The 167,780-nt window shown below is 50.8% G+C and carries 147 protein-coding genes, 9 tRNA genes, 1 pseudogene and 3 riboswitches; of the genes and pseudogenes, 129 read left to right on the plus strand and 28 right to left on the minus strand.

Annotated features, from left to right (window positions below; translation table 11 throughout):
* The 6 genes from TCARDRAFT_RS04980 to TCARDRAFT_RS05005 all read left to right on the plus strand — a co-directional run.
* The coding region (locus TCARDRAFT_RS04980; RefSeq protein WP_007288926.1) for a beta-CASP domain protein at positions 1-851 on the plus strand (851 nt) is incomplete at its 5' end.
* A gap of 122 nt (positions 852-973) precedes the next feature.
* Positions 974-2,794, plus strand: coding sequence for a translational GTPase TypA (gene typA, locus TCARDRAFT_RS04985; protein WP_007288927.1), 1,821 nt, complete (start codon positions 974-976; stop codon positions 2,792-2,794).
* Between the two features lie 27 nt (positions 2,795-2,821).
* Positions 2,822-4,522 carry an adenosylcobalamin-dependent ribonucleoside-diphosphate reductase gene (locus TCARDRAFT_RS04990; RefSeq protein ID WP_007288928.1) on the plus strand — a complete coding sequence of 567 codons (1,701 nt, stop codon included), beginning with the start codon at positions 2,822-2,824 and terminating at the stop codon, positions 4,520-4,522.
* A 109-nt stretch (positions 4,523-4,631) separates the two neighbouring features.
* Positions 4,632-5,042 carry a cell division protein SepF gene (gene sepF, locus TCARDRAFT_RS04995; protein ID WP_007288929.1) on the plus strand — a complete coding sequence of 137 codons (411 nt, stop codon included), beginning with the start codon at positions 4,632-4,634 and terminating at the stop codon, positions 5,040-5,042.
* Positions 5,043-5,318: 276 nt separating this feature from the next.
* Positions 5,319-5,603, plus strand: coding sequence for a hypothetical protein (locus TCARDRAFT_RS05000; RefSeq protein ID WP_040683076.1), 285 nt, complete (start codon positions 5,319-5,321; stop codon positions 5,601-5,603).
* Between the two features lie 137 nt (positions 5,604-5,740).
* Positions 5,741-9,130: a DNA polymerase III subunit alpha gene (locus TCARDRAFT_RS05005; RefSeq protein ID WP_007288931.1), complete on the plus strand. Its 3,390-nt coding sequence runs from the start codon at positions 5,741-5,743 to the stop codon at positions 9,128-9,130.
* Here the strand turns inward: TCARDRAFT_RS05005 and TCARDRAFT_RS05010 are convergent.
* Positions 9,117-9,695 carry a YdcF family protein gene (locus tag TCARDRAFT_RS05010; RefSeq protein ID WP_007288930.1) on the minus strand — a complete coding sequence of 193 codons (579 nt, stop codon included), beginning with the start codon at positions 9,693-9,695 and terminating at the stop codon, positions 9,117-9,119. The two genes, TCARDRAFT_RS05005 and TCARDRAFT_RS05010, sit on opposite strands and share 14 nt — an antisense overlap.
* Before the next feature lie 299 nt (positions 9,696-9,994).
* Between TCARDRAFT_RS05010 and TCARDRAFT_RS05015 the strand changes: the two genes are divergently transcribed.
* From TCARDRAFT_RS05015 to TCARDRAFT_RS05130, 24 genes are all read left to right on the plus strand, one after another.
* Positions 9,995-11,431 (plus strand): sigma-54 interaction domain-containing protein, encoded by a 1,437-nt coding sequence (locus TCARDRAFT_RS05015; RefSeq protein ID WP_007288932.1) that lies wholly within the window; start codon positions 9,995-9,997, stop codon positions 11,429-11,431.
* 886 nt (positions 11,432-12,317) lie between these two features.
* On the plus strand, positions 12,318-13,598 hold the full coding sequence (locus TCARDRAFT_RS05020) for an MFS transporter (RefSeq protein WP_007288933.1): 1,281 nt from the start codon (positions 12,318-12,320) through the stop codon (positions 13,596-13,598).
* Positions 13,599-13,723: 125 nt separating this feature from the next.
* Complete coding sequence (locus TCARDRAFT_RS05025) at positions 13,724-15,016, plus strand: nickel pincer cofactor-dependent isomerase, group 22 (protein WP_007288934.1); 1,293 nt, start codon at positions 13,724-13,726, stop codon at positions 15,014-15,016.
* A 318-nt stretch (positions 15,017-15,334) separates the two neighbouring features.
* Positions 15,335-16,735, plus strand: coding sequence for an FAD-binding oxidoreductase (locus TCARDRAFT_RS05030; protein WP_007288935.1), 1,401 nt, complete (start codon positions 15,335-15,337; stop codon positions 16,733-16,735).
* Between the two features lie 573 nt (positions 16,736-17,308).
* Positions 17,309-18,619 carry an MFS transporter gene (locus TCARDRAFT_RS05035; protein WP_007288936.1) on the plus strand — a complete coding sequence of 437 codons (1,311 nt, stop codon included), beginning with the start codon at positions 17,309-17,311 and terminating at the stop codon, positions 18,617-18,619.
* A gap of 61 nt (positions 18,620-18,680) precedes the next feature.
* The gene (locus tag TCARDRAFT_RS05040) at positions 18,681-18,941 is read left to right on the plus strand and encodes a hypothetical protein (RefSeq protein WP_007289060.1); all 261 of its coding nucleotides are present in this window, start codon (positions 18,681-18,683) and stop codon (positions 18,939-18,941) included.
* A gap of 177 nt (positions 18,942-19,118) precedes the next feature.
* Positions 19,119-19,646 carry a hypothetical protein gene (locus TCARDRAFT_RS05045; protein WP_007288937.1) on the plus strand — a complete coding sequence of 176 codons (528 nt, stop codon included), beginning with the start codon at positions 19,119-19,121 and terminating at the stop codon, positions 19,644-19,646.
* Positions 19,647-19,663: 17 nt separating this feature from the next.
* On the plus strand, positions 19,664-23,185 hold the full coding sequence (gene nifJ / locus TCARDRAFT_RS05050) for a pyruvate:ferredoxin (flavodoxin) oxidoreductase (protein WP_007288938.1): 3,522 nt from the start codon (positions 19,664-19,666) through the stop codon (positions 23,183-23,185).
* 299 nt (positions 23,186-23,484) lie between these two features.
* A complete protein-coding gene (locus tag TCARDRAFT_RS05055) occupies positions 23,485-24,972 on the plus strand; it encodes a 4-hydroxyphenylacetate 3-hydroxylase family protein (protein ID WP_007288939.1) in 1,488 nt (495 codons plus the stop codon).
* An 8-nt stretch (positions 24,973-24,980) separates the two neighbouring features.
* On the plus strand, positions 24,981-25,277 hold the full coding sequence (locus TCARDRAFT_RS05060) for a NifU family protein (RefSeq protein ID WP_007288940.1): 297 nt from the start codon (positions 24,981-24,983) through the stop codon (positions 25,275-25,277).
* A gap of 6 nt (positions 25,278-25,283) precedes the next feature.
* Positions 25,284-25,595, plus strand: a complete 312-nt coding sequence (locus TCARDRAFT_RS05065) for a hypothetical protein (protein WP_007289061.1) — start codon at positions 25,284-25,286, stop codon at positions 25,593-25,595.
* 314 nt (positions 25,596-25,909) lie between these two features.
* A complete protein-coding gene (locus tag TCARDRAFT_RS05070; RefSeq protein ID WP_007288941.1) occupies positions 25,910-27,460 on the plus strand; it encodes an acyl CoA:acetate/3-ketoacid CoA transferase in 1,551 nt (516 codons plus the stop codon).
* Between the two features lie 70 nt (positions 27,461-27,530).
* Positions 27,531-28,709 carry an acetyl-CoA C-acetyltransferase gene (locus TCARDRAFT_RS05075; RefSeq protein ID WP_007288942.1) on the plus strand — a complete coding sequence of 393 codons (1,179 nt, stop codon included), beginning with the start codon at positions 27,531-27,533 and terminating at the stop codon, positions 28,707-28,709.
* Between the two features lie 114 nt (positions 28,710-28,823).
* A complete protein-coding gene (locus tag TCARDRAFT_RS05080; protein WP_007288943.1) occupies positions 28,824-29,963 on the plus strand; it encodes an acyl-CoA dehydrogenase in 1,140 nt (379 codons plus the stop codon).
* Positions 29,964-30,008: 45 nt separating this feature from the next.
* Positions 30,009-30,794 carry an electron transfer flavoprotein subunit beta/FixA family protein gene (locus tag TCARDRAFT_RS05085; protein ID WP_007288944.1) on the plus strand — a complete coding sequence of 262 codons (786 nt, stop codon included), beginning with the start codon at positions 30,009-30,011 and terminating at the stop codon, positions 30,792-30,794.
* A 15-nt stretch (positions 30,795-30,809) separates the two neighbouring features.
* A complete protein-coding gene (locus TCARDRAFT_RS05090) occupies positions 30,810-32,009 on the plus strand; it encodes an FAD-binding protein (RefSeq protein ID WP_007288945.1) in 1,200 nt (399 codons plus the stop codon).
* A gap of 20 nt (positions 32,010-32,029) precedes the next feature.
* Positions 32,030-32,446 carry a MaoC family dehydratase gene (locus TCARDRAFT_RS05095; protein ID WP_007288946.1) on the plus strand — a complete coding sequence of 139 codons (417 nt, stop codon included), beginning with the start codon at positions 32,030-32,032 and terminating at the stop codon, positions 32,444-32,446.
* Between the two features lie 114 nt (positions 32,447-32,560).
* On the plus strand, positions 32,561-33,418 hold the full coding sequence (locus TCARDRAFT_RS05100; protein ID WP_007288947.1) for a 3-hydroxybutyryl-CoA dehydrogenase: 858 nt from the start codon (positions 32,561-32,563) through the stop codon (positions 33,416-33,418).
* Positions 33,419-33,468: 50 nt separating this feature from the next.
* The gene (locus tag TCARDRAFT_RS05105; RefSeq protein WP_007288948.1) at positions 33,469-34,254 is read left to right on the plus strand and encodes a short-chain-enoyl-CoA hydratase; all 786 of its coding nucleotides are present in this window, start codon (positions 33,469-33,471) and stop codon (positions 34,252-34,254) included.
* Between the two features lie 264 nt (positions 34,255-34,518).
* The gene (locus TCARDRAFT_RS05110; RefSeq protein WP_007288949.1) at positions 34,519-36,621 is read left to right on the plus strand and encodes a sigma-54-dependent Fis family transcriptional regulator; all 2,103 of its coding nucleotides are present in this window, start codon (positions 34,519-34,521) and stop codon (positions 36,619-36,621) included.
* Positions 36,622-36,641: 20 nt separating this feature from the next.
* On the plus strand, positions 36,642-36,839 hold the full coding sequence (locus TCARDRAFT_RS05115; RefSeq protein ID WP_040683078.1) for a putative signal transducing protein: 198 nt from the start codon (positions 36,642-36,644) through the stop codon (positions 36,837-36,839).
* 31 nt (positions 36,840-36,870) lie between these two features.
* Positions 36,871-38,625: a pyruvate kinase gene (gene pyk, locus TCARDRAFT_RS05120; RefSeq protein ID WP_007288950.1), complete on the plus strand. Its 1,755-nt coding sequence runs from the start codon at positions 36,871-36,873 to the stop codon at positions 38,623-38,625.
* Between the two features lie 17 nt (positions 38,626-38,642).
* On the plus strand, positions 38,643-40,025 hold the full coding sequence (locus tag TCARDRAFT_RS05125; RefSeq protein WP_007288951.1) for a hypothetical protein: 1,383 nt from the start codon (positions 38,643-38,645) through the stop codon (positions 40,023-40,025).
* Between the two features lie 14 nt (positions 40,026-40,039).
* Positions 40,040-40,729 carry a class I SAM-dependent methyltransferase gene (locus tag TCARDRAFT_RS05130; RefSeq protein WP_007288952.1) on the plus strand — a complete coding sequence of 230 codons (690 nt, stop codon included), beginning with the start codon at positions 40,040-40,042 and terminating at the stop codon, positions 40,727-40,729.
* Positions 40,730-40,743: 14 nt separating this feature from the next.
* On the opposite strand, the gene TCARDRAFT_RS05135 is transcribed toward TCARDRAFT_RS05130, so the two are convergent.
* Together TCARDRAFT_RS05135 and TCARDRAFT_RS05140 are read right to left on the minus strand one after the other, a co-directional pair.
* Positions 40,744-41,886: an acyltransferase gene (locus TCARDRAFT_RS05135; RefSeq protein WP_007288953.1), complete on the minus strand. Its 1,143-nt coding sequence runs from the start codon at positions 41,884-41,886 to the stop codon at positions 40,744-40,746.
* Between the two features lies 1 nt (position 41,887).
* Positions 41,888-42,838, minus strand: coding sequence for a DMT family transporter (locus TCARDRAFT_RS05140; RefSeq protein WP_007288954.1), 951 nt, complete (start codon positions 42,836-42,838; stop codon positions 41,888-41,890).
* A 289-nt stretch (positions 42,839-43,127) separates the two neighbouring features.
* Here TCARDRAFT_RS05140 and dat point away from each other — a divergent pair, with 289 nt between their 5' ends.
* The gene (gene dat, locus TCARDRAFT_RS05145; protein ID WP_007288955.1) at positions 43,128-43,994 is read left to right on the plus strand and encodes a D-amino-acid transaminase; all 867 of its coding nucleotides are present in this window, start codon (positions 43,128-43,130) and stop codon (positions 43,992-43,994) included.
* 313 nt (positions 43,995-44,307) lie between these two features.
* Positions 44,308-45,189: a sulfite exporter TauE/SafE family protein gene (locus TCARDRAFT_RS05150; RefSeq protein ID WP_040683079.1), complete on the plus strand. Its 882-nt coding sequence runs from the start codon at positions 44,308-44,310 to the stop codon at positions 45,187-45,189.
* A 100-nt stretch (positions 45,190-45,289) separates the two neighbouring features.
* Here the strand turns inward: TCARDRAFT_RS05150 and TCARDRAFT_RS05155 are convergent, their stop codons facing one another.
* Positions 45,290-45,469, minus strand: coding sequence for a hypothetical protein (locus tag TCARDRAFT_RS05155; RefSeq protein WP_040683080.1), 180 nt, complete (start codon positions 45,467-45,469; stop codon positions 45,290-45,292).
* Between the two features lie 340 nt (positions 45,470-45,809).
* Between TCARDRAFT_RS05155 and TCARDRAFT_RS05160 the strand changes: the two genes are divergently transcribed.
* From TCARDRAFT_RS05160 to TCARDRAFT_RS05225, 13 genes are all read left to right on the plus strand, one after another.
* On the plus strand, positions 45,810-47,717 hold the full coding sequence (locus TCARDRAFT_RS05160; protein WP_007288957.1) for an ATP-binding protein: 1,908 nt from the start codon (positions 45,810-45,812) through the stop codon (positions 47,715-47,717).
* A complete protein-coding gene (locus TCARDRAFT_RS05165) occupies positions 47,626-48,327 on the plus strand; it encodes a response regulator (RefSeq protein ID WP_007288958.1) in 702 nt (233 codons plus the stop codon). Before TCARDRAFT_RS05160 ends, TCARDRAFT_RS05165 begins: the two co-directional genes overlap by 92 nt.
* Before the next feature lie 198 nt (positions 48,328-48,525).
* Complete coding sequence (locus TCARDRAFT_RS05170; protein ID WP_007288959.1) at positions 48,526-50,688, plus strand: CDC48 family AAA ATPase; 2,163 nt, start codon at positions 48,526-48,528, stop codon at positions 50,686-50,688.
* A gap of 54 nt (positions 50,689-50,742) precedes the next feature.
* Entirely contained in the window at positions 50,743-51,378 is a 636-nt protein-coding gene (locus TCARDRAFT_RS05175) for an oxalate oxidoreductase subunit delta (RefSeq protein ID WP_007288960.1), read from the plus strand.
* 47 nt (positions 51,379-51,425) lie between these two features.
* Positions 51,426-51,716, plus strand: a complete 291-nt coding sequence (locus TCARDRAFT_RS05180) for a 4Fe-4S binding protein (protein WP_007289063.1) — start codon at positions 51,426-51,428, stop codon at positions 51,714-51,716.
* 12 nt (positions 51,717-51,728) lie between these two features.
* Positions 51,729-52,976, plus strand: coding sequence for an oxalate oxidoreductase subunit alpha (locus TCARDRAFT_RS05185; protein WP_007288961.1), 1,248 nt, complete (start codon positions 51,729-51,731; stop codon positions 52,974-52,976).
* A 17-nt stretch (positions 52,977-52,993) separates the two neighbouring features.
* Positions 52,994-53,944 carry an oxalate oxidoreductase subunit beta gene (locus tag TCARDRAFT_RS05190; protein WP_007288962.1) on the plus strand — a complete coding sequence of 317 codons (951 nt, stop codon included), beginning with the start codon at positions 52,994-52,996 and terminating at the stop codon, positions 53,942-53,944.
* A gap of 109 nt (positions 53,945-54,053) precedes the next feature.
* Positions 54,054-55,643 carry an L-lactate permease gene (locus tag TCARDRAFT_RS05195; protein ID WP_007288963.1) on the plus strand — a complete coding sequence of 530 codons (1,590 nt, stop codon included), beginning with the start codon at positions 54,054-54,056 and terminating at the stop codon, positions 55,641-55,643.
* 20 nt (positions 55,644-55,663) lie between these two features.
* Positions 55,664-55,876: a hypothetical protein gene (locus TCARDRAFT_RS05200; protein ID WP_040683081.1), complete on the plus strand. Its 213-nt coding sequence runs from the start codon at positions 55,664-55,666 to the stop codon at positions 55,874-55,876.
* Between the two features lie 69 nt (positions 55,877-55,945).
* A complete protein-coding gene (locus tag TCARDRAFT_RS05205) occupies positions 55,946-56,878 on the plus strand; it encodes an NAD-dependent epimerase/dehydratase family protein (RefSeq protein ID WP_007288964.1) in 933 nt (310 codons plus the stop codon).
* Positions 56,879-56,899: 21 nt separating this feature from the next.
* Positions 56,900-57,451 carry an HPP family protein gene (locus tag TCARDRAFT_RS05210; RefSeq protein ID WP_007288965.1) on the plus strand — a complete coding sequence of 184 codons (552 nt, stop codon included), beginning with the start codon at positions 56,900-56,902 and terminating at the stop codon, positions 57,449-57,451.
* Positions 57,452-57,514: 63 nt separating this feature from the next.
* A riboswitch (TPP riboswitch) is annotated at positions 57,515-57,627 on the plus strand.
* 110 nt (positions 57,628-57,737) lie between these two features.
* Positions 57,738-58,970, plus strand: coding sequence for a putative hydroxymethylpyrimidine transporter CytX (gene cytX / locus TCARDRAFT_RS05215; protein WP_007288966.1), 1,233 nt, complete (start codon positions 57,738-57,740; stop codon positions 58,968-58,970).
* 768 nt (positions 58,971-59,738) lie between these two features.
* Positions 59,739-60,626 carry a dihydrodipicolinate synthase family protein gene (locus TCARDRAFT_RS05225; protein ID WP_007288968.1) on the plus strand — a complete coding sequence of 296 codons (888 nt, stop codon included), beginning with the start codon at positions 59,739-59,741 and terminating at the stop codon, positions 60,624-60,626.
* A gap of 51 nt (positions 60,627-60,677) precedes the next feature.
* On the opposite strand, the gene TCARDRAFT_RS05230 is transcribed toward TCARDRAFT_RS05225, so the two are convergent.
* The gene (locus TCARDRAFT_RS05230) at positions 60,678-61,022 is read right to left on the minus strand and encodes a hypothetical protein (protein ID WP_007288969.1); all 345 of its coding nucleotides are present in this window, start codon (positions 61,020-61,022) and stop codon (positions 60,678-60,680) included.
* Positions 61,023-61,147: 125 nt separating this feature from the next.
* On the opposite strand from TCARDRAFT_RS05230, the gene TCARDRAFT_RS05235 reads away from it, so the two are divergent.
* The 3 genes from TCARDRAFT_RS05235 (at position 61,148) to hcp (ending at position 63,400) form a co-directional block, all read left to right on the plus strand.
* Positions 61,148-61,471, plus strand: coding sequence for a hypothetical protein (locus TCARDRAFT_RS05235; protein WP_040683083.1), 324 nt, complete (start codon positions 61,148-61,150; stop codon positions 61,469-61,471).
* A 16-nt stretch (positions 61,472-61,487) separates the two neighbouring features.
* Positions 61,488-61,994: an ECF transporter S component gene (locus TCARDRAFT_RS05240; protein WP_007289065.1), complete on the plus strand. Its 507-nt coding sequence runs from the start codon at positions 61,488-61,490 to the stop codon at positions 61,992-61,994.
* Positions 61,995-62,101: 107 nt separating this feature from the next.
* The gene (gene hcp / locus TCARDRAFT_RS05245) at positions 62,102-63,400 is read left to right on the plus strand and encodes a hydroxylamine reductase (protein ID WP_007288970.1); all 1,299 of its coding nucleotides are present in this window, start codon (positions 62,102-62,104) and stop codon (positions 63,398-63,400) included.
* A 45-nt stretch (positions 63,401-63,445) separates the two neighbouring features.
* Here hcp and TCARDRAFT_RS05250 read toward each other — a convergent pair whose 3' ends face one another.
* Positions 63,446-63,724 (minus strand): MoaD/ThiS family protein, encoded by a 279-nt coding sequence (locus TCARDRAFT_RS05250; RefSeq protein WP_007288971.1) that lies wholly within the window; start codon positions 63,722-63,724, stop codon positions 63,446-63,448.
* 16 nt (positions 63,725-63,740) lie between these two features.
* Positions 63,741-64,829, minus strand: a complete 1,089-nt coding sequence (locus TCARDRAFT_RS05255) for an oxidoreductase (protein ID WP_007288972.1) — start codon at positions 64,827-64,829, stop codon at positions 63,741-63,743.
* Positions 64,830-64,948: 119 nt separating this feature from the next.
* On the opposite strand from TCARDRAFT_RS05255, the gene TCARDRAFT_RS15740 reads away from it, so the two are divergent.
* On the plus strand, positions 64,949-65,104 hold the full coding sequence (locus tag TCARDRAFT_RS15740) for a hypothetical protein (RefSeq protein ID WP_198003894.1): 156 nt from the start codon (positions 64,949-64,951) through the stop codon (positions 65,102-65,104).
* A 102-nt stretch (positions 65,105-65,206) separates the two neighbouring features.
* On the opposite strand, the gene TCARDRAFT_RS05260 is transcribed toward TCARDRAFT_RS15740, so the two are convergent.
* Entirely contained in the window at positions 65,207-65,920 is a 714-nt protein-coding gene (locus TCARDRAFT_RS05260; RefSeq protein WP_007288973.1) for a M48 family metallopeptidase, read from the minus strand.
* A gap of 153 nt (positions 65,921-66,073) precedes the next feature.
* Here TCARDRAFT_RS05260 and TCARDRAFT_RS05265 point away from each other — a divergent pair.
* The 23 genes from TCARDRAFT_RS05265 to TCARDRAFT_RS05375 all read left to right on the plus strand — a co-directional run bounded on the left by TCARDRAFT_RS05265 (position 66,074) and on the right by TCARDRAFT_RS05375 (position 89,178).
* Positions 66,074-66,159 (plus strand) — tRNA-Leu (locus tag TCARDRAFT_RS05265).
* Between the two features lie 124 nt (positions 66,160-66,283).
* Entirely contained in the window at positions 66,284-67,519 is a 1,236-nt protein-coding gene (locus TCARDRAFT_RS05270; protein WP_156784642.1) for an exo-beta-N-acetylmuramidase NamZ family protein, read from the plus strand.
* A 342-nt stretch (positions 67,520-67,861) separates the two neighbouring features.
* On the plus strand, positions 67,862-68,224 hold the full coding sequence (locus tag TCARDRAFT_RS05275; RefSeq protein WP_007288975.1) for a hypothetical protein: 363 nt from the start codon (positions 67,862-67,864) through the stop codon (positions 68,222-68,224).
* 350 nt (positions 68,225-68,574) lie between these two features.
* Positions 68,575-69,711 (plus strand): two-component system sensor histidine kinase NtrB, encoded by a 1,137-nt coding sequence (locus TCARDRAFT_RS05280; protein ID WP_007288976.1) that lies wholly within the window; start codon positions 68,575-68,577, stop codon positions 69,709-69,711.
* 113 nt (positions 69,712-69,824) lie between these two features.
* A complete protein-coding gene (locus tag TCARDRAFT_RS05285; RefSeq protein ID WP_007288977.1) occupies positions 69,825-71,051 on the plus strand; it encodes a L,D-transpeptidase family protein in 1,227 nt (408 codons plus the stop codon).
* A gap of 173 nt (positions 71,052-71,224) precedes the next feature.
* Positions 71,225-73,849: a DNA polymerase I gene (polA, locus tag TCARDRAFT_RS05290; protein WP_007288978.1), complete on the plus strand. Its 2,625-nt coding sequence runs from the start codon at positions 71,225-71,227 to the stop codon at positions 73,847-73,849.
* Complete coding sequence (mutM, locus tag TCARDRAFT_RS05295; RefSeq protein WP_232199099.1) at positions 73,846-74,691, plus strand: bifunctional DNA-formamidopyrimidine glycosylase/DNA-(apurinic or apyrimidinic site) lyase; 846 nt, start codon at positions 73,846-73,848, stop codon at positions 74,689-74,691. Before polA ends, mutM begins: the two co-directional genes overlap by 4 nt.
* A gap of 14 nt (positions 74,692-74,705) precedes the next feature.
* Positions 74,706-75,305: a dephospho-CoA kinase gene (coaE, locus tag TCARDRAFT_RS05300; RefSeq protein ID WP_007288980.1), complete on the plus strand. Its 600-nt coding sequence runs from the start codon at positions 74,706-74,708 to the stop codon at positions 75,303-75,305.
* A gap of 60 nt (positions 75,306-75,365) precedes the next feature.
* On the plus strand, positions 75,366-75,935 hold the full coding sequence (locus TCARDRAFT_RS05305; RefSeq protein ID WP_007288981.1) for a lytic transglycosylase domain-containing protein: 570 nt from the start codon (positions 75,366-75,368) through the stop codon (positions 75,933-75,935).
* A gap of 11 nt (positions 75,936-75,946) precedes the next feature.
* Positions 75,947-77,584: a peptide ABC transporter substrate-binding protein gene (locus tag TCARDRAFT_RS05310; protein ID WP_007288982.1), complete on the plus strand. Its 1,638-nt coding sequence runs from the start codon at positions 75,947-75,949 to the stop codon at positions 77,582-77,584.
* An 83-nt stretch (positions 77,585-77,667) separates the two neighbouring features.
* Positions 77,668-77,754 (plus strand) — tRNA-Leu (locus TCARDRAFT_RS05315).
* A gap of 23 nt (positions 77,755-77,777) precedes the next feature.
* Positions 77,778-77,863, plus strand: a tRNA-Leu gene (locus TCARDRAFT_RS05320).
* Between the two features lie 226 nt (positions 77,864-78,089).
* A complete protein-coding gene (gene dcuC, locus TCARDRAFT_RS05325) occupies positions 78,090-79,343 on the plus strand; it encodes a C4-dicarboxylate transporter DcuC (protein ID WP_007288983.1) in 1,254 nt (417 codons plus the stop codon).
* Between the two features lie 36 nt (positions 79,344-79,379).
* Positions 79,380-80,687 carry an amidohydrolase gene (locus tag TCARDRAFT_RS05330; RefSeq protein WP_007288984.1) on the plus strand — a complete coding sequence of 436 codons (1,308 nt, stop codon included), beginning with the start codon at positions 79,380-79,382 and terminating at the stop codon, positions 80,685-80,687.
* 339 nt (positions 80,688-81,026) lie between these two features.
* Positions 81,027-82,091: a glutamine-hydrolyzing carbamoyl-phosphate synthase small subunit gene (gene carA, locus TCARDRAFT_RS05335; RefSeq protein ID WP_007288985.1), complete on the plus strand. Its 1,065-nt coding sequence runs from the start codon at positions 81,027-81,029 to the stop codon at positions 82,089-82,091.
* 2 nt (positions 82,092-82,093) lie between these two features.
* Positions 82,094-85,315 (plus strand): carbamoyl-phosphate synthase large subunit, encoded by a 3,222-nt coding sequence (gene carB, locus TCARDRAFT_RS05340; protein WP_007288986.1) that lies wholly within the window; start codon positions 82,094-82,096, stop codon positions 85,313-85,315.
* A 444-nt stretch (positions 85,316-85,759) separates the two neighbouring features.
* On the plus strand, positions 85,760-86,527 hold the full coding sequence (locus tag TCARDRAFT_RS05345) for a dihydroorotate dehydrogenase electron transfer subunit (RefSeq protein WP_007288987.1): 768 nt from the start codon (positions 85,760-85,762) through the stop codon (positions 86,525-86,527).
* Positions 86,524-87,444 carry a dihydroorotate dehydrogenase gene (locus tag TCARDRAFT_RS05350; protein ID WP_007288988.1) on the plus strand — a complete coding sequence of 307 codons (921 nt, stop codon included), beginning with the start codon at positions 86,524-86,526 and terminating at the stop codon, positions 87,442-87,444. The genes TCARDRAFT_RS05345 and TCARDRAFT_RS05350 overlap by 4 nt, the downstream gene beginning before the upstream one ends.
* 13 nt (positions 87,445-87,457) lie before the next feature.
* Entirely contained in the window at positions 87,458-88,186 is a 729-nt protein-coding gene (gene pyrF / locus TCARDRAFT_RS05355; protein WP_007288989.1) for an orotidine-5'-phosphate decarboxylase, read from the plus strand.
* A 21-nt stretch (positions 88,187-88,207) separates the two neighbouring features.
* Positions 88,208-88,780 (plus strand): orotate phosphoribosyltransferase, encoded by a 573-nt coding sequence (pyrE, locus tag TCARDRAFT_RS05360; protein WP_007288990.1) that lies wholly within the window; start codon positions 88,208-88,210, stop codon positions 88,778-88,780.
* Positions 88,781-88,948: 168 nt separating this feature from the next.
* Positions 88,949-89,024, plus strand: a tRNA-Asp gene (locus tag TCARDRAFT_RS05365).
* 2 nt (positions 89,025-89,026) lie between these two features.
* A tRNA-Gly gene (locus TCARDRAFT_RS05370) sits at positions 89,027-89,101 on the plus strand.
* Between the two features lies 1 nt (position 89,102).
* Positions 89,103-89,178: transfer RNA gene (locus TCARDRAFT_RS05375), tRNA-Trp, on the plus strand.
* Positions 89,179-89,834: 656 nt separating this feature from the next.
* Here TCARDRAFT_RS05375 and TCARDRAFT_RS05380 read toward each other — a convergent pair.
* Entirely contained in the window at positions 89,835-91,073 is a 1,239-nt protein-coding gene (locus TCARDRAFT_RS05380) for an IS110 family RNA-guided transposase (RefSeq protein ID WP_007288991.1), read from the minus strand.
* Between the two features lie 409 nt (positions 91,074-91,482).
* On the opposite strand from TCARDRAFT_RS05380, the gene ilvC reads away from it, so the two are divergent.
* The 3 genes from ilvC to TCARDRAFT_RS05395 are packed head-to-tail and all read left to right on the plus strand — an operon-like array spanning position 91,483 to position 95,436.
* Complete coding sequence (gene ilvC, locus TCARDRAFT_RS05385) at positions 91,483-92,478, plus strand: ketol-acid reductoisomerase (RefSeq protein ID WP_007288992.1); 996 nt, start codon at positions 91,483-91,485, stop codon at positions 92,476-92,478.
* Positions 92,479-92,497: 19 nt separating this feature from the next.
* Positions 92,498-94,168: a biosynthetic-type acetolactate synthase large subunit gene (gene ilvB / locus TCARDRAFT_RS05390; RefSeq protein WP_007288993.1), complete on the plus strand. Its 1,671-nt coding sequence runs from the start codon at positions 92,498-92,500 to the stop codon at positions 94,166-94,168.
* A 29-nt stretch (positions 94,169-94,197) separates the two neighbouring features.
* On the plus strand, positions 94,198-95,436 hold the full coding sequence (locus TCARDRAFT_RS05395; protein WP_007288994.1) for an ATP-binding protein: 1,239 nt from the start codon (positions 94,198-94,200) through the stop codon (positions 95,434-95,436).
* 35 nt (positions 95,437-95,471) lie between these two features.
* Here the strand turns inward: TCARDRAFT_RS05395 and TCARDRAFT_RS05400 are convergent, their stop codons facing one another.
* The gene (locus TCARDRAFT_RS05400) at positions 95,472-97,283 is read right to left on the minus strand and encodes a TonB-dependent receptor plug domain-containing protein (protein WP_007288995.1); all 1,812 of its coding nucleotides are present in this window, start codon (positions 97,281-97,283) and stop codon (positions 95,472-95,474) included.
* Positions 97,284-97,434: 151 nt separating this feature from the next.
* Positions 97,435-97,616, minus strand: a riboswitch (cobalamin riboswitch).
* 356 nt (positions 97,617-97,972) lie between these two features.
* Positions 97,973-98,152, minus strand: coding sequence for a zinc ribbon domain-containing protein (locus TCARDRAFT_RS14910; protein ID WP_332248963.1), 180 nt, complete (start codon positions 98,150-98,152; stop codon positions 97,973-97,975).
* 224 nt (positions 98,153-98,376) lie between these two features.
* Between TCARDRAFT_RS14910 and TCARDRAFT_RS05405 the strand changes: the two are divergent.
* Positions 98,377-99,564, plus strand: a pseudogene (locus TCARDRAFT_RS05405) (IS4 family transposase); the annotation flags it as partial.
* 90 nt (positions 99,565-99,654) lie between these two features.
* On the opposite strand, the gene TCARDRAFT_RS05410 reads toward TCARDRAFT_RS05405, so the two are convergent.
* Positions 99,655-100,284, minus strand: a complete 630-nt coding sequence (locus tag TCARDRAFT_RS05410; RefSeq protein ID WP_007288997.1) for a hypothetical protein — start codon at positions 100,282-100,284, stop codon at positions 99,655-99,657.
* A 160-nt stretch (positions 100,285-100,444) separates the two neighbouring features.
* Here TCARDRAFT_RS05410 and TCARDRAFT_RS05415 point away from each other — a divergent pair, with 160 nt between their 5' ends.
* On the plus strand, positions 100,445-101,224 hold the full coding sequence (locus tag TCARDRAFT_RS05415) for a carbon-nitrogen family hydrolase (RefSeq protein WP_007288998.1): 780 nt from the start codon (positions 100,445-100,447) through the stop codon (positions 101,222-101,224).
* Between the two features lie 203 nt (positions 101,225-101,427).
* Here TCARDRAFT_RS05415 and TCARDRAFT_RS16180 read toward each other — a convergent pair whose 3' ends face one another.
* Entirely contained in the window at positions 101,428-101,559 is a 132-nt protein-coding gene (locus TCARDRAFT_RS16180; protein ID WP_269635008.1) for a hypothetical protein, read from the minus strand.
* 405 nt (positions 101,560-101,964) lie between these two features.
* Here TCARDRAFT_RS16180 and dcuS point away from each other — a divergent pair, with 405 nt between their 5' ends.
* The 9 genes from dcuS (at position 101,965) to TCARDRAFT_RS05460 (ending at position 113,266) form a co-directional block, all read left to right on the plus strand.
* Complete coding sequence (gene dcuS / locus TCARDRAFT_RS05420) at positions 101,965-103,599, plus strand: DcuS/MalK family sensor histidine kinase (protein ID WP_007288999.1); 1,635 nt, start codon at positions 101,965-101,967, stop codon at positions 103,597-103,599.
* Positions 103,571-104,263 (plus strand): response regulator, encoded by a 693-nt coding sequence (locus tag TCARDRAFT_RS05425; protein WP_007289000.1) that lies wholly within the window; start codon positions 103,571-103,573, stop codon positions 104,261-104,263. The genes dcuS and TCARDRAFT_RS05425 overlap by 29 nt, the downstream gene beginning before the upstream one ends.
* Positions 104,264-104,457: 194 nt before the next feature.
* Positions 104,458-105,774 carry a 2-hydroxycarboxylate transporter family protein gene (locus TCARDRAFT_RS05430; RefSeq protein ID WP_007289001.1) on the plus strand — a complete coding sequence of 439 codons (1,317 nt, stop codon included), beginning with the start codon at positions 104,458-104,460 and terminating at the stop codon, positions 105,772-105,774.
* Positions 105,775-105,920: 146 nt separating this feature from the next.
* Positions 105,921-106,214, plus strand: coding sequence for a citrate lyase acyl carrier protein (gene citD, locus TCARDRAFT_RS05435; RefSeq protein WP_007289002.1), 294 nt, complete (start codon positions 105,921-105,923; stop codon positions 106,212-106,214).
* The gene (locus TCARDRAFT_RS05440) at positions 106,214-107,089 is read left to right on the plus strand and encodes an HpcH/HpaI aldolase/citrate lyase family protein (RefSeq protein ID WP_007289003.1); all 876 of its coding nucleotides are present in this window, start codon (positions 106,214-106,216) and stop codon (positions 107,087-107,089) included. Before citD ends, TCARDRAFT_RS05440 begins: the two co-directional genes overlap by 1 nt.
* Positions 107,086-108,621, plus strand: a complete 1,536-nt coding sequence (gene citF, locus TCARDRAFT_RS05445; protein ID WP_007289004.1) for a citrate lyase subunit alpha — start codon at positions 107,086-107,088, stop codon at positions 108,619-108,621. The genes TCARDRAFT_RS05440 and citF overlap by 4 nt, the downstream gene beginning before the upstream one ends.
* Positions 108,622-109,336: 715 nt before the next feature.
* Positions 109,337-110,725, plus strand: a complete 1,389-nt coding sequence (locus TCARDRAFT_RS05450) for an FAD-binding oxidoreductase (RefSeq protein WP_007289005.1) — start codon at positions 109,337-109,339, stop codon at positions 110,723-110,725.
* Positions 110,726-110,751: 26 nt separating this feature from the next.
* A complete protein-coding gene (locus tag TCARDRAFT_RS05455) occupies positions 110,752-111,975 on the plus strand; it encodes a (Fe-S)-binding protein (RefSeq protein ID WP_007289006.1) in 1,224 nt (407 codons plus the stop codon).
* Positions 111,976-112,108: 133 nt separating this feature from the next.
* On the plus strand, positions 112,109-113,266 hold the full coding sequence (locus TCARDRAFT_RS05460; RefSeq protein WP_007289007.1) for a type III PLP-dependent enzyme: 1,158 nt from the start codon (positions 112,109-112,111) through the stop codon (positions 113,264-113,266).
* 156 nt (positions 113,267-113,422) lie between these two features.
* On the opposite strand, the gene TCARDRAFT_RS05465 is transcribed toward TCARDRAFT_RS05460, so the two are convergent.
* The 8 genes from TCARDRAFT_RS05465 to thiS form a co-directional block, all read right to left on the minus strand.
* Positions 113,423-113,499 (minus strand) — tRNA-Pro (locus TCARDRAFT_RS05465).
* Positions 113,500-113,507: 8 nt separating this feature from the next.
* Positions 113,508-113,584: transfer RNA gene (locus TCARDRAFT_RS05470), tRNA-Pro, on the minus strand.
* A 4-nt stretch (positions 113,585-113,588) separates the two neighbouring features.
* Positions 113,589-113,665: transfer RNA gene (locus TCARDRAFT_RS05475), tRNA-Val, on the minus strand.
* Positions 113,666-113,714: 49 nt separating this feature from the next.
* Positions 113,715-114,362 carry a thiamine phosphate synthase gene (thiE, locus tag TCARDRAFT_RS05480; RefSeq protein ID WP_007289008.1) on the minus strand — a complete coding sequence of 216 codons (648 nt, stop codon included), beginning with the start codon at positions 114,360-114,362 and terminating at the stop codon, positions 113,715-113,717.
* Positions 114,355-114,990 (minus strand): sulfur carrier protein ThiS adenylyltransferase ThiF, encoded by a 636-nt coding sequence (gene thiF / locus TCARDRAFT_RS05485; protein WP_007289009.1) that lies wholly within the window; start codon positions 114,988-114,990, stop codon positions 114,355-114,357. Before thiF ends, thiE begins: the two co-directional genes overlap by 8 nt.
* A gap of 32 nt (positions 114,991-115,022) precedes the next feature.
* Positions 115,023-116,126, minus strand: a complete 1,104-nt coding sequence (thiH, locus tag TCARDRAFT_RS05490; protein WP_007289010.1) for a 2-iminoacetate synthase ThiH — start codon at positions 116,124-116,126, stop codon at positions 115,023-115,025.
* A 22-nt stretch (positions 116,127-116,148) separates the two neighbouring features.
* Positions 116,149-116,919 (minus strand): thiazole synthase, encoded by a 771-nt coding sequence (locus TCARDRAFT_RS05495; RefSeq protein WP_007289011.1) that lies wholly within the window; start codon positions 116,917-116,919, stop codon positions 116,149-116,151.
* A gap of 4 nt (positions 116,920-116,923) precedes the next feature.
* The gene (thiS, locus tag TCARDRAFT_RS05500) at positions 116,924-117,124 is read right to left on the minus strand and encodes a sulfur carrier protein ThiS (RefSeq protein ID WP_007289012.1); all 201 of its coding nucleotides are present in this window, start codon (positions 117,122-117,124) and stop codon (positions 116,924-116,926) included.
* A gap of 47 nt (positions 117,125-117,171) precedes the next feature.
* Positions 117,172-117,280: riboswitch (TPP riboswitch) on the minus strand.
* Positions 117,281-117,726: 446 nt separating this feature from the next.
* Between thiS and gnd the strand changes: the two genes are divergently transcribed.
* From gnd to rsmI, 20 genes are all read left to right on the plus strand, one after another.
* On the plus strand, positions 117,727-119,145 hold the full coding sequence (gene gnd, locus TCARDRAFT_RS05505; RefSeq protein ID WP_007289013.1) for a decarboxylating NADP(+)-dependent phosphogluconate dehydrogenase: 1,419 nt from the start codon (positions 117,727-117,729) through the stop codon (positions 119,143-119,145).
* A 235-nt stretch (positions 119,146-119,380) separates the two neighbouring features.
* Positions 119,381-120,451 carry a magnesium/cobalt transporter CorA gene (gene corA, locus TCARDRAFT_RS05510; protein WP_007289014.1) on the plus strand — a complete coding sequence of 357 codons (1,071 nt, stop codon included), beginning with the start codon at positions 119,381-119,383 and terminating at the stop codon, positions 120,449-120,451.
* Between the two features lie 169 nt (positions 120,452-120,620).
* Positions 120,621-121,481 (plus strand): Flp pilus assembly protein CpaB, encoded by an 861-nt coding sequence (gene cpaB / locus TCARDRAFT_RS05515; RefSeq protein WP_007289015.1) that lies wholly within the window; start codon positions 120,621-120,623, stop codon positions 121,479-121,481.
* A 27-nt stretch (positions 121,482-121,508) separates the two neighbouring features.
* The gene (locus TCARDRAFT_RS05520; RefSeq protein WP_007289016.1) at positions 121,509-122,735 is read left to right on the plus strand and encodes a type II and III secretion system protein family protein; all 1,227 of its coding nucleotides are present in this window, start codon (positions 121,509-121,511) and stop codon (positions 122,733-122,735) included.
* A 1-nt stretch (position 122,736) separates the two neighbouring features.
* Positions 122,737-123,945, plus strand: a complete 1,209-nt coding sequence (locus TCARDRAFT_RS05525; protein ID WP_007289017.1) for a response regulator — start codon at positions 122,737-122,739, stop codon at positions 123,943-123,945.
* Positions 123,946-123,957: 12 nt separating this feature from the next.
* Positions 123,958-124,932: a type II secretion system F family protein gene (locus tag TCARDRAFT_RS05530; protein ID WP_007289018.1), complete on the plus strand. Its 975-nt coding sequence runs from the start codon at positions 123,958-123,960 to the stop codon at positions 124,930-124,932.
* 388 nt (positions 124,933-125,320) lie between these two features.
* The gene (locus TCARDRAFT_RS05535; RefSeq protein WP_007289019.1) at positions 125,321-126,454 is read left to right on the plus strand and encodes a sensor histidine kinase; all 1,134 of its coding nucleotides are present in this window, start codon (positions 125,321-125,323) and stop codon (positions 126,452-126,454) included.
* A 182-nt stretch (positions 126,455-126,636) separates the two neighbouring features.
* Positions 126,637-126,810, plus strand: coding sequence for a Flp family type IVb pilin (locus TCARDRAFT_RS05540; RefSeq protein WP_007289066.1), 174 nt, complete (start codon positions 126,637-126,639; stop codon positions 126,808-126,810).
* A gap of 220 nt (positions 126,811-127,030) precedes the next feature.
* Positions 127,031-127,435 carry a TadE/TadG family type IV pilus assembly protein gene (locus tag TCARDRAFT_RS05545; protein WP_007289020.1) on the plus strand — a complete coding sequence of 135 codons (405 nt, stop codon included), beginning with the start codon at positions 127,031-127,033 and terminating at the stop codon, positions 127,433-127,435.
* A complete protein-coding gene (locus TCARDRAFT_RS05550) occupies positions 127,428-128,351 on the plus strand; it encodes a pilus assembly protein TadG-related protein (RefSeq protein ID WP_007289021.1) in 924 nt (307 codons plus the stop codon). The genes TCARDRAFT_RS05545 and TCARDRAFT_RS05550 overlap by 8 nt, the downstream gene beginning before the upstream one ends.
* Before the next feature lie 11 nt (positions 128,352-128,362).
* Positions 128,363-129,730, plus strand: a complete 1,368-nt coding sequence (locus TCARDRAFT_RS05555) for a CpaF family protein (RefSeq protein WP_007289022.1) — start codon at positions 128,363-128,365, stop codon at positions 129,728-129,730.
* Between the two features lie 17 nt (positions 129,731-129,747).
* Positions 129,748-130,674 carry a type II secretion system F family protein gene (locus TCARDRAFT_RS05560; protein ID WP_007289023.1) on the plus strand — a complete coding sequence of 309 codons (927 nt, stop codon included), beginning with the start codon at positions 129,748-129,750 and terminating at the stop codon, positions 130,672-130,674.
* 9 nt (positions 130,675-130,683) lie between these two features.
* Positions 130,684-131,022, plus strand: a complete 339-nt coding sequence (locus TCARDRAFT_RS05565; protein ID WP_007289024.1) for a DUF192 domain-containing protein — start codon at positions 130,684-130,686, stop codon at positions 131,020-131,022.
* Positions 131,023-131,240: 218 nt separating this feature from the next.
* The gene (locus TCARDRAFT_RS05570) at positions 131,241-132,713 is read left to right on the plus strand and encodes an aminotransferase class I/II-fold pyridoxal phosphate-dependent enzyme (RefSeq protein WP_040683084.1); all 1,473 of its coding nucleotides are present in this window, start codon (positions 131,241-131,243) and stop codon (positions 132,711-132,713) included.
* The gene (gene tmk / locus TCARDRAFT_RS05575) at positions 132,714-133,346 is read left to right on the plus strand and encodes a dTMP kinase (RefSeq protein ID WP_007289026.1); all 633 of its coding nucleotides are present in this window, start codon (positions 132,714-132,716) and stop codon (positions 133,344-133,346) included.
* Positions 133,343-133,789, plus strand: coding sequence for a YaaR family protein (locus TCARDRAFT_RS05580; RefSeq protein ID WP_040683085.1), 447 nt, complete (start codon positions 133,343-133,345; stop codon positions 133,787-133,789). Before tmk ends, TCARDRAFT_RS05580 begins: the two co-directional genes overlap by 4 nt.
* 410 nt (positions 133,790-134,199) lie before the next feature.
* Positions 134,200-135,216: a DNA polymerase III subunit delta' gene (gene holB, locus TCARDRAFT_RS05585; protein ID WP_007289028.1), complete on the plus strand. Its 1,017-nt coding sequence runs from the start codon at positions 134,200-134,202 to the stop codon at positions 135,214-135,216.
* Positions 135,185-135,997: a PSP1 domain-containing protein gene (locus TCARDRAFT_RS05590; RefSeq protein WP_007289029.1), complete on the plus strand. Its 813-nt coding sequence runs from the start codon at positions 135,185-135,187 to the stop codon at positions 135,995-135,997. The genes holB and TCARDRAFT_RS05590 overlap by 32 nt, the downstream gene beginning before the upstream one ends.
* On the plus strand, positions 135,998-136,756 hold the full coding sequence (locus TCARDRAFT_RS05595; RefSeq protein WP_007289030.1) for a tRNA1(Val) (adenine(37)-N6)-methyltransferase: 759 nt from the start codon (positions 135,998-136,000) through the stop codon (positions 136,754-136,756).
* Entirely contained in the window at positions 136,749-137,600 is an 852-nt protein-coding gene (gene rsmI, locus TCARDRAFT_RS05600) for a 16S rRNA (cytidine(1402)-2'-O)-methyltransferase (protein WP_040683086.1), read from the plus strand. Before TCARDRAFT_RS05595 ends, rsmI begins: the two co-directional genes overlap by 8 nt.
* A gap of 119 nt (positions 137,601-137,719) precedes the next feature.
* On the opposite strand, the gene TCARDRAFT_RS05605 is transcribed toward rsmI, so the two are convergent.
* On the minus strand, positions 137,720-137,968 hold the full coding sequence (locus tag TCARDRAFT_RS05605) for an AbrB/MazE/SpoVT family DNA-binding domain-containing protein (RefSeq protein ID WP_007289032.1): 249 nt from the start codon (positions 137,966-137,968) through the stop codon (positions 137,720-137,722).
* A 288-nt stretch (positions 137,969-138,256) separates the two neighbouring features.
* Between TCARDRAFT_RS05605 and metG the strand changes: the two genes are divergently transcribed.
* The 13 genes from metG (at position 138,257) to TCARDRAFT_RS05670 (ending at position 150,942) form a co-directional block, all read left to right on the plus strand.
* Positions 138,257-140,179 (plus strand): methionine--tRNA ligase, encoded by a 1,923-nt coding sequence (metG, locus tag TCARDRAFT_RS05610; RefSeq protein ID WP_007289033.1) that lies wholly within the window; start codon positions 138,257-138,259, stop codon positions 140,177-140,179.
* Between the two features lies 1 nt (position 140,180).
* A complete protein-coding gene (locus TCARDRAFT_RS05615) occupies positions 140,181-140,945 on the plus strand; it encodes a TatD family hydrolase (RefSeq protein WP_007289034.1) in 765 nt (254 codons plus the stop codon).
* A gap of 368 nt (positions 140,946-141,313) precedes the next feature.
* The gene (locus TCARDRAFT_RS05620) at positions 141,314-141,670 is read left to right on the plus strand and encodes an NADH-quinone oxidoreductase subunit A (RefSeq protein WP_007289035.1); all 357 of its coding nucleotides are present in this window, start codon (positions 141,314-141,316) and stop codon (positions 141,668-141,670) included.
* Entirely contained in the window at positions 141,661-142,182 is a 522-nt protein-coding gene (locus tag TCARDRAFT_RS05625) for an NADH-quinone oxidoreductase subunit B (protein ID WP_007289036.1), read from the plus strand. Before TCARDRAFT_RS05620 ends, TCARDRAFT_RS05625 begins: the two co-directional genes overlap by 10 nt.
* Entirely contained in the window at positions 142,172-142,639 is a 468-nt protein-coding gene (locus TCARDRAFT_RS05630) for an NADH-quinone oxidoreductase subunit C (RefSeq protein WP_007289037.1), read from the plus strand. The genes TCARDRAFT_RS05625 and TCARDRAFT_RS05630 overlap by 11 nt, the downstream gene beginning before the upstream one ends.
* A 7-nt stretch (positions 142,640-142,646) precedes the next feature.
* A complete protein-coding gene (locus TCARDRAFT_RS05635) occupies positions 142,647-143,744 on the plus strand; it encodes an NADH-quinone oxidoreductase subunit D (RefSeq protein WP_007289038.1) in 1,098 nt (365 codons plus the stop codon).
* A 22-nt stretch (positions 143,745-143,766) separates the two neighbouring features.
* Complete coding sequence (gene nuoH, locus TCARDRAFT_RS05640) at positions 143,767-144,804, plus strand: NADH-quinone oxidoreductase subunit NuoH (RefSeq protein ID WP_007289039.1); 1,038 nt, start codon at positions 143,767-143,769, stop codon at positions 144,802-144,804.
* A gap of 10 nt (positions 144,805-144,814) precedes the next feature.
* A complete protein-coding gene (locus TCARDRAFT_RS05645) occupies positions 144,815-145,264 on the plus strand; it encodes a 4Fe-4S binding protein (RefSeq protein ID WP_007289040.1) in 450 nt (149 codons plus the stop codon).
* On the plus strand, positions 145,257-145,763 hold the full coding sequence (locus TCARDRAFT_RS05650; RefSeq protein WP_007289041.1) for an NADH-quinone oxidoreductase subunit J family protein: 507 nt from the start codon (positions 145,257-145,259) through the stop codon (positions 145,761-145,763). The genes TCARDRAFT_RS05645 and TCARDRAFT_RS05650 overlap by 8 nt, the downstream gene beginning before the upstream one ends.
* Complete coding sequence (gene nuoK, locus TCARDRAFT_RS05655; RefSeq protein ID WP_007289042.1) at positions 145,760-146,071, plus strand: NADH-quinone oxidoreductase subunit NuoK; 312 nt, start codon at positions 145,760-145,762, stop codon at positions 146,069-146,071. The genes TCARDRAFT_RS05650 and nuoK overlap by 4 nt, the downstream gene beginning before the upstream one ends.
* Positions 146,072-146,087: 16 nt before the next feature.
* Positions 146,088-147,998 carry an NADH-quinone oxidoreductase subunit L gene (nuoL, locus tag TCARDRAFT_RS05660; protein WP_007289043.1) on the plus strand — a complete coding sequence of 637 codons (1,911 nt, stop codon included), beginning with the start codon at positions 146,088-146,090 and terminating at the stop codon, positions 147,996-147,998.
* Positions 147,995-149,530: a complex I subunit 4 family protein gene (locus TCARDRAFT_RS05665; protein WP_007289044.1), complete on the plus strand. Its 1,536-nt coding sequence runs from the start codon at positions 147,995-147,997 to the stop codon at positions 149,528-149,530. Before nuoL ends, TCARDRAFT_RS05665 begins: the two co-directional genes overlap by 4 nt.
* Positions 149,527-150,942, plus strand: a complete 1,416-nt coding sequence (locus TCARDRAFT_RS05670) for an NADH-quinone oxidoreductase subunit N (RefSeq protein ID WP_007289045.1) — start codon at positions 149,527-149,529, stop codon at positions 150,940-150,942. The genes TCARDRAFT_RS05665 and TCARDRAFT_RS05670 overlap by 4 nt, the downstream gene beginning before the upstream one ends.
* A 322-nt stretch (positions 150,943-151,264) precedes the next feature.
* Here TCARDRAFT_RS05670 and TCARDRAFT_RS05675 read toward each other — a convergent pair whose 3' ends face one another.
* The 3 genes from TCARDRAFT_RS05675 to TCARDRAFT_RS05685 all read right to left on the minus strand — a co-directional run bounded on the left by TCARDRAFT_RS05675 (position 151,265) and on the right by TCARDRAFT_RS05685 (position 155,511).
* Positions 151,265-152,185 (minus strand): ketopantoate reductase family protein, encoded by a 921-nt coding sequence (locus TCARDRAFT_RS05675; RefSeq protein ID WP_007289046.1) that lies wholly within the window; start codon positions 152,183-152,185, stop codon positions 151,265-151,267.
* Positions 152,186-152,366: 181 nt separating this feature from the next.
* Positions 152,367-153,641, minus strand: coding sequence for an MFS transporter (locus tag TCARDRAFT_RS05680; RefSeq protein ID WP_007289047.1), 1,275 nt, complete (start codon positions 153,639-153,641; stop codon positions 152,367-152,369).
* Between the two features lie 319 nt (positions 153,642-153,960).
* Entirely contained in the window at positions 153,961-155,511 is a 1,551-nt protein-coding gene (locus TCARDRAFT_RS05685) for a gluconokinase (RefSeq protein WP_007289048.1), read from the minus strand.
* 478 nt (positions 155,512-155,989) lie between these two features.
* On the opposite strand from TCARDRAFT_RS05685, the gene TCARDRAFT_RS05690 reads away from it, so the two are divergent.
* The 4 genes from TCARDRAFT_RS05690 to rsmA all read left to right on the plus strand — a co-directional run bounded on the left by TCARDRAFT_RS05690 (position 155,990) and on the right by rsmA (position 159,509).
* Positions 155,990-156,337 (plus strand): UPF0236 family transposase-like protein, encoded by a 348-nt coding sequence (locus TCARDRAFT_RS05690; protein WP_007289067.1) that lies wholly within the window; start codon positions 155,990-155,992, stop codon positions 156,335-156,337.
* Between the two features lie 350 nt (positions 156,338-156,687).
* Positions 156,688-157,692 carry a 3D domain-containing protein gene (locus TCARDRAFT_RS05695; protein ID WP_007289049.1) on the plus strand — a complete coding sequence of 335 codons (1,005 nt, stop codon included), beginning with the start codon at positions 156,688-156,690 and terminating at the stop codon, positions 157,690-157,692.
* Positions 157,693-158,119: 427 nt separating this feature from the next.
* Complete coding sequence (gene rnmV / locus TCARDRAFT_RS05700) at positions 158,120-158,671, plus strand: ribonuclease M5 (protein WP_007289050.1); 552 nt, start codon at positions 158,120-158,122, stop codon at positions 158,669-158,671.
* Positions 158,658-159,509 carry a 16S rRNA (adenine(1518)-N(6)/adenine(1519)-N(6))-dimethyltransferase RsmA gene (rsmA, locus tag TCARDRAFT_RS05705; protein ID WP_007289051.1) on the plus strand — a complete coding sequence of 284 codons (852 nt, stop codon included), beginning with the start codon at positions 158,658-158,660 and terminating at the stop codon, positions 159,507-159,509. Before rnmV ends, rsmA begins: the two co-directional genes overlap by 14 nt.
* 44 nt (positions 159,510-159,553) lie before the next feature.
* On the opposite strand, the gene TCARDRAFT_RS05710 is transcribed toward rsmA, so the two are convergent.
* Entirely contained in the window at positions 159,554-160,348 is a 795-nt protein-coding gene (locus tag TCARDRAFT_RS05710; protein ID WP_007289052.1) for a glycosyltransferase family 2 protein, read from the minus strand.
* A gap of 198 nt (positions 160,349-160,546) precedes the next feature.
* Here TCARDRAFT_RS05710 and yabG point away from each other — a divergent pair, with 198 nt between their 5' ends.
* Both yabG and TCARDRAFT_RS05720 read left to right on the plus strand, forming a co-directional pair.
* Entirely contained in the window at positions 160,547-161,431 is an 885-nt protein-coding gene (gene yabG / locus TCARDRAFT_RS05715) for a sporulation peptidase YabG (protein WP_040683087.1), read from the plus strand.
* A gap of 547 nt (positions 161,432-161,978) precedes the next feature.
* The gene (locus TCARDRAFT_RS05720) at positions 161,979-162,707 is read left to right on the plus strand and encodes a CAP domain-containing protein (RefSeq protein ID WP_007289054.1); all 729 of its coding nucleotides are present in this window, start codon (positions 161,979-161,981) and stop codon (positions 162,705-162,707) included.
* Between the two features lie 54 nt (positions 162,708-162,761).
* Here TCARDRAFT_RS05720 and TCARDRAFT_RS05725 read toward each other — a convergent pair whose 3' ends face one another.
* Together TCARDRAFT_RS05725 and TCARDRAFT_RS05730 are read right to left on the minus strand one after the other, a co-directional pair.
* Positions 162,762-163,046, minus strand: coding sequence for a hypothetical protein (locus tag TCARDRAFT_RS05725; RefSeq protein ID WP_040683088.1), 285 nt, complete (start codon positions 163,044-163,046; stop codon positions 162,762-162,764).
* A 183-nt stretch (positions 163,047-163,229) separates the two neighbouring features.
* Positions 163,230-164,063 carry a YitT family protein gene (locus tag TCARDRAFT_RS05730; protein ID WP_007289055.1) on the minus strand — a complete coding sequence of 278 codons (834 nt, stop codon included), beginning with the start codon at positions 164,061-164,063 and terminating at the stop codon, positions 163,230-163,232.
* Between the two features lie 164 nt (positions 164,064-164,227).
* On the opposite strand from TCARDRAFT_RS05730, the gene TCARDRAFT_RS05735 reads away from it, so the two are divergent.
* From TCARDRAFT_RS05735 to TCARDRAFT_RS05750, 4 genes are all read left to right on the plus strand, one after another.
* Positions 164,228-164,914, plus strand: coding sequence for a DUF3794 domain-containing protein (locus tag TCARDRAFT_RS05735; RefSeq protein WP_007289056.1), 687 nt, complete (start codon positions 164,228-164,230; stop codon positions 164,912-164,914).
* A 35-nt stretch (positions 164,915-164,949) separates the two neighbouring features.
* The gene (locus TCARDRAFT_RS05740; protein WP_007289057.1) at positions 164,950-165,864 is read left to right on the plus strand and encodes an SPOCS domain-containing protein; all 915 of its coding nucleotides are present in this window, start codon (positions 164,950-164,952) and stop codon (positions 165,862-165,864) included.
* 219 nt (positions 165,865-166,083) lie between these two features.
* Positions 166,084-166,917 (plus strand): SDH family Clp fold serine proteinase, encoded by an 834-nt coding sequence (locus tag TCARDRAFT_RS05745; protein ID WP_007289058.1) that lies wholly within the window; start codon positions 166,084-166,086, stop codon positions 166,915-166,917.
* A gap of 541 nt (positions 166,918-167,458) precedes the next feature.
* A partial coding sequence (locus TCARDRAFT_RS05750; RefSeq protein WP_456300346.1) for an IS110 family transposase occupies positions 167,459-167,780 on the plus strand: 322 nt, incomplete at its 3' end.

Genomic DNA, 167,780 nt, shown 5'->3' on the forward strand with positions numbered 1-167,780 from the left:
GACGATTTTGTTATTATTTGCATAAGCTGCTAAAAGCCGGCAAGATACCGGATGTACCGGTCTTTATCGACAGTCCGTTGGCTATTTCGGCCACTGACATTTTTTTACACAACCCGCAGGAATACGACAGTGAAGCCTATGACCTGTATTGCCGGGAGCATGATAACCCCCTGCGGCTGCCACAACTCGTCTTTACCCGGACAGCTGAGGAATCGAAAACTATCAACAGTCTTGAGCAACCGGCCATCATTATTTCGGCCAGCGGCATGGCGGACGCGGGCCGCATTCTACACCACTTAAAACATAATTTATGGCGGCCGGAAGCCAGTGTCCTATTGGTAGGCTACCAGGCCCAGGGCAGCTTGGGGCGACGACTGTTGGACGGCGCCAAACGGGTAAAAATTCTCGGCGAAGAAATTAGTGTTAAGGCGAAAATTTATAACCTGGACGGTTTTTCAGCCCATGCTGACCAAGAGCAGCTATTGACTTGGTTATCCCACTTTGAGAACAAGCCAGCTCAGGTTTTTGTCGTTCACGGTGAGCGTGACGCAGCTGAACCGTTCGCGGCGCTTATGGCCGAAAGACTAGGCTTTGCGGCTACTATCCCGGGTTACGGGGATGCGGCAGTCATATCCGGTAGAGAATGGCATCTGGAAAAATCGCAGATTCTTGTTGTCGACCCTGCCCTGCAGCAATTTCACGACTACCTCGCCCAGCTGGAGAGCATTTATGCTGCCTATCGTCTGCGGCTGGAACGGATGGTGGCCGCCGATGCCGGCAAATTACCGGAAATTATTCGGCAGCTGGAGAAAATCAACGCTTTTGTCAAAAAAACGTTGGGTGATCTATAAGGAATATCAGCCGTTAATAATTGACAGGCAGGCTATCGCATAATATATTGATATGTATTGACACTAAGGATGCAGTTAAGAAAGGCATCCTTTTTGCTTTACCCAGAGGAGGACTAGCTAAAATGCAACGCACAGACTTGCGCAATATTGCCATTATTGCTCATGTTGACCACGGCAAGACGACGCTGGTTGACGCCATGCTAAAACAGAGCGGCATCTTTCGGGCAAACGAACAAGTAGCCGAACGTGTTCTCGACTCAAATGAACTGGAACGGGAACGGGGTATTACTATTCTTGCGAAAAACACGGCTATTACATATAAGGGAATTAAAATTAATATTGTCGATACCCCCGGTCACGCCGATTTCGGAGGAGAGGTGGAGCGTGTCCTTAACATGGTGGACGGGGTACTGCTGCTGGTAGACGCTTTTGAAGGCCCCATGCCCCAGACAAAATATGTGCTGCGCAAAGCGTTGGCGCAAAAACTTAAACCGATTGTGGTCATTAACAAAATTGACCGGCCCGATCGGCGTATTGATGACGTTCTCGATGAAGTGCTGGAGCTGTTTATTGAATTGGAAGCAAACGACGAGCAGCTTGATTTTCCTGTCGTTTACACCTCGGCCCGTTCCGGGGTGGCGAAACTTAATATGGATGATGAAGGTACGAATTTGGAGCCGTTGTTTGACCTTTTAGTCAAGACCATACCCGCTCCCGCCGGTGATATTGACGGTCCTCTGCAAATCATGGTGACAACTTTGGATTATGATGACTATGTGGGACGCATTGCCATCGGGCGGGTCATGCGTGGCCGTGTGGTTAGCGGGCAAACGGTATCGCTAATTAACGGCGATACGGAAAAGAAAGCCAAAATCAGCCGCTTATATGTGTATGAGGGGCTTAAGCGGTTGGAGGTGAAAGAGGCGGCGCTGGGGGATATTGTAGCCATTACCGGTCTGGAAGGAATAAATATCGGTGATACCATCGCCGACCCTGAATGCCCGGAAGCGCTGCCATCCATCAGTATTGACGAACCAACCTTGTCCATGATGTTCAGCGTCAATACCAGTCCTTTTGCCGGCAAGGAAGGTCAATTCGTTACTTCCCGCCATCTGCGGGACCGCTTGTTCCGCGAGGCCGAGACCAATGTCAGTTTGCGGGTAACGGAAACGGACAGTCCTGATACCTTTGAAGTAGCCGGACGGGGCGAGCTGCATCTTTCCATCCTGATTGAGACGATGCGGCGGGAAGGCTACGAGTTTCAGGTAGGTAAGCCGAAAGTTATATACAAAACCATCAACGGGCAGCTTTGCGAGCCGATGGAGTTTTTGACCATTGACGTACCGCAGGAGTATATGGGGCCGGTCATGGAAGCGCTAGGTACCCGCAGGGCGGAACTTGTCAACATGGTCGAACTGGCTGGCTATCTTCGCATGGAATTTGTCATTCCGGCCCGAGGCTTGATCGGGTTTCGATCAGAGCTTTTGACTAGCACTAAGGGCCATGGCATTATGCACCATGTTTTTCATGGCTATGCTCCGTATAAAGGCGATATTCCCGGACGGACGAGAGGGGCGTTGGTAGCTTTTGAAGACGGGGAAACGACCGCCTACGGCATATATAGTCTCCAGGACCGCGGCGTTATGTTCGTTGTTCCCGGGCAAGCCGTGTACCAGGGGATGATTGTGGGAGAAAATGCGCGGGAAATGGATATGGACGTCAATCCGTGCAAAAAGAAGCATGTAACCAATATGCGCTCCAGTTCGGCCGATGAGGCCATCCGTTTAACGCCGCCGCGGATCCTCAGTCTGGAACAGGCCTTGGAATATATCAATGACGATGAATTGGTAGAAGTAACCCCCCGGAATATTCGTTTGCGCAAAGCCATTCTCGATCGCCATGAGCGGGCGAAAGCACGGAAAAACAGCAGTTTAGGGGCCTAAAGACCAAAAAGAAAGGAGGGGGGCGACGTGCTGTCCGGCGAAGCGATGGCCGTACTTAAAGCCCGATATCTACGGGAAGGAGAAACGCCGGAAAAAATGTTTTGGCGGGTAGCCGAGTATGTCGCCGAAGCGGAAGCCTTGTATGGCGGGGATAGACAGGCGGCTTGTCAGGAATATTACGCCATAATGGCCGGACTTGAGTTTTTGCCTAACTCGCCGGCGCTTATGAACGCCGGGCGCAAGCAGGCGCAAATGGCTGCTTGTTTTGTCCTGCCGGTTGATGATTCGCTGGGCGATATCTTTGATACTTTAAAGCACGCCGCATTGATCCATCAGAGCGGCGGTGGCACCGGTTTTTCTTTTTCGCGTCTCCGCCCCAAGGGCGACCGAATTGCCGGCACAAATGGCAAGGCAAGCGGTCCGGTTTCATTTCTGCATGTGTATGATGCCGCCACCGAGGTAGTGCGGCAGGGCGCCGTACGGCGGGGAGCCAATATGGCGGTGCTGCGGGTTGACCATCCTGATATTGAGGAGTTCATTACCGCCAAACGGGATCGTACTGTGTTAAATAATTTCAACCTTTCGGTGGGTATTACGGATGCATTTATGGTAGCGGTAGCGCAGGATCGTTCCTTTGCCCTCGTGCATCCCCGCACCGGCCGTACCGTCCGCCAAGTTTCGGCGCGGCGCCTATTCGATCTGATGGCGGCAATGGCCTGGGAAAATGGTGAGCCGGGCCTGTTTTTCCTGGACACCGTTAATCGGGCTAACCCAACACCGCATTTAGGCAATTTTGAGGCGCCCAACCCTTGCTCCGAGCAGCCTCTGCTGCCTTATGAGTCTTGTGTTTTAGGTTCGGTTAACCTCGCCAAGATGGTGGCGGCCGACGGGCAGCACCTTGATTATGACCGGCTGAGCGTTGTCGTTCGTCGGGCAGTCCGGTTTTTGGATAATATTATTGACCGGAATTGGTATCCTTTGCCGGCTGTGGCGGAAGCAACGCTGCGTACCCGGAAAATTGGCTTAGGAATCATGGGGCTGGCCGACCTTTTCATCATGCTTGACATTCCTTACGGTAGTAAACAAGCGGTGCTGCTGACGGCGGATATCATGCGGTTTATTACCGCCGAAGCCCGCCGGGAGTCAGCAAGATTGGCAGCGGAGCGGGGTCCTTTTCCTGCCTATCCTGGCAGTATTTATGAGAGCAGCATAGGGCCTGTCCGCAATGCCACTGTTACTACTATTGCCCCGACGGGGACGATCAGTATCATTGCTAACTGTTCGAGCGGCATTGAGCCGTTGTTTGCCCTTGCCTTTTCCCGACATGTGCTTGGCGGGCAAGTGCTAGCAAGCATTAATCCGACCGTGCTTGCCTACCTGGATAAACGCGGCCTGTTGACAACTGACGTTGAAAAAACAATCAAGCATCAGGGAAGCGTAAGGAATACTGGACTGCCTTATCATGTCAAACAAGTGCTTGCCACCGCTCATGAAATCCGTCCCATATGGCATGTGGCCCAATTGGCCGCCGCCCAGCGATATACTGATAACGCCGTGTCAAAAACGGTTAACCTGCCGCATAAGGCCATGCCGCACGATGTGGCACGCATTTTTTCTCTGGCATATCGCAGTGGCTGCAAAGGTGTCACCGTATACCGCGATGGCAGCCGTGATCAGCAAGTGCTGGTGCAGGGAGTTGCGGCAAATTGCTCCCTTTGTCAGGAGTGAGCGGCCATTTGCATAAAAAACAAAAAATGTCGCTTGTTAGCAGGAAAAATAATAGAGGTGTCGAATTTTTACCAAAAAATGGCGATGATTTAGGATGGGGGGCGATAATATGGCTCAGGGATTAATCGAAAGATTGACCAATTTTCTTATGCCGGTAGAGGAAGTTCCGCAGGATGCACCGACTTCGGCGGCTGAACGGCGGGCTCACTTGCGCCTGCATAAGCTGGCTAATTTGAAGATTATCGCCGCTTCACCCCAGACTTTTGATGATATTCGCTTTTATGCTGATTATTTACAAGCCAATTATGCCGTAATCATTAATATGGAGAAGGTGGATGCAAAAGTTCGCCAACGTATTACTGATTTTTTAAACGGGGTCGCATATGTCACCGGCAGCAGCGCCGAGCGGGTGTCAGACGAGATAATCCTCTATGTACCGCCTTTTGTCGAAGTAGTTAAAGAACTATACGCTTATACCATTCCCACCTATGTTAAACGGCCTTTTGAAGGAAAACAGTAGCGGAGGAACGCAGCAGCTTATAGCAAGTATGACCTTAGGTAAAAGACAAGCATGCAGGACGGTGTCTTGCATGCTTTTTCTATATTACACGGCGCCATGGTAAATTCGTCGATATTAAAGTTGAGAAGGAGAGCGTGCATAAGCCCCAGTGCGTGAACAACGGCGGTAACGCGGCGTATGCATAGGCTGGTAGCTTTTTGGTAATATTTAGCGCTGGAGTGAATATCATTTACTATGGTGTTATGCAATAACAATCCTTCAGCGAGGTGTGGCGGAATGCGTGTTTTTGAAGAAAAAACCAGCAGGTTCGGCTCGTTAATCAGTTTAATTACCTTGTCCGCTCTGCTGATCCTGTTTTCGGCGGCGTTACCTGAATTTCTGGCATCAACAGCCGGCAGGTTGTTCGTTGTTGTTTGGGCGCTGACTGCGATTATAATGTTTGTGGCTCATGCCCGGCGTATCGCGCCCCAGCGGCGACCGTACATGGCCTACCTTGCTACGGGCCGGAAGGATGTGCGGACGCGGCGGCAAGAACGTTTCGCCAGGGCGATGCGAGGCTAAAATAGAGTAGCTTCCTACTTAGACCGGCGCATAGAAAAACCAAGAGTCACTGCCTGCTTCCGACCTGCTCTTCAACAGGATTCGACGCCCTTTTTCACGAATAAAATTTTTAGATTTGAATAGCGGGAGTAGGAAAAATGAGTTTTGTTCACCTGCATGTACATACAGAATATAGTCTGTTGGACGGCGCCAGTCGGATTAAGCATCTTGTTTGCCGGGCCAAAGAGCTGGGTATGCCAGCGTTAGCTATCACCGATCACGGCAATATGTACGGCGTTATTGATTTTTATAAACAAGCTCGGGCTGCAGGGATAAAGCCGATTATCGGCTGTGAAGTCTATGTTGCGCCCCGGTCCCGGTGGGAAAAAACCGCCGTCGAGGGTGAAGCATATTATCACCTTGTCCTGCTTGCCGAAACCGATCAGGGTTACCGTAATCTCATCGAACTGGTTTCACGGGCCAATAGCGAGGGATTTTACTACAAACCCCGCGTCGACAAGGAACTATTGCGTACTTATAGCACAGGGCTAATTTGTTTAAGCGGCTGTATTGCCGGAGAGATTCCCGCTCTTCTTCTTAAGGGCGATTTTGAGGGGGCCGAGGCGCTAGCTCATGAATACCGGGATATTTTTGGCCCGCGTAACTTTTTCCTGGAGCTTCAAGATCATAATCTGCCCGAGCAAAAACAGGTCAATGCCCAGCTGGCGCTTTTGGCGGATAAGCTGGGGCTAGGCCTGGTAGCCACTAATGACATTCACTATGTAGATAAAGGCGATGCTGAATGTCATGATGTTTTGCTTTGTATCCAGACCGGGAAAACAGTGGACGATTCCGGCCGAATGCGGTTTCCCAACAATGAATTTTATCTCAAAAGTCCGGCCGAAATGGCCGCGCTGTTTGGCTGGCGACCTGACGCCATTACCAATACGCTCGTCATTGCGGAGCGCTGTCAGGTTAGTATTGAATTTGGCAAGCTCCATCTGCCGGAGTTTCCCGTACCGGCCGGGCTGACGGCCGACGAATATCTGCGCCGGTTGTGCTTCGAACGGTTGCCCCGGCGCTATCCGACAGGAACGGCACAAGCAACGGAGCGGCTGGAATACGAGTTAGCGGTTATTCAAAAAATGGGTTATTCCAGCTACTTTCTAATTGTCTGGGACTTTGTCAACTTCGCCCGTAGCCGGGATATTCCGGTAGGGCCGGGGCGGGGCTCGGCGGCCGGCAGCATCGTATCCTATTTGCTGGGTATTACCAATATCGACCCTTTAAAGTATGGACTGTTATTTGAGCGGTTTTTAAACCCCGAGCGGGTAACGATGCCTGATATTGATATTGATTTTTGCTACGAGCGGCGGGGGCAAATTATTGATTATGTGGCGAAACGCTATGGCGCCGATCATGTGGCCCAAATTATTACTTTTGGTACCATGGCGGCGAGGGCTGCCGTGCGTGATGTCGGGCGGGCGCTTAATCTTCCTTACGGAGAAGTGGATCGTATTGCCAAATTGATACCGACTGAGCTGGGGACAACCTTACAGCGGGCGTTGGAAGTCAGCACTGAACTGAGGGAACTTTATGAAACCGACGACAAAGTGCGCAAACTTCTAGATCTCGCCATGGCCGTGGAAGGCCTGCCGCGCCACGCCTCCACTCATGCCGCAGGATTAGTTATTGCTAAGGAAAAGCTCACGCAGTATGTACCGCTGCAAAATTCCACCGAAGGTTTTGTCACAACCCAGTATGACAAAGACCGGGTGGAGGAAATCGGTCTATTAAAAATGGATTTGCTTGGCCTTCGCACTTTGACGGTTATTGGCGATACGCTTGAACTGGTGCGGAAAAGTCGGGGCATCCGCTTGGATATTGACGCCATCCCCCTAGATGATGCGAAAACCTGCCAACTCCTCGCTAATGGTGAGACGCTGGGCGTTTTTCAGATGGAGTCGGCCGGAATGACTAACCTGGTAAAAGAGTTAAAGCCGGAACGGTTTGACGACTTAATTCCATTGGTGGCCTTGTACCGGCCTGGTCCGCTTGGCAGCGGCATGGTGGCCGATTTTATCGCCGGCCGGCACGGGAAAAAAGAAGTTCAATACCCTCATCCGCTGCTGGAACCTATCCTTAAGGAAACGTTTGGCGTTATCCTTTATCAGGAGCAGGTTATGCAGATCGCTTCCGTTATGGCCGGCTTTACGCTTGGACAGGCTGACCTCTTGCGCCGGGCCATGGGGAAAAAGAAGCATGAGGTACTGGAAGCGCAGCGGGACAATTTTATGCGCGGCGCGGCCGAACGGGGCATTGACAGCGCTACGGCCGCTAATATCTTTGAGCTCATGGCTCATTTTGCTGATTACGGTTTTAATAAATCGCACAGCGCTGCGTATGCGCTGGTTGCTTATCAAACGGCATACCTGAAAGCCCATTACCCCCAAGAATTCATGGCCGCACTATTGACCAGTGTCATGGGGGCCAACGAGAAGGTAGGATTATATATTGAAGAATGCCGGCGGCTGGGTATTCCTGTCTTGCCACCTGACATTAACGCCAGCCGGGAAAACTTTACCGTGGATGGCCAGGCCATCCGCTTCGGGCTTGCCGGCGTAAAAAACGTTGGCGATGCGGCTATTGCCAACATTATTGCCGCCCGTGACAGCGGCGGCAAATTTACTTCTCTTGTTGACTTTTGTACTCGCGTGGACATGCGGACCGTGAACAAGCGAGTCATTGAAAGTCTAATAAAATGCGGTGCCTTTGACTCGCTGGGCTGGCGGCGGTCCCAATTGTTGGCTATTTTGGACCAGGCCGTAGAAGCAGCCGCCAGTCGGCAGCGAGACCTTGCTTCCGGTCAAATGGGGTTATTTAGCGACGAAACCGTTAATTCGGCCGATGACATTGTTCCGCCGCCGCTGGAAGAGTTGCCTAAGGAACAATTGCTGGCCATGGAAAAAGAAATGACCGGTTTTTATGTAACCGGTCATCCGCTGGATAAATATCGTGATCAATTAAACAACTATACAAAAATCGATGAGCTTATGCAGTATGCGGACGGGCAGACAGTTTGCATTGCCGGTCTCATCGCCGGCGCCAAGCGCATCACTACCAAAGGGGGCGAGATGATGTGTTTCGCTACCTTGGAGGATTTCACCAATCAGGTGGAAGTGGTTATATTCCCGCGCGTTTTCGAAAAGTACGGCAAACTGTTGTACCCGGACGCGCCGATAAGTGTGATTGGCCGGGTTGCCCATAACGAAGAAGGCGTCAAGGTGCTGGCCGAAGCTATTGCATCGCTAGCTGCCGCTCCGCGGGAGGTGCGGATTAAGATTCTGAAGCGGCAGGAAACAAGCCGCACCTTAGAGCTTTTAAAGGAAGTCTTTCGCAAACACCCTGGTTCCACAACCGTTTACCTGCATCTCGTAGACAGCCGGCGGGTTATCCGCACCGAGCGGCAATTTTGGATTGAACCGTCGCCGGCAGCGATAGAAGCTCTTGAAAACTTACTGGGCAAAGGTTCGGTTATGGTTGTTTAAAAACCAATGCCAACATCGCCGCGCCTTCGCGCACATATTGTTTCGTCGTCAGATAAGCATTGTTAGCCATGGGAGCCGGCGCGCCGCTGGCTTCCATGCCCAGATTATGGGCGATGACCAGGGCGCGGCGGATATGTGAAGCATTGGATACGATAATCGCTCGCTGCAGGCCATGTTCGCGCATGATGGCTAGTGAATTGGCGAGATTCTGTTGGGTATTGAACGACTTGTCTTCCAATAAAATGCGGTCGGCAGGTACACCATGCGCGATTAGGTAGTTACGCATGGCAGCTGCTTCGCTTATTACTTCATCGCAGCCTTGGGCACCGCTGACAATAATGAAAGGAGCGTACCCGGCCTGATAGAGCTTCGCGGCCTCATCCAGGCGCAAGCGAAGCATGGTGCTGGGCTCGTGGCCGATGAGTTTGGCGCCAAGAACAATTATGACATCGCCCGGCTCTGGTTTGGCAAGTTGGCCGACGGCAATAATGGGTACCTCTACTGCCAGGAACAATATCAGGACAAGAAAGAGCAAATACTTGCGCAATTGTTTGCTTTGGAGCATAGGTGGCCTCCACTGCTGTTTTTATATAGCACATATATTATACTACTTTTCCCTGTTGATGGTAACGCGGACGTATGAGGCGGAACACCGCAAAACACTCATCTTTCAAGCTCGAGGGGTAATCGCGCGGGTTGAAATTTTTTGCTTTAGCAGGACATTGATAATTAGTCGGAGAATTCAAAAAAGCGATGTTCGTTTTGTTGTTTTATCGAAGTTTATGCAGATGCCCGCATAACTTAATTACCAATGTTACCTTGTGGCATATTTGGTGTGCCGAGGAAAGACGGAGTGAGGCGCCGATGAAAGTTCCAAATGCTTACGACAGTTGTTACCGGGATGAAAACCTATACGCAAACTTTAACGAGCTAATAACAGAACTAGAGGCGATTATAGATTCATCATATGACGGTATTTTTATCACCGACGGGAAGGCTAACGTGCTAAGGCTTAACGCCGCCTACGAACGTATTACCGGCATCAAGGCGGCCGAAGTGGTCGGGCGGAATATGGTGGATTTGGTCCGGGAGGGGCTATATGATCAATCTGTAACATTGCTTGTCTTAGAGCAGCGCGCCCGGGTAACGATTGACCAAATTGTGAAACGGAATAATAAGCATATTCTGGTTACCGGCAATCCTGTTTTTGACAAGCGTGGCGGCATTTTCCGGGTAGTTACCAATGTCCGCGACGTTACCGACCTCAACCGGCTACAGAATCAGCTGACCAAAACCCAGGAAGAAACTTTAAAATACCAGACGGAACTTAACCATTTGCGGGCGCTTCATATCAAAGATCCTGATATTATATTCCGCAGCCGTGCGATTGCGGCGGTGGTGGAACTGGCGACCAAGGTGGCGGATGTTGATTCCACCGTTCTTATAACCGGCGAATCGGGGACAGGCAAAGAATTATTTGCTAAACTTATTCACCGGCACGGTCGGGGCGATAATCGACCGTTTATAAAAATTAACTGTGGCGCAATCCCTGAGACGTTGCTGGAATCAGAACTGTTTGGTTATGACGGCGGCGCGTTTACGGGCGCCAAGCGGGAAGGCAAGCCCGGTTTATTTGAGCTGGCTGACGGCGGAACGCTCTTTTTGGATGAAATTGGCGAAATGCCGCCGGTCCTGCAGGTCAAGCTGCTCCGCGTAATTCAGGAAAAAGCTGTCATCAGGGTAGGCGGGGTGAAGCAGAAAAGCGTCAATGTCAGGATTATTGCCGCTACCAACCGCGACCTTGCGCACATGGTTCAGCAGGGGACATTCCGGGAAGATCTTTATTATCGCCTGATGGTGGTACCGCTTCACATTCCGCCGCTGCGCGAGCGCAAAGAAGATATTCCGCTGCTTGTAAAACACTTTCTTGATAAATTTAACAAGAAATTCGGGTTTAATAAGGTCATTTTGCCTGATGTCATCGACCGACTGACGGAATATTCCTGGCCGGGTAATGTGCGCCAGCTGGAAAATATTATTGAACGTTTGGTTGTAACTACACCCGGTAATGAAATAACTGCGGACATGCTGCCGCAGCAGGTCAATGCTCGTATTCCTCTGCCCAAAACAGGGACCAAACTAAAAGAAGCGGTTGCGGCAACTGAAAAATATTTGCTAACCGAAACTTTTCGCCAATACGGCAACTGGAACAAGGTAGCGGATGTATTAGGCATTGACCGTACTACAGCCTGCCGGAAAGCGGTCAAATATGGGCTGATTAGCAAAAAACAGATTTTTTGAACTATCTTTATATTTTCAGCGCACTGTGCAAAAATGCACAGTGCGCATTTTTGCACAGGACGGATAGAACGGGGTGGCAGCTTGTTTGATAAATTATTTTGATAAATTATTTTGTGCAGTCCTGCTCAAAACCGTCTTTTCGAATTGATAGAAAAAGACCCTAAAAGCAGGACTGCTGCTATTTTTGATAATTTTAAAAATTGGCACGAGACTTGCAATTATGGACTAATAGGTTATATGACAGATTAGTTCGTGGAGGTGGTCAACGAATTTGCGACAATTTATCTTTAACAACAACATATTGATAGCCTGTTAAATTAAAAAGAAAGGATGATTATGTTTGAGTTGGTTAGAACCAATTTACAAGAGGGAATAAGGTGAACCGCAACCATATATTCCGCTAGGACCGTTTCAATTGTGGCTGCCATTTATTCACTAGAAGTTTGAAGTTGCTGATTAAGTTTTTTATTGATGTGCGCGATATGTTTGGATAGTATTCCAGTGCTTCAGGAGTATTTAGATATGCCGTTTGAAATTGCAATTACTATTGTCATCCTGAACGACTTTTACTATTTGTAGATGCCCATCTGGGCGATCCGGTCGTACCGGGCTGGATTACGCCAGCTATACCTTTGCTACTGTTGTGGTTTAAGACATTCCCGGAAGGGGGAAAGTCTCCAAAAATTTAATTGTTACTATATTTGCTAATTTGCCTTAATTTACCATTTTTGAATTGGCATAATAATAATTGCGTTAAAGAGAGTATAAACAAAAAAGTCAAAATTGCGTAGAAATTGAGGTGATGCCTGCGGCCAAGTTATGATAAGCAAGGCAATCAACAAGGCAGTAATGAATAATCGCATTGTTTAGGGGTGTATAGATTATTATGAAAATGACAAATTATCGTTGGGTGGTTGGATTATTCGGAATGTTCATAGCCTTTGTATCATATATGGACCGGGTCAATTTATCAGTAACCACTCCCATGATCATGCAAGAATTCGGTTTTAGTAAAATGGACATGGGAATGATGCAAACGGCATTCTTTCTCGCTTACGCATCTTGCCAGATTCCAGGAGGGATGCTGGCCGAATACTTTGGTCCGCGTATTGTCACTTCGCTGGCAGTAGGCTGGTGGTCGTTTTTCACCGCACTGACAGGTTTGTGTAATAGTTTCGCAACGTTTGTCGCCGCGCGCTTTGTTTTTGGTCTTGGGGAAGGTCCCATATTTCCTTCACTTAACACGGCAAACCAAAAATGGTTTCCGACTACCGAGCGAAGTAAAGCAGCTGCGATGATGTCCGCCGGTGCTTATATAGGGCCGATTTTTGGTCCGGCGATCGTTGTTGCTATTATGATGGCGTGGGGTTGGCGCGCAGTATTCTATATTTTTGGCTTGGCAGGAATACTGATTGCAGTTTGCTATTATTATCTTGTCACAGACCGTCCCAACGAAAGCCGGTTTGTTAATCGTGCAGAACTAGAGCATATTATGGAAGGTACAGAGGTAACTACTGAGAAGAAAGAGGTGGCTCCTTGGAGCACTTTTCTTACTTCTTCACAATTTTGGGCGATTGCGGGGCAATTTTTTGTCACCGATTACATCACCTACGTATTTTTGGCTTGGTTGCCAGTATACCTCATGGAAGCCCGTGGCTTTTCGTTACAGCAAATGGGGTTTGCAGCCTCTCTGCCATGGATAGCCATGACTATAGGTGTCCTTGGTACCGGTTATCTTTCTGACCGGATGCTAAAGGCAGGGATGACAAAAAATAAGGTTCGTACATTATTTGGCATATCGGGACTGGTTGTTTGTTGCGTTGCCTTAAATGCAGCAGCATATACGACCGATAAATGGATTACAGTAATGTGGTTGACTTTGGCACATGGTGGGCTAGGCCTGGTATTCGCCGCTTCATGGGCTTCCACAATTGATCTAGGGGGCAAATTTACCGGTACTGTTAGTGGTTGGATGAATTTCTGGGGTAATATTGGCGGTGTTGCGGCGCCTGTTACCGCAGCCTGGATTGCGACAAATTACGGTTGGGGTGTCGTATTAATATCTACATCGGCCTTGGCGGTAGTAGGAGCTGTGCTCTGGTTAATGGTTAAACCGGATCAGCAACTGAAAGTACCCGAAAGAGCAAGCGCTGGAGCAACTTTATAAATATCACATGAGCCCAACACAATATAGTAGTTTCTGAAGCTAGGTAGGGAGTTATCCTGCCAGAGTAATCGTCATAAGATGATTAGCCTAGCAGGCCACGGATATCATGATGTAGGGTGGTGAGTATGATGAGAGTCCTAGATAAGATGCTGGAAGGCATTACGGTGCCACGCATGTTCAAAGTAAAACAAAACTTCAATGCTGCAAAAGTTGACGATTTGGTGCAAGCATTGCATAAGGAACTAAACAAGCGAGAAATTTTGGGAAAAATCCATCCTGGAAAGCGTATCGCCATAGGAATTGGCAGTCGTGGGCTTTGCAAGATCGACCTTCTGGCAAGAGAACTGGTAAAATTCATCAAGGAACGCGGCGCAAAACCATTTATTATTCCAGCCATGGGAAGTCATGGAGGAGCAACAGCTGAAGGGCAGGCTGAAATACTTGCCAGTCTTGGAATAACTGAGGCCGCGGTAGGTTGTCCAATTGTCTCTAGCATGGACGTTGTTCAGATAGGAAATATTTCAAACGGTTTGCCGGTATATATGGACAAGCACGCAGTACAGGAAGCCGACGGAATCGTGTTCATCGCACGCATCAAGCCGCATACGGCATTTCGGAATAAATCGGAGAGCGGATTTGCGAAAATGATTGCAATTGGTTTCGGCAAACATCGCGGTGCGGCTACTTGTCATTCCTATGGTTATAGGCATATGGGAGAACATATTTTACAGATAGCCGAAGTAGCATTGAAAAATGCGCCGATTCTTTTTGCGGTAGGGACTGTGGAGAACGCATACGATGAAATCATGCATGTTACCGCGGTGCCCGCCGAAAGGTTGCTGGAGGAAGATCAACGATTGCTGCCTATCGCTATGGAAAATATTCCACGAATTCTTTTTGACAAGATAGATGTCCTTATTGTCGACAAGATTGGGAAAGAGATATCCGGTGAGGGAATGGATCCGAATGTGATCGGTCGATACGCGTCTCCATATGTTGCTAGCGCCAATTATCCAACACGGATAGGCGTTCTTGATCTGACCGAAAAAAGTCATGGCAATGCTACGGGGATTGGGACGGCGGATTATATAACCCGAAGAATATTCAACAAAATCGATTTTGAGGCAACTTATGCCAACTGCATTACGGCAGTGTTGCCAGGTGCCGCCAAGATACCTATTGTCATGAATTCAGACTACGACTTGTTCAGGGCAGCTATCCTGACAGCGGAGGTACCCGATCTGAAAAAAGTGCGGTTAGTCCGGATTGCAGATACTTTACATCTAAAGACCATTATGATTTCTGAAAACATGATAGATGAGGCCTACAAGAATCCTAATCTGACTATCTTGACGGATCCTTTAGAGTTAAAGTTTGATGCGAAAGGGAATTTGTTGGACTTGAATGGTTCATTGTAAAATGAAATGCAACAGTAGAAAAAGATAAAAAAAGACTTTCTGGGAGAAATCCGGTATATAGCGGCAAACTCAATCGCCACCAGAGTACGATTTTGCGGGAAATACGAAGAGGAGCTACAAAACAGCGACGTTCCGGCTGAACCGTACACAGTGCCTATTTTTCTGAGGTTGGGCAGGCGTTGTACGAAAAACGCCGCTTGGATTGTGTTAAAACGTTTAAAGCAGCGGCCTTTTTACAATTTGTCGAAACAAAGATTCTTAAAGAAAAGTGGTCGCACGATGCCGTAGTCGCATATATGATCGTGGAGGTGTGATGTGATGTCAAAATATAAATCAGTTAACACTGCGATTATTAACGAGTTGAAAAGCATTGTCGGAGAAAAATATGTATGGACTGATCCGGATAAATTAGAACCATATTCACATGACGAAGTTATGGAATCAAAGTATAAAAAAACTCCTGAGGTTGTTGTATTACCTAGAACCGCAGAAGAGATCTCAAAAATAGTTAAATTGGCTAATCAAGAGTTAATACCTGTTGTGCCACGTGGGGCAGGTACAGGTCTTGCTTGTGGAGCGGTGGCTTTTTATGGTGGCATTATTTTGTCAACTGAGCGTATGAATCAAATATTGGAGATAGATGAACAAAATTTGATCATGGTTACCGAGCCTGGAGTGAGAACTGTAGAAGTGCAGAAAGCTGCTAATGATAAAGGCCTCTTTTATGCTGGTGACCCTTGTAGTGGAGATAGTTCATTTATTGGTGGCAATATAGCGACAAACGCCGGTGGAAATAAAGCTGTAAAATATGGTACTACTCGACAACAGGTAGCAGGTATAGAAATTGTTACTCCTGAAGGGGATATTGTAACTCTGGGAGGTAAGTTAAAAAAAGATTCGACGGGCTATTGTTTAACTCAGTTGATTGCGGGCTCAGAAGGTACTTTAGGTATTATTACTAAAGCGTATTTAAAATTGAGTCCACTGCCTAAACACGAGATGCATTTGCTAGCGATTTTCCCAAGTGCAGAATCTGCAATAAATATTGTTCCTAAAATAATGCATTCTGGTATTATACCTACTTGCGTAGAGTTTATGGATAACAAGAGTGTACGTTGCTGTGAGGAATTTTTAGAAGAAAAATTACCACGTAGTGAGTCTGGACATTATATCATAATAACGATTGATGGGGACAATGAAACTGTATTAGAAGATCAGTGCGTTCTTATCGACGAATTATGCACAACAAATGGAGGCTATGAAGTTCTTGTTGCTGATCCTAATAAAATTTGGAAAGCAAGAAAATCATTTGCAGAAGCTGACCGTGCGCGTAGCCTCATTCTTTCCGCTGAAGACATAGTTGTTCCCCCAAGTAAAATTACTGATATTATTAAAAAGATTGATGATATCAGCAAGAAATATGATGTTAGAATTCACTGTGCAGCACACGCTGCAGATGGCAATGTGCATGCTGAAATACTAAAAGAAAATATGGATATTGAGCAATGGAATAAACTATTGCCTCTAATACAACATGAAATATATCAATATGTTTATTCATTAGGCGGGAAACTATCTGGCGAACATGGTATCGGTTATAAACGGTTAGATCTAATGGAAGAGTTTGCAAATCCAGTTGAACTAAAAATGATGAAAGCGATTAAAAGGGCGTTAGATCCTAATAATATTATGAATCCCGGCAAAATTGTAAAAGTATAAATAAGTTTATCAGCGTTGCAGCAAATTTGCTCCGAGACTATTAACGTCTAAAATATACGAAATCACCTGGCTCCCACGAAAAGAAGCTGGGTGGTACCTCTCGGAATATTTATCCGGCTATTGCTCAGATTATGTGACCGTAGTCTGATTTAACTGGGCCGCTAGGTTTGACAGTGATTTTTCCTTGGTTGAACATAAAACATTCCCTGGAGCTGAAAAGTCAAGGGTGAGCGTTCGCAAAAATGTTTAGCTTAAGCGTACCCTTGACTTTTCGGTGGAAGGGAATACAATTACAAAACCGAAAAAATCACGGCTAAATTAATTTGGCATCTGGAAGGCATCCTTCTCAAATACTTAGGCCAAGTGATAGTTTATTAGACATAATGAGTTGCTAAAATCTAAAATCTAAAATTAACAAAAACCTGTTTTGGCCATTGAAAGTGAACAAACTACTGTCAAAAAGTGTAAGCAGCAACAGTCGAGTGAGACGGTCATTTAATATTTATTTTTATGTAAAAATAATATGTATAGGTATAGTGCAATAACGAAGCAAAAAGAAAGGAGAGAAATATTATGGAATCAGTTATGTTGACAAGGAAGATCCCCAACAAGCGCTGGATGAGAATTATACCTGCTGCTGTCATTGTGTATATTTTTTCTTTCATGGATCGTACTAATTTTGGCTTTGCAATGGCAGGAGGAATGAATGAAGAGTTGGGAATTACAGCCACAATGGCTGGATTGGCGGCTGGGATATTTTTTGTTGGATATTTATTTTTGCAGTTTCCTGGTGGGCATATTGCTGAAAAAGGAGGTGCAAAGAAATTTATTGCCGTTTCAATTGTTGCATTTGGAGTATTTGCTATGGCATGTGGGTTTGCTAAGGATATATGGCAAATGATGGTTTTGCGTTTTTTACTTGGTGTTGCTGAAGGCGGTGTCTGGCCGGCTATATTGGTAATGCTTAGCCACTGGTTTCCAAATGAAGAACGTGCTCGGGCAAACGCCTTATTTACTATGTGTCTTCCGTTAGCAACAATGATTACGGGGCCAATCTCTGGCTGGATCATTGCCGCTTGGGGGTGGCGATGGGTATTTATTATCGAAGGCGCCATAACCATAGCGTTAGTTGCTATTTGGTGGCCTATGGTTTCTGACCGTCCGGAAAATGCAAAATGGCTAAGTAACGAAGAACGCGATTATCTTGTCGCTCGAATTAAGGAAGAACAACTTGCGTTTCAATCTGGCGAACCCGTTTCATATAAAAAATTGATTAGAGACATAAATTTATGGAAATTAGTAGTTGTTTATTTTTGCTATCAGGTTGGTATCTACGGATTTGCTATGTGGTTGCCAGTGATCTTAAAGTCGCTCACTAAGATGGGCATAACCTATATTGGTTTATTAACAATACTTCCTTATATTGCAGCTATGATTGGCATATATGTTTTTGGGGTACTTTCTGACAAACACATGAATAGAAAATTGTATACGGCAATTCCACTTGCTGGTTTTGCCTTGTGTTTCTATTTATCTACTCAATTTGACAACCAGGTGTGGATAGCTTACACATTCTTAATTGGCTGCGGGGTGTTTTTTGAGGCTGCTTGTGGCGTATTTTGGACGTTCCCACCCATGTTGTTTCCCAGCGAGGTAGCAGGTGGAGCACGTGGAATAATAAATGCTCTCGGGAATATGGGTGGCTTTTTCGGGCCGTTTATCGTTGGCTGGTGTGTCACTAAATTTGGTAGTACCAATATTGGAGTTTATGTTCTATCAGCATCGTTGTTAATAGGTTTTATTACAGCCTTAACTTTACCGGAAATAACTTCAACGGGAATACCAAATAATGCAAGCGTCAGCTCGAGAGACACGGGAGTGTAAAATAAAATTTGTGTAAACTCCTCTGGATAAATGCTAAATTTAAGCCAGAGGGGTAAGACCAATGGTATGTACATTCTCTAAGGAGCAACTGCGAGCTTTTATCCAAGAGAACAACCTGGTGACCGCCCAAGACGCCCAGGAAGCAGTCAAGACCTTATTCGGCCAGCTTATCCAGGAAATGCTTGAAACTGTACTCGATCATGAGCTGGGTTATAGCCGGTATAACTACCGCAACAAAAAAACAATAACTCGAGAAACGGGCATACAAAGAAAAGATCGCCTGCTTTTATTAAAGATCTCAAGGACGTTTATAAAGCGGTAAACGAAACACAAGCTTTGGCTACCATTAAAGCCCTGGAGGGCAAATGGAAAGCCCAATATGCCTTGGTGGTGAGGTTCTGGCTGAGGAACTAGGAAGAGCTTTCCACCCACTTAAGGAAATTTATGTACACCACGAACATTATGAGGCCTTTCATCATTACTATGGATGTAACGCAAGGTGCACAATTGGGGCCTAATCCTTGCTAGCTCATCATACTCTTCGGTAACCGCTATTAATTGGTTAGCAAAGCAAGGTGAATTTTTTACAACAGCGGAGATTGATATTTTAGCATTAAGTTTAAACAATCAAACTGTAGTCGAAGTGGGGGGCGGTGTAATTGGCTCTCCTTTTGAGAGAGTACAGTCGGCCCGAGGTGAGATGGAATTTATAAAAGAAAATATATGCATAGTATCGTATCCAGGTGGTCCTGGGTTGGCTTTGATTGGGATTAATGAAGAAGCGATTAAAAAATTCAAAGGGATAATAAGTAAAATTGAAAAAGAAAAACCAAAAATTGACAAAATGCTAGATTTAATTGCGGAGACGCCGGTTGCAGCTGCAATAATTATTTTAGATGGATGTGGGACAAGTGAAATGGGTGGTGGTTTATATATTAAAGAAATAAATTTAAAAAAAGTATATTATTTACCCTATGATAAGGTAAGTGGGTATTTCAATTTAGAAATATATTTACGTGGTTGTTAAGGAAAGGAGAATTAACCATGTCTACACGTAGAAAAAAAACTATGGATGGTAATACTGCGGCCGCATATGTATCTTATGCTTTTACTGATGTAGCGGCAATTTATCCAATTACGCCTTCTTCACAAATGGCAGAATTAGTTGATGAATGGTCGGCTCTTGGCCGGAAAAACATTTTTGGACAACCGGTGAGAGTAATCGAAATGCAATCCGAGGGAGGGGCAGCCGGAACACTTCATGGTTGTCTCCAGGCAGGGGCTCTTGCTACTACCTATACCGCGTCGCAGGGGCTGCTTCTTATGATTCCTAACATGTACAAAATAGCTGGCGAGTTATTGCCCGCTGTATTTCATGTAAGTGCCCGTGCATTGGCAGCTAATGCGCTAAGTATCTTTGGCGATCATCAGGATGTGATGGCCACTCGCCAGACAGGTTTCGCGCTGCTAGCATCCAGCAGTGTTCAGCAGGTCATGGATTTGGGGGCGGTAGCGCATTTAGCCGCCATTAAAGGTCGTGTACCTTTTCTTCACTTCTTCGACGGTTTCCGCACCTCCCATGAAATCCAGAAAATCGAAGTTTTGGAATATGAGGAATTAGCCAATTTGCTTGATAAAGAGGCGGTCCGGGAGTTCCGCCGGCGGGCGCTTAATCCCGACCATCCGGTGGTCCGGGGTACGACGCAAAATCCGGATATCTATTTCCAAACTCGCGAGGCGGTTAACAAATTTTACTTGGCAATTCCCGGCATTGTCGAGCACTATATGAACGAAATTAACAAACTTACTGGACGCAATTATCAACTGTTCAACTACTATGGCGTTCCCGACGCTGAACGTATTATTGTTGCTATGGGTTCAGGCTGTGATGCCATTAGGGAAACCATTGACTACTTAAATGCTCGTGACGAAAAAGTTGGACTTGTTGAAGTCCATCTTTATCGCCCCTTTTCTATCGAACATTTCCTGCGGGTTGTTCCGCCTACCGTCCGCAAAATCGCCGTTCTCGACCGGACCAAAGAACCGGGGGCAGCCGGCGAACCCCTGTATCTGGATGTCAAAAACGCCTTTTACGGCTGCGCCGAAACGCCAGTTATTGTCGGCGGACGCTATGGACTGGGCTCGAAAGACTTCACTCCGGCGCATATAGCCGCAGTTTATGAAAACCTCAAACAGGAAAAACCGCGCAACGCTTTTACTGTCAGCATTACTGACGACGTGACCTTTACCTCCCTGCCGGAATACCCGCAAACCATCAATACCACTCCGCCGGGGACCGTTTGCTGCAAATTCTGGGGAATGGGCTCGGACGGCACGGTAAGCGCCAACAAAAGCGCCATTAAAATCATCGGTGATCACACTGACCTGTACGTTCAGGCCTACTTTGCCTATGACGCAAGAAAATCAGGCGGCCTAACCATCTCTCACCTACGTTTCGGGCAGCAGCCCATTCAGTCTTCCTACCTTATCACCAATGCCGACTTCATCGCTTGCCACAACCAGGCGTACGTCAACCAGTATGATATACTGGCTGGGTTGAAACCAGGCGGCAAATTCCTGCTCAACTGTCAGTGGCAGATGCACGACCTAGAAAAGAATCTTCCCGCCGCCATGAAACGCTATCTCGCGGCAAACAATATTCAGTTTTACACTATCAACGCGATAGATATTGCCAAAGAACTGGGGCTCGGCGGACGCATAAATATGATCATGCAGGCAGCCTTTTTCAAATTGGTCGACATTATCCCCGTGGAAGATGCTATCCACTACCTCAAAGAATCCGTCATCGAAGCTTACGGTAAACAAGGACAGGCTATCATTGATATGAATTTTGCCGCTATCGAGCGAGGCGTCCGGGAACTGTGCCGAATTGAGGTGCCTGCAAGCTGGCAATACGCCGAGGATGAAGCGGACAACAGCGGCAAAAAACTACCGGAATTCATCGCAAAAGTCGTGGTACCCATGAACCGTCAGGAAGGCGACAAGCTCCCGGTCAGCACATTCAACGGCCGGGAAGACGGCACTTTCCCGCTGGGGATCACAGCCTGGGAAAAACGGGGCATAGCCATCGAAGTACCAGTATGGCAGGCTGATAAATGCATCCAGTGTAACCAATGCTCGTTTGTCTGCCCGCATGCGGTCATCCGGCCGTTGTTGATCAACAGCGATGAACTAAAAAATGCTCCATCTGGTTTTACCACTAAAGAAGCGATAGGTTATCCGGGCCTGTTCTTCCACCTGGCGATTTCTGCTTTGGACTGCACTGGTTGTGGCAATTGTGTTGATGTCTGCCCGGCGAAGGAAAAGGCGCTGATTATGAAACCCTTGGCGGATGTTCGACCGATTTCCGAAGAATGGTGGAATTACTCTTGCAGCATTTCACCCAAACCAATTCCCGCAGCTCAGAAAGTTACCGTCAAAGGCAGTCAATTTGCCCAGCCGCTGCAGGAATTCTCCGGTGCTTGCGCTGGTTGTGGTGAAACGCCTTACGCAAAGCTTATCACACAGCTTTTCGGCGACCGCATGATGATAGCCAATGCGGCCGGCTGTTCAACTGTCTGGGGTGCCTCTGCTCCCTCCATATCCTACACCACCAACCATCGCGGCTTCGGGCCGGCCTGGGGCTTTTCCCTGTTCGAAGACAACGCCGAGTATGGGTTCGGCATGCACATGGGAGTGCAGCAAGTCCGCAGAACCCTCGCGGAACAAGTAAAGGAAGCACTTGGCAAAGACATCGGCCCCAACCTGAGGGATGCCCTGGCCGACTGGCTGGCTCATATGGACGAGGGGACCGGCACGCGGGAACGGGCTGATCGCCTGATCGCGGCCTTGGAAGCGGAAAAAGGAAGTGACCCCCTCTTGAATGCTATCTACGAGCAAAAGGATTTCTTTGTTAAACGGTCGCAGTGGATATTCGGCGGCGACGGCTGGGCGTATGATATCGGCTTTGGTGGTCTCGATCACGTGTTGGCAGCCGGGGAAGACGTCAATGTTCTTGTCTTCGACACCGAGGTTTACTCCAACACTGGCGGACAATCGTCCAAGGCTACACCGGCGGCGGCGGTCGCTCAGTTCGCTGCTAGCGGGAAGAAAACGCGCAAAAAAGACCTGGGACTAATGGCGATGTCCTATGGTTATGTCTATGTGGCGCAAATTGCCATGGGCGCGGATAAAAACCAGGCCATCAAGGCTATTGTCGAAGCGGAAGCTTATCCTGGTCCGTCACTTATCATCGCTTATGCTCCTTGCGTAAATCATGGTATTAAGGGCGGAATGGGCAAAAGCCAGGCTCAGGCCAAAAGAGCGGTGGAGGCAGGCTATTGGGTGCTTTACCGCTATAACCCGCAGCTTAAAGCAGCAGGCAAAAATCCGTTTATTCTGGACTCCAAAGAACCGACTGCCAGTTTCCAGGACTTTCTCAAGAGCGAAGTCCGGTATTCAGCGCTTTTAAGGCAATTCCCCGAGGCGGCGCAGGAACTTTTCGCCAAGGCAGAGCAGGATGCCAAGGAAAGGCTGGAAATGTATAAGCGGTTGGCAGCACAATGACGGAACGCATCCTTCATCCCACGACTTTAGCCGTGGGATGAAGGCGACCCCCGTTTTGTTCCTCCACTGTTACTCCTGATTGCCCAGAATATGTACATTATGATATTAATGATATTACGTTTGTTATGGATAATGCGGCGATACGGTGTGTATAGAGATTCCTCAATGAAAAACTTCCCCACGGCAAGTAGGCGATGGATCCCAATAATATTCTGAATCCAGGCAAAATTTTTGATATAGCGTAGCCAGTTTGTTGCTTGGTTAATATAAAAGAATTGACTAGGAGAGGGGTATGTCTTATGCCATTAAAAACACCCGAACAATACGAAGAGAGCTTACGTCAACTCAAACTCAAGGTCTACCTACAAGGTGAACTGGTTAAAAGTCCGGTAGACCACCCCATTATCCGTCCATCGATGAACTCGGTTAAGATGACCTATGCCCTGGCTCAGGATCCGCAGTATGAAGATCTTATGACCGCTACGTCGCACCTGACCGGTAAGAAAATCAACCGTTTTTGCCATCTTCACCAGAGTGTTGACGATTTAATCAAAAAAGTCAAGATGCAGCGTTTGCTTGGTCAAAAAACAGCAGCCTGCTTCCAGCGCTGCGTCGGGATGGATGCCATCAACGCCGTTGACAGCGTGACCTTTGAAATGGATCAAAAACTTGGGACCAAATACCATGAACGCTTCCTTAAGTTTCTCCGTCGCATGCAGGATGAAGACTGGACAGTCGACGGGGCTATGACCGATCCCAAAGGTGATCGCAGTCTGCCGCCCCATAAGCAGGCCGACCCGGATTTGTATGTCCATGTCGCGGAAAAGCGATCCGACGGGATAGTCATTCGTGGAGCCAAGGCGCACCAGACCGGCGCGGTTAACTCGCACTGGATTTTGGTCATGCCGACCATGACTATGGGTAAAGACGATGCTGACTATGCCGTCTGCTTTGCGGCGCCGGCTGATGCTGAAGGTATTTTCTACATCTATGGTCGTCAGTCTTGTGACACCCGCAAGCTGGAAGGCGGCGACATCGACGTCGGCAACAAGCAATTTGGTGGCCATGAGGCCCTGATGGTCTTTGATAATGTGTTTATTCCCTGGGAAAATGTCTTCATGTGCGGGGAGTACGAATTCAGCGGCGCCCTGGTAGAACGGTTTGCGGGCTACCACCGGCAAAGCTACGGTGGCTGCAAGGTCGGTGTCGGGGACGTGCTGATCGGCGCGGCCGCCCTGGCGGCTGAATACAACGGCGCAGCCAAAGCCTCTCATATTAAAGATAAACTTATTGAGATGATCCATCTTAACGAAACACTTTACGCCTGCGGCATTGCCTGCTCGGCCGAAGGTTATAAGACGGCGTCGGGCACTTATCTGATCGACCTGCTGCTAGCTAACGTCTGCAAACAAAACGTCACCCGTTTCCCTTATGAGATTGCCCGTCTGGCCGAAGACATTGCCGGCGGCTTAATGGTTACGATGCCGTCGGAGCAAGACCTGCGCCATCCCGAAATTGGCAAAGTAGTGGAAAAATATCTGCGTGGCGTAGCTTCGGTGCCCACTGAGTACCGTATGCGCGTCCTGCGGCTCATTGAAAACCTTACTCTGGGCACCGCCGCTGTTGGTTACCGAACCGAGTCAATGCACGGCGCCGGTTCGCCGCAAGCCCAGCGTATCATGATTTCCCGCCAAAGCAATCTTGAACACAAGAAAGAACTAGCCAAAGCCATCGCCGGCATCCCCACCGGCTGCGCAGCCCAGAAAGAAGTGGCGGCAACCAAATAGGGTGGACTATGGCAATAGATAAGAAAATTATTCAACAAGTTCTTGACGAAAAGGTGCGTCCAAGTTTGCTTAGTCATGGCGGCGACATTAGTTTACAGGAAATTACTGATGATGGGTATATCAAAGTACGGCTGACCGGGGCATGTAGTACATGCCCCGGCGCCCAGCAGACGCTGGCAGAGGTAGTGGAAGCTGCCTTGCGCGATGCTTGTCCTGATCTGCAAGGCGTTATTCCGGTTTACGAAGTTGACGAAGAATTGCTACAAGAAGCCTTAAAATTTTTGCGCCGGAGGCCGGTAAGCTAAAGCCATATGAACAGACGGGTAAGTATCTATTTTTGCGGCGGTTGCAATCCGCGGATCGACAGAGGTCAAATTGCCAAGGAAGTAAGCCAGCTATTGGCCGGGCAGGGATTTCAAATACTGTTTAACACGCTGGATGCGGATTTCATAGTATTTTTAAGTGGTTGTACTGTCAGTTGTGCGAATAAATACCACAGCGGCGGGCGACCGGCAATAACTGTCGCCGCTGATATGGTAGATGGAATGAATGTAGATCTAGGACGGCTTAGTGACGAAATTGTTATGAAGGTGATGGATTACTTTCGGCAATTGAAGACGTAAATGAAAGTTGCGTACACCGTATTGATATTGGCCGGCTGCCTGAGGATAAGCTAATTTTTGCCGGCCTGGCCACTATGACCAGGTTTTTTGTTTATTTGCATAGACATTGTACAAATTATTAGACATTATTGCGTACAGAGAAGTGCACATTTGCGCAATTGATGACACGAAAAAATCATAATTGTAGCGCTGCTTGCGGCAGGAGTCAGACGAGCTAGCGGAGCTGCTTAAGAGAAATAGCGGGCATGTTATTGTTTGGCATGATACTTGCATGTTTATTTTAGCAAATGTTTGTGCGAAGGAGAGTGATAAACATGGCCAAAGTGATCTCAGCTCTGGAAGCAGCAAAGCTCATTAGGGATGGCGCAACTGTCGCTACCAGCGGGTTCGTGGGCAACGGCCATCCGGAAGCGATTACCGCCGCAATGGAAGAACGGTTTCTTGCCGAAAGCAAACCCTGCGGTCTAACGCTTGTTTATTGCGCAGGCCAGGGCGACGGCAAAGACCGTGGGCTTAATCACCTCGGGTACGAAGGAATGGTAAAGCGTGTAATCGGCGGCCATTGGAATTTGGCTCCGAAACTAGGGAAGTTGGCTGTGGAGAACAAGATTGAGGCCTACAACTTTCCCCAGGGGACGCTGACTCATTGGTTCCGTAACATTGCTGGACGCAAACCGGGCGTTATTACCAAAGTCGGGCTTAACACTTTCGTCGATCCGCGGGTTGAGGGCGGCAAGATCAACAGCATTACCAAAGAGGATCTTGTCGAGGTAATCGAACTGGGCGGCGAAGAATGGCTCTGGTATAAACCGTTCCCTGTCGACGTGGCCATAATTCGGGGGACTAGCGCCGACGAAAAAGGCAACATTACCATCGAACATGAAGCGGTTTCTTTGGAAATTTTGTCCATTGCTCAGGCGGCAAAAGCGTCAGGCGGTATCGTAATCGCTCAGGTCGAGCGCATTGTGGCTAATGGCAGTCTCCACCCGATGCAGGTTAAGGTGCCGGGCATTATTGTCGACTATATTGTGGTCGCGCCAGAGCCTGCTCAGCATATGCAAACTTATGCCGAAGTTTACAATCCGGCTTACTCCGGGGAAATCCGCGTACCGCTTTCCGCTATTCCGCCCATGCCGCTGGATGAGCGCAAGGTTATTGCCCGCCGTGCTGCCATGGAGCTTATTCCGAATGCGAAAGTCAATCTGGGTATTGGCGTGCCAGAAGGTGTAGCAATGGTGGCCAATGAAGAAGGCATTGGCGATACAATGACGCTGACGGTTGAGGCTGGGCCGGTCGGCGGCGTGCCGGCAGGGGGGCTGAGCTTTGGTGCGGCGATAAACGCTGAAGCCATTTTGGACCAACCTTATCAGTTTGACTTCTATGATGGCGGCGGTTTGGACCTGGCCTACCTGGGCCTGGCTGAGACAGACCAACAGGGCAACATTAACGTCAGTAAATTTAAAGGCCGGGTAGCCGGGTGTGGCGGTTTTATCAATATTACGCAAAATGCTAAGCGCGTCATCTTCTGTGGCACCTTTACCGCCGGGGGCCTTAAAGTACATGTGGAAGATGGCAAACTTCGCATTGTGAATGAAGGCAAGGCGAAAAAGTTTCTCCGCCAGGTAGAGCAAATAACCTTCAGTGGGCTCTACGCCCAAAAAGTTAAACAGCCTGTTATGTATATTACGGAGCGGGCGGTGTTTGAGCTTACGCCGGAAGGAATGATGCTCACGGAAATTGCCCCGGGGATCGACCTCGAAAAAGAAGTATTGGCCCTTATGGAGTTTAAACCCCTCATTTCGCCTAATCTGAAACTGATGGATGAACGAATTTTTAAACCGGGGTTAATGGGTCTTAAAATTTGATTGAACATTTATGGTAAAAAATGCTAAAATTAAAATAAGTTAAATAAATTACAAAAAGAGGAGTGTTGGCATGCGAGAAGTTGTAATTGCTAGTGCTGTAAGGACAGCAATTGGAAGTTTCAATGGCACACTGGCTCCATTTTCAGCTCCGGAACTGGGAAGTTTTGTAATCAAGGCTGCACTTGAACGAGCTAACGTACCAGCCAGCGCGGTTGATGAAGTAATAATGGGCAATGTGCTCCAGGCTGGGCTAGGGCAAAATCCCGCCCGCCAGGCGGCGTTGAAGGCAGGTTTACCAGTTGAGGTTCCGACTATGACTATTAATAAAGTTTGCGGCTCCGGTTTAAAGGCTGTAAATTTAGCAGCACAAGCGATTATGACTGGCGATGCCGATATCGTTGTGGCCGGCGGTATGGAAAGCATGACTAACGCCCCCTATCTTCTTGACAAGTCCCGGTGGGGCTACCGGATGGGACATGGTAAACTGATCGACTCTATGATTACCGACGGTTTGTGGTGTGCCTTCAATGACTATCATATGGGAATAACGGCCGAAAACATAGTGGAAAAATACGGTGTTACTCGGGAAGAACAAGACCAACTGGCTTTTGAATCCCAGGACAAAGCAATTAAAGCTATCGCAAGCGGCGCCTTCAAAAAGGAAATAGTTCCTGTCGTTATTAAGGATAAAAAAGGTGATAAGATCTTTGATACTGACGAATATCCCAGAGCGGGCACTACGGTCGAAAAGCTGTGTGCGTTAAAACCGGCGTTTAAAAAAGACGGTACGGTCACGGCCGGCAATGCTTCGGGCATAAACGACGGCGCTGCGGCTTTGGTGGTAATGTCGGCCGACAAAGCCAAGGAGCTTGGCATAAAGCCAATGGCTCGCATCCGTTCTTACGCTTCGGCCGGCGTTGATCCCAGTATTATGGGGATGGGCCCGGTGCCGGCGACGCGCAAAGCCCTCGCCAAAGCGGGACTGGTTATGGATGATATTGACCTGATTGAAGCTAATGAAGCCTTCGCCGCCCAGTTTTTGGCCGTTGGCAAGGAACTTGGCTTTGTTAAAGAAAAAGTTAATGTCCACGGCGGCGCCATTGCCTTGGGGCATCCGATTGGCGCCAGTGGCGCCCGCATTCTGGTAACGCTTCTTCACGCCATGGAACTAAGAAACGTCAAGACCGGTCTGGCAACACTGTGTATTGGCGGTGGTCAGGGCGTGGCGACAATCGTGGAGCGGATGTAGGATTAATGAGTGCCAATAGATTTTCTATTGGCACTCATAAAAATAACTATTGTGACTTTTTTCACGCGATAAGTAGAGCTTATAGCTCTCAAAAATAAATTAGGAGGGATTTACATGAATTTTCAACTCACCGAAGAGCACCAAATGATGCAAAAAATGGTGCGTGAATTTGCAGAGAAAGAGTTAGCACCGGGCGTCGTTGACCGGGACGAGAAGGAGTATTTCTCCCGTGAACTGTATAATGCCATGGGCGAGCTGGGACTGACGGGTATCTGCTATCCCGAAAAATATGGCGGTGCTGATAGCGATTATCTTAGCTACATTATCGCTATTGAAGAGTTGTCCAAAGTGGACGCTGGCTTGGGCATCGCTTTGTCGGCCACTGTTTCGCTGTGCGCCTGGCCAATTTACACTTACGGCACTGAAGAACAAAAACAAAAATATCTCCGGCCGCTGGTTGAAGGAACAAAAATGGGCGCATTTGGTTTAACAGAACCCAACGCCGGTACTGATGCCGCTTCCCAACAAACCACGGCGGTCTTAAATGGCGATCATTATGTCATTAATGGCAGCAAGATGTTTATTACTAACGCCGGTGAGGCAGAAATTTATGTCATTTTTGCTATGACTGATAAATCAAAGGGAGTCAAGGGCATTTCCGCCTTTATTCTGGAAAAAGGCATGCCTGGCTTCACTTTTGGCAAAAAAGAACATAAGATGGGTATTCGTTCCTCGCAGACCATGGAACTCATCTTCCAGGATGTCAAGGTTCCAAAAGAAAATCTGCTAGGAAAAGAGGGCGAAGGGTTCAAAATCGCCATGACCACTTTGGACGGCGGCCGCATTGGCGTAGCTGCGCAGGCTCTCGGCATTGCTCAGGCCGCGCTGGATTATGCGGTTAAATATGCTAAGGAAAGAGTCCAGTTTGGCAAACCTATTGCCGCCAATCAGGCCATCTCATTTATGTTGGCCGATATGGCAACCAAAGTTGACGCCGCTCGTCTGCTTACTTACCGTGCTGCCTATTTGAAACAACAGGGACTACCTTATTCCAAAGAAGCCGCCATGGCCAAGATGTATGCTTCCGATGTAGCGATGGCGGTTACTACCGATGCCGTACAAATCTTCGGCGGCTATGGCTACAGCCGCGAGTATCCTGTGGAACGGCTGATGCGCGATGCTAAGATTACCCAAATTTACGAAGGTACCAACCAAGTACAGCGTATGGTGATATCCGGCGCTCTGTTGCGTTAAAAAACGGAGCATGCGACAGAAAAGAACAAACAGGAGGACGTAGCTATGGAAATTATCGTCTGTGTCAAGCAGGTGCCTGACACTACCGAAGTAAAAATCGACCCGCAGACTAATACGCTTATCCGCCAGGGTGTGCCGAGCATCGTTAACCCCTTTGACAAGAACGCCGTTGAGGCGGCGCTGCAACTTAAAGAAAAACATGGCGGCCGCGTCACCGTTATTTCCATGGGACCTCCGCAGGCTAAGGATGCTTTGAAAGAATGTCTGGCTATGGGCGCCGATGAAGCCATTCTCATCAGCGACCGTGCTTTTGGCGGCGCCGATACTTTGGCTACCAGCTACACTTTGGCGGCAGCAATCCGCAAGATTGGTAAATTCGATCTTATTATTTGCGGCAAACAGGCTATCGACGGTGATACGGCCCAAGTTGGCCCCGAGATTGCCGAACACCTTGGCATTCCGCAGGTAACATATGTGGCTAAGATTGACGTAGATGGCAATACCGTCCGCGTAGAACGGGAGCATGAAGAAGGCTACGAGGTTATCGAAACTACCCTGCCGGTGCTTCTCACCGTTGTAAAATCGATCAACGAGCCCCGCTATCCGACCGTCAAAGGCACGATGAAGGCTAACCGCAAGGAAATTCCCGTGCTAACAGTAAATGATCTTGATGTTGATCCCGAAAGAATCGGTCTTAAGGGGTCTCCCACGCAGGTACGCCGCATTTTTACCCCACAACAACGCACCCAGGGCGTAATTATTCAAGAAGAGACCGCCCGTGCAGCCGTAAATGTTTTGCTCCAGAAATTAACTGAAGCGAAGATCATCTAACAGGGGGTAAAGAAGATGGCCATTAAAGTGATAAAAGATCAGTGCGTTAGTTGTGGCGCTTGTGTTAGTACTTGTCCGTTCGGTGCAATCATTATGGAAAGTGATAACAAGGCATTCATCACCGAGGCTTGTACCGCCTGCGGTGCTTGTATTGACGCATGTCCTGTCGGTGCAATCATCCGGGAAGAGGAAGAAAAAACGGCAGCTGCAGATAAAGACCAATACAAAGGCGTCTGGGTATTTATCGAGCAGGTAGGTGGCCAGGCAAGGGGCGTCGGCCTCGAACTCCTGGGCGAGGGACGCAAGCTCGCTGACGCGCTCGGTCAGGAATTGGCTGGCGTCATTATTGGCGACAAGGTTGAGCACCTGGCGAAAGAAGCATTTGCCTGCGGTGCCGACAAGGTCTACCTGGTGGAAGGGCCGGAGTACAAACATTATAATACTGATGCCTACACCATTGCGTTCACCGATTTAATTCAAACCTACAAACCGTCGGTGGTGCTGCTGGGTGCGACCAATGACGGCCGGGACCTTGGTCCCCGCGTTGCCTGCCGGGTCGGTACCGGCCTTACCGCCGACTGCACCGGGCTTGGTATTGACGAACAAACTGGCCTGGTTGCCTGGACCCGCCCTGCTTTCGGCGGTAATATCATGGCGACCATTTTATGTCCGGATCACCGCCCGCAAATGGGTACGGTACGGCCGAAAGTATTTAAGCGACCTGTTCCGGACTATTCGCGGACCGGCGAAATTATCCGTGTTCCCAGCAAGGTGAAACCGGAAGATATTCGGACCAAACTCATCGATATCATTCAGGTATGCACTGCTTCCTGCAACCTCGAAGAAGCAGAAATAATCGTATCCGGCGGCCGTGGCATGTGCGCTCCCGAGAACTTCCGTCTTGTCGAAGAACTGGCGGAGGTGCTTGGCGGCGCGGTCGGCGCTTCCCGTGCGGCCGTAGACGCCGGTTGGAAGCCTGCACTTCATCAGGTCGGCCAAACCGGTAAAACGGTAGGTCCCAAAATTTATTTTGCCTGTGGTATTTCCGGGGCTATCCAGCATTTAGCCGGTATGTCTTCTTCGGATGTTATAATCGCCATTAACAAAGATCCGGATGCGCCGATCTTCAAGGTGGCCGATTTTGGCATCGTCGGGGATGTCCTGGAAGTTTTGCCGATATTAACTGAGGAGTTCCGCAAAATTAAGCAAGCCTAAGAGCAAAGGAGGAGGACCTTGTGGTTCAGGACGTAAAGTTTGAGGACATAAAAATTGGCGACAAGGCCAGTATGTCCAAGACGGTTACCGAGTATGACGTTTATACCTTTGCCGGACTGACTGGCGATTTCAACCCTGTCCATGTAAATACTGAGTTTGCCAAGACGACCATGTTTAAAGAGCGAATTGCCCATGGCATGCTGTCAGCCGGCTTCATTTCCGCCGTTCTCGGCACGGCTCTGCCGGGAATGAATACCATTTATTTGGCGCAGGAACTTGTCTTTAAGGCGCCGGTGAAAATCGGTGATACCGTTACCGCGACTGTTGAGGTCCTCGAAAAGATTGAAGGCAAAAACCGCGTTATTCTTAAAACAACTGTCACCAACCAGGACGGCGTTGTCGTAGTGGACGGCAAGGCAACGGTCATGAAGAAGTAAAGAAAACCGGGCGTCGTTTTGCTGCAAGGCAAAATGGCGCCGGTTTTCGCCGTTTTAAAGTATATGTGAATTTAGTAATTTTTGATTAATTATAAATAAGGGGAGGAGTTAACAATGGAGTTCAAAAAGGTCCTTATTGTGGGAGCCGGCCAAATGGGCAGCGGCATCGCTCAGGTCATGGCCCAAGGCGGTTTGGAAGTGGTGCTGCGTGACATTAAGCCGGAGTTTGTGCAGAAAGGTATTGGCGGCATCGACAAAAACCTGAGTAAAGCGGTAGAAAAGGGTAAGATGACAGCTGAAGAAAAAGCCGCGGTCATGAACCGCATCCAGGGGATCGTTGATTTTACTGCTGAAGCTTGTAATGTCGACCTTGTAGTTGAAGCCGCAGTGGAAAACATGGAGATCAAGCGGGATATTTTCCAAACGCTGGATCGGCTATGTCCCCCGCACACCATCCTCGCGACCAATACGTCTTCTCTGCCAATAACGGCGATTGCCGCCACGACCAAGCGTCCGGACAAAGTCATTGGCATGCATTTCTTTAATCCGGCGCCGGTAATGAAATTGGTTGAGGTAATCAACGGTCTCGCTACCAGCGAAGAAACCTTTGCCGCTGTGAAAGCGCTGGCCGAACGACTTGGCAAGACACCGGTTAAGGTTTCCGATTTTCCCGGCTTTGTTGGCAACCGTATTATGATGCCGATGATTAACGAAGCCGTTTACACGCTCATGGAAGGCGTTGCCAGTGCTGAGGATATTGACAATGTAGCGAAGCTCGGCTTTAATCATCCCATGGGTCCGCTCGCCCTGTCCGATCTTATCGGCAACGACACGGTGCTATATATTATGGAAGTACTGTATCAGGGTTATGGCGACCCGAAATACCGTCCCTGTCCGCTGCTGCGCAAGATGGTGCAGGCCGGTTATCTGGGTCGCAAGACCGGCAAGGGCTTCTATGATTATAATAAATAAATACATAAATACATATTTATAAATAATATTAACTACAGGCGGTGAACAGCATGAAAGAATATCAAAACCTTCTGTATGAGTTTGATGGCGGGATCGGCATTATCACGATAAACCGGCCTAAAGCGCTTAACGCTCTTAACGGTGCGACCATGCGCGAATTGAACGAACTTCTTGATGTCATTGCTCAAGATCCTTCCGTAAAAGTTGTTATCATAACTGGTAGTGGTGAAAAGGCGTTTGTTGCCGGTGCTGACATCACGGAAATGCAATCGATGTCGGCTATCGAAGGACGCAACTGGGGTAAATTGGGACAAGCGGTTTTTGACAAGCTGGAAAATTTGCCGCAACCGGTCATTGCTGCTGTTAACGGTTTCGCCCTTGGCGGCGGCTGTGAATTAGCCATGGCCTGCGATATCCGGATTGCCTCAGACAAGGCAAAATTCGGGCAACCGGAAGTCACCCTTGGGATCACCCCTGGTTTTGCCGGTACGCAGCGTTTGCCCCGTTTGGTCGGCAAAGGGCGCGCTAAAGAACTTCTGTTCACCGGCGATATGATTGATGCGGCCGAAGCTTACCGGATTGGCCTTGTCAACAAAGTGGTTCCTCCAGAGGAACTGATGGCGGCGGCTAAGGCGATGGCCCAGAAAATTATGTCCCGGGCGCCGATGGCCGTGCAGCTTTGCAAGGCGGCCGTCAATGAAGGCATGGACATGGACCTTCAATCCGCCGTAGCTTATGAAGCGGAAGTCTTCGGTCTTTGCTTCGCTACCGCCGACCAAAAGGAAGGCATGGCAGCTTTTGTGGAAAAACGTAAGGCGAATTTCACCGGTAAATAGCTTATGACAAAAAACCTGTACCGCGCCAATGCACGGTACAGGTTTTTTTGGTGTACACAGCTTAACTTATCGTTAAATTTTGACAGACGAGGTAGCAGCAGAAAGACTATAAATTCCTGTTAATGTATGTAAGAGTATGACCAGAAGCAGCCTGCCCGACAGGGCAGGTTTTAATTTTGTCTAAAAATTTATACAAACAAAAGGTATTTCCGGCTCTTTTGCCTAACTATTATTTTACTTAAAGAACGTTTTGGGAGGGGTATAATGCGCGTTCGAGACTTGATGAGTACGCGAGTGGTGACGGTGACGCCGGGGATGACATTGCAGCAGACGGCGCGAATTTTTGATAGCGTTGGCATTGACGGCGCGCCGGTGGTTGACGCTAACGGCAAACTTATCGGCCTTGTAACTAAGTCGCATTTGATAAAGGCTTTAGCCGCCGACAATTTTTATAACCTGCGTGTGGGCGATGTGATGACGCCTGACGTCTTTACCTTGCAGGAGAATACTACTATCCAGGAGTTGCAGCAAAACAACCGGATTTTTCGCTACGGACGTTTTCCGGTAGTGGATGGAGAAAACCGGCCTATTGGATTTATAACTCGTACTGACTTAGTAAAATATTTGTCGGAAAGATCGCTTTTTCTTGCCGATGAGATGCAGGCCGTTCTAAATTCGGTCTGCAACGGTGTTATTGTCACTAATGCTGATGGAATTGTAACTCTTTTTAATCCTGCCGCCGAATATATTACCGGCCTAAGCAGCGAAGATGTCATTGGCCGTTTTGCCGATGATGTAATTCCCAACTCCGGTTTGCAGCGGGTGCTAAAAACAGGGGTAGCCGAGCTTAACCAAAAACAGCACATTGGCAATTGTGAAATTATTACCAACCGGACCCCGATTGTAAAAGACAACAAAATCAAAGGCGCCGTAGCGATCTTTCAGGATATAACTCAGCTTCAGGCAATTGCCGCCGAACTGGAATATGTAAAGAATTTAAAAAGCACGCTGGAATCGGCCATTGAGAGCATGTTTGAGGGTTTTGTAGCGGTAGACAAAAATGGCTATATTACAATGATGAATCAAGCCTATGGCGAGTTTCTCGGCGTCGATGCCAAAGAAGTTATTGGTAGGCATGTTACTGAGGTTATTGAAAATACCCGCATGCATATCGTTGCCCAGACCGGCAAGCCCGAGATTGGCGAGGTGCAGCGCATTGGCAAGCATGCTGTCGTCGTCACGCGCAAACCGATTATTCAGGATGGGGAAGTAGTCGGCGCCGTCGGCAAAATACTCTTTAAGGATGTTAAGGACTTTAAAATGTTGGCGCGTAAGCTGAATTCACTGCAGTCGGAGCTCGAATATTATAAGGAAGAATTACGCAAGGTGCACGGCGGGAAATATACCATCGAGAGCATCGTTGGCCAGAGCGAAAAGATGGAATGGCTAAAAACCATTGCCGCTAAAGCGGCCAAAGGCAACTCGACCGTTCTCATCCTCGGCGAAAGCGGTACTGGCAAGGAACTATTCGCTCATGCCATCCACAATGCCAGCGCCCGCCGACATGGCCCATTCATAAAAGTCAATTGCGCGGCTTTGCCAGAAAGTTTGCTTGAGTCAGAGCTTTTTGGCTACGATGAAGGGGCTTTTACCGGAGCGCGCAAAGGCGGTAAGCCTGGTAAAATTGAATTAGCCAATGGGGGGACCTTTTTTCTGGACGAAATTGGCGATATGACCCTGGCAATGCAGGCCAAGCTGTTAAGGGTGCTGCAGGAAAGGGAAATTGAGCGGGTGGGCGGTACGAAAACCAACAAGGTAGACGTACGTATTATCGCAGCTACCAACCGGGATTTGGAAAAAATGATTGAACGGGGGGAATTTCGGCAGGATCTGTATTATCGGCTCAATATTATTTCATTGCACATACCGCCACTGCGCGAGCGCAAGGAGGATATTCCCCTGTTGTGCACTGCTTTACTCAAAAAAATTAACGTTCAGGTTCAGCACTGGGTAGACGGTGTTTCGCCGGAAGCGATGGAACTATTGCTTGCCTACGACTGGCCGGGCAACGTGCGCGAATTGGAAAATGTGCTAGAAAGAGCTGTTAACCTAATGGAGGAAGATGAGCGGCAAATACTGCCGGAACATTTACCGCCAGCGCTAAAAAAAATCCATAAAGCTAAGGATTTGGATGATGGTTTAAAAGATTTAGCAGGAATACTTTGCGATACGGAGAAACAAGCAATCTATAAAGCCTTGGAAGCTACCGGCGGAAACAAGAGCAAGGCGGCGAAACTGCTCGGTATTCACCGCTCGGGGTTTTATCAGAAACTACATAAATACAACATTACTTTTGCGAAAAAGTAAGAAGTTTGCGGGAGGATTGTATGTGGACCGTGGTGTATATCGCTGCGAACCGTGCCCAGGCCGAAATGTTGAAAAACTTGCTTTCCAGCGAGGGTATTTTGGCAAATACCCGTCCCGCGGGAGTGTCGATGCTGGGAGACGGCCTTTACGAAGTTTTGGTGTTGGAATCGGAAGCTGATGAGGCACACGCAATACTCTGCGAACAAGCCCTGAAGTAATTGACGTAAAATTAAAGGAAGGTGTTTTGGAGTGTTCAAGAAAACAAAGATTGTTTGCACCGTGGGGCCGAGTACCGATCGCCCCGGGGTACTGGAACAAATGCTTGTTGCTGGCATGAATGTCGCCCGTTTCAATTTTTCTCATGGAACACATGCCGAACATGCCAAACGCATTGAAATGGTGCGGGCCGCTGCTGCCAAAGTTAACCGGCCGGTAGCGCTGATGCTTGACACGAAAGGGCCGGAAATGCGGCTTGGAGCATTCCCGGCAGGCAAGGTCAAACTGACTGCCGGCCAGCGCTTTATACTGACCAGCCAGGACGTGCCCGGCACGGCGGAAAGAGCATCGGTAAACCACAAACTGCTGCCGGAAGAGGTGCGGCCAGGCGATACAATCCTTATTGCCGACGGTCTCATCAGTCTGCATGTTGATGCGGTGGAAGGCACCGAAATTATTACTACTGTCCAAAACAGCGGTGAAATCGGCAGCATGAAACGGGTGGCTGCGCCGGGAGTTAACGTTCATTTGCCACCGCTGTCCGAGCAGGATGTCCGCGACATTCTCTTTGGTTTGGAGCAGAAAATGGACTTCATTGCCGCCTCTTTTGTCCAGCGGGCGGCTGATGTGTTGGCTATTCGCAAGGTTGTGGAAGAAGCTGGCGGTCAGATTGACATCATTGCGAAGATTGAAAACGCTGAAGGCGTTAAAAATATCGATGAAATTCTTAAAGTTGCAGATGGAATTATGGTGGCGCGCGGCGATCTTGGTGTCGAAATCCCCGCCGAGGAAGTGCCGTTAGTACAAAAAACGATAATCAAGAAATGCAATAAAGCAGGTAAGCCGGTCATTACCGCTACCCAAATGCTCGAGTCCATGATTGCCAATCCCCGGCCTACTCGCGCGGAGGCAAGCGATATTGCCAACGCCATTCTCGACGGCAGTGACGCAATTATGCTGAGCGGTGAAACGGCTTCGGGCCAATATCCGGTTGAAGCAGTAAACACGATGGCTAAAATTGCCGCGCGGACCGAGGCGGCACTGGGCTATACCGATATTTTAATGGGCAAAGGGCTTTTACCGCAGCGTACCACTACCGATGCCATCAGTCACGCCACCGTCCAGGTTGCTCATGAACTAAACGCAGCCGCCATTATTACGGCTACCGAATCGGGATATACTGCCCGCATGGTATCGAAATATCGTCCCCAGGCAGCCATTATTGCAGTTACTCCCCATGCACGCACGGTGCGCCGCATGTTGCTCCTGTGGGGTGTCTACCCGGTGCAGGGTCCTAAATCCCATGATACGGACGAAATGGTTCAAAACGCCGTAGCCAGTGCGCTAACTACGGGGGTGGTAAAAGACGGTGATTTGGTGGTTATCACCGCCGGTGTCCCGGTAGGAACACCCGGTACTACCAACCTGATCCGCGTGCATATTGTTGGTAATATTTTGCTGCGCGGTCAAGGCATTGGGCAGCAAGTAGTTACCGGCAAGGTGTGTGTTGCTTTATCGATTAGCGATGTGAAAAAGAAATTCCAGCCTGGTGACATACTTGTCGTTACCAGTATTGATGAAGAAACGGCGCCCTATGCTGCCAAGGCGGCGGCGATTGTGGCCGAAGAAGGCGGCTTGACGTCTCATGCCGCAGTTGTCGGGATAAGCTATGGTGTGCCTGTCATTGTCGGTGTTGATGGTGCTACAAGTAAAATGACAGACGGTGCCATTGTGACGGTCGATGCCGCCCGCGGGCTGGTTTACCAGGGAGAAATTCACGCCCGATAATTATTAGGAGGGCTATTATGCTATATTTGCTGCTGGCGGCAGTTACCTGCGTTTTTGGGGCCATCTATAGTTATAACCGCCGCAGCTTGCCGTGCCGGCTTCGTTCGCTTAAAAGCAGGCTGACAGCATTGACGAGGCAAAAGGGAGGTCGTCAGACTCGGCAGAAGTGGCTGGATGATCTCTACCGGTTGCTAAAGCAGGCGCTGTGTGGAGGAGACCAGGCTATTCTGTTCCAGACCGCGGATTTATTAAAAACCGCCTTTGGTGAGGGTATTATGCGACCGGATGAACCGGTGCGGTTGGCGGGGGCAGTGATTGGCGCACTGCGAACTAAACAGGCGGAGATTGCCGGCGTGCTTTTGGATGCTTTTCGACCGCTGCTTCGTCACCAGCCAGCAGAGATACTTCCGGAGCTGGCAGAAGGCGTTACCATGGTAGGACTATTCGCCCTCAAAGAACGACAGAATTTCATAGCGGCCAAAGCAGCTGACCTGCTATTTGCCGTTTTGGCCCGCGCGCAGCGTGGAAATAATGTGGCAGGTACTAGTCGGGCCATAAACGGAATTCAGACTTTGGGTGTTCAAACTTTACGGCGTGGCGATAAAAGCCTGTTCCTTGAATTGTGTATTCGTCTAGACGAAGAGGTAATCAATTGCCGCGGGGATAACAGCGAACTTGTAGGCATATTTGCTGTTTGGCTGCAGCGGCTAGTTACCGCTGGCGATGAAGAATTGTTTTCTTTTGTGAAGACTGCGGTGCAGCGACTTGCGGATAAGGGCCGAGTAGAGCGAGAGGTTTTGGCTGCATTCCATAGGGAAGTATTGGAAATGGCCGGTATGGTAAGTCTGAATGCGGAGCATCCACTCCTTGCCCCGCTATTTGAGTTTGCTTTCGAATTGGCTGACCGGCTTAATGTACTGCCGGCCTGGCAGACAGCCGTGCAGGAAACGGGTAAGATTGCTGCTGCCATCATTACTTCCCGCGGGCTAACCGCTGCTTTCCCCATCATGGCGGTGCTTCTTACCCTTGGCGGCCGGCTGCTGACCGCCGAACTGCGGCGTAGCAAGGCTGGTGCCAATGAAGGTGACATTGAAGATGAAGGGCGGGTTTTGTATTTGGTGGTACGGGAGTGTTTGTTGCTGCTCGAATTAGCCGCGCGTCAGGAAATGGGGCTGACTGCCGGGGAACTTACGGGACGGCTTACCATGTTCTGGGAAAAACGCTTTAGTGCGTCGCCGCCGAAGAATATCAGGAAATTTTGTCAGCTCCTTATCTTTACTTGGATGCAAACCAGGCGGCGCGTGGCTAAACGTCTGGCTCCCGAAAAATTACTTGAGGGACCGCTACTGCTTTCGGCGGAGGAGCGTTCTCGTCTGTATTTTTTACAGAGCAACTCTTAAGTCCGGAGGAAGCCATGAACTATTTTCAGGAGCTTGCAGCCAAGTATGATGCCTGGTTTCAGACGCCGCACGGCCAGTATGTATACCGTTATGAGCGGGAAATGATTTTTGACCTCGCTGAGGTGCAACAGGATATGTATGTGGCTGATGTTGGCTGCGGGACAGGAATCTATACCAACGAGTTTTGCGCAGCCGGCGCGCGGGTGGTGGGGATTGATATTTCCCCCGAAATGCTGGCGATTGCTGCGGAGAAAAATAAAACATGGGGTAATCGGGTTAGTTTTGTTACGGCTGATGCGGCGGCATTGCCTTTTCCTGATAACGCTTTTGATATGGTTGTCAGTATTACGGCGATGGAATTTTTCGAAGAACCGCGTCGTTGCCTGCACGAAATGCACCGTATTCTCCGTCCTGGCGGGCGTATGATTGTGGCGACGCTTGGGAATTGGAGCCTCTGGTCAATGCAGCGACGGCTTAAGACATTGTTTACACGGACGATTTTTAGTCATACCCGTTTTTATAGCATTCGTGACATTGCCCGTCTGCTGAATCCTATCACTATCAGTGAATGGCGCGGCGGCATTTTTATTCCACCGTTCGCACCTGCCGCTCTTATCCGCCATCCTGATAAGTTGGAACGTTGGGGCCAGAAATGGATACCCGCCCTGGGAACTTTTCTCGTCGTCAGGGTGGATAAAAAGTAATCCGGACTAAGCTTTTACTTAGTCCGGATTATATTTTTGCGTTTTTGTTGACTGCCTACTAAAAGCAGAGGCAGCAGAGGCATGTACCGTCCGGTTGATTGAATTATCATTCCTATTATAAGACTGAGTGCCACAGCTACCAGATAAAACGCGACGATAACAAGCGGTGTCATGGTAAGACCATGACCGGTTACTATATCTATCAAGTAATACATAACAAGCGGGTGAATCAAATAAACATGGTAGGAATAAGCCCCTAAAAAGCTTAAGGTGGCTGCCAGTACAGGCGGCAGCGTATTGCGGGAAAACAAGGAAAACCAGAAAAGTGTAGCGGCTAGGGTATACAGGACGCCGATCGGGCTTAACTGATGATCGGTATTTACTGCTTCTTCCGGGGTGTAGCCGACTGCGTAGAGTAAATAATAGTAATAGGCGAACATTCCAAACAGCGATACCATAAAAAACAGGTTTATTTCCCGCGCCCGCTGTTTCAGAAATTCAACTACCTGTTCATGCTTGACGGCACAGACGGCGCCGAATAGGAATATGAATATATAGTGAACAATCCAGTAACTCAAGCGATGTTGTACGGCAATATTAAGGTAGGGGTTAGCGAAATTAGCATCAAGATAGTAACTGGAATAATAATTAAACCCGATTTGCAATATAAGCGTCAGGAGCAGGGAAGGAGCAGGGCGCTTTAGCATTAGGCGAACAATTAAGCGCCATAGCGGCATCAATGTGTAAAACCATAGTAATAGTACCAGAAAGTACAATTGATATGAGGCCAAGCCAAACAATAGATATTCATAAATAAGGGGCGGTGTCCAAGGCTGGGTATCGCCGCTTACCAAAGTGTAATGCAGCATATACAGTAGTGACCAAACGATATACGGTACTAGCACCGTGCGGAGACGGCGCTGCATAAAGCCGGTATAATCAAACCGTTCTTCCAAGTTATGATGAACAAAAAGACCGAAAGCGGAAACAAAGAAAAAAATGGGAACACTGAATCTTGTAAATATTTCCATCAAGGCAAAAAGGTGAACGTTAACTTCGGGATTAGTGAGTGAATAGGCGCCGGTATGGATGCCGACGACGCCTAGCATGCTGATGCCGCGAATATATTCGATGGCTGTTACGCGTTGTTTGGACATATTACACCTGGTTTTCGGGAGTTGTTTTTAGCCTTGTGCTCGTGGCACTTGGTTTGCGGTTGGTCAGGTATACACCGGTAACGACCATGATACCGCCCGCAAAGGTAAACACCGTGGGTTTTTCGCCCAAAAGCCAAGTCCCGGCGATGATGGCGAATAACGGGTTGAGGTAAGTAAATACGACGGTGCGCACCGCCCCTAGCTTCTCCACGCCTGTGTACCAGATATAGTATGCATAGACCGAACAAAGCAAGGCCAGATACAAGGCGGCCATTACGGTAGGCCACGAAAGGTCGCCAATATGCCGGTAGAGGGGCGAGGGTGCAAAAGGGCTTGGCACAAAAGCGAACGGCAGCAGCATCAGGGTGCCGAAGATATGGATGTAGGCCATGGCGACAAAAGGCCGGTATTTTTGTAAAATTGTTTTGCCATAAACAGTAAAGCCGGCCCAGACGACCGCATTGATAAGCAAGAGTATATCGCCGGTAATAGTCGAGGAATTAAACAGGTTGATCAATTGACCATTGGTAATAATGACGCTGACACCGGTGAATGCAATAACGATACCGGCTAGCCCTAGCGGTGTGATGTTATCCCATCCGAGCATTGTGCTAAAGAGTACCGTCCAAATAGGGCTGGTAGCGACGATAAGGGCGGCATTAATGGTTGTAGTATAACGCAGGCCGGTATACTGAATGTAAAAATAAGACGTAATTGCCAAAAAGCCCAGGACAATAAAGCGCGGGATATCCTGACGCCGCAGCAGCCGGTATGTGCCGGTTTGGAGAAGTACCACGCCAAAGACAGCAGAAGCGATAAGAAAACGGAAAATAACCAAGTTTAGTGGTTCGAGCTCGTACATGCCGATTTTCGCAGCGGCAAAGGAGGTTCCCCACAGAAAGGAGACAGTGATTAACGCAGCGTACATGAAAGCATAATTAGTCTGATGCATGAAAGACTCCTTAATTTAACAAATGCTATTTTATTTATAAACTGTGAAGGGAAGAATTATTATTGATGAGCAGGGGATTATCCGGCACATTTTTCGCAAGGTTAAGGTGGCCGGTCATGCTGGGGCGGTGTTGGAGGTTTTCAATGGCTAAAAAGCGGCAGACCTTTCACCCTGTGACTTGGTAATACTTCGCTCTGCCGCAGCTTTTTCCTGCAAAGACGGGGCGGCAGGCAGGAATGCAGGAAGAAAAGTGGAAATTAGTTACCAAACGCTGTAAGGAGGTTTTGCGATGCGTCCCATTGGTTTGGTTGATGGCCGGTTGGTCGACTTAAATGAAAATGTTGTGTCGATGGAAGACCGTGGTTACCAGTTTGGCGATGGCATTTACGAAGTAACCAGGGTTTATAACGGTCGCTGCTTTGCCCTCAAGCAACACATGGACAGGGCGTACCGGTCGCTGCGTGAACTGCGGATACCGGCTACGTATACTTTTGATGAGTTGAAAAGTTTTCATGAATTACTGATTAAAGAAAGCGGAATTACCGAGGGCGCTATTTATATGCAAATTACTCGCGGGGTAGCGCCGCGAGCGCACGGATTTCCGGAAAATGTCGTGCCGCGCCTGACAATGTCCATTCGTCCCGCCGCGGCGAATACCGCTCTTAAGGAAGGAGGGGCCAAGGGCTTATTTGTCCCTGACGAGCGCTGGCTGCGCTGTGATATTAAATCTATCAACCTGCTGGGCAATATCCTGGGGAAACAACGAGCGAAAGAGGCGGGTTGTTTTGAAGGGCTTCAAGTAAGGGGCGAATATGTTACTGAAGGCACAAGTAGCAACTTTTTTGTTATTAAGGACGACGTGCTCTGGACCCACCCGGCTCATCCCGTTTCCAATCTCATTCTGAAAGGCATAACCAGGACGATTATTATCGAAGAAATTCTCCCTTCCCTTGGCTTGACTGTAGTGGAGAAGCCCTTTACGCCTGCTTTTGCCAAGAGTGCTGATGAGGCTTTTATCAGCGGTACTAACTCCGAAATAATTCCCATTATCAGCTTGGACGGCGCGCCGGTGGGCAGCGGTCAAGTTGGTCCCATCACCCGTAAAATACAAGCAGCGTACGAAGCGATTATCGACCGGGAGTGTGGTCGTAAATAACAGTTACTAAATTTTTAAGCAGTAGGGGCTAATCCTGCTGCTTTGTTATTTTAGCTGAAGTTTATCCCATTATTTACTTTTTACGGGTCAAGCCAATGAATGACAAAGTGGCTTGTACCGTCCAGCCGGTGGCAAGACTAATATTTGAATGTAATGGAAGCTGAGTTAATAACAGTCTGATAATTTTGAAATATTAATTTATTTAATATATTTACAATATTTACCAAATAAATGGGTTTATGTGTATGTAGCGAACTATTTATAAACTAAGGGCGTTTGCCGTACGGATTATTGGGGGTTAGGCGAAGTGTTTATGCTACATTTTGCAACGGCGTATGTGGATAGTTGGTGGCCCGGACTAATAATATTAGGGTTGCTGATAGGAGTTGTAACAGGGTTATTTGGGATTGGGGGAGGATTTTTACTGGTTCCAGCGCTCCGCATAATCTTTAATATTCCATATCCGGTCGCTATTGGCAGCAGTATGCTGCACATTATGCTGACAGCAACGTTTTCCGCCTATAAGCACTGGGCGCAGAAAAACATAGATCCGAAATTAGGTATTTTTATGGCAATTGGCAGTTTATTTGGGGCAGAGAGTGGTATTCGCCTGTTACAGGTCATAAGGGCCTGGGGCACAGTTGATATCGTAATATCCCTCTGCTTTTTGGTTCTGATGACATCAGTCGCGGCGTTTATGTTTTATGAAAGCACCCGAGCGGGAATAGAAGAACCAAAAACTGTTTTCGGGGAAATGCTAAAAAACTGTAAACTGCCGCCATTAGTTAGCTTCGCGCGGTCGGATATTGTCTGTATAAGTGCTTGGATACCTATCACGCTTAGCTTTTTTGTGGGTTGTCTTACCGGTTTACTGGGTATTGGCGGCGGGTTTATTAACTTTCCTTTAATGGTCTATTTAATCGGCGTGCCAACCCGCGTAGCAGTAGGGACAGGCACATTTCAAGTTCTTGTGGCAAGTGCTTATTGCGTAGCTCGGAACCTGCAAGAAGGTTTCATTGATTTTCTCCTGGTGTTTTTGATGGTACTAGGTTCTGTAGTTGGCGTAAACTTAGGGGTGAAATTATGCGTGCTCATCAACGTCCGCAACACGCGAAAATATTTTGCTTGTATCTTGTTATTGGCGATTGTGATGATCGTTTACCATTTGCTAAAAGATTACTTGCTTGCTACCTGAGGATGAAGATACAAGGTCAAGAGATTGTTCACGCAAAAAGCATTTTTGGCCATATAAAAAAGGTCAGTCTGCTCTAAAGCAGATTGACCAACAAAATCTATTAACTCAAATCAACATCTTTAGCGTACTTTTTGAAGTCGTCGATCACTGATTTTATAAACGTTTTTACGGCATGACAGCAATGCTTGATACGGTTTATCCACGGGCCTAAATATGGGAGTCCTAGTTTTTTTTCGGGAGTAATATGCTTGGAACCCTGAGGATCATCGTGGCGCGGCATTGTTGATCCCCTCCCTGTAAGGTTTTATTTCCGTGCCGGGGTATGCGTACCAGAGCTAGTATGTTCTATTTGGCGCCGTATTATTTTCGTTTTCCGAATAATATTTCATGATTAACAATTAATACAATATATGGAAATAAATTCAAGTTTAGTTATATAATAAAGTTAATAGGCATCGTCCGTCAAGGTTTTATAAAGTATTGTAAATGTAAATGGTTATTGAAAGGGGGGGAGCATTATCGTTAATCTGGCCAATATCTTAAGCGTTATCCGTAACGAGATTAACAGCGGAGCGGTCGCGGAACTGGCGCGAGCGGGAGAGCCGGCATCCTATCTGGCAATGGAACCGGCAGAACTGGAAAAGGATTTTGAGGGCCTCACCAAAGCAGTGATAGACGCGGTGCGAGACAATTCATTTTCGCACCTCAAGTCCTTCCTGAGCTGGTTGTGCAAGCTCCGCCTGGAGCAAGGCGTCAGACTATCGGACATTATGACCGTATTCGATTTATACGAGAATTCGCTGAAAGACGCGATGTCGCTTTACCTTCAGGAAGACCTGGTCACGTTGAACCGCATGCGGCGGGAAATTGACGCCTTGCTGGACAAGGCAAGGGTATATGTTTCAGAGTATTTTTTTGTGTTATATGAGGAAACTGTTTTTAAACAATTTGAGCAACTACGTGTTATCAATGAAATTTCCGCACGTCTGGTTTCATCATTGAAGTTGGATCAGGTGCTCGGCTTTATCATGACTAATGCATTGCGATTGTTTAAAGCAAGTTGTGGCAGTATTTCGCTGGTAAACAGTAGTAGCGATTTTGTCACGCAGATTTCCCACGGTTGGCTTCATGCAAGTTCGCCGAAGCTCATCGATCAATGCGCGTATTCTGTTCCGGACATTATCATTGCTTCCGCCCGCGAGAGCATGATAGAGTGCCTGCAACACGTCATTGAGGCAGAGGGTTTATGCAAACTTATCTTGCTCAAATTACGCAGCAAGAAGCGGGTCATTGGGCTTTTGGCCATTGGCCTGAGCGATGACCGGAAGTTTACTGATACTGATAAACAGGTTCTTTTTACTTTCGCCAATCATGCCGCTATCGCGGTACACAATGCCCAGCTTTATGCTGACACCGATCAGAAGCTACAAAAACGCATTTATGAGGCAACCGTCCTGCTGGAACAAAATCGGGCGTTGTTACATTCAATCCGCGAAGGAGTAATTGCCATTGATAATCGCGGTTATATTACGCTGGTCAATCGGGAGGCGCAGCGCCGGCTTAATATGACGGAGAACCCGGTAGGGCGACATATCAGCGAGGTTGTTCCGAACACCCGCCTCCTTCACGTCCTTAAAACGCGACAGGCTGAGTATGATCAGGAACATTTGCTTGGCGACAAAGCGGTCATTACTAACCGGATGCCGATTATCGCCAATGGGAAAGTAATTGGCGCCATCGCCACTTTTCGGGACAAAGAGGATGTCAAACAATTGGCAGAAGAACTGATAGGGGTTAAGAATCTGCTGGAGTCCATGCGTGCTCAGGCGCATGAATATATTAACAAATTGCATGCAATATCGGGTTTAATCCAAATGGGCCAGTACGACAAGGTAGTGGAGCTGATAACGCAATTTTACAAGAGCAAACAGGAACTTATCAGCTTTATTGTCGCCCGCATCCGTGACAAAGCCACAGCTGGCTTGCTCCTTGGGAAGGTTAGTCAGGCGCAGGAGAAAGGCGTCGTACTGCGGATTGCTCCTCGGAGCAGGTTGGTGAGGTTACCTGATCATTTTTCCAGCGCGTCAATGGTCACTGTACTGGGTAATCTTATTACGAACGCGATTGAGGCTGTTGCCGGTCAGACTGCTGAACGCCGATGTGTAGAAGTGCGAATATCGCAAGGTAGCAAATTCTTAAGGATTAGTGTTACCGACCGAGGGTGTGGCATTCCCCAAGAGAAACGGCAGCGAATTTTTGAGCGAGGATTTTCCACCAAGCAAGGCAGCCGGGGCATTGGCCTGGCACTAGTGCGAGAGGAGGTAGAGGCAAGCGGTGGTAAAATCATCGTTTACTCCAGGGTCAATGAGGGAAGTCGTTTTGTCGTAACGATTCCGATGTTTCGGGAGATTGAAGCTCGGAGGGAGAGCGAGAAAAATGGAAACATCTATAAGCGTTGTCATTTTGGAAGACGACCCAATGGTACTGGAACTGCACCGGCAATATTTGAGCAAGGTCAAAGGCTTTAACTTAACCGGGTGGGCCCGGGATGGCGAAGAAGGGGTGAATATTATCGCCAAATTGCAGCCGCATTTGGCGATCGTGGACATTTATATGCCCGGAATTAGCGGTCTGGACGTTTTAAAGCATATTCGCCGCCAAGAATGGAATACTGACGTCATCCTGGTGACGGCAGCACATGATACTGATTCCGTGCAACAAGGCATCCAGTATGGGGCTGTTGACTATGTTATTAAACCATTTACCTTTACTCGCTTTAAAAAGGCTTTGGAAACTTACCGGCGCTATTTTTGTAAATTGCGGACCAAGGAACAGCTAATTTCCCAAAAGGACATCGATATGTTGAAAAACAACATTGTTGGCCTGTCTGATAAAAGCATGCTACCCAAAGGTCTGCAGCAAACTACGCTTGATCTTATCGTTGAGTTGCTCCGTCAGAAAAATGGTTATTTTACGGTCAAAGAGATTGCCAGCGCGCTGGGGATATCGCGGGTTACGGTTAAACGGTACCTCAATTATTTGCAGGAAGGTGGCATTCTCAAGGGAATGCTATCTTACGGACCGGTAGGTCGGCCCCTGCAAAAATTCCTGGTAAACAAAGAATTAATTAATAACTGAAAAGAAAGCAAAACAAAACGGTTAGCTAACGGTTGGGATAAAACCAACCGTTTTTTGTTTGTTTTGTACACGGTTAGGTTTTATTTACTCTATTTACTATATTAACCTTATTTTGAAAAATATGGTAATAAGACTTGCCTTCTTTTATAATCAAATTGCAAGAATAAAATCAGTTTTCTAAAAAAGGGGATTGGCGTTTTGGATGCTAAAGAGGTTCTGACTTTTAGAGTAGCTGACGCCATGCCGGAAGATGTAGGCCAGGGGTATGTACGGATTGATAACGACGACATGGCAAAACTCGGCCTAATTATCGGCGATATCGTGGAAATACAAGGTCGAAAAACCACCGTCGCCAAAGTTGTTCCCTGTTACAGCCAGTTCAAAAAACAAAACCTGATTCAGATGGAAGCAATCATCCGCCAAAATGCTGGTGTGGGCATCGACGAGCGGGTTACTATCCGCAAGGTAGCGCACAAAGTGTGTAACACGTTGGTGCTTAGCCCGCTGGATACTACCATTGATTTTAGTGATGCTCAGGACATACGGCATTTGGAGCGGCTATTAAACGGGCTACCCGTGATTATTGGCGACAAGATCAAAGTGACGTTGGCGGGAGCGCGGGCGCAATATTTTACTGTTATCGGTACATCACCGCAGGGACCGGTCGTCATAAATGCTGCAACCAAGATTACTGTGACTAAGCCAGACGTTCAGGAGGATATGAGTTATTGTGCTTCCTATGAGGATGTCGGCGGCTTGGATAAAGAGCTGCAGCGTATCCGGGAAATGATTGAGTTGCCGCTGAAGTACCCGGAAGTATTCCGCCAGCTTGGCGTTGACGCCCCCAAGGGGGTACTCCTTTATGGTCCGCCCGGCACAGGTAAGACGCTGATGGCGCGGGCGGTGGCCAGTGAAAGCCGGGCGACTTTCTTGCACGTCAATGGCCCGGAGATCGTTAACAAATTTTACGGCGAAAGTGAAGCCAGGTTGCGGGAACTGTTCGAGACGGCTCAGCGGCGAGCCCCGTCCATCATATTCATCGACGAAATTGATGCTATTGCCCCTAAACGTTCCGAAGTTATTGGCGACGTGGAAAAGCGGATTGTCGCGCAACTATTGGCGCTGATGGATGGACTTAAGAGCCGGGGCGAAGTTATTGTCATTGGCGCCACCAATGTTCCCGATATGGTGGATCCGGCCCTTAGGCGTCCTGGCCGGTTTGACCGTGAATTGTCAATAAATCCGCCGGACATGACCGGACGGCTTGCTATTCTTAAGATCCACACCCGGTCTATGCGGTTAGATTCTTCAGTAGATTTGGAACGCATTGCCCAGATGACGCACGGTTTTGTCGGCGCGGACCTTGCTATTTTGTGCAAGGAGGCAGGGATGAATGCTATTCGCCGTATTCTGCCGGAGTTAGATCTACGCGCAGAAGGGCTGCCGCCAGAAATCATGGAAAAGTTGCGAGTTACTGCCAATGATTTTCTGCAAGCTTTCCGTGAAGTCGAACCTACTGCTACCCGTGAATTTTTTGCCGACCGTCCGAATATTGGCTGGCAGTATGTTGGCGGGTTGACTGATATCAAAGAAAAATTGCGTTCACTTATCGAATTGCCGCTTACTTATCCGGAACTTTTCCGCCGCACGCGTCAGCGGATGCCCAAGGGCGTATTGCTTACCGGACCGCCGGGCACGGGTAAAACCCTGATCGTGCGGGCGTTGGCCGGTTCTACCGGTGCCCACTTAATCGCCGTGGATGCTTCGACATTGCATTCCCGGTGGCTGGGGGAAGCGGAAAAAGGGTTGCGGCAGATTTTTAAACGGGCAAAACAAGTAGCTCCCTGTATCTTGTTTTTTGATGGTATTGATGCACTGGCGCCGGTGCGCTCCAGCGATGACCGGTCTGGCACTGGACGGTTGGTAAGCCAGCTTTTGCTGGAGTTGGATAACTTAATGGATAATGCCAATGTAATTGTGATTGGCGCAACCAACCGGCCAGATATGCTTGATCCGGCGCTGCTGAGAGCCGGTCGCTTCGACTATCGCATCGAACTGCCCAAACCGAATGTTAGTGAGCGGCTGGAAATATTCAAAATTCATACCGAAGGAGTTATGTTGGCAGCCGATGTGGATTTGTCCATTTTGGCCGAGCAAACCAATGGTCTGGTAGGATCGGATATTGAGGCCATTTGCAAACACGCCACCCTGGCGGCAATCAAGCGCTTTGTCGCCGCCGGACATCAACCGGGCGAGACCGGGCTGGCGGTGCAGGCGGCTGATTTCGCCGAAGCCATACATGAAGTAGCAGGTTATTCAGGGATTTCATTAAGTGGGGGTGATGGGCCAAAAGTAGCGTAGCGCATTTTGCGATTAATTAAATTAATCCAAAGTAACGAAAAAGGAGGAGAAAAAATGACACTGGCAGTTGCTATTGACCCTAAAATGCTGGAAGTCACTGTTTGGACCAGGGGTGTCACGCTTGCTAAAGAGGCCCGTGATACCGTGACATTGCTTGCCAAAGCCGGCAAACTGGAAGGTAAATATGTTCAATCGTTTGACAACTATGTTGATCTTCCTGACCGTATCAATGTTCCGGTAAAAAGCTACGCCCGGTTAAGTCCGGAACCAATTGAAACTTTCTATGAGTATGAGAATCATCGTCCTGATATTGTGGTTCTTGCTGAGGAAACATTAGTTAAAGGCAATGCAATTTTGCAAGGTGCGAAACCGGGATGTATTGTCGTCATTAATACGGCGCGGGATCCCAAATCGCTGGTTAAGTGGATCGCGCCTAAGGAAAATCTCAAAAACGTAAAGGCAGTTGCTTGCATCGATGCAAACGCTTTGGGCGCTGGTATTACCTTGACATTTGATGGTACCGAAGGTTCGGGCGATGATACCAAGATCGGTGCCGGCGTAGGTGCGGCTATTGCCGGCGCAGTGGCCAGAGCTTCGGGCTGTGTCAGCCTAGAGTCCCTGGTAGCAGTTGCTGAGAATAAAGAAGCCGTGAAGAAAGGCTATGAAAGTGTGAAAATTTATAATCTTTAAAGTTGGGCTTCGGTTTGGTTTAGCAGATATTCTAAGGAGGTGCAAATATGTCCAAGGTTTATAAACAAGTGCCGTTTGCGGCGATAGTACCTTCCCCGAAGACAGAAAATGAAAGCATGGTAACAGGAAACTGGCGTTACCTCCGTCCGGTACTGGATAAGGGGTTGTGCACGGAATGCAAAACATGCTGGATTTTCTGTCCGGATGCCTGCGTCAACTATAGCGCCGATGAGGGGATTAGCTTTAACCTGAAGTATTGCAAAGGCTGCGGTATCTGCAGCAACGTTTGCCCTGTCGGGGCGATCAGTAGAGTGCCGGAACTGGATTTTGATGAGTAAGGAGTGAAGAAGATGCCGATCAAGAAAAGAGGTACAGGTTTGACCGCAGTTGCTGATGCTTGGCAACTCGCCGATATTGATGTTACTGCGTCTTATCCGATTAGACCGTATACGGCAGTAATGGCTGAAGTGGCAAAACGTATCGCTAACGGGCAAATGAAGTGCGAAATGGTTCACGGCGAAGGCGAACATGCTCAGTTTAGCATCGCGCATGGCGCATCGATGGCAGGTGCGCGTGCTACCACTGGTTCTTCGGGCGTTGGCGTAACCTATGCTTTTGAAACATATTCCCCGATTGCGGGCGGAAGATGCCCAATTCAAGCACTCATTGCCGACCGTACGCTTGACCCCCCTGGCGACTTCGGTTCTGAGCATACCGACTGCTTAACCCTGCGGGATAATGGCTGGATCTATGGTTGGGCGCAAGACGCGCAAGAGGCATTAGACAACAGCCTTATGTATTTCCGCATCGGCGAAGATCCGGAAATCATGCTTCCGCAGATTGTTGCGATGGACGGTTACTTTGTCACTCATATCACTCAAGAGTATGAAATGCCTGACCAAGAGCAAGTTGACAAATTCTTGCCGCCATTTAAGCCCCAGTTTCGTCTTGATGTGAACAATCCGGTTATCATGGGTCCGCAGATTGAGCCGGAAATGGGACCGCCGCTTGAGTGGGATCGGGCCGTTGTTATGCAAAAAGTTAAAGAAAAAATCGTTCAAGTAACGGAAGAGTTTGCCCAGATTTTCGGTCGCAGATACGCGCCATTTGTTGAAGAATACATGACTGAAGATGCTGACATGGTGTTCCTTCTCCAGGGTGCTCATGCGGTTACTTGTCGCAGTGCCATCAAGTATCTCCGTCAAGCCGGGTATAAAGTTGGGATGTGCCGACTGCGCTGGTTCCGCCCGTTCCCCGATGATGCCCTGAAACAAATTCTGCCGAAGTTTAAAGTTGTTGGCGTAATTGATACCAATACTTCGTACGGTGCGGCTGGCGGCGGCGGAGTTCTGCTCGTGGAAACTCGGGCGTCCGTGTCCGAACTTAAGAATAAGCCGCTAATTCAAGGGTTTACCTCCGGCCTGGGCGGCGAAACCATTACTCACGAAGAATTCTTCAAGATGGCCGAAATGATGAAGATGACGCTCGAAGCTGGGGAGATTATCCAGGATTCGACTTGGGTCAACTTTAACGATTACAACCAAGGTTCAGCCGAAATTAATGCCGCTAAAAAAGAAGTGGCTCCGTCCAAAAAGTAACAAAGGAGGAACAGACAATGGCAGTAGCCGAAACTATAAAGTCAATCGCTCAGGCGCCTGCAGAGGAGTATTATCTCCCCGGACATCGGACCTGTGCAGGCTGCGGTCCGGCCCTTGCGTATCGCCTTATTGCCAAGGCGGCAGGTAAAAACACCATATTTATTGGGCCAACCGGCTGTATGTATGTTGCCAATACCAGTTATGCTTGTGGCCCTTGGGCCGTTCCTTGGACGCACGCGCAAATCACCAACGGGGGCGCCGTGGCCTCCGGGATTGAAGCAGCGTTCAAAATGATGATCAAAAAAGGTAAAATTAAGGACGAATTCCCCAATATCATCGTTATGGCCGGTGACGGTGGCGCCATTGACATTGGCCTGCAAGCGGCTTCGGCGATGATGTATCGCGGACATGATGTTCTGTTTATTATGTATGATAACGAGTCTTATGCCAATACCGGCATTCAGACTTCGCCTTCCACTCCATACGGGGCGACGACCATGTTTACTCCGGCCGGGCCGGAGATTCCTGAGGCGAAGAAATTCTTCCCCAAAGATCCGATGGCAATCTTCTGCGGCGGCGGTCATCCCGAAGTTAAGTACGGCGCTACCGCATCGGTAGCTTATCCGGTCGACCTGATGAACAAAGTCCGTAAAGGGCTTGCTTATGAGGGGCCAGCATTCCTGCATGTGCAATGCCCGTGTCCAAAAGGCTGGACCTTCCCGGCTGATAAGACCGTTGAAATCGGCAAGCTGGCTGTAGAAACCGGTATGTGGTTCATTTATGAAATCGAGAATGGCGTGAAGAAGTTTAATATTATGCCGAAGAAGCTCAAGCCGGTTGAAGAATACCTGCAAGCACAAGGACGCTTCAGTCACCTCCAGCCGGAGCATGTCGCCAAGTTGCAGGAATGGGTTAATGCCAAAGCCCAGTTCCTTGGCGCCGAAGTGACGTTGCCGCCCGTCAAGTAATAGCCACTTGAGAGCTCCTGGTTCCTGAGGTTATGAACAAAAGGAACCAGGGGCTTCCTCTTGTCTGAGCGGTTACAATCAGCAAGGCTAAATGGGAGGAGACCAATTTATGGATAAAGGTGTAGTTTTAACCTTTGCCAATTGGCTGCTAGCTTTCCTGCCCATCTTTGTACTGCTAATGACGATACTGTTATTCAAATGGGGTGCGCCTAAATCGGGGGCGATATCCTGGTTCGTAGCGGTTATTATCGGCATCTTCGCGTTTGGAGCGGATACGCGGCTGCTTGCGCTTGCAAATAGCAAAGGTCTGAGTTTATCGCTTTATGTATTGCTAATTATCTGGGGCGCCGTTTTTCTCTATAATATGGTAGAAAAGATTGGTGCAGTAAAGGTAATTGGCGATACCATGACTAAGATTACGGAAGACAGACTGCTGCAGTGTTTGTTAATGGCTTGGTGTTTTGCATCTTTCATGCAGGGCATCGCCGGTTTCGGGGTGCCGGTAGCGGTGGTTGCACCGATCATGGTGGTGATGGGGTTTTCGCCAGCGGTAGCGGCAGCAACCTGCCTGGTTGGGCACTCGTGGTCTATTTCATTTGGCTCAATGGGATCGTCCTATTATACCATTCAGCTGGTTACTAAAATTCCGGGCGAAATCATTGGTCCATGGATGGCGGTACTGTTTACCGTGCCGATTTTTGCCACCGGTTTCGCCGTGGCCCATATCTATGGTGGTTTATCTGCAGTAAAACGCGGTGCTCCAGCTATCATCGTTACTAGCGTGGTCATGGCATTTATGTGTTGGTTGATGAACCGCATCGGGGCTGCGCAATTAGCTACGCTGATACCAGCCTTGTGCGGATGTGGCACCATTGCTGCTATGGCTCGCACCGGCTTTTACCGGAGCGATTTAACGGTGGAGGAACTGGCTCACCAGAACGCACCAAAGTCGATGGGTTTTCACCTTGCCTTTGCGCCGTATTATATCCTCATCCTGCTGTCCATTTTGTCGCAAATAAAGGACATCGCAAAAATATTTGCGCCATATACCTGGGGGCTGGACTATCCGGCAATCCAGACTGCGTTCGGCTTTGTGGTGAAGGCGGAAAAAATGTATTCGCGTATCAATGTTTTGACGCACCCGGCGCCGTTATTGTTAGCGGCCGCTATTCTTGGCTATTTGGTATTTAAGTCTGCAGGAAAATGGAAACCAGGTGCGGCCATTGATGCGCTAAAAAGCACCTTTACCCAGTGTGTACCGACCAGTATTGGGATTATTACCATGGTTATGATGGCGCTGATTATGAACGATACCGGTATGACCAACTTGCTGGCTCAAGGTATGGCCAAGGCTACCGGCATATTGTTCCCCATCTTTTCGCCTTTCATTGGTGTTCTGGGGGCATTTTTGACAGGGAGCAATACTAACTCTAACGTAATGTTTGGCGCTTTGCAGGTGGAAACTGCCAAAGTTTTGGGCATTAGTACCGTGATTATGGCGGCCGTTCAGTCGGTGGGGGGATCGGTGGGGTGTTCGATTGCTCCGTCGAAGGTGCTTATCGGTACTGCTACGGTCGGACTTGACGGCCGTGAAAGCGAGGTTATGTACCGGACCATTCCATACTGTGCGGTAATAGCACTGCTTGTCGGCATTAATGCATGGCTGTTTGCCTACGTATTCTTTAGGAGCCTGCCTTAGGCGCAAAGGAGGAAAGGGGTATGACGGCAAATCCGACATCTGGCAGTGGTTCTAAGCCAGTGCCGTGGGGCAAAAAATACCGAACACCACTAATGAATACTGCTTTTTGGTTGTTCTGGATAGCGTTCCCACTTGCATACTTTGGCGGTGTCCAAAAAAACAGTTTTTTCATTACTTTATCATTGGTTCTGTTTTGTATTGCTTGTGTGATACCGTTGATTACTAAGAAATAGTGAAAGGGGATCCGTATTGCTCACGCACATACGGATCCCTGAATTTACAATTTTAGCAGGAGGGGTAACATGCGGCTATTACTGGTTGGTGGCGCGGGGGAAATCGGACGCTATCTAGCTGAGTATTACTTGCGTCTGGGGTATGAGGTGGTAATTTATGATCGTGCGGCCAACCCTCAGATGACGCGGGCAGGAATTACTTTAATTAAAGGTGAATTGGAAAATAAAGACCTTTTGCAGAATATTGTGCCTGGCTGTGATGTAGTAGTACATCTGGCGTGGAGTTTTGCTGATACTGCTGCGGTGCTTTTTCGCAGCGATCTTGGCGGACATATTAACCTCTTGGAAGTGGCCGCTACTGCCCGGGTTCGGCATTTCATTTACGCCAGTACGGCCGCTGTATATGGCAGTCCCCGTACTGAACCGGTAACTGAGGACCATCCCTGCTTGGTGCAGTTGGCGCGTAAACCGCTGTATGCTTTGGCGAAATTTACTGCCGAGCAGCTTTGTCATATTTATAGTGCCGAAAAAGGGTTGCCTGTTACCATTTTGCGCTTTTGGTGGGCTTTCGGTGAAACCATTGGCGGTAAGCATCTTCGCAATATCGTGCGGGCGGCGGCAAATAATGAACCGATCCAGCTTGTACCCGGTTCTGGTGGTTGTTTTGTCACGATGGAGGATTTGGCAGAAGCTATCATGCTGGCTGTGCGTAATGGCACCGCTAGCAGCGAGGTTTTCAATATTGGCAGTTTGTTTTTGTCGTGGTCGGAAATAGCGGCGATGATTATTGCTATTACCGGCTCTCGGTCGCCGCTAGTCGAAGTTGCCGGCAGTGAATGGTCGGGTCCGGCATTTTTGCAAGAAAGATGGGTGTTAAGTTGGGCTAAGGCAACGCATGCTCTGGGTTACCACCCCCGGCGTACCGAGGCTGCCATGCGGGATATGTTGCAGCAGGCGCTCGTTCGGTGTTGCCGTGAAGTGACGGGCACGTTTAATCCATAGTCTGTCGAGGAGGGGGGAGCAATGGCAATTATATCAGGGATTGTTTACTGCTGCCGCTATATTAAAAACGAATGGTTCTGTACAAGTGGTTTGCAGCTACCGTCATTGCATGAAGGCGTGACTATATTTTTAAGCGCCAGTATTGGTATCGGGACAATAACTTATCTGGCCATGGAATTTAGCGTACCGGTGTTGGTGGCATCTTTTGGCGCGTCGGCCTGTATTATTTTTTGTGTTCCTGCGGCGCCGTTCGCCCAACCCCGTAGCGTGATCGGCGGACACACCATTGCCGCTACGGTTGGGATTATTATGTATGTTGTATTGGGATCGACCTGGTATGCGGCAGCTTTCAGTGTCGGTGGGGCTATTGTCGCCATGCTTTATAGCCGGACGCTCCATCCGCCGGCGGCGGCTACTGCCCTTATTGCCGTGGTAACCGGACAAAGCGTTTGGTACCCGTTGTGTCCGGTCGCGTTGGGGTCAACGATCTTAGTGCTTGTGGGAAAGATGTTGAACAGGCTGATGCCGAAACTTATGGGGACAATAGTTTTTCCCCGCAAAGCTTGTGAATGATGAGGTGGCGACAAGCCAGCAGATTGAGCAATTGAGCATAGGTATTTTCAATCAGTGAGATACATATTGTGCTAGGGGGGCCGGAAAAGGCCGGCTGAGATATAGATCCGCTAAATCTATGACCCTGTAACCTGATCTGGGTAATGCCAGCGTAGGGAAAGCTCCGAAACTTGTGGTTTCGTGCAGCGCGTCCTTACGGGGGGCGCTTTTTTGGTTATTCAAATCGGCGATAACCATCTTGTCAACTGGATGCATAACAATTCTAACAGAAAGTAGGTATATTTTTATGAACGAAAGCAACACGTTGAAGTTTCGCCATTACTTGTTATTATGGTTCGGCGCTGCCGTTTCGGTGGCCGAAATTCTTGCCGGCGGGCTGCTGGTGCCGTTAGGCTTTACTACTGGCAGCACCGCTATCTTGCTGGGACATCTTATTGGGACCACGTTGTTAGTAATGGGAGGCATCATTGGCACGCGGGAACGTATTCCGGCGATTGAGTCTACTCGTATTTCCTTTGGCGCGTACGGATCGCTTCTTTTTGCCGGTTTGAATGTCTTACAGCTGATAGGCTGGACGGCTATTATGATTATTTCCGCCGCCAAGTCGGCCAACGAAATAACCAAAATGCTTTGGCAGTTTGATCAGCTCACTTTATGGTGTCTGGTCATTGGTGGCCTCATTTTTTTGTGGATTGTTCTCGGCCGGGAAGGTGGTTGGAAACTAATCAACATGGCAGCAGTATTGCTGTTATTTGGCCTGACAATTATGCTAAGTGCCATGGTCTTTAAGGATACAAATGTTTTTGCCAAGGCACCGGCGGGCGGGATGCTGTTTAGCGAAGGGGTAGAGCTAAGTGTTGTTATGCCGTTATCCTGGTTACCGCTTATTGCCGACTATACCCGCTTTGCGGACAATGCGAAAAAAGCTGCTTGGGGAAGTTGGCTCGGATATTTTTTTGGTAGCTGCTGGATGTATCTTATCGGCCTTGCTGCCGCGATCAGCACCGGTAAGGCCGATCCCGCCGACATAATGCTGGCCGCCAACCTGGGGCTTGCGGCCCTGGGAATTATTGTTTTGTCTACGGTTACTACTACTTTTATGGATGCTTATTCGGCCGGAGTGAGTTTTATCAACTTTCGACCCGGTCTTAACGAAAAACTGGTGGCGCTTGTGGTAACGGTTGTCGGCACTTTGTTGGCACTGGTAGCGGATATAGAACAATATGAAGCTTTCCTCCTGACGATCGGTTCGGTCTTTGCCCCGCTGTTCGCCATTGTGCTTACTGACTATTTCATTCTCAAAAACCGGGTGATTAATCCGCAATTACTGGTCAACTGGGGAGCATTAACCGTCTGGGCGGTAGGGGTAGCATTGTATTACTGGTTCCTTAAGCTTGACCTGGTATTGGGGGCGACTATCCCGGTAATGATTGTTACCGGTCTGCTCTATCGTGTGGCAAGTAGGTATATTGATAAATGGGTTTATTGCAAAAAAGCGCCTAATCCCTGTTGTGGATAAGTGGAAAATAGCAAGTTGGTTTACCAGGCAACCAACATAAAAGGAGTATGCCGATCAGCATCACGGTGCTGCCGACAGTGATGGCTGCTGTTAACGAACCGGTGGCACCCAGTAAATAGCCAGAAATGCTCACAAGGCCATTAACGTCATGATTTCCATTAATCGCTAGGGTGCGTGTCCGGCACGAAGCCATATGGCTCAAATGGTCTTGACTGGTTTTTGATACCATAGTAGAATAGACTTAGCCCCCCGGGGAGGGGGAGAAAGGGGTGTATCAATGACTTGGAAAATAAGCGATAAAGCGCTAAGTTTTATCAAAGAACAAGATGGCGTAGTTACTGTTAAAATGGAACAAAAAATGAGCTTTGGCTGAGGGGGTCCAAGGGTTACGACCTACCCGTCCGTGCGATTGGGGAAACCACAAGATCACGAAGCCGAAGAGTTTGTACGCGAAAATGTACGTGGCATTGAACTTTATATCCATAACTCCTTTGCTAGCATGGAAGGTTCGTGGGATCTGGAAATTGACTTAGAAGGGTTTTTGTTTGCCAAGAAGTTGGTGCTTAAAGGGCTGCCTCCCCAACGGAGTTGTTGCAGCTAATGAGGTGTTTAGAGCAGGGTGCTGTGCCTGCTCTTTTCTTTTTGCGTACTATGCTTTTGCCTACCCGGCGGTTATGTCACCAAAGGCGGAATTTTTAGGATGAATGCAGGAATATTCTGGCCAAGAGGCGTACTAATTTCATAGCAATTTTTTTAGGAGGCGATATAGTGGAATTAAAAGGCGTTTATCCGGCGATGGTAACGGCGCTCAACCCTGATGAAACAGTTGATAAGGAAGGTATGCGCAGAGTAGTCCGCTACTGTTTGGATGCTGGTGTTCACGGCGTGGTGGTTCTCGGTTCGACAGGTGAGTTTCCGGCCATGACGGAAACGATGCGGCAGGAAGCTATTGAAGTCACTCTTGACGAAGTGCGGGGACAGGTTCCTGTTTTGATTGGCTGCGGCGATACGAGCACGCAGAAGACTATCACCCAAGTTCGCGCCGCAGCACGGACAAAGGCGGATGCGGTATTGGTCGCGCTTCCTTACTATTATCCGTTGGATCAGGCAGGAGTGTACCGGCATTACAGCCTGGTGGCTGATGCTTCTGAATTGCCAGTAGTGGTTTATAATTTCCCGCAAATGACGAAAATCTCCATTGCTCCTGATACATTAGCCAAACTTGCCAGCCACCCCAATATTATTGGCGTCAAAGACAGCGCAGGCGACTTTGTTAATATGCAGCGTTATATCGAGGTCACAGCCGGTAGCGATTTTGCCGTTATGTCCGGTAATCCGGCGCTTGGTTTAGCCGCTTATATGCACGGTGCTAAGGGAGGTATTTATGCCGGTTGCAGTCTGGTGCCCAAGCTGTGTGCCGATGTTTATAAAGCCTTTGCCAGCGGTGATTTGGCGGAAGCGCTTCGCCTGCAAAAAATTGCGTCGCTTATTCCGCTCATGGGCGGGTTTGGCGCCAATGCCGCCGTTATTAAATTCGGGCTTAGCCGTCTAGGCATTTGTGGGCCTACGGTGTCGGCTCCGCTCGGCCTGGCAGGTGGTCCGGAAATTCACGACAAAATCCTGGCCTGGATGCGCAGATTGGGTCTTGAGGTATAACTTACGAAGAAGTAAGAAACCAGCGTCATATGACGTTGGTTTTAATTTTGATCACAGTTTAATACCAATGAATTGACCGGTTTGTACAGGGGCGTTTTGAATAACTTTGGGCGGTAAGATATTAAAATGCTTAAAAAATTTTTTTGCTCCGATATAAGCGCCTTTCGAAGCATAACGAATGGGGAATGAATTAAGTTGTTGCTCCGCCACCGGCATTATACCCAACGCATTCTTTTCCCGGTCATAGCCTAGCATGCAGAAATGACGGTCGGCCAACAGTTCTGCCGCTTTTTTATTAAAAACAATGCGCCCATTGGGGCGAACCTCGATTTGTGCCGCCATTTCTTTCGGCGCCCGCTCTTTTTTCGGTTGGTACAGAGTAAACGAAAATTCCATGCCTTTCACTCCTTGTTATCTTTTTCTACTAACAGTATGCACCAATTTCAAAATATATAAACATCTGTCAAAGTTTCACGGTTTTTCGGTATAATGGAGTAAAGAGAGCGAAAGAGGTGCGTTTTGTGAGTCAGATTTGGTTGTACTTATTAGTAATAATGGTTGGTGGCAGTGTAGCTAAATACTTATTTGCCAGTTGGGTTGCCTGGGTTATCATTGACTTGGTTGTCTTTGGCCTCTGCTATCTCGTTCTCAAGCGTTATCCTTATATTAATATGAAAAAGAGTCTACTCTTTTTGGGTGGCTTAACCTTAATCAATATTTTGGTGGACGTCGGTCTACTCGGTGGTATGGCTGCCAATTTGGTTCTGTTGCTGATTATTGGTTGGCTGCTATTTGGCAATAGCAGTAATCGCCCGCCCAATATTCGCCATAAATGGCACAAGTAGTGGAAGAGGTGGTGGTGTGAACTATAGACTTTTGGCGCGAACGGCTTTATTGCTGGCGCTGACAATTCTTTTTCAGTCGTTGCGCTTTTTCATTCCCATCCCCGCGGTGTTTTCTACTTTTATTATAGGAAGCCTTGTGAACGGTTGCTTACTGATAGCGGCCGAAACGGTTGGCTGGCGGTCAGCTTGTTTAATTGGTGTAATTGCCCCTGTTGTTGCCTATTTTCAGCAACTCTTGCCGCTGCCTGTTTTTATTGTCCCTGTTGCCGGCGGCAATTTCCTCCTGGTGATATGTTATAGCGCTGCCCTAAGGCTGTCGCGCTGGTTGGCCGTTGGCGGAGCAGCCATAACTAAGGCGGTATTTTTGTATTTAAGTTTTGTTTGGTTATTCACCTGGGTTTCCATTCCGCCAAAAATCGCCGCCGGTTTGCTCTTCGCCATGAGCTGGCCCCAGTTTATAACTGCGTTGGTGGGCGGGGTTCTTACTACCATCGTTGTACGGCGCTTTCGGTCGGTGAATTAGTTTGTGATGAAAATCATGGAAAATTGTGATATACATCACGGCGGGCAATAGCCGGGCGCTTTACAATAGAGACTGTAAAAGCAATATTGCGAAGGAGGAATTATAGCGTGGGTATGTTCTGTTATCAGTGTGAGCAAACGGCCGGCGGTGTTGGTTGCACCAAAGTAGGCGTTTGCGGAAAGAATGAGGATCTTGCCGGTCTCCAGGACACTCTCATCTTCGGACTTAAAGGTATTGCCGCTTATGCCCATCACGCCCGTGAACTCGGTGTGCGCGACGAACAAATTGATGCATTTATGCACGATGCACTATTCTTTACCCTTACTAATGTAAATTTCAATCTTGAACGACACATTGAAATGGTTCTAAAGTGCGGCGAAATGAACTTGCGGGTAATGGAACTCTTAGATAAAGCCCATGTTGCCCGTTACGGTTCGCCTGAACCAACCAAAGTATTTACTGGTCTGAAAAAAGGTCATGCCATCCTGATTACCGGTCATGATCTGCTTGATCTGGAAGAATTGCTCAAGCAAACCGAAGGAACTGGTATTAATGTATACACGCATGGCGAAATGCTGCCTGCCCATGCTTATCCTGAACTGAAAAAATATCCGCACCTGGTAGGCAATTACGGTACGGCATGGCAGAACCAGCGCAAAGAATTCGAAGAATTTCCGGGCGCAATTGTGGTAACGACCAACTGCGTCATGCCGCTCACCGACAAGAATACTTACGGCGACCGCATTTTCACCCGGACTATTACCGGACTGGAAGGTGCTACCCACCTGCCTACCCGTGACTTCTCCGCCGTTATCGCCAAAGCCAAGTCACTGCGGCCAGCCGAAGAAAAAGAAGGCGAGTACACACTGACTACCGGTTTCCATCACAATGCTGTACTTGGCCTGGCTGACAAGATTGTAGAAGCTGTAAAGGCTGGCAAAATCAGACGGTTCTTCCTTGTCGGCGGCTGTGATGGCGCAAAACCAGGCCGCAACTACTACACTGAACTTGTCCAAAAAATACCTAAAGACTGTGTCATTCTTACCGTGGCCTGCGGCAAGTACCGTTTCAACCATCTTGATCTGGGCGATATTGATGGCATTCCCCGTCTGCTTGACCTTGGTCAGTGTAATAATGCTTACTCGGGTATCCAAATCGCCCTGGCATTGGCGAAAGCTTTTAACTGCGGCGTAAACGACCTGCCGCTGTCGCTTATCCTGTCCTGGTATGAGCAAAAGGCAGTCGCCATCTTGCTGACTCTGCTCTACCTGGGTGTTAAGAACATCCGCATTGGCCCCAGTGCGCCTGCTTTCCTCACGCCGAATGTCCTCAAACTGCTCAACGAGAAATATGGTCTAAGCCTTATTACAACTCCTGATGAGGATCTAAAGGCTATTTTGGGCTAATAATGAAAAAATTCCCGGCAAAAAGCTTTTTGCCGGGAATTTTTTTCATGTCGACCGTATTCCTAGCAGGATACGGTAAGGACCAGGCGTGCCAGGAGGAATAAGAGCAACACGGTCGCCGGGGTTGATTACTGCGTCCAAAGGCTGAGCGCGGCCATTGATAAACAGGGCCTCTACCTGGTCTTTATTAATAGCCAATTGTTCCAGTAGTTCGTAGCCTGATAAGGGAGCGGAGAGGGGATAGTAATAGGGGAAAGGCCAGCCGCGCTCTTGAAACAGATTCATTAGCCGGGCAAAACCCCGCAATTCAATCGTGGTTTCCATAACGCTCGCCTCCCTGTTATTTTTCATACCGGCATGCCAAGCCGGCTGGATTAAAACAAGCGTTGCAGGATATGCATTTTGCTTTTGCCTGGCCGGCGCAAAGCCGGTGGATGAGATCAGGTTCTTTGATGAAAGGTCGGCTGAGAGCAACCATGTCGGCGTAGCCGTTTTGCAGCAAGCCTTCCATCGTAGCTGTTGAACGCAAACCGCCTACTAAAATCACCGGAATACGGACAGCTTCTTTTATTGCTCGGGCATCGGCGGCGAAGTATGCCTCATCCTCTTCGCTACGGATATTCGGGCGCGACATGACGCCTTTGGCCTCACGGATCCCGCCGCTGACCTCGATTGCCGCCGCTCCGAGCCGCTCGAGCAAGCGGGCCGTGTAGACAACGTCTTCGCGCGTTAAGTAGCCTGGGCCGGAAAGACCGTCGGTACAATTAAGTTTGGCAAGTATGGGGAAATCGCTGCCTACTGCTGCGCGGCAGCGAGCCATGATTTCTCGGATAATACGGGTGCGGTTTTCGATTGAACCACCCCATTCGTCTTGACGCCGATTGGTATAAGGTGACAAAAATTGCGAAAGGCAGTAACCATGAGCGATATGGAGCTGCACGCCGTCACAGCCGGCTTTTTTTGCCCGTTCGGCCGCAGCGACGAATGCGTTAATCAACGCCCAGATTTCGTCACCGGTTATTTCTCGGGGGGTAATGCCAGTACTCCCGTCAGTGACAGCAGATGGCGCTACCGGTGTTTCACCTTCCGTTAAATCGGGTGAAGTTTGCCGACCGGCGTGAGAGATTTGCACAATCAGTTTGGCGCCATGGCGGTGCGCCGCTTGAGCCAGCAAACGATAGCCGTCAATAAACCGGTCGTCATAGATACCGTTTTGGCGAATGCTTGCCCGGCCAAGCGGATGTTGTACATAGGCATGGGCGGTGATAATCATGCCGACGTCGCCGCGGGCTAGGTTTTCATAAAGTTCTACTTGGGCTTCAGAAATTCGTCCGTCTTCATGACCCAGCCAGTCCTGAGTGGCCGAGCGGACAAAGCGGTTTTTTACCGTCAGGCTTCCGATAGTAAAGGGAGTAAACAAAATGCTCATAATGACCTCCTTGATATCTTTATTTTTGTGAGTGAAAAAAAGACTTGCCGGCATGTAGCCGAGAGAGGAAGTAAGGAGCAAGAAAACGAAATTAGTGAGAAAAGAAAGAGGGGTGTGACATGAGTACGATCACCAGTGCCCGTGAACGGGCCGGACAGAATTTCAAGGAAGGGTATAACTGTGCTGAAGCGATTTTGCGGGCCTTCCGGGACATGCTGGATCTCGAGCTCAGTGATGCAGCCATCCGTATTGCATCCGGATCCTCACCCCTTTGACACCCGGGAGCACTTGCGTAACTGCCTGAAGATTACGGGCGTAACGGCAAGCTTATTAGAAGAATTCTTGCGGGAAAAAGAACTTATGCCGGGCGTAACAAACTAAAAAATTCTTGTCAAAAGGTGACCGTTGCGGCGCAGCCAGCTTTGTTCCGTCTGGTAGTCGGGGAGGTGCTTGGTAACGATTTGCCAAAATCGCTCGGAATGATTTGGGACTAAAAGGTGACAAAGTTCATGGACTACCAAATAATCAATAACCTTGGGCGGGGCCATAATCATGCGCCAATTGTACGATATCGTTCCCCGTGATGAACAACTTCCCCAGCGGGTTTTCTGATCACGGAGGGTAATGCGCGTAGGCTGGACGCCGATCCGTTTTGCCCAATGAGCAGTACGCTCGGTAAGTATGATTCGTGCTCGCTCAAGATACCATTGCTTTAAAATTTCCTGACAACTAGCCGCCTGTTCGGAGCATCCGTGAATGATAATGCGGTCGTGTTCCAAGGTTACTTTTGCAGGGGTGCCATCAGACAATGAATAAATTGGATAACTTTGGCCCAGATAGAGAATTGGTACTCCTGCTTCTACCGTACGATTGACCGGACATTCGGCGATATTCGCGAGCCGGGCCGATTGCTGCACGATCCACCTGGCCTTGGTACACAGTATTTTTTCCAGATAAGCTTGCGAACAGCAGGTCGGAGCGGTTATTTCAACAACATACGGAGAAACCATCTTTAACTGCACCGTTTTACGGCGTTTGCTATATGTTACCGTGTAAGTTATCGTTTGTCCGGTAAGAGTAATCTGCGGCATGCTTTCACCTTTTTTGAGGGAATATATATTGGAATTAGTCATTTTATGCATTGTTTCCTTCCAAACTAACCGGCTCAATTTTATCACTAATCTCTTGACAATAGGGCGTAACCGTGCTATTATACATAATGTCCATTGCACAACTGAATTCATGCCGGAGTGGCGGAACGGCAGACGCAGCTGACTCAAAATCAGCCGGGGATTTCCCCGTGGGGGTTCAAGTCCCTTCTCCGGCACCACTTATTCATAAAACTCCGAGGCTTGTACCTTGGAGTTTTTTTATTTGGGCCATGCGCAGCCACGAGGACAAGGCAGTGACGGTAAGGTATAATGATGATATAAAAACGTAAACCGGGGAGGACGATGATGCAACGCATTTCTTGGTTATCTGTATTATTGGCGATATTTGTTCTTCTAGATATGGGAAGTTATTCCAGCGCTGCGGCGGCAGCAGCCAAAGTAAGGCTTGGGGTGGAAAACATTGAGCACTACATGTATTTGTTTCAAGGAAAAAGGGTAGGGCTGATAACCAACCATACGGGTATTGATAGCAACTTTCGGAGTACGGTGGATATCCTAAACGAAAAAACCAATTTGGTCGCACTCTTTGCCCCTGAGCACGGCATTCGCGGCAACGTTCCGGCTGGAGCTGCCGTTGGTTTCTATACGGACGAGCGAACGGGGGTAACGGTGTATAGCCTTTATGGCGCCACCAAGAAACCAACACCGGAAATGCTGGCGAATGTGGACGTTCTGGTCTTTGACATTCAGGACGTAGGCGCCCGGTTCTATACATATATTTACACCATGGCCTATGCCATGCAGGCTTGCAGCGAGTTGGGCAAGACTTTCGTGGTTTTGGATCGCCCTAATCCGGTAGGAGGAGTGCAAGTGGAGGGAAAGGTGTTGGAACCTGAATTTCAGTCTTTTATCGGCTTATATCCCATACCGATACGCCACGGTATGACGGTAGGGGAATTGGCGCAGCTGTTTAACAGTGAGTTTGGCATCAATTGCGATTTGCATGTCGTTAAGATGACGGGATGGCGGCGCGACATGCTTTATGATGAAACCGGCCTTCCCTGGGTTATGACTTCTCCGAACATGCCAACGGTCGACACTGCCCTTGTCTACAGTGGTATTGGCATATTTGGCGGAACGAATATCTCGGAAGGGGTAGGAACCACCCGGCCTTTCGAGTTGGTAGGCGCACCTTGGTTGGATGCCCAAGAGCTGGCCGACCGAATGAACGCCCAGCACTTGCCGGGGGTTATTTTCCGGCCGGCTTATTTCACCCCCGCTTTTTCCAAGTATAAGGGACAAGTATGCGGCGGCGTACAAATCCATGTCGTGGACCGGAAAGCCTACAAGGCCGTCCGAACCGGGCTTGCGCTTTTATATACTATTATAGAGCTAAGCGGCGATAAATTTAGCTTTAACGCCCCGTACCGCGAAGGCAGCAAGCCTAATATTGATTTGGCCACTGGGGACGACTCGTTGCGCTTGGGACGCTACACGCTCGATGAAATAATAGCCGCTTGGGATGCGGAAGCAGAGCAGTTTCGCCAATTGGCTAAACCATATTTGCTTTATGAATAAGCAAAAATGGTTTTTAATATTGTTAGGGAAAAAGGGGCGTCCCTGGCTTAGCGTATGATTTTTTCGATCCCGTAGTATTAGGCTACCAGTGAAATGACAGTTACAGGAATGGCAGCATAGAGCAGTGATGCTCATGCCGCGCAGGCTACAGCCAGCCAGTTCGGCGGTGAACGCAGCAGCCGAAACTCACGCATTCCCACTTTTCCAATCGTATAGTTGCCAGCCCCAATTAACATCCAGAGAGTGTTTCGATTAAACGTTTATTGTTCGGGAAATTGACAAGGTATAAGCAGCCGTTTCCAGGGAATAATTCTAGGAAAAAGAAGGAATGGAGGGTTTTTTGTGACAACTAAAATGACGCGTATACCCGTCAAGCGCATCCTGTTTGACAGTCGCACTCCTGACGGCAACAATACGTTTGAGTTCACCATCGACTGCGGCGCTGTTTATTTTGGCGCAGTATACGACGGTGACGGCAGCTTGCTGACTATTGACCAATACTTTTATACGGACAACTTTTCGCGTGACGATTTAAATGCGGTGGTGGCTGAAGATCAATTGTTAGCAGTGGACGACAGCGATTTTCCTACCAAAACTTATCTGTTAACAAAGGGTATTGCCGGCAATGAATGGCTGCGCTTTCATGCCGTTGTCCCCCGCGAAATTGATCCTGACTATTTTTACCAAAAATATGTGGGCGAGTAGCTTCGACCGGTGCACACCGGCTTTTATTTTGGGAAAAGCGCAATATTTAGCAATAATATGGAATTTTTTGATAAATATGGAAATTGATACAATATTTTAAAAAGTATTAAAGGGAGAACCCAGTAGTAAGCGTAGTTTTTTGTCGAAAAAGAGAGAACCCATAGATTAAGCAAAATACGAATTTAGTATTTGAATGGTATGCAATTTCGACAGCATACCATTTTTTTGCAAGTAAAATGTCGTATTTTTACGAAAACTATTTGGTTTATCATGGCAGGAAATACATTTATTTACAAGAATTCTAATCATCACCTTAATAGCATTGGATATTTTAAAGGGGATGACGACTTGTGTATTCTGCTGAAGCTCCTCAAAATAAAATCGTATACTTAAATAAAGAGGATGAATATAGTGACTACTTTGAAAACGTGAAAACAGGAATTTTATTTTTGGACGACCAACTGCGAATAAAAAACCTCAATCGCGAGGCGGAGAAACTCTGTGGCGTTGATCGCACGGCGGTATTGGGAAAGCGGTCTGACCATGTTTTCCGCCATTATGGTGAAAAGTTTCTGCGCATTTTTTCTTTGTCTGAGTATGATGATCTTTATACCACTAGCCTGAAATTGAAGATTAAGGATCAAATAACTTATCTCCACATTGATGCTTTAAAATTGCGGGATTCGGCTGGCGGCATAAGCGGGATGATTGTTATCATGCAAGATGTCTCGGCGGTTCGCGCGGCTATCAAGCAAATTCAAACAACGCAGATGCTCATGTCCTTAGGCGAACTAGCTGCCGGGGTGGCTCACCATGTTCGAACGCCTCTAACAACTATCAGCGGCTATCTCCAGGTTATGCTGAACCGCCTAGATAATGATCAGTATACCGTTCGGCGCGAAATCCTTGAAATGCTGCTTGACGAAGTTAGCTATATAAATAAAGTTGTCAAAGAGTTGGTTTTATTTGCCAAACCGCAAATCCAAAAACAGCCGTGGGTTAATCTCAATCGGCTGTTGGAAGAGGCGCTGCGTCTGACTTTTAAGCAGCTCGGCGGCGAAAATATCGTTATCGATAAGCAACTGGCGGAAAACTTGCCGCAGATTTGTGCCGATGGCAATATGCTTAAGCAAGCTTTTATCAACATTATGCAAAACGCAATTGAAGCGATGCCGGAAGAAGGAGTATTAAGTTTGAAGTCGTGGCTCCACGCTGATCTTAATATGCTTGTCGTGGCCATTGCCGACACCGGCCCGGGAATTCCGCCGGAAATTCTGTCACGGGTTTTTGAACCATTTTATACTACCAAACTGGACCGGATGGGACTGGGGCTGCCGATAGCCCATCGCATTATCGCCGAACATGGCGGGTTTATCAATATCAATTCTGAAAATCAAGGCACCCGCGTTCATGTATACCTGCCTATAACTGATGACCGTGTACGTCATCTAACGGTAGTGCATCAGCAAATTTTAAACTTACAATAACTGTCAGGGGACCGGAAATTTTTCGGCCCTTTTTTTGCGTTGTCTCTTTGTCATAGGCCAAAGGTCTCTCTCATATATGATACTGTTATAAAACAGTAAAGAAGGGATGCCTGGTGGCTGTTGGCAGAGGGGCAGCGATCGCTGTCCTATTGCTGTTTCTTGCAATCTTGCCAGCCTATGCCCAGATCGACCCTGATATCGCATCACCCAATATTGTAATTAACCTGCCTAGTCGTACTCTCGAATTTTATTCCGGGAGTACACTTGTCAAGGTATACCCAGTAGCGATCGGCAAACCTTCCACGCCTACTCCAACGGGGAATTTTAGTATTATTAGCAAGGAGGTGAATCCCTGGTGGTTCCCGCCGCGCGGCGGGGCGGCAGTTCCTCCCGGTCCTGACAATCCTCTAGGCTATCGCTGGATGGGTTTTTTGCCCATGTACGGCATTCATGGTACTAATACGCCCTGGGCAATAGGTACGGCCGTTTCTAATGGGTGTGTGCGAATGCATGAGGCGGATGTGGAGGAACTGTATGAGGTAGTGCCGTACGGTACACCGGTAAAGGTCACCTATGACCGTGTCAAGGTCAGAGTGGATGCTCACGGTAACGCGTCGGTCGGAATTTATCCCGATATCTATGGTTATAGTGACGTCACGCTGAGCGAGATAAAGCGCAAGCTTGCTGCGTATGGCTTGGCCGGTCTGGTAAGCGATGACTTTTTACTAAGGCTCATCCGCGAGGAACCAGATCGGCAGGTGGTAATTGCCCAATTCCATCAAATCCGCGTGAACGGCAAAACACTTGTTGAGCGGGCTGTTTATCAAGAGAACACGCTGTTCGTACCCGTCTGGGCCATTGCCGGTGCACTTAAGCGCAATATTCAATGGGATGAACAGACTCAGACCGTCCGCGCTGGCAATTTCAGCGCCCCTGGCATTGTCAAGGGCGACATCCTGTATATTACGTTCGACAACGTCCAGGTTTTGTTTGGTGGTCAGCAGCGTTGGCAACAAGAAGAAAGGCGCCTGGATATTAATGGGCACACCGCTGCATTAAATGGAAAAACTTTTACTAGTGATGTGCGGGTGCTTGACGGCATCCTCGCCATTCCGCTACTTGCTCTGGCTGAGACAATCGGCCAGAAAGTGGTGTGGGATGCGGCGAAAAAAGCGGCGACCATAAACGGCAAATCGCTGCCGCTTGGTCTTATTGCCGGTCAACCTTATATTCAAATAACGAAAATCTACGATTATTTTCAAGCCTATGTATATTGGAACGAGTCGGCCCGCAGCATTGAACTGACTTACCCCTTTAACGTCAAGGGTGGGAACGATTAATGTTTCCGCCCTGTTTTGTTGTTCGTTTGGCCGGGGAGGATTGACTTTTCGTTTCGGTACATAACCTAGAGCATGATTTTCAAAACTAAAAAGGGATTTCCCGATAGACGGCCAAATATATATAGATTATGTTTTTGGTACAAGCTTATTAATTGTTAATGGGTGATAGGCATATGCCACAGAAAATGGTAATTATCGACGGGAGCAGCTTGATGCACCGGGCCTTTTATGCTTTGCCGCCGCTGACCACGGCGGCGGGGCTATATACCAATGCTGTATATGGGTTTACAACTATGCTTGTAAAGCTGCTTAGCGACAACAAACCTGATCTTATTGCGGTTGCTTTCGATAAAGGGAGAGAGACATTCCGCAGTCAGGTTTATGCCGAGTATAAGTCTCACCGTCAGGCCACGCCGGGGGAATTGTCGGAGCAGTTCGCCCTGGTTCACGAGGTGCTGGCGGCATTCGGTATTCCCGTACTGGAAAAACCGGGTTATGAAGCCGATGATATTATCGGCACATTGGCTGCTCAAGCCAGTAGGCAAGACTATGATGTTTTTATCGTGACCGGCGACCGGGATGCATTGCAACTGATTGGTCCTCGCACTAAAGTTATGCTTACCCGCAAGGGCATATCGGAAACCGAGCTGGTCGATATCAATGTATTACAGGAAAAATACGGGCTATTGCCCGAACAAATTACCGACCTTAAAGGCCTAATGGGCGATGCGTCGGACAATATTCCCGGCGTTCCGGGAATTGGCGAGAAGACTGCGGGCAAGCTTCTGCGCGAATTCGGCTCCGTAGAGAACTTACTGGCTAATATTGATAAGGTTTCGGGCAAAAAACTGCAAGAAAGCCTACGGGCTAACGCGGAACTGGCTTTGTTGTCAAAAAAGCTGGCCACCATTGTCTGCGACGTACCGCTCGATTGTTCCCTGGAAGCGCTCAAAGCAGCGCCTGACGTAGACCGCGTACGGGAAGTTTTTCAAAGACTGGAGTTTAAAAGTTTGCTGGCTAAACTGCCTGAACTCTTTGACAGCAAGGCCTTACCGCAGAACGAAACGACCCTGGAACTGTCTCCTGCTAAGGCGGTTACCTCATTCACCGAACTTAGGGAGATCGTGGCCCGGGTAAAACGGTTAGGCAGCATGGTATTTTTTCCCCTGACCAGCGGAAAAATCCCTGCAGTTACGTTAATCGGCTTAGCTATATGGGCAGGCGATGAGGCAGTTTACATCCCGCATAATGTTAACGGTTGGGAACTGGTGTGGGACCTGTTGGCTGACGAAACTATCCCCAAAGTTACCTATAATGCCAAAGACGTTTGTAATGCCTGTAAGGCTAAGGGAACGGAGCTGCGAGGGCTATGTTTTGATATCCAGCTCGCGGCTTATCTTTTGGAGCCAACAGCGGCAAAATACCCGCTGACGGAGCTTGCTTGCCAACATTTAGGTCTCGCTGTCGGCGACATGGATAAAGAGCACCTGGGCACGCCTGATTATGCCGGTTGGGCGGCTGAAGTAGTGCAGCGTTTATACCCGGTGCTCAAGGAAAAGCTTGTGGCGGCCGGGTTGGCTGAACTGTATGAAGAAATCGAGCTTCCGCTTGTTCCGGTGCTGTCCGAAATGGAAATTGCCGGTATCCGGGTCGACTTGACGCAGCTCGATGCCTTGGCGCAGGAAATTACGGATAGAATCGAGACTCTGTTGACAGAGATATATCAGTTAGCGGGGCAGGAGTTTAATGTTAACTCTACCCGTCAGTTAGGTCATATTTTGTTTGAGGTTCTCAAATTACCAGTAATAAAAAAGACAAAGACCGGCTATTCCACCGATGCCGAAGTTTTGGAAAAACTGGCGGGACAGCATCCGCTCATTGATTGTTTGCTTGAATACCGGCTGCTGACCAAACTGAAATCCACCTATTTAGACGGTCTGCGCGACCTTATCCGGGCCGATACGGGGCGGATTCATACCCATTTTAACCAGACAGTGACGGCTACCGGACGGCTTAGTAGTTCGGAACCAAACTTGCAGAACATCCCCATCCGCACCGAAATCGGACGCCGTATCCGAGAATTATTTGTGCCCGGGCCGGGTTATGACTGGATAATGTCGGCCGACTACTCGCAAATCGAGCTCAGGGTTTTGGCCCATATGTCGGGAGACGATAATCTGATAGACGCATTTCGGCACAATCAGGACATACATACCCATACAGCGGCCGAGGTGTTCGGCGTGCCGATGGCGGAGGTCACAGCCCAGATGCGGGCGCGGGCCAAGGCTGTTAACTTCGGTATTGTCTACGGCATCAGCGATTTTGGCCTGTCACGCGACATTGGCGTCAGCCGGAAAGAAGCGGGTCAGTATATCGACAGTTATTTTGCCAAGTACCGGGGTGTTAAAAATTATATTGACAATGTTATTAATCTGGCCAGACAGCAAGGTTATGTAACTACCTTGTTTGGGCGGCGACGTTTTTTGCCTGACATTAATAGCGGCAATTTCAACCAGCGGGCCTTTGCTGAGCGAACGGCCATGAATACGCCCATCCAGGGAACTGCTGCTGATATTATTAAAAAAGCCATGATCACGGTTTACCGGCAGCTAAGGGACAGGCGCCTGAAAAGCCGCCTGCTGCTTCAGGTTCATGACGAACTGGTACTGGAAGTAGCTGAAGCGGAACGGGTGCTGGTGGCTCAGCTTGTCAAACAAGCTATGGAGGACGCCGTCACTTTGGCGGTGCCGCTGGTTGCTGACGTTAAGACCGGCGCAAATTGGGCTCAGGCTAAATGAACGGAGTGATAAGCAAAATGCCGGAAATGCCGGAAGTAGAGACCATCCGCCGTACGCTCGCTGACAAGGTCGTAGGCCGACGTATCGAAGCGGTAAAAATTGATTTGCCCCGTCTGGTTAAATGGCCTTCGGTTTCTGAATTTAAGGAAGCAGTAACAGGCAGAAAAATCGAGCGCCTTGACCGACGCGGCAAATATCTGCTGTTTCGCCTTGAACACGACCTGGTCATGGTGGTACACTTGCGCATGACTGGCCGGCTGTATTATGTACCGGCCGGTTATCAGCACGATAAATTTACGCATATTGTTTTCGATCTCGATAATAATGATGCTCTGATTTATGCCGACTCGCGCACGCTAGGCACCCTTTATGCCATACACCTTGCTGACCTGGGACGAATTGCCGGGTTAGCCACTATGGGCCCTGAGCCGCTTTCACCGGAATTCACTTTCGATTATTTCCGGATGATGTTGAAAAAGCGGCAGTCGTCGATTAAGGCTGTCCTGCTTAATCAGCAGCTTATCGGTGGTTTGGGCAACATCTATGTAGACGAAAGTTTAGCTGTGGCTGGCATTGCGCCGACGCGCCCCGCCGCCAGTCTTAGCGAGGACGAAACGCAGAAACTTTATCGCGCTATAAATCAGGTCATCGAAGAAGGTATTGCCCATGGAGGGACAAGTTTTCGCGATTACCGCGACGGAGTCGGACAAACCGGCAGTCACCAGCATTATCTGCGGGTATATGGCCGTAAGGGACAGCCCTGCCAGCGGTGCGGCATGCCAATTGTCCGCACGGAAGTAGCCGGCCGGGGTACTCACTTTTGTCCAATATGTCAACGATAGACGAGGTAGGTCTAATGTATGTGATTGGGTTGACAGGTGGTATTGGCAGTGGTAAAAGTACCGTTAGCGCTATGCTGCAAGAGTTGGGAGCCGTTATTATCGATGCCGATGAAATTGCCAGGGAGGTTGTAGCGACCGGGAAGCCAGCCTGGCGGGAAATAAAAGACGAGTTTGGTCTCGGCGTCTTGAATGGTAACGGTAGTATTAACCGCAAAGCTCTTGGGGAGATTGTTTTTAGCGATGCCAAGCAGCGGGCCAAGCTGGAAGCAATTACCCATCCTCGCATCCAAGCGGCGGTTGAAACCGCTCTTAAAGCAGCTCGCAAAGCGGGAGTAAGGGTAGTGGTGCTGGACGTACCGCTGCTAATAGAGAAAGGTTGGGACCATCTTGCCGACGCCGTTTGGGTAGTCTATGTAGATGAGCGGACGCAGCTTGAACGGCTTATGGCGCGGGACAGACTGACCGAAGATGAAGCTAGGGCGAGGATAAGCGCGCAAATGTCTCTGCGGGAAAAAGCAGAGCGTGCCCACGTCGTAATTGATAACAGCGGTAGCATCGATGCCACGCGCCGGCAGGTGCTAATCGCCTGGCAGAAAATCCCCGCTGAACAATAGCGAATGTTTGCATTAGTCAATACATACTTTGTAGCGAGTAATATGACGGAGTGATTAATTTTGCGCGTTTTGTCCTGGCTGAAGGCATTGGTTGTAGGGCTTTTTGTATTGGCCGCCGGGAGTTATGCCGTTTATAACAGTGAATGGTTTCAAAAAAAATACCTGTATCCATTTCCGTATCAGAATTTAGTTTATCAATACTCCCTGGAGCATAATCTTGACCCTTTTTTGGTAGCTGGCCTTATTCGCACGGAAAGCAAGTTTGTCCCTCAGGCCGTCTCCCCGAAAGGGGCGCTGGGATTGATGCAAATAATGCCGGAAACTGGTCAATGGCTGGCGGGACAAATTGGGAGGCGGGATTTTCAGGTACAGGATTTGACAGACCCGGAGACTAATATTGCTTTTGGAACTTGGTACCTTGCGTCACTAAAGCGCGAATTTCAGGATAACGAAGTTCTGGCTCTTGCCGCCTATAACGGCGGAAGGGGCAATGTGCGCCAGTGGATGCGCCAGTATGGCTGGGATATGTCTTTCCAAGACATCAGGCAAATTCCTTTCCGTGAGACGCGCGAATATGTCACAAAGGTGCTGCGTAATAAAAGGCGTTATCAGGAGTTGTATGGAAAATAGGAGGTGCTGTCTTGCGTTTAGGCAAGATATGGCTCGCCGCCGCTCTGTCGCTAATATTAGTGCTTGCCGTCGGTTGCGGCGGAACAAAACTTAATTCCGAGGGACAGGAGACACGAGAGCTGCAGCAAGGCGGTCAGCTTGTTTATGGCAGTTTGCAAGAGCCAAACACGCTTAATCCGCTGCTATCTGACCTTTTGGCGACAGCCGAAGTAGGCAGTCTTATTTTCAGCGGTTTAATTACCGTTAATGACAAAGGGGAATGGGTACCTGATCTAGCGGTTGAAGTGCCTACCGTCCAAAACGGTGGCGTCAGTCCTGACGGCTTAACCGTAATATACAAACTCCGGCAGGGGGTTACCTGGCACGATGGTCAGCCGTTTACCGCCGCTGACATCAAGTTTACCTGGCAATATATCTTGAACCGTAAAGTAAACGTTATTTCCCGCGATGGTTACGACCGGATCAAGGCGATAGAGACTCCCGACCCTTATACCGCCGTCATTCGTTTTGAGCAGCCTTATGCGCCCTATCTCACCCTATTTCGCACTATCCTGCCCAAACATATTCTGGAAGGTGTCGAAGATTATAACAAGGCTGGCTTTAATCGCCGGCCAATAGGAACAGGACCCTTCAAATTCAAGGAATGGCGACTAGCCGAAGCGATTATCTTGGAGGCCAACCCCGCTTACTATCGCGGGAAACCCCATTTGGATAGCATCATGTATAAAGTAATCCCCGATCCTAATATTTTATTGACCCAGTTGAAAGCCGGCGAAATCGATATTGCGAGCAGTATCGGCTTTACCCAACTTGAGCAGGTAAAAGCGATTGACGGAGTTCAGACATTGGTTACGCCGAACATGATTTGGGAACATCTGGACTTTAATTTAGACAATCCATTGTTCCAGGATGTCCGCGTACGTCAGGCTATTGCTCTGGCTATCGACCGGCAGAGTATCGTCAACACGGTGCTAAAGAATGTAGCTATTCCCGCGGTAGCTGACCAGTCGCCGTTTTCTTGGGCTTATAATCCCGCGCTCAAACCACCGGCAAGGGATGTGAATAGGGCGCGTGAACTCCTGGTCCAGGCCGGTTGGAAACAGGGGCCGGACGGAGTGTTTGCCAAGGACGGGCAACGGTTGGCTTTCTCGATCGTTACAACCGGGGACAATAAAATCCGGGAAACGGTCGGGCAGGCGATTATTCAACAACTAAAAGAGGTAGGCATACAAGGGGAGCTGCGCTTGGTCGATGTTCCGCTCTTCTTTGGCGATGTGCTGAAAAACCGCCGGTTTGAGACGGCGATGTACGCATGGGTAGCCGGGCTGGACCCCGATAACCAAAGTTTATGGCATTCTAAAAAAATACCCAGCCGGGCCAACGGCTATGAGGGACAGAATTATCCTGGCTGGCGCAATCCGGAAGTGGATGCTCTGACCGAACAGGGGGCGCGTACGCTTGACCTGGGGAGCCGTAAGCAAATTTATTTTCGCCTTCAAGATCTCATTGTCCAGGAGGTTCCTGTCATTCCCCTCTATTTCCGGGCTAACATTGATGCGGTCAAGACCCGGGTGGTCAATTACCGGCCTAATCCGACTCCTGCCGGCAACCTATGGAATGCGTGGGAATGGGCATTGTTGGCTAAATAATTTTTAGGAAAAATGCTTGACGATAGCGAAAATGTTATGGTAATATAATTGTGTCGCTGAAAGCGACGGCTAACCCAAAAGATGCGGTCGTGGCGGAACTGGCAGACGCGCTAGACTCAGGATCTAGTGGGGGCAACTCCATGGAGGTTCAAGTCCTCTCGACCGCACCACACTTTTATACCTCCCCTAATATGCGGTTGTGGCGGAACTGGCAGACGCACCATCTTGAGGGGGTGGCGCCCAAAAGGCGTGTGAGTTCAAATCTCACCAACCGCACCAATTATTAAAACCTACGAACATTTTGTTCGTAGGTTTTTTGCATTTTTGCGCCTTTGTGGGTAAATCGATCATGTTAACTTCGATGTAATTTTATTCCGGTTGCGCAGGAAAATACGCAGGGATTTCGAATTTTATTTTGTTAACTTTAAAAAAAATTGCGAAAGGGGTGGGAGGGGAGATTAGTTTACCAGTCAACGGGATTTTTTGAAAAAAGGGAGGTGCATTTATGGTTTGGGTTGGAGGCTTAATTGTTCTGTTAACTTTTTATGCGATCATCAAAAGGTATGAGACGCGGTTAGTCCTGTTTATTTCCGGTCTATTAATGGCGCTTTTGTCCGGCAAACCCCTCGCCGCCATTGATGCCTTCAGTGCGGCAATGATCAACAGTGGACTTGTCCCGGTTATCGCCACGGTTATGGGTTTTGCCTTTGTGATGAAGCTGACAAAATGCGATATGCATTTAGTACATCTTCTGGCTGGTTTCTTAACCAAGTTTCGCCCCATTCTAATTCCGGGTACGGTATTGGTTACCTTTGGTATCAACATTGCTTTGCCGAGTGCGGCAGGCTGCGCGGCAGCAGTCGGCGCTATTTTGATCCCTGCCTTAATAAGCGCCGGTATTCATCCGGCTATTGCCGCCAGTGCCGTGTTGGCTGGTACTTGGGGCAGCGTTTTTAGTCCGGGTTCGGCACACAATCCTTTTATTGCGAAGTTGGCGAATGTAGACGTAATGACCGTCATTGCCGGTCATACTAAGGCCGCTATTGTTGGCGCCGTTGTCGCCGCTATCGCTTTGACGGCGGTAGCCTTCTTTCGCAAAGAAGATCGCGGGTATCAGGGCGCCGCTAACCTGCTAGATGATAAGCAAGAATTTAAGGTTAATTATCTTAAAGCGCTTGTTCCCCTTGTTCCGCTTGCGCTTTTGGTACTGGGCAGCAAACAGGTACACCTCATCCCCGAAGTTACAGTGCCGCAGGCCATGATTTTTGGCGTTATACTAGGCTTTGTCGCCACTTTCACTAATCCCCAGGAAATTTCGAAGCAGTTTTTTGCCGGTATGGGCGAAGCCTATGCAAATGTTATTGGCATTATTGTTGCCGCCGCCGTCTTTACCAAGGGAATGGAACTCATCGGTCTTACCGGTGCGCTCATCGCTGCTATGAAGCAGTCGGCACATATCGCCAAGGTTGCCGCTACCTTTGGACCGTTCATCATTGCTGTACTGTCCGGCTCTGGCGATGCGGCTACACTAGCCTTCAACGGAGCCATTACGCCTTACGCGCAACAATTTGGCTTTGGCATTACGCAAATGGGCTCCCAAGCTTTCCTTAGCGGTGCCCTTGGCCGTTCAATGTCGCCTGTGGCCGGTGCTGCTATCGTGTGCGCTCAACTGGCCGGGGTTAATACCATTGAACTGACTAAGCGCAATGCCTTAGGTATGATTTTGGCCGCTTTAGTCACGATGTTATTACTTCTGTAATCTTACATTTACTACATTGGAAATGGGGGAGTGGGCATGGACGCAAGGATTGTGGAATTGGCTAAAATGTTAGAGGCGAAAACAATTGCCAGGCGCCGCGATTTTCACCGCTATGCCGAGACGGCCTGGACTGAATTTCGCACCGCATCGGTAGTCGCCGACGTCTTGACCGAATTGGGTTATGAGGTACTAGTTGGCGAAGATGTTGTTGCGGCCGAGGCGATGATGGGCGTGCCACCGGCGGAGGAACTGGAACGCCATCGGGAACGGGCCCTTGCGCAGGGGGCTAATCCGGTTTGGGTAGAAAAAATGCGTGGCGGCAAAACGGGTGTAGTGGGCGTGATGGATTTTGGCAAACCGGGGCCGACCGTCGCCTTGCGGTTTGATATTGATGCCAATGATGCCGTTGAAGCGGAAGATGAAAGCCATCGTCCGTATCGTGAAAATTTCGCGTCTATCAACAAGGGAGCCATGCACGCCTGTGCTCATGACGGTCATACTGCCGTTGGTTTGACCGTTGCTGAAATCCTGGCAGCTTTGCGCGAGGATTTGGCCGGGCGGGTGAAGCTTATTTTCCAGCCGGCGGAAGAAGGAGTACGTGGCGCAAAGGCGATGGTTGTCAAAGGCGTTGTAGATGACGTGGATTATTTGCTAGGCATGCATTTCGGTGTCACCCTGCGCAAAACAGGACAGGTAGCTTGCCAGACGGAAGGCTTTTTGGCTACAACCAAATTGGATGCTATTTTCACCGGGGTTCCGGCCCATGCCGGCGCGGCGCCGGAAATGGGCCGGAATGCGTTGCTCGCTGCCGCCACCGCTTTGCTTAATTTGCATGCAATCTCGCGGCACAGTCAAGGCGCGTCGCGCATCAATGTCGGCGTCATGCAGGGTGGCACGGGACGAAATGTCATTCCCGCAAATGCTGTTATCAAGCTGGAAACGCGGGGTACTACCAGTGCCATTAACGAGTATATGTATAGTGAGGCGGTGCGTATTATTGAAGCTGCTGCCCAAATGCATGGTTGTCAAGTTCAAATGCAAGAGATGGGCGGCGCTGCGGGGTGCGGGAATGATGCCGAGTTAGTGGCTCGCATTCGGCAAACCGTCGAACGGATGGGCTTATTTAAAGAAGTCGTGGCAGCCGGCAATATTGGCGGCAGCGAAGACTGCACCTATTTTATGGAGCGGGTGCAGCAGCGCGGTGGCAAGGCTGCCTACGTAATGGTTGGCACCGAACTGGCGGCTGGGCATCATGATTTCCGGTTTGATTTTAATGAAGAAGCCCTGGTCCTGGCGTCGGCCTTTATCAGCGGTGTTGCTGCCGACTTGCTTACCGGCAAATAGTACTTTCGAGATACTCACCAATTGAAGCATAAAAATACATAGACTATTTTAAAATAATTGTGCCTTCTTGTGCTGTTTGGATGCGCAAGAAGGCTTTTTTCTGCCGTATTGACACTTGGGCTTAAGTTTGTTAGTATATATATAAAGGAATAATGAATAATTATTCAAAAACACGATTGGTTTTATACGGCTGTAATAAACTGCTTTAGTCCTCCTGCTGTTGAAGCGGAGAATTCCTTGTCTTTATGACAGGGAGTTTTTATGTTAAAAAGGAGAGGATGGTCGGGCAAAGACTAGTAGTTTGCAGGCGGTATACCATGCCTGCCGGGAGGTAGAACAATGGAAGGGAAACTTGTTCTTGCTGACGGGTCAGTTTTTTCGGGAACAATGCTAGGGCCGCTCCATACTGTCGGTGAAGTGGTCTTTAATACAGGTATGACAGGCTATCAGGAAGTGTTGACAGATCCGTCGTATTGTGGACAAATCGTGACTATGACTTATCCGTTAATCGGAAATTACGGGGTGGCCGCTTCCTTTAACCAGTCACGGCAACCCTATGTCCGTGGTTTTGTCATCGGCGAACTATGTAGTACGCCTAGTAACTGGCGAGCAGAGAACTCGTTGGCAGAGTTTTTAAAGCGGCATCGTATTCCTTGTTTATATGGCGTCGATACCCGGGCGCTTACCCGACGGATTCGGGCCAGCGGCGTGATGATGGGGGTACTGGCGCCTGCTCGCATGGGGCACGAAGAGGCTCTCGCTCTGCTGAGCAATGCGGACGTTGTTCATTTGGTTGAAAAAGTTACCACGCCAATCGTCTACCGGCTGCCCCGGACAGGCCCGCGGGTAGTGGTAATGGACTTTGGTGTAAAGCGAAATATTTTAGAGTCCCTCGCCAGGCTTGGCTGTGATTTGACCGTCGTGCCGGCAGCAACAACAGCCGAGACGATATTGGCCATGGAGCCGGATGGTGTATTTTTATCCAATGGTCCCGGCGACCCCAAAGAGGTGTCCTATGCCATCGAAACAGTAAAAAAACTTGTGGGAAGAAAGCCCATTTTTGGTATTTGTCTCGGCCACCAAATTTTGGCGCTGGCTTTAGGTGGGGATACTTATAAATTAAAATTCGGACACCGCGGGGCCAACCATCCGGTTAAAGATCTTGCTACAGGGCGTGTTTTTATTACGTCGCAGAATCATGGGTATGCAGTGGCAGAAACATCGCTTCACGGTACTGACCTGGTTGTTACACACCGGGCTGTCAATGATGGGACGGTTGAAGGGCTGAGACACCGTACATTGCCCGTCTTTTCAGTACAATACCATCCTGAAGCAGCGCCGGGACCACATGACAATATGTATTTATTCCAGCAGTTTTATCAGTTGATGACTAAGGAGGTGTAGCGGTGCCGAAGAAACTAGAGCTACAAAAAGTAATGGTAATCGGGTCAGGCCCGATTGTTATTGGTCAGGCGGCTGAATTCGATTATGCGGGCACGCAGGCCTGCCGCGCCTTAAAGGAAGAGGGGCTGGAGGTAGTTCTCGTCAACAGTAATCCGGCTACCATCATGACAGATGATAATATTGCTGACCGTGTATATATCGAGCCGTTGACCCCCGATTTCATTGAGGAGATAATTGCCAAAGAACGGCCCGATGGGCTTCTGCCTACTTTAGGCGGCCAGGTCGGCCTCAACCTGGCGGTCACGGCGGCTGAGCGGGGTGTTCTTGAAAGGTACGGTGTAAAACTGCTTGGTACTCCCCTCGCAGCCATAAAAAAAGCCGAAGATCGCGAGTTGTTCAGAGCTACAATGCAACAGATCGGCCAACCTGTGCCGGAAAGCACTATTGCCTCAACTTTGGCCCAAGCTTTGCGCTTTGCCAAAGACATTGGTTATCCCCTCATTGTCCGGCCTGCTTATACTCTGGGCGGGACTGGCGGTGGAATCGTACACAATGATGCGGAGCTAGGCGAAGTAGTGGCCCGTGGTCTAAAACACAGTTTAATTGGTCAGGTGTTGTTAGAACGAAGTTTGGCAGGGTGGAAGGAAATAGAATATGAGGTGATGCGAGATGGCGCCGATAACTGCATTGTTGTGTGCAATATGGAAAACCTTGATCCTGTCGGTATCCATACCGGGGACAGCATTGTCGTTGCTCCTTCGCAGACGCTGTCAGATGAAGAATATCAGATGCTGCGGAGTGCAGCCCTTGCCATCATCCGGGCTTTGGGCATTGAAGGCGGCTGCAATGTGCAGTTTGCGTTAGATCCCCACAGCAGCCGCTATTACGTTATTGAAGTGAATCCTCGCGTCAGCCGTTCCAGTGCGCTGGCTTCCAAAGCGACGGGCTATCCCATTGCTAAGGTTGCCAGCAAGATTGCGATCGGTTATCGCCTTGACGAAATTCCTAATGCTGTAACCGGGAAAACGATGGCCTGTTTTGAACCGGCGCTCGACTATGTTGTAGTGAAATTTCCTCGCTGGCCTTTCGATAAATTCGCTTACGCCGACCGACTGTTGGGGACACAGATGAAAGCAACTGGCGAGGTCATGGCCATTGACCGATCTTTTGAGGCTGCCTTGTTGAAGGCTGTCCGGTCGCTCGAAATCGGTTTGCATGGTCTGACCGTTTCGAATATTGCGCGCCTTAGCACGGCAGAAATCCGCAACAAGCTCCATAGCGCCAGTGACGAGCGTCTATTCCTTGTGGCCGAGGCGCTCAGGCGTGGCGTTAGTATCGACGAACTTCATGCTATCACGGCCATTGACCGGTTTTTTCTGGCTAAAATTATGAATTTAGTCTTAATGGAACAAAAGCTAAGCCAGGAAAAACTATCGCCGCGCTTGCTCGCGGCAGCCAAACAGATGGGATTTACCGATCAGACAATAGCCGCCATAACCGGGAAATCTCCTTCTGAAATTCGGAATTTGCGCCGAGAAGAAGGTATTATTCCATGTTATAAAATGGTTGATACCTGTGCCGCTGAATTCGAAGCCGTTACACCCTATTTTTATTCGACCTATGCCCAGGAGGACGAGGTGCCGCCCGGTCCCCGCCGCAAAGTGGCTGTCCTTGGTTCCGGCCCGATCCGCATTGGCCAGGGCATAGAGTTTGACTACTGCTCTGTCCACTCCGTCTGGGCGCTACGAGAGATGGGCGTCGAAACGGTCATTATCAACAATAATCCGGAAACGGTTAGTACTGACTTTGATACTGCCGACCGGCTATATTTTGAACCATTGACGGTGGAAGACGTGCTTCACGTCGTGGAGAAGGAACAGCCGGATGGTGTCATTGTGCAGTTTGGTGGTCAGACAGCCATTAACCTAGCTGTTCCCTTAGCGCGAGCCGGGGTGCCCATCTTGGGAACCAGTGTGGAAAGCATTGATTGTGCCGAAGACAGGAAAAAATTTGACGCTCTTGTCGAGCGTCTTGGTATTCCGCGTCCAGCCGGGGTAAGTGTGACAAACATGGCTGAGGCCAGGGAAAAAGCAGGTGTTATCGGCTATCCCGTTGTGGTTCGTCCCTCCTATGTTCTGGGTGGCCGGGCCATGCAGATTGTTTACAACGAAAACGAACTGGTTGAGTATTTAACCAAAGCGGTTCAAGCGTCTACGGACCGACCGGTGCTTATTGACCGGTACATTCAAGGTACGGAAGTGGAAGTAGACGCCATTGCCGACGGGCAGGACGTACTGATTCCGGGAATCATGGAACATATCGAACGGGCTGGTGTTCATTCTGGCGACAGCATCGCTGTTTATCCTGCGCGCACGCTCGGACCGGACGAAATTACTCGAATTGTCGATTATACAAAGCGGCTGGCACTGGCCCTTAATGTGCGGGGACTTATTAATATTCAGTTTGTTGTCGCTGACGGACAGGTCTATATTCTTGAAGCCAATCCTCGTTCCAGCCGGACGGTGCCGTTTCTCAGCAAAGTTACCGGTATACCGATGGTTCAGCTTGCCACCCGCATTGCCATGGGCGAAACGCTGGCTGGGATGGGGTGTGCAACAGGCTTGTTGCCGCCAAAACCGTTTTGGGCGGTAAAAGCCCCTGTATTTTCGTTTGCAAAAATGCAGCAGGTTGATATTGCGCTGGGACCGGAAATGAAGTCGACCGGCGAAGTGATGGGCATCGATTATCATTATGCCCGGGCGCTGTATAAAGCCATGACGGCTGCTGGTCTGGCTATATCGCCAAACGGCGTCGTACTGTTTAGCGTTGACGAGCAGGACCAAACAGCAGCTGTGCAAGTGGCAGCTGGCTTTCTGGCCCTTGGGTATCACCTGCTGGCAACACCAGGTACGGCCAAGTTTTTTCAGGGGCAGGGGCTAGCCGTAGAGACGGTTGGCAATGGTTTAGACAGTCAGTCTCATATTTTGAAACTAATTCAGGATGGCACAATTAGTTTAATTATCAATACCAAGGTTCAAGGTCAGCAAGCAGTGTGGGATGGTTTTAAAATTCGCCGGATAGCAGTGGAATACGGCATACCCTGCCTAACATCCATGGATACGGCCCGCGAATTTTTGTACGCTCTGACAAGTATGCGCGAACGGCGTTTGGTTTATGTCCTTGCCCTGCAGGATTATGTGGGGAAAGGTGATGATTATGTATAGATTATCTGACGATTGATTTTCCCCCTGCGGGGTTAATATTTGCTTGACAACAATTCTATAAATTGTTATCATTAAATAAATAAATTAGGCCTTTTAAACTGGTCCTGTGAGGCTGGTAAGGGGGAATCTGGATGGATTGTTAGGCCTTCTTGCGTGTTTTACAGGCAAGAAGGCTTTTTTATTGACGATGATAGATTTTTTAGCAAATACAAGCAAGAAATTAATAATTTCCTTTAAGTTGGTCCTGTGAGGCCGGCAAGGATTTTGGCTACTCAAAAAAATATAACTTTGGTTGGCCATGTCAACTCCTTGCTCGTTCGGCAGGGAGTTTTATTGTGTCACTCATTATAAAATTTGGATATATTGTAATTGTGTGTGCCAAAATGATACTGTCTGGAGTTATGTTAGCTATTTAATAAGACTATGCAAGAGGGAGGGATCCTTGTGTCTAAGCAAATGGAACAAGCAGTTGTTGTCAGGCATCTTTGTTTGGCTAGCACCATTAAGATGCTCACGCTCCGGGCTCCCGCTATTGCTCAATGCGCCGAACCAGGACAGTTTATTCATATACGGGTTGCCGATAGTTATCATCCCCTGCTGAGGCGTCCTTTTAGCATCGCCGATGCAGATCCCCAGGCAGGGACAATCGGTATTATTTACCGAATTGTAGGGGCGGGTACGGAATTACTGGCAAAAGTAAAAGAGGGTGACCAGATTAACTGTTTGGGACCGCTAGGCAGAGCGTTTGAACTAAGTTGTCACAGGCCGCTGCTGGTCGGAGGCGGCATGGGATTGGCGCCGCTGTTGTTTTTGGCGCGGCGCCTTTGTCCCCGTCCGGTACAGGTCATATCAGGCGGGCGAAATGCTGAGGAAATGGTTTGGCCAGCGTTATTTCAGCCGCTATGCGAAAATATTGCGATTACAACCGATGATGGTTCAATCGGTCTGCGTGGCGTTACGACCGACCTGCTGCCGCAAATTTTGACAGACGGAAGGTTCGATAGAATTTACGCCTGCGGACCGCGGCCAATGCTGATTAGGGTAGCTGAAATAACTAAGAAATTCAAGGTTTCTTGTCAAATCTCACTGGAAAAGCACATGGCCTGTGGTATAGGCGCTTGTTTGGCTTGTACTTGTTCCGGTACTGACGGATTGCGCCGGAAGGTCTGCAGTGACGGCCCGGTATTTTGGGCTGAGGAGGTACTGCTATGAATAGTTGTAATCAGCCATTGGCGGTCGACATTGCCGGTATTAAAATGAAGACTCCGGTAATGACGGCATCGGGCACTTTCGGTTTCGGCTTAGAATACGCCGACCTACTGGACTTAAATCAAATTGGCGCGATAGTTGTAAAAGGGATGACCCTTAAGCCGCGGGATGGCAACACAGGACGACGCATAGTTGAAACTCCTGCTGGCATGCTAAATGCGATAGGTCTGGAAAATCCTGGTATAGACCGGTTTTTGCAAGAAATTCTTCCCCAACTGGCACAGTATCAGGTACCGGTAATAGTTAATATTTCCGGCGGTACCATTGAGGAATACGGTGAATTGGCCAGACGTCTTGCCAATTCCGGTATTGCCGGCCTGGAAGTAAATATTTCTTGTCCTAATGTGAAACAAGGCGGAATGATTTTTGGCACAGATCCTGATAGCGCTGCTGCCGTGGTCAGTGAGGTGAAAAAATACGCTACGGTTCCGGTCATTGCCAAACTGTCACCGAATGTCACCGACATTGTTGCTATGGCCCAGGCGGTGGAAAGCGCCGGTGCGGATGCCATTTCTTTGATAAACACTTTATTGGGCATGGCTATAGATGTACACAGCTGGCGTCCTGTATTGGGAAACATTGTTGGCGGTCTGTCCGGGCCGGCCGTAAAACCAATTGCGGTGCGCATGGTTTGGCAGGTAGCTAAAGCCGTTAAAGTGCCGGTTATTGGGATGGGAGGTATTATGACGGCTGAAGATGCAGTTGAATTTTTACTGGCAGGGGCCAGTGCAGTGGCGGTTGGTACGGCCAATTTTATAAATCCCCGTGTTGCCATTGCGATTACCGAAGGAATAGCCGACTACCTAAGACAGTGTGGATTGAGACATGTAAACCAGTTGGTAGGACAAGTCCGTATCTAAAGGAGCGATTTATATGCAGGCTGATAAACGGTTAATTGTGGCTCTGGATGTTAACGATATGAATAAGGTCTGTGAAATTGTAGAGGCGCTGGGGGAATGGGTTGCTTTTTATAAAGTGGGAATGGAGCTGTACTATAGCGTCGGTGTTACAGTAATTAATTATTTAAAAAGTATGGGGAAAGAAGTATTCCTTGATTTAAAACTACATGATATACCCAATACAGTGGCGCATGCTGCAGGAATACTAACGGGTCTTGGCGTCTCCATGCTAACGCTGCATACTGGTGGAGGACCGGCCATGATGCGGGCTGCTGCTATGGCAGTGGCCGAAAAAGCGGCTGAATTAGGTATACCGAGGCCTAAATTAATCGGCGTGACGGTACTGACAAGCATAAATGAAAATGAGTGGACGGCTTTGGGGCATAAAACACCTGTAGCTGATCAAGTCGTTCATCTCGCCAAATTAGCACAAGGGGCAGGTATGGATGGAGTCGTGGCTTCGCCGCGGGAAGCGGCGCTTATCCGTCGTGCCTGTGGTGATAATTTGCTTGTTGTTACGCCGGGTATTCGACCGGTTGGCGCTAATCAAGACGATCAAAACCGCATAGCTACACCGGCGGCAGCTTTGGCAGCGGGGGCTACTCATCTAGTAATCGGTCGTCCTATTACGGCGGCGCCGAACATTGCTGAAGCAGCACGAAAGGTCATACGGGAAATGGCTGAAAGCGGCTTGAAATTTTAAGAAAACAAGAGGAGGAATTACATGTTAACTGAAAGCGAAGTTTTGGCCATTCTTGAAGAGGTTGAAGCTTTCCGTAAGGGCCATTTTAAGTTCAGTTCCGGGCTTCACGGAGATACATACATTCAATGCGCCCTTCTTCTGAAAGAACCCCGCTTAGCGGAAAAAATTTGCGCTGTTATTGCCGAACGTTTTCGTTACACTAGACCTGACCTGGTGATCGGTCCAGCTTTGGGGGGCATTATTGTAGCTTACGAGGTGGCTCGACAATTGGGTGTTCCCGGAATTTTCGCAGAAAAAGAGGACGGTAAAACAGTTCTGCGGAGAATGTTCAGTATAAAGCCGGGACAAAAGGTGTTAGTAGTGGAAGACGTAATTACTACCGGCCTGTCATCACAGGAGGTTATAGACCTAGTGGAAAGCATGGGCGGTCAGGTAATCGGTGTGGGGGCAATTGTGGACAGAAGCAATGGTTTGGCCAAAATCAGTGTGCCTTACACGGCGCTGCTTACTCTTAGTATGAACAACTATGCCCCGCATGATTGTCCTTTGTGCAAGCAAGGATTGCCATTGATTAAACCGGGAAGCCGGAAATAAGCTGGTTTGTTAAACTCGCGGCGATAGGTAAAATGTGAAGATATTGCGACAAAAAAAGCGATATAGTGATTTAATTTCGTATATTGATGCTAAATGTGGATTGCTGCAAAAGTAAAGGTATGTTATTATAAAATCCCGGTAAGGGACTTCAAGATATTACCGGGAAACGGCCCCGTGGTGTAGTGGTTAACATGCCGCCCTGTCACGGCGGAGATCGTGGGTTCAAGTCCCATCGGGGTCGCCAATGCGGAAGTAGCTCAGTGGTAGAGCATCGCCTTGCCAAGGCGAGGGTCGCGGGTTCGAATCCCGTTTTCCGCTCCATAGGGGCATAGCTCAATTGGTAGAGTAGCGGTCTCCAAAACCGTTGGTTGTGGGTTCGAGTCCTACTGCCCCTGCCAGAAAAAATCAGGAATGACGCAGGTTTTTGCCTGCGTCATTTTTTGTATTTGTTTGAAAATGGCCGCTAGGATGTGTTCGGGCATGTAAAAGATATAGAGGCAAGGACCTGAAACTAGCGAGATGGGAAAAGGAGAGAGACAAAAAAGCGGTATATAAAGCAAGAAATGATTAATTATTAGTTGACAATACTATATGGCCTTGATAAACTATAGCTAAAATATATGGGAGTCCTTTAAGCCGGTCCTGTGAGGCTGGTAAGGAGTATACTGAGTAATACCGGAGATAAGTATGTCTTCTTGTGCGCCTCACACGCCAAGAAGGCTTTTTTATTACTAAAGATACCTTGTTGCTCTTCTTAAGTTAAGAAAGTTATTAAATATTGGTGTCCCTTTAAGTTGGCCCTGCGAGGTCGGCAAGGGTAGTGCTGGCAAAGCCAGATTTTTGTTAACTCCTTGCCGATAGCGAGGAGTTTTATGTTAAGAGCAGCGGTACGATGTCAAGAGGCTAATTTAACATAAAAAACTATGTATTGCTGCTACCTAAGGTGGTGAACCGAAAAAAGGCAAACCTTAACTAGACCCACCAATATCCACATCAAGATGGTAATATATGGTAACTGGTGGACAAAGAAAAATGGTCTTTTTAATCGGTTATGTCAGACTCCCCCTTCTGGTTTATAAATTCGGTTGGTACGCAGCAGAGAATCGACCAACCGTACCAGTTTACGGGCTGTAAGCGCAAGGGCACGTTTTGTGGCAAAGGTTTTAGGCTCGGCCAGCTTCTGAGCGTAATACCGGGCGAAAACAGGGTCGTGCACCCTGACACTGTTTGCCGCTTCCATCAAATAATACCTCAGATAGCGGTTGCCGGAAAGAATAAGCCTTGATTGGGCTGCCGTAAAGTTGCCTGATTGATGCTCAGTCCAAGCAAGACCGGCAAATTTAGCTAATTGGCGATGATTTTTAAATTGGTTGATATCGCCAATTTCGGCCAAAATACCGGCGGCAAAGATTGGGCCAATGCCCGGAACTGTATCAAGGGTCTGGGGAATAGTCGCCAGATGGTCTTCGATAGCCTTGTTAAGGGATTTGATTTGCTCCTGAAGAGTACGGATGACCCGAATGAGCGAAGCCATAGCTAAATTAACGGAATCGGCCATAGATTGAGGAAGCCTGTACGAAGAACGAGCGGCTTTTTGCAAGGCCTTGGCAACTTGAGCAGGGTCATCAAAACGGTTTTTGCCGCGCTCTACCAGAAACTCTACAAGCTGATCCAGGGAGATATTGGCTATCTCCTCAGCAGAATCAAACTCTTCCATAACGGCCAAGGAAGTAGCGGATAACTTGTTAGAAAAAGGTCCGACGGTGTAATCACTAAACTTTAAATACAGGTTGGTCATAAGAATATTGCTATTGCGCGTAAGTTCGCGAACTAGATGAAGGCGGGCCCTGGTTAAGCGCTGTAAAGCCAAGAGCGGCTCATTTAAAGTAAAAGGGTGAGGTAAATGGCCAGAGCGGAGCTTGGATGCAATGAACCAGGCATCCACACGGTCATTCTTGGGAGCGTCGAGGTAGTGTGATTTCTTAAAATCCCTAATCAGGCTTGGATTGAAAACATATACCTTGGTTTCAGGGCAATCAAACGATAAATGATGTTGCAAATACATGGCGACATGAGTGGAATAACAACCTGTATGTTCCAAGCCAAAGAGGACTTGATCAAAACCGTGTTTATGGACAAGAGAGACAATGCGGTCCTGGAATTCTAAGATGCCAGGACGGTTGTTGGCAACGGAAAAACGACACAAAGGCCGTTTTTCTTCCTGAAGTGTTAAGCAACAAACAACATTGTCCTGACTGCTTACATCAATTCCGACAAACAAGGGAGATGGCATAGGAAACACCTCCTTTCAAACAGGATGAGGATGTCTACGGTCCTGGGATGTCCCTGGGAAACCCATGAACGACAGCCTTGCGTGCTATTGGAATACACCGGAGGCCACCGGTGCACAAGCCTTCCTCTGCTGGCGGAAGGGGCGGCCGAACGGGAAACATTCAGCGTGTAGGTCTATACCATGGGGCCAGGGGAACACTCTTACTGTGGAAGAACCCTTCAAGAGGGGCAACAGGGGGAAACGGAACATTCCCTTGGTAGACATCCACCTATGGCTATTTTCCCAAAGACATCCCAGGACCGTAAAGAGATTTTGAGGATGTTTCATTTTCAAAAATAAAGAAGAGCAGCTTTGGTTGATTATGTTAATCAACTGGTCGCTACTCTTAATATACAAGGGAGGAATTATAATGAAAAAGCTTTATTATGACCATGATGCCAATTGGGACATTATCAAAGATAAGCATGTGGCCATTATTGGTTACGGCAGCCAGGGGCATGCCCATGCCTTGAACCTGCATGACAGCGGCGTTAAGGTCACGGTCGGCTTGTACGAAGGAAGCAAGTCCTGGAACAAGGCGCTGGGCGACGGGTTGGCCGTTGCCACGGTAAAGGACGCAGTCGCCCAAGCCGATATTGTCATGATGCTGTTGCCTGATGAAAAACAAGCGGCCGTTTATACCGAGCAGGTAGCGCCTTACATCAGACCGGGAGCGGCGTTGGCTTTTGCCCATGGCTTCAATATTCACTATAACCAGATCGTTCCGGCGACCGACATTGACGTATTTATGGTCGCCCCGAAAGGTCCCGGCCATTTGGTGCGGCGCGTCTTTACCGAAGGCAAAGGGGTGCCATGCCTGATGGCGGTGTATCAGGACAGTACCGGGATGGCGCAAGACATCGCTTTGGCCTATGCCCGGGGCATAGGGGGAACACGGGCCGGGGTGCTGCTTACCACTTTTAAAGAAGAAACAGAAACTGACCTGTTCGGGGAGCAGGCCGTCCTGTGCGGGGGCCTGGCCGAACTTGTCTGCGCCGGATTTGAAACCCTGGTCGAAGCCGGTTACCAGCCCGAGTCGGCCTATTTTGAGTGTCTGCATGAACTGAAGCTCATCGTCGACCTGATGTATGAAGGCGGGCTCGCGGCCATGCGCCACTCGATCAGTGATACCGCCGAGTACGGTGATTATATGACCGGTAAACGGATCATTACCGAAGCCACCCGGGCCGAGATGCGTAAAATTTTGGCGGAAATCCAGGATGGTACTTTCGCGAAAAACTGGATCCTCGAGAACAAGGCCAACCGGCCGGTCTTTACCGCCTTGCGCCGGCAAAAAGCGGCTCATCCGGTTGAACAAGTGGGGAAAGAGCTGAGGGCGATGATGCCGTGGCTGAAGAAGGAATAGGTGACAGGGGACTGATTTTATGAAGCTTTCGGGTAGCAGAATTATTGTCGAAAGTCTTTTGCGACAGGGCGTTGATACGGTATTTGGCTATCCCGGCGGTGCGATCATGCCTTTATATGACGCCCTGTACGATGCCCCGATACGCCACATCCTAACCGTGCACGAACAGGCGGCTGCCCACGCCGCCGACGGCTATGCCCGGTCGTCGGGGCGGGTGGGCGTATGCATTGCCACCTCGGGCCCGGGCGCAACCAATCTGGTAACCGGTCTGGCTACCGCCTACATGGATTCGTCGCCGGTTGTCGCCATTACCGGGCAGGTTGCGACCAAACTCATTGGCCGGGACGCTTTTCAGGAGATCGACGTTATCGGTATTACCATGCCGATCACGAAACATAACTTTCTGGTCAAAAATGTGAGTCAATTGGCGGCAACGATTGACAAGGCTTTCGCGATCGCCACCAGTGGGCGGCCGGGGCCGGTGCTGATCGATGTGCCGCGGGACGTTTTGCTTGCCGAAGCGGACTACTGTCCTGACCGTCCCCTTGGGGCCGAGACGCGCAAGGCGCAGGACAGTGTGCCTGACCATTTGGTTAGCGCCGCGGTTAAGGCGCTTGCTACCGCTGAACGGCCGGTTCTGGTAATCGGCGGCGGGGTGAAAACCGGGGCAGCCGAGCGGGAAGTATTGGCTCTGGCCGAACAAACGGGTATGCCCGTTGTCAGTACGTTAATGGGGCTGGGGGCTTTCCCGGCCGACCACCGCCAGTTTCTCGGATTAACCGGGATGCATGGGCATAAGGCAGCCAACCTGACGGTGCATTATGCCGATTTGGTTTTCGCCGTTGGTACCCGTTTTAACGACCGTGTTACCGGCGATCCGGCCAATTATTCATCAGGCAAAACCATTATTCATTTGGACGTTGACGCTGCCGAACCTGGCAAAAACATGGAACCGGAAATTGCCCTCATCGGCAATGTGCGCATTTCGCTAGCGCAAATACTGGCGGCGCTGGCACAGGCAGCGCGGGCGGACCTAGCATCCTGGTGGGAAATGATTGCCGAGTGGCGGCAAGCGGCAACTAGCCGCAGCATATGCCCGGGCCAGATTGATCCTGCCTGGTTGATGCGACATATGGCCAAGGCCACGGCCGGGCAACAGGTCGTTTGGGTAACCGACGTTGGCCAACACCAGATGTGGGCGGCGCAGCACTTGAAAATTAACGGCTCACGCAACTGGATCACTTCCGGTGGGTTGGGGACGATGGGGTTCGGCCTGCCGGCGGCGCTTGGCGCGCAGCTTGCCTGTCCCGATAGCCGTGTCATTCTCATTGCCGGTGACGGCGGCTTTAAGATGACCGGCATGGAGCTCTATACCGCCGTAAATGAAAAGCTGCCGCTGATTTGCGTAATTTTAAATAACCAGGCGCTGGGCATGGTGCGGCAGTGGCAGAAGTTGTTCTTTCAAGAGCGCTATGCTGCAACCAATTTAGTCCCTTTTGATTTTGTCGGGTTTGTCCGGAGCTTCGGCATTGAGGCCTATAAGGCAAGCACGCCGGACGAGTTTGCCGCCGCTTTTCAACAGGCGCTCGGCGGGGCGGGGCCGACGGTAATCATTGCCGATATTGATCCGGACTGCCTGGTTACGCCTATGGTGCGGCCGGGCGAGCCTATCCATAAATTTTTGGAATAGGGCTTTAATTTGAAACTGGAGGCCTGACAATGGCGACTGTTTTTTCCGAGCTTGAACAACTGCTGGTTTACCGGAAGCTGCTGGCTGACGTGGTAATCAAAAAGCTGATGGCGTTTGCTAAGGATAGTTCCTGGCTGCAGGGCGAGCTGGCCAGCGATCTGATTACCAAAGCTGAGGAGCTGGGGTTATCCGGCAATCTGATCAATAGCTATCTGATTCATCTGATCAGTTTTGATAATAATGTTTTCAGCCGGACGGCGGAGAAGACTGGGGGCAAGGTCGGCGCCAGCCTGCTTGCGGCCGCGGCGCATGATATAGCGATTTTCCGGCAGGTGTTTGCTGCCAGCCAACAATGCGGGTTCGACGGCATTATTCTTAACTATACGCCGACATATAAGCGGCAGGACAATCACACCGCCGCGGTGCAGGAGTGGCTGCTCGCTGGTGCCGACCAGTATACGGCCGAGCAGGTGGCGGCGCTGCTTAGCGGCCATTATGCTCGCTATGGCTATGGCGAGATGGCCAGCTGCAAGGCGTTTCGGTGGGATAAGCAGAAAGGGTTGGTTGGGGTCAAGCACATCGATCCGATTCAGCTGGAAGATATTGTTGGCTATGAGCGCCAGAAAAAGACGCTGCTCCGCAATACCGAGGCGTTTTTGGCCGGCAAGCCGGCTCACAACGTGCTGCTGGTCGGTGCCAGGGGAACCGGCAAATCCTCGTCAGTGAAAGCGCTGGCCAATCGTTACTATGATGCTGGCCTGAGGCTTATCGAGGTAACGAAAAATGATCTGACGGATTTACCGGCGATTATGAACGCTGCCCGCCAGTGGGGCAAAAAGTTTATTGTGTTTATTGACGATTTGTCGTTCGAGGAGACGGAAGCAGGCTATAAACAGCTGAAATCGGTGATGGACGGCGGAGTAGAAACAAAGCCGGATAATGTACTGATTTATGCGACATCGAACCGACGGCGCTTAATTCGGGAAACCTGGCAGGACCGTGCCGGCGATGAAGTTCACCACCAAGATACGATTCACGAAAAAATTTCGCTCGCGGACCGGTTTGGCATTACGCTGACCTATCCCTCGCCCAATCAGGACGAGTATCTGCGCATCGTCGAGGATATTGCCCGCAAAAACAATGTCGATCTGCCGACGGTTGAGCTTAGGGCACAGGCGCTGCGCTGGGAAATGGCCCATTCGGGCCGTTCCGGCCGGATTGCCAGACAATTTGTTGATGACCTGATAAGTAAAATATCCTGTGGTTGAACTTAACCACAGGATATTTTTTGTGAGTTACGTGGTTATAGCGATTGTTTAATTCCCAGGAAGATCGCGCGCTCTTGGGCAGGATAGCCGGGTACTTCCTGGTAGTGTTTGTTAAAGAGGTTACTGATGGTTAAATATAAGCTTTGTCCCTTAGTCATAGTATAGTTAAAGGTAGTATTCCACACGAAATAACTTGAAACATCACTTGTTTTACTTACATATTTTCCATAAATTTCTTGGGAAAACTTGCCTTGCTGCAGTCTTATACCCAAGTTAAAAGTATTGTACGGTACTTGCTGATTATTGTTTTCATCGCGCGAATCAAGGTAAGTGTAACCAATGTTAGCGGATACAGCCTGAGTTAATTTAGTTGCAAACGACAAAGTCGCTCCTTTTGTGGTAAGGTGGTGCACGTTTTGTACTTTCCAATCATCAGGCCCAACCTGTTTCCAATCTATTGCATCGATCAAATCCCGCTTAAATAAAGAAAAAGTTACTTCACTATCAACAGCCAGGCGTTTTTTTACACCTACTTCCGATGTCCAACCCGTTTCCGGTTTAAGGTCAGGGTCGCCGCCCCAGTTATACAAGTCGTCAAACTTAGGCGCTTTAAATACCTTGCCCCAGTTGGCAAAATAATTGGTACTATTATCGGCTTTGTATGCTAGCGCGATCTTGGGTAACCATTTTGCCCCATATTGGCTGTTATCATCATAGCGCATACCCATAGTAGCGCTGGTACGCCCGTTTAATTTATATTGATCCTGTAAATAAATTGCCTTAATAATGCGGTCACGAACCGTGTCGGGTGCATAAACCGCTGTTGACACAACTTCCTTGCGCCATTCGCTTCCCCAGGTCAAATAATTTTTATAGTCAATTTGTGCACTGTCCTGATATTCTATTGCTCGTACTTTATTCTTATAAAAATATTTATCCATGCCCGGAAGCGCATAATAGGTCCGTTCGTGTTCATTGTTATAAAAACGCACGACACGCTCGCCATCACCATGTTTATCACTATAACCAATACTCCAGTTATGTCGCAAATAGTCGTTAATTCCTTGCATAGATCCTAGATAATTTCCCGGGTTGCCACTGTGGCTACCATAATAATCATAAGTAAAAGACAGTCCTTCGGTTTCATTAAGTTCCCGATCCAACCGCAGTGTCGCGTTCTTACCCCGATAATCACTGTTTGGTCGCTGACCTTCTGTAGCTTCTTTCAGGCCGGTTATATACCAATGCCATCCTTTTTCCGAACCTTGGTTAGATAAATTGAAACGACTTGTCGCATCACTGCCAAAGCCGGAATTTACTATTGTTTTGACATTGCCAGTTCCACGTTTGGTTATTATATTGACGACGCCCCCAACAGCGTCAGCCCCATATAATACTGAGCCTCCCCCACGGACAATCTCAATTTTTTCGATATTGTCGGATAATAATATGTTATTTAAATTAATACCGCCTGCACCTGAGCCTATCCCTTGTGGTAGATTCATCCGTTTACCATCAATCAAGACTACGATCCTGTCAGTACCTAATATGTAAGGAATTGCCAGTTCTCCCGGGCCACCATTGCGCAAAACTACTACCCCCGGCACGCCTTCCAGGGCCTCGGCTAAATTTCTCGCTCCTTTTTGCTCAAGCTGCTCGCCGGTAATTACGGTCACATCCCCCGGTGCGGTTGCAACTGTTTGCGGCACTCTAGCCGCAGTAACGGTAATTTGGTCTAGTTGGAAAACAGGGTCCTCAGCTGCTTGGACCGGATTGACCAGCAGCAATGTGCCCATTGCCAAAGTAGAAGCAATTCTTTTCACTAAGCTTTTCGTCCTTTTGTTCATCATCTTACCTCTTTTCTAAAATGAGTGGAAAATTTAGATTGAATGCACACGTATTTGTAATTTCATGACTTCTCCCTAATTAAAAATCCCGGCTAATAGCCGGGAAGGATAGACTGCATGAATAATCCCCTCCCCATCGCTCGTGGGTGTAGCGGTGACTGTCAGATAGGCAGTTCTCCTGGCTCTGGATCATCGCTCGCCCAAACCTTCCCAGGACTTTCATCCCAGTGGCATAACTTGGGTTTGCTCCTCATTACAGTGGCGGGACCGCGCCGGGCTTGCACCGGACTTCCCTATTAAGCCCCGTAGGGCACCTATCCCGATTGTATGAAATTGTGATTCAAGTAGTAGTATTTTCTATTTCATCCTCCATACTACCATTTTTGGCAACGTAATGTCAATGCTGCCCCCTTAATCGGGGCATTTACTTCACATACCGGTTTTTTGCACGCGGCAATGCAAGACGGTGGTGCAGGCATGATTTACTAACGCCAAGAATTTTCCGAAAAGATGGCTAATTTCCTGCAGGTGTATTTTGTCCAATAAAGTGACATCCTCCCCTCAATAAATTGAGGGGCATCCCAACGTGGGATGGCGATTGACCAATCGCAGGTTAGCCAGCAATTCCCCGGTCGACCCGGATCATCACCTTGGCCTTAAGGGGTGCCACACTCCCCTTTCTCCTAGGGTCATGCCCCAAGAGCATTGGGCGCTTTGGCGGCAATGTTTAAGGCACCAACTCTGTCCGCATCGGATTGGTAGCCACATTTGATACATTTGAACCAACCCTGCGTTTTGCGGTTGTAGCGGGAAACATTCCCGCACTTCGGACAAGTCTTGGAAGTCTCTTTGGGCAGTAGTGTTGCAATAAACTAGCCTTGAAAATATCAATGTTCAAATCGGTCAAAATGTCATTAAAATAAGCCAAAATCGCTATAAAGGGCAATATTATCCTAGCAAATCGTAAAAAAACTCCTTATAATAGAGGTGTAGCAGGTAACCCTGTCCACGCACTCTAAAATAAGGAGCCAAAATGCATGGACAAGGATACCACAAAAACCACATTTTTTAAAGTCTTTTTAAAGTCTTTGAAGCCTTTCCTCTAGAAAAATTTTTGCAAGTTGTCGCCAGTGCCGGTTGCGATCGTTATGTGAAAAAGCTCAAAACATTGAAACTATTATACTTGATGCTCATTGCCCAATTCTTAGGGCTTGATTCTTTGCGGGATATCGCTACCCGGCTTACTTGCGACAAGCAGCTGCAAAAATTGTTGCATCTTACCTCCATCAGTGCATCTACATTATCGAGACGTCTGCGAAATATTGATCACCGTGTTTGGGAACAATTATTTGCTGAAGTAAAGCGTCAAATCTGGCAACAAGCCAACAAGACCGGCGCTGTGCGGCAATACCAACTCAATGTTATCGACTCCAGCACGATTACTCTTTGCCTGCGAAAGTATCTATGGGCTGATTACCGTAAAACCAAAAGCGGCATTAAACTGCATCAGCGCATCACTATTCATGGTGGCAATTCATATCCAGATAGCGCCGTTCTAACCTCTGCCCGCAAGGCTGATAAAACGGTCATGGATGAGCTGGTAGTCACCTCCCCCGATGCCTTAAACGTATTTGACAGAGGCTATGTTGATTATGCTAAGTGGGATGATTACTGCAGAAAAGGCATTCGGTTCGTGTCGCGTCTAAAAAGCAATGCTATCATTGATGTTTTGGAAGAAAAAAGCGTTGAAACAAACCAGGTTTTAGCAGAGAAAATTGTGCGCTTGGGCAACGCTTATACCACCCAAATGACACATCCGGTAAGACTAATTGAAACTCGTGATAACCAAGGCAACGCTGTAATTATCGTAACCAATGAACTAACACTGCCAGCTGCAGAAATCAGCGATATTTACTGCATGCGCTGGCAAATAGAACTGTTTTTCAAGTGGATCAAACAGCACCTTGTTGTCAAAGAGTTTTTCGGAACTAGTCAAAATGCCGTATACGGGCAAATCTGGCTAGCGCTGATTGGATATTGTTTGCTGCAAAACCTGCAACAAGAATTGCCAAAAAGTGTTTCCCTGCTTGAGGTATTGCGGGCGGCACAAATGTTTTTGTACCAGGCGTTCAATGAATTAATAGCTGCTTTAAGCCGACCGCCGACGAAAACAAATCATGGCAGACAGTCGCTTGATGCTGGTTATGACCAGTTGATACAGATAATCGACCAACTAGGCACAGACTGGCTTGATATTGTAGATGAAGGGATGTATCTGTAGTACGTTGAACAAGAAAGCTGGATAGGACTGGAAAATGTGGCCGCAGGGTTGCCTTTATGCCGTCGTTGCTTTAAATAAGCAGAAGAAAAGTTAAGACTGAATATTCGGGAAATATCCCAACTTGTGCAACTGCTTTTTTCTATATTCTTCCACTTGACATTTTTTATCATTTTTTATGCAACAGTACTGAAGAGATATAGAAACGTACCATTCGCCGCCTTTATCACGCCAGATTTCCATAGACCCCTGGCGGCAAGAACCTCTTGCCAAATCTATGAGTTTTCTGACATGATATAAAGAAGCGGCAATAGGTACGGCTATCTGGCTTCTGCCGGAAGAGACAGGAAATTTAATAACCCACGTCCCGGAAGGGAGCTGGTGGAGAGAGTAGCAGTCCTGCCGCACCATTACCGGAACCATTGTCTCAAACTTAGGCAGACTAGCCTTTTTACCCCTTTGCTTGCGGGAAAGGTAGGAGCGCCTGGCAGACAAGGCTTTAAGCATGGCGCACTGGAGCGTACCTCGATTTAGGTCGAATAATCCCGAAGCCTGCTTATAAGTTTCACGGTTTAAAACTGCCCGGCTGACAGTATTGAGTGCTTCGGCCTGGGCCAGGAACCAGGAGCACGCCTGGTGGTAGATCTCCAGCATCCGGATCATTTTCTCCAGCTTACCTTTGTTGGGAGACAGGAGTTTCATTTTAAGAGTTATAGTTTGCATTTAATATCTCCTCCGGTTTGCTTAAATTATAGCATAACCAGGGGAATTTTCAAATCGCCATTCATCCCCCGATTAAAATCAGGGGTATTCTGGCGGAAATTTTGTAAAAAATTACCCACCGCTACGAAGTGGCGGTGTTGGGGGAGGAGATGGTTGAGTAATGAAAGTTGCGCTGCTGCAAATGGATATCGTCCTGGGCGACGTTGAGGCCAACCGCCAAAAGGCGCTGGCCATGCTTGAGCAAGGCGCTAAGGCCGGCGCCAAATTGTTCGTACTGCCCGAACTGTGGACAACAGGCTATGTGCTTGACCAACTGCTGAAAATTGGCGAGCCTGACGGCGGGCCTACCGTCAAGATGCTGCAGCAGTTTGCCAAAGACAATGGCGTAGAAATTGTCGGCGGCTCAATCGCTGAAATCCGCGACGGCAAGGTGTACAACACCATCTACGTTATTGACAGCGCCGGCGAAGTGGTTGGTAAATACAGTAAAATTCACCTTGTGCCGATGATGGATGAGGAAAAGTATTTGACGCCTGGCGACCGGCAGGGCCTATTTGATCTCAGCTTTGGCAAGGCCGGTGGCATTGTCTGCTATGACCTTCGGTTCACCGAACTGACGCGCGCTCTGGCGCTGAAAGGGGCCGAGGTGCTATTCATACCGGCCGAATGGCCGGCGATCCGCGGCCGGCACTGGCTTATTCTGAGCCAAGCCCGGGCCATTGAAAATCAAATGTTTGTCGTTGCCGTCAACCGGGTAGGCCGCGATCACAACAACACGTTCTTCGGACATTCCTTGGTTGTGAGTCCCTGGGGTGAGGTGCTGGCCGAGGGGTCGGAAACTGAAGAACAGGTGATCATCGCCGATATTGATCTGGGGATGGTGCCGGAAATCCGCCGGAAAGTGCCGGTGTTTGCTGACCGGCGTCCACAGTATTATTGATCAATTCTTAATACGAGAAGCTATTTGAAATAGCTTCTTTTGTTTTGGGCTTATTTCAGAGGTACAAACCTTTTCCCCCCACAATTATACATACGGTCTTAAAAAGATTATAGATAGTGAAATGGTATAAAAAATAGCCTCGACCTTTCTGTGAGGCGAGGCAATAAGCATAGAAGATTAGACTTCATTTATTTTTCGGCGGGTTACAAATAGTTTAAAAGCAAAAGACAACACATCGCCAAAATTATCGCGTTGCATTCAAACAAAGCTTTGGCCTGAGGCGACAAACGGCCATAAGTCATTGTTTTTTCGTTGGCGCGCCAAACGTCTTCCATGGCAATCTCCTCCTATGTCAAGTGTGTTAAATCATTCAGAAGCGGGAAAAGGATATATGATATAATTAAGAAAAATTATTTAATTCAAAATATATATAAAAAATAGGCAATTTTTATGACTGATAAGTATTGATATAACAAGTCGATAATATACCAGAGAAACCTTTGATGTCAAGACAATTTTGTGTGTTTAACTTGTGAAAATGTCACCGTTTTAGGTGACATTTTCACAAGTTGATATGCTGGAAGTTAAGGCTTGGCAAAGGCAGGGTTATTGATTTGGTTATGGAATATGTTTATTAACCGAAGATTAGTGTGTGTTGCTAAGACTAGTTGTAAGGCGAGTATAGCAGGCATGTGGTTGAGTAGTCTGTTTTTCGGCGTTATAAGCTGGAGGCGCTATTTATGGTAAAACCGGTTTTAACTCTGCAGACGAAAATAATACTTCTTGTCTGGACGGTCGTGGCGGTGGCGCTATTCATTACCAACATGCTGATTACGCGGCATATTACTTACACTATTGAGACCGGAATGGGTGAGAACGCGATAAATATCGCCCGGCTTGTTGCTCGCTCGCCGACGATAGTTGGCGGTCTGACCGGCAGCATAGCCGAAAGCAACATCCAAAGTTTGGCCGAGGCAATGCGGCAGGCAGCTAATGTCGAGTTTATCGTCGTACTTGATATGAATGGCATTCGCAAATCGCATCCCAACCCACAACAAATTGGCCAGCATGTTGTCGGGGGCGATGAAAGCCGGGCGTTGCGAGGCGAGGAATACATATCGATAGCGGAAGGCACGCTAGGCCATTCGCTCCGGGCGTTTACCCCAGTCTTTGCGCCTGATGGTCGGCAGGTAGGAGCCGTAGTAGTGGGAATATTGCTGAATAGTGTCCAGCAGGCAGTCCAGCAGAGTAAAAACCTTGTTTATATTGCGACGGCTCTGGGCTTAGCAATTGGTGTTATCGGCGCCATGCTACTTGCCAGGAGCATTAAAAAAACGTTGTTTGGACTGGAACCGTCAGCCATTGCTAAGCTGCTCGAAGAGCGCAGCGCTATGCTGCAGTCGGTGCACGAGGGGATTATCGCTGTTGACACCAACGGTAACATAACTCTTGTTAATAATGAAGCGTTGCGTTTGCTTGCGCGCGCTGGCATCCACGGAAATCCATTGGGACAATCTGTCGAAGAATATATACCGAATACTAAACTAAAGGATGTCCTTCGGTCAGGCCAGGCGGACCTCGGCCAGGAACAAAATATCAATGGAGTTATCATTTTGACCAATCGTGTCCCGGTAATTGTTAATGGCCAGATTGTCGGCGCAATCGCCACCTTCCGCGATAAGAGCGAAGTACATCGTTTGGCGGAAGAACTTACAGGTGTTCGCAATTATGTGGAGGCCCTCCGGTCGCAAGCGCATGAATTCATGAACAAGCTGCATGTCATCTTAGGCATGGTCAGGCTGGGATGTTACGACCAGTTGGCTGCTTATATAAATCAGATTGCTCACCAGCAGCAGGCCGAAGTGAATTTTGTAGGCGCGCGTATCCGCGACCATGTTATGGCCGGATTTTTGTTAAGCAAGCTCAGCCGGGCCCGGGAACTTGGCGTCGAAATGACTATTACCGCAACCAGTTATTTACCGGAGCCTGCCGATGATAATGTTATTCATGAATTGGTGACTATAACGGGCAACCTTATTGATAATGCTTTTGACGCTGTGGCTTTCGCCCAGCGAAAAAATGTCAGCATAAGCTTTGATTATGATGCTGGTGCGGAACTGTTAAGCATCACGGTAACCGATACTGGGAAGGGAATTGCGCCTGAATATCTGGATAAAATTTTTGCTAAAGGCTTTTCCACCAAATCAGAGGACAGAGGGCTAGGCCTTGCCCTTGTCCAGCGCAGCCTTGACAGGCTGGGGGGACGAGTTGACGTAGAGACCGAACCGGGAAAGGGGGCGCGGTTTATTGCGCGAATACCATATAAAAGGGCAGAGGGGGTAAACGATGATCAGAGTGCTTATCGTGGAGGATGACCCGATGGTTGCTGAGCTTAACCGGCGGTATTTGGCCCAGGTCGACGGTTTCGAACTGGCCGCTGTGGCCAGGACAGGTGATGAGGCATTGACGCTGCTAAAGGAACAAAAGGTCGATCTGGTGTTGTTGGATATTTTTATGCCGGGGATGAACGGACTTGAATTTCTTGCGAAAATTCGCGCTGCGAATGAAAGGGTAGATGTTATTCTTGTCACGGCCGCCCGGGATTGTCGCAGCATCCAGACCGCTCTAAACCATGGGGCAGTTGATTATTTGATTAAACCGTTTGAATTTGAACGTCTGCAGCAGGCGCTGCAAGCCTACCGGCAGCGGGTTAAACTGATGCGTAGCGAAGCGGCTTTGAACCAGCAAGACCTAGACGAGCAAATATTTTACCGGGGCAAAGCGGTGCAGCCGGATTTGCCAAAAGGACTGGACCGCAATACTTTAGGGGTTGTATGGGAGGCCATTATGCAAACCGATGGTCCCTTCACTACCGACGAAATGGCGAAAACAGTCGGCATCTCACGGGTGTCTATGCGTAAATACCTTGAATTTCTAAGAAGTCAGGCGGTGCTAAAAGTGGAATTGGACTATGGATCTGTCGGACGCCCGACTAATAAGTACCGTTGTATAAACAGACAGGCGAAATTCAGCAAATAAGTATGTTTTTGTACCATAGTATACTGCTAGCTTTCCGGACGGTAGGGCCGGGAAGCTATTTATTTTTAGTTAAAAAATAGCTATTTTAATTAACAAAATTACTTAGTAATTTTCGAAAAATTGGCAAAAGGTGCAGCGCTAGCTACAATTACAATCGGAATAAATGACAAATAACTGAAAAGCGAGGTGTATTTATGAAATCCGAAGCAGTACCAACTGTTTCGAACGGTACAACCAATCGCCTAATTAACATCAAAGTAGGTCCAATTCCCCTGCCGCTTTATCTCATCATGGCGGCCATCATTTATGTCGCATCGGTTTACGGGAAACTGCCGGCGGATATGATTGGCGGTATTGCGGTCATGATGGTCATGGGGATACTGCTTGGCGACATCGGCATGCGGGTACCCGTACTGAAGGACATTGGCGGCCCAGCAATTTTATCTATTTTCATTCCTTCTATCATGGTCTTTTACAATTTGATTAATCCGGCGGCGCTGAAAGCCATCACCGCTTTCATGAAAGGTTCGAACTTCTTGTATTTGTATATTGCCTGCCTGGTGACGGGCAGTATCCTGGGCATGCAGCGGATAGTGCTTATTCAGGGCTTTTTGCGCATGTTTGTTCCGCTCTTAGTCGGTACTATCGCCAGTATAGCCGCCGGCACGCTGGTCGGTACCCTTACCGGGCTTGGCGCACACCGTTCATTCTTTTATGTCGTTATTCCAATTATTTCCGGAGGTGTCGGTGAAGGTATTTTGCCACTGTCAATGGCCTATTCCGAGATTTTGCAGCAATCCCATGAAAAATTCATTCCCCAGCTCATCCCGGCCGCGATGCTTGGCAATATTGTGGCGATTATGGCGGCGGGATATCTTAAACGTTTAGGCGACAGAAAACCGCACTTGAGCGGCAACGGGCTACTAGTAAAAACCGGTCAGGACGAATTTTTGCGGGCTGCTCAGACGACAGAAAAACCGGTGGATTTCTCCCTGATGGGGGCCGGTCTGCTATTGGCTTGCACTTTCTATATATTTGGCATAGTCGCCAATAAATTTATTGGCATTCCGGCGCCAATCATCATGATTTTTTCAGCCGCTATTGTAAAGGCCATCGGCATTATGCCCGCCAAAATGGAACAAGGGGCATATCATACTTACCGCTTCATTGCTTCCAGTTTAACGTGGGCGTTGCTAGTAGGGGTAGGTGTGCTCTATACGCCGTGGAAAGACGTGATTGCCGCTATTACGCCAGCCTATGTGGCGACCGTGGTTGCCACCGTTTTGGCGATGGTCGCGTCAGGCTTCTACGTAGGCAAATATATGAACATGTACCCGATTGAAGCGGCAGTGGTTACGGGCTGTCATAGCGGGCTCGGCGGTACCGGCGATGTAGCTATCCTGTCCTCTGCCAACCGGATGGAACTGATGCCGTTTGCCCAGGTATCGACCCGTATTGGCGGAGCATGTATGGTTGTTACGGCCGCAATACTTTTGCGAATGTGGCATTAGAAAATGCTTGCTTATTGGAGAACGAAGCGTAGTTGGCCTGTCGTCAGACAACCTGACCGCTAGGCCGGACTGAACTATGCTGCAGCAAGTTAAACGGTGTATGCTGCCCGTATAAGGGCAGCATACCTATATCAAGGAGGGAGAATATGGGACGAATTATGCGCTCGGCCCAGGCTGGTACCCTGGAATCCAATGATATCATGATTACGGTGACTCCCGGCGCGCCTGGCAGCGGGACGGTTATCGAACTGGAAAGCATTGTCCTGCTTCAGTACGGCGAGGCTATTCGTCAAACGCTTGCCGCTGTAGTAGCAGAAACGGGCATCGACGATATATACATCAAAGCCGTTGACCGGGGAGCTCTCGATTGTACCATCCGCGCCCGGATGCTTGCAGCCTTGGCGCGTGCCGGCGCGGTGCTGAAGGAGGATATGGCGTAATGGAACTGAGAAGAACCATGTTGTTCATTCCTGGCAATAACCCCGGCATGCTGCAAAATGGCGGGGTTTTTGGCGCTGACGCGGTCATCCTGGACTTAGAGGATGCAGTGGCGCCCCAGGAAAAAGATGCAGCCCGGTTGCTGGTAGCCCAAGCCCTGCGGTTTGTGGATTATGGCGCTAGCGAGACGGTGGTGCGCATTAATACCCTGGATACTTTCGGGCGGCAGGACATTAAAACAATCGTTCCTTGCCAGCCGGACGCCTTATTGGTGCCCAAGGTACAATGCGCCGAAGACATTCATGCCGTTGTCGCCGTGGTGGCGGCAGCCGAGCGCCCCGGGCAGAAGCCGGTCAAGCTGATAGCCTTAATCGAAACGCCCCGTGGACTGGCTGAAGCGCAGGCGATAGCCGCGGCTGACGAGCGGGTAGCCGCTCTGGCGTTTGGTGCCGAGGATTATACTGCTGCTATTGGGGCGCAGCGCACCAAAGAAAGCCAGGAAATCCTCACGGCCCGCATGCTGCTAGTCAATGCCGCCGCAGCCGCCGGGGTGCAGGCCATTGATACACCTTACACTGATGTCAATGACGAAAGCGGCTTAAGGCAAGATGCTGCGTTTGCCAAACAACTCGGGTTCAAGGGCAAGCTGGTTATCAATCCTCGCCAGATTGACGTTATTCATAGTGTATTTAACCCCAGTGACCGGGAGATTGGCTGGGCGCAGCGCGTTATTAAGGCAATCCGTCAGGCGGAAGCTGAAGGTTCAGGAGTTGCTTCCCTGGATGGCAAAATGGTGGATGCTCCTATCGTCAGCCGGGCGGAGCGTATTCTCCACCTGGCGCGTCTACTGGGGCTTGATAAGGAGGTACAAGCATGATCAACGCAATCGGGCGCGAAATTCCCGATCTTGTTGAAGGATATGGCGCAGTGAAGCCGTTTGCCGGGGCATTTCATACTGTGCCGGACATGAAGCGCCATGCTCCACGGGTGAAGGCGGTGCGACCGGGAGAAAACAAGGTGCTAAGCAGTCTGGAGGAGGTCTTTCGGCGCATCGGCATCAAGGACGGCATGACCTTGTCATTTCACCATCATTTCCGCAATGGCGACGGTGTTGTCAACATGGTGCTGGCTACAGCGGCCAAACTGGGCCTGAAAGATTTGAAGATAGCATTAAGCTCGGTATTTCCAGTACACGCGCCGCTCGTTGATCATATCAAACACGGGGTGGTTACCGGGTTGGACACCAATTATATATCGGGGCCGGTAGCCCAGGCCATATCAAGGGGGATTTTGGCCCGGCCAGTTATTTTGCGCACCCATGGTGGGCGGGCGCGGGCCATTGAATGCGGTCAACTCAAAATCGACGTGGCTTTTATTGCCGCACCGGCTGCCGACGATTTCGGCAATATTAACGGTGTAGAAGGACCAGCGGCGTGCGGCTCGCTGGGTTACGCCTTCCCGGATGCCGAATACGCCGATTACGTTGTCGCCGTAACCGACCATCTGGTAGAATATCCTTTGTCGCCTGTATCCATTCCTCAGACACGGGTAGACTATGTAGTCAAGGTTGACTGTATTGGTGACCCCAAAGGAATTGTCTCCGGGACTACTCGTATTACCAAAGACCCGGTAGGACTAAAAATTGCCAATACTGCCGCAAGAGTCATTGAAGCGGCGGGGCTTATTAAAGAAGGGTTTTCATTTCAGACCGGAGCGGGAGGGGCGTCGTTAGCGACAGCTCACTTTGTCCGGCAGATGATGGAAAGGGCCGGCATTACCGGCAGTTTCGCTCTGGGCGGTATTACCGGCTATATGGTGGATATGCTGGAAAAGGGGTTATTTAAAAAGATTATCGACGTTCAGGGATTTGATCTCGAGGCCGTCCGGTCCATTGCGACCAACCCTAACCATCTGGAAGTTAGCGCCAGTTTCTATGCCAGTCCGTTCAACGCCGGCTGCGCCGTAAACAAGTTGGATGCGGTCATCCTGGGGGCCACGGAAATTGATACCGACTTTAATGTCAATGTCGTCACCGGCTCGGACGGCGTAATCATGGGCGGTTCAGGCGGTCACAGCGACGCTGCCGCCGGCGCTAAGGTGACTATTGTTGTCGCCAACTTGCTCCGGGGGCGCCTGCCTATTATTGTCGATAAGGTGCTGACGGCCACGACTCCTGGGGAGACTATCGATGTACTGGTGACCGAGCGGGGCGTGGCGGTAAACCCGCGGCGCGGCGACTTGAGAGAACAGCTCGTTGCCGCAGGTTTGCCGGTCAAGGAGATTCACGAGTTAAAGGCGCTCGCGGAAAAAATTGCCGGGATCCCGGCGAAAGCGCCTGCCGGCGGACGAGTAATAGCTGTTGTGGAATACCGTGATGGCACGATTATTGACGTTGTACGCCAGCGTTAAGATAGATTAAATTTATAATAAAATACGGACTTTATTGACAGCGTCGGCGAAGTTGTCAGCAAATACAGTAAAATTGACCTTGTGCCGATGATGGATGAGGAAAAGTATTTGACGCCTGGCGACCGGCAGGGCTTATTTGATCTCAGCTTTGGCAAGGCCCCGGTGGCATTGTCTGTTATGACCTCCGGTTCATCGAACTGACGCGCGCTCTGGCGCTGAAAGGAGTCGAGGTACTGTTCGTAACCGGGTGGGCAAAGACAACAATAATACCTTTTTCGGCCATTCCCTGGTCGTCAATCCATGGGGCGAAGTTCTGGCCGAGGGCTGTGAAAAACCGAAGAGCAGGTTGTTGTCGACGATATTGATCTTAGTATCGTGCCGGAAATTCGCCCCAAAGTAACGGTATTCGCGGACCGGCGTGCGCAGCACTATTAAGCGGAGCATAGTACGGGTCGCTTGGCCTGCCAACAAGCCATTAAGTTAAGCTCTTTTCAGTTGCCCGGCTACACCGGGCAGCTTATCATTACAGCGAGCCAGACGCAAGGGTTCGCTGTAATGATAAGACTGCCAAAAAATATTAGTAAATTATTTGGGCAGGGAAGAGGAGTATCGTCTAAATATGCCGAAAGCTATGAATAGAATGGCAACCGCAAGGTGACGGCCCCAGACCGCCAGACTCGGGGTTGCTTTTTGCATTTCACACGGAGGTGCTGTAATGATAACCAATGAAATTAAAGAAAAACTTCGCGCTATCGTCGGCGCTGAAAACGTACTCGATTCCAATATCGACCGTTTTGGCTATTCTTATGATTCGTCTTTTGTTCCGCTCGTGCCTGCCAACAATCCCGACGTTGTCGTTCGTCCCCTTACGACGGAGGAAGTGTCGAAAGTAATGGCTCTTGCCAACGAGCATGGCATTCCGGTAACGCCGCGGGGAGCGGCCAGCGGTCGCACCGGCGGCAGTATTCCCCTGGCCGGCGGTATCTCCTTATCCCTTGACCGGATGACCAAGATTTTGGAATTTGATGAGAAGAACATGATGGTCACTGTTGAGCCGGGGGTGCGGACGGTTGACCTGTACAATTTCTGTGCGGACAAAGGCTTATTCTATCCGCCTGACCCGGCAAGCTGGAAGTTTTCCACCATCGGCGGCAATGTGGCCGAAAATGCCGGCGGCATGCGGGCCGTTAAGTATGGTGTCACCAGCAATTATGTGATGGGCCTGGAAGTGGTGCTGGCCGATGGTACGGTTATTCAAACCGGCGGTAAGGCCATTAAGAACGTAACCGGCTATAATCTTACCCAACTGTTCACCGGCTCGGAAGGCACGCTTGGCATCATCACCAAGGTGCTGCTCCGCCTTATCCCCATGCCCAAGGTGCGCAACACGCTTCAGCTCATGTTTTATTCCCTTGATGACGCCTGCGCCACCATTCACAAAATGCTGCAGTCTGGCGTCGTGCCGGCAGCGGCGGAACTGATGGATAAAATGAGTATTCAGGCGGTGGCCCGTCATCGCAAGCTCGATATAGATCCGGCCATCGAGGCCTGCGTTATCATCGAAATCGACGGCGACAGCAAGGAAGACCTTGATAAACAAGCCAAGCAGATCGAGACGATTGCCCGCGGTTTTAATGTCGCGGAAGTACGCATCGCGCAATCGAAGCAGGAAGAGGAAGACATCTGGGCGATTCGCCGCGGCCTAAGTTCGGCGGTAGGAGCAATGGCGCCCAACCGGCTGGGCGAGGACATTTCGGTGCCGCGCAACGAATTCCCCGAAATGGTCCGCCGCATCCGCAAAATCTCGGAAAAATACAATCTGCCCATCGCTGTTTACGGCCATGCCGGCGACGGTAACTTGCACCCGTCGGTCTTGTGCGACCTGTCCAATCCCGAGGAGGCCGAACGGGTTCACAAGGCGGTTGACGAAATTTTTGCCGAAGCCCTGGCTGTCGGCGGTACGCTGTCAGGCGAACATGGCATCGGCATTACCAAACGGCCTTATACCCTGAGTGCCCTGGGTGAAGGGGGCATCAGGACGCTCAAGGCGATTAAACAGGCCCTCGACCCGAAAGGTATCTTAAATCCAGGAAAAATTTGGTAAATAATTCGGACTAAAAGGAGCTTACCATGAGCAATATTGATAAACGCGACCTTTTGCAGCAAGTGAGCGGTATCGTCAGCCAGTGCGACCGCTGCGGCACTTGCCTTACAGTCTGTCCGCTGTTTGGTGTAAAAGATATTGAAGCGTCCAGCGCCCGCGGCAAAAACAATATCGCCCGCGCCCTTGTGCAGGGCGGTTTTGAGCCCACGCCTGACGTGCTGGAAGCCATGAATTTTTGTTTGCTCTGCCGCACCTGCGTCGAAAACTGCCCGAGCAAGGTGAAAACCGATGAGGCGATGATGGCTATTCGGCAATATTTTGCCGATAAGTCCGGCGCCAGCGTAAAGTATAAAGCCCTTGGTACTATGCTGAAACACCGGACGTTAGTCAAAATGTCGGCAGGCGCCATTGGCGTGATACGCAAAGTGGGGTTAAACCGCCTCGTTCCCTTCGGCATGGCGCCAAGTCAGTTTACCCGCGAGCAGTATCTTGCCAACTTCGCCGGCCCGGCCGCCCTCGGCGGCCCGGCGCCCCAGTCGTCCGTAAGCCTCCCGGCGAATGCTAAGGTAGCCTATTTTTACGGCTGCGGCATGCGCATGATGTTTCCCGAGGCGGCCAAGGAGACGGTGGCGATTTTGCGCACGTTGTCCGAACCGAAACTGGTGGACAATGTGTGCTGCGGCTTGCCACACCTGGCCCACGGCTTGCGCGGCGATTTTTTGGAACTGGCCAAAGAAAACATTCGCCTGTTTGAAGACGTCGATGTGGTGGTCAGTGACTGTGCCAGCTGTAGCGGCATGCTCAAACATATTGCTGCCTATTTTGCCGATGATCCGGAGTGGAAAGACCGGGCGGCCGCGTTCAGTCGCAAGATCATGGGTCTCAGCGAATATTTGGTGAAAGTCGGTTATCAGCCCCGGCAACGCACTAATGTGAAAATTACCTTCCACGAACCGTGCCATCTCGGTCGCGGCCAGGGAATCAAAAAGCAGCCGCGCCAGCTGCTCACTGCGGCGGCGGATTACGTCGAAATGCCCGGTGCCGATACATGCTGCGGCGGCGCCGGATCCTTCCACATTGATTATCCTGATATTGCGAACGCAATTCTCGACAAGAAAAGAGCCAATATCGAAAAAACGGGCGCCCAAATCGTCGTTACCGAATGTCCCGTCTGCCTAGTACAGATGACTAAGGCGGCTGAGAAAAGCGCGGGCAAGTTCCGGGCGATGCACATCAGCCAGGTGCTTTAACTAACAGAGGCGGCAAGCTTTGTGGGCTTGCCGCCTCTGTTTCTCCCTGAAATTTTCCTGCCTTTACTATTGCACTTTTGGCTGTTTGTGATACAATCAGGAAGGCGAATAATCGAGAGGCAGGTGCAGACTAATGCAAAAAATATTCAAATTGTCACAACCGGCCGTGGAAGCACTGGCCGCAAAATATGGCACCCCACTTTTGGTGTTGTCCCGCGACCAAATCCGCTATAACTACAATTTTCTGGCAGAACACCTGCCTGGCGTGCATATCTATTATGCCATGAAGGCCAACCCGGATCCGCGCATTATTGACGAGCTCGCTGGTCTCGGCGCGTGTTTTGACGTGGCTTCGGACGGCGAAATCCTGGCCTTGGCCCAAATGGGCATCGCGCCCGAGCGCATCGTATACGCCAATCCGGTGAAAACCGCGTCCGGCTTGGCGGCGGCGCGGCAAACCGGTGTACGCAAATTTACTTTTGACAGCGAAAGCGAGATTTATAAGATGGCCAAGGCGGTCCCGGGCGGTACGGTGCTGCTTAGGGTGCGGGTCGATAATCCCCACGCCCTGGTCGACTTGAATAAAAAATTTGGCGCCCACCCCGACGAAGCTCTCCGTCTCTTGACGATTGCCCGCGAGCAGGGGCTGGACGTGGCCGGTCTATGTTTTCACGTGGGCAGCCAGTCGACCGACGCCGGCGCCTATGTGGACGCCCTGGCGGCCTGCCGTCGAATTTTCGATGCCGCGGCAAAGGAGGGTTTTAACCTGCGCATTCTGGACATCGGTGGCGGTTTTCCCATCCCGGCGATTGGCATGAAGGTGGATGCGGCGGCTATGATGGGCCAGATCCGCACGGCCTTGGCGCAGTACTTCCCCAATACCGAAATATGGGCCGAGCCAGGCCGGTTTATCTGCGGCACGGCCGTCAATCTTATTACCCGCGTCATCGGCGTGCAGCAGCGCAACGGCCAGCAGTGGTATTTCCTGGATGAAGGGCTATACGGCACTTTTTCCGGCATTATCTTCGACCACTGGGACTTTGAACTGGAGACCTTTAAGTCCGAGCCGAAAATCCCGGCGACTTTTGCCGGGCCGAGTTGTGACTCGCTGGATGTTCTGTTCCGTGATAAACTGACGCCGCCGCTGGCGATGGACGACCTTATCTTAGTGCCGTCCTGCGGCTCCTACACTTCAGCTTCGGCGACGGTTTTCAACGGGTTTGCCAAAGCGCCGATTATTGTGTGGGAAGAGGTTAAGAGCGAGATCGCCAATTTGGCCAATGCCTGTTAATTTAGGCTAGTGAAAAAATTATAACCACGGAGGACACGGAGCGTGCAATATACATTGCACTTGAGGGATAAATTTCTCTCCGCGTTCTCTGTGGTTTGCATTTTTTAAGAGCAAAACAAAACGCCAACCGCGAAGGTTGGCGTTTTATATGTGGTTTGGTCGGGGTGACAGGATTTGAACCTACGACCTTTCGGTCCCGAACCGAACGCTCTACCAAACTGAGCTACACCCCGAAAGTTTATGGTCGGAGCGACTGGACTTGAACCAGCGGCCTCCACCACCCCAAGATGGCGCTCTACCAAACTGAGCTACGCCCCGACGCTGGTGGGGTTAAACGGACTCGAACCGCTGACCTCTTCGATGTCAACGAAGCGCTCTAACCAACTGAGCTATAACCCCAGACAGCTTTAAATTATAGCAGACTTATTGCTGTTACGTCAATGGGAAATCATGTAAATTTAGCGCGCAGGGCCTGAACTTTTGCCTTGATATCCGGCGCGCCGACAATTTCTGTCACTAAGGCGACGGTACGGGCGCCATGACGGATGACTTCGGCGAGATTATGCTCTTTAATGCCGCCGATGGCCACAAAGGGCAGGGAAATGTTTTTGGCGACATAAGAAAGGTATTCTAGGCCTACCGGGGCGCAGACGTCTTTTTTGGTTTGGGTCGCATAGATGGGGCCGACTCCGATATAATCAACCACTCCCGAATTTTCGGCGGCCTGGGCCTCGGCCGGGGCGTGCGTTGACAGGCCGATAAGCATCTCTTTGCCTACCAGTTGACGCACCTTTTCCGGCGGCAGGTCGTCTTGACCGATATGCACGCCGTCAGCTTCGACCAACATGGCCAAATCAATGTGATCGTTAACAATGAATGTTACGCCGGCAGCGCGGGTGAGCTCACGGATTTTGCAGCACTCCTCATACATGCGGCGCGCCTTTTTTTCTTTTTCCCGGTACTGAATTACCTTAATGCCGGCCGCGATCATGAGCTGGGCAACCTCGACATTGCTTCGTCCCAGTGAGTGCTCTTCCGAAGTTATGCCATAGATGTCGGCGCGGCGTAAATTGGCTAAGGCCGTTTGTCTATCCACGGCTAGTTTCCCCCTTTTTTATTGGTCCTAAAACCCAGTTAAGAATTACGTCGGCTTGTTTGGCGGCGGCAATGTTTACACAGGGTGCTACCGGCGGGCAGGCGGGCCCGCTCGCGGTCGTCAGATCGCCTACCAAGTAAAAATTATCTTTAATTTTGTGGACGCGAATGCGGTCGCTATCGCCCCAACCGGCCAGCCCGGACGCGGCGACCAAGAGTTTCCCGGACGACAGATAATGCTCGACAATCATTTTCTTGTATTCCGCCCGGTCGACGGCCTCGACGACAACGTCGCAGTCTCCGAACAGTCCGTTAATATTATTTTCGTCTATTTTGGCCTGGACTATATCTATTTCGACATCAGGGTTAATCTGCCGCAAGTTCTCCCGCAGCATTTGCGCCTTCGGCTTGGCAACCTGGTGGAGAAAGTAAAACTGCCGGTTGAGGTTGCTGTAGTCAACACAGTCAAAATCGACAATTTTGAACTTCTTAAAACCAGACCGCACCAGCAGCTGGGCGCAATTTGACCCCAGGCCGCCGGCGCCGGCAATACCGATTTTAACAGACTGGATTTTGGCCAGCATGCCGGCCGTAAAATAACGCAGTAATCCTTGTTCAAAAGTATTCATGCGGCTTGCTCCTATTCCCGGCAGACGCAGCGTTACAGCGCCTGCCAATCTTTATATACCGGCTGATACCCTTGGGCATACAGCATTGCTGCCACTTCCGCCACCGTACGTTCATCGGAAATTTGGAACTGCCCGACGGCTTCCTGGTCTGAGCGACCGCCGACGGCGGTGCAGGAGCCAGCGGACATTTTGGTCACGCCCAGCCTTACCATCGCATCCCGCAAGCGCCCATTCTCCCTGGTTGACAGGGTAATGCCGCTGCGCGGCATAAATAGGCGAAAGGCCAGGACATATTGTACCAGGTTTTGGTCACTCACCACGACCCGGGGCGGAAAGCCGCCGAGGTGCGGCCGCATCCGGGGCGGCGAAATGCTTACTTCTACGTCGGGAAACCTGCGCTGCAGGTAATCGGCATGCAGGCCGGTGAAGAATGCTTCTTGCCGCCAGTCGTTAAGGCCGAGCAAGGCGCCGATGTTTACCGTCCGCATCCCCGCCTGGCAGGCCCGCTCCGGTGCTTCCAACCGAAACCGGTAATTGCGTTTCGGGCCGGCGGGGTGCATTTCGGCATAAACCTCTTCGTTGTACACTTCTTGATAAATCGTCAGCCCGTCCACACCGGCGCCGATTAATTCGGCGTATTCTTCCTGGGTCAGCGGGTAGATTTCAATGCTGATGGAAGAAAAGTATTTTTTCAGTATGTTAACGCAGTCTTTAATGTAGGAAACCGGTGAATGCTGCCGGGATTCGCCCGTAAGAATGAGAATGTGTTTTAAGCCGGTAGCGGCGATAAGCTGGGCTTCCTGTTCAACTTCCGCCAAGGTGAGTTTTTTCCGCTCTAGCTTATTTTTAAGCTGGAAGCCGCAATAAACGCACTGATTAACGCAATAGTTGGCCAAATACAAAGGCGTATAAAGCAGCATTGTCCGGCCGAAATGCTGAACGGTCAAGCGGTGGGCCTTTTGGGCCATTTCCTCTAAATAGGCTTCGGCCTGCGGTGACAGCAAGGTCAAAAAATCGAGGGCGCTGAGCCGGTCTTGCCTCAAGATGCGCCGCACGTCACTATCGGTAACTTTCGCAAAATAGGCGGCAAAATCAAAGTGCCGATAGTCTTCGATAACGTCGTAAAAAGTGCCCATTTTACCGACCTCGTTTCATAGGTTATTCGCGGAGGAAGCCGGTCAAAGGCGACGAGGCGCTGGCATACTGCTGGACAGCGCCCGGACCGGCCAAATAGGCGGTGCGTCCGGCGGCGACAGCCAGGCCAAAAGCCTTCGCCATGGCTACCGGGTCGGCCGCGGTTGCAATAGCGGTATTCACCAAGACCGCCGCCGCGCCCAGCTCCATTGCCTCGGCTGCTTCCGACGGCCGGCCGATGCCGGCGTCGACAATGATCGGCAAAGGTATTTCTTCGATTAAAATCCGGATCAGCTCTTTTGTCTTTAACCCACGGTTGCTGCCGATCGGCGCCCCCAGCGGCATTACGGCCGCCGCCCCGGCTTCGGCTAGTCTTTTCGCCGCCATTAAGTCGGGGCTCATATAGGGCAGTACGACAAACCCTTCGGCCGCTAAAATTTCGGTAGCCTTAATTGTCTCATAGTTATCTGGCAGTAAATAACGGTTATCGGAGATTACTTCAATCTTGACCCAGTTGCCGCAGCCGGCGGCTCTGGCCAAGCGGGCGATCCGGACGGCTTCTTCGGCGTTCCTGGCGCCGGAAGTGTTGGGCATTAAAATACAGTTTTTCGGGATGTAGTTAAGAATGTTTTCGTCGCTGCTGTCCAGATCGACACGCCGCAGCGCCACGGTCACCACTTGTGCCCCTGAAGCCGCGACGGCCTCGGGGATCAATTTGTTGGACGCGAATTTACCGGTGCCTAAAAAGAGACGGCTGGTAAGTTCTTTGTCGCCAATTTTCAATACATCTGCCATTGGTTTAGCCTCCCCCTACAAAAGTGACGATTTCTAAGCGGTCATTTTCTTTTAATGCTGTTTCGGGCCAGCGGTCTTTGGGGATAATGGCGAAATTAAGTTCGGTAATAATAGTTGCCGGATTTAATGCCTTGTGGGCCACCAGCTCGGCCAGCGTCATGCCTTCCGGCAAGTCGACCGGATTGCCGTTTATCAGGACTTTCAAACCGTTCCCCCCTTAATCTAAATATAAAAAGCGCACCCGGTTAGGTTAGGTGCGCTTAAATACCTCCCTACGCGGGCATTACCCCGATCAGGTCAAGAGGTCAGGTGCTTACTAGCCCACTCTCAGCCCATAACATGGGCTCCCTCGTTACACTATTCATTTTATTGCAACAGCTGCCAATTAATTCCTATTACCATTTTATACCTAAAACGACGAATTGTCAAAACAAATTGAAAATCGGATGGTGAAAAGTGGAGGGGGAAAGGGGACAGGGGGGAGAACCGCAGAGATATTCATGCCAATAAATTGCACCACAAGCCAGGAAAACCGGGATTGAACCGCGGAGCGCACGGAGAGTGCGATATACATCGCACTTGGGGTTTTAATTAATTTTAATAAAATTTTATCTCCGTGTCCTCTGCGGTTCTCTATATTCCCCATTTTGAAGTTGCCGGTTTTCAGGGTATGTGCGCGAAGTACGTAAAGGGCTACGCTTGCGTGACTTTTGGAGCGCTTATATTATATTTATTTCCGCAAAAGGGAAATGCTAGGCCTTAAGCGAATTTGTGAGCCGTGGAGAATTTTGCGCTGGAGGGTCATTAATGGAAAAACAATATGATATTGGCCTCATCGGCCTGGCGGTTATGGGGGAAAATCTGGTTCTTAATATGGCCGGCAAAGGCTTTGCCGTAGCCGTGTACAACCGGACGGTCAGCAAAGTGGACGACTTTGTGGTCGGCCGCGGCAAAGGCTTCGCCATCGGCGGCGCCCATTCGGTGGCTGAGCTGGCGGCCATGCTAAGCCGCCCGCGGAAAGTCATGCTCATGGTCAAAGCCGGCAAGCCGGTGGACGATATGATCGGCGAACTGCTGCCTTATCTAGAGCCGGGCGATATTATCATTGACGGCGGCAACTCCTACTTTGAAGATACGCGGCGCCGTTGGCGCGAACTTGCCGCCAAAGGCATCCGCTTTATCGGCATGGGGGTATCCGGCGGCGAAGAAGGGGCGCTGAAAGGGCCCAGCCTGATGCCGGGCGGCGACCGGGACGCTTATGAGGAAGTGGCCCCCATCTTTACTCGCATTGCCGCTCAGGTGGCGGACGGGCCGTGTTGTGCGTATGTCGGCCCGGACGGCGCCGGGCACTATGTCAAAATGGTGCATAACGGCATCGAATATGGCGACATGCAGCTTATCAGCGAGGCCTATTATATCATGAAGAACGCCCTCGGCCTGTCGGCCGACGAGCTGCACCGCGTTTTTGCCAAGTGGAACGAGGGGGATCTGGATTCCTACCTGATTGAGATTACCCGCGATATTTTCACGAAATACGACGAGGCGACCGGCCTGCCGCTGGTGGAAGTCATTCTCGACAAGGCCGGGCAGAAGGGGACCGGTAAATGGACGTCGCAGAGCGCTCTTGATCTTGGCGTGCCCACCCCGACCATCACTGAAGCCGTTTTTGCTCGCTGCATGTCGGCCTACAAGGAAGAGCGAGTGGCGGCCGCCAAGGTTCTTACCGGGCCGGACGGCCGCTATACCGGTGGCCGGGACGAATTTATCCAGGCCATTCATGACGCGCTGTACGCCTCCAAAATCTGCTCCTACGCCCAGGGCTTTGCCCTCCTTAAGGCGGCCAGCGCCGAATATCAGTGGGACTTGGATTTGGGGGAAGTGGCCCTGCTGTGGCGGGGCGGATGCATCATCCGGGCCCGGTTCCTGGATCGGATCAAGGAGGCATACCGGCGCGATCCCGAGCTTCCCAATCTGCTCATCGATCCCTTTTTCCGGTCGGTTCTGGGCAATGCGCAGGCTAATTGGCGGCTGGTGGTCAAAACCTGCAAGGAGCTTGGCATCCCTACACCGGCTTTCAGCGCTTCGCTCGACTACTATGACAGTTATCGCCGCGCCGTGCTGCCGGCCAACCTCATCCAAGCCCAGCGCGACTATTTCGGCGCCCATACTTATGAACGCACCGACAAGCCCGGCATTTTCCACACGGAATGGCTTGAAAACAAATAGTTGGCTGCCCCGCGGGGCAAAATAGACATGCGACCATAAGTTTCATACTTTTTTGTTGATCACGACAGCGGCATCACGATTATTTAGCGGCCATATAATATTTATAGCTAAACATGACCAAACAGGACTGTCCGACAACCCCTAGCCAATGGGATTTGTCAGCGGTCCTGTTTTTGCTAATATTCGGTAAGGACAGCGCACCATACATAGAATAATTGGATAAGGAGCGAAGCGTATGCAAAAGAAACGCAAACGGGCTGCTGCCCGTATCGGACTACCGCCAGGGACGCTTTGCGGCGGCGATGACCGTTCGGCTCAGCCGCGGCTGTGGGTAACCGCTTATGACGAGGCCGGTGTAAATGAACAGGAGATTGGCGCCGTGGGCGATGTTTTTCCCCTGCGACCGGCGCCGGCCGTAACCTGGCTTGACGTGCGCGGCGCCAGCGCGGCGGTGGTGGAGGAGATCGGCCGCCGGTTTGCCATTCATCCGTTGGTGCTGGAGGATATCCTTAATATCGATCACCGCCCCAAACTCGAGGACTATGACCATTATCTATTTATCGTGCTTAAAGCGCTGGCGCTGGACGGCGCCAGCGCTACGGCCGGCGGGGCCTTTGGCGTGGAGCAGATCAGCGTCATTCTTGGCAAGAACTATGTAATTACTTTCCAGGAAAGCGACAATGACATCTTTCGTCCGGTGCGGGAACGCATTAAAAGCGGCAAAGGCCGCATTCGCAAGGTCGGTGCCGACTATCTCGCCTATGCCCTGATTGATACGGTAGTTGACCATTATTTTGTGCTGCTCGAAGAACTGGACGAGCGCATTGAGGCGCTAGAGGACGCGCTCGCCCATGATCCAGGTCCTAAGGTGCTTGACGAGATCCATAAGCTGAAAAATAGGCTGCTGCACCTGCGCCGCAGCCTGTGGCCACTGCGGGAGGTAATTGGCGCCATCGATCGTGGCGATTCGGCGCTGTTTCAGGACAGTACCCTTGTCTATATGCGCGACGTGTACGACCATACGGTACAAGTACTGGAGACAATAGAAACTTATCGCGACATTCTGTCAGGCATGCTCGATATCTATCTTTCCAGTATAAATAACCGCCTGAGCGAAATTATGAAATTCCTGACCCTCATTTCTACCGTCTTTATTCCGCTAACCTTTATCGCCGGCGTATACGGCATGAACTTTGAGTATATGCCCGAGCTTAAGTGGCGGTGGGGCTATCCGGCGGTGCTCGGCCTGATGGCGCTGGTTGGGGGCTGGCTCGTCGTGTATTTTCGCCGGAAAAAGTGGCTTTGATCGGCCGGTGCTAGGCCCGTAGTCCTAAAAAATAGAGACCGGCGCTACTGGTAGTTTAAGGCGGTGGTCCGATGAGTGAACTGGGGCTTTCGGCTATAATAAAAATGAAAATGGCAAGAACGGTGGTTTTAAATGGAAAGCACAATGAAGGCAACAGGGAGGGGTAGGCATGAAATTGTCCACGAAAGGAGTGCTGGCAATTGCCCTTGTGCTCAGTCTGGCAACAACCGGCCTTATCTATAAATACCTGCAGGAAGCGACGCAAAAGACGCCTCAGGAGGGTGTAGTCGTTGTTGTGGCTAAAGTGGACATTCCGCCTAAGACCAAAATCACGGCGGAAATGGTTGCTACGGCTAAAGTGCCGGCCGAATATGTCCAACCCGGCGCGGTCCGCGAGCTCAAAACGGCCGTGGGCGCCATCGCCCGCGAGCATATTGTGGCCGGCGAACAAATCGCCGAGCGGCGGCTGGTCATTCAAGGCAAGTCGGCAGGCTTTACCGGCATCATCCCTCCCGACAAACGGGCGGTGACCATTGCCGTAACCGAAGTGACCGGTGTGGCCGGTTTCGTCAAACCAGGCGACTATGTCGATGTTGTCGCCACCTTCGACCAGAATACGGTGGGCGACAATGTCAGCCAAATCATTCTGCAGAACGTCTTAGTGCTGGCGGCCAACCGCGATGCGGAAGCAGGGGCGGCGGACGGGGCCAAAGATAAAAAGGAGGCGATCAAGACGGCGACGGTGACGCTTGCCGTGACGCCCGACGAAGTGGCCCAGTTGGCATTGGCCGAAGACAAGGGTAAGGTGCGCCTGGCCCTGCGCCCCTACATGCCCTCTACTGGAATTACCATTGTCAATGCGGTAACGCCGAAAGATATTGTCGGCGCCCATACCTCACCGGTACAGAACGGGCAGTCCGACGACAAGGCGCCGCCGGCACCGCCTGCCAGCCGGCAGCCGGATGACGGTCAGGGCAAGGGGATCCAGCTTATTCGCGGCACCAAGGTGGAAACAATACCCGTCCAGTAAACTGGCGTCTAAAGCGAGGTTACATATATGGGCAAGAGCAGGTTTTACGCAGCAATAGTAATAGGCATTTGCATAATGCTTATGGCGGCGACCGCCCTGGCTAATGACATCCTTACCGTAGCGGTCAATCAGTCACGGGTCCTTGGCTTTAGCGGCGTGCAGCGGGTGGCGGTGGCTAACCCGGAAATCGCCGACGTGCTAGTCGTGTCCGGGACGGAAGTGTTGGTGGTCGGCAAGGCACCCGGCCTTACGACAATGCATGTTTGGACGGAGGCTGGGCGTGCTACCTACGAGGTAGAAGTTGGCGTCGATGACGCGAAGGTGGCGGGAGAAATCAAGAGCATCCTCGGCTATGACGGTATCCGTGTCAGCAAAGTTAACCGGACTGTCATCCTCGAAGGGGCTGTCGATACTCAGCAGCAAAAGGCCCGGGCGGAAAAACTGGCCGCCGTTTACGGTGACAAAGTTGTGAGCCTCCTTGAAGTATTGCGGCCGGTACAGGTCAAAATCGAGGCGAAAGTTATTGAGATTAATCGGCAGAAAATCAAAGAGCTGGGCATCAAGTGGGGCAATAGCGCGGACACGCCCGGGACATTTATTTTTGGCCAGTCGGCGCTAAATTCTAAGGTTGGGGATGTCTTCGGCGACCTTGGTGGGTATGCGGACATCAATGCCCAACTGTCGGCCCTGGTAAAAAGCGGGGCGGCCAAAGTCCTCTCCCAGCCGAACGTCGTTACGCTGAGCGGCGATAAGGCCAGTATCATGATCGGCGGGCAGATTCCCGTGCCGGTGGCTCAGGATAATAACAAAATCACCATTGAGTGGAAAGACTATGGCATCAAGCTGGATATCGCGCCCGAGGTCAATGGCGACGGCCTTATCCAGAGCCGGGTTAAAGCCGAAGTCAGCAGTTTGGATTATAATTCAGCCAACAGCATAAAATTGGGGGCCGGGATGGAAATCCCGCCGGTACGGCTGCGCAAGGCCGAGACGGCCATCGCTCTGTCGTCCGGCCAGACCATGGCTATTGGCGGTCTGATCGCTACCGAGACAAGCAAAGACGTTGTTAAAGTGCCAATGCTGGGCGACTTGCCGGTCCTAGGGCATCTGTTCCGTAGTACATCGTTTAGACGGGGCGAAACCGAACTGCTGGTTCTCATCACGCCTTCTCTCGTCAATCCGGGCGAGTACCTGCCGGCGACTAGCCGGGAAATGAAGGAGTTTGCCCAAGAAAACCCGTGGGGAGGAAAGTGAGATGACCGAAAAAATTCGCGTCCTCATTGCCGATGATAGCGCGGCGACGCGCGAAAATATCCGCAAGCTGATGGAATTTCATTCCGAGATGATGGTGGCCGGTCTTGCCGCCGATGCCGCCGAAGCAATCGCCAAGGCCAAGGAACTACGGCCCGACATTATTCTCATGGATATCAACATGCCTGGTATGGACGGCATTGTCGCCACCGAGATAATCACCACCGAAGCGCCACAGACCAGCATCATTATTATGAGCGTTCAGGGCGAGCAGGAATACCTGCGGCGGGCGATGATCGCCGGCGCTAAAGACTATCTGATCAAGCCGTTTACCGGCGACGAGCTGGTGCAGGCCGTGAAGCAAGTCTATAACAATGCCCAAAGACGGCATAATGTCCTCAAGTTTGAACCCAAAACGGTAGAACCAGGTAAAATCATCACCGTTTTCAGTACCAAAGGCGGTATTGGTAAAACGACCATTGCCACCAATCTCGCCGTTGCCTTGGCCGCCCGCACGGGGGCCAAAGTCGGCATCGTCGATGCCGATCTCCAGTTTGGCGATGTGGCGCTATTTCTCAACGTCCTGCCTCAGGCCACGATTGCCGACCTGGTGCGGGACGGGGATGAGCTGGACGAAAAGCTGCTCGACAGTTATCTTGCGTCCTACAGTGAGCAGGTCAAAGTACTGGCGGCGCCGCTTCGGCCTGAGCAGGCGGAAACGGTGACCGCCGGCCACCTTGCCGCTATCCTTCGGACCATGAAAAACAGCTTTAAATACATTATTGTCGATACGGCGCCGTCGTTCAGCGACACCATGCTGACGGTGCTTGACGCTTCCGACTTGGTGCTTGTCGTGTCGGCCATGGATCTGCCCACCATCAAAAACGTCAAATTGTGCCTGGAGATTATGGAGTCGCTCGGCTATACGGACGATAAATTCAAGCTGGTGCTTAACCGCGCTAACGCCGAATGCGGCATGGACGTCCGGGAAGTGGAGGAAAGCCTGCGCTATGCCTTTGTGGCCACCCTGCCCAGCGACGGTAAAACCGTGGTTGCTTCCGTTAACCGCGGCGTGCCCTTTGTCGTCTCCCATCCTGATACGGCCGTATCTCAGAGTATTTTTCACTTAGCCCGCATCATTGCCAGCGGTGATTGGAAGGCCGAACCGGAGCCGCGCGGTGTTATCCACAAAATTAAGCGTCTCTTCGGTTGACGGAGGAAAATTATGCTAACGCTGATTGTCGCGGCTACCTTTATTACGGTGTTCGTCGTGGTCGTCGGGCTGTATTATTTCGGCACGGCCGCCCGCCGCGAAGTAAAAATGCGTATTAGCCGCTATGTGGCAAAACCACCGGCGCCGGCGGCGCCTCGGCCGGAACAAGCGGCGGCCCCCGCCATGGGGGCTTGGCGCAGCCTGGTGCGGCAGCTCAGCCGCTATTTTGAATCATTCCAATGGTCGCGGTGGTTGGAACACCGGCTCATGCAGGCCGGTTTGCCGCTTCGCGGTTCGGAGTTTTTGGTCATTTGCACCGGTTCGGCGCTTGTGGGGATGCTGACGCTGTTCATCCTGGCCCGCGGCCGGCCTATCTTTGCGGTTATTGGTGCCATCATCGGCTATCTCGTGCCGCTTCTCGTGCTGCGCGTTAAAGTAGAGCGGCGGACGAAAGCGTTTAATGACCAGTTGGGCGACGCCCTTATTCTCATCGCCAACTCGCTGCGCACCGGCTACAGTTTTCTTCAGTCGATTGAGATGGTGTCGCGGGAAATGCTACCGCCCATTGCCACCGAATTTGCCCGGGTGCTGCGGGAAATGAACCTGGGCGTCACGACCGAGGAGGCCCTGAACAACCTGGCCAAACGGGTCGACAGCGACGACCTCGACCTGGTGGTGACGGCAGTGCTGATCCAGCGGCAGGTGGGCGGCAACCTGGCGGAAGTTTTGGAAAATATCGCTGGTACCATTCGGAGCCGGATCAAGATCAAGGGGGAAATCAAAACCCTTACCGCGCAGGGGCGGATCTCCGGCGTCATTATCGGGCTGCTGCCCGTTGCGCTTGGCCTGGTCATTTACGCCCTTAATCCCGGCTACATGCAGATCTTGTTTACCCACCCGCTGGGCCGGGCCTTGGTGGCTGGCGCGATCGTAAGCCAGCTCATCGGCGTGCTGTTAATCCGCCGCATTGTCAATATTGATGTCTGAAGGGGCCGGCCGGCTCCTTTTGTACTATATCAGGAAGTATAAGTTTAAACCGCCAAGATAATCATGCCAATAAATTGGCACCACAAAGAATGAAAAGTAAGTTTTTGATCGAACTATCTCGCGCGACAACTGTCGCGCGCGTAGCCCTTTGCGTTCTTTGCGTCCTTAGCGGTTTAACGCTTTTCAGGGGAGTTCGCAAAGAGCGCGAAGGTGCGCAAAGGATTTTTCTTTTTTGGTGCGACATGCGTCGCGCCCGGTATACCCTTTGCGGCCTTAGCGTCCTTCGCGGTTTTGTTAAAAAGGCGCGCTGGCGCTTTTGTTTTTTTGACAGCAGGGAAACGTCTACTGTCGCCGAATTGTCATGTAAAAATTGTCTAAAGGTGACGCTATGCAGCAACAACTGGATGTCAAACTGCTGGATAAAATCGTAAAACAAACTATTGCCGCTGTGGAGAAAAGCAAGGCCCAGATTTTCGACATCTATGAGGCGGCTCGGGCCGAAATGGAACATGTGAAGAAAGACATTGAACGCGTCAAACAGGCTACCGCCGACATTATTTTTAAAGTTGATGAACTGGAGCGCCAAGAGCGGCGTGCTAGGTTGCGACTCGCGGAAGTGAGCCGCAATTTCACCGTGTATTCGGAAGCCGATATTAAGGCCGCCTATGATGAAGCCAGCCGGCTGCAGGTCGAACTGGCCATTGCCCGGGAGCAGGAGGCAGTCTTGCGGCGACAGCGCGACGAACTGGAACTGCGCCTGCGCAATTTGAAAAATACGGTGGAACGGGCCGAAAACTTAGTGGCGCAGGTAGGGGCAGCGCTTGGTTTTCTCGGCAACCAGATGGAAAATGTGCTGACTCACCTGGGAACGCTGCAGCAGCGTCAGGCATTCGGCATTAAGATTATCAAGGCCCAGGAAGAGGAACGCCGCCGCGTGGCGCGGGAAATTCACGATGGGCCGGCGCAGGCCATGGCCAACGTCGTTTTTCGCGCCGAGGTGTGTGAACGCCTCATCGATGCCGATATCGCGCGGGCCAAGGCCGAACTGCGCGAGCTGCGGGAACAGGTCCGGCTGTGCCTGAAGGAGACGCGCAAAATAATCTTTGACCTTAGGCCAATGACGCTGGATGACCTAGGCCTGGTGCCGACTTTGCGCCGGGTGCTGGACACGCTCAAAGAACGGACGGGACTGATTACTGAACTTAAAGTTCTGGGCGAGGAGAAACGGCTTGATAGCCATGTGGAAATCGGCATTTTCCGTATCATTCAGGAAGCGCTGACCAATGTGGAGAAACATGCTAAGGCCACTGCCGTGCGGGTGCTGATCGAATTTCGCCCGCGGCTGGTGGCGGTGGTGGTGGAGGACGACGGCCAGGGGTTTGACGGCTTGGAAAACGTCGGCAGCGAATCCTTTGGCCTGATGGGGATGCGTGAGCGCATTAACATCCTCGGCGGTGAACTGAAAATTGATTCGGAAAAAGGAAAAGGGACGAAGATTTTTCTCAAAGTACCGCTACCTTAAGTTTATTGTCTGTCGTTTTGGGACTTTTTGCCCTGTCGGCAAACTCGTGCGAATAAGACCGGATGCCCAGCGCGAATAAGACCTGCGGTCGATGAAAAGCGACGGTCAGGCTGTTACAATAAAGTCAGAAAAAGGGCATCTGCAAACAGATTATCGCACATAAATTTAAGGGGGTAGACAAAATGTTAATGTGGTGGGAAATGATAAAAACCTATTTGCGTTGTCAAAAAGGCCAGGGCATGGTGGAGTACGGTCTTATCCTCGCTCTCATCGCTGTAGTGGTCATCGGTGCACTGACTCTGATGGGGACCAATCTGCAAGGCATGTTTAATAATGTCGCTGGTAACGTGAAGTAACCTTAACTTGCGCCCCCTGGGCTACCAGGGGGCTTTTATTGTGCGCTTACGGTCTGGTTTATTTTGCCATGACGGGACTTAAGTCTCAGTTTGGCCGTTGGGACTGTTCGCCTGCAATAGTTAAGACCGCAGCACGATGTGCGGCCTGAGCGGGCAGTGCTACAATAAAATCGGATTACCGCACTGATGGTGGCGTTTTTTGTGAAGTGAGGTGACGACTATGCTTGGCATTGCCCGGATGCTGAAAAACCGTCGCGGCCAAGCGCTGGTCGAGCTGGCGTTGGTGCTGCCGGTAGTGGTGCTGCTTCTGGCGGGGATGATGGAGTTTGGCCGGGTCTTTCATGAATATTTAGTCGTAACGGCGGCCGCCCGGGAGGGGGCCCGAACAGCGGCCGTAGGCGGCAGTGATGCGGCTGCTATCGCCGCCGTTCGTAATGCCGCCCGGTCCATTGACCGGGGGCAGCTTGCGGTTGCCATTGAACCCGGTGAGGCCGGGCGGGTACACGGCGAACCCATTACCGTCGTGGTCAGCAATCCTGTCCAATTAGTTACGCCGCTCATCAGCGCTTTTTTCCCGCAAAACCCCTATGTAGTGCAGGGAAGGGCGGTCATGCGGTATGAGTAGGTTTTGCGTTAAGTTGGTCGGAAAACTGCTGCGCAACCAGCAGGGAGCGGTGGCGGTGCTTACGGCGCTAGCACTTACGGCAATGCTTGGTTTTGCCGCAATTGTCGTGGATGTAGGTCTCTTGTACTATAACCGGGTCGAGTTGGCCAACCTGGCCGATGCCGCCGCGTTGGCCGGCGTGCAGGATTTGCCGGGCGATGCGGCTGCCGCCCGCGCGAGCGCCCTTAATTATGCCGCGCGCAATGGCCGTAGCGGCGATGCGGTTACGGTTGAAATTGTCGACGATCACAGCGTGGCGGTGCAGGCGACCCGGCCGGTGGAACTCTTTTTCGCCCGCGTGTTCGGCCTTGCTAGTTCGACCGTGCAAGCGTCAGCGCGGGCTTCGGTCCGTCCGCTCAGCGCCGCAACCGGGGTAGTCCCGTTTGGCGTCGTCTGGAACAATTTTGTGTTTGGGGAAACTTATGTGCTAAAAGAAGGCGGCGGCAGCGGCGCCAACGGCAATTATGGGGCGCTGGCCCTGGGGGGCAGAGGCGCTAATGTTTACCGCAGCAATATCAAATACGGCTATAACGGAACGCTGCGGGTGGGCGACTGGGTAGAAACCGAGCCGGGCAATATGTCTGGCCCGACCAGCGACGGCGTCAACTGGCGGATTAGTCTTGACCCTCATGCTACTTTTGACACGGTGCAAAAAGGTTCGCCACGCATAATTATTGTGCCGGTGTTGGCATCGCTCGACGTAAACGGCCGCGGCGAGGTGCAAATCGTTGGCTTTGCCGCCTTTTTCCTCGAGGGAGTGCATGGTTCAGGCAAAAACAACTACGTCACCGGCAAATTTATGAAAATGTATATGACCGGCGAGACGGCAGGATCGACCGGGGATTATGGGCTGCGCAACATTGCTCTGGTGCAATAGAAGGTGGTAATATGTCGCTCTTAAAACGACTGGAAGCGCAAAAACAGAGTGAACAGCCAGGCAAAGGGGCAGAAAAGGCTAAGCCTTTCTTGCCAGTGAAAAGCGATCCCTATCAGAACCTAAAAGTGCGGATTCATAAACGGATTATTGACGAGATGAGCCTGGAAGAGAGCAAAGTCCTTACCGACCAGGATGCGGACCGTCAGGCATTGGAAGAAGTGGTGGCGCGGATCGCCACCGCCGTCATGGACGAAGAAGCGGCACCGGTGCCGCGGGGTGACCGGGGCCGCATTATTGCCGAGGTGGTTGACGAAGTATTGGGCTATGGGCCAATTGACCCGCTTCTCAAAGATGACACCATTTCTGAAATTATGGTTAACGGGCCTAACCAGGTCTATGTAGAGCGTAAGGGCAAACTGGTGCTTACTGACGTGCGGTTTCGCGATGACGCCCATGTCATGCATGTTATTGAAAAAATTGTGGCGCCGCTGGGGCGGCGGATTGATGAAAGTTCCCCGATGGTCGACGCCCGCCTGCCCGACGGCTCGCGGGTCAATGCCATCATCCCGCCGTTGGCCCTCAAGGGCCCGTGTCTTACCATCCGCAAGTTCGCCAAAGACCCGCTGACGATCCAGGACTTAATTAACTTCGGGACGCTGACCGAAGAAATGGCCAATTTTCTCAAGGCCTGTGTCGAAGGTAAGCTCAATATTGTCGTGTCCGGCGGAACGGGATCGGGCAAAACCACAACCTTAAATTGTTTGTCTTCCTTCATCCCGCCCGATGAGCGCATCATCACCATTGAGGACGCCGCCGAGCTGCAGCTGCGGCAGGAGCATGTGGTAACCTTGGAAACGCGTCCGCCCAATATTGAGGGCAAAGGGGCCATAACCATGCGCGACCTGGTGCGCAACAGCCTGCGGATGCGGCCGGACCGCATCGTTGTCGGCGAGGTGCGCAGCGGCGAGGCTCTTGACATGCTCCAGGCCATGAATACCGGCCATGACGGTTCGTTGACGACCGGCCATGCCAATAGTCCCCGCGACATGCTCAGCCGGCTGGAGACGATGGTGCTGATGGCCGGCATGGATCTGCCGGTACGGGCCATCCGGGAGCAGATTGCGTCGGCAATCGACCTTATTGTCCAGCAGGCCCGTCTTAGGGACGGTAGTCGGAAAATTACCCATCTTACCGAAGTGCAGGGGATGGAGGGGGATGTCATCACCCTGCAGGATATTTTCGTTTTTGAACAGACCGGCAAAGACGAAAGCGGGAAGATCATCGGCCGCTACCGGCCAACAGGGATACGCCCGAAGTTCCTGGAAAAGCTGGCGGCCAATGGTATTACGGTACCCAACGAAATATTCTGGCCCAAATGATTGGATAGGTGAAAGCCATGCTGATGTTAATCGTTGTCCTGTCGTTTGTCACGGTGTTTCTCCTTGTTTATCTGCTGCTGGCAGCCAATGCTTTGGCCCAGGGGAATATTGCCATGCGGCTCAAAGCGCTGAATACTATGACGGCGGGGCGCAGCGACATCGACCAGGAGCTGGCGCGACCGTTCAAAGAGCGGGTGCTGTCGCCGCTCAGGAGCGACTTTGCCGCCGCGCTATCCAGGTTTACGCCCCGGGCGCTGCGGCGGGCAGTTGAGGAGAAGATGGCAGCGGCCGGCGGTTTTGGCAGTTTGACCCCCGACGAATTTCTTCTGCTGAGCGGCCTTTTCGCTGTAGCGGCGCCGGCGGTCGCTGCCACGCTCGCCGCGCTTACCGGCGCGGCGGCCCACCAAATTGTCGGGCTGTCCTTCATGGCTTTTGCCAGCGCTTTGCTGCTGCCCTTTTTCCTGCTTAACCGGAAAATTGCGATGCGCAAGCGCAGTATCCAGAAAGACCTGCCTGACGTGCTTGACCTCCTTACCGTCAGTGTGGAGGCCGGACTGGGGTTTGACGGGGCGCTGGCCAAACTGTCGGAAAAAATGAAGGGGGCGCTGGTCGACGAGTTCACCCGGGCGCTGCAGGAAATGCGGATGGGCGTGCCCCGCCGCGAAGCGCTCCGGGCCATGGGCTTGCGCTGTGACGTGCCTGATTTGTCACTGTTCACTACTTCTTTGATTCAGGCCGACCAGCTGGGGGTAAGCATTGGTCAAGTTCTGCGGGTCCAGTCGGCCAGTATGCGTGAAAAGCGGCGGCAACGCACCCAGGAGCTGGCCATGAAGGCGCCGGTAAAGATGCTGCTGCCGCTCGTCTTTTTCATCTTCCCAGCGATCTTCGTCGTCGTGCTAGGGCCGGCCATCATTCAGATTTTTCTCACCTTTTCCCAGCGGTAGGTGGGTCCCATGCTGAAAAATGTTACCCGCGGCACAGTCGTTGCTACCCGTGTTCGTATGGCCGATACTTTCTGGCGGCGGCTCAAGGGTCTTTTGGGGACAACGGCGCTGCCGATTGATGCGGCGCTTATCATTCGTCCCTGCAATAGCGTGCATACCATCGGTATGCGCTACGCCATCGACGTTCTCTTTCTCAATAAAACCTACCAGGTGGTGAAGATCGTTGCCAATCTCGCGCCAAACCGCCTGGCCGCGGCAGCTGGCGCCGTGATAGCCGTGGAACTGCCGGCCGGTACGGCGGCCAAAACGCATACGGCGGTGGGCGACCGCCTGGAACTCATACTATAGGGAGTGCTGCCCTATAGTTTTTCTTTTGTCCGCTTCCCGGCCGCCCCTTGCTTGTTGTGTCGGCCGCCAGGCTGTGCTACAATTATAATTATGCAAGGCTGCCAAAATCTTCTAAGGTATGGCCGCCAGGCAGGAATTTTACTTTGAAAGTGCGCAATTTGGGACATAATACATTGAAGGGATTTTACCCAGTATCTGTAGCCAAGGAGGCACACGCCGTGCATTTAAAGCAGACCGATACGCCGCTGCTTGCTGCGATGCGGCATTATGTCGAAGACGGGGCGATCCCGTTTCATACACCGGGCCATAAAATGGGCAAAGGCATGCACCCGCGCCTGCGCCAATTTGTGAATAGCGAGGCGCTGGCGCTTGATCTTGCTCTTATGGCCGAGCTAGATGACCTACATGAGCCTCATGGCTGCATCAAAGCGGCCCAGGACCTGGCGGCCGAGCTTTACGGCGCCGACCACAGCTTTTTTGTCGTTAATGGGACAACCGGCGGCATTTACGCTATGATCCTTACCATCGCCGGACCCAAAGAAAAAATCATTGTGCCGCGCAATGCGCACCGCTCGATCATCGGCGGCATTATCCTCAGCGGGGCCACGCCGGTGTTTATGCAGCCCGAGGTAGACTATGAGCTGGGGTTGGCCATGGGCGTTACGCCCGAAACGGTGGAAAAAGCGGTCGAGCAGCATCCTGACGCTAAGGGGGTGCTGATTATCAACCCCACTTATTACGGGGTGGCTACTGACCTTAAACGGATTGTCGATATTGTCCATGCCCACAATATGGCCGTCATTGTCGACGAGGCCCACGGGCCCCATCTTAAATTCAGCGACCGGCTGCCGCTGCAAGCCCTTGATGCGGGGGCGGATATCTGCGCCCAGAGCACGCATAAAATTCTTGGGGCGATGACCCAGTGTTCGATGGTTCACTGCCGTGAGGGGCGCGTCAATGTGCCGCGCCTTAAGGCCATGCTGCAGCTGGTGCAGTCTACCAGCCCCAACTACATTCTGATGGCTTCGCTCGACGTGGCCCGCATGCAGATGGCTACCGAGGGCCGCCAGCTGATTGAACGAGCGATCGACCTCGCCGAATGGGTGCGGGCGGAGATTAACAAAATCCCCGGCCTGTACTGCTTTGGCGCCGAAAAAGTTGGCAACCCCGGCGTTTATGCCTTCGATCCCACCAAGGTAACGGTGACCGTCAAGGGGTTAGGCCTTAAGGGCGCTGAAGCCGAGCGCATCCTGCGCCACAAGTACAAGGTGCAGGTCGAGCTGTCCGATATGTACAATATCCTCTTTCTCATTACCCTCGGCGATTCCGAGCGGGAGGCGCAGGCCTTGGTGGACGCACTGCGCGACCTGGCCGAAAACCATGTGGGCAAACGCGATTTTACCGCCGTTGAAGACGTATACAGCACAACTACCTATCCTGAGCCGCCGGTGCAGGCTCTCTCACCGCGCCGCGCCCTCTTCGGCAATACGCGCATGGTGCCGTTCCGGGAAGCGGCCGGACGCATCTGCGCCGAAATCGTCACCTTTTATCCGCCGGGCATTCCTTTGCTTTGCCCCGGAGAAATCATTTCCGAAGACATTATTCAGTATTGCCTGCGGCTGCAGGAAGCGGGGCTGCATATTTCCGGCCCGGAAGATTATACTTTGAGTACCATAAAAGTGGTGGAATAGATGCCAGGATTGTTTATAACGTTTGAAGGCGCCGACGGGGCGGGCAAAACCACCCAGCTTGCGTTGCTCGCCGACTACCTTAGGGCGCAGGGCTGGCCGGTGCGCTGCACCCGCGAACCGGGGGGCACGCCGCTTGGCGATGCTATCCGCGCCCTGCTGCTGGATCCGGCTAACGCGCGAATGGCGCCCCGGACCGAGGCGCTGCTCTATATGGCGGCCCGCGCCCAGCATGTGGCCGAGGTTATCGCTCCGGCGCTGGCGCGCGGCGAAATTGTCCTGTCTGACCGGTATGCCGATTCGACCATTGTCTATCAGGGCGTGGCCCGCCAGTTGCCAGAGCATGAGCTTGCGGCCATCAATGCTTTTGCCACCGGCGGGCTTGAGCCCGACCTTACCATTCTGCTCGACTGCCGGCAGGAGGTGCTGTCAGGGCGGATGGCCGGCCGCGGGGCGAAAGACCGAATCGAACGAGAGGCAGCCCGCTTTCACGAGCAGGTGCGGCAGGGGTTTCTTCGCCTTGCCGCCGCGTCCGACCGGTTTTGCGTTATTGAAGCCGACGGTTCGGTGCAGGCGGTGCATGCCAGGGTTATCGCCGCGGTGCAACAATTCCTGGACAGGAGGGGGAGTCGGTGAAGATTAATAAGATGGGCGCCGCTAGTTCTCCCTTAAAGCCCGAGCGCGAAGGCGGCGTCAAACCGGAAAAAAGCGGTGGCGCCTTTGCCCTCAATTTGGCCAAAAGTCAGGATCAATACAGCCAACAGCGCTTAAATGAGCTCCTTGATGCGATTAGCGAACAGGGCAAGCGGCTGTCGGCCATGCCTACCTATGCCGAGCTAAAGACCTACCGGGAACTGGTGCGGGAGTTTCTCAGCGAGGCCGTCGGCCGGATGTATGCCCTCCAGTCGCAGCTTGGCTGGGACCGCCAAGGGCGGCAAAAAATGTATACCACCATCCAGCAGATTGACGAACACCTTGCCGCCTTGGCCGAAGACGTGCGGTGCGGTCAAGAGCGCCAGCTGTCCATCATGGGCCGTTTGGACGCCATCCGGGGGCTGCTGGTCGATTTGTATATGTAGGGTAAGTGGAAAGTAATAAGTGGAAAGTGGAGGAAAAACCGCGGAGACAATTTTTCATGTCCAACTCTGAAAACGGGTAAAATCACACGGTGAATATTGGAACCGCAGAGGACGCGGAGAGATATTTTTTAAACTTTAGCGCGATGAATATCGCGTCTGCCCTGAAAAGCGTAAAACCGCAAAGTGCGCAAAGAACGCAAAGGGCTACGCGCGCGACAGTTGTCGCGCGAGATTAGTTCAAAAACTTACTTTTCATGCTTTGTGATGCCAATTTATTGGCATGATTATCTCTGTGTACTCCGTGGTTGAATAACAGTTTTCATGCCTTTGTGGTGCTAATTTGTTGGCATGGATATCTCTGTGGTTAAAAACTCACTGTGGATAGAAACTCTGCGGTTAGAAATTTAACTATGTTTTGGGACGAGATTGTCGGTCATGATGAAACGATAAAGATGCTGCAGGGTATGCTGCGCCGCGGGCGGCTGCCGCATGCCCTGCTGTTTGCCGGGCCGGAGGGCGTGGGCAAGACGCTGGTGGCCAAAGCGTTTGCGGCGGCCTTGTTATGTCAGGAAGCCGCCGCGCCGTGCGGGCGGTGTCTGATTTGTCGACAGGCAGCGGAATTTGCCCACCCGGCGCTGCAGGTGATAGTTCCCGCCGGCAATACGATAAAAATTGACCAGATCCGCCAGCTCCAGCATGAAGCGGCGCTGGCCGGGGGCGACGAATGGCGGCTGTGCATCATAGAGCAGGTTGAGCGCATGACTGCCCAGGCGGCTAACAGTCTGCTTAAGCTGCTCGAGGAGCCGCCGCCGCGCCTTATTTTTATCCTGTTGACCGCGTTGCCCCACGCTGTGCTCAGCACCATCCGCTCGCGCTGCCAAGTTCTTCGCTTTGCGCCGCTGCCGCCAGAGGTCCTGGCGGCAGCGCTGAGCCGGCGGGGCTATGGCGAAGAAGCGGCCCGCGTTGCTGCCCGGCTGAGCGGCGGCCGGATGGGGACGGCGCTGGCGCTGCTCACCCCCGGCGGAATGGCCCTGCGCGACCAGGCGGCAGCCATTCTTGCTAACCTGCCGGCGGCAAATATGGAGACAGTATGGTCGCTGGTGGCAATGCTGGACAAGCTGGCGCCGGCCGATTTTACCGCCTTCTTGCACTATCTGACTTGTTTGTTGCGTGACCTTTTACTGCTGGCCGACGGTCACCGGCCAGACCTCTTATTTAATCTCGATCTGACGCATGAGCTTGCCGGACTGGTCCAAGCGTGGACACCGTCGGCGCTCTTTGCGGCGCTGGCCGCCGTCCGGGATGCGGGACGGGCAGTGCAGGGTAATGCCAGTATTCGCCTGACCTGCGAGGCGTTATTTATTCACCTTGTTGATTTGGCAAAGGAGGGTAGCGATGCTATACACAGTAGTCGGCGTGCGCTTTAAAAAAGCTGGCAAGATTTACTACTTCGACCCCGGGGGACTAGAGCTGGCTAAGGGTGATCATGTTATTGTCGAAACGGCCCGGGGACTGGAATACGGCGAAGTGGTTATCGGACCGCGGCAGGTGCCGGAGGAAAAGCTTGTTCTCCCGCTTAAACCCGTGCAGCGCAAAGCCACGGAGCAGGATGCTGAAAAGGTAAAAGAAAACCGGCTTAAAGAAAAAGAAGCGTTTAAAATATGCGAACAGAAAATCCAGGCCCATGGCCTGCCCATGAACCTGGTCGACGTGGAATTCACCTTTGATGTTAATAAAATCATTTTCTATTTTACCGCCGACGGCCGGATTGACTTTCGCGAACTCGTAAAAGATTTGGCGGCTGTTTTCCGTACGCGCATCGAACTGCGGCAAATCGGGGTGCGTGACGAAGCCAAAATGTGCGGCGGCATCGGCTGCTGCGGCCGACCGCTCTGCTGTGCTACCTTCCTGGGCGATTTTGAGCCGGTGTCAATCCGCATGGCCAAAGACCAGAACCTGTCGCTCAACCCCACGAAAATATCTGGGATCTGCGGCCGGTTAATGTGCTGCCTGAAATTTGAAAACGACTGCTATGAAAACGGCAAACGGACGGCGGCGCCCACCGTCGGACGGGAAGTGGTGACGGTGGAGGGTGAAGGCAAAGTTGTCGCCGTCAACACCGGCAAGAAGACGGCGACCGTGCTGCTGCAGGAAGGCAGTGGCCGCACTCTGGAAATCCCATGGGAAGAACTGGTGGAAAAAGAATAGATGAATAAGGTGCCGCTTTATCCGGGCGAACGGGTCGACGACCTAATTATTAATAATCTGCGGGTTATCCAGCACCCCGATGCGTTTTGCTTCTCTTTAGACGCTATTGTCCTCGCTCATTTCGCAACCGTCCGGACCGGTGCGACGGCCGTCGACCTGGGGACAGGCACAGGGGTCATCGGCCTTTTACTGGTGGCCCGGGGCGCCGGCCGGGTGGTCGGCGTGGAAATTGACGCCGTAGCTGCTGAACGGGCGCAGCGCAGCGTGCAGCTTAACGGACTGACCAAGCAGATGGCGGTAGTTGCCGCTGATCTGCGCCGCCTTAAAGGTGTGCTACCGGCTGGGGCCTGGGACTTGGTCGTGGCCAACCCCCCTTACCGGCCGGTGGGCGATGGCCGGATTAGTCCGCGCACGACAGTGGCTGCCGCCCGGCATGAGCTAACGGCCAGCCTTGCGGACGTGGTTGCCGCCGCCCGGTATCTTGTCAAATACCGGGGGCGCTTTGCCATGGTTCATCTTCCCGAGCGCTTAACCGAAATAATAAATGCCTTAAGCGGCGCCGGTCTGGAGCCTAAGCGCGTGCGGTTTGTGCATCCTTCCGTGGACAAAAGCCCGGCCCTGGTGCTTGTCGAGGCGGTACGGGGCGCCCGGCCAGGGCTGGAAGTGATGCCGCCTTTGATCGTGTACGGACCGGACGGCCGCTACAGCCCGCAAATTCTGGAGTACTACGTTAGGTCAGGCGGTGAGACTCTTGACTAAGACAGGCACGCTGTATCTTTGCGCAACACCGATCGGCAATCTGGAGGACATTACCTACCGTGTGGTGCGGCTGCTGCGCGAAGTATCGCTCATTGCTGCCGAGGATACCCGCCATACGCGCAAACTGCTGGCTCATTTTGATATTCATACGCCGCTTACCGCTTACCATGAACATAACAAGCAGGCCAAGGGGCCGGAACTTGTCGAGCGACTCCTGGCCGGCGAGGACATCGCCTTGGTCAGCGACGCCGGTATGCCCGGAATATCTGACCCCGGGGCCGACCTGGTGCGGCTGGCGCTAGCAGCCGGCGCTGCCGTCGTGCCCGTGCCAGGGCCCAATGCCGCACTAACAGCCTTGGTCGCTTCTGGGCTGGATACAACGACTTTTACTTTTATTGGGTTTCTCCCCAAAACGAAAAAAAAGCGGCACGAATGGCTGGCCGCATTGGCGCCGTTGCCGCACACCTTGATATTCTATGAAGCTCCCCACCGCCTAATCGCTACGCTGACTGAGCTGAGGGAATTTTTGGGCGACCGGCCGGCCGTGGCGGGGCGGGAACTGACCAAGAAGTTCGAAGAATTCGTCCGTGGCACGCTGGCGAGCCTCCTTGAGCATTACCAAAGCCATGAACCACGCGGCGAATTTACCATCATTGTTGCCGGCGCCGGAAAGGCGCCTGCCGAGCCGCAGCCCGCGCTGGCAGAAGCGCCGCTGGCTGACGCCGTGGCCGCCCTGGTCGCGGCCGGCAGGCCCAAAAAGGAGGCCATTCGCACCGTCGCGGCCGAACGCGGGCTGTCCCGGCGCGAGGTATACCAGGCGGTAGTGGCGAGTGAAGGAAAATAAAAAAAGCGCAAGCGCGCTTTTAGTTTAAGTTAGAAGCATGAATTTTTTAACCACGGAGAACACAGAGGTGCAATATTCATCTTTTTCTCCGTGTCCTCTGTGGTTCTGCTTATAAACACTTAAATCGCCTTTTGGACCATTGCTTCCAGGCACTCGCGGCACACGTTCTTGCCCTTGAAATTGGTTACTTCGTCAGCATTGCCGCAGAATACGCAGGCTGGTTCATATTTCCGCAGGATAATGCGGTCATTGTCAACATAGATTTCGAGGGCGTCTTTTTCTTCTATGTCCAGTGTGCGGCGCAGCTCGATGGGGATAACCACTCTGCCTAGTTCATCTACTCTCCGAACGATTCCTGTCGATTTCATTACATCTATCTCCTTTCATTTCAACAATATTCGACAAAACTTGTCTGACTAAATAATACCAAATATTACAAGGCTTGTCAACCTAATTTTTTCCAGTTATCATTGTTTTTTCCAAAATAGGTGACATATTACTGTAGGCAACACATGTATTTAGTAAGGAAACAAGCAACGTAAAGACAGGTGACAAGTCTGTTGCTGCCGGGCTGTGTCCGCGCCGCTTTCCATTTTCCGTTTTCCATGGTAGATATAAGATATAAGAAAAGGTTTTTGACAAGGAGGAGGCCTACCATGTCCCGTAAGTCTTTCTACATCACTACCCCGATTTACTACCCCAGTGACCGGCTGCATATCGGTCACGCCTACTGTACCACGATTGCCGACGCCATCGCCCGCTACAAGCGGCTCGCCGGCTATGACGTGTTCTTCCTGACCGGGTCGGACGAACACGGCCAGAAGATTGAGCGCAAAGCCAAGGAGCATGGCGTCACGCCTATCGAATATGTGGACAAAATCGTCGCGTCGTTTAAACATCTTTGGGAGAAACTCAATATTTCCAACGACGACTTTATCCGCACTACCGAGACGCGGCACAAGGAAGTAGTACAGAGCATTTTCCAGAAGATTTACGACCAGGGGGACATTTACAAAGCGACCTATGAAGGCCAATATTGTACGCCGTGTGAAACGTTCTGGCTGGAGCGCCAGCTGGTAGACGGCAAATGTCCTGACTGCGGCCGCCCGGTGGAGCTTGTGCAGGAGGAGAGCTATTTTTTCCGATTGTCTAAGTACCAGGACCGGCTGCTCCAGTATATTGAGGAGAACCCAGATTTCATTCAGCCCGCATCACGGCGCAACGAGATGATCAACTTTATCAAGAGCGGCCTGGAAGACCTTTGTGTTTCCCGGACCACTTTCGACTGGGGCATTCCGGTGCCGTTCGACACCAAGCATGTAGTGTATGTGTGGTTTGATGCGCTAGTCAATTATATTACCGCCGCGGGCTACCTGCACGACCGCGAAAAGTTTAACAAATACTGGCCGGCTGACGTGCATCTTGTGGGCAAAGAAATCGTTCGCTTCCATACCATTATCTGGCCGATTATTCTTATGGCCTTGGGCATTGAGCTGCCGAAGATGGTGTACGGTCATGGCTGGCTGGTCGTCGAAGGCGACAAGATGTCCAAATCCAAGGGGAACGTCATCGACCCGCTGGCCCTGATTGACGAATTTGGCGCCGACGCCATCCGTTATTTCCTCCTTAAAGAGATTACCCTCGGCCTGGACGGCAACTTCTCCCGCGAAGCACTAATTAGCCGCATTAACGCCGATTTGGCCAACGACCTTGGCAATCTGCTTCATCGCACTCTTAGCATGATCGGTCGGTTTAACGGCGGTGTTATCGAGGGCCCGGGCGCAAACGAGCCCATCGATCTGGAACTGGTGGAGCTGGCGCAAAATACGGCCGCCGCTTACGAAAAGCACATGGAAAATATGGAAATTAACGCCGCCATCAAGGAAGTATGGGGCCTCATCGGCCGCGCCAACAAATACATTGATGAGACGGCGCCGTGGGCGTTGGCCAAAGATGCAACCAAGAAGAGCCGGTTGAACACCGTGTTGTATAACCTGGCTGAGGTGCTGCGGATCGTCAGCATCCTTATCTCGCCGTTCATGCCGCAAGCGGCGCCGAAGATCTGGTCTCAGCTCGGCATTGAAGATAATTTTGGCAACATGCGGCTGGACGATGCCCAGCGGTGGGGCCAGCTTAAAGCTGGCACGCGGGTAAACAAACCGGAACCGATTTTCCCGCGCATTGAAGTAAAAGCCGACGAAGAACCGGCAGCGACAGCCACCCCGCGCCCGCCGGTGGCAGCAGCCGCTCCGACGCCGGCTGAAATCACCATTGACGAATTTGCCAAAATGGACCTCAGGGTGGCGAAGGTGCTGGCCTGTGAGAAAGTGCCGAAAGCCGACAAACTACTCAAACTTACTGTTGACCTCGGCGCCGAACAGCGCACCATTGTTTCCGGCATCGCCCTGCACTACCAGCCGGAAGACTTGGTAGGCAAAAATGTCGTGCTGGTAGCTAACCTTAAACCGGCTAAAATCCGCGGCATCGAATCGCGCGGTATGGTGCTGGCTGCTTCAAGCGGTGACAAGCTGGTGCTGGTGGACGCGCCCGACATGCCGCCCGGCAGCAAGGTGAAATAGCATGCTGTTTGACTCCCATGCCCATGTTGACGACAAACGGTTCGACGCCGACCGGGCCGAGGTAATCGCCCGGCTGGCGGCTGGCGGCGTAACCGGCTTTCTCAACGTCGGGGCCGACATGGCTTCGTCGGCCCGCTCGCTCACTTTGGCCGAGCAGTATGACAATATCTATGCCGCCGTGGGCGTCCACCCCCACGACGCCAAAGACGTGCGAGAAAGCGACTATGACCAGCTTGCTGCCTGGGCCGCGCATCCCAAGGTGGTAGCCATTGGCGAGACCGGCCTTGACTATTATTACAACCTGTCGCCGCGTGAGGTGCAGCAGCGAATTTTTATCCGCCACCTGGACCTGGCGCGGCAGCTAGACTTGCCCTTTATTATCCATGACCGCGATGCGCACGGTGATGTGCTGGCTATCATCAAAAAAGAAGCGAAAGGGTTGCGCGGCGTTTTTCACTGCTTTTCTGGGAGTCTGGAAATGGCCCGCGAAGTGATTAAACTGGGCTTCTATGTGTCGCTGGCCGGCCCGGTGACATATCCCAACGCCGCGAAGCTCAAGGAAGTCGCTGCCAGCGTCCCCCTTGAGCGGTTGCTTATCGAAACCGATTCGCCCTATCTTACGCCCCAACCACACCGCGGCCGCCGCAACGAGCCGGCTCATGTGCGATATGTGGCGGAAACGATTGCCGCCTTGCGCGGCCTGAGTTTGGAGCAGGTGGCCGCCGCCACGGCGGCCAATGCACGCGAATTATTTCGTCTGCCGTAAAAAAATCCCGGCACCCAAAGTTTTGGGCCGCCGGGATTTTAATTTTTATAGATATGCTGTCGGTATAAGCAAAACCTGATACTGGCGGCGTTATCGCCCTATGGCCATACCTTATTAACCTTACCTCCTGGAAGCGGAGCAAATGGTTATTACAGCTGCGTTAAGCGGTCGAATGTCGGTAAATGCGCGAATATTCACAAAAGTTATAAAGGAACTGTTATGGGGTTGGCCCTAATAAGACTTTTCAATTTCATCTTCTGTCAATGACGGCGTTACAATTAAAGGGAATTCTCCAATTAGTTTTGGCTGGCAACCGATCAGAATAAAGGCGTGGGCACATTATGTCGAAACCAGGGGGGAGGAATAATATGCTCACAGATTATGGCAGGATCGGACTGTTGATGGTAGTGGCCTTGATTTTTCCGTTTATTCCTTTGTTTGTTTCCTCGCTGCTGCAGACCAAGAAGCCGACGACGGAAAAACTTAGCACTTATGAGTGCGGCTTGGACACCATTGGCCGGACCTGGATTCAATTTAAAAGTAGTTACTTTTTGTACGCACTGGTTTTTGTCGTTTTTGACATCGAAACGGTATTTTTATATCCGTGGGCGGTAAAGTACCAGCAGCTCGGCACCTACGCCTTTGTCGAAATGTTCATCTTCATTGCCATCTTGGTCATTGGCCTTTGGTATGCGTGGAAGAAAGGGGCATTGGAATGGAAGTAAAGCATGGCTTTTCCGGTGATGATCGGCAAGAATTGCTAGCGAAGAATATCATACTGACTACTGTTGAAACCGTCTTAAGCTGGGCGCGGGGCAACTCCTTATGGCCGCTTACCTCCGGGCTGGCCTGCTGCGCCATCGAGATGATGTGCGCCGCTAGCGGCCGTTTTGACTTGGCCCGCTTTGGCTATGAAGTGTTCCGGCCGTCGCCGCGCCAGGCCGACCTTTTGATTGCGGCCGGGACGCTGACCTGGAAGATGGCCCCGGTCCTCAAGCGCCTGTATGAGCAAATGCCTGAACCCAAGTATGTAATTGCCATGGGCAGTTGTGCCAATACGGGTGGACCCTTTGCCGACTCGTATGCGGTTGTTCCTGGCGTTGATTACGTTATTCCCGTGGATGTCTACATTCCCGGCTGCCCGCCCCGGCCGGAGGCACTAATCCACGGTATTCTGCAGCTTAAACGGAAAATCCAGAACCCAGGCGTGGTGAAGGCGATTGCGCATGAACGTTAAAATGCCGGTATTGGAATTTTTAAATGAAATCGCAGGTAGCGGCGGCGGGGTGGAGATAGCGGCCGCCGGTGTCGAGCCTGTTCTGCTCGTGACCGCTGGTAGGCTGAAGGCTATCTTAAAGCGGCTGAAAGAGGACGAGCGGTGCTGCTTTGACTTTTTAAGCAGTCTTACGGCAGTGGAGTATCCCGCTTATTTCGAGGTTGTCTATCACCTCTATTCTTTGCCGCTGGGGCACCGGGCAACCGTAAAGACACGGGTGGCCAAGGACGACCCGCAGGTGCCGTCGATCGCCGACTTGTGGCCGACCGCTAATTTCCAAGAACGCGAGGTCTATGACCTGTTGGGCGTCGTTTTCACCGGGCACCCTGGCCTAACTCGCATTTTGTTGCCCGAAGGCTTTGATGGTCACCCGCTCCGCAAGGATTATAAATTGCCGCTGCGGCTGGAAACGAGGTGATATGCCGGTGACGAGAACAGAAGTTTACACCCTGAACATGGGCCCCCAGCACCCTAGTACGCACGGCGTGCTTCGCGTCGTTCTTGAATTGGACGGCGAGACGGTAGTGAGAGCTACGCCCGAATTCGGCTATCTGCACCGGGGCATCGAAAAACTGGCGGAAAAGCTGACCTATCAGCAAATTACCCCTTATACTGATCGGCTGGATTATCTATCCGCCATGGGCAATAATCTGGGCTACTGCCAGGCAGTGGAGAAACTGATGGGCTTGACCGTGCCTGAGCGGGCTGAGTATTTGCGCATCATCATGGTCGAACTCAACCGCATCGCCAGTCATCTGCTTTTTCTCGGTTCCATCGCTATTGACCTGGGTGGCAGCACTGGCCTGATGTACGCTTTCCGCGACCGCGAACGCATTTTGGATCTGTTTGATTTAGCTTGCGGTGCGCGACTGACTTACAACTATATCCGCATTGGCGGCGTCATGGCCGATGTGCCGCCTGAATTTCCTGATGCCGTCCGCCGTTTTCTTGACGATTTCCCCGCGATGCTGGAAGAATACCATGGCCTTATCACCGGCAACGAAATTTTTTATTACCGGCTCAAAGATACGGCGATCATCAGCGGCGAGCGAGCGCTGGCCCTGGGCCTGACCGGGCCGGTGCTGCGGGCGTCGGGCGTGGATTACGACCTGCGCAAGGCTGAGCCGTATGGCATCTATGACCGCTTTGACTTTCGGGTGCCGCTGGGCAGCAAGGGTGACAACTGGGACCGCTACCTGGTGCGCATGGAGGAAATGGCGGAAAGCGCCCGTATAGTTCGTCAAGCCCTTGACCAGCTGCCAGCAGGCCCGGTCATGGCGCAAGTGCCCAAAGTTATCAAACCCCCTGCCGGCGAGGTTTACCATCGCATTGAAAATCCGCGGGGTGAACTGGGTTATTATATCGTGAGCGATGGCAGTACGAAACCATACCGCTTTCATGTTCGGCGGCCGTCGTTTATCAACCTTGCCGTCGTGGACGAACTGTGTCGGGGCGGCAAGGTGGCTGACGTGGTAGCCGTGCTGGCCACGCTTGACCCGGTTATGGGCGAAGTAGACTGTTAAAGGGTGGAAAAGGAGCAAGCGTATGGATGAAAAGAGCGGACTCATAATCTTGGCCGCGAGGCTGCGCGATTTTTTGGGGCGGTACCTAGAGGGCGGCGCGATTGATGTGGCCATGATGTTTGTCGGTATCGGCGCCATCTTAGGCGTCATTCTCACCGCGGCGATCGTTCTTGTTTATGCCGAGCGTAAGGTGAGCGCCTTTATGCAGATGCGGGTCGGACCAAACCGGGTTGGACCATGGGGGCTATTGCAGACGGTTGCCGATATGCTTAAACTGCTGGCGAAAGAAGATATCAGGCCCCATGGCGTAGAACGGCGGATTTGGGCGCTTGCCCCGGTGCTATTGTTCGTCCCGGCAGCGGCGGCCTATGCCGTTTTACCGTTTGACAACGGCGCGATTTTTGCTGATCTCAATATCGGCATTTTCTATTTCATCGCCATTTCGTCCCAGGCAACCATTCCCTTCCTAATGGCCGGCTGGGCGTCAAATAACAAATATGCCCTGATCGGCGGCATGCGCACCGTCGCCCAGATGATCAGCTATGAAATACCGCTAGTGTTTTCGCTGTTAGGGGTTGTCATGCTAGTAGGGTCGATGCGCATGGGCGACATTGTCGCGGCCCAGCGTGACCTTTGGTTCATCTGTTTGCAGCCGGCCGCGTTTGTTGTCTATGTCATCGCCGCTACGGCCGAAACGAACCGGACTCCCTTCGATCTGGTGGAGGCCGAGTCAGAAATCATTGCCGGCCCTTTTACCGAGTATAGCGGCATGCGCTGGTCGTTCTTCTTTTTGGCTGAATATGCCAACTTAGTGGCTGTTTCCGCGATCGCCGTCACCTTGTTTTTGGGCGGTTGGAACGGCCCCTGGCTGCCGGGATGGCTTTGGTTCGCTCTGAAAACGGCTGTTATGATTTTTATCTTCATGTGGTTTCGCTGGACATTCCCGCGTATCCGCGTGGATCAGCTCATGTCGTTTGGCTGGAAAGTGCTGCTGCCGATCGCCCTCGCCAATATTGTCGTCACCGGCATCGGCATCTATGTCTACAAAATGGTTAGTTAGGGGGGGAGCCATGTTTGGCAAAGGCTTACTGACCGGCATGCTCATTACCTTAAAACGGTTTTTTGGGCGCCCTAATACGGTTCAATATCCGGACGAAAAGCTGCCAATGACGGCGCGGTTTCGCGGTGGCGCTTTGACTTTAGATATTAATAGATGTATTGCCTGCGGCCTGTGCGCCATGGCCTGTCCTAATCAGGCTATCGGCCTGGCGACGACGGTGGATGAAAGCAAGAAAAAAAGCCTTACCAGTTATATTCATCATACCGGACTGTGTTTGTACTGCAATCTTTGTCTAGAGGCCTGCCCGGCCAAGGCGCTAACTTGGGATCAAAACTATGAGGCGGCGTGCTATTTACGCCAAAATCTCGATGTTGATTGCCTGGCTGTCGCCCGTCGGCGACTAGCGCTGCCGACTGCCGCCGAATCTGTTTTGGCCGAGGGGAGGATTGTCAGTGGATAAACTGGTTTATACCGCTTCCTTTTATGTGTTAGCGGCCCTGACGCTTGCCGCCGCTGCCGGCGTTGTCTTTAAGCGTAACTTGGTTCACAGTGCTTTGCTGCTGGCCCTTACCTTTATCGGCGTGGCCGGTCTGTATGTTCTCCTACAGGCCGATTTTCTCGCTGCCGTTCAGGTGCTGGTGTACAATGGGGCGGTGGCCGTCATTGTTGTTATCGGGGTCATGGTTACGCAGCGCGGCGACATGAAAAGTAGCAATCCCAGCAACAGTCTGGGATGGAAGGCGGCGGCCGTTGCTGCTGTTTTCACCGGGATGATCATAGCCGCCGTTGCTGCGACGCCGTGGCCGCTGGCGGCAGCGCCGCCAGCGGCCGCAACAGCCCCGGCGATTGCCGAAATCCTGCTGCGCGATTTTGCCGTGGCCTTCGAGACGGCGGCAGTGCTGCTGCTAGTGGCCATGATGGGCGCCATTATTTTGGCCAAAGGGGTGGATAAATCGTGACGATAGGTCTGGCGCATTTCCTGGTTGTTGGCGCTGTCCTGTTTGGCCTGGGTCTGTATGGCCTGTTTACCAAGCGCAACACGGTGGCGATCCTTATGTGCATCGAACTGATGCTGAATGCCGTCAATCTCAATATGCTTGCTTTCTCCCGCTTCGTTACCCCTGAGACCTTTGTCGGTCAGATTTTTGCCATCTTCAATATCACCGTAGCGGCTGCAGAGGTGGCGGTGGGTTTGGCGCTCATTTTCAGCATTTGTCGCGACCGCGCTTCGGTTTATGCTGACGACCTTGACTGGATGAAATGGTAAAGGTAGGTGTGCCTCCATGTTCAGCGATTACGCCTTGCATCACGCCTGGCTTATCCCCTTGCTGCCGGCGGCCGCTTTCGTCCTCATTGCCTTCGTGCTGCGCGGGGCGCCGCTAGCGGCGGCGTTCGCGGCCATTGGCGCTAGTTGCGTTAGTTTTGGCCTCGCCGTAGGGGTGGGGGCTGCTGTCATTACCAGCCCCATTACGGTAGAAACTCCTTTTATTCAACGTGTAACCTGGTTTACCATGCCTGGTCTGCATGTTGATATGGGCGTGTATATCGATCCCACGGCAGCAATGATGTTGTTTGTGGTGACACTGGTGTCGCTGCTGGTGCAAATTTACTCCATAGGATACATGCATGGGGACCCCGGGTTTACCCGTTTCTTCGCCTATTTATCACTGTTTGCCGCCGCAATGCTCGGGTTGGTGCTTGCCGTTAACTTTGTCCAACTGTTTGTATTCTGGGAACTGGTGGGCTTGTGTTCTTATCTGCTCATTGGCTATTACTTCTATAAAGTATCGGCCCGGGAAGCGGCGAAAAAAGCGTTTATCACTACCCGCGTTGGCGATTTTGGCCTATTGCTCGGCATTCTTTTCCTCCAGGTGCTGTTCGGGACGCTAGACTTTTATGAACTGAGCGGCAAAATTCCCGCATATGTCGCCCAACATGGTACTGGGCTGTTAACTATGGTGGCCATCCTGGTTTTTATCGGTCCGGTTGGTAAGTCGGGCCAGTTTCCGCTCCATGTGTGGCTGCCGGATGCCATGGAAGGCCCGACGCCTGTTTCGGCCCTTATTCATGCCGCCACCATGGTGGTGGCCGGCGTGTATCTGGTGGCCCGCGCCTATGGTTTGTTCAGCGCCCTGCCGGCAGCGATGACGGTGGTAGCCTGGGTAGGGGGTTTTACCGCCTTGTTTGCCGCCGCCATTGCCGTTACGCAGCGGGAACTCAAACGGATTCTGGCTTATTCTACGGTCAGCCAGCTTGGCTATATGATGCTGGCGCTCGGCGTCGGCAGCCTGACGGCGTCAATGTTTCACCTCATGACCCATGCTTTCTTCAAAGCCCTCATGTTTTTGGCGGCTGGCTCGGTTTTGCACGCCTTACATGACAAAGCCGATATATTTTGTATGGGCGGCCTCCGGCAGAAAATGCCGGTCACTTTTGCCGCCATGGCTGTCGGCGTGCTGGCTATCGCCGGTATTCCTCCCTTTGCCGGTTTCTTTTCGAAAGACGAAATTCTCTTAGCCGCCGCCCAGGTGAGCTGGCCCCTTTATGGGCTGGCGACCGTTACAGCATTTTTGACCGCCTTTTACATGGCCCGTATGTTCTTTGTCGTTTTCTTCGGCCAGCCAAATCCGGACGACCATCCCCATGAATGTGGCCCGGCCATGCTGATTGCGTTGGTAGTGCTCGGCATTTTTTCCGTGATTGGTGGTTGGGTGCCGTATGCTTATCACTTTGGCGAATGGGTACGCTTCGGGCCGGCCCATCACACCGATATCAACTGGGGAATCGCTGGGGTGTCCACGGCGCTGTCGATGGCAGCGATGGCTTTGGCCTGGCTGATTTACGGCGCCCGCACTGTACCGGCGACGGTTCTTAAGCAACGGTTCGCATGGCTGTATAATCTTAGTTATCGCAAATTTTACATCGATGAGCTGTATTTATGGTTGTGTCGCACTTTTGTTGACGGAGCGGGGCGACTGCTCTACTGGGTGGATGTATATGTGGTGGACGGCGTGGTTAACGGCGTCGCAGCCATGACGCGCGGTCTTGGCGGTAGACTGCGCTTCGCCCAGACTGGTCAGGTACAGCACTATGCAATGGTTTTGTTCAGCGCCACCGTGCTGCTGGCAGCCATTTTCGTGCTAGCGGACGGTGGCTCAGCCGTCGCTACCTGGACGGGAGGTGCCCTGAAATGACCGGTTTTCCCATTCTAACTACTATTTTGCTCGCCCCCATTCTCGGTGCTTTGGCACTTGCCTTGCTACCCAAAGGCGCGGAGAAAACAATTAAAATAGTTGCGGCCTGCGCCATGGGCGTGTCCCTGAGCCTGTCAATCTATTGTTATTTTGCTTATGATCTTGCTGCCGGCGGGATGCAATTTACGGAAAATGTGCCTTGGCTCAACGATCTTGGCGTCACTTACGCCATGGGGGTGGACGGCATTTCGCTGCCGCTCATGTTATTGACGACACTCATTGGCTTTTCCGCCGTCTTCGCTTCCTGGAGTGTGGATCACCGGCCCAAGGAGTTTTTCATTCTCCTGCTGATCCTCACCGCCGGGGTCATCGGTACGTTTATCACCCGCGATCTCTTCATTTTCTTGCTTTTTTATGAACTGGTCGTCATCCCCATTTACATCATGGTAATCGTCTGGGGTTCGAGCAAACGGGTGACGAAGGAATATGCCGGCATGAAGCTAACGCTGTACTTGCTCATTGGGTCGGCCTTCATGCTGGTTGGTGTGGTCGCTTTGTATCTTACGGCATACCCGGCCGGCCTGCGCACGTTCAGCATGGAGGCCTTAGTCCGGGCCCATGAACTGGGCAACTTGCCCGAAGATTTTCAGATTTTTGCCTTTTTCCTGCTCCTGATTGGCTTTGGGTCGCTTCTTTCGATGTGGCCGCTGCACAGCTGGTCGCCTGATGGGTATGCCGGCGCGCCTACCGCGGTATCGATGATCCACGCCGGTGTTCTGAAAAAAATCGGCGGCTACGGCCTCATCCGCCTGGGCCTGTTGGTACTGCCCCTGGGGGCTAAATTCTGGGCGCCGCTCATCGCGCTATTAGGAGTGGCCAACGTGGTGTATGCCGCCTTCATCGCCGTGGCGCAGAAGGATATGAAATATGTTGTCGGCTATTCGTCGGTTTCCCATATGGGGTTTGTCCTTATTGGCTTTGCCGCTCTCAATGTCATTGGTCTCAACGGGGCGGTGGCCAACATGTTCGCCCACGGCGTCATGAGCGCCTTGTTCTTTGCCATGATCGGTTATGTCTACGAAAAAACCCATACCCGCCATATTCCTGATCTGGGCGGCCTGGCTCACCAGCTGCCGCGGGTAGCCACCGGTTTTATGCTGGCAGGCATGGCTTCACTCGGCCTACCGGGACTAATCGGTTTCGTTCCCGAGTTTACCATTTTCGTTGGCGCCTTCCGCCAATATCCGCTGCCAACGCTGCTAGCCATCACCGGGATTGTCCTTACCGCCCTGTACACTCTGCGCGTACTGGCCAATGTCTTGTTTGGGCCACGCCTGGTGCAGTACGACAACTGCCGCGACGTCCGCGGCCCGGCCTTGGTGCCGCTGCTGGCGCTGGGCTCGGTGCTGGTAGTTTTCGGACTATTCCCTGGTCTCCTCATCAGGATGGTTAACAGCGGCGTCGAACCGCTGTTGCCGCTCTTAGCCAAACTCCAAGATGCGTCGGCCATGATTGGAGGGATTTTCCGATGAACCTTGCTATTCTCACCACCGAGATTGTTACTGTCTGCTTGGCCGCCTTTCTTGTGTTGCTGGATCTTGTCATTCCCGAGGACGAGCCGCGCCGCGGGCTGGGCTTTCTGGCTGTTCTGGGACTGCTTGGCATTTTCGGCCATACCTTCACCCAGTATGGCGTGAACGGCAGTTTGTATAACGGCCTCTTTGTCGTCGACAACTTTGCTGTCTTTTTTAAGCAGATTTTCCTGTTGGCGGCCATTTTGACCATCCTGTTTTCCTTCGAGTATGTGGACTGTCTGCCATGCTATCGGGGCGAATTTTATGCGCTTATCGTCTTTGCCGTCCTGGGCATGATGGTCATGGTTTCGGCCAGCGATTTGTTAACACTGTTTGTCGGTATGGAACTTATGACCATTACTTTCTTTATTTTGGTGGGATACCACTTGGGCAACGGCAAGGGCAGCGAAGCGGGAATGAAATATCTTATTCTTGGTGCGGCATCGACCGCAGTGCTTTTGTACGGCGTCAGCCTGGTCTACGGTTTCACCGGGTCGGTCGCCCTAGCTGACATCGCCAGTCGTGCTGCCAGCACGCCGGCGATCCTGATGGGGGCCATTCTCATTTTTGCCGGCTTTGCGTTCAAAATCGCCGCCGTGCCGTTTCACGTATGGTCGCCTGATATTTACGAAGGGGCGCCGGTGCCAATTACGGCCTTACTGGCCATGGCTTCCAAGGCGGCTGGGTTTGCCGTGCTGCTGCGCGTCTTCCTGATCGCTTTTCCCGCCTTCCAGGCGAGCTGGCTGACCGCCGTGGGCATACTGGCTGCTGCCAGCATGATCATCGGCAATCTTATCGCCATCCCGCAGCGCAATATCAAGCGGTTGCTTGCTTACTCTTCGGTCGCCCAGGCCGGGTATATGCTAGCCGGTATGGTGGCCGCTGATACCGCCGGGGTCAAGGGAATATTGTTCTATGCCATGCTCTATGTTTTTGCCAATGTCGGCGCTTTCGCCGTTGTGACTGCCGTTTACAACCATACTGGTTCCGATGATTTGACCGCTTATGAAGGGTTGGCGCAGAAATCGCCGCTCTTAGCGGCCATCATGACGGTGGCGCTCTTATCGATGGCCGGTATTCCGCCGCTTGCCGGGTTTGTTGGCAAGTTGTACCTCTTCGCCGCCGTCGTGGAAAAAGGTTACTTATGGCTTGCTTTTATCGGCTTTATCATGTCGATGGTGTCTGTATACTACTACTTGCTGGTGACCAAGGCCATGTACATGAAAGCACCGGCTGACCGGGCGCCGCTAATCATCAGCGAACCGCTGCGCTGGGCCGCTCTGGCAAGTTTTATCGCTACGCTGTTTTTCGGCGTCTATCCCGGCCCGCTATCAACGCTGGCCGCTGCCGCGGCCAAGTCATTGTTTTAGCAAGAGGCCGTGGGGCGTCTTTTCAGAGTGTAGACAAAACCCGCTTACAAGCCAAACGGCAAGTAAGCGGGTTTTTACATATCGCAACACTTCTTTTCCCAAGCCGCGATAACGCGTATAACGCATTTCGTGTTTTTCTTTAGTGTCAGCAAAGACCCTTGCGGTGGTTTCGCCCCTGCGGTAAGTATCCGTCAAGCTTGGTGAACCGCCGGATGCGGACCTGATGTCCGCTGATGTGAGAGGATGGAGGACAAGTGATGAAAAACTATCTGCGATCTACTTTAAAAACGAGGTGGGCCAGCGCTTTTGTGCTTCTACGCTTCTAAGATAAATAGGTTTGTTCGAGCGTTTTTATCAGCAGGGTCAATGTTTCATTGACGGGAGTGGGGACACCCAGCCGTTTGCCGGCGGCGACAATGGCGCCGTTGATGGCGTCGATTTCCGTGCGGCGGCGATTGGTCACGTCTTGCAGCATGGATGAACGGTTGTCGCGTGTCGCCTGGGCGACGGTTGCGACTTGGTCGAAATAATTCGTATGGGGGAGAGGAATACCGGACGCCCGGGCGACCGCCACCGCCTCGGCCACAGCCAGCCGGACAAGCTCGCGCGTTTCGGCGCTGGCCATAACTTGTCCGTTAGGGATGCCGGTAAGGGCCGTAATGGCGTTGATACCGACATTGATAATCAGTTTGCTCCAAACCAGGGCGGTTACATTGCTGTCCACGACGGTGTGGATCCCGGCGCGCGCGAAAATGGTGGCAATGTCGTGCAGACGGGGGTTGGCGCCGCCGCTGAAACTGCCGATATGGGTAGGACCTTGGCCGCCGCATTTTATGCGGCCGGGGCCGAGCAGAGTAGCCCCCATGGCGGTGGTGCCTACGACCACGCGCTCGGCACCGAGGACCTTCGCCAACGTTTCGGCGTTGCCCAGACCGTTTTGCAGGGTTAGCACGGTCGTAGCAGGGCCGAGCAGGGCGGCGGCGGTTTGGGCGGCGTCAGGCGTGGCATAGGACTTTACAAAGATAATAACTAAATCTACGGGGCCAATATCGTCCGCCTGGGTCGTGGCGTTAAGGCGAATACTAGTTTCAGCGGTGGTGTCAACAAGGGTTAGCCCATGCGCCTGGATAGCCGCCACATGCTCCTCCCAGACATCAAGCAACCATACATCCTCACCGGCCTGGGCCAGCCGGCCGCCGAACAGTGAGCCCATGGCGCCGGCGCCGATAATGGCAATTTTCACGGTAATCCCTCCCGTAAACGGTTGCTTTCCTGATTGGGTTAACCATTTAAATTCGCGTCGGCTAGCCTGTTTTCCTCTAAAAATCCTACAGTGTCTTGACGCTATCGTTAAATCTCTGTTTTTTGGATAAGGTTTATATCATTTAGCATAGTAGCAATTGCATTAATTTTCAAAACTGATTTTATACCTCAATTGGTTTAATATCTTTGAGCATGAACAGATAAACCATAGCGCCAATGAAGCAGCATGTCCCCGATACTATGAGCGCTGGAATAAAAGAACCAGACGTAGCAATGATATAACCGGTAACAATCGGTCCTAAAATACCGCCGCAATTGGAAAAGGCGTTTTGTATGCCGGCTAATACCGAAGTCATATTCCGGGGAGCAATGTCGCCAGGTAAGCTCCAGATGGCACTTGCCGCAAATGTCAAGCCGCTGTAAGACACACACAACAAGGCGATGGCCACCACGTCAGACTGGGTCAGTCCGGCGAAAGCAATGGACGTAGCAAGAGTCATGCCGCCTACCAGATTGATTTTACGCGCTTTGTTCAGCGACCCGGTTTTAGCGTACATATAATCAGTGAAGATGCCGCCGGCCCACTGAGCCAAGATTCCGCACAACGGAGGCAACATGGCTACCCAGCCCATTTTCATCAGGGTCATGCCGCGCTCTTGTACCAAATAAGTCGGGAACCAGGTAATAAAGAAATAAATTGCATAGTTAAGCATGAAAAAGCCGAGGCACATGGCGATAACATTACGATAACGTAATAATTGGTACCATTTAAGAGGTTGGACATTGTCAATACCATCTTTTTTCGCTTGGCCGTCACGGATATATTTCAGTTCGGCAGCATTAATGTACTTGTGTTTTTCCGGATCCTGGTAATAAGCCCACCAGGCAACAACCCAGAAAATACCGAGCGCACCGCAGATAACAAAGGCAACTTGCCAACCGTACGTAGCTACAATCCAGGCCACCAACGGCATGGTAAACGCTGTGCCGAATTTGGAACCGCTGTCAAATAAAGCAGTAATCCTGCCCCGCTCACGGTCAGGGAACCATTTGGCAGTAATCCCGGCGTTGCAGGGGTATGCGCCTGCCTCACCAATTCCCATAAACACCCGCGCCAAAATGAAACCGGCAGGTGTTTTGGCTATAGCAGTAGCTACAGTGGCAAGTGACCACCATAGTACGGAAATGGCCAGAGCAAGACGTTGACCGATTTTGTCAGCTAGCCAGCCGGCAGGAATCTGGAATGCGGCATAACTCCAGAAGAAAGCTGACATAATAATTCCCATTTCCCCCGGGCCAATATGCAAATCCTTTATAATAGCAGGAGCCGCAGCAGACATTACAGTGCGGTCAAGATAATTGATAACAATTGCCATCCACATGAGTATACCAATATAAAAACGGATATGAGTCTTTTTTTGCGAAGTATCGTTCACGTTTTTCGCCTCACTAACCTTTTTGTTGATCTGAACACAAAATTCTCAATGCTAAGTTGTTAAATGTTGATTGACTGTTTTTTCAACATTCCTCCTTTTAAGCACTTTCGTCGAATTGTTGGCAAATGCATTTATCCCTCCTTTCAAAAAGGCATTTATGCAATAAAGTTGGTAGTTGTTAAATAATTACAAATAACAATCTATTATTAAAATATATTAAATATTACTAAAATATCTTGAGGATAAACAAGCATTGCTTGTTTATCACAAATCAGCCGACAGTGTGAAACGGTTTCTGAGTTGTTAAAATAACTGCCATTTAATCATGCGTTTTTCCCATTTCACTCCGTTGAAAATTGGCAATCATGCTGAACTGTTCTTGCAGATTCCAATAGACCTGTTCATAGATCGAGTAGAGTTTCTCATATGTTTCATAATTATTTTGATTAGGGACAAAGGTCTTTTTAATCCCTACCATGTCGACGGCTACATCGATGCTCGGCAGCAGACCCAAAGTATAAAAACCTAAAATCGCCGCACCAAAAGCTGCTCCTTCTTCCACATTAGGCAAGGAGATCTCGCGGCCAAGCACATCGGACAAGATTTGCAGCCATACTTCCGAACGGGTAAAACTGCCGCTGACGCGAATTTCCTCCGCCTTACCGGTAATTTCTTCCAACGAAAGTAAAACGCTTTTCATCCGGTAACAAATGCCTTCCAAAACAGCGCGAATAATGTGGCGTTTGTCGTGGTTTAGGGTCAACCCGAATAACACGCCTCTGGCATCTGCGTTCCAGTATGGTGCACGCTCGCCGGTAAAGAACGGCAGTAAAATCAGTCCGTTAGCGCCGGCAGGTACTTTTTGGGCATAAGTAGCAAGCAGACTATAGGAGTCAAGACCTAATTTTTCCGCTACCCGCTGTTCGGTTTCAGCGAATTTATCTCTAACCCAGCGGAAAGATATCCCGCCGTTATTGATGGCTCCTCCCAGCATCCAGCGTCCGTCTGCTAGATTATAGCACCACGTTCTGCCTTTTTCATCCGTTTTAGGCTGGTCTGCCGCCATCCGGATTGCGCCGCTGGTTCCGATGGTAATGTTGATTTGTCCGGCTTTTACCGCACCGACCCCCACATTGGCCATCATGCCGTCACCGGCACCGATGATGACAGGCAACCCGGCCGGCAGTCCCAGTTTTTGCGCAATTGCGGGCTGTAATGAGTGCTGTGTTGTTGTTGAAACTACCGCAGGCATTTTTTCTTGCGAAATGCCTAGAATATCTAAAACTTCCGGGTCCCATTCCAGGGTGAACAGGTTGTACATCCCGCTGCCGCTGGCGATCGATCGATCCACCACGCGCTTGCCTGTCAACCGGTGAAATATGTAGTCTTTTATCGAACCAAACCAAGTCACTCTCTTAAATAACTCCGGCTGCTGCTTTTTGAGCCAGTATATTTTAAGCAATGAATACATAGGATGCAACGGACAGCCGGTACGCCGGTACAACGCTTTGGCATCCAGTTTTTGCTTTAACTCTTCCAGATAAATTTGGCCCCGCGTATCCGCCCAAGTCATTAACCGGCTTAACGGACGCCCGTCTTCGCCAATGGCTAAAAAACTGTGCAGTACTGAACTGAAAGCAATCCCTCTAATTTGTGCGGCTTCATCGCCAAGCAGCCTTACTGTTCTGGAAATGACAGCCTCCATGGCCATCATAATGGTATCTGCATCCTGTTCGGCAATTCCTGATTGATCGGTAAAAAGCGGGTATTCTTCTGTTGCCACGGCAGTAGAACTGCCGTCCAGGCGGTAAGCCACCGAACGAATCCCTGTTGTGCCGATATCCACACCCAGCATAATGGGTTGTATCATTATACACCACCACCTTAATTTAGTTACATTAAGTATTACAGTAAAAGATTACAACCTATTTTGCCGCTTACCGTTCTTCCACTTCCGGCCTTGCCAGCTGCCTGACAGCCCCTTGCGCCGATGAAGTGGCATGCTGCCTGTATAGATTTAAAAGTAAACTTCCGCAGTCCTGTCCGCCTTGGGCTTGCTGTTTTGCTTGTCTTGCAGCCAGTTCCTGCTCGGTTACGTGCCACTGCATCGTACGCTTGTCTATTTAGGTTTGAGTAGTTGTTTACGCCAGGGGTGATTATGAGGCTGGAAAATAGAAGAAGACATCACCTTCTTTCCCCGGGACGAGTAATCAAAAAATGATTATCCAGAGGTGATGTTTTCATGGATATTGTTCGTGCTGTCTGTTCTGTAATCCTTCATGTCGTTAAAAATATTTTTAATATTGCACTGAAAAATTGAAAATGTTTTCAATGCTACGCCGGGTAAAATGGACTTTCAAAGTTTCGAATGTCAACTACACGAAAAACTCCACGAAGTTGGCTGTGAAATCATAAAACAGGTTTTAGAAGAGCTAGACCAACAAATCAAACAAGATAAAATAAAACGTCCGGGGTGGGTGGTTTGTCGCAATGGCGACATAAAAGAAGTGGTAACCTGTTTTGGTCCTGTAAGATATAAAAGAACTTACCACAAGCATAAAGAGACCGGACAATACGTTTACCTTGTCGATGAACAAGTAGACTATACACCTCATATGCGAGTAGATCAAAACGTCAAGGCGAAACTGATTGAACATGCAGCAGATATGTCCTACCGTAAAAGTGCCGAAAAGTAAGTGCAGAGTGTGGCGGGGGCGCGCTAAGCGGATAGACTGTTTTACGGGCAGTTCGCGAATTTAAAGAGCCCATACGCCCGCACAAAGCCGTACAGTAATACAAACGCTCTATATCGAATCCAATGTTATGTTAACTTGTCTTGAGGATGTATGTCTTCTAAGAAATCCTATAGTGTCTTGACACTATCGCAGTATGCCAAGAATATATTGGCATATATGGCAATATACTATTTCTGTATATATTAGTTAAATACTGGGAATAATGTGGACAAAATCCAGGAAGACTAATCTTCATTGACAGTTACTATATTTTTAAGTTATAATGTTTAAATTGCGAAAGGAGGGGTTGCATGAGTGCTGATCACTCCGTTTGGCCGTACAGGCTGCGGTGCCTGTTGGCCGGACGCTGCAAAACAGCGCTTTTGGTGGCGCTGCTTGCTATATCGCTACTTGTGACCGGCTTTATATGGGCTTACAAAAAGGTTCATGTTGTCGCAGACGGACGCACTATCGTTATGCGCACCTTACATAGCACTGCAGAAGAAGTTTTAACGCAAGCCGGGATATACCTGGGCCCCAAAGACGAGTACCGCTTGTCAACACCCGCGCTGCAAGACGGCACGGTTATCGAGGTGTACCGGGCCGTGCCGGTTACGGTCGTCTACCAAGGCAAGACCGACGTCGTTCTGACCGGCAAGCCTACGGTCGGGGAAATACTTGATACCATCGGTATTCCCCGCGACAATGTAAAGGTGGCGCCGGGCAGGGATGTCCGCCCAACGGCCGGGATGACGATCAAAGTGGTCACGGTCACGGAGAAACTAGTTCAGAAGGAAGTCGAAATGCCTTATCCGGTGGTTCGCCAGCCTGACGCCAGGCTGGAAAAAGGCGACGAGGAGATGGTGGCGGACGGCGAGCCCGGCCTTAAGCTGGCTACCGTCAAACTGCGCTACGAGGACGGTGAACTGGCCGGCAGTGAGACGCTAAGCGAACAGGTGGTGCGCGAACCCAAACCACAGATAATTCATGTGGGAACCCGGGATACCATTGAAACGTCGCGCGGCACCCTGCGGTTCAAGCGTGTCCAGTGGATGGAGGCTACGGCCTATAACCCGACGGACGGCGCTCCCCATGGGCTTACCGCTACCGGCATCCCGGCCCGGCGCGGCATTGTCGCCGTCGACCCGAATGTCATTCCGCTCGGCACCCGGGTTTACATCCCGAATTACGGCCTGGCGCTGGCCGCCGATGTCGGCGGCGCCATCGTCGGCAACAAAATCGATCTATGCATGGAAGGCTATGAAGAAGCCTGGAAATTTGGTCGCCGTATGGTCAAAGTGTATATTTTGGACTAAAAGACAGGGCTGCGGCCCTGTCTTTTGGCTCATATCAGAAAACATAAGTTTTTGACCGCAAAGATAATCATGCCAATAAATTGGCGCCACAAAGTATGAAAACCGATGTTTAACCACGGAGGACACAGAGGCGCGATATTCATCGCGCTAATGGCTAAAGCAAAAAATTATCCCTCCGTGTCCTCCGCGGTTTCTTATATTTCTTATTTTGATGTTATCGGTTTTTAGGGTAGTTCGCAAAGAGCGCGAAGACCCGCAAGGGATTTTTTTTGGCGCGACATGCGTCGCGCCCGGTATACCCTTTGCGCCCTTGGCGTCCATTGCGGTTTTGTAAATAATACGTACTAGCGTTTATTTTCCATAGGTAGGTGGCTGATGTTTATTTTGTGGTATAATATTACATATTCACCAACGGGGGGTGAGGCGTGTGCTGAAAGAAGTGATTGTGGTGGAAGGCAAGCAGGACATCGCTGCTGTTCGGCGGGCAGTAGACGCCGAGGTGGTGGCCACCGGCGGTTATAATTTGTCGCCGCACGTCCTTGCCTATCTTGACCAGGCGTACCGCAAACGGGGAATTATTATCCTGACCGATCCCGACAGTGCCGGCGAGCGTATTCGGCGCTTTTTGAGCAAGCGGTATCCCGAGGCCAGGCATGCCTTTATCCCGCGGGAGGAGGCCAGCAGCGAAGACGATATTGGCGTAGAGCAGGCTTCGCCAGGGGCGATCCGCGCGGCCTTGGCCAAGGTTCGCACCCAGGAGTGGCGGCCGGTAGAGGAGTTTACCTGGCGGGACATGGTGGTGAACCGGCTTACAGGCGCGCCCGAAGCGTCAGCCCGCCGGGCCGCTTTGGGTGCCAGACTGGGGATTGGCTTTGCCAACGCCAAAACCTTCTTGCGCCGGCTCAACTACTACGGCGTCGCCCGCGCTGAGTTTATTAAGGCCCTGTCAGAATTGGAGGCAGCACATGATTCGGCCTAAAATTGCTAAACGGGACGTAACGCTCCACATTCTGAAAACTTTTGGCATTCAGATGAGCAAAAAACTGGGGCAAAATTTCCTGGTCGATGAGCAGGTAGTGGACGGTATTGTCGCGGCCGCAGCGGTAAAACCGGGCGAGGCGGTGCTGGAAATCGGGCCGGGCATCGGCACGCTGACGCAAGGCTTGGCCGAAGCCGGCGCGAACGTGACTGCTGTCGAGCTGGACCGGCAATTACTGGATGTATTGGCGAAAACACTGGCGGGATATGACAATGTGCGCATTATTCATGGCGATATTCTCCGCATCGACATTTCCCGGGAAATAAGGGCGGAAAAATTTAAAGTTATTGCCAATTTACCCTATTATATAACAACCCCAATTATCATGCGCCTATTGGAAGAGCGGCTGCCTGTTGAACTTATGGTAACAATGGTGCAAAAGGAAGTAGCCGAGCGAATGGTGGCTGCCCCTGGCAGCAAAGACTATGGCGCTTTGTCGGTAGCCGTACAGTTTTATACCCAACCAGAAATCATGTTTGTTGTTCCGCCGCAGGCGTTTATCCCTGCGCCGGCGGTCGAATCGGCAGTTATCCGCTGCCGCGTGCGGTCGGCCCCGCCGGTATCCGTAACCGATGAAAAGGCCTTCTTCCGCGTCGTTAAAGCTGCTTTTGCCCAGCGGCGCAAGACACTGGCCAACGCCTTGAAAGGCGGGGGCATTGCCCAAGAAGTGGTGGATGCCATGCTGCGCCAGACCGGCATTGACGGCGGTCGGCGCGGCGAAACGCTAACATTGGCCGAGTTTGCTGCCCTGGCAAACGCCTGGACTTCCCGGCAATAGCAAAGTCCCTGTTTCTGCAGTGAAACAGGGACTTTGCCTTTACATTACGCTTGTTTGGGGGCGAGAAAAAGGTCAATAAGGTCAAAGCGGCGGTCGCTGTGGTAGCCGATATAGGTTTTATGCTGCCATTGGCGGGTCCGCGGCTGACCGTGAAAGACGGCGATGGCTTCCAAACAGTCGCCGACAATAGTGTCGATGATTTTGTTGGTGTGGATTTGATTTTTGATGGACGAACCTAGCCGGTAATGAGGGATGGTTGTGGCGATATCAATGCGGAGTTTCTGCAGCCTGGCGAGCGCCATGGCTACCGGCGGGACGGCCAGCTCCCGCAAAGGGATGGTTTCCAAGAACCGGCGGGAAACGGCATGTGGGCCGTGGGCCGGGGTAGCCAGGTTGATTTTTTTATCCAGGCCGAGTTCTTTGTTGAGGTTAAGCCGCCATTGAAAAGTAGGATTATAGCGTTCAACGTGGCGCGGCGGCGATGGGTAGCAGTTTGTCAGTGCCATGTCGAGGTGGTTTAGCAGAACGCCGTCAACTAATTCCATCAGGTTTTCGGTGAAGGTGCCGACCATATCTCCATCGACAAAAGCGACGACATCGCTGCCTAAAGTCAAGGCCACTTTGGCGCCGATGGCGCGGGGGACATCGATGCCCAGACATTCCTCAAAATAGATAATCTGAAGTTTTGGCAGCCGCATCTGCAAAACTTCCTGCATAGTGCCATCTTTAGAGCCGTTGCATACCAGAATAATGTGATCGATCGGCAGGGTTGCCAAGTTTTGCAGCACCGTGGTGATGCGGCCAGCTTCGTTCTTGGCTGGAACGACTACGGTTATCATGTGCCCATCACCTCGCTGGAAATCCTGCAGGGGCTGTGAGTGCGAAACCACAGCCGGAACCACTCCTCCGAGCTTACTACAGTATATTGAGGACTCTTGTCGATTGTCACCCCGGCGACGGGAAAAAGCGCCTGCTGCCGCAAGTAGCAATCGCTTGCCATGCTACATAGTATGTAGTAATGGGAGGGAGGGGTGACTGTGCCCATATCTGTTGGCGACCTTGTTATTCGCAAATCGCATGGCGGCGATATTGTCTTCAAAGTGACCGATATTTTCTGCGACGGGGCAGGCGTTAGGCACTGTATACTAAAGGGGCTACATTACCGCCTGATGGCCGATGCCCCGCTTGATGATGTACAGCGCATTGACGCCGAGCATTTGCGCAACGAGATTATCCGAATGGAGAGTATGCACAACGAGAGTCTCAAACGGGTGATGTTGCGCCGCAACCTGGAGCGTGAGCAGCGGGAAATGGCTCGAGCTGAGGCCGTCAAAAAGTTTGATTTTTTTGATTGCCCAGGGCGGGTCCTGCATATCGACGGCGACGAGGAATATTTGAGAATGTGCCTCAAGACGTACAGTCAGCTTAATATCGAGGCCCACGGTAAATGGATTGAGGAGTCCAAACAGCCAGAGATGATTATTCCCTTGCTGCAGGAATACCGCCCTGACATTCTCGTCGTTACCGGCCACGACGCGTTAGTTGGCAGCGGGAAAAAGGAGCAGGACTGGCGCGATCTTAACAGCTATCGCAACTCCAAATACTATATCCAGTCGGTGCGCAATGCCCGCCAGTTTGAACCTTCCCGCGACGAACTTGTCATTTTCGCTGGCGCCTGTCAGTCCTATTTTGAGGCCATCTTGGAAGCGGGGGCCAATTTTGCCAGTTCGCCGACTCGCATTTTTATTCATGCCTACGACCCGGTGTTTATCGCGGAGAAAGTAGCTTTTACCCCCATCAATAAGACGGTCGACATCAGCGATGCAATTACCGCCTCGGTTACCGGCGTGGAAGGCGTGGGTGGCCTTGAGACGCGCGGCAAGTTCCGGCTGGGCATGCCTAAGACGAAGATTGGTCTTTAGCGAAGGGAAAGTGGAGGGGAACCGTAGAGGACACGGAGACAAAATTCTATTAAATAAAATTAATTAAAACCCCAAGTGCGATTCATATCGCACTCTCCGTGCGCTCCGCGGTTCAATCCCGGTTTTCCTGGCTTGTGGTGCCAATTTATTGGTATGATTATCTATTCCATCTACTCCGAAAACTCTACACCTGGTTTTCATTCTTTGTTAGTGTCGTGCTAACGACATGGGGGGTCTACCCTGAAAAATCGGTGACTTCAAGTTGGAAAATATAGGGAACCACAGAGGACGCGGAGGAATTTAAATTATTATATTCTTCGCGTGATAGATATCACGCGCTCTGTGTCCTCCGTGGTTAAACTTCAATGTTTTCATGTTTTGTGGTGACATTTATGTCATGAATATCTTTGCGGTTTCTTAAAAGAAAGCTGCCTTGGCGCCTTTTTCTGCCAAACATTACCGGATGGCGCATAAAAGGATTTTATTAACGGATAACGAATATTTATAGCGAACCGGGGTCCCAATATCACGGAAAGGCAGGGAAATGATGCGCAGCAGCAAATTAGCCAAAATCGCCGTTTTAAGCGTTACCATTGGTTCGATGCTTGTCACTTCGCTGGGAGGGGCCTATGCCACTGCCGCTTTGGCCGCTACCCCGGAGGTCCAGGCTACCGAAAAAGTGGACAAGGCTGACAAGGCTGACAAGGTTCTCATGGGTGTCGCCGCTCTCGGGCTGCTTGCCATGCTGACTAAAGGCGGCAAGGACGGCAGCAAGGAAACGCCGGCAAAAACTTCTGCGCCGCCCAGCAATGGGGTACATACCCCGTCGGCTAACCAGACTCAGCCGACCCAAACTAAGCCGACCCAGTCGCAGCCGACCAGTTCGGCATCCGTTGCCGCTGAAGAACAGCAGGCAGTTGCCCTTCTCAACGCCGACCGGGCTAAATATGGTCTGCCGGCCTTGAAAGTCAATCCCCAGCTCACCGACCTTGCCAGACGTTATGCCCAGGACATGATTAACCGCGGCTATTTCTCCCACTACAATCCGGAAGGCCAATCGCCCTTTGACCGCATGCGCGCTGCCGGCATCAGTTATCGCTACGCCGGTGAGAACCTGGCCATTAACCAGAATGTGGCCAGCGCTGAGCTGGCGTTCATGAACAGCCCGGGACACCGCGCCAATATTCTCAGCTCTAACTACACCGAAGTGGGCATCGGCGTGCGTCACGACGCGAACGGGTCTGTCTATGTGGTTCAGGAGTTTATCGGCAAATAAACAGACATGCAAAAAAGTTCCGCGAGGCTAAGCCTTGCGGAACTTTTTTGCCGTCTAATACATCTTCATGCACTTAGGGCACATGCCGTAACGGTGGTAGTCATACTCGTGACGGCAGTGCGGGCAAACCTTATAGAGTCGGTAGTGGCAAATTTTGTACAGTTTATAGGTGCTGGTGAAGGTTTTTACGCATTTCTTCTCCATTTTGCAGGGCATTTTGGGCATGCAGCAGTCATCCATGGGCATATAGTCGCCGCAGTCATAGTCATAATCGTAGTCGCAGTCGCAGTCATATTTGCCATGGCCGCAGTGCCACTTGGGATATTTTGTAGAGTACATAACGACACACAACCTCCTATTCAGATTGGCCCTTCGCGAGGGAAAGACCTTCTGTTATATACTATGACGGTGTGTGTCGAAATGTTATGTTTCTTGTATCGGCAGCGATAAAAGTTGTGTTGATTTTGGCGCCTGCACATAGATTTAAGTGATGACCAAATGCGGATAGCTGGGGCTAAAGCGCTACAGCGTAAAACCCCGGCCCAGGACCTCGGCCGCATCTTGCACGATCATGAAGGCGCAGGGGTCGCACCGCTCGACAATAAACTTGATTTTCGCAATTTGCGTTAAGGTTACGACAACAAAGATAACCTGCTTATCCTTCCGGGTAAAGGCGCCTTCCCCTTGCAGGAAAGTTACTCCCCGGCCCAGTTCCTGCAGAATAGCGCCGGCGATTGCCTCGCTTTGGTCGGAAATGATAATGACCGTTTTTTTGCGGTTGAACCCTTCAATAACCTTGTCTGTTAGATTGGCGCTTACGAACATGGAGATGAGGGTATACATGGCCGGTTTAAGGCCAAACAGCGCCGCGGCCACTACCATAATGACGCAGTTGATGGCAAAGCCGGCGAGCCCCATATTAAAGGCGTAGTATTTTTTGAGGATGGCCACGATAATATCCAGCCCGCCGCCGCTGCCGTTTGCCCGGAAGATGAGGCCTGAACCGATGCCGCCGATGACGCCGCCATAAATGGCGGCCAACACAGTATCGTCTACCAGGTTAAGGTCAGCGAGAAAACGGGTGGCGTCTACGGCGCTGGCAAAGACGATCATGCCGTAGAGAGCGCCGATCGTATATTCTTTATCCAGCAGACGGTAGGCGGCGATGAACAGGGGGATGTTGAGGAGTGCAATCATGAGGCCAATCGGCCAACCAAAAAGAAAGTACAAAATCATGGCGATGCCGCTGATACCGCCGCTGAGGAAATGATGCGGCACTAAAAAGGCGTTAATGCCGGCAGCCGAAATCAGTCCGCCCAGGCCGACGACGGCGTATTGCTTCCAGGAAATGCGCATTCCATCACCTCTATTTTCATACATGGTTTTCTTGTTACCTATTGTAAAATAAAAAAATCCTTCTGTCAGCTGCCGTCAGGTCCCGTCTAGCATTGTTTTTTGTGTCACACCCCAAATGGCACAGGCATATATATAAGTAGAACATACAAAGGGGGGGAATATCTGTGGACGATAAAGACCTTCGGGCTTATACGGCTAATTGTACCTTGGGAGAGCAAACCGGTCCGCAAACAATCGTAGTGCGCCAGGTTATCGGCGAAGGTGAGAAACAGAAAGTTCTTGATATTCATGTGCGCGTCCCGGAAAGAAAACCGGCCATTGAGCAGATCGTGGACGTGTTTGTCAAGGATGTATGTATCGACACTGTCGATGTTATTACTGACAAGGTCATTGTGCGCGGCGAGTTTGAAGTCAAGGCAATCTATATCGCCTGCCTGCCGCAGCAGCCTGTGCATGCGGTAGAACTCAAAAACTACCGGTGGACTGCTGATATTGTCGTTCCGGGCGCCCGTAAAGGCATGGACGCCGATGCCGATGTGATCGTAGAATATGTCGATTACGACATTGATGAAGAATGCAATGATAATGATCACCATCACCATCACCACCATCACCGCCATTTCCGCAACCGCGGAACCAAATACACATATTACAAGAACACCGATTGGTGTGACGATGATGACGATGATTGCAACCATCACCATGATGACTGCGATGACGATGACGACGTAAAATGCCCGCCCGGCACCCGCGAGTTTGACGTGTCGGTTGTCCTCAAGGTAACTGCCAAAGTTATGACTGACCGTGAGGTAGTAATTGGTGGTGCATTACCGCCTAAGCCGAAAGGATAAGCGTTTGGGCAAAAGTTCAAAAAGGGGGGGGAAAGATGGACGAGAAAAAAACCGCTACCAGAGCCGATGCCAACAATGAGTGTTATTGTTTCGAGCCTGGGCCGGAAAAGATAAAAGTCGAACAGGTTCTTGGCGCAGGTATGGAGCAGCGGGTACTAGACTTTACCCTGACGGTGCCGGCCCAAAAGCCTGACATTGAGCAGATTGTTGATGTATATGTAAAAGATGTCGATATTGATGACGTTACCGTTATTCGCGATAAGGTCATTGTCCGTGGCGACCTGGAAGTCAAGGTCATGTATGTAGCCGATTTGCCCAATCAGCCGGTGCACTCATTCCACAAAAATAATGTTCGCTGGACGCGCGACATTGTTATCGAGGGCGCCGAGCCGGGCATGAAATGCGCTGCCGATGTTTCGGTAGAATTTGTCGATTATGATTTCGACGAAGACGAACCTCGTGAAGTAGATATTACTATTGTGCTTAAAGTATGGGCACGGGTTACCAGCACAACCGAAATGGACGTATATGCACTAAATCCTATTGATATGACCGGTGAAGTCGAATACACCACAGCCAGCCAGTCAAACGATGACAAGGTATCGGCCAGCCAATGGGGCGACACGGTGACCGCTTCCCAGACAGGTGGCGGCGAGATAGAGGCAACCGCTGCCGGTAACATAATCACCGGGCCGATGATGCCAAGTGCGGGAATGCCGCCGGTATCACTGATGTCGGGAGTGGTTACCGGCAACAACGTCAATGTTCGCACCGGCCCCGGCACTAATTTCCCGTCGATAACCAAGGTCAATAAAGGCACTACGGTGACGATTAAAGATGAGGCCTTTGGTTGGTATAAGGTGGTGCTGCCGGACGGCACTACCACCGGCTGGATTGCCAGCTGGCTGGTCAGCGTTAACGGCATGGTGACGCCGGCACCAAAGGGTTAAATTAACTAACGGCCGCGAATTAAAGCAAACACCGCTTGCCGTAAGGAAAAGCGGTGTTTTTGTGTGGTTCAAGAGTGGGCGTATCCTGAAGAGTTTTCCCTACTCGCCCGGGCAATTGAAACTGCCGAAAGTTATGCAAAATAAAAAATGGCGGAGTCAAGCAGGAAAAAGGGCGGTTGTCGGCAAAATGTCAGGGTATACTATTGATGGAGGGGTATTATGGACTTTTCCGGCATTTTTTGGCTGCTCTTTTTTGTTTTTACCGTTTGGCCCATGTTCAAGCAACAAAACATTGAGCGAGCCCGCTTGCGGTTAATCCAACAATTTGAGCAAAAACGGGGTTCGCGGCTTATTACCATGATTCACCGGCAGGAGGCCATCAGTCTACTCGGAGTACCTATTAGCCGGTATATCAATATCGAGGATTCGGAACACATCCTGCGGGCGATCCGGCTTACGCCTGACGATATGCCCATAGACCTGGTGCTTCATACCCCGGGTGGGCTGGTGCTGGCGTCGGAGCAAATCGCCCATGCGCTGATGCGCCATCCGGCCAAAGTGACTGTGTTCGTTCCCCACTACGCCATGAGCGGCGGTACAATGATCGCGCTGGCCGCCGATGAAATCGTCATGGACTGCAATGCCGTGTTGGGCCCGGTTGATCCGCAGCTCGGCCAATATCCGGCGGCGTCGATCCTGAAGGCGGTGAAGCAAAAGAGTATTGACCGGGTGGATGACAACACCCTTATAATGGCGGATATCGCCGAAAAGGCCATCAAGCAGGTAGAGGATTTCGTCGCCCGGCTGCTGTCCGACAAAATGGACGCCGAGAAGGCCCGCGAGCTGGCCAAAATGCTGACCGAAGGCCGCTGGACCCACGATTATCCCATTACTTGCGACAAGCTAAAAGAAATGAATCTGCCAATTAATCCTGATTTACCGCCGGAAATTTTTGAGCTTATGGAGCTTTATCCCCAGCCCGCCCAACGGCGTCCGTCGGTGCAATACATCCCTCTCCCCTACGGCCGGGAAGATACGAAAAAGCCAGCGTAATCGCACCAATCCCTGGTTCGCACGAACCGGGGATTTTTAACTATATCAGAAAGTATAAGTTTTTAACCGCGAAGATAATCATGCCAATAAATGGCACCACAAGTCAGAAAAACCGGGATTGAACCGCGGAGCGCACGGAGAGTGCGATATACATCGCACTTGGGGTTTTAATTAATTTTAATAGAATTTTATCTCCGTGTCCTCTGCGGTTCCAATACTCACCGTGTGATGTTACCGGTTTTCAGGGTAGACCCCCCATGTCGTTAGCACGACACCAACAAAGAATGAAAACCAGGTGCATATGTAGAATAATTTTTTTGCGGCTGGCGAAGAGAGGTCGATAGCTTGCTAGTGCTTCGAGCCTGAAGGGTAGACTGAACCCCAGTTACCTGGTGCACCACAAATTGTTGCTCCTACATTTAGGAAGCACGCGGAGTAGATTACTCGTACAAGGGTTACTGCACCAGTCGCAAAATAAGGCCGCAGAGGGGATCTTCTCATGAAACAAGTAATCCGCATTGTCCATGAACGCTGTTGTGGTATGGATGTTCACAAGAAGATTATCGTTGCCTGCGTTATCACACCTGACAACAAAGAAATTCGAACATTTGGCACTATGACGGACGACTTGCATGAATTAGTAAGCTGGCTTCAAAGTCACGGCTGTAGTCATGTAGCTATGGAAAGCACGGGAGTTTACTGGAAACCAATTTACAATCTTTTAGAACATACGGGAATTGAGATTTTGGTAGTCAATGCACAACACATAAAAGCAGTTCCGGGACGCAAGACAGATGTTAAAGATGCAGAGTGGATAGCTGAGTTACTACGGCATGNGTTACTGCAGGGCAGTTATATTCCAA

It is taken from the genome of Thermosinus carboxydivorans Nor1 (genome assembly GCF_000169155.1).
Taxonomy (GTDB): domain Bacteria; phylum Bacillota; class Negativicutes; order Sporomusales; family Thermosinaceae; genus Thermosinus; species Thermosinus carboxydivorans.

Bases quoted from the DNA above. Each gene is read 5' to 3' on its own strand.
- TCARDRAFT_RS05035 (WP_007288936.1), top strand. From the start codon at position 17,309: ATGGAATCAGTTATGTTGACAAGGAAGATCCCCAACAAGCGCTGGATG.
- TCARDRAFT_RS05400 (WP_007288995.1), bottom strand. From the start codon at position 97,283: ATGAACAAAAGGACGAAAAGCTTAGTGAAAAGAATTGCTTCTACTTTG.
- TCARDRAFT_RS05055 (WP_007288939.1), top strand. From the start codon at position 23,485: ATGCCATTAAAAACACCCGAACAATACGAAGAGAGCTTACGTCAACTC.
- gnd (WP_007289013.1), top strand. From the start codon at position 117,727: ATGGAAAAACAATATGATATTGGCCTCATCGGCCTGGCGGTTATGGGG.
- TCARDRAFT_RS05665 (WP_007289044.1), top strand. From the start codon at position 147,995: ATGACCGGTTTTCCCATTCTAACTACTATTTTGCTCGCCCCCATTCTC.
- TCARDRAFT_RS05000 (WP_040683076.1), top strand. From the start codon at position 5,319: ATGCGTGTTTTTGAAGAAAAAACCAGCAGGTTCGGCTCGTTAATCAGT.
- TCARDRAFT_RS05595 (WP_007289030.1), top strand. From the start codon at position 135,998: ATGAATAAGGTGCCGCTTTATCCGGGCGAACGGGTCGACGACCTAATT.
- dat (WP_007288955.1), top strand. From the start codon at position 43,128: ATGCGTCCCATTGGTTTGGTTGATGGCCGGTTGGTCGACTTAAATGAA.
- TCARDRAFT_RS05190 (WP_007288962.1), top strand. From the start codon at position 52,994: ATGGCAGTAGCCGAAACTATAAAGTCAATCGCTCAGGCGCCTGCAGAG.
- metG (WP_007289033.1), top strand. From the start codon at position 138,257: ATGTCCCGTAAGTCTTTCTACATCACTACCCCGATTTACTACCCCAGT.
- coaE (WP_007288980.1), top strand. From the start codon at position 74,706: ATGTATGTGATTGGGTTGACAGGTGGTATTGGCAGTGGTAAAAGTACC.
- TCARDRAFT_RS05495 (WP_007289011.1), bottom strand. From the start codon at position 116,919: ATGGCAGATGTATTGAAAATTGGCGACAAAGAACTTACCAGCCGTCTC.
- TCARDRAFT_RS05005 (WP_007288931.1), top strand. From the start codon at position 5,741: ATGAGTTTTGTTCACCTGCATGTACATACAGAATATAGTCTGTTGGAC.
- TCARDRAFT_RS05620 (WP_007289035.1), top strand. From the start codon at position 141,314: ATGCTCACAGATTATGGCAGGATCGGACTGTTGATGGTAGTGGCCTTG.
- holB (WP_007289028.1), top strand. From the start codon at position 134,200: ATGTTTTGGGACGAGATTGTCGGTCATGATGAAACGATAAAGATGCTG.
- TCARDRAFT_RS05135 (WP_007288953.1), bottom strand. From the start codon at position 41,886: ATGTCCAAACAACGCGTAACAGCCATCGAATATATTCGCGGCATCAGC.
- nuoL (WP_007289043.1), top strand. From the start codon at position 146,088: ATGTTCAGCGATTACGCCTTGCATCACGCCTGGCTTATCCCCTTGCTG.
- TCARDRAFT_RS05540 (WP_007289066.1), top strand. From the start codon at position 126,637: ATGTTAATGTGGTGGGAAATGATAAAAACCTATTTGCGTTGTCAAAAA.
- TCARDRAFT_RS05530 (WP_007289018.1), top strand. From the start codon at position 123,958: ATGCTAACGCTGATTGTCGCGGCTACCTTTATTACGGTGTTCGTCGTG.
- sepF (WP_007288929.1), top strand. From the start codon at position 4,632: ATGGCTCAGGGATTAATCGAAAGATTGACCAATTTTCTTATGCCGGTA.
- TCARDRAFT_RS05140 (WP_007288954.1), bottom strand. From the start codon at position 42,838: ATGCATCAGACTAATTATGCTTTCATGTACGCTGCGTTAATCACTGTC.
- TCARDRAFT_RS05085 (WP_007288944.1), top strand. From the start codon at position 30,009: ATGGAAATTATCGTCTGTGTCAAGCAGGTGCCTGACACTACCGAAGTA.
- TCARDRAFT_RS05560 (WP_007289023.1), top strand. From the start codon at position 129,748: ATGCTGATGTTAATCGTTGTCCTGTCGTTTGTCACGGTGTTTCTCCTT.
- TCARDRAFT_RS05630 (WP_007289037.1), top strand. From the start codon at position 142,172: ATGAACGTTAAAATGCCGGTATTGGAATTTTTAAATGAAATCGCAGGT.
- TCARDRAFT_RS05230 (WP_007288969.1), bottom strand. From the start codon at position 61,022: ATGGAATTTTCGTTTACTCTGTACCAACCGAAAAAAGAGCGGGCGCCG.
- TCARDRAFT_RS05115 (WP_040683078.1), top strand. From the start codon at position 36,642: ATGTGGACCGTGGTGTATATCGCTGCGAACCGTGCCCAGGCCGAAATG.
- nifJ (WP_007288938.1), top strand. From the start codon at position 19,664: ATGTCTACACGTAGAAAAAAAACTATGGATGGTAATACTGCGGCCGCA.
- TCARDRAFT_RS05105 (WP_007288948.1), top strand. From the start codon at position 33,469: ATGAAAGAATATCAAAACCTTCTGTATGAGTTTGATGGCGGGATCGGC.
- TCARDRAFT_RS05690 (WP_007289067.1), top strand. From the start codon at position 155,990: ATGGACTTTCAAAGTTTCGAATGTCAACTACACGAAAAACTCCACGAA.
- nuoH (WP_007289039.1), top strand. From the start codon at position 143,767: ATGGATGAAAAGAGCGGACTCATAATCTTGGCCGCGAGGCTGCGCGAT.
- TCARDRAFT_RS05065 (WP_007289061.1), top strand. From the start codon at position 25,284: ATGAACAGACGGGTAAGTATCTATTTTTGCGGCGGTTGCAATCCGCGG.
- TCARDRAFT_RS05740 (WP_007289057.1), top strand. From the start codon at position 164,950: ATGGACGAGAAAAAAACCGCTACCAGAGCCGATGCCAACAATGAGTGT.
- thiH (WP_007289010.1), bottom strand. From the start codon at position 116,126: ATGGGCACTTTTTACGACGTTATCGAAGACTATCGGCACTTTGATTTT.
- TCARDRAFT_RS05195 (WP_007288963.1), top strand. From the start codon at position 54,054: ATGGATAAAGGTGTAGTTTTAACCTTTGCCAATTGGCTGCTAGCTTTC.
- TCARDRAFT_RS05185 (WP_007288961.1), top strand. From the start codon at position 51,729: ATGCCGATCAAGAAAAGAGGTACAGGTTTGACCGCAGTTGCTGATGCT.
- TCARDRAFT_RS05615 (WP_007289034.1), top strand. From the start codon at position 140,181: ATGCTGTTTGACTCCCATGCCCATGTTGACGACAAACGGTTCGACGCC.
- TCARDRAFT_RS05130 (WP_007288952.1), top strand. From the start codon at position 40,040: ATGAACTATTTTCAGGAGCTTGCAGCCAAGTATGATGCCTGGTTTCAG.
- TCARDRAFT_RS05535 (WP_007289019.1), top strand. From the start codon at position 125,321: ATGCAGCAACAACTGGATGTCAAACTGCTGGATAAAATCGTAAAACAA.
- TCARDRAFT_RS05060 (WP_007288940.1), top strand. From the start codon at position 24,981: ATGGCAATAGATAAGAAAATTATTCAACAAGTTCTTGACGAAAAGGTG.
- TCARDRAFT_RS05090 (WP_007288945.1), top strand. From the start codon at position 30,810: ATGGCCATTAAAGTGATAAAAGATCAGTGCGTTAGTTGTGGCGCTTGT.
- TCARDRAFT_RS05015 (WP_007288932.1), top strand. From the start codon at position 9,995: ATGAAAGTTCCAAATGCTTACGACAGTTGTTACCGGGATGAAAACCTA.
- TCARDRAFT_RS05455 (WP_007289006.1), top strand. From the start codon at position 110,752: ATGAGCAATATTGATAAACGCGACCTTTTGCAGCAAGTGAGCGGTATC.
- TCARDRAFT_RS05030 (WP_007288935.1), top strand. From the start codon at position 15,335: ATGTCAAAATATAAATCAGTTAACACTGCGATTATTAACGAGTTGAAA.
- TCARDRAFT_RS16180 (WP_269635008.1), bottom strand. From the start codon at position 101,559: ATGGAAGACGTTTGGCGCGCCAACGAAAAAACAATGACTTATGGCCGT.
- corA (WP_007289014.1), top strand. From the start codon at position 119,381: ATGCAAAAGAAACGCAAACGGGCTGCTGCCCGTATCGGACTACCGCCA.
- citF (WP_007289004.1), top strand. From the start codon at position 107,086: ATGATCAACGCAATCGGGCGCGAAATTCCCGATCTTGTTGAAGGATAT.
- carA (WP_007288985.1), top strand. From the start codon at position 81,027: ATGGAAGGGAAACTTGTTCTTGCTGACGGGTCAGTTTTTTCGGGAACA.
- ilvC (WP_007288992.1), top strand. From the start codon at position 91,483: ATGAAAAAGCTTTATTATGACCATGATGCCAATTGGGACATTATCAAA.
- TCARDRAFT_RS05010 (WP_007288930.1), bottom strand. From the start codon at position 9,695: ATGCTCCAAAGCAAACAATTGCGCAAGTATTTGCTCTTTCTTGTCCTG.
- TCARDRAFT_RS05545 (WP_007289020.1), top strand. From the start codon at position 127,031: ATGCTTGGCATTGCCCGGATGCTGAAAAACCGTCGCGGCCAAGCGCTG.
- TCARDRAFT_RS05080 (WP_007288943.1), top strand. From the start codon at position 28,824: ATGAATTTTCAACTCACCGAAGAGCACCAAATGATGCAAAAAATGGTG.
- TCARDRAFT_RS05565 (WP_007289024.1), top strand. From the start codon at position 130,684: ATGCTGAAAAATGTTACCCGCGGCACAGTCGTTGCTACCCGTGTTCGT.
- mutM (WP_232199099.1), top strand. From the start codon at position 73,846: ATGAACGGAGTGATAAGCAAAATGCCGGAAATGCCGGAAGTAGAGACC.
- TCARDRAFT_RS05645 (WP_007289040.1), top strand. From the start codon at position 144,815: ATGTTTGGCAAAGGCTTACTGACCGGCATGCTCATTACCTTAAAACGG.
- TCARDRAFT_RS05110 (WP_007288949.1), top strand. From the start codon at position 34,519: ATGCGCGTTCGAGACTTGATGAGTACGCGAGTGGTGACGGTGACGCCG.
- thiF (WP_007289009.1), bottom strand. From the start codon at position 114,990: ATGAATACTTTTGAACAAGGATTACTGCGTTATTTTACGGCCGGCATG.
- TCARDRAFT_RS05260 (WP_007288973.1), bottom strand. From the start codon at position 65,920: ATGCCGCAGATTACTCTTACCGGACAAACGATAACTTACACGGTAACA.
- ilvB (WP_007288993.1), top strand. From the start codon at position 92,498: ATGAAGCTTTCGGGTAGCAGAATTATTGTCGAAAGTCTTTTGCGACAG.
- TCARDRAFT_RS05165 (WP_007288958.1), top strand. From the start codon at position 47,626: ATGGAAACATCTATAAGCGTTGTCATTTTGGAAGACGACCCAATGGTA.
- TCARDRAFT_RS05125 (WP_007288951.1), top strand. From the start codon at position 38,643: ATGCTATATTTGCTGCTGGCGGCAGTTACCTGCGTTTTTGGGGCCATC.
- TCARDRAFT_RS05685 (WP_007289048.1), bottom strand. From the start codon at position 155,511: ATGATACAACCCATTATGCTGGGTGTGGATATCGGCACAACAGGGATT.
- TCARDRAFT_RS05180 (WP_007289063.1), top strand. From the start codon at position 51,426: ATGTCCAAGGTTTATAAACAAGTGCCGTTTGCGGCGATAGTACCTTCC.
- TCARDRAFT_RS05410 (WP_007288997.1), bottom strand. From the start codon at position 100,284: ATGCAAACTATAACTCTTAAAATGAAACTCCTGTCTCCCAACAAAGGT.
- TCARDRAFT_RS05415 (WP_007288998.1), top strand. From the start codon at position 100,445: ATGAAAGTTGCGCTGCTGCAAATGGATATCGTCCTGGGCGACGTTGAG.
- TCARDRAFT_RS05205 (WP_007288964.1), top strand. From the start codon at position 55,946: ATGCGGCTATTACTGGTTGGTGGCGCGGGGGAAATCGGACGCTATCTA.
- cpaB (WP_007289015.1), top strand. From the start codon at position 120,621: ATGAAATTGTCCACGAAAGGAGTGCTGGCAATTGCCCTTGTGCTCAGT.
- pyrF (WP_007288989.1), top strand. From the start codon at position 87,458: ATGCAGGCTGATAAACGGTTAATTGTGGCTCTGGATGTTAACGATATG.
- polA (WP_007288978.1), top strand. From the start codon at position 71,225: ATGCCACAGAAAATGGTAATTATCGACGGGAGCAGCTTGATGCACCGG.
- TCARDRAFT_RS05460 (WP_007289007.1), top strand. From the start codon at position 112,109: ATGCAAAAAATATTCAAATTGTCACAACCGGCCGTGGAAGCACTGGCC.
- TCARDRAFT_RS05430 (WP_007289001.1), top strand. From the start codon at position 104,458: ATGAAATCCGAAGCAGTACCAACTGTTTCGAACGGTACAACCAATCGC.
- TCARDRAFT_RS05425 (WP_007289000.1), top strand. From the start codon at position 103,571: ATGATCAGAGTGCTTATCGTGGAGGATGACCCGATGGTTGCTGAGCTT.
- TCARDRAFT_RS05450 (WP_007289005.1), top strand. From the start codon at position 109,337: ATGATAACCAATGAAATTAAAGAAAAACTTCGCGCTATCGTCGGCGCT.
- TCARDRAFT_RS05100 (WP_007288947.1), top strand. From the start codon at position 32,561: ATGGAGTTCAAAAAGGTCCTTATTGTGGGAGCCGGCCAAATGGGCAGC.
- TCARDRAFT_RS05070 (WP_007288941.1), top strand. From the start codon at position 25,910: ATGGCCAAAGTGATCTCAGCTCTGGAAGCAGCAAAGCTCATTAGGGAT.
- cytX (WP_007288966.1), top strand. From the start codon at position 57,738: ATGAACGAAAGCAACACGTTGAAGTTTCGCCATTACTTGTTATTATGG.
- tmk (WP_007289026.1), top strand. From the start codon at position 132,714: ATGCCAGGATTGTTTATAACGTTTGAAGGCGCCGACGGGGCGGGCAAA.
- TCARDRAFT_RS05350 (WP_007288988.1), top strand. From the start codon at position 86,524: ATGAATAGTTGTAATCAGCCATTGGCGGTCGACATTGCCGGTATTAAA.
- TCARDRAFT_RS05590 (WP_007289029.1), top strand. From the start codon at position 135,185: ATGCTATACACAGTAGTCGGCGTGCGCTTTAAAAAAGCTGGCAAGATT.
- rsmA (WP_007289051.1), top strand. From the start codon at position 158,658: ATGATTCGGCCTAAAATTGCTAAACGGGACGTAACGCTCCACATTCTG.
- pyrE (WP_007288990.1), top strand. From the start codon at position 88,208: ATGTTAACTGAAAGCGAAGTTTTGGCCATTCTTGAAGAGGTTGAAGCT.
- TCARDRAFT_RS05440 (WP_007289003.1), top strand. From the start codon at position 106,214: ATGGAACTGAGAAGAACCATGTTGTTCATTCCTGGCAATAACCCCGGC.
- TCARDRAFT_RS05605 (WP_007289032.1), bottom strand. From the start codon at position 137,968: ATGAAATCGACAGGAATCGTTCGGAGAGTAGATGAACTAGGCAGAGTG.
- TCARDRAFT_RS05625 (WP_007289036.1), top strand. From the start codon at position 141,661: ATGGAAGTAAAGCATGGCTTTTCCGGTGATGATCGGCAAGAATTGCTA.
- dcuC (WP_007288983.1), top strand. From the start codon at position 78,090: ATGGTTTGGGTTGGAGGCTTAATTGTTCTGTTAACTTTTTATGCGATC.
- TCARDRAFT_RS05200 (WP_040683081.1), top strand. From the start codon at position 55,664: ATGACGGCAAATCCGACATCTGGCAGTGGTTCTAAGCCAGTGCCGTGG.
- TCARDRAFT_RS15740 (WP_198003894.1), top strand. From the start codon at position 64,949: ATGAGTACGATCACCAGTGCCCGTGAACGGGCCGGACAGAATTTCAAG.
- typA (WP_007288927.1), top strand. From the start codon at position 974: ATGCAACGCACAGACTTGCGCAATATTGCCATTATTGCTCATGTTGAC.
- TCARDRAFT_RS05020 (WP_007288933.1), top strand. From the start codon at position 12,318: ATGAAAATGACAAATTATCGTTGGGTGGTTGGATTATTCGGAATGTTC.
- TCARDRAFT_RS05075 (WP_007288942.1), top strand. From the start codon at position 27,531: ATGCGAGAAGTTGTAATTGCTAGTGCTGTAAGGACAGCAATTGGAAGT.
- TCARDRAFT_RS05550 (WP_007289021.1), top strand. From the start codon at position 127,428: ATGAGTAGGTTTTGCGTTAAGTTGGTCGGAAAACTGCTGCGCAACCAG.
- TCARDRAFT_RS05695 (WP_007289049.1), top strand. From the start codon at position 156,688: ATGAGTGCTGATCACTCCGTTTGGCCGTACAGGCTGCGGTGCCTGTTG.
- TCARDRAFT_RS05040 (WP_007289060.1), top strand. From the start codon at position 18,681: ATGGTATGTACATTCTCTAAGGAGCAACTGCGAGCTTTTATCCAAGAG.
- TCARDRAFT_RS05155 (WP_040683080.1), bottom strand. From the start codon at position 45,469: ATGCCGCGCCACGATGATCCTCAGGGTTCCAAGCATATTACTCCCGAA.
- TCARDRAFT_RS05670 (WP_007289045.1), top strand. From the start codon at position 149,527: ATGAACCTTGCTATTCTCACCACCGAGATTGTTACTGTCTGCTTGGCC.
- TCARDRAFT_RS05720 (WP_007289054.1), top strand. From the start codon at position 161,979: ATGCGCAGCAGCAAATTAGCCAAAATCGCCGTTTTAAGCGTTACCATT.
- dcuS (WP_007288999.1), top strand. From the start codon at position 101,965: ATGGTAAAACCGGTTTTAACTCTGCAGACGAAAATAATACTTCTTGTC.
- TCARDRAFT_RS05175 (WP_007288960.1), top strand. From the start codon at position 50,743: ATGACACTGGCAGTTGCTATTGACCCTAAAATGCTGGAAGTCACTGTT.
- TCARDRAFT_RS05725 (WP_040683088.1), bottom strand. From the start codon at position 163,046: ATGTACTCTACAAAATATCCCAAGTGGCACTGCGGCCATGGCAAATAT.
- TCARDRAFT_RS05025 (WP_007288934.1), top strand. From the start codon at position 13,724: ATGATGAGAGTCCTAGATAAGATGCTGGAAGGCATTACGGTGCCACGC.
- TCARDRAFT_RS05250 (WP_007288971.1), bottom strand. From the start codon at position 63,724: ATGGAAACCACGATTGAATTGCGGGGTTTTGCCCGGCTAATGAATCTG.
- TCARDRAFT_RS05330 (WP_007288984.1), top strand. From the start codon at position 79,380: ATGGACGCAAGGATTGTGGAATTGGCTAAAATGTTAGAGGCGAAAACA.
- TCARDRAFT_RS05395 (WP_007288994.1), top strand. From the start codon at position 94,198: ATGGCGACTGTTTTTTCCGAGCTTGAACAACTGCTGGTTTACCGGAAG.
- TCARDRAFT_RS05525 (WP_007289017.1), top strand. From the start codon at position 122,737: ATGACCGAAAAAATTCGCGTCCTCATTGCCGATGATAGCGCGGCGACG.
- TCARDRAFT_RS05255 (WP_007288972.1), bottom strand. From the start codon at position 64,829: ATGAGCATTTTGTTTACTCCCTTTACTATCGGAAGCCTGACGGTAAAA.
- TCARDRAFT_RS05745 (WP_007289058.1), top strand. From the start codon at position 166,084: ATGGACTTTTCCGGCATTTTTTGGCTGCTCTTTTTTGTTTTTACCGTT.
- TCARDRAFT_RS05555 (WP_007289022.1), top strand. From the start codon at position 128,363: ATGTCGCTCTTAAAACGACTGGAAGCGCAAAAACAGAGTGAACAGCCA.
- TCARDRAFT_RS05160 (WP_007288957.1), top strand. From the start codon at position 45,810: ATGGAACCGGCAGAACTGGAAAAGGATTTTGAGGGCCTCACCAAAGCA.
- TCARDRAFT_RS05150 (WP_040683079.1), top strand. From the start codon at position 44,308: ATGCTACATTTTGCAACGGCGTATGTGGATAGTTGGTGGCCCGGACTA.
- TCARDRAFT_RS05380 (WP_007288991.1), bottom strand. From the start codon at position 91,073: ATGCCATCTCCCTTGTTTGTCGGAATTGATGTAAGCAGTCAGGACAAT.
- TCARDRAFT_RS05730 (WP_007289055.1), bottom strand. From the start codon at position 164,063: ATGCGCATTTCCTGGAAGCAATACGCCGTCGTCGGCCTGGGCGGACTG.
- TCARDRAFT_RS05520 (WP_007289016.1), top strand. From the start codon at position 121,509: ATGGGCAAGAGCAGGTTTTACGCAGCAATAGTAATAGGCATTTGCATA.
- TCARDRAFT_RS05710 (WP_007289052.1), bottom strand. From the start codon at position 160,348: ATGATAACCGTAGTCGTTCCAGCCAAGAACGAAGCTGGCCGCATCACC.
- TCARDRAFT_RS05270 (WP_156784642.1), top strand. From the start codon at position 66,284: ATGATGCAACGCATTTCTTGGTTATCTGTATTATTGGCGATATTTGTT.
- TCARDRAFT_RS05210 (WP_007288965.1), top strand. From the start codon at position 56,900: ATGGCAATTATATCAGGGATTGTTTACTGCTGCCGCTATATTAAAAAC.
- citD (WP_007289002.1), top strand. From the start codon at position 105,921: ATGGGACGAATTATGCGCTCGGCCCAGGCTGGTACCCTGGAATCCAAT.